This is a genomic window from Pseudomonas sp. R3.Fl, from assembly GCF_023516765.1.
In the GTDB taxonomy this organism is placed as follows: domain Bacteria; phylum Pseudomonadota; class Gammaproteobacteria; order Pseudomonadales; family Pseudomonadaceae; genus Pseudomonas; species Pseudomonas citronellolis.
In genome coordinates this window covers 911620-1137440 of sequence record NZ_JAMGSO010000001.1, presented here as the reverse complement: position 1 = coordinate 1137440, position 225821 = coordinate 911620, and the positions used below count along the sequence as shown (strand labels likewise).

The 225821-nt window shown below is 67.4% G+C and carries 198 protein-coding genes (2 of these 198 only partly in view); 124 read left to right on the top strand and 74 right to left on the bottom strand.

Going from position 1 to position 225821, the window contains the following annotated elements; genetic code table 11:
- On the bottom strand, nt 1-999 hold the 5' portion of the coding sequence (locus M8R19_RS04615) for a collagen-like triple helix repeat-containing protein (protein WP_249917160.1). It extends 402 nt beyond the left edge of the window; the window shows 999 of its 1401 coding nt (coding positions 1-999); it begins with the start codon at nt 997-999; the stop codon falls past the left edge of the window.
- A 338-nt stretch (nt 1000-1337) separates the two neighbouring features.
- The gene (locus tag M8R19_RS04610) at nt 1338-2129 is read right to left on the bottom strand and encodes a crotonase/enoyl-CoA hydratase family protein (RefSeq protein ID WP_249917159.1); all 792 of its coding nucleotides are present in this window, start codon (nt 2127-2129) and stop codon (nt 1338-1340) included.
- A gap of 338 nt (nt 2130-2467) precedes the next feature.
- Here M8R19_RS04610 and M8R19_RS04605 point away from each other — a divergent pair, with 338 nt between their 5' ends.
- Nucleotides 2468-4156 (top strand): DEAD/DEAH box helicase, encoded by a 1689-nt coding sequence (locus tag M8R19_RS04605; RefSeq protein ID WP_502942790.1) that lies wholly within the window; start codon nt 2468-2470, stop codon nt 4154-4156.
- A 635-nt stretch (nt 4157-4791) separates the two neighbouring features.
- On the opposite strand, the gene fabI is transcribed toward M8R19_RS04605, so the two are convergent.
- From fabI to gloB, 7 genes are all read right to left on the bottom strand, one after another.
- On the bottom strand, nt 4792-5589 hold the full coding sequence (fabI, locus tag M8R19_RS04600) for an enoyl-ACP reductase FabI (protein ID WP_249917158.1): 798 nt from the start codon (nt 5587-5589) through the stop codon (nt 4792-4794).
- Nucleotides 5590-5609: 20 nt separating this feature from the next.
- A complete protein-coding gene (locus M8R19_RS04595; RefSeq protein ID WP_249917157.1) occupies nt 5610-7235 on the bottom strand; it encodes an ABC transporter ATP-binding protein in 1626 nt (541 codons plus the stop codon).
- A gap of 1 nt (nt 7236) precedes the next feature.
- On the bottom strand, nt 7237-8256 hold the full coding sequence (locus M8R19_RS04590; protein WP_074981007.1) for an ABC transporter permease: 1020 nt from the start codon (nt 8254-8256) through the stop codon (nt 7237-7239).
- A 4-nt stretch (nt 8257-8260) separates the two neighbouring features.
- Nucleotides 8261-9346, bottom strand: a complete 1086-nt coding sequence (locus M8R19_RS04585; RefSeq protein ID WP_009619104.1) for a microcin C ABC transporter permease YejB — start codon at nt 9344-9346, stop codon at nt 8261-8263.
- Nucleotides 9346-11169, bottom strand: coding sequence for an extracellular solute-binding protein (locus M8R19_RS04580; protein ID WP_249917156.1), 1824 nt, complete (start codon nt 11167-11169; stop codon nt 9346-9348). The genes M8R19_RS04585 and M8R19_RS04580 overlap by 1 nt, the downstream gene beginning before the upstream one ends.
- Nucleotides 11170-11737: 568 nt before the next feature.
- A complete protein-coding gene (locus M8R19_RS04575; RefSeq protein ID WP_249917155.1) occupies nt 11738-13345 on the bottom strand; it encodes a LysM peptidoglycan-binding domain-containing protein in 1608 nt (535 codons plus the stop codon).
- 79 nt (nt 13346-13424) lie between these two features.
- Nucleotides 13425-14204, bottom strand: coding sequence for a hydroxyacylglutathione hydrolase (gloB, locus tag M8R19_RS04570; RefSeq protein ID WP_249917154.1), 780 nt, complete (start codon nt 14202-14204; stop codon nt 13425-13427).
- A gap of 125 nt (nt 14205-14329) precedes the next feature.
- On the opposite strand from gloB, the gene M8R19_RS04565 reads away from it, so the two are divergent.
- From M8R19_RS04565 to dnaQ, 3 genes are all read left to right on the top strand, one after another.
- Nucleotides 14330-15088, top strand: coding sequence for a class I SAM-dependent methyltransferase (locus M8R19_RS04565; protein ID WP_043315398.1), 759 nt, complete (start codon nt 14330-14332; stop codon nt 15086-15088).
- A 69-nt stretch (nt 15089-15157) separates the two neighbouring features.
- Nucleotides 15158-15604 (top strand): ribonuclease HI, encoded by a 447-nt coding sequence (gene rnhA / locus M8R19_RS04560; protein ID WP_109937217.1) that lies wholly within the window; start codon nt 15158-15160, stop codon nt 15602-15604.
- Nucleotides 15605-15660: 56 nt separating this feature from the next.
- Entirely contained in the window at nt 15661-16404 is a 744-nt protein-coding gene (gene dnaQ, locus M8R19_RS04555) for a DNA polymerase III subunit epsilon (RefSeq protein ID WP_074980998.1), read from the top strand.
- A 170-nt stretch (nt 16405-16574) separates the two neighbouring features.
- Here dnaQ and glpK read toward each other — a convergent pair whose 3' ends face one another.
- On the bottom strand, nt 16575-18086 hold the full coding sequence (glpK, locus tag M8R19_RS04550; RefSeq protein ID WP_074981168.1) for a glycerol kinase GlpK: 1512 nt from the start codon (nt 18084-18086) through the stop codon (nt 16575-16577).
- Between the two features lie 150 nt (nt 18087-18236).
- Between glpK and ybaK the strand changes: the two genes are divergently transcribed.
- Together ybaK and M8R19_RS04540 are read left to right on the top strand one after the other, a co-directional pair.
- The gene (gene ybaK / locus M8R19_RS04545; protein WP_074980996.1) at nt 18237-18707 is read left to right on the top strand and encodes a Cys-tRNA(Pro) deacylase; all 471 of its coding nucleotides are present in this window, start codon (nt 18237-18239) and stop codon (nt 18705-18707) included.
- Between the two features lie 93 nt (nt 18708-18800).
- Nucleotides 18801-19586, top strand: coding sequence for a PhzF family phenazine biosynthesis protein (locus tag M8R19_RS04540; RefSeq protein WP_249917153.1), 786 nt, complete (start codon nt 18801-18803; stop codon nt 19584-19586).
- 136 nt (nt 19587-19722) lie between these two features.
- On the opposite strand, the gene M8R19_RS04535 is transcribed toward M8R19_RS04540, so the two are convergent.
- Nucleotides 19723-21060 (bottom strand): heavy metal sensor histidine kinase, encoded by a 1338-nt coding sequence (locus M8R19_RS04535; protein WP_249917152.1) that lies wholly within the window; start codon nt 21058-21060, stop codon nt 19723-19725.
- Nucleotides 21057-21737 (bottom strand): heavy metal response regulator transcription factor, encoded by a 681-nt coding sequence (locus M8R19_RS04530; protein WP_249917151.1) that lies wholly within the window; start codon nt 21735-21737, stop codon nt 21057-21059. The genes M8R19_RS04535 and M8R19_RS04530 overlap by 4 nt, the downstream gene beginning before the upstream one ends.
- A gap of 150 nt (nt 21738-21887) precedes the next feature.
- On the opposite strand from M8R19_RS04530, the gene copI reads away from it, so the two are divergent.
- Both copI and queF read left to right on the top strand, forming a co-directional pair.
- Complete coding sequence (gene copI / locus M8R19_RS04525) at nt 21888-22415, top strand: copper-resistant cuproprotein CopI (RefSeq protein WP_249917150.1); 528 nt, start codon at nt 21888-21890, stop codon at nt 22413-22415.
- A gap of 518 nt (nt 22416-22933) precedes the next feature.
- Nucleotides 22934-23764, top strand: a complete 831-nt coding sequence (gene queF, locus M8R19_RS04520; protein WP_249917149.1) for an NADPH-dependent 7-cyano-7-deazaguanine reductase QueF — start codon at nt 22934-22936, stop codon at nt 23762-23764.
- A gap of 258 nt (nt 23765-24022) precedes the next feature.
- On the opposite strand, the gene M8R19_RS04515 is transcribed toward queF, so the two are convergent.
- Entirely contained in the window at nt 24023-24832 is an 810-nt protein-coding gene (locus tag M8R19_RS04515; protein WP_058071330.1) for an IclR family transcriptional regulator, read from the bottom strand.
- 144 nt (nt 24833-24976) lie between these two features.
- Here M8R19_RS04515 and M8R19_RS04510 point away from each other — a divergent pair, with 144 nt between their 5' ends.
- The 12 genes from M8R19_RS04510 to M8R19_RS04455 all read left to right on the top strand — a co-directional run bounded on the left by M8R19_RS04510 (nt 24977) and on the right by M8R19_RS04455 (nt 37747).
- On the top strand, nt 24977-25363 hold the full coding sequence (locus M8R19_RS04510) for a Zn-ribbon domain-containing OB-fold protein (RefSeq protein ID WP_249917148.1): 387 nt from the start codon (nt 24977-24979) through the stop codon (nt 25361-25363).
- A complete protein-coding gene (locus M8R19_RS04505; RefSeq protein WP_249917147.1) occupies nt 25360-26511 on the top strand; it encodes a thiolase family protein in 1152 nt (383 codons plus the stop codon). Before M8R19_RS04510 ends, M8R19_RS04505 begins: the two co-directional genes overlap by 4 nt.
- A gap of 114 nt (nt 26512-26625) precedes the next feature.
- Nucleotides 26626-28773, top strand: coding sequence for an acetate--CoA ligase family protein (locus tag M8R19_RS04500; protein WP_249917146.1), 2148 nt, complete (start codon nt 26626-26628; stop codon nt 28771-28773).
- Entirely contained in the window at nt 28757-29623 is an 867-nt protein-coding gene (locus M8R19_RS04495; RefSeq protein WP_249917145.1) for a MaoC/PaaZ C-terminal domain-containing protein, read from the top strand. The genes M8R19_RS04500 and M8R19_RS04495 overlap by 17 nt, the downstream gene beginning before the upstream one ends.
- Nucleotides 29624-29674: 51 nt before the next feature.
- Nucleotides 29675-31018 carry an MFS transporter gene (locus M8R19_RS04490; RefSeq protein WP_249917144.1) on the top strand — a complete coding sequence of 448 codons (1344 nt, stop codon included), beginning with the start codon at nt 29675-29677 and terminating at the stop codon, nt 31016-31018.
- 37 nt (nt 31019-31055) lie between these two features.
- Entirely contained in the window at nt 31056-31499 is a 444-nt protein-coding gene (locus tag M8R19_RS04485) for a PaaI family thioesterase (RefSeq protein WP_024128305.1), read from the top strand.
- Complete coding sequence (locus M8R19_RS04480) at nt 31496-32554, top strand: acyl-CoA dehydrogenase family protein (RefSeq protein WP_249917143.1); 1059 nt, start codon at nt 31496-31498, stop codon at nt 32552-32554. Before M8R19_RS04485 ends, M8R19_RS04480 begins: the two co-directional genes overlap by 4 nt.
- Nucleotides 32554-33318: an enoyl-CoA hydratase/isomerase family protein gene (locus M8R19_RS04475; protein ID WP_074980972.1), complete on the top strand. Its 765-nt coding sequence runs from the start codon at nt 32554-32556 to the stop codon at nt 33316-33318. Before M8R19_RS04480 ends, M8R19_RS04475 begins: the two co-directional genes overlap by 1 nt.
- A gap of 15 nt (nt 33319-33333) precedes the next feature.
- Entirely contained in the window at nt 33334-34479 is a 1146-nt protein-coding gene (locus tag M8R19_RS04470; RefSeq protein WP_249917142.1) for an acyl-CoA dehydrogenase family protein, read from the top strand.
- Between the two features lie 35 nt (nt 34480-34514).
- Nucleotides 34515-35432 (top strand): SDR family NAD(P)-dependent oxidoreductase, encoded by a 918-nt coding sequence (locus tag M8R19_RS04465; protein WP_249917141.1) that lies wholly within the window; start codon nt 34515-34517, stop codon nt 35430-35432.
- Between the two features lie 13 nt (nt 35433-35445).
- Nucleotides 35446-36429, top strand: a complete 984-nt coding sequence (locus M8R19_RS04460) for an NADH:ubiquinone reductase (protein ID WP_249917140.1) — start codon at nt 35446-35448, stop codon at nt 36427-36429.
- 67 nt (nt 36430-36496) lie between these two features.
- On the top strand, nt 36497-37747 hold the full coding sequence (locus M8R19_RS04455) for an OprD family porin (protein WP_249917139.1): 1251 nt from the start codon (nt 36497-36499) through the stop codon (nt 37745-37747).
- 48 nt (nt 37748-37795) lie between these two features.
- Here M8R19_RS04455 and M8R19_RS04450 read toward each other — a convergent pair whose 3' ends face one another.
- The 3 genes from M8R19_RS04450 to pcrP all read right to left on the bottom strand — a co-directional run bounded on the left by M8R19_RS04450 (nt 37796) and on the right by pcrP (nt 39464).
- Nucleotides 37796-38059: a DUF4404 family protein gene (locus tag M8R19_RS04450; protein ID WP_009619150.1), complete on the bottom strand. Its 264-nt coding sequence runs from the start codon at nt 38057-38059 to the stop codon at nt 37796-37798.
- 77 nt (nt 38060-38136) lie between these two features.
- A complete protein-coding gene (locus M8R19_RS04445; RefSeq protein ID WP_116423798.1) occupies nt 38137-38718 on the bottom strand; it encodes a phosphonate degradation HD-domain oxygenase in 582 nt (193 codons plus the stop codon).
- A complete protein-coding gene (pcrP, locus tag M8R19_RS04440; RefSeq protein WP_043315377.1) occupies nt 38715-39464 on the bottom strand; it encodes an HAD superfamily inactivated hydrolase PcrP in 750 nt (249 codons plus the stop codon). The genes M8R19_RS04445 and pcrP overlap by 4 nt, the downstream gene beginning before the upstream one ends.
- A gap of 122 nt (nt 39465-39586) precedes the next feature.
- On the opposite strand from pcrP, the gene M8R19_RS04435 reads away from it, so the two are divergent.
- The 4 genes from M8R19_RS04435 (at nt 39587) to rssC (ending at nt 43490) form a co-directional block, all read left to right on the top strand.
- A complete protein-coding gene (locus M8R19_RS04435; protein ID WP_074980962.1) occupies nt 39587-40303 on the top strand; it encodes a UTRA domain-containing protein in 717 nt (238 codons plus the stop codon).
- Nucleotides 40304-40951: 648 nt separating this feature from the next.
- Entirely contained in the window at nt 40952-41656 is a 705-nt protein-coding gene (locus M8R19_RS04430; protein ID WP_074980960.1) for an MlaA family lipoprotein, read from the top strand.
- A 170-nt stretch (nt 41657-41826) separates the two neighbouring features.
- A complete protein-coding gene (gene rssB, locus M8R19_RS04425) occupies nt 41827-43011 on the top strand; it encodes a two-component system response regulator RssB (RefSeq protein WP_009619157.1) in 1185 nt (394 codons plus the stop codon).
- Nucleotides 43008-43490 carry an anti-sigma factor antagonist RssC gene (gene rssC, locus M8R19_RS04420; RefSeq protein ID WP_043266908.1) on the top strand — a complete coding sequence of 161 codons (483 nt, stop codon included), beginning with the start codon at nt 43008-43010 and terminating at the stop codon, nt 43488-43490. The genes rssB and rssC overlap by 4 nt, the downstream gene beginning before the upstream one ends.
- A 72-nt stretch (nt 43491-43562) precedes the next feature.
- Here rssC and tal read toward each other — a convergent pair whose 3' ends face one another.
- The 3 genes from tal to M8R19_RS04405 all read right to left on the bottom strand — a co-directional run bounded on the left by tal (nt 43563) and on the right by M8R19_RS04405 (nt 47149).
- The gene (gene tal, locus M8R19_RS04415) at nt 43563-44483 is read right to left on the bottom strand and encodes a transaldolase (RefSeq protein ID WP_009619159.1); all 921 of its coding nucleotides are present in this window, start codon (nt 44481-44483) and stop codon (nt 43563-43565) included.
- Between the two features lie 63 nt (nt 44484-44546).
- A complete protein-coding gene (dusA, locus tag M8R19_RS04410) occupies nt 44547-45557 on the bottom strand; it encodes a tRNA dihydrouridine(20/20a) synthase DusA (RefSeq protein ID WP_249917138.1) in 1011 nt (336 codons plus the stop codon).
- A 269-nt stretch (nt 45558-45826) separates the two neighbouring features.
- Nucleotides 45827-47149: a CapA family protein gene (locus M8R19_RS04405; protein WP_249917137.1), complete on the bottom strand. Its 1323-nt coding sequence runs from the start codon at nt 47147-47149 to the stop codon at nt 45827-45829.
- Between the two features lie 270 nt (nt 47150-47419).
- On the opposite strand from M8R19_RS04405, the gene M8R19_RS04400 reads away from it, so the two are divergent.
- The 8 genes from M8R19_RS04400 (at nt 47420) to M8R19_RS04365 (ending at nt 58121) form a co-directional block, all read left to right on the top strand.
- Nucleotides 47420-49282 carry a DUF1302 domain-containing protein gene (locus M8R19_RS04400; RefSeq protein ID WP_116423803.1) on the top strand — a complete coding sequence of 621 codons (1863 nt, stop codon included), beginning with the start codon at nt 47420-47422 and terminating at the stop codon, nt 49280-49282.
- Nucleotides 49283-49302: 20 nt separating this feature from the next.
- On the top strand, nt 49303-50661 hold the full coding sequence (locus M8R19_RS04395; RefSeq protein ID WP_074983597.1) for a DUF1329 domain-containing protein: 1359 nt from the start codon (nt 49303-49305) through the stop codon (nt 50659-50661).
- 458 nt (nt 50662-51119) lie between these two features.
- Nucleotides 51120-52028, top strand: coding sequence for a LysR substrate-binding domain-containing protein (locus M8R19_RS04390; RefSeq protein WP_074983600.1), 909 nt, complete (start codon nt 51120-51122; stop codon nt 52026-52028).
- Between the two features lie 98 nt (nt 52029-52126).
- A complete protein-coding gene (locus M8R19_RS04385) occupies nt 52127-53314 on the top strand; it encodes a M20 aminoacylase family protein (protein ID WP_249917136.1) in 1188 nt (395 codons plus the stop codon).
- A 17-nt stretch (nt 53315-53331) separates the two neighbouring features.
- The gene (locus M8R19_RS04380; protein WP_249917135.1) at nt 53332-54600 is read left to right on the top strand and encodes an MFS transporter; all 1269 of its coding nucleotides are present in this window, start codon (nt 53332-53334) and stop codon (nt 54598-54600) included.
- A gap of 113 nt (nt 54601-54713) precedes the next feature.
- Nucleotides 54714-55796 (top strand): M14 family metallopeptidase, encoded by a 1083-nt coding sequence (locus M8R19_RS04375; protein ID WP_249917134.1) that lies wholly within the window; start codon nt 54714-54716, stop codon nt 55794-55796.
- 662 nt (nt 55797-56458) lie between these two features.
- A complete protein-coding gene (locus tag M8R19_RS04370; protein ID WP_249917133.1) occupies nt 56459-56629 on the top strand; it encodes a hypothetical protein in 171 nt (56 codons plus the stop codon).
- A gap of 433 nt (nt 56630-57062) precedes the next feature.
- Nucleotides 57063-58121 carry an OmpA family protein gene (locus M8R19_RS04365; RefSeq protein WP_249917132.1) on the top strand — a complete coding sequence of 353 codons (1059 nt, stop codon included), beginning with the start codon at nt 57063-57065 and terminating at the stop codon, nt 58119-58121.
- 345 nt (nt 58122-58466) lie between these two features.
- Here M8R19_RS04365 and M8R19_RS04360 read toward each other — a convergent pair whose 3' ends face one another.
- Nucleotides 58467-59003 carry a C40 family peptidase gene (locus M8R19_RS04360; protein ID WP_249917131.1) on the bottom strand — a complete coding sequence of 179 codons (537 nt, stop codon included), beginning with the start codon at nt 59001-59003 and terminating at the stop codon, nt 58467-58469.
- A 343-nt stretch (nt 59004-59346) separates the two neighbouring features.
- Here M8R19_RS04360 and M8R19_RS04355 point away from each other — a divergent pair, with 343 nt between their 5' ends.
- Nucleotides 59347-59919: a DUF4124 domain-containing protein gene (locus tag M8R19_RS04355; protein WP_074983614.1), complete on the top strand. Its 573-nt coding sequence runs from the start codon at nt 59347-59349 to the stop codon at nt 59917-59919.
- Between the two features lie 7 nt (nt 59920-59926).
- Here the strand turns inward: M8R19_RS04355 and M8R19_RS04350 are convergent, their stop codons facing one another.
- Together M8R19_RS04350 and M8R19_RS04345 are read right to left on the bottom strand one after the other, a co-directional pair.
- Nucleotides 59927-60301 (bottom strand): hypothetical protein, encoded by a 375-nt coding sequence (locus M8R19_RS04350; RefSeq protein ID WP_249917130.1) that lies wholly within the window; start codon nt 60299-60301, stop codon nt 59927-59929.
- Between the two features lie 11 nt (nt 60302-60312).
- The gene (locus tag M8R19_RS04345) at nt 60313-60600 is read right to left on the bottom strand and encodes a colicin Z C-terminal domain-related protein (protein WP_069866230.1); all 288 of its coding nucleotides are present in this window, start codon (nt 60598-60600) and stop codon (nt 60313-60315) included.
- Nucleotides 60601-60986: 386 nt separating this feature from the next.
- Between M8R19_RS04345 and M8R19_RS04340 the strand changes: the two genes are divergently transcribed.
- Complete coding sequence (locus M8R19_RS04340) at nt 60987-62609, top strand: methyl-accepting chemotaxis protein (protein ID WP_074983617.1); 1623 nt, start codon at nt 60987-60989, stop codon at nt 62607-62609.
- Nucleotides 62610-63037: 428 nt separating this feature from the next.
- Here M8R19_RS04340 and M8R19_RS04335 read toward each other — a convergent pair whose 3' ends face one another.
- Entirely contained in the window at nt 63038-63781 is a 744-nt protein-coding gene (locus tag M8R19_RS04335) for a TorF family putative porin (RefSeq protein WP_249917129.1), read from the bottom strand.
- Between the two features lie 133 nt (nt 63782-63914).
- Entirely contained in the window at nt 63915-65672 is a 1758-nt protein-coding gene (locus M8R19_RS04330; protein ID WP_249917128.1) for an amidohydrolase, read from the bottom strand.
- Between the two features lie 115 nt (nt 65673-65787).
- On the opposite strand from M8R19_RS04330, the gene M8R19_RS04325 reads away from it, so the two are divergent.
- Entirely contained in the window at nt 65788-66699 is a 912-nt protein-coding gene (locus M8R19_RS04325; protein WP_249917127.1) for a LysR family transcriptional regulator, read from the top strand.
- Here M8R19_RS04325 and M8R19_RS04320 read toward each other — a convergent pair.
- Complete coding sequence (locus M8R19_RS04320; RefSeq protein WP_249917126.1) at nt 66696-67703, bottom strand: AraC family transcriptional regulator; 1008 nt, start codon at nt 67701-67703, stop codon at nt 66696-66698. The two genes, M8R19_RS04325 and M8R19_RS04320, sit on opposite strands and share 4 nt — an antisense overlap.
- A 153-nt stretch (nt 67704-67856) precedes the next feature.
- Here M8R19_RS04320 and M8R19_RS04315 point away from each other — a divergent pair, with 153 nt between their 5' ends.
- The 7 genes from M8R19_RS04315 to M8R19_RS04285 all read left to right on the top strand — a co-directional run bounded on the left by M8R19_RS04315 (nt 67857) and on the right by M8R19_RS04285 (nt 74652).
- A complete protein-coding gene (locus M8R19_RS04315) occupies nt 67857-69332 on the top strand; it encodes a flavin-containing monooxygenase (protein ID WP_249917125.1) in 1476 nt (491 codons plus the stop codon).
- A complete protein-coding gene (locus tag M8R19_RS04310; RefSeq protein WP_249917124.1) occupies nt 69316-70257 on the top strand; it encodes an alpha/beta hydrolase in 942 nt (313 codons plus the stop codon). Before M8R19_RS04315 ends, M8R19_RS04310 begins: the two co-directional genes overlap by 17 nt.
- On the top strand, nt 70257-71018 hold the full coding sequence (locus M8R19_RS04305) for an SDR family oxidoreductase (RefSeq protein ID WP_249917123.1): 762 nt from the start codon (nt 70257-70259) through the stop codon (nt 71016-71018). Before M8R19_RS04310 ends, M8R19_RS04305 begins: the two co-directional genes overlap by 1 nt.
- 106 nt (nt 71019-71124) lie before the next feature.
- The gene (locus M8R19_RS04300) at nt 71125-72024 is read left to right on the top strand and encodes a DMT family transporter (RefSeq protein ID WP_249917122.1); all 900 of its coding nucleotides are present in this window, start codon (nt 71125-71127) and stop codon (nt 72022-72024) included.
- 236 nt (nt 72025-72260) lie between these two features.
- The gene (locus tag M8R19_RS04295; RefSeq protein ID WP_009619201.1) at nt 72261-72602 is read left to right on the top strand and encodes a ribonuclease E inhibitor RraB; all 342 of its coding nucleotides are present in this window, start codon (nt 72261-72263) and stop codon (nt 72600-72602) included.
- Between the two features lie 163 nt (nt 72603-72765).
- Nucleotides 72766-73470, top strand: coding sequence for a type 1 glutamine amidotransferase (locus tag M8R19_RS04290; RefSeq protein WP_116423815.1), 705 nt, complete (start codon nt 72766-72768; stop codon nt 73468-73470).
- A 102-nt stretch (nt 73471-73572) separates the two neighbouring features.
- Entirely contained in the window at nt 73573-74652 is a 1080-nt protein-coding gene (locus M8R19_RS04285; RefSeq protein ID WP_116423816.1) for a PAS domain-containing protein, read from the top strand.
- 725 nt (nt 74653-75377) lie between these two features.
- On the opposite strand, the gene M8R19_RS04280 is transcribed toward M8R19_RS04285, so the two are convergent.
- Nucleotides 75378-75941, bottom strand: a complete 564-nt coding sequence (locus M8R19_RS04280; protein ID WP_249917121.1) for a carboxymuconolactone decarboxylase family protein — start codon at nt 75939-75941, stop codon at nt 75378-75380.
- A 9-nt stretch (nt 75942-75950) separates the two neighbouring features.
- A complete protein-coding gene (locus M8R19_RS04275; RefSeq protein WP_249917120.1) occupies nt 75951-77279 on the bottom strand; it encodes an aspartate aminotransferase family protein in 1329 nt (442 codons plus the stop codon).
- A gap of 366 nt (nt 77280-77645) precedes the next feature.
- Between M8R19_RS04275 and glnH the strand changes: the two genes are divergently transcribed.
- Genes glnH through M8R19_RS04250 form a run of 5 tightly spaced genes read left to right on the top strand, consistent with a single transcriptional unit; the run spans nt 77646 to nt 81750 of the window.
- Nucleotides 77646-78389 carry a glutamine ABC transporter substrate-binding protein GlnH gene (gene glnH / locus M8R19_RS04270; protein WP_249917119.1) on the top strand — a complete coding sequence of 248 codons (744 nt, stop codon included), beginning with the start codon at nt 77646-77648 and terminating at the stop codon, nt 78387-78389.
- 17 nt (nt 78390-78406) lie between these two features.
- Complete coding sequence (gene glnP / locus M8R19_RS04265; protein ID WP_249917118.1) at nt 78407-79063, top strand: glutamine ABC transporter permease GlnP; 657 nt, start codon at nt 78407-78409, stop codon at nt 79061-79063.
- Complete coding sequence (gene glnQ, locus M8R19_RS04260; RefSeq protein WP_009619208.1) at nt 79060-79782, top strand: glutamine ABC transporter ATP-binding protein GlnQ; 723 nt, start codon at nt 79060-79062, stop codon at nt 79780-79782. Before glnP ends, glnQ begins: the two co-directional genes overlap by 4 nt.
- A 10-nt stretch (nt 79783-79792) precedes the next feature.
- Nucleotides 79793-80848 carry a C45 family autoproteolytic acyltransferase/hydrolase gene (locus M8R19_RS04255; protein WP_245322932.1) on the top strand — a complete coding sequence of 352 codons (1056 nt, stop codon included), beginning with the start codon at nt 79793-79795 and terminating at the stop codon, nt 80846-80848.
- Nucleotides 80848-81750 (top strand): MurR/RpiR family transcriptional regulator, encoded by a 903-nt coding sequence (locus M8R19_RS04250; protein ID WP_074983652.1) that lies wholly within the window; start codon nt 80848-80850, stop codon nt 81748-81750. The genes M8R19_RS04255 and M8R19_RS04250 overlap by 1 nt, the downstream gene beginning before the upstream one ends.
- 6 nt (nt 81751-81756) lie before the next feature.
- Here M8R19_RS04250 and glpD read toward each other — a convergent pair whose 3' ends face one another.
- Both glpD and M8R19_RS04240 read right to left on the bottom strand, forming a co-directional pair.
- Nucleotides 81757-83295, bottom strand: a complete 1539-nt coding sequence (gene glpD, locus M8R19_RS04245; RefSeq protein WP_249917117.1) for a glycerol-3-phosphate dehydrogenase — start codon at nt 83293-83295, stop codon at nt 81757-81759.
- 141 nt (nt 83296-83436) lie between these two features.
- Complete coding sequence (locus M8R19_RS04240; protein ID WP_043266861.1) at nt 83437-84192, bottom strand: DeoR/GlpR family transcriptional regulator; 756 nt, start codon at nt 84190-84192, stop codon at nt 83437-83439.
- 518 nt (nt 84193-84710) lie between these two features.
- Between M8R19_RS04240 and M8R19_RS04235 the strand changes: the two genes are divergently transcribed.
- From M8R19_RS04235 to nudC, 5 genes are all read left to right on the top strand, one after another.
- A complete protein-coding gene (locus M8R19_RS04235; protein ID WP_249917116.1) occupies nt 84711-86978 on the top strand; it encodes an Orn/Lys/Arg family decarboxylase in 2268 nt (755 codons plus the stop codon).
- Between the two features lie 37 nt (nt 86979-87015).
- Nucleotides 87016-88368 (top strand): amino acid permease, encoded by a 1353-nt coding sequence (locus M8R19_RS04230; RefSeq protein ID WP_249917115.1) that lies wholly within the window; start codon nt 87016-87018, stop codon nt 88366-88368.
- 137 nt (nt 88369-88505) lie between these two features.
- A complete protein-coding gene (locus M8R19_RS04225) occupies nt 88506-89318 on the top strand; it encodes a crotonase/enoyl-CoA hydratase family protein (RefSeq protein ID WP_043266857.1) in 813 nt (270 codons plus the stop codon).
- A 39-nt stretch (nt 89319-89357) separates the two neighbouring features.
- Entirely contained in the window at nt 89358-91037 is a 1680-nt protein-coding gene (locus M8R19_RS04220) for a FimL-related protein (protein WP_249917114.1), read from the top strand.
- Nucleotides 91037-91879: an NAD(+) diphosphatase gene (nudC, locus tag M8R19_RS04215; RefSeq protein ID WP_249917113.1), complete on the top strand. Its 843-nt coding sequence runs from the start codon at nt 91037-91039 to the stop codon at nt 91877-91879. The genes M8R19_RS04220 and nudC overlap by 1 nt, the downstream gene beginning before the upstream one ends.
- 22 nt (nt 91880-91901) lie before the next feature.
- Here the strand turns inward: nudC and M8R19_RS04210 are convergent, their stop codons facing one another.
- A complete protein-coding gene (locus M8R19_RS04210; protein WP_249917112.1) occupies nt 91902-92693 on the bottom strand; it encodes a TSUP family transporter in 792 nt (263 codons plus the stop codon).
- Between the two features lie 100 nt (nt 92694-92793).
- Here M8R19_RS04210 and M8R19_RS04205 point away from each other — a divergent pair, with 100 nt between their 5' ends.
- Complete coding sequence (locus M8R19_RS04205; protein WP_043315348.1) at nt 92794-93441, top strand: hypothetical protein; 648 nt, start codon at nt 92794-92796, stop codon at nt 93439-93441.
- Between the two features lie 426 nt (nt 93442-93867).
- Here M8R19_RS04205 and M8R19_RS04200 read toward each other — a convergent pair whose 3' ends face one another.
- From M8R19_RS04200 to M8R19_RS04185, 4 genes are all read right to left on the bottom strand, one after another.
- Nucleotides 93868-94635: an SDR family oxidoreductase gene (locus M8R19_RS04200; RefSeq protein ID WP_116423828.1), complete on the bottom strand. Its 768-nt coding sequence runs from the start codon at nt 94633-94635 to the stop codon at nt 93868-93870.
- Between the two features lie 25 nt (nt 94636-94660).
- Nucleotides 94661-95731 (bottom strand): phosphotransferase family protein, encoded by a 1071-nt coding sequence (locus M8R19_RS04195; protein WP_009619226.1) that lies wholly within the window; start codon nt 95729-95731, stop codon nt 94661-94663.
- Between the two features lie 257 nt (nt 95732-95988).
- Nucleotides 95989-96300: an SCP2 sterol-binding domain-containing protein gene (locus tag M8R19_RS04190; protein ID WP_009619228.1), complete on the bottom strand. Its 312-nt coding sequence runs from the start codon at nt 96298-96300 to the stop codon at nt 95989-95991.
- 55 nt (nt 96301-96355) lie between these two features.
- Entirely contained in the window at nt 96356-97066 is a 711-nt protein-coding gene (locus M8R19_RS04185; protein ID WP_249917111.1) for a histidine phosphatase family protein, read from the bottom strand.
- A gap of 205 nt (nt 97067-97271) precedes the next feature.
- On the opposite strand from M8R19_RS04185, the gene sohB reads away from it, so the two are divergent.
- On the top strand, nt 97272-98294 hold the full coding sequence (gene sohB / locus M8R19_RS04180) for a protease SohB (RefSeq protein ID WP_074983680.1): 1023 nt from the start codon (nt 97272-97274) through the stop codon (nt 98292-98294).
- 55 nt (nt 98295-98349) lie between these two features.
- Nucleotides 98350-99342, top strand: a complete 993-nt coding sequence (locus M8R19_RS04175; protein WP_074983683.1) for a YhdH/YhfP family quinone oxidoreductase — start codon at nt 98350-98352, stop codon at nt 99340-99342.
- 22 nt (nt 99343-99364) lie between these two features.
- Here the strand turns inward: M8R19_RS04175 and M8R19_RS04170 are convergent, their stop codons facing one another.
- A complete protein-coding gene (locus tag M8R19_RS04170) occupies nt 99365-100216 on the bottom strand; it encodes an alpha/beta hydrolase family protein (protein WP_249917110.1) in 852 nt (283 codons plus the stop codon).
- 135 nt (nt 100217-100351) lie between these two features.
- Here M8R19_RS04170 and M8R19_RS04165 point away from each other — a divergent pair, with 135 nt between their 5' ends.
- Nucleotides 100352-100930 carry a TetR/AcrR family transcriptional regulator gene (locus M8R19_RS04165; RefSeq protein WP_249917109.1) on the top strand — a complete coding sequence of 193 codons (579 nt, stop codon included), beginning with the start codon at nt 100352-100354 and terminating at the stop codon, nt 100928-100930.
- Between the two features lie 872 nt (nt 100931-101802).
- On the opposite strand, the gene M8R19_RS04160 is transcribed toward M8R19_RS04165, so the two are convergent.
- From M8R19_RS04160 to M8R19_RS04150, 3 genes are all read right to left on the bottom strand, one after another.
- The gene (locus M8R19_RS04160; protein WP_074983691.1) at nt 101803-102306 is read right to left on the bottom strand and encodes a DUF934 domain-containing protein; all 504 of its coding nucleotides are present in this window, start codon (nt 102304-102306) and stop codon (nt 101803-101805) included.
- Entirely contained in the window at nt 102290-103948 is a 1659-nt protein-coding gene (locus M8R19_RS04155; RefSeq protein WP_249917108.1) for a nitrite/sulfite reductase, read from the bottom strand. Before M8R19_RS04155 ends, M8R19_RS04160 begins: the two co-directional genes overlap by 17 nt.
- A gap of 238 nt (nt 103949-104186) precedes the next feature.
- On the bottom strand, nt 104187-104681 hold the full coding sequence (locus tag M8R19_RS04150) for a PaaI family thioesterase (RefSeq protein WP_058489119.1): 495 nt from the start codon (nt 104679-104681) through the stop codon (nt 104187-104189).
- Nucleotides 104682-105025: 344 nt separating this feature from the next.
- On the opposite strand from M8R19_RS04150, the gene M8R19_RS04145 reads away from it, so the two are divergent.
- On the top strand, nt 105026-106105 hold the full coding sequence (locus M8R19_RS04145) for an ABC transporter substrate-binding protein (RefSeq protein ID WP_249917107.1): 1080 nt from the start codon (nt 105026-105028) through the stop codon (nt 106103-106105).
- Here the strand turns inward: M8R19_RS04145 and M8R19_RS04140 are convergent.
- The 4 genes from M8R19_RS04140 to metH form a co-directional block, all read right to left on the bottom strand.
- The gene (locus M8R19_RS04140) at nt 106102-106320 is read right to left on the bottom strand and encodes a DUF2970 domain-containing protein (protein WP_009619245.1); all 219 of its coding nucleotides are present in this window, start codon (nt 106318-106320) and stop codon (nt 106102-106104) included. The two genes, M8R19_RS04145 and M8R19_RS04140, sit on opposite strands and share 4 nt — an antisense overlap.
- Nucleotides 106321-106357: 37 nt before the next feature.
- The gene (locus M8R19_RS04135; RefSeq protein ID WP_074983699.1) at nt 106358-107683 is read right to left on the bottom strand and encodes an MATE family efflux transporter; all 1326 of its coding nucleotides are present in this window, start codon (nt 107681-107683) and stop codon (nt 106358-106360) included.
- 559 nt (nt 107684-108242) lie between these two features.
- Nucleotides 108243-108593 (bottom strand): 50S ribosome-binding protein YggL, encoded by a 351-nt coding sequence (locus tag M8R19_RS04130; RefSeq protein ID WP_074983702.1) that lies wholly within the window; start codon nt 108591-108593, stop codon nt 108243-108245.
- Between the two features lie 22 nt (nt 108594-108615).
- Entirely contained in the window at nt 108616-112308 is a 3693-nt protein-coding gene (gene metH / locus M8R19_RS04125) for a methionine synthase (RefSeq protein ID WP_249917106.1), read from the bottom strand.
- 175 nt (nt 112309-112483) lie between these two features.
- On the opposite strand from metH, the gene M8R19_RS04120 reads away from it, so the two are divergent.
- Together M8R19_RS04120 and nfuA are read left to right on the top strand one after the other, a co-directional pair.
- Nucleotides 112484-114772, top strand: coding sequence for a fatty acid cis/trans isomerase (locus M8R19_RS04120; protein WP_249917105.1), 2289 nt, complete (start codon nt 112484-112486; stop codon nt 114770-114772).
- 184 nt (nt 114773-114956) lie between these two features.
- Nucleotides 114957-115541 carry a Fe-S biogenesis protein NfuA gene (gene nfuA, locus M8R19_RS04115; RefSeq protein ID WP_074983710.1) on the top strand — a complete coding sequence of 195 codons (585 nt, stop codon included), beginning with the start codon at nt 114957-114959 and terminating at the stop codon, nt 115539-115541.
- A gap of 642 nt (nt 115542-116183) precedes the next feature.
- On the opposite strand, the gene M8R19_RS04110 is transcribed toward nfuA, so the two are convergent.
- From M8R19_RS04110 to M8R19_RS04095, 4 genes are all read right to left on the bottom strand, one after another.
- Nucleotides 116184-117353, bottom strand: a complete 1170-nt coding sequence (locus M8R19_RS04110) for an MFS transporter (protein WP_249920133.1) — start codon at nt 117351-117353, stop codon at nt 116184-116186.
- Between the two features lie 13 nt (nt 117354-117366).
- A complete protein-coding gene (locus M8R19_RS04105) occupies nt 117367-117609 on the bottom strand; it encodes a DUF1272 domain-containing protein (RefSeq protein WP_116423837.1) in 243 nt (80 codons plus the stop codon).
- Between the two features lie 22 nt (nt 117610-117631).
- Nucleotides 117632-118642: a GlxA family transcriptional regulator gene (locus M8R19_RS04100; protein ID WP_249917104.1), complete on the bottom strand. Its 1011-nt coding sequence runs from the start codon at nt 118640-118642 to the stop codon at nt 117632-117634.
- A gap of 749 nt (nt 118643-119391) precedes the next feature.
- Complete coding sequence (locus M8R19_RS04095; RefSeq protein WP_009619255.1) at nt 119392-119664, bottom strand: DUF1652 domain-containing protein; 273 nt, start codon at nt 119662-119664, stop codon at nt 119392-119394.
- Nucleotides 119665-120016: 352 nt separating this feature from the next.
- Between M8R19_RS04095 and M8R19_RS04090 the strand changes: the two genes are divergently transcribed.
- From M8R19_RS04090 to M8R19_RS04030, 13 genes are all read left to right on the top strand, one after another.
- A complete protein-coding gene (locus M8R19_RS04090; protein ID WP_249917103.1) occupies nt 120017-121141 on the top strand; it encodes a M14 family metallopeptidase in 1125 nt (374 codons plus the stop codon).
- 62 nt (nt 121142-121203) lie between these two features.
- A complete protein-coding gene (locus M8R19_RS04085; RefSeq protein WP_181925984.1) occupies nt 121204-121359 on the top strand; it encodes a hypothetical protein in 156 nt (51 codons plus the stop codon).
- A gap of 253 nt (nt 121360-121612) precedes the next feature.
- Nucleotides 121613-122629 carry a phosphate ABC transporter substrate-binding protein PstS gene (gene pstS / locus M8R19_RS04080; protein ID WP_074986470.1) on the top strand — a complete coding sequence of 339 codons (1017 nt, stop codon included), beginning with the start codon at nt 121613-121615 and terminating at the stop codon, nt 122627-122629.
- Between the two features lie 95 nt (nt 122630-122724).
- Complete coding sequence (gene pstC, locus M8R19_RS04075) at nt 122725-123690, top strand: phosphate ABC transporter permease subunit PstC (RefSeq protein ID WP_370311616.1); 966 nt, start codon at nt 122725-122727, stop codon at nt 123688-123690.
- Nucleotide 123691: 1 nt separating this feature from the next.
- Nucleotides 123692-124564: a phosphate ABC transporter permease PstA gene (gene pstA, locus M8R19_RS04070; protein ID WP_074986475.1), complete on the top strand. Its 873-nt coding sequence runs from the start codon at nt 123692-123694 to the stop codon at nt 124562-124564.
- Nucleotides 124564-125349 carry a phosphate ABC transporter ATP-binding protein PstB gene (pstB, locus tag M8R19_RS04065; protein ID WP_009619262.1) on the top strand — a complete coding sequence of 262 codons (786 nt, stop codon included), beginning with the start codon at nt 124564-124566 and terminating at the stop codon, nt 125347-125349. Before pstA ends, pstB begins: the two co-directional genes overlap by 1 nt.
- Nucleotides 125350-125623: 274 nt before the next feature.
- Nucleotides 125624-126094 (top strand): hypothetical protein, encoded by a 471-nt coding sequence (locus tag M8R19_RS04060; protein ID WP_074986477.1) that lies wholly within the window; start codon nt 125624-125626, stop codon nt 126092-126094.
- 136 nt (nt 126095-126230) lie between these two features.
- On the top strand, nt 126231-126629 hold the full coding sequence (locus M8R19_RS04055) for a hypothetical protein (RefSeq protein ID WP_245323053.1): 399 nt from the start codon (nt 126231-126233) through the stop codon (nt 126627-126629).
- Nucleotides 126630-126710: 81 nt separating this feature from the next.
- Complete coding sequence (locus M8R19_RS04050) at nt 126711-127163, top strand: PaaI family thioesterase (RefSeq protein WP_043266815.1); 453 nt, start codon at nt 126711-126713, stop codon at nt 127161-127163.
- A 475-nt stretch (nt 127164-127638) separates the two neighbouring features.
- Nucleotides 127639-128553 carry a polyphosphate kinase 2 gene (gene ppk2 / locus M8R19_RS04045; protein ID WP_043266813.1) on the top strand — a complete coding sequence of 305 codons (915 nt, stop codon included), beginning with the start codon at nt 127639-127641 and terminating at the stop codon, nt 128551-128553.
- Nucleotides 128554-128930: 377 nt separating this feature from the next.
- A complete protein-coding gene (locus tag M8R19_RS04040) occupies nt 128931-129200 on the top strand; it encodes a hypothetical protein (RefSeq protein ID WP_249917102.1) in 270 nt (89 codons plus the stop codon).
- A gap of 304 nt (nt 129201-129504) precedes the next feature.
- Nucleotides 129505-130803: an MFS transporter gene (locus tag M8R19_RS04035; protein WP_249917101.1), complete on the top strand. Its 1299-nt coding sequence runs from the start codon at nt 129505-129507 to the stop codon at nt 130801-130803.
- Nucleotides 130804-130862: 59 nt separating this feature from the next.
- Complete coding sequence (locus M8R19_RS04030) at nt 130863-131516, top strand: HAD family hydrolase (protein WP_249917100.1); 654 nt, start codon at nt 130863-130865, stop codon at nt 131514-131516.
- A 553-nt stretch (nt 131517-132069) separates the two neighbouring features.
- Here the strand turns inward: M8R19_RS04030 and M8R19_RS04025 are convergent.
- The 8 genes from M8R19_RS04025 to M8R19_RS03990 all read right to left on the bottom strand — a co-directional run bounded on the left by M8R19_RS04025 (nt 132070) and on the right by M8R19_RS03990 (nt 140884).
- Nucleotides 132070-132567: a BRO-N domain-containing protein gene (locus tag M8R19_RS04025; protein WP_249917099.1), complete on the bottom strand. Its 498-nt coding sequence runs from the start codon at nt 132565-132567 to the stop codon at nt 132070-132072.
- Between the two features lie 485 nt (nt 132568-133052).
- On the bottom strand, nt 133053-133373 hold the full coding sequence (locus tag M8R19_RS04020) for a hypothetical protein (RefSeq protein ID WP_249917098.1): 321 nt from the start codon (nt 133371-133373) through the stop codon (nt 133053-133055).
- A 131-nt stretch (nt 133374-133504) separates the two neighbouring features.
- Nucleotides 133505-134323 carry an HNH endonuclease gene (locus M8R19_RS04015; protein ID WP_249917097.1) on the bottom strand — a complete coding sequence of 273 codons (819 nt, stop codon included), beginning with the start codon at nt 134321-134323 and terminating at the stop codon, nt 133505-133507.
- 41 nt (nt 134324-134364) lie between these two features.
- Nucleotides 134365-135906 (bottom strand): AAA family ATPase, encoded by a 1542-nt coding sequence (locus M8R19_RS04010; RefSeq protein ID WP_249917096.1) that lies wholly within the window; start codon nt 135904-135906, stop codon nt 134365-134367.
- A 26-nt stretch (nt 135907-135932) separates the two neighbouring features.
- Nucleotides 135933-137060, bottom strand: a complete 1128-nt coding sequence (locus M8R19_RS04005; RefSeq protein ID WP_249917095.1) for a DUF6575 domain-containing protein — start codon at nt 137058-137060, stop codon at nt 135933-135935.
- The gene (locus M8R19_RS04000) at nt 137057-137437 is read right to left on the bottom strand and encodes a hypothetical protein (protein ID WP_249917094.1); all 381 of its coding nucleotides are present in this window, start codon (nt 137435-137437) and stop codon (nt 137057-137059) included. Before M8R19_RS04000 ends, M8R19_RS04005 begins: the two co-directional genes overlap by 4 nt.
- 238 nt (nt 137438-137675) lie before the next feature.
- Nucleotides 137676-138830 carry a catalase family protein gene (locus M8R19_RS03995; RefSeq protein ID WP_249917093.1) on the bottom strand — a complete coding sequence of 385 codons (1155 nt, stop codon included), beginning with the start codon at nt 138828-138830 and terminating at the stop codon, nt 137676-137678.
- A 158-nt stretch (nt 138831-138988) separates the two neighbouring features.
- Complete coding sequence (locus M8R19_RS03990; protein WP_249917092.1) at nt 138989-140884, bottom strand: c-type cytochrome; 1896 nt, start codon at nt 140882-140884, stop codon at nt 138989-138991.
- Nucleotides 140885-141081: 197 nt separating this feature from the next.
- On the opposite strand from M8R19_RS03990, the gene zapE reads away from it, so the two are divergent.
- From zapE to pcaK, 3 genes are all read left to right on the top strand, one after another.
- A complete protein-coding gene (gene zapE / locus M8R19_RS03985; RefSeq protein WP_249917091.1) occupies nt 141082-142176 on the top strand; it encodes a cell division protein ZapE in 1095 nt (364 codons plus the stop codon).
- 260 nt (nt 142177-142436) lie between these two features.
- Nucleotides 142437-143279, top strand: coding sequence for an IclR family transcriptional regulator domain-containing protein (locus tag M8R19_RS03980; RefSeq protein ID WP_043266799.1), 843 nt, complete (start codon nt 142437-142439; stop codon nt 143277-143279).
- 178 nt (nt 143280-143457) lie between these two features.
- Complete coding sequence (gene pcaK / locus M8R19_RS03975; RefSeq protein WP_249917090.1) at nt 143458-144807, top strand: 4-hydroxybenzoate transporter PcaK; 1350 nt, start codon at nt 143458-143460, stop codon at nt 144805-144807.
- 207 nt (nt 144808-145014) lie between these two features.
- Here pcaK and M8R19_RS03970 read toward each other — a convergent pair whose 3' ends face one another.
- Nucleotides 145015-146187, bottom strand: a complete 1173-nt coding sequence (locus M8R19_RS03970) for an IS4 family transposase (protein WP_249917089.1) — start codon at nt 146185-146187, stop codon at nt 145015-145017.
- Between the two features lie 873 nt (nt 146188-147060).
- Between M8R19_RS03970 and M8R19_RS03965 the strand changes: the two genes are divergently transcribed.
- The 14 genes from M8R19_RS03965 to M8R19_RS03900 all read left to right on the top strand — a co-directional run bounded on the left by M8R19_RS03965 (nt 147061) and on the right by M8R19_RS03900 (nt 164353).
- Nucleotides 147061-147564, top strand: coding sequence for a GspH/FimT family pseudopilin (locus M8R19_RS03965; RefSeq protein ID WP_249917088.1), 504 nt, complete (start codon nt 147061-147063; stop codon nt 147562-147564).
- On the top strand, nt 147561-148106 hold the full coding sequence (gene pilV, locus M8R19_RS03960; RefSeq protein ID WP_249917087.1) for a type IV pilus modification protein PilV: 546 nt from the start codon (nt 147561-147563) through the stop codon (nt 148104-148106). Before M8R19_RS03965 ends, pilV begins: the two co-directional genes overlap by 4 nt.
- Nucleotides 148107-148883: a PilW family protein gene (locus M8R19_RS03955; RefSeq protein WP_249917086.1), complete on the top strand. Its 777-nt coding sequence runs from the start codon at nt 148107-148109 to the stop codon at nt 148881-148883.
- Nucleotides 148880-149419: a pilus assembly PilX family protein gene (locus M8R19_RS03950; protein ID WP_249917085.1), complete on the top strand. Its 540-nt coding sequence runs from the start codon at nt 148880-148882 to the stop codon at nt 149417-149419. The genes M8R19_RS03955 and M8R19_RS03950 overlap by 4 nt, the downstream gene beginning before the upstream one ends.
- A 23-nt stretch (nt 149420-149442) precedes the next feature.
- Complete coding sequence (locus M8R19_RS03945; protein WP_249917084.1) at nt 149443-153723, top strand: pilus assembly protein; 4281 nt, start codon at nt 149443-149445, stop codon at nt 153721-153723.
- A gap of 11 nt (nt 153724-153734) precedes the next feature.
- Nucleotides 153735-154148 (top strand): type IV pilin protein, encoded by a 414-nt coding sequence (locus M8R19_RS03940; protein ID WP_009619290.1) that lies wholly within the window; start codon nt 153735-153737, stop codon nt 154146-154148.
- Between the two features lie 232 nt (nt 154149-154380).
- A complete protein-coding gene (locus M8R19_RS03935; protein ID WP_249917083.1) occupies nt 154381-155334 on the top strand; it encodes an AraC family transcriptional regulator in 954 nt (317 codons plus the stop codon).
- Between the two features lie 806 nt (nt 155335-156140).
- Nucleotides 156141-157505, top strand: coding sequence for a benzoate 1,2-dioxygenase large subunit (gene benA, locus M8R19_RS03930; protein WP_249917082.1), 1365 nt, complete (start codon nt 156141-156143; stop codon nt 157503-157505).
- Entirely contained in the window at nt 157505-157990 is a 486-nt protein-coding gene (benB, locus tag M8R19_RS03925) for a benzoate 1,2-dioxygenase small subunit (protein WP_283939439.1), read from the top strand. Before benA ends, benB begins: the two co-directional genes overlap by 1 nt.
- Before the next feature lie 10 nt (nt 157991-158000).
- Nucleotides 158001-159014, top strand: a complete 1014-nt coding sequence (benC, locus tag M8R19_RS03920; protein WP_249917080.1) for a benzoate 1,2-dioxygenase electron transfer component BenC — start codon at nt 158001-158003, stop codon at nt 159012-159014.
- Between the two features lie 103 nt (nt 159015-159117).
- Nucleotides 159118-159891 (top strand): 1,6-dihydroxycyclohexa-2,4-diene-1-carboxylate dehydrogenase, encoded by a 774-nt coding sequence (locus M8R19_RS03915; RefSeq protein ID WP_249917079.1) that lies wholly within the window; start codon nt 159118-159120, stop codon nt 159889-159891.
- Nucleotides 159892-160047: 156 nt separating this feature from the next.
- Nucleotides 160048-161376, top strand: a complete 1329-nt coding sequence (locus M8R19_RS03910) for an MFS transporter (protein WP_249917078.1) — start codon at nt 160048-160050, stop codon at nt 161374-161376.
- 81 nt (nt 161377-161457) lie between these two features.
- The gene (locus tag M8R19_RS03905; RefSeq protein ID WP_249917077.1) at nt 161458-162963 is read left to right on the top strand and encodes an amidase; all 1506 of its coding nucleotides are present in this window, start codon (nt 161458-161460) and stop codon (nt 162961-162963) included.
- Nucleotides 162964-163006: 43 nt separating this feature from the next.
- Nucleotides 163007-164353 (top strand): OprD family outer membrane porin, encoded by a 1347-nt coding sequence (locus M8R19_RS03900; RefSeq protein WP_249917076.1) that lies wholly within the window; start codon nt 163007-163009, stop codon nt 164351-164353.
- 9 nt (nt 164354-164362) lie between these two features.
- Here the strand turns inward: M8R19_RS03900 and M8R19_RS03895 are convergent, their stop codons facing one another.
- Entirely contained in the window at nt 164363-165235 is an 873-nt protein-coding gene (locus M8R19_RS03895) for a LysR family transcriptional regulator (RefSeq protein ID WP_058072534.1), read from the bottom strand.
- Between the two features lie 154 nt (nt 165236-165389).
- On the opposite strand from M8R19_RS03895, the gene M8R19_RS03890 reads away from it, so the two are divergent.
- The 12 genes from M8R19_RS03890 to M8R19_RS03840 all read left to right on the top strand — a co-directional run bounded on the left by M8R19_RS03890 (nt 165390) and on the right by M8R19_RS03840 (nt 178915).
- The gene (locus M8R19_RS03890) at nt 165390-166511 is read left to right on the top strand and encodes a muconate cycloisomerase family protein (protein WP_249917075.1); all 1122 of its coding nucleotides are present in this window, start codon (nt 165390-165392) and stop codon (nt 166509-166511) included.
- 22 nt (nt 166512-166533) lie between these two features.
- The gene (catC, locus tag M8R19_RS03885; protein WP_064583587.1) at nt 166534-166824 is read left to right on the top strand and encodes a muconolactone Delta-isomerase; all 291 of its coding nucleotides are present in this window, start codon (nt 166534-166536) and stop codon (nt 166822-166824) included.
- Between the two features lie 54 nt (nt 166825-166878).
- The gene (gene catA / locus M8R19_RS03880) at nt 166879-167808 is read left to right on the top strand and encodes a catechol 1,2-dioxygenase (protein WP_249917074.1); all 930 of its coding nucleotides are present in this window, start codon (nt 166879-166881) and stop codon (nt 167806-167808) included.
- A 293-nt stretch (nt 167809-168101) separates the two neighbouring features.
- Nucleotides 168102-169301, top strand: coding sequence for a benzoate/H(+) symporter BenE family transporter (locus M8R19_RS03875; RefSeq protein ID WP_074982699.1), 1200 nt, complete (start codon nt 168102-168104; stop codon nt 169299-169301).
- 199 nt (nt 169302-169500) lie between these two features.
- The gene (locus M8R19_RS03870) at nt 169501-170760 is read left to right on the top strand and encodes an OprD family porin (RefSeq protein ID WP_074982697.1); all 1260 of its coding nucleotides are present in this window, start codon (nt 169501-169503) and stop codon (nt 170758-170760) included.
- A gap of 177 nt (nt 170761-170937) precedes the next feature.
- Nucleotides 170938-172398 carry a 2-hydroxymuconic semialdehyde dehydrogenase gene (locus M8R19_RS03865; RefSeq protein ID WP_502942786.1) on the top strand — a complete coding sequence of 487 codons (1461 nt, stop codon included), beginning with the start codon at nt 170938-170940 and terminating at the stop codon, nt 172396-172398.
- A 15-nt stretch (nt 172399-172413) separates the two neighbouring features.
- A complete protein-coding gene (locus M8R19_RS03860; protein WP_249917072.1) occupies nt 172414-173220 on the top strand; it encodes a 2-keto-4-pentenoate hydratase in 807 nt (268 codons plus the stop codon).
- A 148-nt stretch (nt 173221-173368) separates the two neighbouring features.
- On the top strand, nt 173369-174301 hold the full coding sequence (locus M8R19_RS03855) for an acetaldehyde dehydrogenase (acetylating) (protein ID WP_074982691.1): 933 nt from the start codon (nt 173369-173371) through the stop codon (nt 174299-174301).
- A complete protein-coding gene (gene mhpE / locus M8R19_RS03850; RefSeq protein ID WP_009619332.1) occupies nt 174298-175311 on the top strand; it encodes a 4-hydroxy-2-oxovalerate aldolase in 1014 nt (337 codons plus the stop codon). The genes M8R19_RS03855 and mhpE overlap by 4 nt, the downstream gene beginning before the upstream one ends.
- 753 nt (nt 175312-176064) lie before the next feature.
- Nucleotides 176065-177744 carry an arylsulfatase gene (locus tag M8R19_RS03845; RefSeq protein ID WP_074982672.1) on the top strand — a complete coding sequence of 560 codons (1680 nt, stop codon included), beginning with the start codon at nt 176065-176067 and terminating at the stop codon, nt 177742-177744.
- Between the two features lie 68 nt (nt 177745-177812).
- Complete coding sequence (locus tag M8R19_RS33130; protein WP_255314656.1) at nt 177813-177938, top strand: hypothetical protein; 126 nt, start codon at nt 177813-177815, stop codon at nt 177936-177938.
- Between the two features lie 20 nt (nt 177939-177958).
- Nucleotides 177959-178915, top strand: a complete 957-nt coding sequence (locus M8R19_RS03840; protein WP_009619353.1) for a LysR substrate-binding domain-containing protein — start codon at nt 177959-177961, stop codon at nt 178913-178915.
- 430 nt (nt 178916-179345) lie between these two features.
- Here M8R19_RS03840 and antC read toward each other — a convergent pair whose 3' ends face one another.
- Genes antC through antA form a run of 3 tightly spaced genes read right to left on the bottom strand, consistent with a single transcriptional unit; the run spans nt 179346 to nt 182252 of the window.
- A complete protein-coding gene (antC, locus tag M8R19_RS03835) occupies nt 179346-180362 on the bottom strand; it encodes an anthranilate 1,2-dioxygenase electron transfer component AntC (RefSeq protein WP_249917071.1) in 1017 nt (338 codons plus the stop codon).
- 10 nt (nt 180363-180372) lie between these two features.
- Nucleotides 180373-180864 carry an anthranilate 1,2-dioxygenase small subunit gene (antB, locus tag M8R19_RS03830; RefSeq protein WP_249917070.1) on the bottom strand — a complete coding sequence of 164 codons (492 nt, stop codon included), beginning with the start codon at nt 180862-180864 and terminating at the stop codon, nt 180373-180375.
- Nucleotides 180861-182252: an anthranilate 1,2-dioxygenase large subunit gene (gene antA, locus M8R19_RS03825; RefSeq protein ID WP_249917069.1), complete on the bottom strand. Its 1392-nt coding sequence runs from the start codon at nt 182250-182252 to the stop codon at nt 180861-180863. The genes antB and antA overlap by 4 nt, the downstream gene beginning before the upstream one ends.
- A 336-nt stretch (nt 182253-182588) precedes the next feature.
- On the opposite strand from antA, the gene M8R19_RS03820 reads away from it, so the two are divergent.
- Complete coding sequence (locus M8R19_RS03820) at nt 182589-183599, top strand: AraC family transcriptional regulator (RefSeq protein ID WP_074982663.1); 1011 nt, start codon at nt 182589-182591, stop codon at nt 183597-183599.
- Nucleotides 183600-183897: 298 nt separating this feature from the next.
- Here the strand turns inward: M8R19_RS03820 and ppnP are convergent, their stop codons facing one another.
- Both ppnP and M8R19_RS03810 read right to left on the bottom strand, forming a co-directional pair.
- Nucleotides 183898-184179 (bottom strand): pyrimidine/purine nucleoside phosphorylase, encoded by a 282-nt coding sequence (gene ppnP, locus M8R19_RS03815; RefSeq protein WP_249917068.1) that lies wholly within the window; start codon nt 184177-184179, stop codon nt 183898-183900.
- An 87-nt stretch (nt 184180-184266) separates the two neighbouring features.
- Entirely contained in the window at nt 184267-184806 is a 540-nt protein-coding gene (locus M8R19_RS03810) for a 3'-5' exonuclease (protein WP_009619365.1), read from the bottom strand.
- Between the two features lie 132 nt (nt 184807-184938).
- On the opposite strand from M8R19_RS03810, the gene M8R19_RS03805 reads away from it, so the two are divergent.
- Complete coding sequence (locus tag M8R19_RS03805) at nt 184939-185811, top strand: NAD(P)-dependent oxidoreductase (RefSeq protein ID WP_249917067.1); 873 nt, start codon at nt 184939-184941, stop codon at nt 185809-185811.
- A gap of 1 nt (nt 185812) precedes the next feature.
- Here the strand turns inward: M8R19_RS03805 and M8R19_RS03800 are convergent, their stop codons facing one another.
- The gene (locus tag M8R19_RS03800) at nt 185813-186154 is read right to left on the bottom strand and encodes a DMT family protein (protein WP_009619370.1); all 342 of its coding nucleotides are present in this window, start codon (nt 186152-186154) and stop codon (nt 185813-185815) included.
- A 175-nt stretch (nt 186155-186329) separates the two neighbouring features.
- On the opposite strand from M8R19_RS03800, the gene M8R19_RS03795 reads away from it, so the two are divergent.
- Nucleotides 186330-186584 carry a YkgJ family cysteine cluster protein gene (locus M8R19_RS03795; RefSeq protein WP_058071908.1) on the top strand — a complete coding sequence of 85 codons (255 nt, stop codon included), beginning with the start codon at nt 186330-186332 and terminating at the stop codon, nt 186582-186584.
- 136 nt (nt 186585-186720) lie between these two features.
- Nucleotides 186721-187329, top strand: a complete 609-nt coding sequence (locus tag M8R19_RS03790; protein ID WP_116424941.1) for an START domain-containing protein — start codon at nt 186721-186723, stop codon at nt 187327-187329.
- Between the two features lie 363 nt (nt 187330-187692).
- Here the strand turns inward: M8R19_RS03790 and gltA are convergent, their stop codons facing one another.
- Nucleotides 187693-188979, bottom strand: a complete 1287-nt coding sequence (gltA, locus tag M8R19_RS03785) for a citrate synthase (RefSeq protein WP_249917066.1) — start codon at nt 188977-188979, stop codon at nt 187693-187695.
- Between the two features lie 356 nt (nt 188980-189335).
- Here gltA and sdhC point away from each other — a divergent pair, with 356 nt between their 5' ends.
- From sdhC to brnQ, 10 genes are all read left to right on the top strand, one after another.
- Entirely contained in the window at nt 189336-189722 is a 387-nt protein-coding gene (gene sdhC / locus M8R19_RS03780; protein ID WP_167364784.1) for a succinate dehydrogenase, cytochrome b556 subunit, read from the top strand.
- Nucleotides 189716-190084 (top strand): succinate dehydrogenase, hydrophobic membrane anchor protein, encoded by a 369-nt coding sequence (sdhD, locus tag M8R19_RS03775; RefSeq protein WP_074982652.1) that lies wholly within the window; start codon nt 189716-189718, stop codon nt 190082-190084. Before sdhC ends, sdhD begins: the two co-directional genes overlap by 7 nt.
- A 3-nt stretch (nt 190085-190087) precedes the next feature.
- Complete coding sequence (sdhA, locus tag M8R19_RS03770) at nt 190088-191860, top strand: succinate dehydrogenase flavoprotein subunit (protein WP_074982650.1); 1773 nt, start codon at nt 190088-190090, stop codon at nt 191858-191860.
- A gap of 11 nt (nt 191861-191871) precedes the next feature.
- Complete coding sequence (locus M8R19_RS03765) at nt 191872-192579, top strand: succinate dehydrogenase iron-sulfur subunit (protein ID WP_074982649.1); 708 nt, start codon at nt 191872-191874, stop codon at nt 192577-192579.
- A gap of 250 nt (nt 192580-192829) precedes the next feature.
- Nucleotides 192830-195661 carry a 2-oxoglutarate dehydrogenase E1 component gene (locus M8R19_RS03760; protein WP_249917065.1) on the top strand — a complete coding sequence of 944 codons (2832 nt, stop codon included), beginning with the start codon at nt 192830-192832 and terminating at the stop codon, nt 195659-195661.
- A 42-nt stretch (nt 195662-195703) separates the two neighbouring features.
- A complete protein-coding gene (gene odhB / locus M8R19_RS03755; RefSeq protein ID WP_009619379.1) occupies nt 195704-196939 on the top strand; it encodes a 2-oxoglutarate dehydrogenase complex dihydrolipoyllysine-residue succinyltransferase in 1236 nt (411 codons plus the stop codon).
- Between the two features lie 81 nt (nt 196940-197020).
- Nucleotides 197021-198457 (top strand): dihydrolipoyl dehydrogenase, encoded by a 1437-nt coding sequence (gene lpdA, locus M8R19_RS03750; RefSeq protein ID WP_074982644.1) that lies wholly within the window; start codon nt 197021-197023, stop codon nt 198455-198457.
- Nucleotides 198458-198619: 162 nt separating this feature from the next.
- Nucleotides 198620-199786, top strand: coding sequence for an ADP-forming succinate--CoA ligase subunit beta (gene sucC, locus M8R19_RS03745; protein WP_249917064.1), 1167 nt, complete (start codon nt 198620-198622; stop codon nt 199784-199786).
- Nucleotides 199786-200667 (top strand): succinate--CoA ligase subunit alpha, encoded by an 882-nt coding sequence (sucD, locus tag M8R19_RS03740; RefSeq protein WP_009619384.1) that lies wholly within the window; start codon nt 199786-199788, stop codon nt 200665-200667. The genes sucC and sucD overlap by 1 nt, the downstream gene beginning before the upstream one ends.
- A 444-nt stretch (nt 200668-201111) precedes the next feature.
- Nucleotides 201112-202419, top strand: coding sequence for a branched-chain amino acid transport system II carrier protein (gene brnQ, locus M8R19_RS03735; RefSeq protein ID WP_249917063.1), 1308 nt, complete (start codon nt 201112-201114; stop codon nt 202417-202419).
- Between the two features lie 350 nt (nt 202420-202769).
- On the opposite strand, the gene M8R19_RS03730 is transcribed toward brnQ, so the two are convergent.
- Complete coding sequence (locus tag M8R19_RS03730) at nt 202770-203300, bottom strand: fimbrial protein (RefSeq protein WP_249917062.1); 531 nt, start codon at nt 203298-203300, stop codon at nt 202770-202772.
- Between the two features lie 301 nt (nt 203301-203601).
- Between M8R19_RS03730 and M8R19_RS03725 the strand changes: the two genes are divergently transcribed.
- A complete protein-coding gene (locus tag M8R19_RS03725; protein ID WP_009619389.1) occupies nt 203602-204348 on the top strand; it encodes a DUF599 domain-containing protein in 747 nt (248 codons plus the stop codon).
- Nucleotides 204349-204403: 55 nt separating this feature from the next.
- On the opposite strand, the gene M8R19_RS03720 is transcribed toward M8R19_RS03725, so the two are convergent.
- Entirely contained in the window at nt 204404-204634 is a 231-nt protein-coding gene (locus M8R19_RS03720; protein WP_249917061.1) for a hypothetical protein, read from the bottom strand.
- A 161-nt stretch (nt 204635-204795) separates the two neighbouring features.
- On the opposite strand from M8R19_RS03720, the gene M8R19_RS03715 reads away from it, so the two are divergent.
- From M8R19_RS03715 to M8R19_RS03695, 5 genes are all read left to right on the top strand, one after another.
- A complete protein-coding gene (locus tag M8R19_RS03715; protein WP_058489164.1) occupies nt 204796-205263 on the top strand; it encodes a PaaI family thioesterase in 468 nt (155 codons plus the stop codon).
- The gene (locus M8R19_RS03710) at nt 205260-205706 is read left to right on the top strand and encodes a PaaI family thioesterase (protein WP_249917060.1); all 447 of its coding nucleotides are present in this window, start codon (nt 205260-205262) and stop codon (nt 205704-205706) included. Before M8R19_RS03715 ends, M8R19_RS03710 begins: the two co-directional genes overlap by 4 nt.
- Before the next feature lie 13 nt (nt 205707-205719).
- On the top strand, nt 205720-206949 hold the full coding sequence (locus tag M8R19_RS03705) for an MFS transporter (protein WP_249917059.1): 1230 nt from the start codon (nt 205720-205722) through the stop codon (nt 206947-206949).
- Nucleotides 206950-207047: 98 nt separating this feature from the next.
- Complete coding sequence (gene htpG / locus M8R19_RS03700; protein ID WP_249917058.1) at nt 207048-208946, top strand: molecular chaperone HtpG; 1899 nt, start codon at nt 207048-207050, stop codon at nt 208944-208946.
- 73 nt (nt 208947-209019) lie between these two features.
- Nucleotides 209020-209751: a dienelactone hydrolase family protein gene (locus M8R19_RS03695; protein ID WP_116424949.1), complete on the top strand. Its 732-nt coding sequence runs from the start codon at nt 209020-209022 to the stop codon at nt 209749-209751.
- A 415-nt stretch (nt 209752-210166) separates the two neighbouring features.
- Here M8R19_RS03695 and M8R19_RS03690 read toward each other — a convergent pair whose 3' ends face one another.
- Together M8R19_RS03690 and M8R19_RS03685 are read right to left on the bottom strand one after the other, a co-directional pair.
- Nucleotides 210167-211399 carry a sugar MFS transporter gene (locus M8R19_RS03690; protein WP_249917057.1) on the bottom strand — a complete coding sequence of 411 codons (1233 nt, stop codon included), beginning with the start codon at nt 211397-211399 and terminating at the stop codon, nt 210167-210169.
- Between the two features lie 40 nt (nt 211400-211439).
- Nucleotides 211440-212306, bottom strand: a complete 867-nt coding sequence (locus tag M8R19_RS03685; protein ID WP_249917056.1) for a pirin family protein — start codon at nt 212304-212306, stop codon at nt 211440-211442.
- Between the two features lie 446 nt (nt 212307-212752).
- Here M8R19_RS03685 and M8R19_RS03680 point away from each other — a divergent pair, with 446 nt between their 5' ends.
- Together M8R19_RS03680 and M8R19_RS03675 are read left to right on the top strand one after the other, a co-directional pair.
- Nucleotides 212753-214726, top strand: coding sequence for a DUF1302 domain-containing protein (locus M8R19_RS03680; RefSeq protein ID WP_249917055.1), 1974 nt, complete (start codon nt 212753-212755; stop codon nt 214724-214726).
- A gap of 23 nt (nt 214727-214749) precedes the next feature.
- Nucleotides 214750-216120: a DUF1329 domain-containing protein gene (locus M8R19_RS03675; RefSeq protein ID WP_502942785.1), complete on the top strand. Its 1371-nt coding sequence runs from the start codon at nt 214750-214752 to the stop codon at nt 216118-216120.
- A gap of 437 nt (nt 216121-216557) precedes the next feature.
- On the opposite strand, the gene M8R19_RS03670 is transcribed toward M8R19_RS03675, so the two are convergent.
- The 4 genes from M8R19_RS03670 to M8R19_RS03655 all read right to left on the bottom strand — a co-directional run bounded on the left by M8R19_RS03670 (nt 216558) and on the right by M8R19_RS03655 (nt 221704).
- Nucleotides 216558-217970, bottom strand: a complete 1413-nt coding sequence (locus tag M8R19_RS03670) for an efflux transporter outer membrane subunit (protein WP_116424954.1) — start codon at nt 217968-217970, stop codon at nt 216558-216560.
- Nucleotides 217967-219034 (bottom strand): HlyD family secretion protein, encoded by a 1068-nt coding sequence (locus tag M8R19_RS03665; RefSeq protein ID WP_249917054.1) that lies wholly within the window; start codon nt 219032-219034, stop codon nt 217967-217969. The genes M8R19_RS03670 and M8R19_RS03665 overlap by 4 nt, the downstream gene beginning before the upstream one ends.
- Nucleotides 219035-219050: 16 nt before the next feature.
- Entirely contained in the window at nt 219051-220622 is a 1572-nt protein-coding gene (locus tag M8R19_RS03660) for an MFS transporter (protein ID WP_249917053.1), read from the bottom strand.
- A gap of 158 nt (nt 220623-220780) precedes the next feature.
- Nucleotides 220781-221704, bottom strand: coding sequence for a LysR family transcriptional regulator (locus M8R19_RS03655; RefSeq protein WP_249917052.1), 924 nt, complete (start codon nt 221702-221704; stop codon nt 220781-220783).
- 143 nt (nt 221705-221847) lie between these two features.
- Between M8R19_RS03655 and M8R19_RS03650 the strand changes: the two genes are divergently transcribed.
- Complete coding sequence (locus M8R19_RS03650) at nt 221848-222270, top strand: universal stress protein (RefSeq protein ID WP_249917051.1); 423 nt, start codon at nt 221848-221850, stop codon at nt 222268-222270.
- A gap of 494 nt (nt 222271-222764) precedes the next feature.
- Here M8R19_RS03650 and guaD read toward each other — a convergent pair whose 3' ends face one another.
- The 3 genes from guaD to xdhB form a co-directional block, all read right to left on the bottom strand.
- A complete protein-coding gene (gene guaD / locus M8R19_RS03645) occupies nt 222765-224063 on the bottom strand; it encodes a guanine deaminase (RefSeq protein WP_116424958.1) in 1299 nt (432 codons plus the stop codon).
- A gap of 72 nt (nt 224064-224135) precedes the next feature.
- A complete protein-coding gene (gene xdhC, locus M8R19_RS03640) occupies nt 224136-224987 on the bottom strand; it encodes a xanthine dehydrogenase accessory protein XdhC (protein WP_249917050.1) in 852 nt (283 codons plus the stop codon).
- 91 nt (nt 224988-225078) lie between these two features.
- Nucleotides 225079-225821, bottom strand: partial view of a xanthine dehydrogenase molybdopterin binding subunit gene (xdhB, locus tag M8R19_RS03635; RefSeq protein WP_249917049.1) — the end only. 1648 nt of this gene lie beyond the right edge of the window; the window shows 743 of its 2391 coding nt (coding positions 1649-2391); its start codon lies beyond the right edge, outside the window — the gene reads right to left on this strand; it ends in the stop codon at nt 225079-225081.

Below are 225821 nucleotides of genomic sequence, written 5' to 3'. Positions count from 1 at the left end.
GGAGAGCAGGCCGCCGACCGGGTTGCTGCTGCCGGTAGCGCCGCCCAGGGCGCCGGTGACGCCCGAGAGCAGCCCGCCGATCGGGTTGCTGGGGCTGCTGCCGGCCGGTGCGTTGACCAGGCCGCCCGTCGCGCTCACGGCTTCGCCGACGTTGGTCACGACGCTGCCCACCGGTGCGAGGACCGGCGTGGCGCTGCCGAGCTGGGTGCCGACCTGGCCCACCAGGCCGCCGACCGTGGTCACCAGGTTGTTCACCGGCGCGCCCAGGCCGGTGGTGGCGCCGACCTGCTGGGTCACGCCCTCGACCTGGCCGACCAGGCCGGCGGTGGTGGCGCTGAGCTGCTTGGTCAGCGGGCTGAGCGGGCCGCTGGTGACGGCGCCGCTGAGGGAGTCGCCGAGCATGCTGATCTGCCCGCCGACGCCATCGACCACGCCGCCCAGGGTGGCGGTCACCGGTTTCAGCGGGGTGTTGGCGCCCACCGCGGCGACGGTTCCGCCCAGGTCGCTGACCGCGTTGCCGACGCTGCTCACCGTGCCGGTGGCGCCGGCGACCGTGGTGCCCAGGGCATTGGGATTGCTGCCGAGCTGGCCGATGCCGTTGGTGATACCGCTGCCCAGGCTGTTCACGCCCTGGCCGACGTCCTGGATGACGTTGCCGGCGCCTTCGCTCACGCCGCTGCCGACCACCGGCAGGTCAATGCCCTTGACCACGCCGCCGACGCCATTGACGGTGTTGCCCAGGGCGCTGACCGCTTCGCCGGTGTTGCTGAGAATGGTGCTGGTGGTGCTGGAGGTGGTGCTGCCGCCGTTGTTGCCGCCATCACCGCCATTGTTGCCGCCATTGCCGCCGTCGCCACCGCTGCCGCCAGTACCGCCGGAACCGCTGCCATCGCCACCGCTACCCGAGCCACCGTCGCCGGCGCCCTGGCCGGAACCGTTTCCGGAGCTGGCGACACTGCTGTGATGGCCGCCCTTGCTGCTGCACCCTTGCAGCGACATGGCAACGACCAGAAGAGACAATGCGAATACACGAATGGGACCAGACATCTTGTTGGGCTCCTCCCTGACGGGCTCTGGTGTTTCAGGGGAAGCCTCGATCCGCCAGCGGGAAGAGCGCCTCTCCTGATTTCCGGCACAGTCTTCGTGCTTTGTCGGGAGGGCGAAATTGCCTCTTGTAGATAGTCGTTTGGTCGTTTTCGCCCTGGCGATTCACCGGTGCTTTCAAGGCGATTGGCGGCCTTCGCGGGGCGATTTAATACTTTCGATATAGCGCTTTGCCGGGGTGCGGCGAAGGCGCGCGCGGGCGTCGTCGCGAAGGGCGGGGCGGGGCGCCGGGGCTAGCTGCCGGAGAAGTTGCCTTCGCGTCTTTCCAGCAGCGACTGCAAGCCTTCGCGGGCATCCTCGCTGGCCAGCAGGGTCTTGAATTGTTGCGGCAACTCGCGGATGGCCTGCGCCGTTCCCTGTTCCTGGGCGCGCCGCGCCGAGGCCAGGGTGGCGCGCACGGCCAGGGGCGCCCGGCGGGCGATGCGCGCGGCCAGCTTCAGGGCTTCGGGCAGCAGTTCTTCCGGCGGGTGGATTTCCTGCACCAGGCCCAGGCGCCAGGCTTCGTGGGCATCGAACTCGTCGCCGCTGAGCAGCCAGCGCATGGCGTTGCCCCAGCCGGCCACCTGCGGCAGGCGCAGGGTGGCGCCGCCCAGGGGCAGCAGGCCGCGGCGCACTTCCATCTGGGCGAAGCGGGCGGTGCTGGCGCACAGGCAGATGTCCGCCGCCAGCATCAGCTCGATGCCGATGGTGTAGCAGTAGCCCTGCACGGCGACCATCAGCGGCTTGCTCAGCCGCGGCCCGCCGAGGGTGCCCCAGGGGTCGACGGCGCCGGCTGGCAACTGCCAGCCGTCGTGCAGGCGCTGGCTGACGTCGGCCAGGTCGAGGCCGGCGCTGAAGTGCTCGCCGTGGGCGACGAGCAGTGCGCAACGCAGGTCGTCGTCGCGCTCGTAGTCGCCCAGGGCCAGCATCAGTTCGTCGAGCATGCGCTGGTCGAAGGCGTTGCGCTTCTGCGGCCGGTTGAGGCCCAGCAGCAGGAGGTGGCCGCGGCGCGTGACGGTGACGCGGGGTTCGCTGGTAGGGTTCACGGCGCGTGCTCCTGGCAGGTGGCCCTGCTCGGTATAGACGGCGGGTGGCCGGTTGTGCAAGTCTTGACCGTTCGGCCAGCGGTAGTGGAAAAGCCGCACATCGGCGGCGTTTTTCCGGTATGATGCGCGCCGGCCTATCACGGCCCCGTTCGGGACCGCACCCTTCGGCGCTTCGCGCTCCGTCTGTGCTACCGCTTCCGCGGACTTCCTTGACGTATTCTTCCAACAGTTCAGTTCGCAAATCCCCGCTTCCAGCTGCCTGGGTGACTTCTACTGTCGTACAGGGCATGCGCAGCTCGGCCATTGGGTCTTTGCGGATGTATTTAGAGGCAAAACCCATGACCCAGGAAACCGGCGGCTTCGCCGCGCTCGGCATTCATCCCAATATTCTCGCCGCCATCGCCGCGGTCGGCTACGAAGAGCCGTCGCCCATCCAGGCCCAGTCGATCCCGGTGATCCTCGAAGGCCACGACATGATCGGCCAGGCCCAAACCGGCACCGGCAAGACCGCCGCCTTCGCCCTGCCGCTGCTGTCGAAGATCGAGGCCTCGCGCCGCGAACCCCAGGTGCTGATCCTGGTGCCGACCCGCGAACTGGCCCTGCAGGTGGCCACCGCCTGCGAAACCTACTCCAAGCAGATGCCGGGCGTCGGCGTGGTCGCCGTCTACGGCGGCGCGCCCATGGGCCCGCAGCTCAAGGCCCTGCGCCAGGGCGCCCAGGTGCTGGTGGCCACCCCCGGCCGCCTGTGCGACCACCTGCGCCGCGACGAGAACCTGCTGGGCACCGTCGAGCGCCTGGTCCTCGACGAGGCCGACGAGATGCTCAAGCTCGGCTTCATGGACGACCTGGAAGTGATCTTCGAGGCCATGCCGGCCAGCCGCCAGACCGTGCTGTTCTCCGCGACCCTGCCGGCCTCGATCCGCAGCATCGCCGAACGCCACCTGAAAGAACCCAAGCACGTCCGCATCGCCGCCAAGACCCAGACCGTGGCGCGCATCGAGCAGGTCCATCTGATGGTCCATGCCGACCAGAAGGCCGCCTCCATCCTGCGCCTGCTGGAAGTGGAGCAGTTCGACGCGCTGATCGGCTTCGTGCGCACCAAGCAGGCCACCCTGGACATCGCCGAGCTGCTCGAGCGCCAGGGCTACCGCGCCGCCGCGCTGAACGGCGATATCCCGCAGGCCCAGCGCGAGCGCGTCATCGAGTCGCTCAAGGACGGCTCGCTGGACATCGTCATCGCCACCGACGTGGCCGCCCGCGGCCTGGACGTGGCGCGCATCACCCACGTGCTGAACATCGACATGCCGTACGACCCCGAGTCCTACGTGCACCGCATCGGCCGTACCGGCCGCGCCGGCCGCGAAGGCCGCGCGCTGCTGCTGGTGACCCCGCGCGAGCGCCGCATGTTGCAGGTGATCGAGCGCGTCACCGGGCAGAAGGTCGGCGAAGTGCGCCTGCCCGACGCCGACACCGTGCTGGAAGCACGCCTGGCGCGCCTGGCCTCCAGCCTGCAGCCGCTGCTGGAAACCGCCGTCGCCAGCCGTGGCGCCGTGCGCGACGAGCTGTGCCGCCGCCTGGGCACCGATGCCGAAACCCTGTCCGCGGTGCTGCTGGCCAAGCTCACCGAAGGCAAGGCCCTGGACCTGGAGTCGGTGCGCCGCGAGCAGCCGCTGACCCCGGCCGCCCCGCGCGAGCGCAGCGAACGCTACGAGCGTGGCGAACGCGGTGAGCGCAGTGACCGTGGCGAACGTTCCGGCGAGCGCCGCCCGATGGCCGCTCCGGCCGAAGGCAAGGCCCGCTGCCGCACCGCCCTGGGCGCGCGCGACGGCGTGGCGGCGAAGAACCTGCTGGGCGCCATCCTCAACGAGGGCGGCCTGTCCCGCGAGGCCATCGGCCGCATCCAGATCCGCGAGACCTTCAGCCTGATCGAACTGCCCGAAGACGGCCTGGAGCGCCTGCTCGGCAAGCTCAAGGACACCCGCGTCGCCGGCAAGGCCCTGCGCCTGCGCCGCTACCGCGAGGATTGATCCGCGCGCCACGCGCCGCGATCGAATGAAAACGCCGCATCCGGGTGACCGGGTGCGGCGTTTTTCTTTGCGTGATGGTGGGGGCGGATGACTGCGCGACTACCATGCGAGCGGGCACGGCTTCCCGTAGGAGCGAGCTTGCTCGCGAACAGATTCCGCTGCGGGGTTCATTCGCGAGCAAGCTCGCTCCTACGAAGAGCACTCGGTGCAACCTGCGAGACAGTTGCCGCCGGTAGGCACCGTATTCCCCGTAGGAGCGGACCTTGTCCGCGATAGCCGGAGGTTCCAGTGCGCTTCGCGGATAAGATCCGCTCCTACGCCACCCACCCGTGCCATTCCCCTGTAGGAGCGCGCCCTGCGCGCGAATCGCGGGCAGGGCCCGCTCCTACAGTTTGCTGGGAGGCATGGCGTTCTCGCCCGTAGGAGCGGACCTTGTCCGCGATGGCCGGAGGTTCCGGCGCGATTCGCGGATGAGATCCGCTCCTACGCCGCCCCATCCGTGCCATTCCCCTGTAGGAGCGCGCCCTGCGCGCGAATCGCGGGCAGGGCCCGCTCCTACAGTTTGCTGGGAGGCATGGCGTTCCCCCCCGTAGGATGGGTTGAGCGAAGCGATACCCATCGCCCCGCCCGTCTGCTCAGCTGTCTTCCAGCGGCCCCATCGCGGTGGTGTTGAAGCCGCCGTCGACGTAGAGGATTTCGCCGCTGATGCCGCTGGCCAGGTCGGAGCAGAGGAAGGCCGCGGCGTTGCCGACTTCCTCGATGGTCACGTTGCGCCGCAGCGGGGTCTGGCGTTCGTTGGCGGCGAGCATCTTGCGGAAGCTCTTGATGCCGGAGGCGGCCAGGGTGCGGATCGGGCCGGCGGACACCGCGTTGACCCGCGTGCCCTCCGGGCCCAGGCTGCCGGCCAGGTAGCGCACGCCGGCTTCCAGGCTGGCCTTGGCCATGCCCATCACGTTGTAGTTGGGCATGGTGCGCTCGGCGCCCAGGTAGGTGAGGGTCAGCAGGCTGCCGTTGCGGCCTTTCATCATTTCGCGGCCGGCCTTGGCCAGGGCGACGAAGCTGTAGGCGCTGATGTCGTGGGCGATGCGGAAGCCGTCGCGGCTGGTGACGCTGGTGAAGTCGCCGTCCAGTTGGTCGCCCGGGGCGAAGCCCACCGAGTGGACGATGATGTCCAGGCCGTCCCACTGTTTGCCCAGCTCGCGGAACACCGCCTCGATGTCGGCATCGTTGGCGACGTCGCAGGGGAAGCACAGTTCGGCGCTGGAGCCCCAGCCGGCGGCGAATTCCTCGACGCGGCCCTTGAGCTTGTCGTTCTGGTAGGTGAAGGCGAGCTGCGCGCCTTCGCGGTGCATCGCCTCGGCGATGCCCGAGGCGATGGACAGCTTGCTGGCCACGCCGACGATCAGCGCGCGTTTACCGGCTAGAAAACCCATGTTCGTTCCTTCCTTGCAGGTCATTCTTCAAGCGCAGCCGCCGGGGCCATGAAGGCGGCTTCCAGCAGCTGCTGCGTGTAGGGATGCTGCGGCGCGCTGAAGATTTCCTGCGCCGGGCCGCCTTCGACCACCTTGCCCTGGCGGATCACCAGCAGCTGGTGGCTCAGGGCCTTGACCACCGCGAGGTCGTGGCTGATGAACAGGTAGGTGAGGTTGTACTTGGCCTGCAGCTGGCGCAGCAGGTCGACCACCTGGCGTTGCACCGAGCGGTCCAGCGCCGAGGTCGGCTCGTCCAGCAGGATCAGCGCCGGCTTGAGCACCAGGGCGCGGGCGATGGCGATGCGCTGGCGCTGGCCGCCGGAGAATTCGTGGGGGTAGCGGTGGCGCGCCTGCGGGTCCAGGCCGACTTCCAGCAGCGCGTCGATGATCCGCTGCTGCTGTTCCTTCTCGTCGCAGATGCCGTGGATCTCCAGGCCCTCGCCGACGATCTGGCCCACCGACAGGCGCGGGCTGAGGCTGCCGTACGGGTCCTGGAAGACCACCTGCATCTCGCGGCGCAGCGGGCGCACCTCGGCCTGGTTCATGGCGTCCAGGGCGTTGCCCTCGAAGCGGATGCCGCCGCGGCTGTCGATCAGCCGCAGGATGGCCAGGCCCAGGGTGGACTTGCCCGAGCCGCTTTCGCCGACGATGCCCAGGGTCTGCCCGCGGGGCAGGCTGAAGTCGATGCCGTCCACCGCCTTGATGTGGTCGACGGTGCGGCGGAACACGCCCTTCTTGATCGGGAACCAGACGCGCAGGTCCTGCACGCTCAGCAGCTCCTCGCCCGGCGGGTTGGCCGCCGGCGCGCCGCTGGGTTCGGCGCCGAGCAGCTCGCGGGTGTAGGGGTGCTGCGGGGCCTCGAACAGCTGCTCGCAGTCGGCCTGCTCGACGATCTTGCCCTTCTGCATCACGCACACGCGGTGGGCGATGCGCCGCACCAGGTTGAGGTCGTGGGTGATCAGCAGCAGGGCCATGCCCAGGCGCGCCTGCAGTTCGGCCAGCAGGTCGAGGATTTTCAGCTGCACGGTGACGTCCAGCGCCGTGGTCGGCTCGTCGGCGATCAGCAGTTCCGGCTCGTTGGCCAGGGCCATGGCGATCATCACCCGCTGCCGCTGGCCGCCGGACAGCTCGTGGGGGTAGGACTTCAGCCGCGTGGCCGGGTCGGGGATGCCGACCAGGTCGAGCAGTTCGAGGGTGCGCGCGCGCGCCGCCTGGCCTTGCAGGCCCTTGTGCAGGGCGAGCACTTCGCCGATCTGCTTCTCCACGGTGTGCAGCGGGTTCAGCGAGGTCATGGGCTCCTGGAAGACCATGGCGATGCGGTTGCCGCGGATGCCGCGCAGCTTGCGTTCCGGCGCTTTCAGCAGGTCCAGCCCGGAATAGCGGACGCTGCCGCTGGGATGGCTGGCCGTGGGGTAGGGCAGCAGGCGCAGGAGGGAGAGGGCGGTCACCGACTTGCCCGAGCCGCTTTCGCCGACCAGGGCCAGGGTTTCGCCGCGGCGGATGTCGAAGCTGACCTGGTCGACCGCGTGGATGGTGTCCTCGCCGCAGGCGAAGTCGACGCAAAGGTCGCGGATTTCCACCAGGTTGTCTTGGGCGCTCTGGCTCATCTCACTTCCTCGGGTCGAAGGCATCGCGGGCGGCCTCGCCGATGAACACCAGCAGGCTGAGCATCAGCGCCAGCACCACGAAGGCGCTGATCCCCAGCCACGGCGCCTGCAGGTTGGACTTGCCCTGGGCGACCAGCTCGCCGAGGGACGGCGAGCCGGCCGGCAGGCCGAAGCCGAGGAAGTCCAGGGAGGTCAGGGTGGCGATGGCGCCGGTGAGGATGAAGGGCATGAAGGTCAGGGTGGAGATCATCGCGTTGGGCAGGATGTGGCGGAACATGATCTTGCCGTTCTTCATGCCCAGGGCGCGGGCCGCGCGCACGTATTCCAGGTTGCGGCCGCGGAGGAACTCGGCGCGCACCACGTCCACCAGGCTCATCCAGGAGAACAGCAGCATGATGCCCAGCAGCCACCAGAAGTTCGGCTGCACGAAGCTGGCGAGGATGATCAGCAGGTAGAGCACCGGCAGGCCCGACCAGATTTCCAGGAAGCGCTGGCCGAGCAGGTCGACCCAGCCGCCGTAGAAGCCCTGCAGGGCGCCGACCAGCACGCCGATCAGCGAGCTGAGCAGGGTCAGCACCAGGGCGAACAGCACCGAGATGCGGAAGCCGTAGATCACCCGCGCCAGCACGTCGCGGGCCTGGTCGTCGGTGCCCAGCAGGTTCTCCCGGCTCGGCGCCGAGGGCACCGGTACGCGCAGGTCGTAGTTGATGCTGTCGTAGCTGTAGGTGATCGGCGGCCAGAGCACCCAGGCGTCCTTCTCGGCGAACTGCTGGCGCATGTAGGGCGCCTTGTAGTTGCCTTCCAGGGGGAATTCGCCGCCGAACACGGTCTCCGGGTAGCGCTTGAGCACCGGGAAGTACCACTGGCCGTCGTAGTGCACCGCCAGCGGCCTGTCGTTGGCGATCAGCTCGGCGCCCAGGCTCAGCACGAACAGCGCGAGGAACAGCCACAGCGACCACCAGCCGCGCTTGTTGGCCTTGAAGCGCGCCCAGCGGCGCTGGTTCATCGGGGACAGGCGCATCGGATCACTCCCGGTTCTCGAAGTCGATGCGCGGATCGACGAGGGTGTAGAGGACGTCGCTGACCAGCTTCATGATCAGACCGAACAGGGTGAAGATGAACAGGGTGCCGAACACCACCGGGTAGTCGCGGTTGAGCGCCGACTCGAAGCTGAGCAGGCCCAGGCCGTCGAGGGAGAAGATCACCTCGATCAGCAGCGAGCCGGTGAAGAACACCCCCAGCAGCGCCGAGGGCAGGCCGGCGATGATCAGCAGCATGGCGTTGCGGAACACGTGGCCGTAGAGCACCTGGCGCTCGGTCAGGCCCTTGGCGCGGGCGGTGACCACGTACTGCTTGCCGATCTCGTCGAGGAAGCTGTTCTTGGTCAGCAGGGTGATGGTGGCGAAGTTGCCGATGACCAGGGCGGTGATCGGCAGGGCCAGGTGCCAGAAGTAGTCCTTGACCTTGCCGAAGGTGCTGAGTTCGTCGAAGTCGTTGGAGGTCAGCCCGCGCAGGGGGAACCAGTCCCAGTAGCTGCCGCCGGCGAACAGCACTACCAGCAGGATGGCGAAGAGGAAGGCGGGGATGGCGTAGCCGATGATGATCGCCGAGCTGGTCCAGATGTCGAACTGGCTGCCGTTGCGCACTGCCTTGGCGATGCCCAGGGGGATGGACACCAGGTACATGATCAGGGTGCTCCACAGCCCCAGGGAGATGGACACCGGCAGCTTCTCGATGATCAGGTCGGTGACCTTGGCGTCGCGGAAGAAGCTGCTGCCGAAGTCCAGGTGCACGTAGTTCTTGAGCATGATCCAGAAGCGTTCGGGCGCCGGCTTGTCGAAGCCGTACATGCGCTCGATCTCCTTCACCAGCTCCGGGTCCAGGCCCTGGCCGCCGCGGTAGTGCGAGCCGCCGGAGGAGGCCAGCTCGCCGCCGGAGCCGGCGATGCGCCCGGTGGCCCCGCCGGCGGCGGCGTTGACGCCTTCGAGCTTGGCGATCATCTGGTCCACCGGCCCGCCGGGGGCGGCCTGGATGATGATGAAGTTGATCAGCAGGATGCCGAACAGCGTCGGCACGATCAGCAGCAGGCGGCGCAGGATGTAGGCGAGCATCAGCGGGTCTCCTGCGCCTGGGCCGCGGCCTGGGTCGGCTCGGCCTTGTCGCGGGCCTGCCACCAGGTCATCAGCGCGTAGCTGTAGGGCGGCAGCTTCGCGGGGTGGGCGATGCGGTTCCAGTAGGCCAGGCGCCAGGTGTCCAGGTACCAGTTGGGCACCACGTAATGGCCCCACTGCAGGGCGCGGTCCAGGGCGCGGGCGTGGCGCACCAGGGAGTCGCGCGAGTCGGCCTTGATCAGGCCGTCCACCATCTCGTCGATGGCCGCGTCGCGCAGGCCGATGAAGTTGCGGCTGCCGGGGTTGTCGGCGCTGGCCGAATGCCAGAACTCGCGCTGCTCGTTGCCCGGCGAGTTGGACTGCGGCCAGCTGGCGACCATCATGTCGAAGTCCCGCGAGCGCAGGCGGTTGATGTACTGGGAGATGTCCACCACGCGGATCTGCATGTCGATGCCCAGTTCGGCGAGGTTGCGCTTGTAGGGCAGCAGCACGCGCAGGAAGTCGGCCTGCACCAGCATGAATTCGAAGCTCAGCGGCTTGCCGTCGGGGCCGACCATGCGGTCGTCGACGATCTTGTAGCCGGCCTCCAGCAGCAGCTTGTAGGCCTTGCGCTTCTGCTCGCGGATGATGCCGCTGCCGTCGCTGACCGGCGGCTCGTAGACTTTGTCGAAGACCTGCGGCGGCAACTTGCCGCGCAGCGGTTCGAGGATCGCCAGCTCCTGCGCGTCGGGCAGCTCGTGGGCGGCCATCTCGGAGTTCTCGAAGTAGCTGCGGTCGCGCTTGTAGGAGCCGAAGAACAGCTGCTTGTTGGTCCACTCGAAGTCGAACAGCAGGCTGATGGCCTCGCGCACCCGCACGTCCTGGAACACCGGGCGGCGGATGTTGAAGGCGAAGCCCTGCATGCCCCAGGGGTTGTCGTTGTGCAGCTCCTGGCGGACGATGCGGCCGTCGCGTATCGCCGGCGAGTCGTAGGCGGTGGCCCAGTTCTTCGCGATGCGCTCCTCGTTGAAGTCGAACTGCCCGGCCTTGAAGGCTTCCAGGGCCACGGTCAGGTCGCGGTAGGAGTCCACCACCACGGCGTCGAAGTTGTTGAAGCCGCGGTTCACCGGCAGGTCTTTGGCCCAGTAGTCCTTGACCCGCTCGTAGCGGATCGAGCGGCCCGGGTCGACCTTGGCGACGCGGTAGGGGCCGCTGCCCAGCGGCGGCTCCAGGCTGGTCTTGGCGAAGTCGCGGCTGGCCCACCAGTGCTTGGGCAGGATCTGCAGCTGGCCGAGGATCAGCGGCAGCTCGCGGTTGCCCGGGCGCTTGAAGTCGAAGCGCACGCGCAGCTTGTCCTCGGCCACCACCTTGTCGACGTCCGCGTAGTAGTTGCGGTACATCGGGTCGCCCTGCTTGATCAGCGTCTCGAAGGTGAAGACCACGTCGTCGGCGGTGACCGGGGTGCCGTCGTTGAAGCGCGCCTGGGGGCGCAGGTAGAAGCGCACGAAGCGCTGCTCGGGGTCCTTCTCGATCTTCTCGGCGAGCAGGCCGTATTCGGTGAAGGGCTCGTCGAGGGAGTGGAAGGTCAGGGTGTCGTAGATGAGGCTGATCTGCGAGGCCGGGTTGCCCTTGGGGATGAACGGGTTGAGGCTGTCGAAGCCGCCGGTGTCGGAGAGCCGCAGGGTGCCGCCCTTGGGGGCGTCGGGGTTGACGAAGTTGAAGTGGCGGTAGCCGGCCGGGTATTTCGGCGCCTCGTCGTAGAGGGTGATGGCATGTTGCGGCGCGGCCTGCAGGCCGGCGCCCAGGCCGAGCAGGCCGAGCAGGAGGAGGGCGCGGAGCTTCATCGACGGCGCTCCGCCGCCGATCCGGTGGTGGGCGCGGGTGCGGGGCGAGGGGCGCTGGTCGGCATTCTGGGCATGGTCTGCTCGTAGGTGCGTTCGGGCTGGCATCGTTTGTACTGGTTGGGGCCCGTCCCGTGCAAGGGGCGGCAGCGGACGCGCGGCAAGGCGGGCGACGGCGCGCCGGCGTTTGCACGGGCGTCCCGAGAGGGCCACGGTAACAGCTTGTATTGCGGGGAAAAAGCTCGGGCCGGATGCTTAGGCCGTGCTTTCGGGGAAAAAGTTGCCGGGGGCGGGGAGCGCCGGCGGGGTTTCAGTGCCACCGCGGGGTTTGCTGCAACGGATCGGCAATCGCGGACGGAGTCCGCTCCTACATCACCGGTTGGCAACGATTCTCGTAGGAGCGAGCTTGCTCGCGAACAAACGCGGTGCCATGCGGTTCGCGAGCAAGAACTAGGCGTCCCCCTCGATCCTACGAAGAGCATCGCAAGGGGCGTAGGGCGTATAACCGTTCGCGGTTATACGCCGCTACACCGCGCCTGCCGCCAACGCCATGGCTGGGCCGGACGGGAAATCAACGGCTCGCGGTATCGAGATAAAGCGTCAGCGTCTGCCCCGGCTTGAGCGCATGGGCGCTGCTGCGCGGGTTCCAGCGCTTGATGTGCTGCATCTCGACGTTGAAGCGCTTGGCGATCAGGTACATGGAATCGCCCTGCTTGACCTTGTAGTAGGTCGCCGCTTCCTGCTGTTGCTGCTTGGCCTTGCCGCTGGCGCCGCTGCGCGATGCCAGCTGGGTGGCGCCTTGCAGCTTGAGCACCTGGCCGGGCTTGACGCCGTGGCTGTCCAGGCCGTTCCAGCGCTTCAGGTCGTCGACGCCGACGCCGGTGGCGCGGGCGATCTGCCAGAGGTTGTCGCCGCTCTTGACCTTGTAGCTGCGGGTGGCGTTGGCCAGGCTGGGCGCCTTGGTCGCGCCGGCCTTGGCCACCTGGCGCGCGGGCTCCAGTTCCGGCATGCGGCTGCCCTTGGCCGGGATCAGCAGCGCCTGGCCGTTGCGCACGCGGTTGGAGCTCAGGCGGTTGCTGCTCTTGAGCTCGGCCACGCTGATGCCGTGCTTGGCCGCGATGCTGCGCAGGCTGTCGCCGCGGCGCACCTTGTACTGCTTCCAGCTCACCAGGTCCTGGGGCTGCAGGGAGGCGAGGCCGGCCTTGAGCCGTTCTACCTTCTCCTTGGGCACCAGCAGCTGCTGCGGGCCGTCCATGGTGATGCGGCGCTTGAAGGCCGGGTTGAGCAGGTACAGCTCGTCCTCGTCGAGTTCGGCCAGCGCCGCGACGCGCGACAGGTCCAGGCCGGGCTTGACCTTCACCGCGGCGAAGTAGGATTCGTTGGCGATGGGGTTGAGGTTGATGCCGTAGGCTTCCGGCGACATCACCAACTGCGACAGGGCCAGCAGCTTGGGCACGTAGTCCTGGGTTTCCTGGGGCAGCGGCAGGTTCCAGTAGTCGGTCGGCAGGCCGAGCTTCTGGTTGCGCTCGATGGCGCGGCTGACGGTGCCTTCGCCGGCGTTGTAGGCGGCCAGGGCGAGCAGCCAGTCACCGTTGAACATGTCGTGCAGGCGGTTCAGGTAGGTCAGCGCCGCGTTGGTCGAGGCCTTGATGTCGCGGCGGCCGTCGTACCAGCTGGTCTGGCGCAGGTTGAAATGGGTGCCGGTGGTGGGGATGAACTGCCACAGGCCCACCGCCTGGGCGCGGGACACGGCCAGGGGGTTGTAGGCGCTCTCGATCATCGGCAGCAGCGCCAGTTCCAGCGGCATCTGCCGCTCTTCCAGGCGCTCCACCACGTAGTGCATGTAGGGGCTGCCGCGCTCGGAGGCCTGCTCGATGAAGGCCTGGTTGCTGACGAACCACAGGCGCTGGCGTTCGATGCGCGGGTTGGTGTCGGTGGCGTCGGCCTGTAGCTGGAAGCCGTGGCGCATGCGCTGCCAGATGTCGCTGTCGGCGTAGGCCGGGTTGAACTGTACGTCCACCGCGCGGCTGGCGGGGCGATAGGTCAGGGTGTCCTGGTCGGTGCCGCTGTGCTGGCTGGTCTGGCAGCCGGCGAGGGCGCCGGCGCCGAGCAGGACGGAGACTCGTATGGCACGAGCCAATGCGTCTAGATCGCTGGTCTTACTGGTCTTTGGCGGCATTGGCGGATGACTTTGTCCAGGGTAAAAATTTCGGGGATTCTAGAAACCGCGCCGGACGTGGTCAAGATTTCGCCAGACCTCAGAATTTATCTTTCCATTGCCGAATGACCGCAAAAACCTCTGCGGGGCTGGCTGTCGGCCCGCCGTTCCGCTCGTCGGCGGCTTTTTTCACGCTGTTTTCCGAGGTGCGCAAAAAAGGATTGGTGGCCCGTTCCAGGGCGATGCTGGAGGGCAGGCTGATGCGGCCCCGCTCGCGCCAGGCGCTGACCTCGTCGAAGCGCGCGGCCAGCTCGGCGTTGCCGGGCTCCACCGCGCGGGCGAAGCGCAGGTTGCTCAGGGTGTATTCGTGGGCGCAGTACACGCCGGTGGCGCCCGGCAGCGCGGCGAGGCGGCCCAGGGAGGCGTGCATCTGCGCCGGGGTGCCCTCGAACAGGCGGCCGCAGCCGCCGGCGAACAGGGTGTCGCCGCAGAACAGCAGGGGCGCGTCGGCGTCCGCATGGTAATAGGCGATGTGCCCGAGGGTGTGGCCGGGCACCTCGATGACCTCGAAGCCCAGGCCCAGCACCTCGACGCGCTCGCCGTCGCGCAGCGCCAGGTCGATGGCCGGGATGCGCTCGCCGGCCGGGCCCAGCACGCGGGCGCCGCTGGCCTGCTTCAGGCGCGCCACGCCGCCGACGTGGTCCTGGTGGTGGTGGGTGACCAGGATGTCGGTCAGGCGCCAATCCGGGTGCGCGGCCAGCCAGGCCTCCACCGGCGCGGCGTCGCCCGGGTCGACCACCGCGCAGGTCCGGGTGGTCACATCCTGCAACAGCCAGATGTAGTTGTCGGAAAAGGCGGGCAGCGCGTCGATCTGTATCATGGCCGGATGTCGCTAAGCGGAATAGGTTGGCGCATAGTAGTGCGAATGTGCCGTCCTGTGTTCGCCGAACGGCGTCGACCGCCCTCCCGGCGGCGACGGCCAACCTGTTTCAGGGGGTGGTGAGAATGGAACGAGAACCCTTCGCCCAGGCCGATGCCGACTGGCTGGAGCTGATCGCCGAGGCGCGCGACTGGTTCGCCGGGCCGCTGGGCGCCATGATGCTGGCCGAGGAGCAGCGCCTGCTCTGCGACGAGTTGCAGCGCTACTTCGGCGGCTACCTGGTGCACTACGGCCCGCACGCCGAACTGCCGGAGAGCACCGGCAACATCCAGCGCGGCGTGCGCCTGGGGCCGCCGCTGCCGGGGGTGGAGATCGCCTGCGACGAATGCGCCTGGCCGCTGGGCGAGCACGCCGCCGACGTGGTGCTGCTGCAGCACGGCCTGGACTTCTGCCTGTCGCCGCACCGCCTGCTGCGCGAAGCCGCGCGCAGCGTGCGCCCCGGCGGGCACCTGCTGGTGATCGGCGTCAACCCGCGCAGCGCCTGGGGCCTGCGGCATTATTTCGCTTCCGACGGCCTGGGCCGGGCGCGCTGCATTTCCCCCGGGCGCGTCTGCGACTGGCTCAACCTGCTGGGCTTCGCGCTGGAGAAACGCCGCTTCGGGTGCTATCGTCCGCCGCTTGCCTCGGCTGTCTGGCAGGCGCGCCTGGCGCGCATGGAAGGCTGGGGCGCGGGCCTCAAGGGCACCGGCGCCGGCTTCTACCTGCTGGTGGCGCGCAAGCTGGTGGTCGGCCTGCGGCCGTTGCGCCAGGCCCGCCGCGAGGCCCGCGGCCAACTGGTGCCGCTGCCGGTGGCCAAGGTCAGCCGGCGCGATTCGGAAATCTAGCGACGGCCTTCGCCAGTCCCTCGTGCCACCATCCCGGGGCGGGACGCCGCGGGCCGTACTGAAGGTGATATGAGCGAAGAAGAGAAGGTCGTCATCTATACCGACGGCGCCTGCAAGGGCAACCCCGGCCGCGGTGGCTGGGGCGCGGTGCTGTTCTACAAGGGCGCCGAGCGCGAACTCTGGGGCGGCGAGCCGGAGACCACCAACAACCGCATGGAGCTGACGGCGGCCATCATGGCCCTGGCGGCGCTGAAGCGGTCCTGCGAGATCCGCCTGGTCACCGACTCCGAGTACGTGATGAAAGGCATCAAGGAATGGCTGCCGAACTGGAAGAAGCGCGGCTGGAAGACCGCCGCCAAGCAGCCGGTGAAGAATGCCGACCTGTGGCAGGCGCTGGACGAGCAGGTCAACCGGCATAATGTCGAGTGGCAGTGGGTGCGCGGCCACACCGGGCACCCCGGCAACGAGCGCGCCGACATGCTCGCCAACCGCGGCGTCGCCGAACTGCCGCGCTGAATAATGCAACGGGCGCCCGTGGGCGCCCTCCATGGTCAAAGCAACAAGGTCCTGAAATGCGCAGCGTCGTACTGGATACCGAAACCACCGGCATGCCGGTCACCGATGGCCACCGGATCATCGAGATCGGCTGCGTCGAGCTGGAAGGCCGCCGCCTCACCGGCCGCCACTTCCACGTCTACCTGCAGCCCGATCGCGAGATCGACGAAGGCGCCATCGCCGTCCACGGCATCACCAACGAATACGTCAAGGACAAGCCGCGCTTCCGCGAGGTGGCCGACGAGTTCTTCGAGTTCATCCACGGCGCCCAGTTGATCATCCACAACGCGGCGTTCGACATCGGCTTCATCAACAACGAGTTCGCCCTGCTGGGGCAGAGCGAGCGCGCCGAGGTCAGCGACTACTGCTCGGTGCTCGACACCCTGATGATGGCCCGCGAGCGCCACCCGGGGCAGCGCAACAACCTCGACGCCCTGTGCAAGCGCTACGGCGTCGACAACTCCGGCCGCGACCTGCACGGCGCACTGCTCGACGCCGAGATTCTCGCCGACGTCTACCTGGCGATGACCGGTGGCCAGACCAGCCTGTCGCTGGCCGGCCATGGCGCCGAGGGCGACGGCAGCGGCCGCCCGCAGCCCAGCGCGATCCGCCGCCTGGCGGCCGGCCGCGCGCTGACCCGGGTGATCCGCGCCAGCGACGAGGAACTGGCGGCCCACGCCGTGCGCCTCGCCGCGGTGGAAAAATCCACCGGCGGCCCGTCGCTGTGGGCGCAACTGGAAGCCCCCGCCGCACAGGAATAACCGACAGGCGTAGGGCGTATAACCGTTCGCGGTTATACGCCGTTTCACCCTTGGCCTCAGGCCACTGCGGATACGAACTCGGAGCGCCTGTCCGGGCCACTCCGATCCTGGCCGTGAAGCCGGGCATGGGCTCGGGCCTATCGGCGTACAACCGCGAACGGTTGTACGCCCTACGGCTCCGCCCAGCCTCTCGTGCGCTCCACCGCCTTCTTCCAGCCCGCATACAGCCGCTCCCGCTCGGCCGCCTCGCAGTTGGGCTGGAACACCCGCTCGATCACCGCCTTGCCCTTCAGTTCGTCCAGGCCCTGCCAGAAGCCGCTGGCCAGTCCCGCCAGCACGGCGGCGCCCAGCGCCGTGGTCTCGCGCATCTGCGGGCGTTCCACCGGCGTGCCGAGGATGTCGGCCTGGAACTGCATGAGGAAGTTGTTGGCCACCGCGCCGCCGTCCACGCGCAGGGCGCGCAAGGGCTCGCCGGCGTCCTGCTGCATGGCGTCGAGCACGTCGCGGGTCTGGTAGGCGATGGATTCCAGGGTGGCGCGGATCAGGTGGTCGGCCTTCACCCCGCGGGTCAGGCCGAACAGCGCGCCGCGGGCGTACGGGTCCCAGTAGGGCGCGCCCAGGCCGGTGAAGGCCGGCACCAGGTAGACGCCGTTGCTGTCCTTGACCTTGCTGGCGAAGTACTCGGAGTCGTGGGCGTCGTTGATCACCTTCAGCTCGTCGCGCAGCCACTGCACCGTGGAGCCGCCGTTGAACACCGCGCCTTCCAGGGCGTACTGCGGCTCGCCGCGGGGCCCGCAGGCGATGGTGGTGAGCAGGCCGTGGGTGGACTTCACCGCCTTGGCGCCGGTGTGCATCAGCAGGAAGCAGCCGGTGCCGTAGGTGTTCTTCGCCTGGCCGGGCTCCACGCAGAGCTGGCCGAACAGCGCGGCCTGCTGGTCGCCGGCGATCCCGGCGATGGGTGTGCGGTGCACGCCCAGGCCGCCGACCCGCGCCTGGCCGAACACCCCGGAGGAGGCCTGGACCTTCGGCAGCATGGCGCGGGGAATGTCCAGGGCCGCCAGCAGGCGATCGTCCCAGTCGAGCTTGTGGATGTCGAACAGCAGCGTGCGTGAGGCGTTGGTGTAGTCGGTGACGTGCACCTCGCCCTCGGTGAGCTTCCACACCAGCCAGCTGTCCACGGTGCCGAACAGCAGCTCGCCGCGGCGGGCGCGCTCGCGGGCGCCGTCGACGTTGTCGAGAATCCATTTCAGCTTGGTGCCGGAGAAATAGGGGTCGATGACCAGCCCGGTGGTGTCACGGATGTAGGGCTCCAGGCCGTCGGCGCGCAATTGCTCGCAGATGCCCGCGCTGCGCCGGCATTGCCAGACGATGGCGTTGTGGATCGGCCGACCCGTGGCCTTGTCCCACACCACCGTGGTCTCGCGCTGGTTGGTGATGCCGATGGCCGCCACCTCGCCGAAGCCGATGCTGGCCTGGGCCAGGGCCTCGACCAGGGTCGAACTCTGGGTGGCCCAGATTTCCATGGGGTCGTGCTCGACCCAGCCGGCCTGGGGGTAGATCTGCGCGAATTCGCGCTGGGCCACGCTGACCACGTTGGCGTCGCGGTCGAAGATGATGGCGCGGGAACTGGTGGTGCCCTGGTCGAGGGCGACGATGTATTTCTTGTTCTGGCTGTCGGTCATGACGTTGGCCTTGTGCTGCATCCGGCAGAGCCCGGGTCGTCTGCGACCTTAGGCCATTCCGCGCGCCGGGTGAAGGGCCGCGCGCAGGCGGATTCGGCCGGCGACCCTTGCTATGCTTGGGCATCGTTCACGGACAGACCCCGGACCGCCATGACCCCCGCCATCGACCTGCTGAAGAAGGCCCGCGCCGAGCACCGCGTGCTGAGCTACGAACACGATCCCAAGGCGCCGTCCTACGGCCTGGAGGCCGCCGAGAAGCTCGGCCTGGAGCCGGCGCGGGTGTTCAAGACGCTGCTCGCCGCCACCGAGAAGGGCGAACTACTGGTGGCCGTGGTACCGGTGGCCGGCAGCCTCGACCTGAAGGCCCTGGCCCACGCCGCCGGGGCGAAGAAGGCCGACATGGCCGAGCCCAGCGCCGCGCAGCGCGCCACCGGCTACCTGGTCGGCGGCATCAGCCCGCTGGGGCAGAAGAAGCGCCTGCGCACCTTCATCGACGAGTCCGCCCGGCAGTTCCCGAGCATCCACGTCAGCGCCGGACGCCGCGGCCTGGAGGTGGAGCTGAGCGCCGAGACCCTGGCCGGGCTGACCTCGGCCAGTTTCGCCGCCATCGGCCGGGCCTGAGGGCGCGACTGTGCCGATGCGAAAGTCGCACACTGTATAGCAGCGCCGAACGCGCGGGACGGCATGCTGGAGCCCCACTCAGAGGAGAACGCCATGCAGCTCGAATTCCACCAGGTCGATGCCTTCACCCACCGTCCGTTCGCCGGCAACCCGGCCATGGTCTATCGCCTGGACGCCTGGCTGGCCGACGAGCTGATGCAGAACATCGCCGCCGAGCACAACCTGTCGGAGACCGCCTTCCTGGTCCGCGAGGCCGATGGTTGGCGCATCCGCTGGTTCACCCCGGCCGCCGAGGTGCCGCTGTGCGGGCACGCCACCCTGGCCAGCGCCCATGTGCTGTTCGAAGTGTTCGGCGAGCCGGGCGAGCGCCTGGAGCTGAACTCGCTGTCCGGCCCGCTGCGGGTGTACCGCGAGGACCAGCGCCTGGCCCTGGACTTCCCGGCGCAGCCGCCGCGCGAGGCGGGCAGCACCGTGGAGCTGGAGCAGGCCCTGGGCCTGCCGGTGGTCGACGCGCTCGCCACCACGGCGCACCTGATGGTGCTGCTGGAGTCGGAGGAGGCGGTGCGCGCCTGCACGCCGGACTTCGTCGCCCTGGCGAAGCTGCCGTACCTGGGCGTGATCGTCACCGCGCGCGGGGAGGGCGACCACGACTTCGTCTCGCGCTTCTTCGCCCCGGCCATCGGCATCAACGAAGACCCGGTCACCGGCGCCGCCCACTGCTGCCTGATCCCCTACTGGTCGCAGCGCCTGAGCAAGCTGCAGTTGCGCGCCTTGCAGTGCTCGGCCCGTGGCGGCGAGCTCTGGTGCCGGCTGGAAGGCGACCGCGTGCGCATCGCCGGCCAGGCGCGGCTGGTGGCGAGTGGGCGGTTGGTGATCTGACGGTGGGCTTGGCGTAGGGCGGATAACGCTCCGCGTTATCCGCCGTTTGGCCTTGGCTCCAGGCGGTTCCGGGGTTGACCTGGGTGTTGGCTGGGGCTTGGGTGTGGCGGCGTATAACCGCGAACGGTTATACGCCCTACGTTTCCGGCGGTAATTCGATGATGAAACGTGTCCAGCCGTCTGCCGATTCGGCGCGGATGCGGCCGCCGTGGGCCTGGACGATGGAGCGGCAGATCGCCAGGCCGAGGCCGGCGTGTACGCCCTGGCCCTCGCGCTGGGCCGCCTCGCGGTGGTGAAAGCGGTCGAACAGCCTTGGCAACTGCTCGGTGGGGATCGCCGGGCCCTGGTTCTCCACGCTGATCTGGCCGGGCTGCAGGCGCACGCGGATGGCGCCGCCCGCGGGGGTGAAGCGCAGGGCGTTGTCCAGCAGGTTGGCCAGCGTCCGGCGCAGCATGCCGCGGTCGCCGCGTACCTGCGCCTGGCCCTCACGCGCCAGATGGACGCCCTGGTCCTCGGCCAGCGGCGCGTAGAACTCCAGCAGGGCATCCACTTCCGCAGCCAGGTCCAGGCTGTCGCGCCCGGGGGCCAGCAGGCCGTGGTCGGCCTTGGCCAGCAACAGCATGTCGTTGACCATGGCGGTCAGCCGCTGCAGCTCCTCCAGGTTGCCGTGCAGCGCCTCGCGGTAGTCGTCCTCGCCGCGCGGGCGCGACAGCACCACCTGGGTTTGTGTCAGCAACGCGGTGAGCGGCGTGCGCAGCTCGTGGGCGATGTCCGCGGAGAACGCCGACAGGCGCTGGAAGGCTTCCTCCAGGCGCGCAAGCATGGCGTTCAGCTCGCTGGCCAGGCCGCGCAGTTCCGCGGGCAGGCGGCTGGCGTCCAGGCGGGTGGTCAGCGACTGCGCCGAGACCTGCGCCGCCACCTCGCGCATGCGCCGCAGCGGACGCAGGCTGGCGCGGGTGGCCCAGGCGCCGAGCAGGGCGGTGGCCAGGGCGGAGAGGCCCATGGCCAGCCAGATGAGCTGTTGCATGCGGCCGAGGAAGTGCTGGTGGTGGGTGATGTCCAGCACCAGGGTCAGCTGGCGCCCGGCGGGCTCGGCCGGGTCCAGCGGCACGCGCATCTCGCGGTAGGCGGGCGGCTCGCCCATGCCTTCCATGCCGCTGCTCATGCGCGGCGGCTCGTCCAGCCAGCGCTGGCCGTCGGCGCCCTCCAGGCGCAGGCCCAGGTCCGGGTGGCGCGTCAGTTCGTGCTCCAGCGTTCCGCGTTGTGTGGTCAGGCCGGCGGGATCGCGCACCGGGCCGAGCAGTTCGCGGAAGAAGGGCAGGCGGCCGGCCATCACCTGGCGGTCCAGCTCGACGAAGTGCGCCTCGCTGGCACGGCTGAACACCACCCCGGCGATCAGCGACACGGCCGCGGTGCAGGCGGCGAACAGCAGGCTCAGGCGGACGCCCAGCGAAACCCGCGCGGCGGCGCTCACGGCGCGCGCTCTTCGAGCACGTAGCCCATGCCGCGCACGGTGTGGATCAGGCGCTGCGGGAAGTCGTCGTCGACCTTGGCGCGCAGGCGGCGGATGGCCACCTCGATGACGTTGGTGTCGCTGTCGAAGTTCATGTCCCACACCTGGGAGGCGATCAGCGACTTGGGCAGCACCTCGCCGCGGCGGCGCAGCAGCAGCTCCAGCAGGGCGAACTCCTTGGCGGTCAGCTCGATGCGCCGGCCGCCGCGCTGCACCCGGCGGCGCAGCAGGTCCAGCTCCAGGTCGGCCAGTTGCAGCACGGTCTCCTGCAACTGCTGGCCGCCGCGGCGCAGCAGGGTGCGCACGCGGGCCAGCAGCTCGACGAAGGCGAAGGGCTTGACCAGGTAGTCGTCGGCGCCCTGTTCCAGGCCGCGCACGCGGTCCTCCACCGCGTCGCGCGCGGTGAGGAACAGCACCGGCAGGGCCAGGCCAGCCTGGCGCACGGCCTGGAGGATCTGCCAGCCGTCGCGGCCGGGCAGCATGACGTCGAGGATCGCCAGGTCGTAGCCGCCGGACAGCGCCAGCTGTTCGCCCTCGGCGCCGTCGCCGCAGAGGTCCACGGCATAGCCGGCCTCGCTCAGGCCCTGGCGCAGGTACTGGCCGATGCGGGGTTCGTCTTCGACGATCAGCAGTTTCAAGGTGGATGGCCTCCGTGGCGGAATGCCGGTCATTGTATCCAGCGCTGCCGGTGGCGCCGCCAAGCTGACACAACTGTAATCTTCCCGACAGCCAACCGGCAGGTGGTCGGCGGCAACATTGGAGGCAGTCATCTGCAAGAGGTCCGCGTCATGCGTACACGCCAGCTTTTCAACGCCGCCATCCTCGGCCTCGCCGCCGCCTTCGCCCTGCCGGCCCTGGCCGACGCCGGCCACGGCCATGGGTACGACTTCGGCAAGCCGGCCGCGGCCGCCCAGGCCACCCGCAGCGTAGAGGTCACCCTGGGCGAGATGTACTTCGAGCCCAAGTCGCTGCAGGTGAAGGCTGGCGAGACGGTGCGCTTCGTCATCCACAACAAGGGCAGCCTGCTGCACGAATTCAACCTCGGCAACGCCGCCCTGCACGCCGAGCACCAGAAGGAAATGCAGCAGATGCAGGCGATGGGCATGCTCACACCCACCGGCATGAGCCACGGCATGGCCGGCATGGACCATTCGAAGATGATGAAGCACGACGACCCCAACAGCGTGCTGGTGGAGCCGGGCAAGACCGCCGAGCTGACCTGGACCTTCACCAGGGCCACCGTGCTGGAATTCGCCTGCAACATCCCCGGCCACTACCAGGCCGGCATGGTTGGTCGCCTGACCGTCGAGCCCTGAGCGACGGCCTTGCCGACGCAATCGCGGATTACAGGTAGGCTCGGAGGTGGGCGAGCAAGCCGCGCCGGGATGCTCTTCGTAGGAGCGAGCTTGCTCGCGAACAGACTCCGCTGCGGGGCTCATTCGCGAGCAAGCTCGCTCCTACGGAAAGCCGTGCTCGCCTGTGACGTAGGAGCAACTATCTATTGGCTTTCCGCGTTCGCGGGAATGACGGGGTATGAGGATGGTGCCTGGCCTCGACGCCGCTCAGGACAGCCCCCTCTCCCGCTTGCGGGAGAGGGTTGGGGAAAGGGCGCTCTCAAGCCCAGGTTCGTAGGGCATCGGTGCCCCGGCCAGCGGCGTATAACCGCGAACGGTTATACGCCCTACGTGCAGGAGGGCTCCGTCCGCGATTCGCTCCGAGGCCGCCAGCCGTCACGAAGGCCTCCCGCGCCTGCTGAAACCACCGGGGCATTTGTATACACTTGCCCGGCCCGCCACCCCGGCGGGCGCCGACACGATTTCCGCAGGTCCATTCCATGCAGCATCCCGCCGAACACTCGCCGCTGGGCAAATCCAGCGAATACGTCTCCACCTACGCGCCCGGGCTGCTGTTCCCCATCAGCCGCGCTACCAAGTGGGCCGAGTTGGGCCTGGACGGCGCCAACCTGCCGTACCGCGGCGTGGACATCTGGAACTGCTACGAACTGTCCTGGCTGACCCCCGGCGGCAAGCCGGTGGTGGCCATCGGCGAATTCGCCATCCCGGCGCAGTCGCCGAACATCATCGAGTCGAAGTCCTTCAAGCTCTACCTCAACTCGCTGAACCAGAGCCCGTTCGACAGCCGCGAGGCGCTGCGGGCGGTGCTGGAGCGCGACCTGTCCGCCGCCGCCGGCGCGCCGGTGGGCGTGCGCCTGCGCAGCCTGGACGAAGTGGCCGAGGAGGGCGTAGCGAAGCTGCCTGGCCGCTGCATCGACGACCTCGACATCGCCGTGGACAGCTACGACCACCCGCGCCCGGAACTGCTGCGTTGCGACGACGCCCGACGGGTGGACGAGGTGCTCTACAGCCACCTGCTGAAATCCAACTGCCCGGTCACCGGCCAGCCGGACTGGGGCACCCTGGTGGTGGACTACGCCGGCCCAGCGCTCGACCCCGCGAGCCTGCTGGCCTACGTGGTTTCCTTCCGCCAGCATCAGGATTTCCACGAGCAGTGCGTGGAGCGCATCTACCTCGACCTGCAGCGTCTGCTGCAGCCCAGCCGACTGACCGTTTATGCGCGCTATGTGCGTCGCGGGGGGTTGGATATCAACCCCTACCGCAGCAGCATGGATATCGCGCCGGACAATCGTCGGTTGGTGCGGCAGTAACGATACGGCTTCATCGCGGGCGGAGATTCCGGCGCGATTCGCGGATGAGATCCGCTTCTACGCTGCGCCACCCACGCCATTCCCCTGTAGGAGCGCGCCCTGCGCGCGATATCGCGGACGGAGTCCGCTCCTACGGTTTCAGGGAAGCACGGTCGTAGGAGCGGACTCCGTCCGCGATTGACCTCCGGCCGCGCGATCGTAATCCTCTCTCGTCATTCCCGCCGAATGCCTTTCCCGATACTGAATGGCATTCTGATTCTACGCCTTGCGGCCACCGCCCTGGGGAAAGAGCGCGCGGCCAATGAAGCTGGCGGTGTCGCGCAAACTGCTGCCGATGCTTTCCAGCTCATCGCGGCGGTGCTGGGCGCTGATGCCGATGGCAGAAATGATGAAGCGTGGCTGCCGGTCGCGGTCGGTGACCGCGCTGGCGACCATGCTCACGCCGCGGTACAGGTGGTCCTGGTCCATGGCCCAGCCGCGTTCCAGGGCTTCGTGGGCGTCGGCCTGGTACTGCTCGAAGGCCGGCGGGTTCTCCCAGCGCACCCGCGACAGGCGCCGGCGCAGTTCGTCCTCCGGCAGTTGGCGCAGGCCGGCGATGCAGCGCCCGGCGGCGCCCACCAGTTCCGGCAGGCGCGTGCCCATGGCCACGTTGACGTGGGCGATCTGCGGCTCGGAGCGGGCGATCACGCGGATGTGCGCGTCGTCCGTGACTTGCCAGAGGGCGACGAGTATCCGGTGGGCCAGGCTCAGGCGCTCCAGTTCCGGCTGGATCAGGTCGGCGTAGCTGCGGCCGATGAAGCTCACCGCCAGTTCCGACAGGCCCAGGCCCAGTTGGTAGGTCTTGGTCTCGTTGTCGAACGACGCCAGCTGTTCGTTGTGCAGCGTGCGCAGGATGTTGAAGGCGCTGCTCGGGCTGATGCCGGTGGCGCGGGCGATGGCGGCCACGCCTTCGGGGGCTTCGGCGTGGGCCAGGTGGCGGAGGATCTGAATGGCGTTCACCACGGCCCCTACATCCTTGGTGCTGGCGCTCTTGGTACTGGCTTCCGGTGCGGTTTCTTTGTTTTTCATATTCAGTATTCGGGTTGACATTCAGCGGGGTGAATATATGCTGGCTTCACGGAGCGCACAACCGCTGCCCTGAAGTCGCCGGTTGGTGCGTCCACGTCGTTGCACTTTGCAGCAAAGGTCGAACAAGAATAAAGGAGGACCTACGTGGCAGATCTCCCCGAGTGCGTCGTTCCGGGCCCCGAAGCCCAGTACCTCGCCTTCCTGGCCCAGGGCCGCTTCATGCTGCAGCGCAGCCGTTCCACCGGGCGCTACGTCTTCTACCCGCGCAACCTGGTGCCGGGCAGTGGCGAGACGGACCTGGAATGGGTGCCGGCCAGCGGCCTGGGCACCCTCTATGCGATCACCGTGAACCGCGCCCGTGGCGGCGACTACAACGTCGCCCTGGTCGATCTGGACGAGGGCGTGCGCATGATGTCGCGCATCGAGGGCCACCTCGAACTGCCCATCGGCACCCGCCTGAAGGCGCGCATCGTCGAGCAGGAAGGCACCCCCGTGGTGGTGTTCGACGCGCTTGCGGAGGTGCAGCCATGAGCCAGGTCCTGCGCGGCAAGACCGCCATCGTCGGCATCGGCAGCGCCGGCATCGGCGAGGCCCCCGGCCACAGCGCCATCGAACTGCTCGGCCAGGCCTCGGTGAAGGCCATCGCCGACGCCGGGCTGAAGCTGTCCGACATCGATGCGGTGTTCGCCGCCACCAGTTCCCATGCCTTCCCGACGCTGTCGGTCTGCGAATACCTGGGCATCCGCCCGAAGTTCGTCGACGGCACCAATATCGGCGGCTCCAGCTTCGAACTGCACCTGCTGCAGGCCACCCTGGCCCTGGAGGCCGGGCTGTGCGACGCGGCGCTGATCTGCTACGGCTCCAACCAGCGCACCGCCGGCGGCAAGCTGGTGTCGATGAGCGAGCCGCAGTGGCACGAGACGCCTTACAAGCCGCGCCACCCGATCACCGCCTACGCCCTGGCTGCCAGTCGCCATATGCACCAGTACGGCTCCACCCGCGCGCAGCTGGCGGAGGTGGCGGTGGCCGCGCGGGGCTGGGCCAACCTCAACCCCGAGGCCTTCGCCCGCGGCCCGCTGACCGTCGAAGAGGTGCTCGCCGCGCGCATGGTCAGCGACCCGCTGAGCAAGGCCGACTGTTGCCTGGTCACCGACGGCGGCGGCGCCTGCGTGCTGGTGCGCGCCGAGCGTGCCCGCGACCTGCCGAACGCGCCGGTGTACTTCCTCGGCGCCGCCGGTGCGCAGTGGCACCGCTCCATCGTGGCGATGCCCGACCTCACCGTTACCGCCGCCAGTGAAAGCGGCCCGCGCGCCATGCAGATGGCCGGGGTGACGCACGCCGACATCGACCTGGTGATGCTCTACGACGCCTTCACCATCAACACCCTGCTGTTCCTCGAAGACCTCGGCTTCTGCCCGAAGGGCGAGGGCGGGCGCTTCGTCGAGGGCGGGCGCATCGCCCCCGGCGGCGAGCTGGCGGTGAATACCAACGGCGGCGGGCTGTCCTGCGTGCATCCGGGCATGTACGGCATGTTCCTGATCATCGAGGCGGTGACGCAGTTGCGCCGCCAGGCCGGCGAGCGCCAGTTGCGCAAGGCCGACGTCGCCCTGCTGCACGGCAACGGCGGCACCCTGTCCAGCCAGGTCACGGCCCTGCTCGGCACCCAGTCGGTGCTCTGAAACCCCCGGGTTCTGCGCCCCAGCGGTGGCCGCTTCGGCGGCCCGCCGTGGACGCGCTCGCCCTCGCGCCGGGACGGTCGGTCCGGCAACCGTCAACAGTTCAGGTGGAAAGCCATGTCAGTGAGTCACTTGCAACACCCTGGCAACGCCTCGTGCTTCGCCAGCCTCACGCCCCTGCTGCAACCGCGTTCCGTGGCCGTGGTCGGCGCCTCCAGCGACCCGCACCGCATCGGTGGCCGGCCCATCGCCTACATGCTGCGCAACGGCTTCGGCGGCCGCATCCTGCCGGTGAACCCCAACCGCAGCGAAATCCAGGGCCTGCCGGCCTTCGCCAGCGTCGAGGCGCTGCCCGAGGCGCCCGACGTGGCCATAGTCGCGCTGCCGGCGCCGCAGGTGCTGGAGACCATCCAGGCCCTGGGCCGCAAGGGCGCGCGCAGCGCCATCGTGTTCTCCTCCGGCTTCAGCGAGGTGGGCGGCGAGGGCGTGCTGATGCAGGACGCCATGGTCGAGGTCGCCCGCGCGGCGAACATGCGCCTGCTGGGCCCCAACGCCCTGGGCGTGTTCAACGCCAACCTGGGCTACTACGCCTTCTTCTCCACCAGCCTGGAGCGCGGCATTCCGCTGGCCGGGCGCGTCGGCATCGCCACCCAGTCCGGTGCCTACGGCGCGCACCTGCTGGGCCTGGCGCGGCAGCGCGGGCTGGGCACGCCGATCTGCGTAGCCACCGGCAACGAGGCCGACGTCACCCTGGGCGATGCCATCGGCTGGCTGGTGGAGTCGCCGGAAGTCGACGTGGTCATGGCCTACGCCGAATCCATCCGCAACGTCGACAGTTTCCTCGCCGCCCTGGCGGCCGCCCACCGCGCCGGCAAGCCGGTGATCCTGCACAAGGTCGGGCGCAGCGAGCTGGGCGGCCGCGCGGCCATGTCCCACACCGCTTCCCTGGCCGGCGACGACAAGGTGCTGGACGCGGTGCTGGCCGACTACGCGGTGGTCCGCGCGCGCAATACCGAGGAACTGATCGACATCGCCTACCTCGCCACCCAGCGCATCTACCCGGTGGCCAACAGCCTGGGGATGATCACCGTCAGCGGCGGCGCCGGGATCATCGTCAGCGACGCCGCCGAGGATGTCGGCCTGCCGATGCCGCCCATGCCCGAGGCGGCTCAGGCGCGGCTGAAGCAGCGGCTGTCGTTCGCCTCGCCGATCAACCCGGTGGACTGCACCGCCCAGGCCCTGAACGACCTGAGCCTGGTGCATGACTTCACCGAATCCATGGTGGTGGACGGCGGCTACAAGTCGCTGATCGCCTTCTTCACCCAGGCCGGCACCGTCGCCTCCATCGGCCCGAAGCTGGCCGAGCAGTTCGGCCGGATCAAGGCCGACCACCCGGACCGCCTGTTCGTGGTCTCGGTGATGGGCGAGGGCGACGAGCTGGAACCCTACCGCAAGGCCGGCTTCGCCCTGTTCGAGGACCCGACCCGCGCGGTGCACGCCATCCAGGCCATGGGCCGGCTCGGCGAGGCTTTCGCCAAACCGTTGCGCCAGGTGCCGGCGCCCGGCGGCGTGGAGCTGCCGCCGCGCACGCCGGGGGAGGCCGAGGCCAAGCAGCTACTGGCCCGCGCCGGTATCGAGTCGGCGCCGGAGCGGGTGCTGGTTAGCGCCGCGGAGGCCGCCGCCTTCGCCGAGCAGATCGGCTTCCCGGTGGTGCTGAAGATCGCCTCGGCGGACATCCTGCACAAGTCGGAGATCGGCGGCGTGCTGCTGGGCGTGGACAGCGCCGCGGCGGTGCGCGAGGGCTTCGACCTGCTGCTGCAGCGCGCCGCCGAACATGCCCCGCAGGCGCGCATCGACGGCGTGCTGGTGGCGCGCCAGTTGCAGGGCGGCGTGGAGTGCTTCATGGGCATCCAGCGCGACCCGCTGTTCGGCCCGGTGGCTCTATTCGGCCTCGGCGGCATCTTCGTCGAAGTGCTGAAGGACGTGGTGTTCCGCCGCTGCCCGTTCGGCGTGGAGGAGGCCGAGGCGATGATCCGCAGCATCAAGGGCGCGCCGTTGCTGCTCGGCGCGCGCGGCCGTCCGGTGACCGACGTGAAGGCGCTGGCGCAGGTGCTCTCGCGGCTCTCGCAGTTCGCCGCCGAGGCCGGGCCGCGGCTGCGCTCGGTGGACCTCAACCCGGTGTTCGCCATGCCCGAGGGGCAGGGCGCCTGGGCCGCCGACGCGGTGCTGGAAGTGCAGGAGGTGGCCGATGGCGCTGAATCCTGAGCACCTGCTGAACTACCGCATCCCCGAGGTGTGCCAGCGCTACAGCCGCGAGGACAGCGCCTTCTACGCGCTGTCGGTGGGCCTGGGCGCCGACCCCCTGGACGAACACCAACTGGCCTTCGTCGACGCCAACCGCGATCTCCAGGCGCTGCCGTGCATGGCCGTGGTGCTGGGCCACCCGGGCTTCTGGCTGGGCCACCCGGACACCGGCGTCGACGCCCTGCGCCTGGTGCATGGCGAGCAGAGCGTGGAGTGGCTCAAGCCGCTGCCGCCGGAAGGCGAGGTGATCGGCCGTACCCGCGTCACCGGCCTGGTGGACAAGGGCGCCGGCAAGGGCGCGCTGCTGTACAGCGAGAAGGTGCTCAGCGACGCCGCCAGCGGCGAGGTGCTGGCCATCGCCCGCGGCACCACCTTCCTGCGCGGCGACGGCGGCTTCGGCGGCGACAGCCAGTCGCTCAGTCAGCCGCACCGCCTGCCCGAGCGCGCGCCGGACCTGGTCATCGACCTGCCGACGCGCCCGGAGCAGGCCCTGTACTACCGCCTCAACGGCGACGACAACCCGCTCCACGCCAGCCCGGCGGCAGCGGCCCGCGGCGGCTTCCCCCAGCCGATCCTGCATGGCCTGTGCACCCTCGGCGTGGCCTTCCACGCGCTGCTGCGCGGCTTCGCCGACTACCGCGCGGAACGCTTCGGGCAGTTGCAGGTGCGTTTCTCCGCGCCGGTATTCCCCGGCGAGACCCTGCGCACGGAAATCTGGAACGACGGCTCCTTCCGCACCCGCGTGGTCGAGCGTGATGTGGTGGTGCTGGACAACGGCCACGTGCGCCTGACGCCGGAGGCGAACAGCTGAGCCGGGCGGCATGGCGACAACCCCCTCAACCAACCTGCGAGAACAAGAACAATGAGCGCATCCATGAGTCCTCCCCAGGACGCCGGGTTCCCCCGGCGGACCCTGGTCATCGCCTTCTTCTTCTGCTTCCTCGGGCTGCTCGCCGACGGCGTCGACCTGATGTTCCTCGCCTACAGCCTGAACAGCCTCAAGGCCGAGTTCGGCCTGAGCAACTTCGAGGCCGGCTCGCTGGGCAGCATCACCCTGGCCGGCATGGCCATCGGCGGCATCTACGGCGGCTGGTGCTGCGACCGCTTCGGCCGGGTGCGGGTGGTGACCTGGACCATCGTGATCTTCTCGCTCGGCACCGCGCTGCTGGGGCTCACCCACAACTACTGGCAGTTCGCGCTGATCCGCTTCCTGTCCTCGCTGGGCCTGGGCTCGCTGTTCGTCGCCTGCAACATCCTGATGTCCGAGTTCGTCGCCACCAAATACCGCACCACCATCCTGGCGACCATGCAGGCCGGCTGGACCGTGGGCTACCTGGTGGCGACCATCCTCGCCGGGCAGATCATCCCGGAGTTCGGCTGGCGCACGCTGTTCTTCACCGCCCTGGCGCCGGCGTTGATCTGCCTGGCGCTGCGCCCCTGGGTGCCGGAGTCGCCGTCGTGGCTGGCGGCCCGCGCCCAGCGCCGCCAGCAGCCGGCCGGCGTGCGCGCCGCGCCTGCCGCCCGTGGCGGCGTGCAGGGCCTGCTGGCCGATGCGGGCACGCGGCGCATGTTCCTGCTGTGGACGCTGACCTCCTGCTTCCTGCTGTTCGGCTACTACGGCACCAACAACTGGATGCCCTCGTACCTGGAAAGCGAGCTGGGCATGAACTTCAAGTCCATGACCGGCTACATGGTCGGCACCTACACCGCGATGATCCTCGGCAAGGTGGCCGCCGGGGTCGCCTCGGACCGTTTCGGCCGCCGCGCCACCTTCGCCGCCGGCGCCATCGGCAGCGCCATCTTCATGCCGCTGATCGTGTTCTGGCACACGCCGGACAACATCGTCTGGATCCTCACCCTGTTCGGCTTCATCTACGGCGTGCCGGTGGGCGTGCTGGCCACCTACATGACCGAGAGCTTCTCCACCCGGGTGCGCGGCGCCGCGGTGGGCACCGCCTACAACCTCGGCCGCGTCGGCGCGGCGGTGGCGCCGGCGGCCATTGGCCTCTTGGCCTCGCACATCTCCATCGGCGCCGGCTTCCTGGTGATGGGCATCACCTACGTGATCACCGGCCTGATCCCGGCGCTGTTCATCCCCGACCGCCTGTACGACCCGAACCGCGCTTCGAGCGACGCCGATGCCAGCGCCGAGCCCGCCGCCCCGGCGCGCGCCGATGCCACCGAGCCGCGGCCGGTGAAGGCCTGAGCCCATGACGGAGCCCCTTGCGATGAACGATTCCCCCATGGCGGCCAGCCTGGCCGAGCCCGCGACGGTGTTTCCCACCGGCCGCTTCACCTTCCAGGAGTTCATCGGCCTGGAACGCTGGGCCGAGGGCGAGCTGGCGCGCATCCGCCTGAAGCACCGCGCGGAGCTGATGAACTACCTCGGCCACTTCCACGGCGGGGTGCTGATGACCGTGCTCGACGCCGCCATGGCCGGAGCCATCCGCATCTGCTCGCCGGGCTGCTCGATGGTCACCATCGACATGGCCACGCACTTCATGGGCACCGCCCGTGGCGAGCTCAACGCCGTCGGCCGGGTGCTGCGGCGCACGCGCAACCTGTGCTTCTGCACAGCCGAGATCCACAACGAGGACGGCGAACTGGTCGCCAGCGCCTCGGGCAGCTTCAAGTACCGGGCCGCCGAGGCCGGGAGCCGTTCCACCGACACGAGTACGACGACATGACCGACACCGCCGAACTGGCCCGCGAGCGCGAGGAGCGCTTGCGCATGATCCGTGACAGCGCCGCCTCCCTGGTTCCGCCCGACGGCGACCTGGGCCGGGTGCGCCGCCTGCGCTTCAGCGAGCCGGGCGTGGACCGCGCAGCCTGGGCCGAAGTCTGCGCCATGGGCTGGCCGGGCCTGCGCCTGGACGAAGCGCAGGGCGGCAGCGGCCTGGGCATGGCCGAATACGCCGCGTTGCTGGAGGAACTGGGGCGCGGCCTGCTGCCGGAACCGCTGATCGAAGCGAGCCTGGTGGCGCCGCTGCTGCCGGACGCGGAGCGCGAAGCGCTGCTGGCCGGTGAAAAGCTGGTGTTGCCGGCAGGCATCGCCTACGACGAAGGCGCCACGCTGCCGCAACTGCGCGACGGCAAGCTGCATGGCGAGGTCGGCCATGTCGCCCTGGGCGCCGCCGCCGACGCCTGGCTGGTGGCCTGCGACTGCGGCCTGGCGCTGGTGGAGCGCGGCGCCGAAGGACTGCGCCTGAGCCAGGAACCGACCCAGGACGGCGGCCACCTGGCGCGCCTGTGTTTCGACGCCACGCCGGCCCGCGTGCTGGCGGCACCGCCCGCCGCGTTGGACGAAGCCGCGCTGGCCTGCGCCGCCTACCTGGTGGGGCTGATGGATGCCGCCTTCGAGCGCACCCGCGACTACCTCGGCGTGCGCAGCCAGTTCGGCCGCGCCATCGGCAGTTTCCAGGCCCTGCAGCACCGCATGGTCGACCTGAAGATCCAGATCGAACTGGCGCGCGCCGTGGTCGCCCGGGCCGCCGACGCCATCGACGCCCGGGCGCCGCTGGCCGAGGTCCGGCGCCTGGTGTCCACCGCCAAGGTGCGCGCCGCCGAGGCCGCGCTGCTGGTCACCCGCCAGGCGATCCAGCTGCACGGTGGCATCGGCTTCACCGACGAGGCCGACATCGGCCTGTTCCTCCGCCGCGCCATGGTGCTGCTCAACGCCCAGGGTTCGCTGGCCTTCCACAAGGCGCGCTACATCGCGCTGCTGCAACGCGAGGTGGCCTGATGAGCGGGATGCTGCTGCAAGAGACGCACGGCAGCGTGCGCCTGCTGCGCTTCAACAACCCGGCGCGGCGCAACGCGCTGGCCCCGGCGCTGCGCCAGGAACTGCTGCAGGCCCTGCGCGAGGCCGACGCCGACGCGCAGGTGCGCAGCGTGGTGATCACCGGCAGCGCGGAAGTGTTCTGCGCCGGCGGCGACCTCAGCGACATGAACGTCGACGGGCTCGGCGCCGGCCGCGCGCGCATGCACAACAACGCTGCCCTGGTGCAGCAGATGGTGCGCATGGGCAAGCCGCTGATCGCCGCTATAGAAGGTTGGGCGGTGGGCGCCGGGCTGTCCGTGGCACTGGCCTGCGACAGCCTGGTGTGCGGCGGCACGGCGCGCTTCGCCGCCGGCTTCGGCAAGGTCGGCCTGCTCGCCGACCTCGGCCTGCTGCATACCCTGCCGGCGCGGGTGGGGCACGGCCAGGCCCGGCAGATCCTGATGTTCGGCCAGGTGGTTGAGGCCGAGGAAGCGCTGCGCATCGGCCTGGTGGACCAGCTCTGCGCACCCGGCGCCGCGCTGGACGCGGCCCTGGCCCGCGCCGCCCTGGTCGAACAGCAGGCGCCGTTGCCGCTGGCCATGACCAAGGCCCTGCTCGCCGATGGCCTCGACTTGCTGCTGGAGCGCGAGGGCGAGTTGCAGAGCCAGTTGTTCCTCAGCGCCGACCATGCCGAGGGCAAGGCGGCCTTCCTGGCCAAGCGCACCCCCGCATTCACCGGACAATGAGCCGAGGGCACTGAAATGACCGACTACAACGCCATGGGCGATGGCGAGTTCCGCCTGAGGGTGCGCGAGTGGATCGCCGCCAACTACCCGCAACGCATCCGCAACCCGGCCCACCGCCTGGGCCGCGACGACACCTGGGAGTGGTACCAGGCGCTGTCGCGCCAGGGCTGGCTGTGCCCCGGCTGGCCGGTGCGCTACGGCGGCATGGGCCTTTCCGCCGGCAAGCAACTGATCATGATCGAGGAAATGGAAGGCTACGGCTGCGCGCGCCTGCCCGACAGCGGCATCACCATGCTCGGCCCGCTGCTGATCCGCTACGGCAGCGACGCCCAGCGCGAGCGCTTCCTGCCGCGCATCCTCCGCGGCGAGGACATCTGGTGCCAGGGCTACAGCGAGCCCAACGCCGGCTCTGACCTGGCCAGCCTGCGCACCGAGGCGGTGCTGGAGGGCGGCCAGTGGCGGATCAACGGCCAGAAGACCTGGACCACCATGGGCAGCGAGGCCAACTGGATCTTCGTGCTGGCGCGCACCGAGCGCGGCGGCAAGCCGCAGCAGGGCATCAGCTTCCTGCTGGTGCCGATGGACAGCCCCGGCGTGGAGGTGCGGCCGATCCTCAACCTGGAGCTGCAGGGCGAGTTCTGCGAAGTGTTCTTCAACGACGTGCGGGTGCCGGCCGAGCACCTGGTGGGCGAGGTCAACCAGGGCTGGAGCATGGCCAAGGCGCTGCTGGGCTTCGAGCGCATCTTCCTCGGCTCGCCCAAGCAGGCCACCTTCGCCTTCGAGCGCCTGGCGCGCCTGGCCCGGCGCCAGGGCCTGTGGGACGACCCGGCGTTCGCCCAGCGCTTCGCCGCGCTGAGCATGGACCTGGACTGCCACAAGGCGCTCTACGGGCACTTCGCCGAACGCCTGCGGCGCGGCGAGAACCTGGGCCCGGAGGTGTCGATGCTGAAAGTCCACCAGTCCGAGCTGTACCAGCGCATCAGCGAACTGGGCCTGGAGATCGCCGGCCCCGATTCGGCGCTGCTGCAACCCTTGGCCGACGACCCCGAGCTGCACCCGGCGGGCATCTTCATCCAGTCGCGGCCCACCACCATCTACGGCGGCACCAACGAAATCCAGCGCAACATCCTGGCCAAGAGCCTGCTCGGCCTGCCGGGCTGAAGACCGCACCTGAATCCATACGAGAGGAAAGAGTGATGAGTGAACGACTGAACGAAGGCAAGGTAGCGATCGTCACCGGCGCCGGTGGCGGCATCGGCCGCGAGATCGCCCTGGCCCTGGCCAACAGCGGGGCGAAGGTGCTGATCAACGACATCGGCGTGTCGCTGGGCGGCGAGGGCGGCTCGGCCTCGCCGGCCGAGGAAACCCTCGGGCTGATCCGCCAGCGCGGCGGCGAAGGGGCGATCAACACCGACAGCGTGTCGGACTGGGACAGCGCCCGGCGCATCGTCGCCAGCGCCCTGGACGCCTTCGGCCGGCTGGACATAGTGGTGAACAACGCCGGCATCCTGCGCGACGCCATCTTCCACAAGATGAGCGCCGAGGACTGGCTGTCGGTGATCAACGTGCACCTCAACGGCAGCTTCTTCGTCAGCCGCGCCGCCGCCGAGCGTTTCCGCGAGCAGGGCAGCGGCGCCTTCGTGCACATGACCAGCACCTCGGGGCTGATCGGCAACTTCGGCCAGGCCAACTACTCGGCGGCCAAGCTGGGCATAGTCGCGCTATCCAAGTCCATCGCCCTCGACATGCAGCGCTACAACGTGCGTTCCAACTGCATCGCGCCCTTCGCCTGGAGCCGCATGACCGACTCCATCCCGGCCGATACCCCGGAACAGAAGGCGCGGGTGGAGAAGCTGCAGCGCATGACCCCCGACAAGAACGCGCCGCTGGCCGTGTACCTGGCCTCCGATGCCGCCCGCGAGGTCAACGGCCAGGTGTTCGCCGCGCGCAACCACGAGCTGTTCCTGATGAGCCAGAGCCGCCCGCTGCGCAGCGTGCACAGCGAGCACGGCTGGACCCCGCAGAGCATCGCCGAGCACGGCATGCCGGCGCTGCGCGGCAGCTTCATGGACCTGGCGCGCAGCCCGGACGTGTTCTCCTGGGACCCGATCTGACCACGGAGGCGTCATGGGTATCTTCAACACCCGTTTCACCGAGACCTTCGGCGTCGAGCACCCGATCATGCAGGGCGGCATGCAGTGGGTGGGGCGCGCCGAGCTGGCCGCGGCGGTGGCCAACGCCGGCGGCCTGGCGACGCTGTCGGCGCTGACGCAGCCGAGCCCGGAGGCGCTGGCCGGGGAGATCGCGCGTTGCCGCGAGCTGACCGACAAGCCCTTCGGCGTCAACCTGACGCTGCTGCCGACGCAGAAGCCGGTGCCCTATGCCGAGTACCGCGCGGCGATCATCGAGGCCGGCATCGGCGTCGTCGAGACCGCCGGCAACAACCCCGGCGAGCACATCGCCGAGCTGCGCCGGCATGGCGTCAAGGTGATCCACAAGTGCACCTCGCTGCGCCATGCGCTCAAGGCCGAGCAACTGGGAGTGGACGCGGTGTCCATCGACGGCTTCGAGTGCGCCGGCCACCCGGGCGAGGACGACATCCCCGGGCTGGTGCTGATCCCGGTCGCGGCCAAGCGCCTGCGGGTGCCGATCATCGCTTCCGGCGGTTTCGCCGACGGCCGCGGGCTGGTGGCGGCGCTGGCGCTGGGGGCGGACGCGATCAACATGGGCACGCGCTTCCTCAGCACCCGCGAATGCCCGATCCACCCGCAGGTGAAGGCGGCCATTCGCGCCGCCGACGAGCGTTCCACCGACCTCATCATGCGCAGCCTGCGCAACACCGCGCGGGTGGCGCGCAACGCGGTGAGCCAGGAAGTACGGGCGATCGAGGCGCGCGGCGGCGCCACCTACGCCGACATCGCCGCGCTGGTCAGCGGCCAGCGCGGGCGCGCCGTCTACGAGCAGGGCGACACCGACCTGGGCATCTGGTCGGCCGGCATGGTCCAGGGCCTGATCTTTGATGAGCCGGATTGCGCCGAGCTGCTGCGCGGCATCGTCGAACAGGCCCGCGCCCTGGTGCGCCAGCGCCTGGAGGGCATGCTCGACGACTGACCGCCATCCTCCATGCGGCGCCGCAGGAGGGCGCCGCCTCACCTCACCGAACGAAGAGACAACAACAATGAAAAATCTTCCCGCGCGGGCGCTGGCCTCGGTCGCCGCCTGCCTGCCGTTCTGCGCCCAGGCCGACTTCATCGGCGACAGCAAGGCCAGCCTGGAACTGCGCAACTTCTACTTCAACCGCGACTACCGCCAGAGCGGCGCCAGCCAGTCCTATTCCGAGGAATGGGCCCAGGGCTTCCTGCTGCGCTACGAGTCCGGCTACACCGAGGGCAGCGTCGGCGTGGGCCTGGATGCCCTGGGCCTGCTCGGGCTCAAGCTCGACTCCAGCCCGGACCGCGCAGGCTCCGGCCTGCTGCCGTACTCGGCCAGCGACCGCCGTGCCGCCGACGATTATTCCGACCTGGGCCTGACCGCCAAGCTGCGCGCCGCCAACAGCACGCTGAAGATCGGCACCCTGACGCCCAGGCTGCCGGTGGTGCAGTACAACGACACCCGCCTGCATCCGCAGACCTTCCAGGGCGGTTTGGCGGAAATCAACGAGATCGACGGCCTGGCCGTGCAGCTCGGCCAGCTGCGCCAGGTGAAGCAGCGCGACTCGACCAACGCCGAGGACCTGACCATCACCCGCGGCAACAAGCGCAACATCCAGCCCGGGCGGCACAGCACCAGCGACCGCTTCAACCTGGCCGGCGGCAGCTACCGCTGGAGCGAGAACCTGAGCACCAGCTATCACTACGGCAACCTGGAGGACTTCTACCGCCAGCATTACCTGGGCCTGGTGCATGTCCTGCCGATCGCCAGGGACCAGTCGCTGAAGTCCGACATCCGCTGGGCGCGCTCCACCGACGAGGGCGGCAGCAACGTCGACAACCGCGCGCTCAACGCCCTGTTCACCTACCGCCTGGGCGGCCATGGCTTCGGCCTGGGCTACCAGCGCATGTCCGGCGACACCGGCTACGCCTACCTGGCCGGCACCGACCCGTACCTGACCAACTTCGTGCAGATCGGCGACTTCGCCAACAAGGACGAGCGTTCCTGGCAGCTGCGCTACGACTTCGACTTCGCCGCCGTCGGCCTGCCCGGGCTGAGCTTCATGACGCGCTACCTGCGCGGCGACAACATCGACTTGCTCAACGGCCAGGGCAACGGTAAGGAATGGGAACGTGACACCGACATCGGCTACGTGGTGCAGGGCGGGGCGCTGAAGAACCTGGGCCTGAAGGTGCGCAACGGCAGTTTCCGCAGCGACTTCGGCAACGACGTGGACGAAACCCGCGTCATCATCAGTTACACATTGCCGCTCTGGTAAAGGCGATGCGGCCCGCGCCAAGAGGGGGCGGGCCGCCGGGGGAAGGGTTCAGATGCCCATGTTGGCCAGGCTCTGCATGATCGAGCGCAGGGTGCCGGCGAGAGTCGGGTGGCTGACCTCGAAGCGCTCCACCGCCAGGTTGACGCCATCCAGCAGGCTGTCGTCGGCGAGAGCTTCCTCGTTGGCCAGTTGCAGTTCGATGTCTTCTATCAGCGTCTCCAGCTCCCCGCGCTGCTCTTCGCTCAGCGGCGGCTGCTGTTCCAGCTGGTCGCGCAGTCGCTGCAGTTCTTCACGCAGTTGACGTGTCGGCATGGTGGTTTCCTTCTGCGGTGGCTACCCAGGATGGACCGCCGCGCGGCGGCGAAAAATCCATCTCCATGCCACACAGCTTAACCCGCCGAACGCAACCGTGTCTGATGCCCGTCAATGCGCAGCAGGCGTTCCAGCAGCGGGAAGAAGTGCGCAAGCTCCGGGGTGCGCATGGCCGGGTCCTTGCCCAGGTCGTCCAGGCGCCGCAGGGTGACGGCGTCCTGGGCGTAGGGGGCGCCGAGGAAGGCGCTGGCGCCGCGCTCGTCGAAGGGCCCGCCCTGCAGCGCCAGGCTGTGCCGCGAGGCCGGCGACAGGCCGGCGTGGTAGGCCGCGTCCACCGCGCACAGGTAGCGCTTGGCGGCCACGTGCAGGCGGACCGGCTGCCACACCGATTCGGGCAGCAGCTCGCGCAGCAGGTTGGCGCCGACTTCCTCGTGGCGCAGGTCGCGGGCCTCGATCTCGTCGGGGTTTTCGTAGAGGTGGCCGATATCGTGCAGCAGCGCGGCGATCACCAGGGCGTCGGAGCAGCCGGCGCGCTCGGCCAGGGTGGCGCATTGCAGGGCGTGCTCGGCCTGGCTCACCGATTCGCCGTAGGGCTCGGCGCCGTGGCTGGCGAAGCGTTCGGCCAGCTCGTCGAGGAAGGCGTGGCGGGCGCGGTTCATGGCTTTTCTCCTTTGGCGCGGCGGCTGGCGATGTCCAGCAGGCAGGAATCCAGCTCGCCCAGGTGGTCGATGACCGAGTGCACGCCCAGGCGGTACAAGCCGAAGGTCGCCTGGGCGCGGCGCAGGTCGCGCTGGGGGCCGTCCAGCGCTTCCCAGTCGCGCATCGACAGGCCGCACAGCGGGCCGCTGGCGGCCAGGCCGATGGTCCACAGCCCGGCATTGAGGCCGGCCTGGAGCAGCCGCGGCTGGCTGCTCACCAGCACGCAGCCATCCAGTTGCGGCGTGCCCAGTTCCATCAGCGCGCGCCAGCAGGCGTCCGGCGCCGGCCAGGGCCGCCCGGCGTGGGCGATGCCGCTGTCCAGGGCGCCGTCGAGGGCGGCGGCCAGGCGTTCGCTGGCCGGCTCCGGCAGTTCCTCCAGCCAGGCGCAGGGCACGCCCTGGCGGTTCAGCTGGTGCAGGGCGGGCAGGGCCTCGGCGATGGGCTCGGCATGGGCGTCGGCGGCTTCGGCAAGGCGTTTGCGGAAGCGCGCGACCTCCTCGGCGCTGGGCAGGCGGCCGAGCACATGGCCCAGGGCCTGCTGCGGGGCCAGGGTGGCGGCCTCGGCGAGGCGTTCCTGCGGGCAGTCCGGGCAGCTCTGCTGCAGGGCGCGGGGCAGGGTGCGGGCGCCGAAGTCCACCAGGTCGCCGGCGAGTCCGAAGAGCAGGGAAGTGAAGCGGGGCAGGTCGGCGGCAGTCGAGGCGGGCATGGCGGGGTGTCTGGACAATGGTCTAGGCCAGACTAGACGCGCATTGTGACGATCCGGTGAAGCCGGCCTGCGCGCGGGCCCGCTGCCTTTATAATGGCGCGCCTTTCGCTGGAGAGCCCACCATGGCGGCCGAACGACCCCTGCATTACCTGCGCATCCGCGACCAGTTGGCCGGGGACATCCGCCAGGGCGGCCTGGCCGCGAAGCTGCCGGGCGAGCGCGAGCTGGCCGAGCGCTTCGGCTGCACCCGGGTGACCCTGCGCGAGGCCCTGCAGCAGTTGGAGACCGAGGGCCTGCTGTACCGGGAGAACCGCCGCGGCTGGTTCGTCGCGCCGCCGCGGGTACGCTATAACCCCACCCGCACCGCCGGTTTCATGGACTACGTCGCCGCCCAGGGCCGCCAGCCGCGCACCGAGACGCTGCGCCGCGAGGTGCGCGCGGCGGACGCACGGCTCGCCGCACGCATGGGCCTGGAGGAGGGCGCCCGGCTGTTCGCCATCGAGCGGCGGCGCTGGATCGACCAGCGCCCGGTGATGCTGGAGCGCATCCTGCTGGACGCCGCCTGGTGCCCGGGCTTGCTGGAGGAGGACCTGGACGGTTCCCTCACCCAGGTGCTGCGCGAACGCCTCGGCAAGCGCCCGCAGCGCTGCGAGCTGGCCATGCACCCCTGCGCCCTGGGCGCCGCGGAGGCCGAGCCGCTGCAGCTGGCGCCGGGCGCGCCGGGGCTGTTCCTCGAACGCCTGAGCTACGCCGAGGACGACCGGCTGGTGGAGCTGGACCAGGAGTTCTGGCGGCCGGATGCTCTGGAGATTGTCATCCAGGCCCGCTACCCGGACTGAATCGGGCGAGGTGGCTTTTTGTAGGAGCGAGCTTGCTCGCGAATGGGGCTGTTCGTGCCACCGGGGTGTCCTGCGTGGCCGGTGAATCCAATCGCGGACGAAGTCCGCTCCTACGCCCGTGCCTCCCTGTAACCGTAGGAGCGGACTCTGTCCGCGATTCGGACTTCCAGTAGCGTAGGGCGAATAACCGTTCGCGGTTATCCGCCGCCTCACCTTTCTCATCGACCCTGCCTCGGTCGGTCCGGGGGAATGCGTGACCAGCGCCAGGCTCGACACCGAGCGGGCCGGTAACCAAGGTCAAACGGCGGATAACGCCATAGGCGTTATGCGCCCTACGGATTTCCGGAAAACTTTGGGTGCTGGGCTCAAGAGCACCCTCTCCCCAGCACCGCAGCCCTCGGCAAACCCCGTTCGCGAGCAAGCTCGCTCCTACGAAGAGCCTTCCAACCCAGTCGGCAAGAGAATCCTATCGGCACAAAAGCTGGCTCTTGGCTATCGTGAGGGGGGAGGGCGACGCCTCCAGCCGCGCTCCGGGTGCGAAGGCGTTAGAAACAATCCGATGTCTGCAAATCGAATTTGGAACTATATACTGCGCAGCGGTTCGAGGCCGCGGCGGCGGCCTCATGAGACTTTCAAAGGAGAAACCCGATGCGCCCACATGGCGTCAACTGGATGCAGCGCACCGCTCGCCTGCTGGCCGGAGCCAGCCTGGCCATGCTCCCCTTCCTGGCCCAGGCGGCGAGCGAGGACGACCCCTGGGAGAGCGTCAACCGCCCGATCTTCGTGTTCAACGACACCCTCGACACCTATGCGCTCAAGCCCCTGGCGCAGGGCTACCAGAAGGTGACGCCGAATTTCGTGCAGGACGGCATCCACAACTTCTTCAGCAACATCGGCGACGTGCGCAACCTGGCCAACGACCTGCTGCAGGGCAAGCTCGAGCACGCCGGCGTCGACACCAGCCGCCTGCTGTTCAACACCACCTTCGGCCTGGCCGGCTTCATCGACGTGGCCACCCGCATGGGCCTGCAGCGCAACGACGAGGATTTCGGCCAGACCCTCGGCTACTGGGGCGTGGGCAGCGGCCCGTACGTGATGCTGCCGCTGCTGGGCCCGAGCACCCTGCGCGACGCGCCGTCGAAGATCCCGGACGCCTATACCGGCATGTACCCGTACATCGACGACGTGTCCGTGCGCAACAGCATCCGCGCCGTGGATGTGGTCGACACCCGCGCCGACCTGATCAAGTCCGAGAAGCTGATTTCCGGCGACAAGTACAACTTCATCCGCAACGCCTACCTGCAGAACCGCGAGTTCAAGGTCAAGGACGGCCAGGTCGAAGACGACTTCTGACACACCCGCCACCCATCCGCCCCGGGGCTGCCGCAAGCGCGCCGTGCCGCCGTCTTGAACCCTTGGGCGGATGGGAGTAGTGTCTGCGCCTTGTCGCACCCGACCCGCGCCGTTTTCATTGCCATGCGCGCCCACTCCACCACCTCCGGCGCCGTTTGCCTGGATAACCCATGCACAAACCCAGTGCCACGCTGCTGATCATCGATGACGACGAGGCCGTTCGCGAAAGCCTCGCGGCCTACCTGGAAGACAGTGGTTTCAAAGTCCTGCAGGCGACCAACGGCCAGCAGGGCCTGCAGGTCTTCCAGCACGAACTGCCCGACCTGGTCATCTGTGACCTGCGCATGCCGCAGATGGACGGCCTGGAGCTGATCCGCCGGGTCAGCGAGATGGCGGTGGAAACGCCGGTCATCGTGCTTTCCGGGGCCGGGGTGATGAGCGACGTGGTCGAGGCCCTGCGCCTGGGCGCCGCCGACTACCTGATCAAGCCCCTGGAAGACCTGGCCGTGCTGGAGCACTCGGTGCGCCGCGCCCTGGACCGCGCCTACCTGCGTTCGGAGAACCGCCGCTACCGCGAGAAGCTGGAAGCCGCCAACCGCGAACTGCAGGCCAGCCTGAACCTGCTGCAGGAAGACCAGAACGCCGGGCGCCAGGTGCAGATGAACATGCTGCCGGTGACGCCCTGGGAAGCCGAGGGGCTGAAGTTCGCCCACCAGATCATCCCGTCGCTGTACCTGTCCGGCGACTTCGTCGACTACTTCCGCGTCGACGAGCGGCGCATCGGCTTCTACCTCGCCGACGTCTCCGGCCATGGCGCCTCCTCGGCGTTCGTGACCGTGCTGCTGAAGTTCATGACCACCCGCCTGCTGTACGAGTCGCGGCGCGCGGGCACGCTGCCCGAGTTCAAGCCTTCCGAGGTGCTCGGGCACATCAACCGCGGGTTGATCAACACCAAGCTGGGCAAGCACGTGACCATGCTCGGCGGGGTGATCGACCTGGAAACCGATCGCTTGACCTACAGCATCGGTGGCCACCTGCCGCTGCCGGTACTCTACGTCGACGGCGAAGCACGCTACCTCGAGGGCCGCGGCCTGCCCGTGGGCCTGTTCGAGGACGCCACCTACGACGACCGGACCATGGACCTGCCCAGGTCCTTCAGCCTGTCGTTGTTCTCCGACGGCATACTGGATGTGCTGCCCGGGGCTACATTGAAAGAAAAGGAGACGGCCCTGCCCGAGCAGGTCGTCGCCGCCGGCGGGACGCTGGACGGCCTGCGCCAGGTCTTCGGACTGGCCAAGTTGTCCGAGATGCCGGATGATATCGCCTTGCTGGTGTTGAGCAGGAACCTTGCATGAGTACCGGTAAAATCCAGTTCGCCGAGCAGGATGGCTCATTCGTCCTGAAGTTCGTGGGCGAAGTCCGACTGACCCTGTGTTCGGCGCTGGATGCCACCATTGAAAAAATCTTCGCCGCGTTGAATTTCACGGCGATCATCATCGATCTCACGGAAACCCAGAGCATCGACAGCACCACCCTGGGCCTGCTGGCCAAGCTGTCGATCCTCTCGCGGCAGAAGGTGGGGCTGTTGCCGACCCTGGTGACCACCAACCCGGACATCACCCGGTTGCTGCAGTCCATGGGCTTCGACCAGGTGTTCAACATCGTCGACCGGCCCATCCCCTGCACGGACTGCCTCACCGACCTGCCGCCCCAGGACCAGTCCGAGGAAGTGGTGCGCAGCAAGGTGCTGGAGGCCCACCGCATCCTCATGGGCCTGAACGAGTCCAACCGTGAAGCCTTCCACGACCTGGTGAGTGCCCTCGAGCACCACTGATCCGCGCGAAGCCTGTCGATAGAACGCAAACCGGCGCCCTGGGGCGCCGGTTCGTTTTGCTGCGCGTAGGTTTCAGCGGCCGCCGAGCAGGGCTTCCAGCTTCTCCTGGTCGCGGGCGAACAGGCGGATGCCCTCGGCCAGCTTCTCGGTGGCCATGGCGTCCTCGTTCATCTGCCAGCGGAAGGCGCTCTCGTCCAGCACTTGGCGCGCCTCGCCGCCGCCGGGCTGCAGGGTGCGCGGCAGTTCGCCCTGGGCGTCGGCCAGTTGCTGCAGCAGGTCCGGGCTGATGGTCAGGCGGTCGCAGCCGGCCAGTTGCTCGATCTGCCCGAGGTTGCGGAAGCTCGCGCCCATCACCACGGTGCGGTAGCCGTTGGCCTTGTAGTAGCGGTAGATGCGCGACACCGACTGCACGCCCGGGTCCTCGGCGCCGACGTAGTCGCGGGCGTTGGCCTTCTTGTACCAGTCGTAGATGCGGCCGACGAAGGGCGAGATGAGGAACACCCCGGCGTCGGCGCAGGCCGCGGCCTGGGCGAAGGAGAACAGCAGGGTGAGGTTGGTCTGGATGCCGTCGCGCTCCAGCTGTTCGGCGGCGCGGATGCCTTCCCAGGTGGAGGCGATCTTGATCAGCACGCGGTCCTTGCCGACGCCTTGTTCATCGTACAGCTCGACCAGCCGGCGGGCGCGGGCCAGGGTGTCTTCGGTGTCGAAGGACAGGCGCGCGTCCACTTCGGTGGAGACGCGCCCGGGAATGACCCCGAGGATGTCCTTGCCCACCGCCACGGCGAAGCGGTCGCAGGCCAGGCCGGCGTCACCGCCGCTGGCCGCGGTGGCGCGGGCCAGGTGCTCGGCGTAGCGGGGCAGGGCGGCGGCCTTGAGCAGCAGCGAGGGGTTGGTGGTGGCATCCACCGGCTTCAGGCGGGCAATGGCGTCGAAATCGCCCGTATCGGCGACGACGGTGGTGTACTGCTTCAGTTGTTCCAGCTTGGAGGTCATGGCAGGTCTTCCGAGTGCGATCCCCATGACCTTACCCGAGCGCAACCTCGCGCTCAACGGGACCTAGCGGCCTGCGAGAAGTTCGATGGCCTGGTCGAGCACCAGCAGCGGATCGGCGGCCTTGTGCACGTCCACCGAAAGCAGCTGGCGGAAGCGCCGGGCGCCGGGGAAACCCTGGCCGAGGCCGAGCACGTGGCGTGTCACATGGTGCATGGCGCCGCCCTCGGCGATGTGCCGCTGGATGTATGGGCGCATCCGCGCCAGGGCCTCGGCGCGGCTGATCGCCGGGACCGTGGCGCCGTACAGCGCGGCGTCCACCTGGGCCAGCAGGTAGGGGTTGTGATAGGCCTCGCGGCCGAGCATCACGCCGTCGAAGGTGCGCAGGTGCTCCTGGCATTCGGCCAGGGTCTTGATGCCGCCGTTGAGGACGATCTCCAGGTCCGGGAAATCGCGCTTGAGCTGCGCCGCCACCTCGTAGCGCAGCGGCGGAACCTCGCGGTTCTCCTTGGGCGAGAGGCCTTCGAGGATGGCGATGCGCGCATGCACGGTGAAACTGCGGCAGCCGGCCTCGCGCACCTGGCCGACGAAGTCGCACAGCTCGGCATAGCTGTCGCGCCCGTTGATGCCGATGCGGTGCTTGACCGTGACCGGAATCGACACCGCCTCGCGCATGGCCACGACGCACTCGGCCACCAGCGCCGGATGGGCCATCAGGCAGGCGCCGATCATATTGTGCTGCACCCGGTCGCTGGGGCAGCCGACGTTCAGGTTCACCTCGTCGTAACCCGCAGCCTCCGCCAGCTTCGCCGCCGCCGCCAGCTCGGCCGGCACGCTGCCGCCCAGCTGCAGCGCCAGCGGGTGCTCGTACTCGTCATGGCGCAGGAAACGCGCGGCATCGCCATGCAGCAAGGCCCCGGTGGTGACCATCTCGGTGTAGAGCAGGGCATGGCTCGACAGCTGGCGCAGGAAGAACCGGCAGTGGCGGTCGGTCCAGTCCATCATGGGGGCCACGGAGAAACGGCGGGAGGGCTCGGGGCGCGCGATTGCTGGCTTGGTGGGCGATTCTGGAGGCATCTCGGTGGATCGTGTTCCGCTGCGTTTCGGGGCGTTTTCGCTTGTGCCTGACGCTTCGCCGGTACCGGGTATCCGGTCAGCCTGGCTGATCATTGGCCAGCGGAAACGCAAGGATGGAACCGTCGCTCATGCGGTACGGATCAGGATCATGGGCGACGGCCGGCAATTCTATCAGGAATCCCGGGCCGTCGATCGCCGGCAGGCGGCCGGAGCCCGGGCCGGCGCGCCGATACCGGCTACTTGTCCGGCGTCGGCGTTCTACTGGGGCCCTACAGGCTTAGCAGGCCGACACCGCCCTCGATGCTGAACCGCGTGCCATAGGGCTGCGACAGCTGCGCGAAGCGTTCGAGGATGGCGCGGCCATGCTCGCCTTCGGCCAGGCGCGGGCGCCCGCGGCGATGAATGGCCTCGCCCAGGCCCAGGCTGACCGGGTGCAGCTCGATGGCCTGCAGGCGGCCGCCGTCGAAGCGGCAGACCGGCACCAGGGTTTCCCAGAAGCGCGCATCCGCGGGGAAGCTGCGGGTGTCGTTGCGGGTGCGCTGCTGGAAGACCTTGGAGGGCGTCTGCTCGCGATCGACGCGGAACTGCTCGTAGCTATCCACCGGCAGGCGCTCCACCAGCTCGTTCTGGCCGATGAAGTTGCCCAGGCTGTAGAAGATCGGCTTGCCGTTGTAGATCTCCATGCCGCGCAGCAGGTGCGGGCCGTGGCCGACCACGATGTCGACGCCGGCGTCGATCATCCGCCGCGCCACCGGCTGGAGGAATTCCGCCGGGGTTTCCAGATCCCATTCGCCCTCGGCGTTGTAGCCCAGCTCGTGGGCGTGGATGCTCAGCACCACCACGTCGGCCATCAGTCGCGCCTCCTCGACCCAGCGCAGGATGTCGTCGACGTCCTTCTTCCGCGGCGTGGTGCGCAGGCGCGTCTGCTGGCCCTCGCGGAACAGCACCGGGGTGAAGGGGCCGAACACCGCCAGCGACGGGTGCGGCAACGGGTGGGCGAAACCCAGGTCCACCGCACCCTGGTACAGGCGGTCCAGGCCGAGGCCGGCGATCAGCTCGCGCACCTGGGCCATCTGCGCCGGGGTCACTTCGTGCACGGTGTCGAAGCGCAGTGGGTTCAGGCCCGGGCGGCCGGGCATGTCGCGGCCCTGGTCGCTGGCTTCCTGGCCCTTGCCGAAGGTGGCGCTGCAGGCGAGCAGGGCGACGGTGCCCTCCGGGCGCGTGCAATAGACCGGGCGCCGCGCCTCTTCCAGGTTGCTCCCGGTGCCGGCGTAGAGCAGTTCGCGCTGGCGCAGCTGCCGGTGCATGGCGTGCAGGCCGGCGATGCTGTAGTCCAGCGCGTGGTTGTTGGCGGTGGAGAACAGGTCGAAGCCGCCCGCCGCCAGCTCGTCGAGAACCCAGGCCGGGGCGCCGAAGTGCGAGCCGCCGCTTTCCAGGGCCGGGTCGCCGGCGAAGTCGTTGGGCAGCACTTCCAGGTTGGTGAAGCTGACGTCCGCGCTGCGGATCAGGTCGAACAGCGGGCGCAGGGTCGCGTCCTCGAGGCTGTTCAGGCGGCGCTGCAGGATGCTGTCGCCGGTCAACGCAATCTTCATGCTCGTCCCCATGGGCTGCCAGGTTGGATGGCGCGGACTATAGGGCAAGGCGCGTCGCGTGCCGGCTGAATCCTTCTTATCCCGATAGCCGCTGGTTATCGGCGCGGGCGGCGCTTTTGGCTATGGGCATAAGTTTTTTTCAGAGGCCAGCCGTGCAACGCGGCTCTTACTATGCGACCGCCTCCCGGTTCGCTGTGTTTTTCATGGCGCCGGGTTGTGCGGGAAGCCCCCGGGCTCCCCCCCTTGAAGCACGTTCCAGGCGGAGAAAACATGAAAAGAACAAGAACCGAAGGTGCATCCCTGCGACCGCGGAAACTGGCATTGGCGGTCGGCATGGCCCTGGGCGGCGCGCTGCCGGCCCACGCGGCAACCTTCAACATCGGGGAGATCGAGGGGCGTTTCGACTCCAGCCTGTCCATCGGCGCCAGCTGGGCCATGGACAACCCGGACAAGAAATTCATCGGCAGCCGCAACGGCGGCAGCGCCTCCAGCGCCACCTCCGACGACAACCGGCTGAACTTCAAGAAGGGCGAGGCCTTCTCCAAGCTGTTCAAGGGCGTGCACGACCTCGAGCTGAAGTACCAGGACACCGGCGTGTTCCTGCGCGGCAAGTACTGGTACGACTTCGAGCTCAAGGATGGCCACCAGCACCTCTACGACATCGACGACAGCGGCCGCGACCAGGCCGCGCGCTCCTCCGGCGCCCAACTGCTCGACGCCTTCGTCTACCACAACTACAGCGTCCGCGACCTGCCCGGCAGCGTGCGTCTGGGCAAGCAGGTGGTGAGCTGGGGCGAGAGCACCTTCATCCAGAACGGCATCAACAGCATCAACCCGGTGGACGTCTCGGCCCTGCGCCGCCCCGGCTCGGAGGTCAAGGAAGCGCTGATCCCGGTGCCGATGTTCTATTTCAACCAGGGCATCGTCGAGAACCTGTCGCTGGAAGCCTTCTACCAGCTGAAATGGGAAAAGACCGTGGTGGACAACTGCGGCACCTTCTTCGGCAGCGATATCGTCGCCCAGGGCTGCGACACGGGCATGGCGATCAACGGCAGCGACTTCGACCGCGACATCGACGGCACCGGCGTGCGGGGCGGCTATGGCTACGTGCCGCGGCTGGGCGACAAGGACGCCCGCGACGGCGGCCAGTTCGGCGTGGCCCTGCACTGGATGGTCGAGTCGCTGAACGACACCGAGTTCGGCCTCTACGCCATGAACTACCACAGCCGCACGCCCTACAGCAGCTGGATCGTCGGCCAGGGCGCGCTGGCCGACCCGGTCGGCGGGCTGTTCGGCCAGGGCGGGCGCAGCACCGCGCGCTACTTCCTGACCTACCCCGAAGACATCCGCCTGTACGGCCTGAGCTTCAACACCACGGTGGGCACCGCGGCGCTCTCCGGCGAAATCAGCTACCGGCCGAACATGCCGCTGGGGCTCAACGGCACCGACATTTCCGCCGCCGCCACCCTCGGCGCGGCATCGACCAACCCGGCGGTCAACGCCGGCCTGCCGATCTTCGCCAGCGGCTGGGCCGACTCGGCCTACGGTTCGCTGATCCAGGGCTACCAGCGCAAGCCGGTGACCCAGGCGCAGGTCACCCTGACCAACACCTTCGACAACCTGCCGCTGGTGCGCGCCGACCGCCTGACCCTGGTCGGCGAGGTCGGCTTCACCCACGTCAGCGACCTCGGCCCCACCGACGGCAGCGCCCTGCGTTTCGGCCGCAGCAGCGTCTATGGCAATGGCGAGCTGGGCGCGGCGGGCAGTTCCTCGCTGCTGGGCCTTGCGGGCAACGCGCTGTGCACCGGGGTGGTCAACACCGCCAACCCCGGCGAGTGCAACAGCCACGGCTTCTACACCGGCAACTCCTGGGGCTACCGCCTGCGCGGCCAGCTCGAATACAACGACATGATCGGCGGCGTGACCCTCAAGCCGAACCTGTCGTTCGCCCACGACGTGCAGGGCTACGGCCCGACCTTCAGCGAAGGCGAGAAGGCCCTGAGCATCGGCCTGGACGGCGAATACCTGAGCAAATACACCGCCAGCATCAGCTACACCGACTACTTCGGCGGCGACTACAACACCAACACCGACCGCGACTTCCTCGCCGTCAGCCTGGGCGTCAGCTTCTGACGCCCCCCGGAGGACCCACCATGCAGCACAAGCTCCTGCTCAAGGCCGGCTGCCTCAGCCTCGGCCTGCTCGCCGGCCAGGCGATGGCCGCCGTTTCCGCCGACCAGGTCGCGCGCCTGGGCGCCGACCTGACGCCGATGGGCGCCGAGAAGGCCGGCAACGCCGACGGCAGCATCCCGGCCTGGACCGGCGGCCTCGCCACCAACGCCGGCGCCCTGGACGCCGCGGGCTTCCTCGCCGACCCCTACGCCGGCGAGAAGCCGCTGTTCACCATCACCGCGCAGAACGCCGAGCAGTACAAGGCGAAGCTGACCCCCGGCCAGCTGGCGATGTTCAAGCGCTTCCCGGACAGCTACCGCATCCCGGTCTACCCCAGCCACCGCAGCGCCGCCTACCCGGCCGAGGTGCTCGCCGCGGTGAAGGCCAACGCCGGCGCCACCCACCTCGCCGAGGGCGGCAACGGCCTGGAGAACTTCAAGGTCTCGATTCCCTTCCCGATCCCGCAGAACGGCCTGGAGGCGATCTGGAACCACGTCACCCGCTACCGCGGCAAGACCATGCTGCGCACCACCGCGCAGATGAACCCGCAGAGCAACGGCGACTACACCATCAGCTACATGAAGGAGCAGTTCGCCTTCCCCTTCGGGCTGAAGGACTACGACCCGGCGAAGATGGACAACATCCTCTACTACTTCCGCCAGGAGATCCTCTCGCCGCCGCGCCGCGCCGGCAGCGTGATGCTGGTGCTGGAGACCATCAACCAGGTCAAGGAACCGCGCATGGCCTGGATGTACAACGCCGGCCAGCGCCGCGTGCGCCGCGCCCCGCAGGTGGCCTACGACAGCCCCGGCGCCGAAGGCATGCGCACCTACGACGATTTCGACATGTTCAACGGCTCGCCCGACCGCTACGACTGGAAGCTGCTGGGCAAGCAGGAGCTGTACATCCCCTACAACAGCTTCGCCCTGGACTCGCCCAAGGCGAAGTACGCCGATATCGTCAAGCCGGGCCACCTGAACCCCGACTACACCCGCTACGAACTGCACCGCGTGTGGCACGTGGAGGCGACCCTGAAGCCGGGCCAGCGCCATGTCTACAGCAAGCGCGACCTGTACATCGACGAAGACAGCTGGCAGATCGCCGAGGCCGACGCCTACGACGGCCGCGGCAACCTCTGGCGCGTTTCCGAGGGCCACGCGCGGCCGTTCTACGACCAGCAGTTCACCTGGCTGACCGCCGAGACCCACTACGACGTGCTGTCCGGGCGCTACACGGTGTCGGGCCTGCGCAACGAGGAGAAGGGCGCGTACCGCTTCGACCTCGAGTCCACCAGCAATGACTTCACCCCCAGCGCCTTGCGTGCTACCGGGATTCGTTGAGTCGACAGAGCAACTCCATCGATGCTCTCTTTGTGGGCGGCTGGATGGCCGCCTTTTTTTCGGGGGCATTTATGGGGGGGAGTTTGCTGGTGAATTGGGGACGTTGGGGGGGAGCACCCTCTCCCCAGCCCTCTCCCTGAAGGGAGAGGGGGCTTGTCCGTGCCGAGATAGGAAATGGTTTCAGCCGGATGTCGCTGAGCTTGCCGGCTAATGCCGAAACTCCCGAACACTCCGAACGGTCCCCTCTCCCTTCAGGGAGAGGGTTAGGGAGAGGGAGCGGACTAGACCCTTACACTTTTCCCACCGGCAGACCCCCACGCCCAACCCAATACCCCACCAGCCATGACCAACCACTCACCCGGGAATCCGGCGTTTTTTACAATTGGCCGCTGCCTGCCCACGCGATTTTTGCTTTACCTTGCGCGGTACAAGTCGAATAGAGCGGTCGTAGCCCCATCATGAAGTTGCATCAACTGCGCGCCATGGTCGCCATCTGCGAGAGTGGCAGCATCCAGGAAGCCTCGCGCCTGCTGCATATCTCGCAGCCGGCGCTGTCCAAGAGCATCAAGGAACTCGAAGCCGAGCTGGGCGTGCCCCTGCTGCTGCGCTCCAACCGTGGCATCACCGCCACCGAATATGGCGAGCGCCTGGTGCGCCGGGCGCGGCTGGTGGTGGAGGAGGTGCGCCGCGCGCGCGACGAGATCGAGACGCTCAAGGGCGCCATGGACGGCCGCGTGGCCATCGGCGTGTCGCCGGTCACGCCCAGCCAGCAGTTCGCCAACTGCCTGCTGCGCTACCGCAAGCGTTTCCCCAAGGTGCAATTGCAGATCAACGAACTGCGCCCGGCCAAGCTGCTGGAGGGCCTGCGCGAAGGCCAGCTGGACCTGGCGCTGACCTCGCAGCCGGCCTCGCGCAACATCGACGGCTTCCTCTGGCAGGAACTATACGCCCAGCCCACCACCCTGGCGGTGCGCAAGGGCCATCCGCTGCGCGCGGCCGGGTCGCTGCACGAGCTGCTCGACCAGGAGTGGCTGATCCCCGATTCCCTCGACGTTTCCCTGGCCGGGGAGATGTTCCGCGAGCACCGGGTGGAGCCGCCGCAGCGCATCATCGAGTGCGCCTCGGTGGTGCTCTACGCGGAGCTGGCGGCCAACACCGACGCGGTGAGCTTCTGGTCGCGGCGGGTGTTCGACCTGCCGGTGGTCTCCAGCACCCTGGAGCCGCTGAACATCGCCGAGCGCGTGCCGGGCACCGATATCTCGCTGGTCTCGCGGCCGCCCGAGCTGATGACCCGCGAGGCGCAGATGCTGGTCGACGAGCTGGTCTACGCCTTCAAGGGCCCGCATCTGCAAAAGCCCGCCGGCTGACATAACCAGCCTGGATAAGCATGTGCAGAGGTCATTATTCAGCCCGCCATGGCTGAGGCATGCTGCCGGCCGTCGTCATTACAACAAGGACCAGGGCCATGATCCAGGCCAGCCCCGAGCCGCTTGCGCGCATCCAGCACTGGCAGGATGAGTTCGCCGCCATCCGCCGGCAGATCCACCAGCACCCCGAGCTGGGCTTCGAGGAACGGCGCACCGCCGAACTGGTGGCCGGCTACCTGCGCCAGTGGGGCTATGCGGTGCACGAGGGCGTCGGCGGCACCGGCGTGGTCGGCGTGCTGCGCCTGGGCCAGGGCCCGCGCAGCATCGGCATCCGCGCCGACATGGACGCGCTGCCCATCGAGGAAGCCAGCGGCGTGCCCTACCGCAGCCGGGAGCCCGGCAAGATGCACGCCTGCGGGCATGACGGGCACACCGCCATCCTGCTCTGCGCGGCGCGCTACCTGGCGCAGACGCGCGCCTTCGACGGCACCCTGAATCTGATCTTCCAGCCCGCCGAGGAGACCCTCGGCGGCGCCGTGGCGATGATGGAGGACGGCCTCTTCGAGCGCTTCCCCTGCGATGCCGTGTACGCCCTGCACAACGCGCCGGGCCTGCCGGTGGGCTGCTTCCTGACCCGCGAGGGGCCGCTCACCGCCTCCAGCGACCGCGCCACCATCCGCCTGCTCGGCGTCGGTGGCCACGGCGCCATGCCGCATGCGGCGAAGGACCCGGTGGTGGCCGCCGCCGAACTGGTGCTGGCGCTGCAGAGCATCGTCTCGCGCAACGTGCCCGCCAGCGAGGTCGCGGTGATCACCGTCGGCGCCATCCATGCCGGCGAGGCGGCCAACGTGATTCCCGACCGGGCCGAACTGCGCCTGAGCGTCCGCGCCACCCGCCCGGACGTGCGCCAGCTGCTGAAGCGGCGCATCGCCGAAGTCACCCAGGGGGTGGCCGCGGTACATGGCATCCAGGCGCAACTGGACTACGAGGAGCTGGTGCCGGTGCTGGTCAACACCCCGGCCGAAACGCGCCTGCTGCGCCAGGTGGCGAGCGAACTGGTGGGCCCGCAGCGGCTGCTGTCCGAGCCGCCGGCGGGCTTTCTCGGCAGCGAGGATTTCGCCTGGATGCTCGAACGCCGGCCGGGCTGCTACATCGCCCTGGGCAACGGCCAGAGCGGGCCGAGTGGCTGCATGGTGCACAACCCCGGCTACGACTTCAACGACGCGGCCATCCCCTTCGGCGCCAGCCTCTGGGTGCGCCTGGTCGAGACCTACCTGGCCGCCTGATGGCCAATGGAGCAACGATGCGCAACGCACGCCGTACCCTGGTGCTGGTCCTGCTGATGCTGGTGATGGTCATCAGCGTGATGGACAAGACCATCTTCGCCTTCGCCGGGGCGCAGATCATCGACGAGTTGAAGCTGACGCCGAGTGAGTTCGGTTTCATCGGCAGCGCCTTCTTCTTCCTCTACTCGGTCTCCGGGGTGCTGGTGGGCTTCCTCGCCAACCGCTTCCCGACCCGCTGGATCCTCTTCGGCATGTCGCTGGTGTGGATGCTGGCGCAGCTGCTGGTCAGCTTCAGCAGCGGCTTCGCCGCGCTGGTGGCCAGCCGCCTGCTGCTGGGCGCCGGCACCGGGCCGGGCACGGCGGTGACCCAGCACGCGGTGTTCAAGTGGTTCGGCCCGCGCGAGCGGGTGCTGCCCGCGTCGCTGATCCAGGTGTCGATCATGCTCGGCGCGGTGCTCGGCGCGCTGACCCTGCCGCTGGCCATCCAGCACCTGGGCTGGCGCATGGCCTACCTGGCGCTGGCGCTCATCGGCCTGCTGTGGATGCTCGCCTGGCTGGCCTTCGGCCGCGAGGGCAGCCACGCCGAAGTGGACGGCGAAGAAAGCGGCCAGCGCCTGCCGTACCGGCGCCTGCTGCTCAACCGCACCTTCCTCTGGATCACCCTGCTGGGCTTCCTCGGCTACCTGCCCAACGCGCTGGTCTACAGCTGGGTGCCGGTGTACCTGCAGAAGGGCCTGGGCATGACGCCGCTGCAATCGGGCTACACGGTGATGGCGGCGACCCTCGGCGTGATCGTGTTCAACCTCGGCGTTTCGGCCTGGTCGCAGCGCCTGCTCAAGCGCGGCGTGCCGGTGCAGACCGCGCTGGTGCGCCTGCCGGTGGTCTGCGCGATCCTCGCCGGCGCGGCTTTCGTCGGCCTCGGCGGTTTCCACGGCAACCTGCCGGCGGTGATCGGCCTGTACCTGGCCGGCTGCGTGCTGATCAACCTGCTGCCGACCTTCTGCAACACCATAGTGGCGCACATCGCGCCGCCGGCGCAGCGCGGCTCCATGCTGGCCATCCACATCGGCGGCCTGACCAGCGCGGGCATGCTCGCGCCCTGGCTGATCGGCCAACTGGTGGAGTACAAGGGCGGCAACATCGCCCAGGGCTTCGAGCTGGGCCTGGGCCTGATCGGCGCCGCGGTGATCCTCTGCGCGCTGCTCGGCCTGCGCCTGATCGCCCCCGAGCGCACCCGCCAGGCGCTGCACGGCAGCGCCGCCACGGACCTGCCCGCCACGGCATGAGCCGCGGCGGCCGCCCATGAGCCGGCCGCCGACCCCCTGATCCCATCCCTTTCGCGCCTTCCGGGCGCGGGCCCGGCGGCCCGCGTTCCGGCTGCGCTCATCCCGGAGAGACGATGAACCCGTCCGCCTGCTTCTCCCAGAGCTACGCCGAGGCGCGTGGCAAGTTCCTCGCGGCCTGTGCCGCCGCCGGCCTGGCCGTCGAATCCCATGACCACCCGCTGCCCGGGCGCGACGGCGAGCCGCTGGCCCTCGACGTGGCCCGCGACGGCCCGGAGGACGCCAGCCGATTGCTGATCATCAGCAGCGGCTGTCACGGCGTCGAAGGCTTCTGCGGTTCCGCCGTGCAGACCGCGATGCTGCGCGACCCGCATTGGCGGGCCCGCGTGCACGAGAGCGGCTGTGCCGTGCTCTACCTCCACGCGGTCAATCCCTACGGCTTCTCCTGGTGGCGGCGCTGGACCCACGAGAACGTCGACCTCAACCGCAACTTCCTGGACTTTTCCACGCCCCTGCCGGAGAACCCGGCCTACGCCCGTCTCGATCCGCTGCTGGTGCCACGCCGCTGGCCGTCGCGGTTGAGCCGTGCGCGCTTGCTGCTGCAGGTCCTGCGCCATGGCCGCCGGCACCTGCAACAGGCCGTTTCCTGCGGCCAGAGCAGCCATCCGCACGGGCTCTTCTATGTCGGCGCCGAACCCACCTGGAGCAACGGCAAGGTGCGCCAGGTGCTGCGCCAACAGGGCCGGCGCTGCCGCGAGCTGGGCTGGATCGACCTGCATACCGGCCTCGGCCCCCGCGGGCACGGCGAGCGCATCCACTCCGGCGAAAACACCGCGGCGTCGCTGGCCCGCTCCCGCGCCTGGTGGGGCGAGTCGGTGCGTTCGGCGGAGGAGGGCAACAGTGTGTCGGTGAGGCTCAACGGCAAGATGGTGCACGCCGCGCTGCAGGAATGCCCCCAGGCACGGCTGACCTCCATGACCCTGGAATTCGGCACCCTGCCGGGATTGCAGGTGCTGGACGCGCTGCGCGCCGACCAGTGGCTGGCCCGCTCGCCGCAGGTGCCGGCGCACAAGGCCGGGCGCATCAAGCAGCAGTTGCGTGATGCCTTCTACGTGGATGCTGACGACTGGAAACGCCAGGTGCTGGAGCAGGCCTGCGAGGCGGCCTGGCTGGCGCTCCGGGGCCTGTGCGAGGCGTAGCTTCGAAGGGGCCGGTTTGGCGATCGCTCAGGAATCGTTGCGGTTGCGGCGTTCCATGAAGAATCGCCACTCCTTCTGGATGGTTTCGTAAGGCACATAGACGCTGAGTTTCTTGTCGTTCTGCCGGGCACCCATTCTCGGGGTTTGAACTTCAGCGCCGGGCGGGCCTGCTCCTGGGATCGGAAAGCCAACAGCAGGTCTTCTCCGGAGCGTTCGGCAACCAGCGCATCGCTCAGGGAAGCATGCTGGGGCTCCTGCAATAGGTACAGGTTGCCAGGCTTGCTCATCAGGACTTGTTCAGGCGCGGCCTGGCTTGCATCCAGGGTATATGCCTGTATGAGGGAGTCTTCGGTCACGACCGAGAAATTTATTTTGCTATCGATCAGATTTTTCATTTAGGTACGGATAGTCAGATAGTTACAGGGTCAACCCTCTTCCCGCATCCTGCAGCAGGCGCGAACCCACAAGCGTCTCTAAAAGTGCCAATGCCCGCGGGGCGGGCGACATGAGTCTTCGGGGTCGCTTTCGGCGCTTGAGAAACAGTTCTCCGGTGGATTTCCGAAGGAGAAATTCAGCGCTGATCTGTTTAGAAGAAGTTGCGTCGTCTTGCGCTGAGAAGAGTAGGGCGCGGCCTTCGGGGCAGGTATCTGACGAGTTCTAAAATGGCCTGGATCGGCGCCTTGCTTTTCGTCAATTCGATATGCCGGGATCGCGCAGCCTGCGGGATGGCCGCCTCGGAAAAGGCCGTTCCATGCGCCTACGCTGGCGGTGATATCGGGATCGGCTTGATGGCCGCCGCTACTGGGTCGATGCACTTCCTGCGCGCTTTCTGAAGTCAATGTCCGCTGATAGGCCTGGAAGATAATCCGTGTTCTTCCAGTCAGGGCTGTTGGGGGCCGGGTTCAAGATGATCGCGGTATGTAGTGGCAAGGAGGGTTGGCCGCTACTTCTGTCCGCAGCCTGGGGTGGTCGTACTTGGCGGAATCGTGGAGCGAAGAATTCAGACGGCGTCGCATGGTGTTGCCGGAGTTCACCTGGATACCATCCTGGCTGCCCGGAACCGGTTCGGGACCTGCCGATAGCATTTGCTTGGCTTGAAACAAGTTGAATAGCGCCGGTCTTGCCTCGTGGATATTTCGAGAAAAAGACTCCAGGAAATGGAACTTCGCCCCTGTCGTGGATGAAAGATTCACACTCGTTCATCTGGTGTGGGTCTTCGGCTGTTGCTTGAACCTGTGCCCTGTATTTATTGAAAGGATCGCGTGAATGAAATTGAGAAACACCTTAGGCGTCGTTGTGGGTGCCATGGTCGCCTTGTCTGCCATGGATGGCTTCGCCCAAGGCCGGAATTCGGTCGAGGTCGAGGCTTTCGGCAAGCGCTACTTCACCGACAGCAATCGCAACATGCAGAACGGCGACCTGTACGGCGGCTCCCTCGGCTACTTCCTGACCGACGACGTCGAGCTGGCGCTGTCCTACGGTGAATACCACGACCTCCGCGGCACCTCCTCGAGCGGCAATGCCAAGGTGCGTGGCAGCCTGGCCTCGCTGGACGCCATCTACCACTTCGGCGCTCCCGGCGCGGGCCTGCGCCCGTACCTCTCCGCCGGCATCGGCCACCAGAGCCTGACCGACGTCAACAGCGGAGACGGACGCCGCCGCAACCTGACCATGGCCAACATCGGCGCCGGCCTGAAGTACTACTTCACCGAGAACTTCTATGCCAGGGCCGGCCTCGACGGCCAGTACGGCATGGAAAGGCGTGAAAGCGGCCACCAGGGCGAGTGGATGGCCGGCGTCGGCGTCGGCCTGAACTTCGGCGGCGGTTCCAAGCCGGCCCCGGCTCCGGAACCGGTCGCTGAAGTCTGCTCCGACGAAGACCACGACGGCGTCTGCGACAACGTCGACAAGTGCCCGAACACCCCGGCCAACGTCACCGTCGACGCCAGCGGCTGCCCGGTCGTGGCCGAGGCCGTGCGCGTCCAGCTGGACGTCAAGTTCGACTTCGACAAGTCCAGGGTCAAGCAGAACAGCTACGCGGACATCAGGAACCTGGCCGACTTCATGAAGCAGTACCCGTCCACCTCCACCACCGTTGAAGGCCACACCGACTCCGTCGGCACCGACGCCTACAACCAGAGGCTGTCCGAGCGTCGTGCCAACGCCGTTCGTGACGTGCTGGTCAACGAGTACGGCGTGGAAGGCGGCCGCGTGAGCGCCGTGGGTTATGGTGAGAGCCGTCCGGTCGCTGACAACGGCACCGCCGAAGGCCGCGCCGTCAACCGTCGCGTGGAAGCCGAAGTGGAAGCCCAGGCCAAGCAGTGATCGACCGGAGCTGACGAGTCAGCCCGATCTAGGCTGCAATGCCGTTCACTCAAGCGGAGCAGCCTTTCCACTCACTGGATCGGGACCTTCACCGTCCAGGGCCTCGATGGCCCTGGACGGTGATCCAGCAGCAAACCCCCGATACCAGCCCTCAACGCAGGCAAACGCCTTTCCATCGCCAAGCGCATCCCGCCACGCCGGCTGGGGCTCGGTTGGGCCTCCGTAGAAGATCGGCAACCCAGGCCTGCACCCTCGGCTCCGCGGGCGCTCCCGGCGCTATTTCGTTGGTTTCACTGCGTCTACGCCCGCACCGGGGCGGTGATATTCCCGATGGCGCCGATTCCATCAGCCGCTGAAATTGCGCGCGGTGACGTAGGCACGCTTCCAGTAGGGGGAGGCGAGGGAGTCGATGCGGATCTTCTTGCACGTGCTGGGGGCGTGAATGAAGCGGTTGTCGCCGATGTAGAGGCCGACGTGGCTGGCTCTATCGCTGCCGTTGTGGCTGAAGAACACGGCGTCGCCAGGCTGTAGTTCATGGCGGGCGATAGTCGCGTCGCGCCGCGCAACCATCGACCGGGTGGTGCGTGGCAGGCGCAGGTCGGCGACGCTGCGATACAGGTAGACCAGCAGGCCGCTGCAATCGAACCCGGTTTCCTCCGATTCGCCGCCCCAGCGGTAGCGCTGGCCGACGAGCTGGTGCGCGCGGGCGACGATGAGCTGGCGCGTGTCCGGATTGACGGCGCCGGGCTGGCCCGTCGGTGCCTGCTGGGCCGATGCGGGCGCGTAGCGGCGCCACTGCGGGATACCGAGGTCATCGGCGTGGGCGAGGGGAACGATCAGCACGAGAAGTAAAAGAGCGATAAACCAATGAAGAGCACGCATTTCGGAACATTACGGGGTGAAGGTTGAGTCGTGGCGCAATCCTTCTGCTGGCAAGCCTGCACCGGGTCCTGGTCCGCGCGGACGAGGGAGGCATGGGTGATGCAGGGCTGGCCGCTACTTCCCTGGTAGCTGCTGGGGCTCTCCAGTATTCGTGCCGGCCAGGGCAGGCCGTGGCGGCGGGGCAGGTGCGGGATCGGTGAAGGGACGCTGGCAGAAAGCACGGAGCCCCCGGGCGTGGGTTATTCCTGGCGATGCGGTTAGGATTTCGTGTATCGGCCTTGGAACTTTCGCCGGCGCGGCGGTCTGAGGTGTCAATCTGCCATTGATCAGCCAGGGAGGCTGTATGAAGGGTGTTCTCGTTGCTGTTCCGCTGCTGTTCTGCGCCGCCTGGGCGCAGGCGGATACGATCTACAAATGCGTCGATGCGCAGGGCAAGGTGACTTTCACCAAGCAGGCCTGCCCCAACGGCGGCAACGCCGGCGTCGAGCTGAACGTGGAGAACCGCCGGCCCAGTGGCGGCGGCGAGGGGGCGGTGATGGCGCAGCCGGCGCTTCAGGCGCCGGCTACGGATTACGCCCCGGCGGGGGCCTATCCGGCGCAGCAGCCGGCGGCCCCGGCCCCGGCGCCGGCCGGCGGCACGCGGGTGACCGTGGTGGGCGGCTCGGAGGAGCGGCCGGGCTGCTCCACCGGGCTTTCCGAGCGCGACCTGCGGACCGCCATGGTGCGCAAGGAGATCGTCCCGGGCATGAGCCGCAAGGAAATCGAGAGCATGTTCGGCACCCCGAGCAAGCAGGCCAGCGCCCACGGCGCCGGCAGCAGCACCTACTGGAACGACAAGTACCTGAACTTCTTCAGCATCAACTACGACGCCAATGGCTGCGTGGTGAACAGCTACCAGTCCGGTTCATCTCAATAAGTCGGGTTTATCGAGGTGGAGACAGCAAGCGCTCGACCTCGATTGCCAGCTTTGTATCCGGACTGGAGATTCTCAGGCTTCTGGCCTGAAACTCGCCAAGGATCGGCAATGATCTCGACAGATATTGCCCTTTGACCGAAACGGAAAGCAGGGCACCTCGCTCTGCATTCAGGAAACCGGCCAGTGAAGTTGCACAAGGATCGGTCAGTTCGACCTGTACATAGGCATGCCGCTCAAGGTCGTGTGATACCTCGGAGCGTTTGACGCATTCTCGTGTCAGCAGATAGCTGCGATTCTCGACACTGAACAGAACCCCTTCTTCAGCTGTGCTGGCGCAGGCCGCAACCAGAAACATTGCGGAAAGCAGGATGGTCTTTTTCATCTCGGTATTCCCTAACGAACGGTAATGGCAATCACTTGCCCGATGCTGTGGCTTCTGAACCTGATCCGAGATACACAGACGCAGATGCCGCTGGTGAAATTGTGTGTTCCCGGGCCAACGACGATATCGCTCATTTCAGTGCCTCCCTGGAAATAGCGAATCTCGGCGTCGAAGGTCGAACTGCCTGAAATAGTTTCGAATTCGACTTTGTAAGAGAGTGGGCCCCCCATCTGTTCGCCGATGACTATCCAGGGTCCCCAGGCCCGCGCCGGCGGAGCCCAGCCTTCCAATTGGTTCATGGACGTCTCCTTTTGCTGTTCTGAAGCCAAGGAGCCGAAAATGACATGTCGTTTGCTTTTGTCATGCCTTGCAGCATTGCATCCGATTATTCGCTTTTTATCTCGGATGGCCGGGGACTAGGCGCTGTAGGAATTGCTGTCGGGAACGCTAATTCCTCCGCCGGCTCTCCACTTCCTTGGTCGGCAGTGTCCTGTGCTCAGGGGCTCGGTAAGGCTGTGGATCGAATCGCAACAGTGCACCGCCTCGCAATGACGGCCACACTACCGACTAAGGGACGATAGCCGCGGCCGGCAAATGGTCGCCTAATGGCCCTGACAACAATAATTCAGGGCCTGCGCCAACCCGGGTGTTCCACGGGGCGGGCGATGGCTGGAGAGGTGCCCTCATGGACCCGACGCGTTCGCGTATCTTCCTCGTTCTTTCCCTGCAGACCACCGGCCTTCTCGCGCTGTTCATCGCCCAGTCGCTGGGCGGCTGGCCGCTGTCGCTGTGCCTGCTGCTCGGTTTCGCGTTGCTCTGGCTGCCCTGGTTCGTCGGCCAGCGGCGCAGCCTGCCCGGCGTATCCGCCGCCGCGCCGGAGCTGGCCGCGCTGACCCGCGACCTGTCGCACAGCACCAGCCACAATGCGCTGTCCGCCGCCGGCGTGTCCTACTCGGTGCAGCGCCTGGTGGAGCGCCTGGAGTCGCAACTGGCGGCGGCCGAGCAGATCGTCGGCAGCGCCGAGGTGATGATTCACACCGAGCGCGCCACCTCTTCCCTGGCGCGCCAGGCCATGGACGCCGCCACCCAGGCCCGCGCCGGCAGCGATGTCGGGCGCAGCGAGCTGCAGCAGGCCATCGCCCGCATGCACCAGCTCAGCGGCCGCGCCGGTGAAAGCCGCGCGCTGATCGAGGCGCTGAGCCAGCGCAGCGAGGACATCCAGCGCGTCACCCAGGTGATCCAGTCGATCGCCAGCCAGACCAACCTGCTGGCCCTCAACGCCGCCATCGAGGCGGCCCGCGCCGGCGAGCACGGCCGCGGCTTCGCGGTGGTCGCCGACGAGGTGCGCGGGCTGGCTGCGCGTACCGCCGAGGCCACCGAGGAGGTGGGGCAGATGGTCGAGGACATCCAGCAGCGCACCGCCCAGGTCGCCGAGCAGATCCTCCAGTTGGCCGCCGACCTCGACGAAGGCGTGGCCCAGGTGGAGCGCACCGGCGGGCAGCTGGAAGGCATCGCCGGGCTGGCCGCTGGCGTCGAGCGGCAGATCACCGAGATCGCCGAAGGCGCGGAGATCAACCGCCACCAACTGGACAACCTGTTCGCCGCGGTGGAGCGCATGCGCGCCGACATCCGCGTCAGCGACGAGCAGACCCACCGCCTGGCCGACGCCGCCGTGCACCTGGAGGCCCAGGCCGAGGCCATCAGCGAGCGCCTGGCCGAAGTGGGCCTGGACGATTACCACCAGCGCGTCTACGACCTGGCCCGCGAAGGTGCATCGAGCATAGGCGCGCGCTTCGCCGCCGACCTGGAGGACGGGCGGATTTCCGCCGAGGACCTGTTCGACCGCCACTACCAGCCGATCCCGGGCACCGAGCCGCAGAAGTACAGCACGCGCTTCGACCGCTACACCGACGAGGTGCTGCCGAAGATCCAGGAAGACCTGCTGCAGCGCCACGAGGGCCTGGTGTTCGCCATCGCCTGCACCGCCGAGGGCTACGTGCCGACGCACAACCGCGCCTTCGCACAGGCACCGACCGGCGACCCCGAGGTGGACCGCCTGAAGAGCCGCAGCAAGCGCCTGTTCGACGACCGCACCGGGATCCGCTGCGGCAGCCACCAGCAGGCGCTGCTGTTGCAGACCTACTGCCGTGACACCGGCGAGCAGATGCACGACCTGTCGGTGCCGATCTTCGTCAACGGCCGCCATTGGGGCGGCTTGCGCCTGGGCTACCGGCCCGAGAGCATGCCGTTGAGCGAGACGCCGGCGCTGCGCAGCCCAGGCCGGCGCGAGGCCGCCTCGGCCCGGTGAGAGCCGGGGGAAGCAAAAAAGGCCGTGCATCCGAGGATGTGCGGCCTTTTCGTTTGAGTCAGGGCGGAGCGGATCTCATCCGCGAATCGCGCCGGGATGTCCGGCTATCGCGGACAGAGTCCGCTCCTACGGCGTCCAGGACGCATGGCTTTTCGTAGGAGCGAGCACCTCGGGGCGCGCAGGGGAATGGAATGGGGCACCGTAGGGCGCATAACCGTTCGCGGTTATCCGCCGTCGGCGTTATGCGCCCCACACATTGTAGGAGCAATTGTCTTGCCGGCTACGCCGAGGTGCTTTTCGTAGGATGGGTTGAGCTTGCGAAACCCATGCAGTTGGGGGTGATGGGTATCGCTTCGCTCAACGCCATCCTACGACGGCTCGCGAATGGGGGCCGCTCGTGCCACCGGGGCGCGAGACCCGCCGCGACGTCAGAACCGCTTCGTCGCCCGCGCCACCACGGTTGCCGTGCAGATGTCCTTGAAGCCCTGCCAGTTGAAGCATTCGCTCTGCGACAGGTCGGTGTCGATGTAGCTCAGCGACCAGTCGATGCCGGCGAACTCCCTGTCCAGGCGCGCCTCCCATTCGTGGTAGGTGCTGCGGGTGCCGCCGTCGCCGGCGAGGTACAGCGGGTCCTTGGCGTCGTTGCGGCCGTAGCGCAGCTTGGCCTGGAACCCCGCCGGCAGCTCGAAGCCGTAGCCGACGTAGCTGTAGAGCTGGCTCTGGTCCTTGCCGAAGTAGGTGGTGATGTCCTTGGAGTAATAGCTGGCCAATTCGAAGCCGTAGGCGTTGAGGACGGCGTAGACCTCGCTCTGGTTGAACTGGCCTTCCTTCGGGTAGCGGTACTGGATGTAGCCCAGGTCCAGGCTCACCGCGTCGGTGGCCTGCCAGTACCAGCCGGCGTAGTAGTCCAGCTCCTGGCGCGTCTTCAGGTCGTAGCCGAAGTCGACGTTGGAACTCCATACGCCCAGGTACAGGCCGCTGCTGTGCTGCAGGGTGGCGGCGGCCTGGATGGCCGGGTCGTTCTGCGTCTGCGAGATGCCGCGGGTGCGGTAGTCGCTGGCCAGGGTGGCCTCCAGGTCGACCGAGAAGTTCTCGCTCAGCTCCACCGCGTGGCTGGCGGTGAAAGGCGCGCAGGCGAGCGCCGCGCCGAGGACGAGTGCTTTGTATTTCATGGACTTACCCTTTGTTGTGGTTGTGTGGGCAGGAAAAAGCCCGCGCAGCCCCCTCCCGCCGGCGAGCCGGGAAGCGAAGGGGAAGGGGTGGCGGGAAGGGCCGGGCTTCAGCCCGGCAGTGGAGCGAACGGCGTCAGAGCGCTTCCTGGCCGTCGGCGCGGTAGACCTCGCGGCCGCCGAACAGGGTGTGCAGCACCTTGGCCTCGCCCAGTTCGGCGTCGGGGACGCTGAACAGGTCGCGGTCGAGCACAACCAGGTCGGCCTGCTTGCCGGGGGCCAGGCTGCCGATCTTCTCACCCAGGCCGATGGCCTTCGCGGCATTGGCGGTGTACGCGTAGAACATGGCCTGGCGGTCGATGCGCTGCTCCGGGTTGAGCACGCCCTTCGGGCCCTGGCGCGTCACCGCCTGGTACATGGCCTTCAGCGGGTCGGGGGTGGACACCGGCCAGTCGCTGGCCCCGGCGATGGTGGCGCCGGCGTCCAGCAGCGACTTGGCCGGGTACATGTAGCGGAAGGCGTCGTCGGCGATGTAGGGCTTGACCAGGTCGAGGGTGTAGTCCTCGGCGGTGGCCCAGTCCAGCTGCATCGAGGCGATCACGCCCAACTGCTTGAAGCGCGGGAAGTCCGCGGGGTTGACCAGTTGCAGATGGGTGATGGAGTGGGTGACGCCGCTTTGCCGGTCCTTGCGCGCCTGGGCGATGCCGTTGAGCGATTCGCGCACCGCGCGGTCGCCGATGGCGTGAATGTGCACGAGCCAGCCGCGGGCGTCGGCGGCGCTGACCAGCTCGCCGAAGTGCCGCGGGTCGAGCAGCAGCTCGCCGGGCTTGTGCAGGTTGCTGTAGTTCTCCAGCAGCGCGGCGGACTGCGCCGGGTATTCCAGCACGCCGTCGGCGAACACCTTGATGCCCGGCAGGCTCAGGTTGGGGATGCCCTGGAACTGCTGGCGCACCTTGTCGATCACCGCCAGGTCCGCCGGGCGGCTCTTCGGGTTGACCACCAGCAGCGCGGCGACGTGGGCGCTGAGCCGGCCCTGTTGCGCCAGGTCGCGGTACACCGGCAGCACGCCGACGGTGCGTTCCGTGGGCTTGATGTCGAACAGCGCCTGGCCCGGGCTGCCGTTGGCCGCCGGGTCCATCCAGGCTGTGATGCCCAGGCTGTTGTTGTATTGCACGGCGGCCAGGCCGGCGCGGTCGAGGGTCTGCTGGTCGGCGGCGGGCATGGCCGCGGCGACGCGGTCGAAGCCGGAGTCGACGACGAAGCCGCTGGGGGTGAAGTCCGGCGCGTGGCCGATGTTCTGCTGCTCGGTGGCCGGCAGCGAGCGCACCAGCGCCGCGTCCAGCCTGGCGCGGCGCAGCATGGCGGCGTTGGCCCAGGCGGTGTGGTGGTCGCTGCCGATGAGCACGATGGGCACCTGCGCCCATTCGCCGGCATTGAAAATCTTCGCCAGCCCCTCGGCCTGGGACCAGTAGCTGGAGTGCATGCCGTTCAGCACCAGGATGTCGCCGACCCGGGCCTTGCCGTTGTCGCGGGCCTCGCGCAAACGCTGCGCCAGTTCGTCGAGGCCGACCTGCTCGTCCTCCATGCTCGCGGCGATCAGCTCCAGGCCGCCGAAGATGGCGTGCGAGTGGCTGTCGATGAAACCGGGCATCAGCAGCTTGCCGCCCAGGTCCACCTGGCGGCTGTGGGCGTCGGCGAGGGCGCGCACTTCCTGGTCGCTGCCGACCTTCAGCACCTTGTCGCCGGCGATGGCCAGCGCCTGTTGCAGCGGCTGCCCGGGCTCGGCGGTGAAGACCTTGGCGTTGTACAGGATCAGGTCGGCGGTTTGTGCGTGGGCTTCCAAAGTGCCCAGTGCGATTGCGACAGCGAGTGCGCCCTTGATGAGCCTTCGCATGCTTCCCCCTTGCTTGGTGGTTGATTTTTATTGGTCTGGGCAAGAGGCTAATGGCCCGGGGCTATTTCCCGAAAGCCAGTCACTGGCACAAGACTTGTGAAAATCTGGAAAGAATATGGACAGGTTCAGCAGCCTCGCCCTCTTCGTCGCCTGCGCCGAGACCGGTAGTTTCAGCCGCGCCGCCGAGCAACTGGGCAAGACGCCCTCGGCGGTGACCAAGGCCATCGGCCAACTGGAGGCCAGCCTCGGCGCGCGCCTGTTCGAGCGCACCACCCGCAGCATGGCCCTGACCGAGGCCGGGCAGCTGTACCTGGACAGCGCCCGCGAGGTGTTGGCGCGCATGCACGAGACCGCCGAGGAGATCGGCCAGCTGCAGCACAGCCTGCGCGGCAGCCTGCGGATCACCGCGCCGCTGGCCTTCGGCGCGGCCTTCCTCAATGACGTCTGCGCCGACTTCCTCATCCAGCACCCGCAACTGCGCCTGCAGGTGGACCTCAGCGACAGCTACGTCGACCTGCTCGATGGCCGCTACGACCTGGCCCTGCGCCTGGGCCACAGCAACCTGCCGGGGCTGATCGTGCGGCCGCTGGTGGAGAACCGCCTGGTGCTCTGCGCCAGCCCCGAGTACCTGGCGCGCCGCGGCGAGCCGCTGCACCCGCTGGAACTGGCCGAGCACGACCGCCTGACCTACTGGCACCCGGCGCTGGACACCCGCTGGTGGCTGGAGCGCGACGGTGAACGCTTCTCCATCCTGCGCGAGGGGCGCCTGAGCAGCGACAATCACGAACTGCTGCTGGCCGCCTGCCTGAAGGGCAGGGGCCTGATGCCCTGCCCGCTGTGGAGCGTCCAGCCCTACCTGCGCGACGGGCGCCTGCGCAGCGTGCTGGAGGACTACCACTTCGACCCCGACGCCTTCGGCCAGCGCATCCTCGCCGTCTACCCCAGCCACAGGCGCGCCACGCGCAAGATCCTCGCCTTCATCGAGCACCTGGAAGAGGCCCTGTGCCAACTGGGCATCGAGGCCTAGCGCCCGCGGAAGCGCCCCGGCGGCACGCCCTTCCAGCGCTTGAAGGCGTGGATGAAGTTGGACACCTCGCCATAGCCCAGGCGCTCGGCGATCTCTTCCAGGCGGATGGCGCCGGTGCCCAGCAGTTCCTCGGCCAGGGCCTGGCGCACCTCGTCGAGCAGGGCGCGGTAGCTGCTGCCCTCGTCCTGCAGGCGACGGCGCAGGGTGCGCGAGGTCATGTGCAGTTCTTCCGCCACCTGCTCCATGTCCGGCAGGCGCCCGGGCGTGCGCAGCAGGCGGTCGCGGATGCGCCCGGCCAGGCCGCCCAGTTCCTGGCGGCGGGCCAGCAGTGCGCGGCACTCTTCCTCGCAGTGCCGCGCCACCTGCGGGTTGGCGCCGGGCAGCGGCAGGTCGAGGGCGGTGCTGGCGAAGACGATGCGGTTGGCGGGCTGGCCGAACGCCGGTTCCACGCCTAGTTCGGCCAGGTACAGGCTGCTGTCGGCAGGCCGGGGACGGCGGAATTCGGCGCGCAGGATCGGCAGCGGGCGCCCGGTGAGGTCGCGCTGGATGCGCAGCACGCCGCCCAGGTCGCGTTCGCAGGCGAAGGCGCGAACGTCCTCCGGCACGCCGCTGTCGTCCAGCAGCAGGTGGGCCTCGGCGCCGTCCTCCAGCAATTCCAGGCGGGTGAACACGTAGGTCAGCCCCAGGTAGCGCAGGCCGAGCAGGGCGGCGCTGCGGAAGGTCGGGCTGCTGAGCAGGGCGAAACCCCAGATGCCGTAGGTGTTCAGGTGGTAGCGCAGGCCGGTCTGCAGGCCGCTGCCGGCGGGCAGCCGTTGCGCCAGGTTGCGCAGCACCTGCAGCTCGCAGGCGGCGTCGATCTCGCGGGCCGGGTCGGCGAGCACCGCCAGGTCCAGGCCGCTGCCGTGCAGGCAGTCCTCCAGCGCCAGGCCATGGTCGAGGCCGAACTGGGTGAGCAGTTGCACGCTCAGGGCGCTGCGGCGGCTGGGCCGGGGCTGGTCGGGCATCGCGGGCTCCGTCTTGTCCGGAAATCACAATTTAATGTCCGACTATGCCATAAACCGGCGCCGCCGGCGGCACTAGCCTATGCTCATCCGCCAGCGCGGCGGATGACGGCAGGCCCCGCGCGGCCGCCGTCCAGCCAAACCGGGAGCACAACAATGCACAATACTTCCCGTGATCCGGCACCCTTGCGCGTGCTGATCATCGGCGCCGGCTTCGGCGGCCTGGGCCTGGCCGTCCGCTTGCAACAGGCCGGCATCCACGACTACCTGATCCTCGAAAAGGCCGCCGACGTCGGCGGCGTGTGGCGCGAGAACAGCTATCCCGGCGCTGCCTGCGACGTGCCTTCGCACCTGTATTCCTTCTCCTTCGAGCCCAAGGCCGACTGGAGCCGCAAGTTCGCCCCGCAGGGGGAAATCCTCGACTACCTGCGCCACTGCGCCGACAAGTACGGCCTGCGCGAGCGCATCCGCTTCGGCTGCGAGGCGGTGGATGCCAGCTTCGACGAGGCTGCCGGAGAATGGCAGGTGTGCTGCGCCGACGGCCAGACGCTGCGCGCCCGCGCCCTGGTCTGCGCCACCGGCCAGCTGAGCCGGCCGCTGTACCCGCGCATCGCCGGGCTCGACGGCTTCAAGGGCGTGGCCTTCCACTCGGCGCGCTGGGACCACCGCGCCGACCTGCGCGGCAAGCGCGTGGCGGTGATCGGCACCGGCGCCAGCGCCATCCAGTTCGTTCCGCGTATCGCCCCGCAGGTGGCCGAGCTGCTGCTGTTCCAGCGCAGCGCGCCCTACGTGATCGCCAAGCCGGACCGCCCCTACGCCGCCTGGGAGCGCCGCCTGAAGGCGCGCCTGCCCTGGCTGCAGCGCCTGGACCGTGGCCTCAAGTATCTGCAGCACGAGGCGCGGGTGCTGGCCTTTTCCACCTTCCCGCCGCTGATGAAGTTCATGCAGCTGAGCTTCCGCCTGAACCTGCGTCGCGGCATCGCCGACGCGCAGCTGCGCCGGCGGCTGATCCCGGACTACCCGCTGGGCTGCAAGCGCATCCTTATCAGCAATGACTACTACCCGGCGCTGGCGCGGGACAACGTGCGGGTGATCGACACCAGCATCGAGCGGGTGACCGAGGACGCCGTCGTCACCCGCGACGGCCAGCGCCACCCGGTGGACGCCATCGTCTTCGGCACCGGCTTCGCCGCCACCGAGTTCCTCGCCCCGTTGCGCGTCCAGGGCCTGGGCGGGCGCTGGCTGGAGCAGGCCTGGGCCGAGGGCGCCGAGGCCTACAAGGGCATCAGCGTCGCCGGCTTCCCCAACCTGTTCATCCTCTACGGGCCGAACACCAACCTGGGGCACAACTCCATCGTCTACATGCTGGAGAGCCAGTTCCCCTACGTGCTGGCCTGCCTGCGCCACCTGGACCGCCAGGGACTGCGCTACCTGGATGTGAAGCCCGAGGTGCAGCGCGCCTACAACCAGGCCCTGCAGCACGGCCTGCAGCACACCGTGTGGGAGAGCGGCTGCGACAGCTGGTACAAGACCGCCGCCGGCCGCAACACCAACAACTGGCCGGGCTTCACCTTCCGCTACCGCCAACAGACCCGCCAGCCGGAGTTCGCCGACTATGAATGCGCCCGTTGAGTTCGCACCGCCCGTTTCCACCTCGCAACGCCTGCTCAGCGGCCTGCTGCGCGGCACCCTGCGCCTGCTGTTCCGCGGGCTGATGCGCCCGTCGATCCCGGTGCCGATGCAGCGCCGGGTGCTGAATGCGCTCACCGCCGCGACCCTGACCCCGCGCGGTGTGCAGCGCAGCGCGGAAGTCATCGCCGGGGTGCCCTGCGAATGGCAGCGCGCGGGCCAGGGCGAAGGCCGCACGCTGCTCTACCTGCACGGCGGCGCCTACCTGGTGGGCTCGCCGGCCACGCACCGGGCGATCACCGCCAACCTGGCGCGCCTGGGCCGCCTCGACGTGTGCGCGGCGGACTACCGCCTGGCCCCGGAACACCGCTTCCCGGCGCCGCTGGAGGATGCCCTGGCGGTGTACCAGGCGCTGCTGGCGCGCGGCCAGGACCCGGCGCGGCTGGCCGTGGCCGGGGATTCGGCCGGCGGCCACCTGACCCTGCAACTGGCTGTGGCGCTGAAGGAGCGCGGCCTGCCGCTGCCCGGCGCGCTGGTGGTGTTCTCGCCGGTCACCGACGTCAGCTGCACCCAGTGGCACCAGCCAAAGGCCGGCGACCCGCTGATCAGCCGCGCCTGGGTGGAAAGCGCCATCGCGATGTTCTGCCCGCCCGGCGTGGCGCGCGACTCGGCGCAGCTGTCGCCGCTGTTCGCCGACCTGGCCGGGCTGCCGCCGCTGCTGATCCAGGTCGGCGAGGACGAAGTGCTGCGCAACGACAGCCTGCGCCTGGCCGGCGCGGCGCGTAAGCGGGGAGTGGACGTCACCCTGCAGCGCTACCGCGACTGCTGGCACGTGTTCCAGGCCCACGCCGGGGTGCTGCGCATCGCCGACCAGGCCCTGGGCGAGGTGGCGGGCTTCCTCGGCCGGCACCTCGGGGGAGGGCGCTGATGCACAGCATCCTCATCACCGGCGCGGCCTCCGGCATAGGCGCGGCCAGCGCGCGGCTGTTCCATGCCCGCGGCTGGCGCGTCGGCCTGCTGGACCTGAACGCCGAGGCATTGGCCGGGCTCGCCGCCGAACTGGGCGGCGCCTGGCAGCGGGCGCTGGACGTGACCGATGCGGCGGCGGTGCGCGAGGCGCTGGCGGACTTCGTCGGCGCCGGCGATGGTCGCCTGCGCCTGCTGTTCAACTGCGCCGGCATCCTGCGTTTCGGCCGCTTCGAGGAAATTCCCGCGCAGGACCACGCCCGCCTGCTGGCGATCAACGTCCAGGGCCTGCTCAACTGCTGCCATGCCGCCTTCGAGCACCTCAAGGCCACCCCCGGCGCCCAGGTGCTGAACATGGGCTCGGCCTCGGGGCTGTATGGGGTGCCGGAGATGGCCACCTACTCGGCCTCGAAGTTCGCCGTGCGCGGCTTCACCGAGGCGCTGGAGCTGGAGTGGCGGCGCCATGGCATCCGCGTCGCCGACCTGATGCCGCCCTTCGTGCGCACGCCCATGGTCACCAGCCAGGGCTACGAGCCGCCGGTGCTGCGCCGCCTGGGCGTGCGCCTGAAGGCCGAGGACATCGCCGCGGCGGCCTGGCGCCAGGCCCACAGCGACAAGGTGCACCGGCCCATCGGCGCGCTGTTCCGGGCGATGTACTGGTCCGGCCAGCTGTCGCCGCCGGCTCTCAACCGCTGGGTGATGGGCTGGCTCAGCCGCGAGTGACGGAAAGGGGCTTGCACCCATGGGGTGCAGCCCGGATGCTGTAGGGCTGGTCCGCGGCCGTAGGAAGTCGGCCGCCTTTCCCTTCGCCCGCCGCAAGGAAGCCGCCATGCCCTTCGCCTATTTCTGCCTGGCCCTGTCGATGCTGCTGGTCGGCGGCAACATCGCCATCGGCAAGCTGGTGCTGGAAGAGCTGCCCGTCTACCTGTTCGCCCTGCTGCGCTTCCTCATCGCCAGCCTGGTGCTGTTGCCCGGCCTGGCCCTGCCGCGGGTGCGCGCGGGGCTGGATAGCGGCGCCTGCCGCGGGCTGTTCCTGCAGGCTTTCTTCGGCTGCTTCCTGTTCAGCCTGTGCATGCTGCATGGCGTGCAACTGACTTCGGCGACCAGCGCCGGCATCATCACCAGCGCCACGCCCAGCGTCATCGCCCTGCTGGCCTGGCTGTGGCTGCGCGAGCGCCTGGAGCTGCGCGGCCTGCTGGCCATCGCCCTGGCGGTGCTGGGCATCGCCGCGCTGAACCTGCTGGAGCGCCCGGCGGGCGGCCAGAGCGGCGTGCCGGGCAATGCCCTGGTGCTGGGCGCCGTGCTCGCCGAGGCGCTGTTCGCCATCTACTCGCGGCGCCTGTCGCTGCACCTGCACCCCTGGACCATGGCCCTGGGCGTCAACCTCGCCGGGCTGCTGTTGTTCCTGCCCCTGGCGCTGCCCGAGGCGCGGGCGCTGGACTGGCGCGCGGTGCCGACGGCGACCTGGGGCTGGACGCTGTTCTACGCCCTGAGCGCCAGCGTGCTGTCGTTCCTGCTGTGGTACCGCGGCATCTCCCGGGTGCCGGCCAGCACCGCCGGGTTGTTCACCGGGCTGATGCCGGTGGGCTCGGCGCTGGTCGGCGTGAGCCTGCTGGGCGAGCGTTTCGGCGCCAGCCACGCCCTGGGCATGGCCCTGGTGCTGGCGGCCCTGCTGCTGGCGACGCGCCCCGCGGCGCTGCCGCCCGTCGCCGCCGAACGTACCGACTGACCGGTAGGGCGGCATTCGGCCTGCATAGACGCTACGCTGAAACTGTTGGTCGCCGGCAGACGGGCCTTCCTGCCTGCCAGTTCAAGACCTTTGGCGACCAATTGGGGGACGTTGAAGCATTTTTGGCGTTTCCTGTGGCACAGCGAAGTGCCCGCCGCGGGTTCGGCTGCAAGCCGGGCCCGCATCGGCTGGGAAACTAGGTGAAACCCTGAACGTCTCGAAAGGAGGTGCGTACCATGGAAAAGCCCCTCTCGGAGGATATCAGTGTCAATGTGCTGCGCCGGATGAAGGAAGGGGGCTTCGATTTCGCCCGCATTCATCCCATCGACTTCTTCGCCATCTTTCCCGATGAACAGAACGCCCGCCAGGCCGCCCGGCAATTCCGCGGCGAATCCCTGAGGGCCCAGGTCGAAGCCCGTTCCGACGGTGGCTGGAACCTGCAGATCAGCAAGGTGATGTTCGCCACCCACGCGGCGATCGGCGCATTCGAACACGACCTGGAGGAAGTCGTGGCGCCGCTCGGAGGTGTGCTCGACGGCTGGGGGGTTACCCAGGAAGTGAGCAGCCTGCGTCCCTGATCCAACACGTTCGTCTCGCCGCCAGGCCGCGTCGGCCGGTGGCTTCCCACTCCCATGAACCCAATGCGCCCGCGCCGCCGGAAGGCGGTGCGGGCCTGCCCGCGGGCGCGCTGGGGGTTATGGTCGCGCGCCTTTTGCGGCAGACTGCCGCGCGGAGGTAAGCATGACCGATATCCTGATCCTGACCCACGCCGACTTCTGCCCGCCGGGCCACCTGGCCCGCGTGCTCGACCGCGCCGGCCTGGGCTTCGAGGTGCGCCGCGCCGACCACGGCGAGCTGGACGGCTACGACCTGGAGCGCCCGAAGGCCGTGGCCATCATGGGCGGCCCCATGAGCGTGAACGACGACCTGCCCTGGCTGCGCACCGAGGTGGCGGCGCTGCGCCGTTTCATCGAGCGCCGGGTGCCGCTGATCGGCCACTGCCTGGGCGGCCAGTTGCTGGCCAAGGCCCTCGGCGCGTCGATCCGCCAGCAGGGCTACACCGAGATGGGCTGGCAGCCGATGCGCCGCCTGGAGTCCGCGAGTCCGTGGCTGGCGCACCTGCCCGAGGAATTCCCGATCTACCAGTGGCACGGCGATGCCTTCGAGCTGCCCGAGGGCGCCGAGCACCTGCTGTCCAGCCCCTGGTGCGCCAACCAGGGCTTCTCCTGGGGCGGCTTCGTCCTCGGCCTGCAGGGCCACCCGGAGATGACCGAGGAGCTGGTCAGCGGCTGGATCAACGGCTGGCCGCAGTACCTGGACCCCAGCCAGCCGAGCCAGGAAAGCGCCGAGGTGATGCTCGCCGACCTGCCGCGCAAGGTGGCTGAACTGAACCGCGTGGCCGAGGGCTTCTACGCCCATTGGCTGAAGCTGGCCGGCCTGGCGTGAGCGGGCGGGGCGCACGGCCGTGCGCCCCGGGGTTTGCTGTAATCCGGTGGTTTACAACTGTGTATACTGCGGCTCCAGGCTTCTTCCAGGACAGGACCGCGCATGACGGAAAACAGCTTCGCCTTCCGCCTCAAGGAATTGCTCGAGCTCAACAAGCTGACCCTGCAGGCCGTGGCCACCGCGCTGGGCATCTCGCGCACCGCGGTGCACAAGTGGACGCGCGGCGGCGAGATCGACTACGACAACCTGCGCAAGCTGGCCGCCTTCCTCAAGGTCAACTGGATCTGGCTGCGCTACGGCGAGGAAGCCGTGCGCGACCTGCAGGCGCTGGAGCCCATCGAACTGCCGATGACCGACGTGCGCCGCCGCTACACCGCCGAGATCATGGAGAGCGAGGCGCGCATGAAGCTGGCCCAGGAGAGCGCGCGCATCGTCACCTGGGAATGGAACCTGATCAGCGACGAGGTGACCTACTCGCCCAACGTGGAGGAGGTCTATGGCTGGCCGGTGAGCCATAACCAGGACTTCTGGCCGCACCTGCCGGCCGAGGACGTGGCCGCCATGCGCGCCATGTACGACCAGGCCATCGCCGAGGGCAGCGGCTGCGAGTGCGACTTCCGCATCTACCGCCCGGACGGCGAGCTGCGCTGGATCGCCTCCCGCGCCCGGGTAGTCAAGGACAGCGCCGGGCGCTCGGTGAAGATAGTCGGCATCAGCATGGACAACACCGCGCGCATGGCCGCCGAGGAAGAGCTGCGCAACAGCGAGGAGCGCTTCCGCGCCATCTTCGAGCTGACCTGGGGCGCGCTGGCCTACATCGGCCTGGACGGCACCTGGCAGCGCGTCAACGGCAGCCTCTGCGAACTGCTCGGCTACAGCGCCGAGGAGCTCTACGGCATGACTTTCCAGCAACTCACCCACCCCGACGACCTGGAGCGCAACCTGCAGCTGCTGCGCAGCATGCTGGCCGGCGAGATCGACCGCTATGTGGTGGAGAAGCGCTGCCGGCGCAAGGACGGCCGCTACGTCTGGGTGCGCGCCCGCACCTCGCTGCAACGCCGCCGCCAGGATGGCCTGCCGGAGCACCTGATCAGCGTCTACGAAGACATAGGCCCGGCCCGCGCCGAACGCGAACGCCTGCAGGCACGCATCGCCGAGCTGGAGGCGCAGCTGGCCGTGTAGGCGCGGGCCCTGCCCGCGATTTCGCGCGCAGGGCGCGCTCCTACAGGGGAATGGCGTGGGTGGGGCGGTTGTCTATTGGGTTCCCGCGTTCGCGGGAATGACGGGATTGAGATTCGTGTTTTCCGACGTCATTCCCGCGAACGCGGGACGCGGCTCCATCGCGAACAGCGCTTGCGCTGGCCCGAAGGGGAATAACCCAGAAAACAACGTAGGAGCGGATCTCATCCGCGAATTGCGCCGATACCTCCGGCCATCGCGGACAAGGTCCGTTCCTACGAAGAGTACCTCGGCGCGGCCTGCAAGGCAGTTGCTTCTGTGGGGGATGAATACCGTGCTTCCCGGCAATCTGTAGGAGCGGGCCCTGCCCGCGATATCGCGCGCAGGGCGCGCTCCTACGGGGGGATGGTGTGGGTGGGGCAGCGTAGGAGCGGATCTCATCCGCGAATTGCGCCGATACCTCCGGCCATCGCGGACAAGGTCCGCTCCTACGGTTCCAGGACGCACGGCTTTTCGTAGGAGCGAGCTTGCTCGCGAACAGATTCCGCTGCAGGGCTTATTCGCGAGCAAGCTCGCTCCTACGAAAAGCGCTCCGGCGCGGCCTGCAAGTCAGTTGCGCACGCAGGGGAATGGTGTGGGATGGGGTAGGGCGTATAACCGTTCGCGGTTATACGCCGTCGTCCCTGTAGGAGCGGATTCATCCGCGATTGCGCCGGCAGGGCCGGCGCTCAGGGCTCGGCGAAGGGCAGCGGCGCCTCCGTCTCGCGGTGCACCGCGAAGGCATTGAGGGTCATGGCCACCAGCGCGTAGTAACCGAAGATGCCCACCAGTTCCACCATCCCGGCCTCGCCGAACGCCTCCACACCCTCGTCATAGAGCGCCTGCTCGATCCGCTTAGTGGCATAGAGACTCCACCCCAGGCGATAGACCAGGCATTCATCGTCCCGCTCGAAAGGCGGTTCCCCACCACGCTGCAGCGCTTCGATCACGCCCTCGGCCAGCCCCGCCTGGCGCGCGATGGGCTCGTGGATCTGCCATTCCGCCTGGGACTGCCACCAGGCCGCGGTAAGCAGGATCGCCAATTCGCTCAGGCGCAGTTCCAGGCGCGTGCCGTAGCGGCAGAAGGCGCCCAGCTTCTGCGCGCTGTCGGCCAGCTGCGGGCTGTGCACCCAGGCCAGGAAGGGGCCGTCGAGGTTGCCGCGCGGGCCGCTGAGGATGTCGCTCAGCACGCGGCGTTGCTCGTCGTCCATGTTCTCGTCGGTGAGCGGGGTGAGGCGCGAGGTGATCTTCATGGGCTTTCCTCAGAGGCTGCCGATGGCCTGGTCGATGGCGCGCTGCAGCTTGTCCACCAGTTCGTCCAGCTGCGCCGCTTCGAGGATGAAGGGCGGCGCCAGGAGGATGTGGTCGCCGTTGCGGCCGTCCAGGGTGCCGCCCATGGGATAGCACAGCAGGCCTTCCTGCATGGCGGCCTTCTTGATCCGCGCGTGCAGCTTCGCCTCGGCGGGGAAGGGCGCCTTGCTGTCGCGCTCGGCCACCAGTTCCAGGCCCTGGAACAGCCCGCGGCCGCGGATGTCGCCGATATGCGGGTGGGCGCCGAAGGCCTGTTGCAGCCGCTGCTGCAGGTCGAGGCCGAGGCTGCGCACGCGGGCCAGCAGGCCGCGTTCCTCGATGGTCTTCTGCACCGCCAGGGCCGCGGCGCAGGCGGTGGCGTGGCCGATGTAGGTGTGGCCGTGCTGGAAGAAGCCCGAGCCCTGGGCGATGGCATTGTGGATGCGCTCGCTCACCAGGGTGGCGCCGATCGGCTGGTAGCCGGCGCCCAGGCCCTTGGCGATGGTGATCAGGTCGGCGCCGATGCCTTCCTGCTCGGCGGCGAACAGGCTGCCGGTGCGGCCCATGCCGCACATGACCTCGTCGAGAATCAGCAGCACCCCGTGGCGGTCGCAGATTTCCCGCACGCGCTTGAAGTAGCCGGGCACCGCGGGCACCGCGCCGAGGGTGGCGCCCACCACCGGCTCGGCGACGAAAGCCATGACCTTGTCCGCGCCCAGGCGGAGGATTTCCGCCTCCAGCTCCCGGGCCAGGCGTTCGCCATAGGCTTCGGGCGTCTCCCCGGCGGCCTGGTCGCGGTAGGCGTAGCAGGGGCTGACGTGGCTGACGTCGATCAGCAGCGGCTGGAACTGCTGGCGCCGCCAGGCGTTGCCGCCGGTGGCCAGGGCGCCGAGGGTGTTGCCGTGGTAGCTCTGGCGGCGGGCGATCAGGTGCGTGCGTTGCGGCTGGCCGATCTCGACGAAGTACTGGCGGGCCAGCTTGAGCGCCGCTTCCACCGCTTCGGAGCCGCCGCTGACGAAGTACACCGAGCGCATGCCCGCCGGCGCGCGGGCGACCAGGAAGTCCGCCAGCTGTTCCATGGGCTCGGTGGTGAAGAAGGAAGTGTGGGCATAGGCCAGGGTGCCGACCTGCCGGCGCACCGCCTCGATCACCGCCGGGTCGCTGTGGCCCAGGCAGGACACCGCCGCGCCGCCGCTGGCGTCCAGGTAGCGGCGGCCTTCGCTGTCGATCAGGTAGGCGCCGTCGCCGCGGACGGCCGTGGGGTAGGACTGGGTGAGGCTGCGGTGCAGGACGTGGCTCATGGTGACCTCCGGGGTGATTGCGCAAATATTAATTGCATTTTTTATCTTGGCAATCTTTTGTTGCGCGCCCGTTGCGCAGCCCGGACAGTTCCCGATGGGCTGAAAATGGCGAAACAGAGAAGCTCCAGGCGAAATTCCGCCTGGCTCTCGTCCGCAAAGCCCCGGCAAGGTGTGAGAAAAATACTTGCAATCGATTTTGTTGCATGTTTATTTTGCGAAAAAGCACCCTGTGCATGCAGCCCCTTCCGTGGGTTAGCCGCTCAAAACAATAAAGTCCGGGCCCCGGCCCGTTGCGATCGAACTGCCGCTAATGCGCGCCCCGTCCCAGGCGAGGCGCATCCACTGACCTGCAAGAGGAAGACCTGCATGAAAAAGCTGCTTCAAGCCTCCTTCGCTGCGCTGTCCCTGCTCGCCGCCGCCAGCTCCATGGCCGCCGACAAGGAACTGCTGATCGCTACCGACACCGCCTTCGTGCCCTTCGAGTTCAAGCAGGGCGACAAGTACGTGGGCTTCGACATCGACCTGTGGGCGGCCATCGCCAAGGAGATGGGCGTCACCTACCAGCTCAAGCCGATGGACTTCAACGGCATCATCCCCGCGCTGCAGACTCGCAACGTCGACGCCGCGCTGGCCGGCATCACCATCAAGGAAGACCGCAAGCAGGTCATCGACTTCTCCGACGGCTACTACGACAGCGGCTTCCTGCTGATGGTCAAGGCCGACAACGACAGCATCAAGGGCGAGGCCGACATCGCCGGCAAGAGCCTGGCGGTGAAGAGCGGCACCTCGGCGGCGGACTACGCCAAGGCCAACCTCAAGGCCGCCGACCTGCGCCAGTTCCCCAACATCGACAACGCCTACCTGGAGCTGCGCACCGGCCGCGTCGACGCCGCCATGCACGACACGCCGAACGTCCTCTACTACATCAAGACCGCCGGCGACGGCCAGGTGAAGGCCGTCGGCGAGCAGATGATGGCGCAGCAGTACGGCATCGGCTTCCCCAAGGGCAGCGAGCTGCGCGAGCCGGTCAACGCCGCGCTGAAGAAGCTGCGCGCCGACGGCACCTATGCGCAGATCTACCGCAAGTGGTTCGGCACCGATCCCAAGTGAGCCGGAGGTAGAACCCCATGCATTTCCAATGGTCCGCCATCTGGGACGCGCTGCCGGTGCTGCTCGAGGGCGCCCGGCTGACCCTGTGGATTTCCATCCTCGGCCTTGCCGGCGGCGCCGTGATCGGCCTGCTGGCCGGTGTCGGCCGCGCCTACGGCGGCTTCTTCTCCAGCCGCCTGGCGCTGGTGTTCGTCGAGCTGATCCGCGGCACGCCGATCATGGTCCAGGTGATGTTCATCTACTTCGCCCTGCCGCTGATGATCCCGGTGCGCATCGACCCGTTCAGCGCGGCGGTGGTCACCATCATGATCAACTCCGGCGCCTACATCGCCGAGATCACCCGCGGCGCGCTGCTCTCGGTGAACCGCGGGTTCCGCGAGGCCGGGCTGGCCCTGGGGCTGTCCGGGCGCGACACCCTGCGCTACGTGATCGCCCCGCTGGCCTTCCGGCGGATGATCCCGGCGCTGGGCAACCAGTGGATCGTCAGCATCAAGGACACCTCGCTGTTCATCGTCATCGGCGTGGCCGAGCTGACCCGCCAGGGCCAGGAGGTGATCGCCGGCAACTTCCGGGCGATGGAGATCTGGTCGGCGGTGGCGGTGATCTACCTGGTCATCACCCTGGTATTGAGTTACGTGCTGCGGCGCATGGAGTCGAGGCTGAAGATCCTATGATCGAGTTCAAGCGGGTTTCCAAGCACTTCGGCCAGACCGAGGTGCTCCACGACATCAACCTGAAGATCGGTTCCGGCGAGGTGGTGGTGATCATCGGCCCTTCCGGCTCGGGCAAGTCCACGCTGCTGCGCTGCATCAACAAGCTGGAGGTGATCACCGGCGGCGAGCTGTTCGTCGACGGCATGGAGGTCAACGATCCCAAGGTGGACGAACGCCTGATCCGCCAGGAGGCGGGCATGGTGTTCCAGCAGTTCCACCTGTTCCCGCAGATGACCGCGCTGGAGAACGTGGCCTTCGGCCCGATCCGCGTGCGCGGGGCGAAGAAGGCCGAGGCCGAGGCGCTGGCCCGCGAGCTGCTGGCCAAGGTCGGCCTGTCCGAGCGCGCCGGGCACTACCCGTCGGAACTCTCCGGCGGCCAGCAGCAGCGCGTGGCCATCGCCCGCGCCCTGGCGGTGAAGCCCAAGCTGATGCTGTTCGACGAGCCGACCTCGGCGCTGGACCCGGAGCTGCGCCACGAGGTGCTGCAGGTGATGAAGGACCTGGCGGAGGAGGGCATGACCATGGTCATCGTCACCCACGAGATCGACTTCGCGCGCAAGGTCGCCTCGCGGCTGATCTTCATCGACAAGGGCCGCATCGCCGAGGACGGCGAGCCCGCCAGCCTGATCGGCAACCCCACCAGCCCGCGCCTGCGGGAGTTCCTGCAACATGTCGCCTGAAGGTCGCCCCATGAGCCTGAGCCCCCTGAACCTTTCCGGCAGCGCCTACGAAATCGGCCTGGGCCTGGGCCGCTTCGGCCGCGACGCGGTGCACCAGCGCCTGCGCCCGCTGCCGCTGTGGCGCAGCCTGGCGGCGCGGGCCGGTTCGACCGCGGTGCAGCATATGCAGGCGCAGGTCCAGGCGCAGTTCCCGCGTATCTGGGACGAACTGCGCGGCCTGGCCGACGGCCTGGAACTGCCGCTGGAAGAGGTCTTCCTGTGGAACTGCCGCGGCGATTTCGTCCAGGACGCCAGCGTCGACGGCTGCACCACGGTGTTCGGCCCCGCCGAAGGCGGCTGGCTGATCGCCCACAACGAGGATGGCCTGCCCGCGCTCGACGGCTTCTGCGGCCTGCTCCAGGCGCAGCCCGAGCAGGGGCTGGGCTTCACCAGTTTCGTCTATCCCGGTTCGATCCCCGGCCACACCTTCGCGGTGAACGAGCGTGGGTTGGTCAGCACGGTCAACAACATCCGCCCGCGCGCCATCCCGGCGGGCCTGCCGCGCCAGGTGCTGGCCCGGGCGGTGCTGGATGCCGGGAGCCTGGCGCAGGCGGTCGCCGTGCTGTCCACGGCGGGGCGCGCCGGCGCCTTCCACCATGCCCTGGGGCAGGTGGGGGCGAGCCGGCTGTTCAGCGTCGAGGCCTGTTCCTCTGGCGTGGCGGTGCGGGAAATCCAGCACCCGGCGGGGCATTCCAACCACCTGCTGGATGCCGGCCTGGACGCCGCCGGCCAGCGCATCACCGGCAGTTCCGGCAGCCGCCAGCTGCGCGTCGATGCCTTGCTGGCCGGGGCGCCCGCGCTGCTGGACGAGGAGCGGGCGCTGGCCATCCTGCGCGACACGGCGGACGCCGGGCTGCCGGTGTACCGCCGCGCGGCGGACGACCCGGACGAGGAGAACACCCTGGCCACGGCCGTGTTCCGCATCGGGGCGAACTCGGTAGAATGGCGCGTCCACTGCCAGCCCGACACCCGAGAGGTCGAGGCCCGGGGCAGTGTCCGTCCCCACCCCGCACCTGGACCTGCATGATGAGCCAAGCGCCCGCCGCCCTGCCCGACAACCTGGGAGCCCTCAAGCAACTGCTGGAGGACATCGAGCGCGGCGAGGCGGGCATCTCCCTGGGCGCCAGCTCGCGCCGCGTGCTGACGGCGCTGATCGAGGCGCCGCAGCGCACCGCGGTGTCGTCCATCAGCGAGCTGGCCGAGCAGCTGGGGGTCAACGCCTCGACCCTCTCGCGCCTGGCCCAGCGCCTGGGCTACGGCGGCTTCAGCAAGTTCCAGGACGTGTTCCGCCGCGAGCTGACCGAGGGCAAGAGTTTCTACAGCGACCAGGCCTCGCGCCTGCTGCTGACCCCCGCCGACAGCACCCTGTCGCGCCTGACGCGCCTGGGCCGGCAGGAAAGCGCCAACATCGCCAGCCTGATCGAGCAGGTGGAGCCGGAAGTGTTCGCCCGCGTGGTGGAGCTGCTGGCCGGCGCGCGCCGCGTGCGCATCCACGGCATGCGCCAGTTCACCTCGCTGGCGCTGTTCATGTCCTACGGCCTGGGCATGCTGCGCCCCGACGTGGCGGCGCTGGACTCCAACCGCCAGGGCGTGGCCGATGCCCTGGCGCAGCTGGATGCCGGCGACGTGCTGGTGGTCGCCAGTTGCTTCCCCTATACGCCGAGCGTGCTGGCCACCGCCGAAGTGGCGGCGCGCCACGGCATCGAGGTGGTGGCCCTGACCGATTCTTCGAGTTCGCCGCTGGCGCGGGTGGCGGCGCACAGCTTCTACGTGCCCAACCACAGCCTGTTCTACAGCAACAGCATGTGCGCCTTCATGCTCCTGGCCCAGGGCCTGCTCAGCGAAGTGGCCGGGCGCCTGGGCGAGAGCGCACTGGCCTCGCTCAAGCACCGCGAAGCGCTGATCAGCGAGTTGAACGCGTCGCTCTGAGCCTGCTCAGGCTACCTGCACGTTCGCCTTGCGCGGATGTTCGCGCGCCAGGTACTCGGCCAGGCGCAGCTTCTGCGCGGCATCGAGGAACAGCCCCAGCTTGCTGCGACGCCAGAGGATGTCCTCGGCGCCTTCGGCCCATTCCTCGCGGCACAGGTAGTCCACCTCGCGGGCGTAGAGCCCGGCGCCCAGGTGTTCGCCCAGGTCGGTTTCGCCCTTCACCCCGTCGAGCAGGCGCCAACTGCGCGTGCCGTAGCTGGTGGCCCAGCGCCGCGCCAGGCCGGCCGACAGCCAGGGGTGCTTGGCCAGCAGCTCGACGGCCAGGTCTTCGGGGCTGCTCATGTTTTCGCCGCCGGGCAGCGGGGCATCGGCGGTCCAGGCCGGGCCCAGGCGCGGGAAGGTCGGCGCCAGCTCGGCCAGGGCGGCCTCGGCCAGCTTGCGGTAGGTGGTCAGTTTGCCGCCGAACACCGATAGCAACGGCGCTTCGCCTGGCGCGCCCTGCAGCGACAGGGTGTAGTCGCGGGTGACGGCGGACGGCTCGTCGGACTCGTCGTCGCACAGCGGGCGCACCCCGGAGAAGCTCCAGAGGATGTCTTCGCGATGCAGTTGGCGCTTGAAGTGGGCGTTGACCACCGCCAGCAGGTAGCCGGTTTCCTCGTCGCTGATCTGCACCTTCGCCGGGTCGCCCAGGTATTCGCGGTCGGTGGTGCCGATCAGGGTGAAGCGCCCCAGGTAGGGGATGACGAAGACGATGCGGCGGTCCTCGTTCTGCAGGATGTACGCCTGCTCGCCCTCGTACAGCCGCGGCACCACCAGGTGGCTGCCCTGGATCAGGCGGATGCCGTAGGGCGGCCGCTGGCGCAGGTCGTCGCGGAGGAACTGCGCCACCCAGGGCCCGGCGGCGTTGACCAGGGCGCGGGCGCGGATGGAGTAGAGGCTGCCGTCGTCGCGCTCCAGGTGCAGGTGCCACAGGCCCTTGCTGCGCCGCGCGCTGACGCAGCGGGTGCGCGGGTGCACGTGGGCGCCGCGCTCGCGGGCGGCCATGGCGTTGAGCACCACCAGGCGGGCGTCGTCGACGGAACAGTCGGCATACTCGAAGCCGCGGCGCAGATGTTCCTGCAGCGGGCTGTCGGCGCCGAAGCGCAGGCTACGGGAGGCGGGCAGCTTCTCGCGCCGGCCCAGGTGGTCGTAGAAGAACAGCCCGGCGCGGATCATCCAGGCCGGGCGCAGGTGCGGCTGGTGCGGCAGCACGAAACGCAGCGGGTGGACGATGTGCGGCGCCTTGGCCAGCAGCACCTCGCGCTCGGCCAGGGCCTCGCGCACCAGGCGGAATTCGCCGTGCTCCAGGTAGCGCAGGCCGCCGTGGACCAGCTTGCTGCTGGCCGAGGAGGTGTGGCTGGCCAGGTCGTGCTGTTCGCAAAGGAAGGTGAGCAGGCCGCGCCCGGCGGCGTCCGCCGCGATGCCCGCGCCATTGATGCCGCCGCCGACCACCGCCAGGTCGTAGACCTCAGCCAGGGGAGCGGAGCGCTTGTGGGAATGGCTCATGGGGCGTCCTCTTGGCTGGAAATGAACATAAATTCGTTCGAATTCGAAAATATGATAGGCGAGAGAACGCCGGATGGCCAGGCTGAAGCCCAGCCATTCGGCTGATTTACCGGGGATTTTCGTATTCGAACACAAGCCGCGTCAGACCAGCTCCAGCTGCACCTTGTGCTGGGCCAGCAGGCGCGCCACGGCGGGCGGCGGCGCGGCGTCGGTGAACAGGCGGTCGACCAGGCCGATCGGCCCCAGGCGCACCAGGGCGTTGCGCCCGAATTTGCTGGAATCGGCGGCGAGGAACACCTGCCGGGCGTTGTCGATGATGGCGCGGGAGACGCGCACTTCCTGGTAGTCGAAGTCCAGCAGGCTGCCGTCCTCGTCGATGCCGCTGATGCCCACCAGGGCGAAGTCGGCGCGGAACTGCTCGATGAAGTCCACCGCCGCCTGGCCGACCACGCCGCCGTCGCCGCGCACGGTGCCGCCGGCCACCAGCACTTCGAAATCGTCCTTGGCGCTGAGGGTGGCGGCGACGTGCAGGTTGTTGGTGATGATCTTCAGGTGGCGATGGCCGAGCAGGGCGCGGGCGATGGCCTCGGTGGTGGTGCCGATGTTGATGAACAGCGAGGCGTCGTCGGGAATCTGCGCCGCCACCGCCTCGGCGATGCGCTGCTTCTCGTCGCGCATCTGGTCGGCGCGGGTGTTGTAGGCGGTGTTCTCGATGCTCGAATCCCAGGCCGCGCCGCCGTGGTAGCGGCGCAGCAGGCTGCGCTCGGCGAGCTGGTTGATGTCGCGGCGGATGGTCTGCGGGGTGACGGCGAACTGCTGGGCCAGCTCCTCGATGCTCAGGTAGCCGCGTTCGCGGACCAGGTCGAGGATGTCTTGCTGTCGGGGGGGCAGGTTCATCTGCGCTCTCGTGGGGGGCGGGGCGGAGGGTCAAGGATGCCGGAGTGGGGCGGGGCTGTCATGTGGGGGTGTTCGTGCCACCGGGGTGTCCGGCGTAGCCGGTGAATCCAATCGCGGACGGAGTCCGCTCCTACCGCATGAGCGAGCATGGCTTTTCGTAGGATGGTGTTGAGCGAAGCGATACCCATCACCGCAACCGCATGGGTTTCGCCAAGACTCAACCCATCCTACGAAAAGCGTCTCGCTGCAGCCGGCAAGACAGTTGCTCCTACGCCTGTGCCTCCTGGAACCGTAGGAGCGGACTCCGTCCGCGATTCAGCGGATAACGCCGTACGGATTTCCGCAGAAACCTCCGCGCGCTGGGGAGAGGGCGCTCTTGAAGCCGACCTCCCCGGCCCCGCCTTTCGCCCGTGCGACCTATTCTTATAGCCAACAGCCGACCCTATTCCCCTGCGGAATGTAAGCCCATACGCTGCAGGGGATCGACGGAAAGCCTCCGTCAGCATTCGGGGCTCACAATGTATAAAGATCTGAAATTCCCCATCCTCATCGTCCACCGCGACATCAAGGCCGACACCGTCGCCGGCGACCGCGTCCGTGGCATCGCCCGCGAGCTGGAGCTGGACGGCTTCAGCATCCTTTCCACCGCCAGCGCCACCGAGGGGCGCATCGTCGCCTCCACCCACCATGGCCTGGCCTGCATCCTGGTTGCCGCCGAGGGGGCGGGGGAGAACCAGCGTCTGTTGCAGGACGTGGTCGAGCTGATCCGCGTGGCGCGGGTGCGGGCGCCGCAGTTGCCGATCTTCGCCCTCGGCGAGCAGATGACCATCGAGAACGCGCCGGCCGAGTCCATGGCCGACCTGCACCAGCTGCGCGGCATCCTCTACCTGTTCGAAGACACCGTGCCCTTCCTCGCCCGCCAGGTCTCGCGGGCCGCGCGCAAGTACCTGGAGGGCCTGCTGCCGCCGTTCTTCCGCGCCCTGGTGGAGCACACCGCGCAGTCCAACTACTCCTGGCACACGCCCGGCCACGGCGGTGGCGTGGCCTACCGCAAGAGCCCGGTGGGGCAGGCCTTCCACCAGTTCTTCGGGGAGAACACCCTGCGCTCGGACCTGTCCGTCTCGGTGCCCGAGCTGGGCTCGCTGCTGGACCACACCGGCCCGCTCGCCGAAGCCGAGGCCCGCGCCGCGCGCAATTTCGGCGCCGACCACACCTTCTTCGTCATCAACGGCACCTCCACGGCGAACAAGATCGTCTGGCACTCCATGGTCAGCCGCGACGACCTGGTGCTGGTGGACCGCAACTGCCACAAGTCGGTGCTGCACTCGATTATCATGACCGGCGCCATCCCGCTCTACCTGTGCCCGGAGCGCAACGAGCTGGGCATCATCGGGCACATCCCGCTGTCCGAGTTCAGCCGCGAGTCGATCGCCGCGAAGATCGCCGCCAACCCCCTGGCCCGCGACCGCGAGCCGAAGGTGCGGCTGGCGGTGGTGACCAACTCCACCTACGACGGCCTGTGCTACAACGCCGAGCTGATCAAGCAGGCCCTGGACGGCAGCGTCGAGGTGCTGCACTTCGACGAGGCCTGGTACGCCTACGCCGCCTTCCACGAGTTCTACGACCGCCGCTACGGCATGGCCACCAGCCGCGGCGAGGACGGCCCGCTGGTGTTCACCACGCATTCCACCCACAAGATGCTGGCGGCCTTCAGCCAGGCCTCGATGATCCACGTGCAGGACGGCGGCAAGCGGCGCCTGGACCGCGCGCGCTTCAACGAAGCCTTCATGATGCACATCTCCACTTCGCCGCAGTACGGCATCATCGCCTCGCTGGACGTGGCCTCGGCGATGATGGAAGGGCCGGCCGGGCGTTCGCTGATCCAGGAGACCTTCGACGAGGCCCTGAGCTTCCGCCGCGCCCTGGCCAACGTGCAGCAGAACCTGGCGGCCGGCGACTGGTGGTTCTGCGTGTGGCAGCCGCCGGGCGTGGAGGGCACCGACGAGGTGCGCACCCGCGACTGGCTGCTGGAGCCCGACGCCGAGTGGCACGGCTTCGGCGAGGTGGAAGACGACTACGTGCTGCTCGACCCGATCAAGGTCACCCTGGCCACCCCGGGCCTGAACGCCGCCGGGCGTCTTGAAGAACACGGCATTCCCGCCGCGGTGGTCGGCCGCTTCCTCTGGGAGCGCGGCCTGGTGGTGGAGAAGACCGGCCTGTACTCCTTCCTGGTGCTGTTCTCCATGGGCGTGACCAAGGGCAAGTGGAGCACCCTGGTCACCGAGCTGCTGGAGTTCAAGCGCAGCTACGACGGCAACACGCCGCTGTCCGAGGCGCTGCCCAGCGTGCTCCAGGCCGCCCCGGCGCGCTACGCCGGCATGGGCCTGCGCGACCTCTGCGAGCAGTTGCACGCCTGCTACCGCGAGCACGCCACGGCCAAGGCCATGCGCCGCATGTACACCATCCTGCCGGAACTGGCGCTGCGCCCGGCCGACGCCTACACCCAGCTGGTGCGCGGCGAGGTCGAGGCGGTGCCCATCGAGCAGCTCGAAGGGCGCATCGCCGCGGTCATGCTGGTGCCGTACCCGCCGGGCATCCCGCTGATCATGCCCGGTGAGCGCTTCACCGAGGCGACGCGCTCGATCCTCGACTACCTGGCCTTCGCCCGGACCTTCGAACACGACTTCCCCGGTTTCGATTCCGATGTGCATGGCCTGCAGGTGCAGGACGTGGACGGCCGGCGCTGCTATACCGTTGAGTGCATCGTGGAAAATGCCGACAGCTGATTCCGTCGTCCAGGGCGACGGGACCTAAGGAGCGAGGATGAGCGGGGGAGAGGCTGCCAAGAAAGGCAGCATGGGGTTCTGGAGCTGTACCGCGCTGGTGATCGGCAACATGGTCGGCTCGGGCGTCTTCCTGCTGCCCTCCAGCCTCGCCGCCTATGGCGGGCTCAGCCTGTTCGGCTGGCTGGTCTCCAGCACCGGCGCGGTGCTGCTGGCCTTCACCTTCGCCCGCCTGGCGCGGCTCAACCCCGGCGCCGGCGGGCCCTACGCCTACACCCGCGAGGGCTTCGGCAGCTTCGCCGGCTACCTGTGCGCCTGGACCTACTGGAAGGCCGCATGGATCGGCAACGCCGCCATCGCCGTGACCCTGGTGGGCTACCTGCGGGTGTTCATCCCGGCGCTGGCCGACCCGCTGCTGATGGTGGCCACCGCCATCGGCGCCATCTGGCTGTGCACCTTCATCAACCTGCGCGGCATCGCCACCTTCGCTGTGGTGCAGAACCTGCTCACCGCGCTCAAGCTGATCCCGCTGCTGCTGGTCGGGGTGCTCGGCTGGCTGCACTTCAACCCCGACTACCTGGCCATTCCGCCGCGCGAGCAGTTGCCGAACATGGGCTATGCCCAGGCCATCGCCACCACCGCGGCGCTGACGCTCTGGTCGTTCATCGGCCTGGAATCGGCGACGGTGCCGGCCGACGACGTGCGCGACCCCAAGCGCACCATCCCGCGCGCCACGCTGTTCGGCACCCTGGCCGCGGCCGGCGTGTATGTGTTGTCGATCACCTCGGTGCAGGGCCTGATGCCGCCGGAGGTGCTGGCCAAGTCGACCTCGCCCTTCGCCGACGCCGCGCGCGTGCTGATGGGCGACTGGGGCTACTACCTGGTGGCCGCCGGCGCGGTGATCGCCTGCCTCGGCGCGCTCAACGGCTGGGTGCTGCTGCAGGGGCAGATCCCGGTGGCGCCGGCGCGCGACGGGCTGTTCCCCGAATCCCTCGGCAAGCTCAACAAGCACGGCGCACCGGCCAACGGCCTGTGGGCCTCGGGGCTGCTGGTGACGGTGCTGGTGCTGATCGACGGCCAGGGCAACCTGGTGGACGTGTTCAACGTCATCATCCTGCTCGGCACCATGACCGGCGTGGTGCCCTACGCCTTCTGCACCGCGGCGCTGCTGCAGCTGCTGGCGGTGCGCACCAGCGAGTTCTCGCCGCGCTCGCGGCCGCAGCTGATCGCCGTCGGCTCGCTGGGCTTCCTCTACTCGCTGTGGGCCCTCTACGGTACCGGCGAGCAGGCCATCTTCTGGGGCTTCCTGGTGTTCATGGCGGGTATCCCGATGTACACCTGGCGGCAATGGCGCAACCGCCAGCAGGGCCTGCCGGTGGCGGAAATCGACTAGCGCCCGTTCGCAGCTGGAGCGTGCCCTGCATCACATAGGCCGGCATCGACTTTTGCCCTTGCCTTGTTATAGTGGCACGCCATCACTACAAGAACTGCCGCGCACAGCAGAGCAGGGCATTCCCGAGGGTTTCCCCCGTGACCGAGTACAAAGCATTTCGCGTCGAACTGGCCGACAAGATCGCGCATGTGATCATCAATCGCCCGGAAAAAGTCAACGCGATGAACGCCGATTTCTGGCGCGAGATCGTCGATATCTTTCGTTGGGCCGATGAAACGGATGAAGTCCGCGTGGTGGTGATTTCCGGTGCCGGCAAGCATTTCTCCGCCGGCATCGACCTGATGCTGCTGGCCCAGGCCGGCAGCCAGTTGGGCAAGGACGTCGGCCGCAACGCCCGCGCCCTGCGCCGCAAGATTCTCGAGCTGCAGGCCTCGTTCAACGCCATCGACGCCTGCAGCAAGCCGGTGCTCGCCGCCGTGCAGGGCTATTGCCTGGGCGGCGCCATCGACCTGATCTCGGCCTGCGACATGCGCTACTGCAGCGAGGACGCGCAGTTCTCCATCAAGGAAATCGACATGGGCATGGCCGCCGACGTCGGCACCCTGCAGCGCCTGCCGCGGCTGATCGGCGACGGCATCATGCGCGAGCTGGCCTACACCGGGCGCATGGTCGACGCCGCCGAGGCGGTGCGCATCGGCCTGGTCAACCGCAGCTACGCCGACAGCGCGGCGCTGCTCGACGGCGTGTTCGAACTGGCGCGGCAGATCGCCGGCAAGTCGCCGATCGCCATCCGCGGCACCAAGGAGATGATCCGCTACGCCCGCGACCACAGCGTCGAGGACGGCCTGGAATACATCGCCACCTGGAACGCCGCCATGCTGCAATCGGCCGACCTGCAGAAGGCCATGGCCGCCCACATGAGCAAGCAGCAGCCGGAGTTCGCCGACTGATGCCCCATTACTCCCTCGCGCAGGAGGCGCGTTAGCCCGATGGTCACTGGAGCCACCTCCCTCAGTCTGGTGCGCGATGAACTCTTCGCCACCATGGAGCAGGCCGAGCAGAACCTCGAGCAATTCATCGCCGAGCGCCAGAACGGCAGCCTGCTGCAACACGCGGTCGAATGCCTGGCGCAGATCCGCGGCACCCTCAACCTGATCGAACTGGCCGGCGCCGAGCTGCTGGCCCAGGAAGCCCTGCAGCTGGCCACCGACATCCCCACCGGTGTCGGCGAGGAGCGCGACGGCCAGCTGGCCGCCCTGGGCAACGCCCTGTACGTGCTGCGCCGCTACCTGGAGAACCTGGAGGCCAACCGCCAGGAAATCCCCGAGCTGCTGCTGCCGGCGATCAACGACGTGCGCCTGGCCGCCGGCCAGCCGGTGCTGCCGGAGAGCTTCTTCTTCAGCGCGCGCCTGGACCTGCCGCGCCCGGCGGCGCCCCGCGCGGTGCCCACGGTGGCCGACCGCGCCCAGGAAGTCCGCCGCCTGCGGCACATGTACCAGGTCGGCCTGCTCGCCCTGGTGCGCGAACAGGACCATTACTCCGGCCTCAAGCTGATGGGGCGCGCCCTGACGCGCCTCGACGCGCTGCTCGGCTACGGCCAGCGCAGCCGCCTGTGCTGGATAGGCGCGGGCGCCCTGGAAGCCCTGGTGGATGCGCAGATGCTGCCGCGCAAGGCGCGCAAGCAGCTGTTCTCGCGCCTGGACCGGGAACTCAAGCAACTGCTGGCCAACGCCAGCTACGAGGCGCCGCGCCAGCTGCTCAAGGAGCTGCTCTACCTCACCGCCCTGGCCGACACCCGCGGCCCGCGGGCCAGCGAGTTGCGCGAGGTGTTCGGCCTGGCGCCGCTGCCGTTCACCGACCACCTGCTGGAAGACGAGTCGCAGCGCCTGTCCGGCCCCGGCCAGGCGGTGATGCGCTCGCTGTCGGCGGCCATCCGCGAGGAACTCACCACGGTCAAGGACCAGCTCGACCTGATCGAGCGCGGCGTGTCCCCGGCCGATGCCCTGGGCACCCTGCACACCCAGCTGGGCAAGCTGGCCAAGACCCTCGGCATGGTCGGCCTGAACTCCGCGGCCAACGTGCTGCAGGGCCAGGTTTCGGTGGTGTCCGGCTGGGTGGCCAGGGGCGCAGTGGAATCTCCGGTGGCGCTGAATGCCCTGGCCGACGCGCTGCTCTACGTGGAAAGCCTGGTCGGCAGCCTGGAGCGCGGCGAGCGCCTTGCCGCCCCCGCCATCATCGACCTCGAGCCCACCGCCGAGTCCTTCGCCGTGCACCAGCTGGCCGAGGCGCGCATCGTGGTCATCGACGAGGCCCAGGGCGGCCTGGCCCTGGCCAAGCGGGCGATCACCGCCTACCTGGAATCCAACGGCGACAAACTGCACCTGGCCAACGTCCCCGGCAGCCTGCAGGCCGTGCGCGGCGGGCTCTGGTTCCTCGGCCAGGAACGCGCCGCCCGGCTGGTCGGGGCTTGCGCCGACTACATCCAGCGGCAGATGATCGAAACCACGCAGATGCCGTCCGAGCAGATGCTGGAAACCCTGGCCGATGCCCTGACCGGCCTCGAATACTACCTGGAGGGCGGCGCCGTGCTGCGTCCCGAAGGCCAGCCCGACGTGCTGGACGTGGCCAGCGAGAGCGTGCGCGCCCTCGGCCTGGAGGTGGCTGCCTGATGCGTACCGGACGTTGGGAGTCCGCCTGGCTCGACCCGGCGGAGAAAGGTGGCTGGGCCCTGGCCCACTATCGCCAGCAATTCCTCGGCGATGCCAATGGCGTGCTCTTCCCCCGTGACTGGCTCAAGCGCCAGGACCTGTCTGTGCTCTCCGAGCAGGGCGTCGGCCACTTCGACGGTGACGCCGTGTACCTGCTGGAGCTGGCGTCTCCCGCCAGCGTCGAGGGTTGCAGCTGGGTAGGCCTGCGCCACGTTATGCTCGAAGCCGAGGAAGACCAGTTCGCCATGCTCGGCTTCGCCAGCCAGGTCGGCACCTGGGCCCGCGAGAACCGTTTCTGCGGCGGCTGCGGCCAGCCGATGCGCGCCGTGCCGCGCGAACGCGCCATGCGCTGCGACGCCTGCGACATCCAGCGCTACCCGCTGCTGTCGCCGAGCATGATCGTCCTCGTCACCCGCGGCGACGAACTGCTGCTGGCGCGCTCGCCGCGCTTCGTGCCGGGCATGTACAGCACCCTGGCCGGCTTCGTCGAGCCGGGCGAGTCGGTGGAGCACTGCGTGGCCCGCGAGGTGAAGGAAGAGGTGGGGCTGCAGGTCGGCAACATCCGCTACCTGGGCAGCCAGAACTGGCCGTTCCCGCATTCGCTGATGCTCGGCTTCCACGCCGAGTACGTCAGCGGCGAGATCGTCTGCCAGCCGGACGAGATCGAAGACGCCCAGTGGTTCCCCTACGACTCGCTGCCGCGCCTGCCAGCCGGGCGTTCCATCGCCCGCTACCTGATCGAGAGCTGGCTGGCGCGCCGCACCGGACGGCCCGATCCCATCCTGCCGGGCGGCGGCTACTGACGCCCGGCGTTTTCCCCGCGCTTCAAGCCGCGCTGAACCAGTGCTGCCAGACCAGGCGCGCGGTCAGCGCCAGCACCACCAGGATGAACACCGGGCGGATGAACCTGGCGCCGCCGCCGATGGCGGTGCGCGCACCCAGGTAGGCGCCGACCATCAGCGCGCTGCCCATGCACAGCCCGAGCAACCAGACCACCTGGCCGGAAGCGACGAACACCGCCAGCGCCACAATGTTGCTGACGAAGTTCATGGTGCGCGCCACGCCGCTGGCGCGGACCAGGTCCAGGGGGTACATCAGCAGGCTGCTGACGGTCCAGAAGGCGCCGGTGCCGGGGCCGGCCACGCCGTCGTAGAAGCCCAGGCCCAGGCCTTGCGGCCACTGGCGCTTGCGCCCGACCGGGGCGTCGGCGTCCAGCGGCGCCTTGGGCGTGCCGCCGAAGAGCATGTAGATTCCGCAGGAGAACACCACCACCGGCAACATGCGGTTCAGCCATTCCGCCGGCAGCAGGTGCGCGGCCCAGGCGCCGACGGCCGCGCCTATGGCGGTGGCGAGCAGGCCGTTGCGCCACTTCGCCGGGTGGAACAGCTTGCGCTTGTAGAAGGTATAGCTGGCGGTGGCCGAGCCGAAGGTGGAGCTCAGCTTGTTGGTGCCCAGCGCCAGGTGCGGCGGCACGCCGGCGGTGAGCAGGGCGGGGATGGTCAGCAGGCCGCCGCCGCCGGCGATGGCGTCGATGAAGCCGGCGAGGAAGGCCACGACGGCGAGGATCAGCAGGGTGAGCGGGTCGATGGCCAGCTCGAAGGGGAGGGTGAAGGGCATGAAAAGTACGACCTGGGTTCAAGGCTGCGACGCCACGGCTGGCCGTCGCGTCGAGGGGTGCGCATAATGCCGGCAATTCTACCCGCAAGGAACTGATTCAATGCAGTACGACGGCCTGGCCTGGACGTTCGCGCTGATCGCCCTGCTGGCGCTGCTGGTCGCCGCACGCATCCTCTTCGACCGCCACTGGTTCCTCGGCTGGCTGCGCGGCTGCGCCGGCCTGGCCTTCATCGCCGCCGCGCTGGCGCTGGGTCTGGCGGCCTGGGACCTGCGCAGCTACGACGCGCTGCCCGCCGAGCGGCCGCTGGCGACCCTGAGCTTCCAGCGCCTGGCGCCGCAGCGCTACGAGGTAAAAATCCTCGAAGGCGACCGCGAACGCCGCGTCGAACTGGGCGGCGACCTCTGGCAACTGGACGTGCGCATCATGCAGTGGCGTGGTTTGGCCGCACTGATAGGCCTGGACCCCGGCTACCGCCTGCAGGGCCTGGCCGGCCGCTACCTGGCCATCGAGCAGCAACAGGCTCAGGCCCGGCAGCAGGTGCTGGCGCAAAGCCCCTACGGCTTCGACCTGTGGCGCTGGCTGCGCGACGGCCAGCACGACCTGCTGACCTTCCGGCCGCTGGCGGCGCGGGTGAACTTCCTGCCCATGGCGGACCAGGCGGTCTACAGCGTCCGCCTGGGCCCCGCGGGCCTGGAGGCGGAGCCGGTCAACGCCGCGGCACAGCAGGCGTTGCGGGAGTGGCGGTAGACGGGTCGCACCGGAGCAGCTGTCTTGCCGGTTGCGCCGAGAGGCTTTTCGTAGGATGGGTTGAGTTTACGAAACCCATGCGGTCGTGGTGATGGGTATCGCTCCGCTCAACGCCATCCTACGTCGCCCCACCCGCACCATTCCTCCCCCGTAGGAGCGGACCACCCACGCCATTCCCTTGTAGGAGCGCGCCCTGCGCGCGAAATCGCGGGCAGGGCCCGCTCCTACAGGTCGCCGGGAGGCACGGTATTCCTCCTCCCGGAGCGGACCTTGTCCGCGATAGCCGGACGCCCCGGCGCGATTCGCGGATAAGATCCGCTCCTACGCTGCCCCACCCGCGCCATTCCCTTGTAGGAGGCGTGCATCAACGGATCGCCCAACGAAAAAGGGAGCCCGAAGGCTCCCTTTTTCATTGCGCTTATGCGATCAGGCGAGGAACCCGCCGTCGACGTTCAGCGCCACGCCGGTGGTGTAGCTGGAGGCGCTGCTGGCCAGGTACAGCACGGCGCCGGCCATTTCGCTCGGGTCGGCTACGCGCTTGAGCGGGATGCGCTGCAGGGCGGCGTTGCGGATGCTGTCGTTCTTCACCAGGGCCGAGGCGAACTTAGTGTCGGTCAGGCCCGGCAGCAGGGCGTTGCAGCGGATGCCGAACTGCGCGCATTCCTTGGCGAAGACCTTGGTCATGCTGATCACCGCAGCCTTGGTCACCGAGTAGATGCCCTGGAACTCGCCGGGGCTGACGCCGTTGATCGAGGCGACGTTGATGATGCTGCCGCCGCCGTTCTCCTTCATCAGCTTGCCGCCTTCGATGGACATGAAGTAGTAGCCACGGATGTTCACGTCGACGGTCTTCTGGAAGGCCGACAGGTCGGTGTCCAGCACGTTGCAGAACTGCGGGTTGGTGGCGGCGTTGTTGACCAGGATGTCCAGGCGGCCGAACTGCTCGCGGATCTGCGCGAAGACACTCTGGATCTGCTCCATCTCGCCGATGTGGCAGGCGATGGCGGTGGCCTTGCCGCCGGCGGCATTGATGGCGTCGGCCACTTCCTGGCAGCCCTCGATCTTGCGGCTGGAGACGATCACGTGGGCGCCTTGCTGGGCCAGCAGCTTGGCGATGGCCTCGCCGATGCCGCGGCTGGCGCCGGAAACGAAGGCGATCTTGCCGTCGAGGTCGAACAGGTTGGTCTTGGACATGGGGTTCCCCTTGTTGTGATCGTCGTTACAGGCGCGATTTGCCGATGACCTGCAGGCTCATCTGCTCCAGCAGCTTGTTCATGTGGATGAACTGGGCGAAGCGCTTGTCCTGGGTCTGGCCGTGGAAGTAGCGGTAGTAGATCTGCTGCACGATGCCGGCCAGGCGGAACAGGCCGTAGGTGTAGTAGAAGTCGAGATTGTCGATGCGCGGCAGGCCGGCGCGTTCGGCGTAGTAGTCGGCGAACTGCTGGCGCGTCAGCATGCCCGGCAGGTGGCTCGGCTGGCGGCGCATGAGCTGCACCGGCGCCGGGTCGTCGGCTTCGATCCAGTAGGCGAGGGTGTTGCCCAGGTCCATCAGCGGGTCGCCGATGGTGGTCAGCTCCCAGTCCAGCACGCCGATGATGCGCATCGGGTCCTTGGGGTCGAGGATGACGTTGTCGAAGCGGTAGTCGTTGTGCACGATGCCCGGCTTGGGGTGGTCGGCCGGCATCTTCTCGCGCAGCCAGGCCTTGACCGCTTCCCAGCTCGGCGCGTCGGGGGTCAGGGCCTTCTCGTAGCGGTCGCTCCAGCCTTCGATCTGGCGCTGCACGTAGCCTTCGGGCTTGCCCAGGTCGCCCAGGCCGCAGGCCTGGTAGTCGACGTTGTGCAGTTCCACGAAGCGGTCGATGAAGTTCTTGCACAGGGTGTTGGCCTGCTGCGCGTCGAGCTTGAGCTCCGGCGGCAGGTCGGCGCGCAGGATGATGCCGTTGACGCGCTCCATCACGTAGAACTCGGCGCCGATCACCGACTCGTCGGTGCAGTGCACGTAGGCCTTCGGGCAGTACGGGAAGCCGGCGTTGAGCTGGTTGAGGATGCGGTACTCGCGGCCCATGTCGTGGGCCGACTTGGCCTTGCGGCCGAACGGCGGGCGGCGCAGCACCAGCTCGTGGCTGGGGTATTCCAGCAGGTAGGTCAGGTTCGAGGCGCCGCCAGGGAACTGGCTGATCTTCGGCTCGCCCTGCAGGCCGGGAATGTGGGCCTTCAGGTAGGGATCGATGACCGCGGCGTCGAGCTCTTCGCCTTGGCGGATGCGGGTGGACTGGTCAGTCAGCGACATGCTTATCCCTTTCTTGTAGTCGGTAGCTGCCGGGGCAGCGGCGCCCGGGATCCATCATGCAGGGCAATAATGGTGTCCCGAGATAATTGGTTAATCTAATGCTCGCTTCCTACCCCCACAAGCGCCGCAGGGCGTTATTGGCGAGCGTGTTGGACCCCGATCAGGCTGCCTGATACGCCTTTGCCAGAGCGGCGCGGGCGAAAAAAAACCGGAGCCGCGGGGCCCCGGTTTCTCGTGCCGGCAGGCAGCGCTCCAGGTCAGACCGGGAACAGCTCGCCCAGCTTCATGGCCAGCATCATGTCGCCTTCGGCGCGCAGCTTGCCGGCCATGAAGGCCTGCATGCCGTCGGTTTCGCCGCTGGTGATGCCCTTGAGGGTCTCGCTGTCCATGATCAGGGTGACGTTGGGGTTCGGCGCATCGCCCTGCACGACTTCGCAGGTGCCATCCTTGACCACCAGGTAGTGGTTGTCGCCGTCCTCGATGTTGAACTGGAAGACCAGGTCCAGGCCGGCGGCGGCGCCAGCGTTGAATTTGCTCTTCATGGTGGAGACGATGTCAGCAACGCTCATGGTTCTATCCCTTTTCTAGGTTTTCTCGCGCGCCCGGGGGCGCAATGGGCCGGGCTCATCTATAGGTGATGAGCTCCGGCGCCCTCAACAGTTCCAGGTGCACGTGACTGTTGAAGGAAGCCAGGGACACTTCGTCGCCACGGAACTTCAGGCGGCTGAGCGAAGTGTTGACGATCTGCCAGTTCAGCTCGAAGGCCTTGATCGCCGGCATGCCGACGATCTGCTGGAGCACGGCGGTGATGGTCCCGCCGGAGGTGAACACGGCGATGTTGTCCTTGCCGCTGGCCTGACGCAGCAGGCGCTGCAGGCCGTCGTGCACGGTGTCGAGGAATTCCTGCCAGCTGACCAGGCCGTCCTTGTGGTGCTCGCCGGAAACCCAGCGGGCGATCACGTAGGAGAACAGGCGCTGGAACTCGCCGCGGTGCTGCGTGGCGTTGCGCAGGATGTGCAGGGCCTGGGGCTCGTGCTGCAGCAGGTCGTCGAGGTGGGCGCGGATCACCGCGTCGGCCTCGAACTCGTTGAAGGCGGCGTCGATCTCCAGCTCCGGCACGTCGAGCCCGGCTTCGCGCATGCGTCCCAGGGCTTCGCTGGCGGTGTGGCGCTGGCGCTGCAGGTCGCCGGCCAGGCAGCGGTCCAGGCGCAGGCCCAGGCCCGCCAGGTGTTCGCCCAGGACCTGGGCCTGGCGCACGCCGGTCGTCGAGAGCACGTCGTAGTCGTCGGCGCCGAACGAAGCCTGGCCATGTCGAATCAGATAGATGCTGCCCACGCACGGACCTCGGCAGGGGGAAAGTTCCGGCGAGGGTATGAGGAAGGCCCAGGGCTGTCAACGAAAAAACATACGCTTGTTTGAATGCTATTCCCAACGCTGATGAAGGCGTTCGCCAGCGCTGGCTGCGGCCCGGCGGGCTGGGTATGCTTGCGGGATTCCCCGGCCCGGTCGGCGGGCGGGGCACAGGTTGATAGGGGGAAGTGTGGAGTTTCTTCTGGATTACGCGGGTTTCCTGGCCAGGACCTTCACCGTGCTGGTGGCGGTGCTGGTGGTGCTGGTGGTGGTCGCCGCCCTGCGCGGCCGCGGGCGGCGCAGCTCGGGCCATCTGGAAGTGCGCAAGCTCAACGACTTCTACAAGGAGCTGCGTGAGCGCCTGCAGGGCAGCGTGCTCGACAAGGACAAGCTCAAGGCCCTGCGCAAGTCCGAGCACAAGGCCGCCAAGCAGGCGAAGAAGGCCGGCGCGCAGAAGAGCCGCGTCTACGTGCTGGACTTCGATGGCGACATCAAGGCCTCGGCCACCGAACACCTGCGCAACGAGATCACCGCGCTGCTCAGCCTGGCCACGCCCAAGGACGAAGTGGTGCTGCGCCTGGAAAGCGGCGGCGGCATGGTCCACAGCTACGGCCTGGCCGCCTCGCAGCTGGCGCGCATCCGCCAGGCCGGCGTGCCGCTGACCGTGTGCGTCGACAAGATCGCCGCCAGCGGCGGCTACATGATGGCCTGCATCGGCGAGCGCATCCTGTCCGCACCCTTCGCCATCCTCGGTTCCATCGGCGTGGTGGCGCAGCTGCCCAACGTGCACCGCCTGCTGAAGCGGCACGACATCGACTTCGAGGTGCTCACCGCCGGCGAGTACAAGCGCACCCTGACGGTGTTCGGCGAGAACACCGACAAGGGCCGCGAGAAGTTCCAGGAGGACCTGGAGTCCACCCACGAGCTGTTCAAGGGCTTCGTCGCCCACTACCGGCCGAAGCTCGCCATCGAGGAAATCGCCACTGGCGAGGTCTGGCTGGGCCAGGCGGCGCTGGGGCGCAAGCTGGTGGACGAGCTGAAGACCAGCGACGAGTACCTGGCCGAACGCGCCCGCGAGTCGGACGTCTACCACTTGCAGTACGTACAGAAGAAAAGCGTCCAGGAGCGCCTGGGCGTGGGCGCCAGCACGGTGATCGACCGCGTGCTGCTGAGCTGGTGGGAGCGCCTGGGGCGCAGCCGTTACTGGCAATGATTCCGGCGCGGGCGCAGGGGCGTCCGTGCGGCAGGCTTTGCAGAAGGAGAGCGTGATGAGTGCATTCAAGGCCCTCTGGGTTACCGAATCCCCGCATGGCATCTACGAGCAGCAGGTGGTCGAGCGCGATACCAGCCAGCTGCCGGCCGGCGAGGTGCTGATCCGGGTGCGGTATTCGTCGCTGAACTACAAGGATGCGTTGTCGGCCAGCGGCAACCGGGGCGTGACCCGCAAGTACCCGCACACCCCCGGCATCGATGCCGCTGGGGTGGTGGAGGAGTCCTCGGTGGGCGAATTCGTCGCCGGCGACGAGGTGATAGTCACCGGCTACGACCTGGGGATGAACACCCCGGGCGGCTTCGGCCAGTACATCCGCGTGCCGGCCGCCTGGGTGATCAAGCGCCCGCAGGGCCTGAGCCTGCGCGAGGCGATGATTCTCGGCACCGCCGGCCTGACCGCGGCGCTGTGCGTCGACAAGCTGGAGCAGGCCGGGGTGACCCCGGCCTCCGGCCCGGTGCTGGTCACCGGCGCCAGCGGCGGCGTCGGCAGCATCGCGGTGATGCTGCTGGCCCAGCTGGGCTACAGCGTGGCGGCCTCCACCGGCAAGCTGGAGCAGGCCGAGTTCCTCAACGGCCTGGGCGCGCGGCAGATCATCGACCGCGCCACCGTCGCCGACGGCGTCGACAAGCCGCTGCTCAAGGAGCAGTGGGCCGGCGCGGTGGACACGGTCGGCGGCGACATCCTGTTCAACGTGGTCAAGTCGCTGCAGTACGGCGGCAGCGTGGCCTGCTGCGGGCTGACCGCCGGCGCCGCGTTCAAGGCCACGGTGCTGCCGTTCATCCTGCGCGGGGTGAACCTGCTGGGCGTGGACTCGGTGGAGCTGCCGCTGGTGGTCAAGGCGTCCATGTGGGACAAGCTCTCGCTGCAGTGGAAGCTGCCGCGCCTGGAGGAGCTGGTGCGCGAAATCCGCCTCGACGACCTGTCCACCGCCATCCACCAGATCCTCGCCGGCAAGCTGGTCGGCCGGCTGCTGGTGAACCTCGACTGATGCCCGCGCCGGGACCGAGCGCTCAGCCCAGCTCCGGCAGCAGGTAACCCTCCCACAGCGTGTCGGCGAACTGCTCGCGGAAGAACCCGAAGTGGCCGATGCGTTTCACGCCCAGCTGTTCCGGAGCGATGCGCCGGCTCACCTTGGGCGCGCTGCGGTAGAAGCCGAGCAGGGCCTCGGTGCTGCGCTGGGACATCATCTCGTCGTCGGTGAACGACAGCGACACGATGGGCGTGTGCACCGCCGAATAGCGGATGCGCATCTGCTCCCCCTCGCCCAGGGCGTACTGCGGGTGCAGGCACCAGCGCCGCCATTGCTCGATCACCCCGCGCGGCAGGTCGCCGACGATGCCCAGGCGGCGGCCCGGGAAGTAGCCCAGCAGCGGCGTGACGGTCGGCGCGATGAAGTGCCAGAGTAGCCAGGCGCGGCCGCGCAGGCCGGCCGTGTTGTCGCGCCAGTAGCCGCTGCCGCTGGCGATGCTGAAGGCCCGGGTGATGCGCGCACGGCCGTCGACGAAGGGCAGGATCTGCCCGCCCAGGCTGTGGCCGATCCAGTACAGCGGCTTGTCCTGCGCGGCCTCGGCCACCGCCGCGAGCACGGCGCTGCAGTCGTGGCGGCCCCAGTCGACGACGTTCGCCTTCACTTCCCGCAAGGGGCCGCTGCGCGACCGGCCCATGCCCTGGTAATCGAAGGTCACGACCAGATAGCCACGCTCGGCCAGCCAGTTGGCGAAGGCGCCGTAGAAGCGCTGCTCGACGCCCATCGCCGGGACGATCAGGGCGGCGCCGAGCATCTCGCCCGGCGGCCGGTACCAGTGGCTGGCCAGGCGCTGGCCGTGGCCGTTGTCGATCTCGCGGGGCTGCGGGGTGGTCATGCTGCATGCTCCTGGGGCTGGCCGGTCAGGCCGCGTGGATTCGAGTTGAAGAATGGCGGCGTGTCAGGGCAGTATACGAAGGCTAGAAATTAATTCTAGAAAAATATTCTAGAAGCGATCCGCACAAGGAACCCCATGGGCCGAGCCTCCCGCAAAGACGACATCCTCCAGGCTGCGCTGGCCTGCTTCAGCGAATCCGGGGTGGATGCCACCACCATCGAGATGATCCGCGACCGCTCCGGCGCCAGCATCGGCAGCCTGTACCACCACTTCGGCAACCGCGAGCGGATCATCGGCGCGCTCTACCTGGAAGGCATCGGCCAGTACGCGGCCCTGCTCGACGCCGGGCTGCGCGAGGGCATGAGCGCCGAGGCCACGGTCAGGCTGTTCGTCACCTGCTACATCGACTGGGTGGTGGCACACCCGGACTGGGCCCGCTTCATCCTGCACAACCGCGGCCGGGTGGAGGCGGGGGAGATGGGCGAACAGCTGCGCGAAGCCAACCGCCAGCAGGGCCGGCGCATCGCCGAGCTGCTGGCGGTGCATCGCCAGGCCGGCGCCTTCCGCGAAATGCCCTTCGAGCTGTTCAACTCGGTGGTGATAGGCCCCACCCACGACTACGTGCGCAACTGGCTGGCCGGACGGACGCGGGTGGAACTGGCGGATTGCCGGGACCTGCTGGCGCAGATCGCCTGGGAGAGTGTGAGGGCGTAGGGCGCATAGCCGTTCGTGGTTATGCGCCGTTGGCCGTGCCACCGGGGTGGCCGGTGAATCCAATCGTGTACGGAGTCCGCTCCTTGCGCCGAGGTGCTCTCCATAGGATGGGTTGAGCTTGCGAAACCCATCGGGCCATGGCGATGGGTATCGCTTCGCTCAACGCCATCCTACGAAAAGCTGCGCTTCCTGGAACCGTAGGAGCGGACTCTGTCCGCGATCCGGCGGATAACGCCGACGGTCGGGGATCAAGAGCGCCCTCACCCCAGCCCTCTCCCGCAAGCGGAGAGGGGGCCATTCGTGCCACCGGAGTGTCCGGCGGGGGCGTTGAGTCCAAATCGCGGACAAAGTCCGCTCCTACGCCCGTGCTTCCCTGTAACCGTAGGAGCGGACTCTGTCCGCGATTCGGACTTCCAGAGAAACCTCCGAGCGCACCGAAACGCCCCTTCAGAAGGCCGAGCGAAACCCGCGCTCAGTAGGTCATGCAACATGGATGTCGCGAGAGCCCCGATGGGCTACAGGGACGTACGCTCGGGGGGGGACGCCTAGTTCGGGCCTCCGTGGCGGGGGAGTTCGTGAGGGTAGCCCGGCTTTATCGGGCCCGTATGTTGGGGCAAGCCTTTTTGGTTCCTTTTGTGGCGTTTGACAAAAGGGACTCGCCCGAGGGGGCGAAACAAGAAACATCCGAACACTCGGTGCGGCGCGCTACACCAAGCCCCCAAGTCTCTGGATTCCCGCGTTCGCGGGAATGACGGGGGTGGAGATCGGAGCGCGGGATAAAGGTTCGCGAGCAAGCTCGCTCCTACGAGAAGCAGGACCCCGACCCAACGAAAAAGCCCCGCCAAGGCGGGGCTTTTTCATGTCACTACCGATCAGGCCAACTGCCGCCGGCGGAACAGTGGCTGCGGCTGGGTCACCGAGGTCTGGTAGACCTCGCTGAAGTCATCCAGGCTGGCCAGCGCGTCATGCGGATCGCGGTCCGCACGAATGGCGTAGGCGTCGAAACCGCAGCTTTGCATATAGAACAGCTGGTCACGCAGCACGTCGCCGATGGCGCGCACCTCGCCCTTGTAGCCGTAGCGCTCGCGCAGCAGGCGCGCGGTGCTGAAGCCGCGGCCGTCGGTGAAGGCCGGGAAGTTCACCGCGATCACCTGGAACCTGTCCAGGTCCCCGGCGATGGCTTCGGGCTCCTCGTCGGAGTCCAGCCACACGCCCAGGCCGCCGTCGCGGCCGCGCAGGGCCGGGCCGTGTTCCAGCCACAGGGCCAGCGGGATGATCACGTCGTCGCTGTTGGGCACGCTCTCCAGGGTGGCGTCCTTGGGCAGCAGGTGCCAGCGGTCGTCGACCACTTCGCGGTGCTTAATGATTCGCTGCATATACGCGCTCCTTGAAGGGGTCGATGCCGATGCGGCGGTAGGTATCGAGGAAGCGTTCCTCTTCGGTGCGCCGTTCGACGTAGACCTTGATCAGCTTCTCGATCACGTCGGCCATCTGGTCCTGGGCGAAGGACGGGCCGAGGATCTGCGCCAGGCTGGCTTCGCGGCCGGCGCTGCCGCCGAGGGACACCTGGTAGAACTCCTCGCCCTTCTTGTCCACCCCGAGGATGCCGATGTGGCCCACGTGGTGGTGGCCGCAGGCATTCATGCAGCCGGAGATGTTGAGGTCGATGTCGCCGATGTCGAACAGGTAGTCGAGGTCGTCGAAGCGGCGCTGGATGGCTTCGGCCACCGGGATCGACTTGGCGTTGGCCAGGGAGCAGAAGTCGCCGCCCGGGCAGCAGATGATGTCGGTCAGCAGGCCCACGTTGGGGCTGGCGAAGCCCAGCTCGCGCAGTTCGCCCCAGAGGGTGAACAGCTGCGCCTGCTCGACGTCGGCGAGGATGATGTTCTGGTTATGGCTGTTGCGCACCTCGCCGAAGCTGTAGCGGTCGGCCAGCTCGGCGATGGCGTCCAGTTGCTTGTCGGTCACGTCGCCCGGGGCGGTGCCGGTGGGCTTGAGCGACAGGGTCACGGCGACGTAGCCGGGCTTCTTGTGGGCGAAGGTGTTGCGCTCGCGCCAGCGGGCGAAGCCGGGGTGCTCGGCGTCCAGGGCGGCGAGGGCGGTGTCCTGGTCTTCCAGGGCCTTGTAGGCCGGGTCGACGAAGAACGCGGAAACGCGCTGCACTTCCGCGTCGGTCAGGGTGCTGGGGCCGTCCTTGAGGTGCGCCCATTCGGCGTTGACCTTCTCGGCGAAGACTTCCGGGGTCAGCGCCTTGACCAGGATCTTGATGCGCGCCTTGAACTTGTTGTCGCGGCGGCCGTAGCGGTTGTACACGCGCAGGATGGCATCCAGGTACGACAGCAGGTGCTTCCAGGGCAGGAATTCATTGATGAAGCTGCCGACGATCGGGGTACGGCCCAGGCCGCCGCCGACCAGCACGCGGAAGCCCAGCTCGCCGGCCTCGTTCTTCACCGCTTCCAGGCCGATGTCGTGCACCTCGATGGCGGCGCGGTCGCTCGCGGCGCCGTTGACGGCGATCTTGAACTTGCGCGGCAGGTGGGCGAATTCGGGGTGGAAGGTCGACCACTGGCGGATGATCTCGCACCAGGGGCGCGGGTCCACCAGCTCGTCGCGGGCGATGCCGGCGAACTGGTCGGTGGTGGTGTTGCGGATGCAGTTGCCGCTGGTCTGGATCGCGTGCATCTGCACGGTGGCCAGCTCGGCGAGGATGTCCGGTACATCCTCCAGCGCCGGCCAGTTGAACTGCACGTTCTGCCGGGTGCTGATGTGGGCGTAGCCCTTGTCGTAGTCGCGGGCGATCTGCGCCAGCTTGCGCAGCTGCCGGGAGGCGAGCAGGCCATAGGGTACGGCGATACGCAGCATCGGCGCATAGCGCTGGATGTACAGGCCGTTCTGCAGACGCAGCGGGCGGAATTCCTCGCCGGTCAGTTCGCCCGCCAGGTAGCGGCGGGTCTGATCGCGGAACTGCTTGACGCGATCCTCTACGATCCTCTGATCGTATTCGTCGTATACGTACATGAAAAATCCTGCTGTCAGGCTATAGCGCTCGGGCGTACTACGCTTCCGAGCGCGCACGGCAACGCGCTCCACGCGGAGTGGCGGGCAAGATACCAGTTAGGGAATATGCGTAAAAGTGAAGTTTGAGTATATGGCGAGAACTTTCTGATATAAGCGCGGCATCCGTGGGAACCTTCTCCACCCACCGGCGCCGCGCCAGGGCTTGCGGCGCCTGGCCGCAGGCCCTCGCGGCAGGTCCTCAGCCTTCGCGGCCGTGGGCCTGGGCGCCCAGCTGAGCGGCATCGACGCGGACGAAAATGGAGTCGCCGATGGCGGTCAGCACGTCGCCGGCGTACACCTCGCAGATGATCCGGCTCTTGCGTCCCAGCTCGCCCTCCACGTGCGCGCGCAGGGTCAGCGGCACGCCCATCGGGGTGGGCTTGATGAACTTGATGCCGAGGTTGCCGGTGACGCAGTCCAGGCGCGGCAGGCTGCCCGGCTCGCGGCCTTCGGCGCGGTAGTGGTAGGCCATCGCCGTCCAGTTCGAGTGGCAGTCCACCAGCATGGCGATCAGGCCGCCGTAGACCAGTTCCGGCCAGCCGGTGTACTTGGCCTCGGGCAGGTGCTTGGCCATCACGTGGATGCCATCCTCGTGCCAGTAGCTCTTGATGTGCAGGCCGTGGGGGTTGCTGCCGCCGCAGCCGTAGCAGATGCCTTCGGGCGCGGCGCGGTCTTGCAGGGAAAGATTGTCCATGGGGAGCCTTGTTCTTGTCGCGGAAACGGCCCCAGCCTAGCCGGTTTCGCCGCCCTCATGAAGGGCCGCGCCTTGTCGCTGCCCGTGCCCTGGTCTTAACTGCTGGTGGGTCCACCGAAAACAGCAATAACAAATGGGGGAAACATGAGCGAAGAATCCCGTAACGAGAACCGCGACAGCGTGGTCGATGCCCGTGCGGCTTTCATCATCATCCTGCTGGTGGTGGCTACGGCGATATTCTGGGTGAGCCATCAATAATTTCGTTCCACCGGTCAGGGGTGGGCGAACACAATGAAGGCAAATGGCTATACTTCGCCGGCTTCCGGTCGGTGGGGTGTGGGTTCTTGAGTCTTCTGTGCAGGTCCTGGTTGCTGGTCGTCGGTCTGTCGCTGTCGTTGGGCTGCCAGGCGGCGTCGGTGGTGTTCCTCAACCCGGGGCGGTCCAACGAGCCCTATTGGCTCAGCTATAGCCGTTTCATGCAGGCCGCCGCCGGCGACCTGGGCATGCCGCTGCGCGTGCTCTACGCCGAGCGCGACCCGCAACGCTCCCTGCAGCAGGCGCGCGAGCTTTTGCGCGACGGCCAGTTGCCCGACTACCTGGTGTTCACCAACGAGGGCTACATCGGCCCGGAACTGCTGCGCCTGTTCGCCGATACCCCGGTGCGCCTGTTCGCCGTGAACAACATGCTGACCACCGACCAGCAGCGCATCGTCGGCGGCAGTCGCGAGCGCTACCGCAACTGGATCGGCAGCCTGGTGGCCAACGAGGAGGAGGCGGGCTACCTGATGGCCCACCGCCTGCTCAAGGCCGGCGCGGCGGTGGGGCAGGGACTGGACCTGCTGGCCTTCTCCGGGCTGGCCCAGGCGCCGGTGGCGCAGCTGCGCGAGCAGGGCATGCGCCGGGCCCTGGCCGACTTCCCGCGGGCCCGTCTGCTGCAGGTGGTCTATGGCGGCTGGGACCGCCAGCGCGCCTATGAGCAGGCGCAGCAACTGCTGCGGCGCTATCCGCAGGTGCGGCTGGTGTGGTCGGCCAACGACGAGATGGCCTTCGGCGCGATGAAGGCGGCCAGCGAGGCGGGGCGCGTGCCGGGCCGCGACATGCTGTTCAGCGGCCTGAACAATTCCTCGGAGATGCTCGACGCGGTGATCGACGGCCGCATCAGCGTGGCCATGAGCGGCCACTTCACCCTCGGCGGCTGGGCCATGGTGTTGCTGCACGACTACGACGCCGGCGTGGACTTCGCCGCCCATGGCGGCAAGGACCGCCAGTTGCCGGTGTTCATCCTGCTGGACAAGCGCCGCGCGCAGAAACTGCGCGCCAACCTGGAACGCCCCGGCTATGGCCTGGACTTCCGCGACTTCAGCCTGGCCCTGCACCCGAAGCAGAAGGCCTACCGCTTCTCCCTGCAGCCGCTGCTGGACTAGACGCCGGCCAAGTGCAGCACCAGGCGCACCAGGGCATAGAGCAACAGGACGAAGACCAGGGTGAAGCCCACGCCGAGAACGATGAAGTGGCTGGGCTTGCCGTGGGTGAAGTCGCGGGCGCGGTTCTTCCCGCTCTGCACGCCGAAGGCGGCGGCCAGCACGCTTTGCAGCATCTGCCAGAAGCTCGGCGGGCGGTTCTGCGGATCGTCGTTCATGAAAGCCTCCTTTGCTGTGGGACAAGCATAGCCGGCCTCAGAGTTCTATTTGCGTCCACTGGCGCTTCTGCCACATCACCGCGAAGATCGCCGAGGCCAGGCCGCGCTGGATGATCTGCATGCTCCAGATCGCCAGCAGGCCGCCGCCCAGCACCGGGCCGACCAGGTAGGCCAGGGGCAGGAAGAACAGCCACTGGTTGCCCAGGCTGACGGCCATCACCGTGCGCGTGGCGCCGGCGCCGAGCAGCGCCTGGGTCAGCACCAGGGCGGTGGCGTCGATGACCATGCCCAGGCCGGTGAACATCAGCGGCACGCGGCCCAGCTCGATCAGCGCCGGGTCGCTGACGAACAGCCGCAGGATCGCCTCGGGGAACATCCAGAACGGCGTGCCCAGCAGCGCCAGGCCGCAGGCGGCGACCTTGACCACGTCCCAGCCCCAGCGGTGGGCGCTGTCGAAGTCGCGCTCGCCCATGCACTGGCTGACCAGGGTGGTGGCGGCCATGCCCAGGCCGATGCCGGGCAGGATCAGGAACAGCGCCAGGTTGATCAGCACGTGGGCCACCGCCAACTCGCGGGTGCCGACCTGGGCGATGATCCAGAACAGCAGGGTGATGCCGGCGGCGAAGAAGAACTGCTGCAGCGAGTTGGGCAGCGACAGGCGCAGCATCACGCGGATTTCCCGCTCGCTCGGGCGGCGCGCGAGGAAGCCGTGCCGGCGGGCGTCGCGCCAGGTGATCCAGGCGTAGATCGCCGAGCCCAGGTACAGCGCCAGGGTGGTGCCCAGGCCGCTGCCCACCGCGCCCATGCGCGGCAGGCCGAACAGGCCGTGGATCAGGCTGTAGCTGATGGCGGCGTTGGCCAGGTGCATGACCACCAGGGTGCGCATGTAGGTGCCCGAGCGCCGGGTGCCGTTCCAGTAGCCGCGGAAGGAGAAGTTCAGGCCCACGGCCAGCACCGAGAGCGTGCGCCACTCGAAGTAGGGCACGCCGATGGCCAGCACCTCGGGGTCGGGCGACAGCAGGCTGACGATGGGTCTGGCGAACAGCAGGCAGGCCAGGCTGATCGGCAGGGCCAGGCCCAGGGCCACCAGCAGCCCGCAGTTCAGCGGCGCGGCCAGGTCGCCGTCGCGGCCCTGGCCGCGGCGCCGCGCCACCAGCGCCTGGACGCCGGCGCCCAGGCCCATGACCAGGGAAATGGCGACGAAGTTGGCGTAGCTGCCGATGCCCACACCGGCCAGGGACTTTTCCCCGAGGTGGCCGACCATGGCGGCATCCACCAGGTTGAGCAGGCTCTGGCTGAGCATGCCGCCGATGATCGGCAGCCCCAGGCAGAGGATATTGCGAAGGCGCTCGCGCTCTAGCATGGCGTCCCCGAACTGCAGGTGATCCGGCGATTGTTGGTCGAGGGCGGCGGCGTGCCGGTGACCGCGCCCCTCACGGCAAAGCCTAGCGTAACGGGCGCGGCGTTGCCCGTGCGGTCGTCGGTTGCGGTGATTTGTAGGAGCGGGCCCTGCCCGCGAAATCGCGCGCAGGGCGCGCTCCTACATGGGAATGGCGTGGGTGGGGCAGCGTAGGAGCGGATCTCATCCGCGAATCGCGCCGACACGTCCGGTTATCGCGGACAAGGTCCGCTCCTACGGGAGGAGGAATACCTTGGCTCCCGGCGAACTGTAGGAGCGGGCCCTGCCCGCGAAATCGCGCGCAGGGCGCGCTCCTACATGGAATGGCGCGGGTGGGGCGGCGTAGGAGCGGATCTCATCCGCGAATCGCGCCGGGATGTCCGGCTATCGCGGACAAGGTCCGCTCCTACGGGGAAACGCCATGCCTCACGGTGGATTGTAGGAGCGGGCCCTGCCCGCGAATCGCGTGCAGGGGAATGGCGTGGGTGGGGCAGCGTAGGAGCGGACTCCGTTTGCGATTCCGTCAGTCGAGCAACCCGTGCCAGCAGTCGCTCAGCTCGCCGAGCTCGGAGGAGGTGCACCAGGCCTGGCTCTGCAGCCACTGGCGGACGGTTTCGCGGTCGGCTTCGTCGAGGCTGCCGACGGCGTTCAGGCACAGGTAGCCGGTGAACTCGCCGTCCTCGGTGGCGCCGCCGACGAACAGCCAGCCCTGGGATTCGACGAAGGCGATCCACTGGTCGAGCACTTCGTCCAGGTCGCCGCTGTAGTTCACTTCCAGGCTGAAGCCCAGTTCCTTGAACTCGGCCAGGCGCAGTTTCTTGCGCAGGCGGCGCTTGCGCGGTTTTTCCATCTGTTCGGGGGAGAGGTATTTCATTTTTTCGCTCCTGGAAGGCGGATCAGGCGTCGTAGCCCAGGTTCGGCGACAGCCAGCGTTCGCTGACCGCCACGTCCTGGCCCTTGCGGGCGCTGTAGGCGTCGATCTGGTCCTTGTCGACCTTGCCCACGGCGAAGTACTGCGCCTGCGGATGCGCGAAGTACCAGCCGCTGACCGCGGCCGCCGGGAACATGGCGTAGTGTTCGGTGAGGGTGACGCCGGACAGGCCCTTGGGGTCCAGCAGCTGGAACAACGTGCCTTTCTCGGTGTGGTCCGGGCAGGCCGGGTAGCCGGGGGCCGGGCGGATGCCGACGTACTGCTCGCGGATCAGCGCGTCGTTGTCCAGGTGTTCTTCGGGCTGGTAGCCCCAGTATTCCTTGCGCACGCGCTCGTGCAGCCATTCGGCGCAGGCCTCGGCGAGGCGGTCGGCCAGGGCCTTGACCATGATCGCGTTGTAGTCGTCGCCCTGGGCCTCGTAGGCCTTGGCCACTTCCTCGGCGCCGATGCCGGCGGTGGTGATGAAGCCGCCGACGTAGTCCTTGATGCCGCTGCCCTTCGGCGCGACGAAGTCGGCCAGGCTGAAGTTCGGCTTGCCGTCGGGCTTGATTGTCTGCTGGCGCAGGTGGTGCAGGGTGGCCAGCTTGTGGCCGTCCTCGGCGTACACCTCCAGGTCGTCGTGGTTGACCTGGTTGGCCGGCCAGAAGCCGAACACGGCGCGCGCCTTGATCAGCTTGCCGTCGATCAGCTTGCGCAGGATGTCCTGGGCGTCGTTGAACAGGCTGGTGGCGGCTTCGCCGACCACTTCGTCGCTGAGGATGCGCGGGTACTTGCCGGCCAGGTTCCAGGAGACGAAGAAGGGCGTCCAGTCGATGTACTCGGCCAGCACGTTCAGGTCGATGTCCTCCAGCACCTTCACGCCGGTGAAGGTGGGCACCGGCGGCTGGTAGCCGGCCCAGTCGAACTGCGGCTTGGCGGCGATGGCCGCCGCGTAGCTCAGGCGCTCGGTGCGGGCGCTGCGGTTGGCGGTGCGCTCGCGGACCTCGGCGTACTCCTCGCGCAGCTTGCGCGCGTAGTCGGGCTTCATTTCCTTCGACAGCAGGGTGGTGGCCACGCCCACCGCGCGCGAGGCGTCGGTGACGTAGACCACCGCGTCGTTGTTGTACTGCGGGTCGATCTTCACCGCGGTGTGCGCCTTGGAGGTGGTGGCGCCGCCGATCATCAGCGGCAGGCTGAAGTTCTGCCGCTGCATTTCCTTGGCGACGTGGACCATCTCGTCCAGCGACGGCGTGATCAGCCCGGACAGGCCGATGATGTCGCACTTCTCGGCGATGGCGGTCTGCAGGATCTTCTCCGCCGGCACCATCACGCCGAGGTCGACGATGTCGTAGCCGTTGCAGCCCAGCACCACGCCGACGATGTTCTTGCCGATGTCGTGCACGTCGCCCTTCACCGTGGCCATGAGGATCTTGCCCTTGGCCTCGGGCTTGTCGCCTTTCTCCGCCTCGATGAAGGGGATCAGGTGGGCCACCGCCTGCTTCATCACGCGGGCGGATTTCACCACCTGCGGGAGGAACATCTTGCCCGAGCCGAACAGGTCGCCGACCACGTTCATGCCGCTCATCAGCGGGCCCTCGATGACCTCGATGGGCCGCGCGCACTGCTGCCGGCACTCCTCGGTGTCTTCGACGATGAAGGCGGTGATGCCCTTGACCAGCGCGTGTTCCAGGCGCTTGTCCACCGGCAGCGCGCGCCATTCCTCGTCCTCGACTTCCTTGGCGGCGCCGTCGCCCTTGTACTTGTCGGCGATCGCCAGCAGGGCCTCGGTGCCTTCCGGGGTACGGTTGAGGATCACGTCCTCCACCGCGTCACGCAGCTCCTTCGGGATCTCGTCGTAGATCTCCAGCTGGCCGGCGTTGACGATGCCCATGGTCAGGCCGTTCTTGATGGCGTAGTAGAGGAACACCGAGTGGATGGCCTCGCGCACCGGGTTGTTGCCGCGGAACGAGAAGGACACGTTGGACACCCCGCCCGAGCTCAGCGCGTAGGGCAGGTTGTCGCGGATGTAGGCGCAGGCGTTGATGAAGTCGACCGCGTAGTTGTTGTGTTCCTCGATGCCGGTGGCCACCGCGAAGATGTTGGCGTCGAAGATGATGTCTTCCGGCGGGAAGCCCACTTCGTTGACCAGGATGTCGTAGCTGCGCTGGCAGATTTCTTCCTTGCGCGCCTGGGTGTCGGCCTGGCCGGCCTCGTCGAAGGCCATCACCACCACCGCCGCGCCGTAGCGCTTGCACAGCCGGGCGTGGTGCTTGAATTGCTCGACGCCTTCCTTCATGGAGATGGAGTTGACGATGCCCTTGCCCTGGATGCACTTGAGGCCCGCCTCGATCACTTCCCACTTGGAGGAGTCGATCATGATCGGCACGCGGGAGATGTCCGGCTCGCCGGCGATGAGGTTGAGGAACTTCACCATCGCCGCCTTGGAGTCGAGCATGCCCTCGTCCATGTTGATGTCGATCACCTGGGCGCCGGCTTCCACCTGCTGCAGGGCGACTTCCAGGGCCTCGGTGTAGTTCTCCTCGCGGATCAGCCGGGCGAACTTGGCCGAGCCGGTGATGTTGGTGCGCTCGCCGACGTTCACGAACAGCGAGCTGCGGTCGATGGTGAACGGCTCAAGACCGGACAGGCGGCAGGCCCTGGGGATTTCCGGGATCACCCGCGGCGGGTACTTGGCCACCGCCTCGGCGATGGCCTGGATGTGCGCCGGGGTGGTGCCGCAGCAGCCGCCGATGATGTTGAGGAAGCCGCTGGCGGCGAACTCCTCGACCACCTCGGCCATTTCCGCCGGGGTCTCGTCGTATTCGCCGAAGGCGTTCGGCAGGCCGGCGTTGGGGTGCGCGGAGACGTGGGTCCCGGCCTTGTTCGCCAGCTCTTCCAGGTAGGGGCGCAGGTCCTTGGCGCCGAGGGCGCAGTTCAGGCCCACGGAAATTGGCCTGGCGTGACGCACCGAGTTCCAGAAGGCCTCGGTGGTCTGCCCCGACAGGGTGCGGCCGGAGGCGTCGGTGATGGTGCCGGAGATCATGATCGGCAGCTCGAAGCCGAGCTCGTCATAGACGCCCTGCACGGCGAAGATCGCCGCCTTGGCGTTGAGGGTGTCGAAGATGGTCTCGATCAGGATCAGGTCGGCGCCGCCCTCGATCAGGCCGCGGGTGGCCTCGGTGTAGTTCTCCACCAGCTCGTCGAAGGTGACGTTGCGGTAGCCCGGGTCGTTGACGTCCGGGGAGATCGAACAGGTGCGGCTGGTCGGGCCCAGCACGCCGGCGACGAAGCGCGGCCGGTCGGGTGTCTCGGCGGTCTTGGCGTCGGCCACTTCGCGGGCCAGGCGCGCGCCTTCGACGTTCAGCTCGTAGACCAGTTCTTCCATGCCGTAGTCGGCCTGGGACACCTGGGTGGCGTTGAAGGTGTTGGTCTCGAGGATGTCGGCGCCGGCGTCCAGGTAGGCTTTCTCGATGGCCTGGATGACGTCCGGGCGGCTGAGCAGCAGCAGGTCGTTGTTGCCCTTCACGTCGCTCGGCCAGTCGGCGAAGCGCTCGCCGCGGTAGTCCTCTTCCTGCAGCTTGTAGCTCTGGATCATGGTGCCCATGCCGCCGTCGAGGATCAGGATGCGCTCCTTCAGGGCTTTCTGCAGGGCTTGCTGGCGGGCGGCACGATCGGACATGGGAACTACCTGGAAACGGCTGTGGCAAAGGGTCGCTGATGATAGCAAACCTGCAGGGGATTTGAGCTGACCGGGCTTTTACATGAGCGCAGTTCATGTTGTACCGGCCATCGGTTGGCCGCAAAAGCCCGCGGAGCCGCTAGAATCCGCCTATTCACGAGGTAGGGAGTTACCGATGTCCTTGCGCGCATCCTTTGCGTTGACCATTGCGTTCATGCTGCTTTCAGCCGTTGCCCAGGCAGCCGGCATTTCCTACAGCAAGGACATACAGCCGATCTTCACCGACAAGTGCGTGGCCTGCCACGCCTGCTACGACTCGCCGTGCCAGCTCAACCTGAGCGCCGCCGAGGGCGCCCAGCGCGGCGCCAACAAGCTGCCGGTGTACGACGGCACGCGCACCAAGGCCCAGGAAACCACGCGCCTGTTCCTCGATGCCCACGGCGCCGACGCCTGGCGGCGCAAGGACTTCTGGTCGGTGCTGGACGCCCGCGGCGGCCAGGCGGCGCTGATGCAGCGCATGCTCGACCTCGGCCAGGCCCACCCGCTGGTGCCCAACGCGAAGATCCCCGAGGGCCTGGACCTGTCGATCAACCGCAGCAACCAGTGCCCGACGCCGGACAGCATCGACGAGTTCGTGCAGAAGAACCCGCGCAGCGGCATGCCCTTCGCCGTCACCGGCCTCAGCGCCCAGCAGTACGCCACCCTGAAGCGATGGCTGGCCGAGGGCGCGCCGGTGGACGAGCAGGCCTGGCAGCCCAGCGCCGGCGAGGCGCGGCAGATCGCCGAATGGGAGCGCTTCCTGAACCAGCCCGGCGCCCGCGAGAGCCTGGTTTCGCGCTGGCTCTACGAGCACCTGTTCCTCGCCCACCTGTATTTCGAAGAGCAGGGCGCGCCGGGGCACTTCTTCCAACTGGTGCGCTCGCGCACGCCCAGCGGCCAGCCCATCGACCCCATCGCCACGCGGCGGCCCAACGACGACCCCGGGGCGGCCTTCTACTACCGCCTGTGGCCGATCCAGGGCGTGATCGTGCACAAGACGCACATCACCTACCCGCTGAGCCCGGCCAAGCTGGCGCATACCCGCGAGCTGTTCTTCGCCGACGCCTGGGCGGCCGACAAGGTGCCCGGCTACGGCCTGCAGCACCGCGCCAACCCCTTCGAGACCTTCGCCGCTATCCCGGCGCGGGCGCGCTACCAGTTCATGCTGGACAACGCCGAGTACTTCGTCCGCACCTTCATCCGCGGCCCGGTGTGCCGCGGGCAGATCGCCACCGACGTGATCCGCGACAACTTCTGGGCGATCTTCCAGGATCCGGCCCACGACCTCTACGTCACCGACCCGGCGTACCGGGCCAAGGCCACGCCGCTGCTGGGCCTGCCCGGGCAGATCGACGACATGGGCCAGATGCTCCAGCAATGGACCAGCTACCGCGACAAGCGCAACGAATACGAGGCGCTGCGCCTGGACGCCTACGAAGAGGCCGCGGCGCCGACCTGGGCGGACATCTGGCGCGGCAACGACAACGCGCTGCTGTCGATCTTCCGCCAGTACGACAGCGCCTCGGTGCGCAAGGGCCTGATCGGCGGCGTCCCGCAGACGCTGTGGTGGATGGACTACCCGCTGCTGGAGCGCACCTACTACCAGTTGGTGGTCAACTTCGACGTCTACGGCAACGTCTCGCACCAGGCGCAGACGCGCCTGTACTTCGACCTGATCCGCAATGGCGCCGAGCAGAACTTCCTGCGCCTGATGCCGGTGGCCGCGCGCAAGCACCTGCTCGACGACTGGTACCAGAACAGCGGCCGGCTGAAGATGTGGCTGGACTACCAGAACCTCGACAACGACGCGCCCACCGGCCTGGACCTGCCGGAGAAGGGCGCCAAGAACGCCTTCGCCGTGCAGTTGCTGAGCCGCTACGCCAGCCTCGATGCGCGGCCCGACCCGATCAACCTGTGCCAGGACGGCGGCTGCTACCGGCGCAGCGTCCCGCGCCCGCTGCAGGACGCCGAGCAGGCCTTCAGCCGCCTGGTCAGCCGCCCGGCGGCGGGGCTGAAGGTGATCGAGCAATTCCCCGAGGCGACCATCCTGCGCGTCGAGCTGCCCGGCGGGAAACGCGAGATCTACACGGCGCTGCGTAACCGCGCGCACAGCAACGTCGCCTTCATGCTCGGCGAGTCGCTGCGCTACCAGCCGGGGCTGGACACCCTGACCATCTACCCGGGCGTGCTCTCCAGCTACCCGAACTTCATGTTCGACCTCAAGGCGGAGGAGGCCGGCGACTTCGTCTCGGCGCTGGAGCGCGTGCAGAGCCAGGAAGACTTCGACAAGGTGGTGGAACGCTGGGGTATCCGCCGCAGTAACCCGCAGTTCTGGCGCTACTTCCACGACCTCGACGCCTACCTGCGCGAGACCGAGCCGGTGGAGGCGGGCATCCTCGACATGAACCGCTACGAGAACCTCTGACGGCTGACCCTGTGGGAGCGAGCTTGCTCGCGAACCCAAGCCCGCAGCGGGGTTGTTCGCGAGCAAGCTCGCTCCTACAGGGAGGGGCATCCGGCCAACTGCGAATTATTCCTACTAAATTGGTAGGGCTTTATCCGGGGCGGGCGAATGGCGTAAACTGCCTCCACGTTTGCGAGGAGTTGCCATGAGCGCCATCACCATTACCGAAGCTGCCCAGGATTACCTGGCCGAACTGCTGGTCAAGCAGGACACCCCCGGGATCGGCATTCGCATCTTCATCACCCAGCCGGGCACCCAGTACGCGGAAACCTGCATCGCCTACTGCAAGCCGGGCGAGCAGAAGCCGGAAGACACCCCGATCGGCCTGAAGGACTTCACCGCCTGGGTCGACGGCATCAGCGAGCCCTTCCTGGAAGACGCCGTCGTCGACTACGCCACCGACCGCATGGGCGGCCAGCTGACCATCAAGGCGCCGAACGCCAAGGTGCCGATGGTCAACGAGGACAGCCCGATCACCGAACGCATCAACTACTACCTGCAGACCGAGATCAACCCCGGCCTGGCCAGCCATGGCGGCCAGGTGAGCCTGGTCGACGTGGTCGAGGACAACATCGCCGTGCTGCGCTTCGGCGGCGGCTGCCAGGGCTGCGGCATGGTCGACATGACCCTCAAGGACGGCGTCGAGAAGACCCTGATCGAACGCATCCCGGAACTGAAGGGCGTGCGCGACGTCACCGACCACAGCAACAAGGAAAACGCCTACTACTGAGTGGTGGGTGTTTCGGCAAAACAGCCGCCCTTCGGGGCGGCTTTTTTGTGCGCGTGGTTCCGCGAATCGCGCCGGAATGGCCGGCTATCGCGGACAAGGTCCGCTCCTACGGGGGAGAAATACCGTGCCCCCGGCGACCTGTAGGAGCGGGCCCTGCCCGCGATTCGCGCGCAGGGCGCGCTCCTACAAGGGAATGGTGCGGGTGGGGCGGCGTAGGAGCGGATCTCATCCGCGAATCGCGCCGGGATGTCCGGCCATCGCGGACAAGGTCCGCTCCTACGGGGGAGGAATACCGTGGCTCCCGGTAACCTGTAGGAGCGGGCCCTGCCCGCGAATCGCGCGCAGGGCGCGCTCCTACAATGGGAATGGCGCGGGTGGGGCAGCGTAGGAGCGGATCTCATCCGCGAATCGCGCCGGGATGGCCGGCTATCGCGGACAAGGTCCGCTCCTACGGGGGAGGAATACCGTGGCTCCCGGCGACCTGTAGGAGCGGGCCCTGCCCGCGATTCGCGCGCAGGGCGCGCTCCTACATGGAATGGCGCGGGTGGGGCGGCGTAGGAGCGGATCTCATCCGCGAATCGCGCCGGGATGGCCGGCTATCGCGGACAAGGTCCGCTCCTACGGGGGGAGGAATACCGTGGCTCAGGCGCTGGCCGGCTGGCGTCGGCGCGCCGGCCAGAGCAGCGCCAGGGTGAACGCCAGCACCGGCCACACCAGCAGGTTCACCGCGCTCCAGCCCAGGCTGGTGATGAGCGCGCCGGAGCTGAACGACATCAGCGCCGCCATCAGGCTGTTGCCTTGCTCCATCAGCCCCTGCGCCTGGCCGCGCTCGTCCGCGCCGTGGCCTTCGCCGAGCAGGGTGGTGCCGGCCACCAGCATCAGGTTCCAGCCCATGCCCAGCAGCAGCGAGCTGGCCAGGAAGTGGCCGTGGTCCAGGCCGGCCAGGGCCACGGCTGCGCTGGCCGCCAGCAGGGCGATGCCGAACAGGGCCACGCGACGGCTGCCCAGGCGGTCCACCAGCGGGCCGGCGACGAAGGCCGGGAGGAACATGCCGAGGATGTGCCACTGGATCACGCTCGCCGAGCTTTCCAGGGACAGCCCGCAGAACTGCATGGCCAGCGGCGTGGCGTTCATGATCAGGATCATCAGGCCGTGGCCGGCGGCGGTGCAGGCCATGGCCGCGCGTACCAGTGGCCGGCCCAGCAGGGCGTGCATGGCCGCCAGGCCTCCATGGGGTGGGCGTGGCGCGGCGCCTTCGCGCAGGCGCGCCATCAGCAGCAGGCCGACGAGCGCCAACGCGGCGATGGCCAGGTAGGCGCCGACAAAGGGTGTGGGCAGCGCCGTGCGGGCCCATAGCGCCAGGCCCGGAGCTAGCAGTGCGGCCAGCACGCCGCCGCCGATCACATAGGCGCTGGCTCGACCTTTCTCGGTCTCGCCCACCGCTTCCAGGGCGGCGAAGCGGTAGTACATCGCCGAGGCCTGGTAGCCACCGATGGGCAGTGCGCCCAGGCACAGCAGCCAGAACAAGCCCAGTTGCACGCCCAGGGCGCAGGTCAGCCCGCCGAGCACGCCGCCGGCGGCGCCGAGCATCAGCCCGGGGCGGCGGCCGTGGCGCTGCATGAACAGCGACAGCGGCTGCACCGCCAGCAGGTTGCCCAGCACCAGCAGGGCCAGGGGCAGGGTGGCCAGGCCGTTGAGCGGCGCCAGTTGCGCGCCGATCAGCGAGGTCAGGGTGATGCCGATCAGCGAGCACGACCAGTACAGCGCCTGGCCGAGGAACAGCAGGCGCAGCGCGCCGTTGCGCAGTAGCAGCATGTCCGCGCCCTCAGTTCTGGCAGCCGCCGGGCTTGAGCACCCGTTGCGTCGAGGCCGGGTGGCGCAGCAGCGCCTCGCTCGGCCGCCGTGGCCGTTGCAGCAGCTCGCCGCCGCAGTTCGGGCACTCGCCGCCGAGCACGCCTTCGGCGCAGTCGCGGCAGAAGGTGCATTCGAAGGTGCAGGTGCGCGCGTCCGTGCTATCGGCCGGCAGGTCGCGGTCGCAACATTCGCAGTTGGGGCGCAGTTCGAGCATGGCGAGGTCCTTCTGGCTGGGATCAGGCGTCGGTGAGCTGGCCGAAGCGTTCGGCATATTCCTGGGGACTCACCGCCAGGTGCTTGTGGAAAGTGCGCCGCAGGTTCTCCGGGTGGCCGAAGCCGCACAGCCGCGCCACGGTGGCGATCGACGCCCGGGCGTCCTGCAGCAGGGCGCGGGCGGCCTCCAGGCGGACCTTCTCGACATAGCGGCCGGGCGCCACGCCCAGTTCGGCGATGAACACCCGCGACAGGGTGCGTGGGCTCATGCAGGCCTGTTCGGCCAGGGCTTCCAGCGACAGGTCGGCGCCGAGGTTGGCCGGGATCCACTCCAGCAACGCGGCCAGGCGCGGTGCGCGCACCGGCTCGGGAGTCAGCCAGGTGCTGAACTGCGCCTGGCCGCCGGGGCGCCTGAGGAACATCACCAGGCGCCGCGCCACGGCCAGGGCCAGCGGGCGGCCGAGGTCAGCCTCCACCAGCGCCAGGGCCAGGTCGATGCCGGCGGTGACCCCGGCGGAGGTGAACACGTGGTCGTCGCCATCGCGGCGGCTGGGGTCGTAGGTGTGCAGGCGGTCGCCCTGCACGTGGACTGCGGGGTGGCATTCGCGCAGGGTGTCGACGTCGGCCCAGTGGGTGGTGGCGCTGCGCCCGTCGAGTACCCCGGCGGCGGCCAGCAGCAGGGCGCCGGAGCACACCGAGCCGAGGCGCCGCACCTGGCCCTCGGCGGCGCGCAGCCAGGCCAGCAGCGCGGGGTTGGCGCACTGCGCCTCCACGCCCAGGCCGCCGGGTACCAGCAGGGTGTCGAGGCTGGCTGCGTCGGTATCGGCCCAGGCGGCGTCGGCGCAGATGCGCAGGCCGGCGGAGGTGGCCACGGGGCCTTCGTTTTCGCCCAGCACCAGCAGTTCGTAGGGCGCCGGCAGGCCCTGGCGTTGGCGCTCGACGTTGGCCGAGGCGAACACCTGCAGCGGGCCGGTGACGTCCAGGCTCATGACGTCGGGGTAGATCAGGCTGGCGATGCGGCGGGTGGCGGGCATGGCGGGCGGCTCTCAGGGTTTACCGGGAGTGTGCGCCGGGTGGGGAGTGGCGGCAATGACATGGGCCCCACGGATCTTGCCAATTACTCGGTGGTTTTTTGTAGGAGCGAGCTTGCTCGCGAACAGCGTTTCCTGGGATGCAGGTGTCTTGGATTGACTCCGCTCCCTCACCCCAGCCCTCTCCCAGAGGGAGAGGGGGCTGTTTGGAGCGAGCTGGAAGTTCGGCATTCTCCTGGCAGTCCCATCAGCCAGCTGCAGCCACAGGATCACGCCGAACCCACAACCTGCAGAGGACAGCCCCCTCTCCCTTCAGGGAGAGGGGGCTGTTTGGAGCGAGCTGGAAGTTCGGCATTCTCCTGACAGTCCCATCAGCCAACAGCAGCCACAGGATCACGCCGAACCCACGACCTGCAGAAGACAGCCCCCTCTCCCTTCAGGGAGAGGGGGCCGTTTGGAGCGAGCTGGAAGTTCGGCATTCTCCTGGCAGTCCCATCAGCCAACAGCAGCCACAGGATCACGCCGAACCCACGACCTGCAGAGGACAGCTCCCTCTCCCTTCAGGGAGAGGGTTGGGGAGAGGGGACGGAGTTCAGCCGGGCTCCGAAATAACCGGGAAACTCTGTTCGCGAGCAAGCTCGCTCCTACAACCCCGCCCCCGCTCCCGAAAATGCCTTGCCGGAAATAAAAAACGCCGTTTCCCTCCCCGAGGAAAACGGCGCTTTTCAGCTCCGGGCCACAAGGCCTGGGCTTCACTCCGGCATATGCCATTCCTGCAGGTCATAGCCTTCGCGGTTCAGCTCTTCGCGGGCTTGAGTCAGCAGGTCGGCCAGGCGCGCCGGGTCGGAGTATTCGGTGCAGGGGATGCGCGTCAGGCCCAGCAGGCGGGTGCCGGTGCGGTCGAGCACGGACAGGTCGAGGCTGCCGTCGCCGCCGGACTGGTCGATCCAGGTGACGCAGTGGAAGGGTTGGAAGGCTCGTCCGGTGATCAGCAGAGCCTCGTTGAAACGAAGGGTCGCGTTCATGGTGGTTACACTCTCTGCGCAGGTCATCCATTGCTCTGTTAAGGGGACGGCGCTTCACTGATCCGTCCGATCTGTACAGCCCATTGACACCGCGAGCCGCGCAAAAAGTCACAACGCCTGTCGCTTTTGTGCACAAGGTTGTCGCATTGGAAGCGGGAAAATTGCCGGCAATATGCCGGGAAACGGCGGCAAATGGCTCTGCCATGCGGCTTGCAGCGGAGCGACGGGGTGCGCCGATGCGCCGCAGGGGCCGCGTGCCCTTGGGCCGGCTTTTCCACGGCCAATTCGTGACAGCCGGGGCAGGGCGCCGCAAGATAGGGGCTTTGCATCCGCTTTTGCCTGAGGAGGATTCATGGAGATTCGCTGCGACTTCGACAGCGGCAACATCCAGGTGCTGGATGCCAGCGACCCGCAGGACGTGCGCCTGGCCCTGCGCCCGGACCTGAACAGCCCGCACTTCCAGTGGTTCCACTTCTGCGCCGACGGCCTGACCCCGGGCCAGCGCTACACCTTCAACCTGACCAACGCCGGGCACTCCAGCTACACCGGCGGCTGGCCGGGCTACCGCGCGCTGGCCTCCTACGACCAGCGCGACTGGTTCCGTGTGGACAGCAGCTACGACGGCCAATCCCTGCGCTTCAGCCTCGACGCCGAGCAGCCCCGGGCCTGGTTCGCCTACTTCGAGCCCTACAGCCGCGAGCGCCATGCCGCGCTGGTGCGCCAGGCCATCGAGCAGGCCGGCGCCGAGCTGGTGGCCACCGGGCGCAGCATCGAGGGCCGCGACATCCCGCTGCTGCGCATCCGCCGCAACCCGCAGGCCACGCGCAAGCTGTGGCTGATCGCCCAGCAGCACCCCGGCGAGCACATGGCCGAATGGTTCATGGAAGGCCTGATCGAGCGCCTGCAGCAGAAGGATGCCGAACTCGACTACCTGCTGCAGCACGCCGAGCTGTACCTGGTGCCGAACATGAACCCCGACGGCGCCTTCCGCGGCCACCTGCGCACCAACGCCGCCGGCACCGATCTCAACCGCGCCTGGGCCTCGCCCAGCGCCGAGACCAGCCCGGAAGTGCTGTTCGTCCAGGCGCACATGCGCCAGCAGGGCGTCGACCTGTTCCTCGATATCCACGGCGACGAGGAAATCCCCTACGTGTTCGCCGCCGGCTGCGAGGGCAACCCCGGCTACAGCGAGCGCCAGGCCTACCTCGAAGCGGAGTTCCGCAAGCGCCTGGAGGAACGCGGCGAGTTCCAGAGCCTGCATGGCTACCCGCGCAGCGCGCCGGGCAAGGCCAACATGACGCTGGCCTGCAACCACGTCGGCGAGACCTACCAGTGCCTGGCGCTGACCCTGGAGATGCCGTTCAAGGACCACGACCTGGCCGCGGACGCCCGCACCGGCTGGAGCGGCGCGCGCGCCAAGCGCCTGGCCGGCGCCGTGCTCTCGACCCTGTCGAGCCTGGTGGAAGAACTGCGCTGACTGGAATCTTCGCCGCCGCGTGCCAGTCTAAAGCAGTGAGGAACTTGCATGCGGAGGTGTCCATGTACAGGACGCGCAAGCTGTTGACCCCCCAGGAGATCGAGGACCTGCAGGAACGCATGGAGGCCATGGAGGAACTGGACTTCCGCGAACGCCGCGAAGTCCGCAAGAACCGCGCAGGCGAGCATCGCCCGCGCCTGGCCGCGACGCCGGCCTGACCGGCGCGCCACGTGCCCGGCCGCCGCTTCCCGCGCGGCCGGGTGCGCGCAAGGCGCCTGCCCTGGCAGCCCTGGCCGGGCCGCGTGGCCGAGTGGCCGAGGAGGGCGGACACCCGCGCTGCCATTAAGTTGCCAGTACTCGGATTATTAATCTCGCTGTCATAAAGCGTACACATTGACGGCATTAAATCATCACGTCTTCTAACCAACCGGGGACTTCCCGGACTTCCTCCCATATTGAGGTATTGACGTGATGCTGCTCAGCAAAACCCGCTTGTCCGTCCTGCTGGCTTCCATGGCCCTGACCGGCCTGGCCCACGCCACTGATGTCACCGGCGCCGGCTCCAGCTTCGTTTACCCGGTGCTGTCGAAGTGGTCCCAGGAATACAGCAAGTCTTCCAGCAATCGCATCAACTACCAGTCCATCGGCTCCGGCGGCGGCATCGCCCAGATCAAGGCTGCCACCGTCGACTTCGGCGCCTCCGACGCCCCGCTGTCGGCCGACGACCTCAAGGCCACCGGCCTGGGCCAGTTCCCCAGCGTGATCGGCGGCATCGTGCCGGTGGTCAACCTGGACGGCGTCGAGCCGGGCAAGCTGCACCTGGACGGTGAAACCCTGGCCAAGATCTTCCTCGGCAGCATCACCGACTGGAACGACCCGGCCATCGCCGCGCTGAACCCCGAGCTGAAACTGCCGGCCACCAAGATCACCGTGGTCCGCCGTTCCGACGGTTCGGGCACCTCCTACAACTTCACCAACTACCTGTCCAAGGTCAGCCCGGAGTGGAAGGACAAGATCGGCTTCGGCACCACCGTACCCTGGCCGGTCGGCATGGGCGGCAAGGGCAACGAAGGCGTCTCCGCCTACGTCAAGCAGATCAAGAACTCCATCGGCTACGTCGAGTACGCCTACGCCCTGCAGAACAAGATGGCCTACGCCTCGCTGAAGAACGCCGCCGGCAAGTTCGTGCAGCCCAACACCAAGAGCTTCCAGGCTGCCGCCGACACCGCCGACTGGGCCAACGCCAAGGACTTCAACCTGCTGATGACCAACGCCCCGGGCGACACCGCGTGGCCGATCACCGCCACCACCTGGATCATCATGTACAAGCAACCGAAGAACGCGGAACAGGCCCAGGCCGCCTTCCACTTCTTCAAGTGGTCCCTGGAGAACGGCCAGCAGCAGGCCGCCGCCCTGGACTACGTGGCGCTGCCGGATTCCCTGGTCAAGCGCATCGAAGGCTACTGGAAGTCGGACTTCGCCCGCTGATCGGGTGAATGACCAGGACCGCCGCCCGGAACCCCGTGCGGCGGTTCGCTTGCTTGGATGAACCGATGTCTACCGAATCCTCACCGTCCCTCGCCATGCCCAACCTGAAGGCCGCCGAAGCCGAAGACCGCGCCCAGCGCGACCAGCGCCACGACCGCTGGTTCCGCAACGCCATGTTCGGCTCCGCGATCCTGGTCCTGCTGCTGCTCGCCGGCGTCGCCGGCTCCACCCTGTGGGGCGGCAGCCTGGCCTTCTCGCACTTCGGCCTGGACTTCCTCACCAGCACCGAATGGGATGCGGTGAACAACAAATTCGGCGCCCTGGTACCGATCTACGGGACCCTGGTCACCTCCTTCCTGGCGCTGCTGATCGCCGTACCGGTCAGCTTCGGCATCGCCATCTTCCTCACCGAGCTGGCGCCGCCGTGGCTGCGCATGCCGGTGGCCGCGGCCGTCGAGCTGCTGGCCGGGATCCCCTCGATCATCTACGGCATGTGGGGCCTGTTCGTCTTCGGCCCGTTCATGGCCCAGCACATCGCCCCCTGGCTGAACGACTACCTGGGCGCGCTGCCGCTGATCGGCGGCCTGTTCCAGGGCCCGCCGCTGGGCATCGGCATGCTCAGCGCCGGCATCGTCCTGGCGATCATGATCATCCCCTTCATCACCTCGGTGATGAACGAAGTGTTCAACAGCGTACCGACCACCCTGAAGGAATCGGCCTACGCCCTGGGCAACACCACCTGGGAAGTGGTCTGGGACATCGTCCTGCCGTACACCCGCTCGGCGGTGGTCGGCGGCATCTTCCTCGGCCTCGGCCGCGCCCTGGGCGAGACCATGGCGGTGACCTTCGTGCTGGGCAACTCGCAGCACTTCTCCGCCTCGTTGCTGATGCCCAGCAGCTCCATCGCCTCGGTGATCGCCAACGAGTTCAACGAGGCCTACACCGACCTGCACCGCTCCTCGCTGATCGCCCTGGGCTTCCTGCTCTTCGTGGTCACCTTCATCGTTCTCGCCGCCGCTCGCCTGATGCTGCTGCGCCTGGCCCAGAAGGAGGGCAAGTGACATGGCCGGCAACGAAAGCCTGTACCGCACCCGCGCGTTCAAGAACCGCGCCGCCATGGTGCTCAGCTGCGGCGCCACCCTGTTCGGCCTGATGTGGCTGGCGTGGATCCTGCTGACCACCATCAGCCACGGCATCGAGGCGCTGAACCTCAACCTGTTCACCAAGATGACGCCGCCGCCGGGGGCCGAGGGCGGCCTGGCCAACGCCTTCTACGGCAGCGTGCTGATGAGCGCGCTGGCGCTGCTGATCGGCACCCCCATCGGCCTGATGGCGGGCATCTGGCTGGCCGAATACGCCCGCCACACCCGCATGGGCACCGTGGTGCGCTTCATCAACGACATCCTGCTGTCGGCGCCGTCCATCGTCCTGGGCCTGTTCGTCTACACCAGCGTGATCCTGCCGCTGAACTACCTCACCGACCACCGCGTGGGCTTCTCCGCCATCGCCGGCGCCCTGGCCCTGGCCCTGCTGGTGATCCCGGTGGTGGTGCGGACCACCGACGAAATGCTCCAGCTGCAGCCGACCACCATGCGCGAAGCCGCGCTGGCCCTGGGCGTGCCGCAATGGAAGCTGACCCTGCAGATCGTCCTGCGCGCCGCCCGCGCCGGGGTGATCACCGGCATCCTCCTGGCCCTGGCGCGCATCACCGGCGAAACCGCGCCGCTGCTGTTCACCGCCTTCGGCAACCAGTTCTGGAGCAGCGACCTGCTCAAGCCCATGGCCAGCGTGCCCGTCGTGGTCTTCCAGTACGCCATGAGCCCCTTCAGCGACTGGAACGCCCTGGCCTGGGCCGGCGCCCTGGTGCTGACCCTCTTCGTACTGCTGCTCAGCCTCACCTCCCGTCTCATCCTTCTGCGCAATAGGGCATCCTGATGACTGCCATGACCACCGCCATCGCCGCCGAACGCACCAAGATCCGCGTTCGCGACCTGGAGTTCTTCTACGGCGAGCACCGTTCGCTCAAGTCCATCAACATGGACATCCCGGAGAAGTGCATCACCGCCATCATCGGCCCGTCCGGCTGCGGCAAGTCGACCCTGCTGCGCATCTTCAACCGCATCTACTCCCTGTACCCGAAGCAGGAAGCGCGCGGCGAGGTGCTGCTCAACGGCGAGAACATCCTCGCCCCCGGCTACTCCATGAACCGCCTGCGCAGCCAGGTGGGCATGGTGTTCCAGAAGCCGGTGCCGTTCCCGATGACCATCTACGAGAACATCGCCTACGCGGTGCGCCACCATGAAAAGGTCAGCCGCCGCGAGATGGACGACCGCGTCGAGCAGGCCCTGCGCGGCGCGGCCCTGTGGGACGAGGTGAAGGACAAGCTGAACGCCAGCGCCCAGGGACTCTCCGGCGGCCAGCAGCAGCGCCTGTGCATCGCCCGCACCATCGCCCTCAAGCCCCAGGTGCTGCTGCTCGACGAACCGACCTCGGCGCTGGACCCGATCTCCACCGGGCGCATCGAGCAGCTGATCACCGAGCTCAAGCAGGAGTTCACCGTGGTCATCGTCACCCACAACATGCAGCAGGCGGCGCGTTGCTCGGACTACACCGCCTTCATGTTCCTCGGCGACCTGATCGAGTTCGGCGACACCGACACCCTGTTCACCAAGCCGGCCAAGGAGCAGACCGAGGACTACATCACCGGTCGCTTCGGCTGAGCCCCAGCGCTCCCCCGACGCCCGCCACGGTGCAAGCCGCGGCGGGCGTTTTCATTGCGGCGCCGGCAAAGCCTTGCCGCAGCCTGGCAGGCGTTTGCCTTTCGTAGGAGCGAGCTTGCTCGCGAACCGCACGGCAACGCTGCAACCGGGAACGCCCGTTCGCGAGCAAGCTCGCTCCTACAGGGGAGGGCAGCGCCGTCATGACCACCGGCCGGCATCCTGGCGTGTTTCTTGCCCGATACAGGCTCCCCCCTTCGGCACGGGAGACCTGCCCATGAACATCATCGACGGCCTGAGCGGCATCAGCCTGGCGACCAAGCTGGTGCGCGGCGTGGTCGCCGGCGCCAGCGAGTTCGCCAGCTACCTGGCCAACGCCAGCAGCGCGAGCGCGACGACGAGCGGTACGAGCGAGGCGCCCTCCGGCGCGGTAGCATCCTCCGGCGGCGCCGCGCAGAGTGGCGGCGGCCCCCTGGACGAATTCCTCGCCTACATGAAGCTCAGCCCCGGCGAAAAACTGCGGCACAGCGTCATGCAGGACATGGACATCACCCAGGAACAGCTCGACGCCATGCCCGCCGAGGACCGCGAGCGCATCGAGAACGAAATAGCCCAGCGCATCAGGGAAAAGATCACGCAGCAGGCCGACTCCGGCAGCCAGCCGGTCGCACCCACTGCCACTCCGGTGGCCCTGAAGCAGATGTATGGCGTCGAACGAACCCAGCCCAGCCTCGATCTCCTCGGCTGACCCCGCCCCGGCCGGCCCTCGCGCCGGCCTCAAGCCTTGTATCGGAACCGATACGGGACGCTACCCGATGCTGGCTGCATCGCTGAACTCCCTTGCCTAGACTGCGGTCTTCCGCAGTGAACCCACGTTTGTGCACATGTCTTCCATGCAATCCCACAGCAGACTCATCAGCCACGTTCCCCGGCACCTGATCCAGCAGGCCGTGGCGAAGAAGGTCGGGCGCGGCTGGCGCGCCGATTTCAACGTTGCGGTGTGGCTGCACCTAGCCACCGCCGGCGACGCCCAGGTGACACTGAAAGTCAGCTACCAGGACGGCGAGACCGTCCGCGAGCAACTGATCGACCGCGGCCGCGTCGGCTTCAACCAGCGCATCCTGCTGTGCGGCATCGCGCGCCTGGAATACAACCAGGCCATCGAATCCATGAGCCTGTCGCTGCTGTGCGAGGAACCGATCCAGACGCTGATGGTGGACGAGTTGTTCGTCCAGGCGGTGGAATTGCAGCGCGACGGCGAGCGCAGCCGCAAGCGGCGCTGAAGATTCATCCCAAGGAGTGATACGCCAGGGCCGGCCGATGCGCTGAAATGATCCTGCCCGTCAACTTCCACCGGATGGCCCATGAGCTTCGACCCTTCGCACCTGCAGTCCTACACCGAATACCGTGGCATCGAGATTCCCTTTCTCGACCACCTGAAGTTCCGCTACCAGCCGGCCGGCGCCGGCGAGCACGACGGCCACCTGGTGCTGCGCGTGGAGCGCGAACACCTCAACGGCTGGCGCAACGCCCACGGCGGCGTGCTCATGAGCCTGCTCGACGTGGCCATGGCCCTGGCCTGCAGCCATGCCGACGAGGAAGGCCGCGGCTGCGTGACCGTCGAGATGAAGACCAGCTTCCTGCGCCCCGGCGGCGACGTCGGCGAAGTGCTTGAAGCCTTCGGCCAGGTCCGCCACCGCACCCGCTCTATCGCCTTCTGCGAAGCCGAAGTCCGCAACGCCGCGGGCGAAACCGTGGCCACCGCCAGCGGCACCTTCAAGTACCAGAACAAACAGCGCCCGGTGATCGACGCCTGAACCTGCGCCCCGGAATGACTGTAGGAGCGGGCCCTGCCCGCGATTCGCGCGCAGGGCGCGCTCCTACGGGGATCACCTTGATCGACGCAGCGTAGGAGCAACTGTCGCTTGGGTTCCCGCGTTCGCGGGAATGACGGGGTAAGAATCGTGTTTTCCGACATCATTCCCGCGAACGCGGGAACCCAGAAAACAACGTAGGAGCGGACCTTGTCCGCGATAGCCGGACGCTCCGGCGCGATTCGCGGATGAGATCCGCTCCTACAACGTGCACCCCGTAGGAGCGGACTCCGTCCGCGATCCTTCTCATGGCCTCCTGCCATCCCCAACCGCTCTGGCCCGCAGCTTTTCGTGCGCTCGAAAGGTCTTTTGTCATGATTCTGTCATCAGTCGTAACTACATTTTTCTGTCATGAAAATGTCACGCCTGAGTGACGGAGCCAGTGACGGCCCATACCGACCTTGCGAGTGCTGACCCCATGCTGCTCAACGACAAGACCCTGCCCCAGCGCATCCGCCAGGAGGCGCTCGACGACCGCGACGAGGAACTCGAGCTCGACTGGCAGGAGCTCTACGACCTCGACGGCCTGCGCGCCGACACCCTGGAAAACTTCGAACAGCACCTGCTGCGCCAGCGCTACTTCGGCGAACTGTTCCGCCTGCAGGGCGAACTGGTGAAGCTGCAGAACTGGGTGGTCAAGACCGGGCACAAGCTGGTGGTGCTCTTCGAAGGCCGCGACGCGGCGGGCAAGGGCGGGGTGATCAAGCGCATCACCCAGCGCCTCAACCCCCGCGTGTGCCGGGTGGCCGCATTGCCGGCGCCGAACGACCGCGAGCGCACCCAGTGGTACTTCCAGCGCTACGTCTCGCACCTGCCGGCGGCGGGGGAGATCGTGCTGTTCGACCGCAGCTGGTACAACCGCGCCGGTGTCGAGCGGGTGATGGGCTTCTGCAACGACGAGCAGTACGAGGAATTCTTCCGCAGCGTGCCGGAGTTCGAGCGCATGCTGGCGCGCTCGGGTATCCAGTTGGTCAAGTACTGGTTCTCGATTACCGACGAGGAGCAGCACCTGCGCTTCCTCAGCCGCATCCACGATCCGCTCAAGCAATGGAAGCTCAGCCCCATGGACCTGGAATCGCGGCGCCGTTGGGAGGCCTACACCAAGGCCAAGGAAACCATGCTCGAACGCACCCACATCGCCGAGGCGCCCTGGTGGGTGGTGCAGGCGGACGACAAGAGGCGCGCGCGGCTGAACTGCATCCACCACCTGCTCGGCCAGGTGCCCTACGAAGAAGTGGCGCACAAGCCCATCGAACTGCCGGCACGCCAGCGCCACGCCGACTACGTGCGCATTCCCACTCCGGCGGAAATGCTGGTGCCGGAGCAATATTGAGTCCAGGCCTGGCGTAGGGCGGATAACGTTCCACGTTATCCGCCGTTTGACCTCGCTCGCCGGCCGCTCGGTGTCGAGCTTGGCACTGGTCACGCATTCCCCCGGCCCGACCGAGGCAGGGTCGATGAGAAAGGTGAGGCGGCGTATAACCGCGAACGGTTATACGCCCTACGCCAGGCTCGACCTTCGCGTAGGGCGGATAATGTTCGACGTTATCCGCCGTTTGACCTCGGCCACCGGCCCACTCGGTGTCGAGCCCGACCTCGGCCACCGATCCACTCGCTGCTGAACCTGGCATTACCACCCCGACCGGCGGCCCACCTCCCAGGCGACGACCTGCGCCTTCCCGTAATAAATGTGTGGCTATGCTTGGGCCCATGGACATCCGGATCGAACAGACCGATGGTGATCCGCCCACATGGAAGGTCTTCCTGGGGACGTTCTTCATCGTATGCGCCAGTGAAGACGAAGCCTCAGCCTGCGCCGAAGCCGCGCGCCGCTACGTCAGCGCCAACCCCGCCATCCACTGCGACCCGCCCAGCCCGCCGGCGGCCGTGGCGCCGCTGCGCGCCGGCTGCCGCCCACCCAGCGGCACCGAACTGGAGGCCTGGGAGCTGCGCTGGCCGGAGCGCTACCTGGGCACCTGAGCGCCACGCCAGGCAAACGCCCTCTGAATCCCGGCCTGCCGTCAAAGCCCCGCCCATCACCTGCCCACGCCACACTCTTGCTGGAGACGCGCAGATTTCCGACAGTGCTGCACCGCCCTCGCCGTAGCTGATTTCCGCAATTGCGCCGAGCGTTGTGGGACTTGACCCCAGGGGTTCGCCGCGTGAGCCGGCGGTCAAGTTCTGCGCGGCGCGCCACCCCTAAGATCGCCCCCACGCGCCGGACCAGGCCTTGCCGTGCACCGGCCGCACCCACGACAAGAACAACCAATGGGGGACCACCACCATGCAGATTCGAAGCGGCGGCTGGACGGCCCGGCAGCGCTGGCGCATCCAGATCTTCGCCATCACCTGGCTGGCCTACGCCGCCTTCTACTTCACCCGCAAGGCCTTCTCCGTGGCCAAGCTCGGCATCGGCGAAGACCCCGGCTTCGTCCTCGACAAGGCGGCCATGGCCGACCTGGACGCCCTCTACCTCGCCGCCTACGCCGTGGGCCAGTTCGTCTGGGGCAGCTTCGCCGACCGCTTCGGCCCACGCGTGGTGGTGGGTGGCGGGCTGTTCGTCTCGGCCCTGGCGGCGCTGGCCATGGGCACCTTCGCCACCGTGCCGATCTTCGCCACCTGCATGGTCGTCCAGGGCCTGGCGCAGTCCACCGGCTGGTCGGGGCTGTGCAAGAACATGGGCGGCTTCTTCTCCACCGCCGAGCGCGGCCGCGCCATGGGCTACTGGAGCACCTGCTACGCCTTCGGCGGCCTGGTGGCCACGCCCTTCGTCGGCTGGTGCGCCTACCAGCTCAGCGACGACTGGCAGGTGGCCTTCAGCGCCTCCGCCGGCGTGGTGCTGGCCGTGGGCTGCCTGTTCCTGCTGCTGCAGCGCAACCGTCCGGAAGACGTCGGCCTGCCGCCAGCGGACGACGAACAGGAAGCGCAGGCGCAAGCCACCACCGGCCTGTGGGACGCGCTGCGCCAGGTGCTGCGCAACCGCACCGTGCTGGTCCTGGGGCTGGCCTACTTCCTGCTCAAGCCGGCGCGCTACGCCATCCTGTTCTGGGGCCCGGTGATCATCTACGAGCGCATGCCGGAAATCGGCAAGGTCGCCGCCGCCGTCGTCCCCACCGCCTTCGAGGTTGCCGGCCTGCTCGGGCCTATCCTCATCGGCCTGGCTTCGGACCGGCTGTTCGGCGCCCGGCGCATGCCTGCCTGCGTGCTCAGCCTGCTGGCGCTGGCGGCGTGCCTGGCGCTGTTCACCCCGGTGCTGCTCAGCGGCAACCTGTACCTGGTGGTGGGGCTGCTGTTCCTGATGGGCGTCACCCTCTACGGCCCCGACTCGATGATCAGTGGCGCCGCCGCCATCGACTTCGGCACCCGCCAGGCCGCCGGCACCGCCACCGGCTTCGTCAACGGCTGCGGTTCGGTGGGGGCGATCCTCGGCGGCCTGCTGCCCGGCTACTTCGACACCTTCTCGGTGTTCATCCTCTTCACCTGCGCCGCGCTGACCGCCTGCCTGCTGCTGGTGCCGTTCTGGCACAGCCTCCCGCAGGGGAGGGCAGGCGCCGAACCCGCCACCGCCCTGCAAGCCCGCTGAGCCACCACCGGGCCGCTCGCGGCCCGGCCAGCATTCCCGAATAAACAAGGAGAACGCCCATGGCCCTCGCACTCTTCGACCTGGACGACACCCTCATCGACGGCGACTGCGCCAGCCTGTGGAGCCGGCACATGGCCGACCTGGGCTGGGTGGAAGGCGACGCCTTCGTCCGCCACGAACGGGCACTCATGGCCCTGTACGCCGAAGGCCGGCTGGCGATGGAAGACTACATGGCCTTCACCCTGGCCCCCCTGGCGGGGCGCAGCCCCGAGGCCGTCGCCGCAGCGGTCGAACCCTTCGTCACGGAAGTCATAGGCCCCTGCATCCGCTTCGACGCCATGGGCTGCCTGAACCAGCACCGCGAAGCCGGCGACCGCCTGCTGATCATCTCCGCCTCGGCGCACTTCCTGGTCGCCAGCATCGCCGCCCGCCTGGGCGTGGCCGAAGTCCTGGCCATCGACCTGGAACAGCACCAAGGCACCTACAGCGGCCGCACCCAGGGCACCCTGACCTACCGCGAAGGCAAGGTCACCCGCCTGCAAGCCTGGCTGCAAGAGCAGGGCGAAAGCCTGGCCGGTGCCCACTTCTACTCCGACTCCCGCAACGACCTGCCCCTGCTATCCCTGGTGCAAAACCCCCGAGCAGTAAACCCCGACCCAGCCCTGCGCTACCACGCCGAAACAGCCGGCTGGCCGATCCTCGACTGGCGCTGAAACAACCACCGCCACTTAAAGGCGGCTCTAGCGTTGCAGGCCGATACCGACCCTCCCGCCCACACCAAACGGCCCCCTCTCCCTTCAGGGAGAGGGCTGGGGAGAGGGAGCGGAGTCCCCCAAAACACCGCAATCACCGGCAAACACCGGCAAACACCATCCACAAGCAAGCCCCTACAACCCAGCACTTCACACCGCCCCCTTGTAGGAGCGCGCCCTGCGCGCGAATCGCGGGCAGGGCCCGCTCCTACAGGTCGGCACCGACCCCCTCCCCGCCACGCCGAACGGCCCCCTCTCCCTTCAGGGAGAGGGCTGGGGAGAGGGAACGGCGTAACCCCAAACCCCGCAATCACCGACAAACACCATCCACAAGCAAGCCCCTACAACCCAGCACGTCACACCGCGCCCCCTGTAGGAGCGCGCCCTGCGCGCGAATCGCGGGCAAGACCCGCTAACGTTGCAGGCAACCACTGCTTCTCGTAGGAGCGAGCTTGCTCGCGAACAAACGCGGTGCCATGCGGTTCGCGAGCAAGCTCGCTCCTACAAACAGCCCCTACCTCAACCGCCGAGCCCACTCCCGCCAACCCGCCCGTGCTTCAGCAGACCCTCGCACCACCCGCGGCAACTCCGCCATGTTCACCCACAACTGCCCCTGCCAATCCAGCACCCGCACACCCTGCCGTCCCCAGCTCAGGCACAACTGCCGCGGCCCGCCATCGCCGCCCTGACAACGCACCTCCGGCACCACCTGCGTACTGATCCACCGCCGCAACCCACCCAGATCGGTATTGGCGAAATGGAACAACAACGCATAAGCACCGGACTCGCTGACCAACAGCCGCTCCAGGCTGCCGCCATCGTCCAGGCGCAGCCACTGCGTGCACAACTGATCATCCTCCAGGCGCCTGGCCAGCCGCTCGCTGCTGGGATGGCCGATCAGCCGGCGCAGATCGTCCAGCACGAACCAGACCTGGTCGTCGAGCAATAAGGCGCGGAGAGCGCGGTGCTTGTGGAAGAAGTAGAGCGGGGTGGGGAGGGTGGATTCGTCCATGGAAGTGATCCTTTCTCTAGTGAGTTTAGGACCGCGACCAACCGCTGCTAATCGGATGGAGGCGGAACCGCACAGGGTTAGCAGACCGACCACTAGAAGCCGGCAGACCCGAAGGTCTCCCCATGCGGCCCGCCATAACGGATTTCTTTGGGCGAATGACATCACCGAAAGAACGCCTAGCGTTTCCGCTTCTAGTGAGTTCGGGCTGCTAAACCCGGCCCAGTCATTTTCACGGGGCGAGTGGAGGGTAGGGACGAGAGTGGGGGATGGTCAAGAGGCCATGATGTCACCAGTCCTTGGTGACTGCTGTTGGTGCACGAGACTTGAGCGCTTGGTAAAGCAATATGCTGTTGAACAGCAGAAGCAGACGGTCACGCGAAGAAAACGGCCTATGTAACTTAGCGTATGCTCTTGGACACGATCTACCCAAGCACGTTTTGCATCGTCATAGGACACAGTGCTGTAGCTACAGAAAAAGTCCCCCTCTATACTCCGAGCTCTTCTTGGGTGGTTGCACTTAGATGTCTACCTGAAGTGTCAAATCCTGAAACAGTAATATTAATTACGCCATTTGCAATGAGGCGTTGAATAATTTTTGAAATGGTCTCTTTGGGGATTACTCTATCCATTCCAGATGCATATCGAAATATCGTGGTATCCGTTTCCAGGGAATCAACTCTATGGTGTCGGGAAATATCAATTTTGGACACTCCGCAGCAAGACCCTATCGCCCATTCATCTTCGTTTTCGCAGTCAATCTCGTAGTCCTGAAGGCCAATAATTAAAGCGAGTTGCTCCAAGCTCATGTTAGTCCGAAAAGCTAGTCCTGTATGATATTTCATTTTGTCCTTATAAATTGAGCGTGGGAAAACTTAAAGGTGGTTGCTATTGACGTAAGGCGGCTACCGGCCAAAAGCTGCCTATCGTGACCGGGTAATTACGGCCAGAGTTCGGCATTGCAAAACAAGACATCATCCGCCAAGGCTTCGTAAAGCACCTTCTTCCATCCATTGATCAGCAAGCTAGCTGCATTAGCGCCTGAGCGGAGGAAATCAGAAAACGCTTCTGGGGGAAGCCTGCTGAAATAGTTCCCACGCAAGTCCATCAGGATGCTGAGTTCTGAGCCCGCTTGGATGCTGTAGCGCTCGGCAATTCCGAACAGGTCAAAATGATTTACTGCCCTTGCCTTGTCCTCATCACTCCAGTCATCCGGTGGACTGGCGCTATAGGTGATCGTGCAGGGGCTGGTGTGGGATACGGAAACGCTGACCCACCTTTCCTCGAAAAACTGTCGTTTGTCCAGATACGGGTGAAGCGGTTGCTGATGCGGGTGGTCAATCAGGGGGTTGCGCTTATCGGTATTACAATCACGGCAGGCAGGGATCAAATTATGGGGAACGATCGCTAGCTTCGGATAGTTGGCTTTTGGCAAATAATGATCCAGGGTTCGGGGCTGTCCTATTCCTCCACATGTCGGACAATGATCACCTGCAGCCACCAAAATAGAGTCGTAGAGCGCTCGGCCAGGCTCTCGCTGCACCATGTAGTAGTCATAGAGATGAATCAGTTCGCTTTTTCGAATGTCATCGATCACGAAGGGGTCTTCCCCCCTGATCGATCTCAGATATGGCATTTCCCAAGTGGATCCGGCAGCGACTCTTTCGATATATTCAGCTGCGTTGGCCGTGATACTTGGAAGAACGCTCCTCATTCGGTCTCGCTGCTGATCATCGATGATCGCAGAAGTGCAGGCCATGTAGGCCTCCTCTGGAGTGCAGCTCGGGGCTAACAGTTGCTTCATACCTGCCCCTTCGAATCACGCTCAGCGATTAACGCCCGAAGAACTGCCTGCCCTTCGAGTCCTAATCTCCCACCAAATTTTCGAAGGATCACGTCAAAGCTGTGTCCTTCGGCAGCTTCAGCTGCAAGCAGTGAATGAAAACCCGAGGATGCCACCTCCAAGCCAAAAACTTCCCGGGTCAGAATCCCTACATTCTCGCCGAACGTCTCGACTGTTGGCCGCTGCGCTGAGGCTACCAAGTTAGACCGATGAATTTTCCATACACACGACGCAGGAATTTCTTGAAGCACCACAGGCGAATGCGTGGCCACGATCGCTACACCGTTGCGATCCAGAAGCAGCTCACTCAACGCTCGAATCAATGCCGATAGCAACGGCGGATGTAAATGGCTTTCAGGTTCATCCATCAGGACGAGAGTTTTTTCTTCGACCCGTTCGACCAGTTTGGTGATAGTCAGCAGCACGATCGAATGGCCGGAGCTGAGGTTCGAAAAGATTTCACTCGCGATCGCGACCCATTCTTCGCCGCTCAAGGACAGAAGCCGTTCGAATCCCAAACCTGCAAAATTCTCGTCAGACTGCAGGGTTGTGACGGCCTGCTGCCAACGATTGCGCTTATGCGTATCCCGTAGGCACCCTCTCATACCGGCAAGGAAGTCAGATTTGAGGGCGTCCCGGCGCTTCAGCTCATGCCATGCGTCCTCACCTTTTGACTTCAACCCAACATAGAAAAAGCAGGTTCCTTTGGCTGGATCAGGCTGCTCTGGAGGCGGGTCGAAGGGGTCGAACGCGCTAAAGGATACGAGCACTACGCTGCTGAAGAAATCTGGGGTAATAACCGCCCGTTGTTGACCCCAAAACCCAGTCTGGTGAATGGCATCTGCACCAGTGTGGTCATTGTGAATGGCTTTGATGATGCCGTTGAGGATGGTGGTTTTCCCGATGCCATTTCGCCCAATTAGCGCGTGCACATTTGTTAGGGGCGTCGAATCAACGTCTACCTCGAAACTCAACTCAATCCCAGCGGTAGAACTGTCAGCCTGCTTCGTGTAGACGAAGGAGAAATTGGTTCGGACAGCACCACCAAGAAGCACTCTCGTAAATTGATTTTTGACGCTGGTCAGGCTGACATCGCGCAACAACGAGATTGAAAACACTGGCTCATCTTTGATCGTTTCCAAAATTTCAGGATTTGCAACGATGTCATTCATTCCACCAAGGAAGTCAGACCGCAGCTCGCCCGAGGATGAGTTTGCAATTTTCAGGTAATATTCGACATTGGTACCGAGTGAAAAGAAGCCCTCTGGAAGCCTCTCAAAAGAATCGGGAAGTTTGGAGCGAGTGGACGTGGAGGTATCCTGCCCTTTGAACCCGATCTTGACGTTCTCAAGGTCGTGGGCTTGGCCAAATTCGTCAAATACGATCACATAGAACATCGTGATGAAGCTGTGATCGTTCCAGCGGTCGTATTTCAGATAAGCAGCACTAACTCCGGCGTTCGGGAATTTATCTTCCCTGCCTATGATGTGAAATTTCATTTTTCCCTGCTCGTCGTAGAGACCCTCTAGGCCGGAGCGAAACCCACGAGGCTGATTTTCTTGATCTCGCGGCCAGTGCCCAGCACCATCTCGATCTTCTCTTCGCACCGAAATCTGTATCGATTGCGCAGCGTAATACCTGCAAGATTGATACCTGAGCCTTCTTTCACTCCGCCGCTGTATGCAACTCCATCGACGAAGATTTTCCAAAAGCCAGCAGTAGCATCAGCAGAGTCCACGACGCCAACTAACTCAAGGCTCTCCACGCTTAAGTCTTCGCGCAGTAGGCAACGCTGAATAATGTTCTGTGCGGTCGCGACACGGATCCGGCTCTGATTGGAGCTTTGCATCCCAGGTGTTGACCAGCGGTTGGTGAGCTGGCAATCATTTTCCGTAATGAAGTTCAGCAGCCCGATTAACGATGAAGCTGCGTGACCCTTCAGTTTGGTGAGGAACTGCATGGCATCATCGGTATTGACAGCCGCGTCCAGAAACTCATTAAGTGTCTGGAATGCGATGATCAGCGCTTTATTCTCTCCCAACATGTCACAAGGCTCGGCGCTGCGTACCTGAACAGTGAAAGAGCCATAGCAGAAACCAAATACATCGGACTCATACGGATCTTCGCCCTTGGGAATCGGCTTGCCCGCCGCCTTAGCAGCGGCTCTTGCCAGATTCCTGAGCACCCCCTGATAAATATTCAGGAAGGCGGACAGCTTGCGTGTCCTAATACGTGGCTCTCGCACAGACTCTGGAACACCAAGTGACGCATATGCAACGGTGGCATTTAACTCTTGCGCCTTGATCAAAACCTCGTCGTTGAGCGAGAAGGTCAAACCAGGTTCTGGCAACAACTCTTGCGACACTACCTCCATCTGCGCGCGCTCAATGTCGAACGGTTCGATCAAGTCGTCTGGTGTGGCATGGTAGAACTCCGGAATCTCTGGTTCCTCGTACACCTGCCTCAGGTCAATCTTCCCACCCAGTAAATCATCACAACGCCTGCCTGAAACTGGCACGCAGAGGAATTCAGGGCCTTGAGCAGCTACCTCAGAGACCATGCAAACGTAGCGAACGCCAATTAGATCACTCGCAATGAACACCTGCGGGTAGTCGTAGTCGAGCAACACATGCAGAAGCTTGATTGCTTTCATGCCTCGCCCTCGATTGCGCACGCCAGATCGAACCGCCTGGAGCGCCACCAAGAATAGTGGCTGCCATTGCCGGTTTTCATCGCAACCCCATCAGCCTGGCCGAGGATGACCTTCACCTTAGCCTTGTGCTTATGGATAGCGAGTTTCAGCACAGGATCCAGGTCTTCCGGCTTTTTGAACACGGATATTGCACGAGCCTGGCACTCGGGAACGCGGAAAGTCTTCTGCGGGAACAAAGCACGATGAGAAAGGAAATCTCCTTCCGCTGGCTCGGCACGTTCACAAAGGCGGTAACAAACGAAACCATCAAGGCTGAAAGCCCCGGAAGGGGGGCATTGCTCAGGTAGTTCCTCGTACCACTCGTGCTTCACATCCATGTCACTATTCCGATTTTTGATAAAGCAGTGAAGGCCATATGCTAGCCACCACGTGGCGATGGTGTCACGACATTTGCCTAGGGAGCCTACCTTTTCACTGCCAATGGAACAGCCCAAGAGGTTTATTACCAGGCAGCGCTAGGTCGAGTATGGGCGTCCTTGAATGAGCTTCTGGCAGCAGCCGCTCCTAGGTTCCGTATCTAATGCTCAGCGTGTGGTGGTCCAAATCGCGGGCAACTCACTCCCCACCCACCCCATTCCTCTCATGCCGATAAACACTCACCGCCTCATAAACCGCCTTCCTTAACCGGTTGATCCCACCAATCGGCCGATGCTCCGGCAGGGCGTGCCAGGGGTTGAAGGAGAGGTTGTCGCACATCAGGTTCTGGTCGCGGCTGTCGAAGTCCTGCGGGGGGATGCTGACCAGGGCGACGGTCTGGAAGGGGGAGTCCTTTTCTTTCCATTCCACGCTGGTGTCTTCGATGGGCATGTATTTGTTGGCGTCCTGTTTTTGCACCTGTAGCGCGAAGCAGGCCGGGACGCGGTCTATCGAGAGCTGCTGGTAGAGCGCGGTGCGCAGGAAGTTCGGCAGTTTTTCGTTGAGCTTGGGCAACTGGTAGTTGGGGCAGGCGCCGGGGGCGGGGACGGTGCGGAACTTGATGTTGTTCTGCTCGCCGAGCTTGTACGGGGCTATGCCGAAGTAGCTGGCCTGCAGCGGGCTGGCCGGGGCCGGGGCGAGGGTTTGCAGGGCGATCAGCAGGTGGCGGATTTCCCAGGTGTTGGGCTTCCAGCTGGGGAAGAAGGCGAGGATCTTCTGGCCGTTGGCCTGGGCGTTGAAGTTCTGCCGGTATTCGGCCACGTCGCGGACGAAGAACACCGGGTGGTTGAACATGACGAAGTCCTGCTCGCCGTCGTGGCCCTTGCCGGGCATCAGTTTGGCGCCGGGCACGTCGAGCAGCTTGATGGCCATGCCGCGGGCGTCGTTGGCGCTGTCCTGCTGTGGGTAGGCGTTGCCGTTGGAGAAGCGCACCCAGGCGTTCCACACCTTGCCCGGTTGGGCGAATACGCCCTGGCGCAGGTCGGCGGGCAGGTTGGGGTTGACGGTGACTTCGGCCTTCACGCAGCCGTGGGCCTTGGCGTGGGCGTCGCGCAGCACGCGGGTGTTGTCGCGGTGCTGTTCGACGATGCGGATGGCGTCTTCGATGATGGCCTGGGTCTGCTGGGCTTCGTTCGCCGGGACCTGTTCCTGGGTCGAGACCGGGCCGCTGAACTTGATACTGTAGTACACCCAGCCGATGCCCAGGCCGACGAGGCCGAGCAGGGCCAGGCAGAGGATGGGCAGCGCCACCCATTTGCCGAGGAGGTTCCAGATCCGGGTGAGCAGTGCGCGCATGGGGGCGGTCCTTTGCGGGGGGCTTTCTTGGTTTTCTTCTGTGGGGGTCGAGTGTGTGGGGAGTTTTTGCCCTCTCCCTAACCCTCTCCCTGAAGGGAGAGGGGACTGTTCGGAGTGGGGCGGGGCTACTCCGTTAGCTGGTCAGCTCCGCTCGGGCATCACTCGCATTTCGGGCCTGGGGTCCAGGGTGGGGTGGGTTCGTCGGTCAGGCGGCTTTCGTAGGCCGGGTTGCCCAGCACCTTCAGGTATTCCACCAGCGCCCAGCGTTCGTCCGGGCTCAGGGCGCGGCCGATGGCGCCGTCCTTGCGGCAGCCGTCGCGGAATTCGTGGCCGCGGTTGCTGTTGCCGGTGACGCTGGTCTTGTACAGGAAGCCGCCGGGGAAGCGTTCGGTGCGGTAGCCGACGAATTTCGGGTCGAAGTCGAAGGTGCCGACGTAGAACTGGGTGTCGCGCTCGGCCACCGGCGAGAGCAGCTGGAACAGGTTGGGCACCGAGCCGTTGTGCAGGAACGGCGGGGTGGCCCAGATGCCGTCCAGCGGGCGGGCCTTGTAGGCGGCCAGTTCGCGCACGCCGATCTCCAGGCCGTAGCCGTTCATGCGCTTCTGCTCCTCGGGGCCGATGTTGGCGTCCTTGTAGGCGCGCTGCTCGACGTAGGCGGTGATGTAGGCCAGGCCCTTGGCGGCGGAGAGCCTGGACAGGTCCAGCGGCTGGCTGGGCGGTGGCATCAGCACTACGTTGAGCTTGTTCAGCTCGTCGAGCTGCCATTTCAGCGGGGTGAGGTCGTAGGTGTGGTTGGCGATGTTGTCCGCGGTGGTCGGGTCGGTGCCGATCACCGTGGTGGGGATCATGCTCATCTTCCATTCCGGGTCGCGCGCGGGGGCCAGGCGCTGGTCCGGTTCCACCACGTGGGGGCCGTGGCAGCGCTGGCAGTTCTCGCGGAACAGCGCGCGGCCCTGGGAGGCGCGCTTGAGGTCGATGGCGCCGAACACCTGCTCCGGCCAGGCCGGCGGCTTGAGGGTCTTGAGGCCTTCTTCCAGGGAGTGCAGGTCCTGCACCCGCACGCTGGAGGCGTAGCGCGCGTCGCCCAGCACCGGCTGGCCGTCGGCGTCGAGCAGGCCGAGGGTGGCGCCCACGCCCAGGGCTTCGCCGATGTTGCGGGCCATGGGCTGCATGGCCGAGCCGTTCCACTGCACCCAGTCGAACTTCCAGATGTCCCACAGCTGCGGGTAGTTCACCGGAGCGTTGGCCACGCGGTAGTTGTCGGCGCTGATGTGGTCGCCGAACACGCCGTTGGCGATGCGCCCGAAGGCGTCGGCGCGGCCGGGGCCTTCCTCGGTGGGGTAGAGGCGCCGGCGGGTGTCGTTCCAGGCGGTGCCCAGCAGGGTGCCGAGCACGTCCTTGAAGCCGGCGCGCAGTTCGGCCTTGGCTTCCTTGTCGGGGTTCTTGCCCAGCACGTCCTCGGCGAAGCGGTCGAACTTCCAGGGGTTGATGTAGGTGAACAGCATGCTCATGCCCAGCGCCTGGCCGAAGGCGCCGCCGCGCACGGTGGGCACGGTGGAGGCGATGGAGTGCATGGCCGCGCCGCCGTCGATGCGCACGGCCTGGCCGTTGTAGCGCAGCTCGCCGGTGTGGCAGGCGGAGCAGGTGATGTCGAGGTATTGCGGGCCGTTCTCGCCGTTGCTGTGGCGGGCGAAGCCCACCGGCAGGTTGCCGGGGTTGTTCGGGTCGAGCTTGCGCTCCTTCGCCGGCTTGAGCTGCTCGGGGTCGATGAGGAAGCCGTAGCGGGCGAGGTTGGCCGGGTCGGCGAATTTCTGCTTGGAGAAGGGCTGGCGCAGGTGGATGAACCAGTCGTAGAGCAGGCCCTTCACCTGGGTGCCCTGGGGCGTGTAGTAGTAGTGCTCGCGGGCCTGCTGGTCCCATTGCGGGAGGAGGTTGAGCTTGTCGGGCGCGGTGTACTGCGGCACGTTGGGGTGGGCGACGTACCACAGCAGCACGCCCCCCACGAGCAGGAGCAATAGGACGATAGCGAGTATGATCCGTCCGATTATGCGCATCGCAACTTCCTTGTTTCTTGAGGCCCGGGGCCATCGTTATGCCAATACCGGCACCGGTTGGCAAGGTGATGCCGCACACAAGCCAGGGTTTTTGCCTGCCACCATGCCACCCCGCAGCAGGCACAGGCCAGGTCCGTTCGCGGTTTATCCGCTGTTTTGCAAGGGACATCACTGTCGGTGATGTCGAAAGGTGTGTCTTGAGTTCCGACCATTCCCTCGACGACGAATCGGTGGCCACGCGGGTGCTGCGGCACTTCCGCGTGGCCCTGGACGAGCGCGGCTACAGCGCCGACGGCTCGCAACTGGCCGCCATCGAGCACCTGGCCGACTGGCTGGACGGCTTCCTCGGCGGCCGCCGCTCCTGGTTGCGCAAGCCGCCCGCGGGCGTGTACCTGTGGGGCAGCGTGGGCCGCGGCAAGAGCTTCGTGATGGACTGCTTCTATGCTGCCGCGCCGCTGCAGGCCAAGCGCCGCGTGCATTTCCACGCCTTCCTGCAGGAGCTGCAGCAACGCATGATGGCCTTCGCCGGCCAGGCCGACCCGCTGGCGCGGGCGGCCCGCGACATCGCCGCGCAGACGCGGCTGCTGTGCTTCGACGAGTTCCACGTGCACGACATCGGCGACGCCATGCTGCTCGGGCGCATGCTCAAGGTGCTGGTGGAGGAGGGCGTGGGCATGGTCTGCACCTCCAACTACGAGCCCGACGGCCTGTGCCCCAACCCGCTGTACCGCGAGCGCTTCCGCCCGGCCATCGAGCTGCTCGAGAAGCGCTTCGACGTGGTGCCGCTGGATGGCGGCGAGGACTACCGCCTGCGCGCCACGCCCCTGGAGAACTGGGGCAGCTACCTGTGGCCGGCGCGCGCCGATGACCTGGCGCTGATCGGCAAGCGCCTGGGCCTGGACGACGCGGCGCAGTTCGACCAGGTGCTGGACGTCAACCACCACCCGCTGCGCATCCACGCCCTGGAGGAGGGCCGCGCCTGGCTCGACTTCAGCGAGCTGTTCGAACGCCCGCGCTCGGCGGCCGACTACCTGTGGCTGATCGAGCACTTCCCGCGCATGGCGGTCAGCGGCCTGGGCCCGCTGGGCGACTACCCGCCGGACGTGAGCATGCGCTTCCTCAACTTCATCGACATCGCCTACGACCGCCAGCTGCGCCTGCAGCTGTTCGCCAGCGTGTCGCTGGAGCGCCTGGCCGAAGGTGGGACCGCCATCGACTTCGGGCGGACCTTGAGCCGGTTGCGGCAGTTGAAGCTGGAGCCGTTGGACGTGAAGGACGAGGCCGCGCCGTAACTGTTGGCGGCGGGGGGAGTCGCTGGGCTCCCGCGTTCGCGGGAGTGACGGGCGGGATTTAAGTCCGCGGGCCTCCATCGTCATCCTCGCGAACGCGGGGATCCAGTGACTTGGCCCCCGCGTATCGGCCCCATAACCTTCGACGCTTTCCTCCGTTTGGTGACCTCCGGGGAGTGTGTTCGGTTATCGATCACCGGTATTTGCGATTATCGCCCGACGCTTCGATAATCGGCCGAATCCGCCGCCAACAGGACCTCGCCATGACCGACGAACATTCCGCCAGCCAGGCCACCCTGGCCCCGCCCATCGTCGCTTCGCCGGCCAAGCGCATCGAGGCCTTCACCGGCGACCCCAACTTCATGACCTCGCTGGCCCGCGGCCTGGCGGTGATCCATGCGTTCCAGGAGCGCAAGCGCCACCTGACCATCGCCCAGGTCAGCCACCGCACCGAGATTCCCCGCGCCGCCGTGCGCCGTTGCCTGCACACGCTGATGAAGCTGGGCTACGTGACCACCGACGGGCGCACCTATTCGCTGCTGCCCAAGGTGCTGACCCTCGGCCATGCCTACCTGTCGTCGACGCCGCTGGCGGTCACCGCGCAGCCGTTGCTGGACCGCGTCAGCGAGCAGCTGCGCGAGGCCTGTTCCATGGCCACCCTGGAGGGCGACGAGATTCTCTACATCGCCCGCTCGGCCACGCCGCAGCGGCTGATCTCGGTGGACCTCAGCGTGGGCAGCCGGCTGCCGGCCTACTGCACGTCCATGGGCCGCATACTGCTCGCCGGGCTCGACGACCAGGCCCTGGAGGACTACCTGGCCCACGCCGACCTGCAGGTGAAGACCAGCCGCACCGTGTGCACCCCGGAGGGCCTGCGCGCGAGCATCGCCGAGATCCGCCGGCAGGGCTGGGTGATCATCGACCAGGAACTGGAGATGGGCCTGCGCTCGGTGGCGGTGCCGCTGAAGGATTCCGCCGGCCAGGTGCTGGCGGCGCTGAACGTCGGCACCCACGTCGGCCGGGTGTCGCGCCAGGAGCTGGAGACGCGCTTCCTGCCGGTGCTGCTGGAGGCCAGCCGGGAGCTGAGCACGCGGCTGTTTCACTGAGCATCAGGGTTATGGTCGATAACCGCCCGCAATGGCGATTATCGAATTGAAGCTCTGACAGGCAATTCGTACTGTGGGCCGTCCGCCCGCGAGGGCATCGAATAACAACAATGAGTGACGGCCGCCGGTCCACGCCCCGGTGGTGCCCTCATTCCTGTCCGCCTGCAGGAATCGCCGCATGACCCGTTCCGCCACCCTGCCGTCCACCGGCACCCTGGACATCCAGTCCTTCATCAATGCCCAGCCGCTGTCGGCGTACCAGTACCGCATCGTCCTGCTGTGCTTCCTCATCGTCTTCCTCGACGGCCTCGATACCGCGGCCATGGGCTTCATCGCCCCGGCGCTGACCCAGGACTGGGGCATCGATCGCGCCAGCCTCGGCCCGGTGATGAGCGCCGCGCTGATCGGCATGGTCTTCGGCGCCCTGGGCTCCGGCCCGCTGGCCGACCGCTTCGGGCGCAAGGTCGTGCTGGTGGCGGCGGTGTTCCTGTTCGGCCTGTTCAGCGTGCTCTGCGCCTTCAGCGCCAACCTTGACCAGCTGCTGGTGCTGCGCCTGCTCACCGGCGTCGGCCTGGGCGCGGCCATGCCCAACGCCACCACGCTGCTCGCCGAGTACACCCCCGAGCGCCTCAAGTCGTTGCTGGTCACCAGCATGTTCTGCGGCTTCAACCTGGGCATGGCCGGCGGCGGCTTCATCTCCGCCAAGCTGATCCCGGCCTTCGGCTGGCACAGCCTGCTGCTGCTCGGCGGCGTGCTGCCGCTGGCGCTGGCCCTGGTGTTGCTGCTGTGGCTGCCGGAATCGGCGCGCTTCCTGGTGGTGCGCAACCGCGGCGATGCGCGCGTGCGCAAGGCGCTGGAACCGATAGCCCCGGCCGAGGTCGCCATGGCCGGCGGCTTCAGCGTGCCGGAGCAGGGCAGTGCGCCCAGCGGCAACGTGCTCAAGGTGGTGTTCGCCGGCCGCTACAGCGCCGGCACCCTGCTGCTGTGGCTGACCTATTTCATGGGCCTGGTGATCGTCTACCTGCTCACCAGCTGGCTGCCCACCCTGATGCGCGACAGCGGCGCCAGCCTGGAGCAGGCGGCCTTCATCGGCGCGCTGTTCCAGCTCGGCGGGGTGCTCAGCTCGGTGGCCGTGGGCTGGGCGATGGACCGTTTCAACCCGCACAAGGTGATCGGCATCTTCTACTGCCTGGCTGGTGTCTTCGCCTACTGCGTGGGGCAGAGCCTGGGCACCCTCGGCCTGCTGGCGGGCCTGGTGCTGGCCGCGGGCATGTGTGTGAACGGTGCGCAGTCGGCCATGCCTTCGCTGGCGGCGCGCTTCTATCCGACACAGGGGCGTGCCACCGGGGTGTCTTGGATGCTTGGCATTGGACGCTTCGGTGCCATCCTCGGGGCCTGGATCGGGGCTACCCTGCTGGGGCTGGGGTGGAACTTCGAGCAGGTGCTCACTGCGTTGGTGGTGCCGGCGGCGATTGCCAGTGCGGCGGTGGTGATCAAGGGGGTGGTTAGTCACGCTGATGCGACTTGAGGTTGGGGGGATTGTAGGAGCGAGCTTGCTCGCGAATGGCATTTCCCGGCTGCATTGGTGTTTCGGGGGGAACTCCGCTCCCTCTCCCCAACCCTCTCCCTGAAGGGAGAGGGGGCTGTCCCGAGCGACGCGTCGGTCAGGCGCCATCCTCCCACCCCTAACCTCACCTCGTCATTCCCGCGAACGCGCACTGCTGTCCGGCACGCCTCATGCTATTAACAGTTGCCCCTGACGCAGGTTGATCTCGCGTATTCGCTCTTGCCGTCGTCGGTAACGTTCAGCCTCCAGGCCAGGACGCTGAAACAGCGTCGCCTGTACCTCCACCATCAGCATCCACAGGCTCTGCTGCGTTCCCGTCCTGCGTTGGTAAAGGCTCAGCAACAAGTAGCTGATCAGCGCACAGAGAATCTGGATGCGCACGGCATTCTCGCTACGGCCCAGGAAACGCCTGACCTTCAGGTGTTGCTTGATCCATTTGAAAAACAGCTCGATCCGCCAGCGATCCCGGTAGCGCTCGGCGATTTCTGCCGCCGGGCTACTCAGGTCGTTGGTCGCCAGGCTCAGAGGCGGCTCATCGCCTGGGCGGTTCACCAGGATCCGCCGCAGGGGCTGGGTGTAGTGATTACGCCGCCGGCCACCTGGGTTGCGGTTGGAGAAACTCACCTCTTCGTCTCGCAGGATCGTTTCCCGGTCTTGCTGGGGGATCTCGCGCTGAGCCAGGACCTTGAGCTGCACATTGGACTTGAATCGTGTGACGAAGCGGGCCTTCTGGGCATCCAGGCTCGCCCACCAGTTGAAGTCGTAATAACCCTTGTCAAACACGTAGGTGGCCTGCGGTTCGATGTTCAGCCTCCTGCCTTCATCAACGTCGTTGACGTTGGCTGCGCTGAAGCTGCAGTGCACCGGCGCAGCCGCCTGCTCGGCATACAGCACATGGACTTTCAGCCCCTGGGAGCGGGTTCGATTGGACAACGTCCATTCGTCGAAGCCAGGGCCCTTGAGGGGGATCGTGGTGGAATCCAGCAGGTACAGCAGCTCTTTCCCGTCACGGCGTAACTGCCGGCAGACGCCCGCCATCAGGTAGTGCGCTGCCTGGGCGAAGACCTCGGTATTACGGCGTTCGTTGGCGTCGGCCAGGGTGGAACGTCGGATCGGGCCCGTACCCAGGTGATAGTGCTGATGGGGGTGGCTGTTGAAGCTGGTTTCAAGCGCACGCAGGCTGCTCGCGCCTGCCAGGTGGGCGTACACCATGGCCACCAGGTGATCCCAACTGCCAAAGCGCTTGCTGTGCTTGTCGGCGTTTTGTTCGGCGACCAGTCGATCGAAGACGCCGCGAGGCAGCGCTTTTAGAACATCGTGAAAACGGCTTATCCTGAACATCTTGCGGGGCTGTGAGGTTGAGTTGGCGCTCAACGGTTTAACCCGTGCCTTCAGCCCCCGCAAGCCCTCCAGACTTTCCCCGATAAATATTCCGGACAGTAGTGCGCGAACGCGGGAACCCAGTGGCCTTGGCTTGGGTGTTTCTGCGCCGCACCGAGTCTGCGGAGATTTTTTGTTTCGCCCCCTCGGGCGAGTCCCTTTTGTCAAACGCCACAAAAGGAACCAAAAAGGCTTGCCCCACATACGGGCCCGATGGAGCCGGGCTACCCTCGCGAATTCCCCCGCCACGGAGGCCCGCCCCGAGGGTACGTCCCTGTAGCCCGCGGGGCTCTCGCGACATCCATGTCGCATGACCTCCTGAGCGCGGGTTTCGTTCGGCCTTCTGAAGGGGCGTTTCGGAGTGCGCGGAGGTTTCTCTGGAAGTCCAAAAGCAAGAGCGAACGCGCTTTTGCTTTTGCTCTTCGTAGGAGCGAGCTTGCTCGCGAACCCAGCAGTCTCTGGGTTCCCGCGTTCGCGGGAATGACGAGGGGGAGATGGGAGTATCAGGATGACTCTGAGTTTTTCCCTCACTCAGGACAGCCCCCTCTCCCGCTTGCGGGAGAGGGCTGGGGTGAGGGTGCTCTTGAACCCAACACCTACGTCACCGGTAACCATTGTTCGCGAGCAAGCTCGCTCCTACGAAGAGCCATCCTCTTCCGCCCCCAAAGATGACACCAGACGAGCGGTCTCCCCCCACCTGCGAGCGGTAGCGAATGTATCGCCGATGAAAAATTAAGGACACATGCCGCCGCTAACGCCGGCCCGACAATAGGCCCATCGCATCCCGGCCCTCGGCCGGGGTTTCACGCAACTGTCGTTCGAGCGGTTCGGGCCATGAGCTTTTTCATTCACCCGCGCAGACCTGCGCCCAGGGAGGGGGCCGGTGGTCAGCGCGCTTTCACCCTGATCGAGTTGATGGTGGTCGTCGCCCTGGTGGCGATCTTCGCCAGCATCGCCGTGCCGGCCTTCGGTTCGCTGATCGAGTCCAGCCGGGTGAAGTCTTCCGCCTCGGCGCTCTACCGCCTGCTCCAGGCCGCCCGCGCCGATGCCGTGAGCACGCGCACCGCCACCAGCTTGTGCCAGAACGGCAGCGCCTACGAGTGGCTGCTGGTGCGCGCCAGCAGTTGCGCCTCGCTCGATTCCAGCCTGGTGTCGCAGCGCCTCAGCCTGCCCACCAGCATCGGCGTCAGCAGCAGCGTCAGCGCACTGACCTTCCATGCCGACGGCAGCGCCGCGGTGGCCAGCCTGAGCCTCAGCGGCAGCAAGAGCGGCAGCAGCTACAGCATCAAGGTCGCCGCTTCGGGTTACATGAGCTTTGGCTCGGGGAGCAGCCAATGACGCGCCGTGGCCTGGCCGGCTTCAGCCTGATCGAAGTGCTGGTGGCGCTGCTGGTGATCTGCGTCGGCGTGCTGGGCATGCTCGCCATGCAGGGCAGGGCGATCGCCTATTCCCAGGACATGGCGGTGCGCGGCACGGCGGCAGCCCTGGCCGACGAGCTGATGGAGACCATCCGCACCGACCTCTATTCCGCCCAGGACGCCGGCACGCCGCTGACGCCGCCGGCCAGCTCCGACTACTACAAGGCCAGCGGCAGCGCCTTCCCGGCGGCGCCGAGCAGTTGCGCCTCGCTGGCTGCGCTGAGCGCTGCGCAGCGCCTGGGTTGCTGGGCGCAGCGGGCGCAGCAGGCGCTGCCCGATGCAGCCAGCCTGATGAGTAGCGACTTCCACATCTGCCGCAGCAACGGCGCCAGCACCTGCAGCGGCACTGGCTCGGCCATCGAGATCCAGCTCGCTTGGCGGGTGAAGTCCGGCGAGTGCCTGGAGGCCAGCCCCGGCAGCGACCCGACCATCTGCCACTACGTGCTGCGCGAGGAACCCTGAATGCCCGCCCATTCCCGCCGCCAGGCCGGCCTCTCGCTGGTCGAGCTGATGGTGGCCATGACCCTCGGCCTGTTCCTGATACTGGGCGTCACCCAGATGTACCTCGACGGCAGCACCCGCACCCGCTACTTCGCCGGCCAGTCCGAGAACCTCGACAACGCCCGCTACCTGCAGCAGGTGCTGGACGCGCGCCTGTCCCGGGCCGGCTACCGGCGCCAGCCGTCGGCGCGCATGAGCACCGCCTTCCCGGCGCAGAGCACGAACGGCTGCAGCTTCGCCGCCGGCCAGGCGCTGGTGCGGGTGGACGCCAACACCCTGTGCCTGCGCTACCAGCCGCGCGACGCCGCCGACACCGACTGCACCGGCGCCTCCCTGGCGAGCGTGCCGGGACTGACCACGCCCTACGCGACCTTCAGCCCGAGCAACGACGTGGTGGAGAAGATCGGCCTGGCCAGCGGCCAGCTCAGCTGCAACGGCAGCGTGCTGGCCGACAACGTGGCGGCGGTGCACTTCGACTACGGCGTGGACACCGGCACCGACGAGAACGCCCGCCAGGTCGCCAAGTACGTCGCCAGCCCGGGCAGCGCGCAGACCGTGCGCAGCCTGCGCTACACGCTGCTGCTGGCCAGCAGCGGGAGCAACCTGACCGGCGGCATGAGCACCACCACCTGCGCCAACTGGACGACCCTGAGCGGCGGCAGCGCCTGCACCGACGGCGACGGCACCCTGCGGCGCATCGTCAGCGGCAGCAGCATGTTGAGGAACCTGATGCCATGAGTATTCCTGTGCAGGGGCGGCAGCGCGGCGCCGTGCTGTTCGTCGCCCTGGTGATGCTGCTGGTGCTGACCCTGCTGGCGGTCGGCGGCATGCGCGAGATGCAGCTGGAAGGGCGGATGACCGGCAACCGCCTGGAGCTGCAGCGGCTGACCAGCGCCGCCGAATCGGCGCTGCGCGAAGGCGAGGGCAGGGTGAGCGAGAGCAGCCGCGCGCTGGAGGCCTGCTCGTCGTCCAGCCCCTGCTACACCGGCCTGGCCAGCAGCTATGCCGCGGACTTCTCCGGGGCCACGGCCTACACCGGGCTGGACGGCGCCACCAGCCTGCCGCGCAACGCGCGCTGGTACCTGCGCTACATCGGCAACAGCTGCAAGGGCGGCTCCGGCGGCAGCGCCAACGCCTACCTGTCCAAGGGCCAGTCCGGCTGCACCTATTACTACGAAGTCAACGCCCAGGCCTACAAGGACAGCGCCAGCGCCACCGGCTGCGCCGCCAACACCCTGTGCCTGCGCTCCAGCACCGCGCTGGTGATCCCATGAGGTCCGCAAGGAGGCTCCCCGCCATGAAACCGCTGCGCATGCTGGCGCTGTTCCTGCTGTCCTGCCTGCTGTGCGCCGGCGCCCGGGCCTCGGTGCTGGCGCAGACGCCGCTGTTCGTCAGCAACATCGCCCCGCCGATGAACATGCTGGTGGTCGGCCGCGACCAGAAGCTCTACTTCCCGGCCTACAACGACGCCTCGGACATCGACGGCGACGGCCAGTTGGACATCTACTACAAGCCGAGCATCGACTACACCGGCTATTTCGACTCGTACAAGTGCTACAGCTACGACAGCAGCAACAACGTCTTCGTCCCGAAGAGCGTCACCAGCACCAAGAAATGCAGCAGCCAGTGGAGCGGCGACTTCCTCAACTACCTGACCATGTCGCGCCTGGACGTGCTGCGCAAGGTGCTCTACGGCGGCTACCGCTCCACCGACAGCGCCACCGCCACGGTGCTGGAGCGCGCCTTCATCCCCAACGACGCGCACAGCTGGGGCAAGGAATACAAGAGCGTCGCCCGCGATGGCTACAACATCGCCGACTACGCGCCGCTGAGCGTCCCGGACAGCAGCAAGTACATCCTCTTCGCCAACACCTCGCGGCCGGCCAGCGGCACCTCCACGCTGACCGGCTACAGCAGCAGCGCCGTGCCCAAGCTGCGGGTGATCAGCAATACCAGCTACCGCATCTGGAACTGGGTTTCGCGGGAGGACCCGCAGGCCACCAACACCATTTCCTCCAGCACCAGCGTCACCCCCAGCCCGGACATGACCGTGCGCGTGCAGGCCTGCGTCAGCGGCCTGCTGGAAAGCAACTGCGTGCAGTACGGCAGCGTCTACAAGCCCACCGGGGTGCTGCATGACTACGGCGCCTCGAACAAGATGTACTTCGGCCTGATGACCGGCACCTATACCAACAACCTGCGTGGCGGCGTGCTGCGCAAGGCGCCGGCCAGCTTCGGCGATGAATACACCGCCAGCACCGGGCGCTTCCTCACCGACTCCACCAGCGGCACCGGCTGCCTGAACTCGCGCTGCTACGTGAACAACAGCGGCATCGTCGCCAACCTCGATCGCCTGGTGTACTACCAGCGCTGCAGCAGCGGCACCCTGCTCAATCCGCTGACCAACGGCAGCTGCCCGGACTGGGGCAACCCCCTGGGCGAGATGGCCTACGAGGCCCTACGCTATTACGCCGGCAAGGCGCTCAACGGCAACTATGCCTCGGGCAGCATCGACACCGCGCTCGGGTTGTCCAGCGTATCCACCTGGAGCAACCCCTACTCGACCTATCCGTCGTGCACCCGGCCGTTCATGACGCTGATGAGCGACATCAACCCCAGCTACGACTCGGACGTGCCCGGCAGCACCCTGGGCAGCGACGTGAAACCCACCGACGACATCGGCTTCGACTTCGCCACCCTGGGTTCCACCCTGTGGAGCAAGGAGGTGGGCGCCAGCGCCAAGGTCAACATCGGCGAATCCTCCGGCACCACCAACGACTCGGCGCCCACCGCCAAGTCCGCCAGCAGCTTCGCCAGCATCCGCGGCCTGGCCGAGGAGCCGACGCGCCAGGGCAGCTACAGCACCGCCGCGGTGAGCTACTTCGGCAGCCAGACGGTGCTGACCACTGCCGGCTCGAACAAGGTGCAGAGCTTCTCCATCGCGCTGTCCTCGACCTTGCCCAACATCAAGATCACCACCAGCAAGGGCAGCCTCAAGCTGGTGCCCTTCAGCATGGACGTGACCCAGGGCGTGGTCAGCCAGATCACCGGCTTCTACATCGACACCCTGACCAAGGACAGCAGCGGCAACATCAGCACCATCACCTTCCGCGTGGTCTACGACGACTCGGCCCAGGGCAGCGACTACGACATGGACGCCATCGTGCTCTACACGGTGACGGCCAACAGCGACGGCACCGTGTCGGTCACCTCCAAGACCGAGTATTCGGTGGCCTCCTACGAGTCGCACATGGGCTACACCATGTCCGGCACCACCAAGGACGGCGTCTATCTGGAGGTCACCGGCGGCGGCAGCGGGACCACGCGCTACAAGCTCGACACCCCGGACGGCAAGTACCCCGGCGACTGCTCGGCGACCAACGCCAACTGCAGCTACCTGCCGGGCCTGGCGAACAACAGCGCGAGCATCAGCGGGCGTTCCGACTCGCACACCCGCACCTTCACGCCATCCACCTCCACCGCCGTCACCACCCTGCAGGACCCCCTGTGGTACGCCGCCAAGTACGGCAAGAGCGACCTCAGCACCTGGGATACCGACGGCGATGGCACCCCGGACAACTACTTCCTGGTGAGCAACCCGAGCAAGCTGGCCAGCCAGCTGAAGTCGGCCTTCGACGACATCCTCCAGCTCAACACCTCGGTCACCGCGGTGGCGGTGGACTCGCAGTCGCTGGACGACGGCGACTACGTCTACAGCACCAACTTCAGCTCCAGCGACTGGACCGGCGACCTGATCAAGAAGCAGAAGGTCAAGACCACCTCCAGCAGCGGCGCCACCAGCACGACCACCACCACCCTGTGGAAGGCCTCGGCGCAGTTGCCCAGCAGCCGCAACATCTACTTCGCCAAGAACGGCAGCCTGACCTCGTTCACCTGGGCCAACCTCAGCAGCGCCCAGCAGACCACGCTCAACCGCACCGCCGCCGGCGTGGTCGACAGCAAGGGCTCGACCCGCGTGGACTTCCTGCGCGGCAGCAACACCAGCTTCCGCAGCCGTTCCTCGCTGCTCGGCGACATCGTCAACTCCTCGCCGGTGCTGGTCAGCGGCGCCGACTACATCACCGCGCGGGCCGACGCCCTGGAGGGCAGCACCAGCTACGCCACCTACGCCAGCGACCAGGCGTCCAAGCCGTCGGCGGTCTACGTCGGCGCCAACGACGGCATGCTGCACGCCTTCAACGCCAGCACCGGGGCCGAGCTGTTCGCCTTCATCCCCAGCGCGGTGATCGCCAACCTGAACATCCTCACCGCCAGCGACTACGGCCAGGACGAAGGCACCGAGCACCGCTACTTCGTCGACGGCACCCCGGTGGTGGCCGACGTCTACTACGGCTCGGCCTGGCACAAGGTGCTGCTCGGCAGCCTCGGCGCCGGCGGCCGCGAGGTGTTCGCCCTGGACATCACCGACCCGGCCTCGCCGAGCCTGCTCTGGGAGTTCACCAGCGACAACGACTCCAGCCTCGGCTACACCGCCGCCAAGCCCAGCATCGCCCGCCTGCACGACGGCAAGTGGGTGGCCCTGGTGCCCAACGGCTACGAGAGCGGCAGCAACAGCGCCTCGCTGCTGATCATCGACATCCAGAGCGGCACCCTGCTGAAGAAGATCACCGCCACCCCCAGCCTGACCACCACCGACACTGGCGCGATCGACAGCCTGGCCAACGGCCTGTCGCGGCTCTACGTGGCCGACGTGAACAGCGACGGCATCGCCGACTACGCCTATGCCGGCGACCTGCTGGGCGACCTCTGGCGCTTCGACCTGATCGATACCAGCGCCAGCAGCCCGCTCACCGCCAGCGCCGCCGACGCCAAGTTCGCCGTGGCCTTCGGCGGCAATCCGCTATACGTGGCGCGCAACGCCAGCAGCGTGCGCCAGCCGATCACCGCGGCGCCGAGCCTGGTCGAACATCCCAGCGGCACCGGCTACATCGTCGCCTTCGGCACCGGCCGCTACCTGACCACCTCGGACAAGACCTCCACCGCCACCCAGAGCGTCTACGGCATCTGGGACCGCAAGACCGCCGGCGAAGCCACCAGCGCCTCGCTGACCGCGGCCAGGACGCGCAGCGACCTGCAACAGCAGACGCTGACCGCCGGCACCACCGACGGCACCACCACCTACACCCTGAGCGAGAGCGACGTCACCTGGTACGACAGCAGCGGCAACACCGCCGACGCCAACGTCGCCACCTGGGGCTGGTACTTCGACTTCCCGCGCACTGGCGAGCGGCTGATCTACGACATGACGCTGTACGGCTCCAGCCTGATCTTCGCCAGCTCCACGCCGCAGACCGGCACCTGCGCCGCGGGGTTGTCCGGCACCGTCTACGCGGTGGACCCGGAGAGCGGCGGCAAGACCGACTACAACGTCTTCGACCTGAACAGCGACGGCACCTACGAGTCGATATCCGGCTTCGTCACCGACGGCGGCGACATCACCCTGTCCGGCGGCTACACCTGGGGCAACTCCGAAAATACCCTCGACGGCGTGGCCACCAACACCGGCACGGTCAGCGGCCGGCGCAGCTGGCAGGTGCTGCCGAGCGATTCCAACTGAAAGGGCCAGCGATGAAACCTGCACAGCGAAGCCGCGGCTTCACCCTGATAGAAATGATGATCGTCGTGGTCATCCTGGCGATACTCGCGGCCATCGCGCTGCCCAGCTACCAGAAGTACGTGCTGCGCAGCCACCGCGCCGAAGGCCAGGCGCTGCTCAGCGAGGCCGCGGCGCGGCAGGAGCGCTACTTCGCGCAGAACAACAGCTACGCCAGCAGCGCCGCGGCGCTGAACATGACCAGCTACGTCGCCAGCCTGCAGTACTACGGCCTGGCCATCTCCAACGTCAGCGCCTCGACCTACACCCTGACCGCCACGGCCACCGGCAGCCAGGCCAGGGACAGCGAATGCCTGACGCTCACCCTCGACCAGGCCGGCACCCGCGGCGCCACCGGCACCGGCACGGCCAGCAGCTGCTGGCAATGAGCCGGGGCGAAAGCGTGCGATAAGCGAACACTGCGCCACAGGTCGAATTGCGCCGCCCGCCTTCCGGCCTTTAGGGTGGCCGGACGCTACGCGGGCCAGCCGTCCCCGATCCGGGGTGGCCCGCACGACCGTCCATCTCTGCCGGGCCCCGCCATCCCGGCTCCGGCATAGACTGGACGGGCACGAGCCGCGACGAAGAGCGCGGACGACAACAACAAGAGTGAGTGCCTGTATGGAGAACCTGCTGAGCGAGCGCAGCCGGGTATTCGAGCGAGCCGACCCCTACGCGGTGTCCGGCTACGTCAACCAGCACGTCGGCAACCACGCCCTGCGCATGCCCGCCCACGGCCGCCCCGAGGCCAGCCTCAACCACCGCAAGTTCGCCAGCCTCGACCTCTGCCGCATCCGCTACGGCGCCGCCGTGCGCGTCACCTCGCCGGCGCTGGAGACCATCTACCACCTGCAGGTGCTGCTGCACGGCCACTGCCTGTGGCGCGGCCAGGGCCGGGAGCACTACCTGGAGCCCGGCGAACTGCTGCTGATCAACCCGGACGATCCGGTCGACCTGACCTACTCGGACGACTGCGAGAAATTCATCATCAAGATCCCCACCGCGGTGCTCGAAGGCATCTGCGCCGAACAGCGCTGGGCCCACCCGCGCCAGGGCCCGCGCTTCACCGAGAGCCGCTACCGCCTGGGCGAGCTGGAAGGCTTCGTCAACCTGCTGGGCATGGTCTGCATGGAGGCAGAATCCAGCGAGTGCCTGCCGCGCATCGAGGAGCACTACCAGCAGATCGTCGCCAGCAAGCTGCTGACCCTGCTGCAGACCAACGTCAGCCGCGAATGCCTGGCCGCGCCCATGGCCTGCTTCGAGCGCATCGACGACTACATAGGGCGCAACCTGCGGCAGGACATCGACATCGAGGAACTGGCCCGCCAGGCGAAGATGAGCCTGCGCTCGCTCTACGCCCTGTTCGAACGCCACGCCAGCGCCACCCCGCGCCAGTACATCCGCCAACGCAAGCTCGAACGCATCCGCGCCTGCCTCGCCGACCCCAGCTGCAACGTACGCAGCGTCACCGAACTGGCGCTGGACTACGGCTTCCTGCACCTGGGGCGCTTCTCCGAAAGCTACCGCCAGCAGTTCGGCGAACTGCCCTCGGAAACCCTCAAACGCCGCGGCTGAGCCCGAGCGGCTCCTCGCTCTTTGCTCTTCGTAGGAGCGAGCTTGCTCGCGAAGGGAGTTTGCCGGGGGCGTAGGTGTTGGGTTCAAGAGCGCCCTCTCCCCAACCCTCGGCTGCGCGCCCCGCCCTGAAGGGAGAGGGGGCTGTCCTGAGTGAAGGGAGAATCCTGAGTCATCCTGAAACCTCTAACTCAACCCCGTCATTCCCTCGAACGCGGGAATCCAGTGACGGGCGGTTCGCGAGCAAGCTCGCTCCTACGAAAAGCAAAAGCAAAAGCAAAAGCAAAAGCGGCGTTTGCTCTTGGACTTCCAGAGAAACATCCGCGCACTCCGGAACGCCCCTTCAGAAGGCCGAGCGAAACCGGTGCTCAGGAGGTCATGCGACATGGATGTCGCGAGAGCCCCGCGGGCTACAGGGACGTACCCTCGGGGCGGGCCTCCGTGGCGGGGGAATTCGTGAGGGTAGCCCGGCTCCATCGGGCCCGTATGCGGGGCAAGCCTTTTTGGTTCCTTTTGTGGCGTTTGACAAAAGGGACTCGCCCGAGGGGGCGAAACAAGAAACATCCGAGCACGCCGAAGCGGCGCAAACACACCCAAACAAGACGTCTCTGGGTTCCCGCGTTCGCGGGAATGACGAAGGTGGGGGTGAGGCGCGAGGTCAGACCCTGCGCCCCCCCATAAGCCCCCCGAAACACCCCGCAACCCCCCCCTGCAAAAACCGGATAACGCTCTGCACAAAGCGGATATTCCCCCCGCCCACCCAGCCCTAACCTGAGCCTGCCTGAACAATAACAACGGAGGCCCCGGCCATGACCCTGGGTATCGACTACTTGCGTTCCCTGCTTGAAGAAGACCCCGCCAAGGGCGTCTACCGCTGCAAGCGCGAAATGTTCACCGACCCGCGCCTGTTCGAACTGGAGATGAAGCACATCTTCGAAGGCAACTGGGTCTACCTCGCCCACGAAAGCCAGATTCCCGAGAAGAACGACTTCCTGACCACCATGATCGGTCGCCAGTCGATCTTCATCGCGCGCAACAAGGATGGCGTGCTCAACGCCTTCCTCAACGCCTGCAGCCACAAGGGCGCCATGCTCTGCCGGCACAAGTCGGGCAACCGCTCCAGCTACACCTGTCCGTTCCACGGCTGGACCTTCAACAACTCCGGCAAGCTGCTCAAAGTCAAAGACCCGGCCGAGGCCGGCTACCCGTCGAGCTTCAACTGCGAAGGCTCCCACGACCTCACCAAGGTGGCCCGCTTCGAGTCCTACCGCGGCTTCCTCTTCGGCAGCCTCAACCCCGACGTGCGCCCGCTGGTGGAGCACCTGGGCGAGTCGGCGAAGATCATCGACATGATCGTCGACCAGTCCCCCGAGGGCCTGGAAGTGCTGCGCGGTTCCTCCACCTACATCTACGAAGGCAACTGGAAACTCACCGCCGAGAACGGCGCCGACGGCTACCACGTCAGCTCCGTGCACTGGAACTACGCCGCCACCCAGAACCAGCGCAAGCAGCGCGAGGCCGGCGAGGAAGTGAAGACCATGAGCGCCGGCGGCTGGGCCAAGCACGGCGGCGGCTTCTACTCCTTCGAGCATGGCCACATGCTGCTCTGGACGCGCTGGGCCAACCCCGAGGACCGTCCGGCCTTCGAGCGCCGCGAGCAGCTCGCCGCCGACTTCGGCCAGGCCCGCGCCGACTGGATGATCCAGAACTCGCGCAACCTCTGCCTGTACCCCAACGTCTACCTGATGGACCAGTTCAGCTCGCAGATCCGCATCGCCCGGCCGATCGACGTCAACCGCACCGAAATCACCATCTACTGCATCGCGCCCAAGGGCGAGAGCCTGGAGGCCCGCGCCCAGCGCATCCGCCAGTACGAGGACTTCTTCAACGTCAGCGGCATGGCCACCCCGGACGACCTGGAGGAGTTCCGCTCCTGCCAGCAGGCCTACCAGGGCAGCGCCGACGGCTGGAACGACATGTCCCGCGGGGCCGCGCACTGGATCGACGGCGCTGACGCCGCCGCGCAGGAGATCGACCTGCACCCGCAGCTCTCCGGCGTGCGCACCGAGGACGAAGGCCTGTTCGTGCTGCAACACAAGTACTGGCTGCAGGCGATGAGCGAAGCCCTGGCCGCCGAAGAAGCCAGGCGCATTCCGCTCGAGGAGGCCGTGTGATGAGCCGCTACGAAACCGTCCGCGACTTCCTCTACCGCGAAGCCCGCTACCTCGACGACAAGGACTGGGACGCCTGGCTGGAGCTGTACGCCAGCGACGCCAGCTTCTGGATGCCGGCCTGGGACGACCGCGACGAGCTGACCCAGGACCCGCAGCGGGAAATCTCGCTGATCTGGTACGGCAACCGCGGCGGCCTGGAAGACCGTGTGTTCCGCATCAAGACCGAGCGTTCCAGCGCGACCATGCCGGACACCCGCACCTCGCACAACATCAGCAACATCGAGGTGCTGGGCGAGGAAGACGGCATCTGCCAGGTGCGCTTCAACTGGCACACCCTGAGCTTCCGCTACAAGACCACCGACAGCTACTTCGGCACCAGCTTCTACGCCCTCGACCTGCGCGGCGAGAACCCGCTGATCAAGGCGAAGAAGGTGGTGCTGAAGAACGACTACGTCCGCCAGGTCATCGACATCTACCACATCTGAGGTGGCCGCCATGAGCTATTCGATCGCACTGAACTTCGAAGACGGCGTCACCCGCTTCATCGACGCCAACCCCGACGAAACCGTCGCCGACGCGGCCTACCGCCAGGGTGTGAACATCCCGCTGGACTGCCGCGACGGCGCCTGCGGCACCTGCAAGTGCTTCGCCGAGGCCGGCCGCTACGACCTGGGCCAGGACTACATCGAGGACGCGCTGAGCGAGGAGGAAGCCGAGCAGGGCTACGTGCTGACCTGCCAGATGCGCGCCGAAAGCGACTGCGTGGTGCGCGTGCCGGCGGCCTCGGACGTCTGCAAGACCCAGCAGGCCAGCTACCAGGCCGCCATCAGCGAGGTGCGCCAGCTGTCCGAGAGTACCATCGCGCTGTCGGTCAAGGGCGAGTCCCTGAGCAAGCTGGCCTTCCTGCCGGGGCAGTACGTCAACCTGCAGGTGCCGGGCAGCGGCCAGAGCCGCGCCTACTCCTTCAGCTCGCTGCAGAAGGGCGGCGAGGTCAGCTTCCTGATCCGCAACGTGCCCGGCGGGCTGATGAGCAGCTTCCTCACCAGCCTGGCCAAGGCCGGCGACAGCCTGGAACTGGCCGGCCCGCTGGGCAGCTTCTACCTGCGCGACATCAAGCGGCCCTTGCTGCTGCTGGCCGGCGGCACGGGCCTGGCGCCCTTCACCGCGATGCTGGAGAAGATCGCCGAGCAGGGCAGCGAACACCCGCTGCACCTGATCTACGGGGTGACCAACGACTTCGACCTGGTGGAACTGGACAAGCTCGAAGCCTTCGCCGCGCGCATCCCCAACTTCAGCTTCAGCGCCTGCGTGGCCAACCCCGAGAGCAGCTACCCGCAGAAGGGCTACGTCACCCAGCACATCACGCCTGCGCACCTCAACGAAGGCGAGGTGGACATCTACCTGTGCGGCCCGCCGCCGATGGTCGAGGCGGTGAGCGCGTACATCCGCGAGCAGGGGATTACGCCGGCGAATTTCTACTACGAGAAGTTTGCGGCGAGTGCGGCGTGAACGCACTTCGTAGGAGCGAGCTTGCTCGCGAATGGATTCCGCAGCGGGGCTTGTTCGCGAGCAAGCTCGCTCCTACAGCACCCCTTGAGCCCGTGAGGTAGCCATGAACAGATTCCCCCACAAAGTCGCCCTGGTCACCGGCGCCGCCCAGGGCATCGGCCGACGCGTCGCCGAGCGCCTGGCGGAAGAGGGCGCCCGCCTGGTCGCCGTGGACCGCTCCGAGTTGGTCCACGAACTGCAGGACGAACTTGGCCAACACGCCGAGGTACTGACCCTCACCGCCGACCTGGAGCAATTCGCCGAAGCCCAGCGTGTGGTCAACGAAGCCGTGCAGCGCTTCGGCCGCCTGGACATCCTGGTCAACAACGTCGGCGGCACCATCTGGGCCAAGCCCTTCGAGCACTACGCCGAGCATGAGATCGAAGCCGAAGTGCGCCGCTCGCTGTTCCCCACCCTGTGGTGCTGCCGCGCCGCCCTGGTGCCGATGCTGGAGCAGGGCGCCGGCGCCATCGTCAACGTCTCCTCCATCGCCACCCGCGGCGTCAACCGCGTGCCCTACGGCGCGGCCAAGGGCGGGGTGAACGCGCTGACCGCCTGCCTGGCCTTCGAGGCCGCCGAGCGCGGCGTGCGCGTCAACGCCACCGCGCCGGGCGGCACCGAGGCGCCGCCGCGGCGCATCCCGCGCAACGCTGCCGAGCAGAGCGTGCAGGAGAAGGTCTGGTACCAGCAGATCGTCGACCAGACCGTGAACAGCAGCCTGATGAAGCGCTACGGCAGCATCGACGAACAGGTCGGTGCCATCCTCTTCCTGGCCTCCGACGAAGCCTCCTACATCACCGGCGTGACCCTGCCGGTAGGCGGTGGCGACCTGGGTTGAACCACGCACACTCGTAGGATGGGTTGAGCCGAAGGCGATACCCATCGCCCGGCTTTGATGGGTATCGCTGCGCTCAACGCCATCCTACGCAAAGACGGACCGCCCACGACGCGGCCGAACGGCTTCTCGCACAACAACAAAAAAGAGAGTGATGCCATGCGGAAAATCGACGTACACGACGTCATCGACAACGCGCGCTTCGGCCGCTTCCACTGGATGGTCATGGCCTGGTGCGCCTTGCTGCTGATCTTCGACGGCTACGACCTGTTCATCTACGGCGTGGTGCTGCCGGTGCTGATGAAGGAGTGGGGGCTGACCCCGCTGCAGGCCGGCGCGCTGGGCAGCTACGCGCTGTTCGGCATGATGGCCGGCGCGCTGTTCTTCGGCCCGCTGGCCGATAAGGTCGGGCGCAAGAAGGGCATCGCCATCTGCTTCGTGCTCTTCTCCGGCTTCACCGTGGTCAACGGCTTCGCCAGCAACCCCACGCAGTTCGGCATCTGCCGCTTCATGGCCGGCCTCGGCATCGGCGGGCTGATGCCCAACGTGGTGGCGCTGATGAACGAATACGCGCCGAAGAAACTGCGCAGCACCCTGGTGGCGGTGATGTTCAGCGGCTACTCGCTGGGTGGCATGCTCTCCGCCGGCGTGGGCATCTACATGCTGCCGCGCTTCGGCTGGGAGGCGATGTTCTTCGCCGCGCTGCTGCCGCTGCTGATGCTGCCGCTGATCCTCTGGCAACTGCCGGAGTCGGTGGGCTTCCTGCTGCGCCAGGGGCGTACCGAACAGGCCCGCGCCATCCTCCGCCGCATTTCCCCGGAAACCACCCTGGATGAGGCCGCCGAGTTGCACCTGGGCGAGAGCAAGCCACAGGGCGCGCCGGTGCTTGAGCTGTTCCGCGAGGGCCGCGCGCTGCGCACCCTGATGCTCTGGGTGGCGTTCTTCTGCTGCCTGCTGATGGTCTACGCGCTCAGCTCCTGGCTGCCGAAGCTGATGGCCAACGCCGGCTACAGCCTGGGCTCGAGCCTGTCGTTCCTGCTGGCGCTGAACTTCGGCGGCATGTTCGGGGCCATCTTCGGCGGCTGGCTGGGCGACCGCTTCAACCTGCCCAAGGTGGTGGCGCTGTTCTTTGTCGCCGCTGCCGTTTCCATCACCCTGCTGGGCTTCAATACGCCGATGCCGGTGCTCTACCTGCTGATCGGCATCGCCGGGGCCACCACCATCGGCACGCAGATCCTGCTCTACGCCACCGCCGCGCAGTTCTACGGCCTGGCCATCCGCTCCACGGGCCTGGGCTGGGCCTCGGGCATCGGCCGCAACGGCGCCATCGTCGGCCCGCTGCTGGGCGGCTCGCTGCTGGCCATCGAGCTGCCGCTGCACCTGAACTTCATGGCCTTCGCCATCCCCGGCGCGCTGGCGGCCCTGGCCATGTACCTGGTCAGCCGCAGCGAGCGGGTGGTCGCGCCCCTGGCCGAAGCCCAGGCCTGAACCGACAACGGAAGGGCGGGGCCGGCCATTCCGGCGCCCGCCGCAGGCTTCCGCGCTGACGGGAGCCAAGGAGGGAACAGCATGCAACGCAGAGATTTCATGACCGGTGCCGCGGCCTTGTCCGCCGGCTTGCTGCTCGGCAGGAACGCGCTGGCCGCCAGCGTGAAGCAAGGGCAGGCGGCGCTTGCGCTGCCGGATGCGCCGCTGTGGCAGTGGCAGGCCAGCGAGTTGGCCGCCGGCATCGCCCGCGGCGCCATCAGCAGCCGGGAGGCGGTGGAAAGCTGCCTCGGGCGCATCGCCGAGGCCAACCCCGGGCTCAAGGCCGTGGTCCACGAGATGCGCGACGAAGCCCTGCGCGCGGCGCAGCGCGCCGACCAGCGGCGGGGTAGCGACGCGCTGCCGCCGCTGCACGGGGTGCCGGTCACCGTCAAGATCAACCAGAACGTCGCCGGCCAGCCCAACACCAACGGGATTCTGGCGCGCCGCGACAACATCGCCGCCGACAACAGCCCGGTGGTGCAGAACCTGCTGGACAACGGCGCGGTCATCATCGGCCTGACCAGCACGCCGGAGTTCTCCTTCCGCTGGTACACCGAAAGCCCGCTGTACGGCCGCACGCTGAACCCCTGGCGCGCCGACATCACCCCGGGCGGCTCCAGCGGCGGCGCGGCCTCGGCCGTGGCCGCGGGCATGTGCCCGATCGCCCACGGCAACGACATCGCCGGCTCCATCCGCTACCCGGCCTATGCCTGCGGCGTGGTCGGCCTGCGCCCCAGCGTCGGGCGCATTCCCACCGGGCTCGGCCTGGGCTTCGCCGGGCAGCAGATCGCCACCCAGGGGCCGCTGGCGCGCAGCGTGGCCGATGCGCGCCTGGCCTTCCTGGCGATGGCCAGCAGCGGCGGCGCCGACCCCAACTGGGTGAGCCCCGTGGCGGCGCCCGAGGTACGCGAGAAGCGGGTGGTCGGCCTGGTCAACGAACTGCCCGGCATCCCCCTCGACGCTTCGGTGCGGGACAACCTGGCGGCGGTGGCGAAGATGCTCGAGGACGCCGGCTACCGCGTCGAGCCGGTGAGCCTGCCGGACCACGAGCTGGCCACCCAGACCTGGCTGCGCATCGTCATGACGGAGATCCGCCTGCAACTGCTGCCGGTCATGCAGCGCGAGGGCAGCGAGGCGCTGCAAGCGGCCGTGCAGGGCATGCTGGAGGCGACGCCGGAGACCGGCCTGGACGAATACGTCGTCGCGCTGGCCACCCGCAACAACCTGAGGGTGAAGTGGCGCGCGCTGTTCCAGCGCTACGACGCGCTGATCGCCCCGGTGTCCGCCAGCGCGCCGCTGCCCTGGGGCCTGGATGCCCAGGGCGGCGAGGCCATGGCACAGATCATGCGCCAGCAGGCGATCCTGATGAGCGTCGCGCTCAGCGGCCTGCCGGCGCTCAGCGTGCCCAGCGGCCTGCAGGGCGAGCGCCTGCCGGCCGGCGTGCAGGTCATCGCCGACCACTACCGCGAGGACCGCTGCTTCCAGGTGGCCGCGGTGATCGAGGCGGCGGCGCGGATGCCGCGCGCCTATCCGACCGGGCCCGCCTGAGCGCCCATGCCAGACGACAACAACAATGAAGAGGCATGACCCGATGCACATAAGCGAAACCCGGGCCCGGCGCTTCGCCGGCCCCCTGGCGCTGCTGGCGCCCTTCACCGCCGAACTGGCCCTGGCCGATGAGCGCCGCCTGCTCGAAGACAGCCCGCTGGTGCTGAACACCCGCCACTGGTACTCCCATGAAATCGCCCGCAAGGACAGCTACTTCCGGGTGCCCGACGACGAGGGCGGGCGCCCGGTGCGCGACCGCGTGGCCTGGCTGCAGGGCCTGAAGCTCGACTACCGGTCCGGCTACAGCCAGGGCGAGCAGGGCCTGGGCATGGACTTCTCGCTGTACGGCGCCGTGGCCCTGGAGCGCAGCCGCGAAGCGGTGGCCGGCGGCAGCACCCGCCTGCTGGCAGAGCGCGACGGCGAGGTGGTGGACCAGTGGGGCAAGGTGGGCATCGCCGCGCTCAAGCTGAAAGCCGGCGCAACCGAGGCGAAGCTCGGCCGCCAGCAGGTTCGTACGCCGGTGATGAGCTACGCCGACACCCGCACTCTGCCGGCCTCCTTCGATGGCTTCTCGCTGCAAAGCTATGACCTGCCTGGGCTGACCTTCAAGGCCGGGCACTTCCAGCGCGCCATGCCGCGCACCGGCGCCGGCAGCCAGGACCTGAGCCTGACTTTCACCACGCGCCTGGTGGAAAGCGACTGGATCGCCTATGCCGGCGGCGACTACCGCCTCGGCGAGCGGGGCCGGGCCAGCCTCTACCTGTCGCGCTTCGACGACGTCTGGGAGCGCACCTACGCCGGCTGGGCGCAGCGCTACCGCCTGGGCGAACTGGACCTGGGCCTGCGCCTGGACTTCTACGACACCCGCTCCAGCGGCCGCGAGAACGCCGGGCGCATCAGCCAGCGGGCCTACGGCGCGAGCGTCGCGCCGGGCTACGCCAACCACACGTTGAAGCTAGCCTTCCAGCAGATCAATGGCGACGAGTACTTCGACTTCCCCGCCGAGTCCAACGCCTTCGACCTGCCCAACGCCATGCTCTCGTACTACAACGGGCCCAACGAGCGCTCCTTCCAGGTGAGCTACGGCACCGACTGGACGCCCTACGGCCTGCCGGGCTTCAAGAGCCTGTTCTGGTACGTCAAGGGCTGGGGCATCGACGGCAGCGGCTATAACGGCGGCCCCCGCGCGGCCTACAACTCGGTGCTGGGGCAGAAGGGCGAGAGCCACTACGAGGTCGGCGGCCTGTTCAGCTACGCCGTGCAGTCCGGGCCGCTGCGCGGCGTCGGCCTGTCGACCGGCTACATCTGGCACCGCGCCAGCGCGGGGCAGATCGAGGGCAACCTGGAGGAGTTCCGCCTGATCATCGACGCGCCCCTGAGGCTGCTCTGAGTGGCCAGCTCAGCGGTTGACCTGCTCGATCAGCGCCAGGCAGCGCTGCACCATGGCGCTGACGTCGCCGGCGCGGCGGCTGAGGACGATCGGCGACACCGCCTCGGGCTCCAGCACGGCGACGTAGCCGATGTCCGGGCGGTGCTGCTGCTGCACCGAGGCCGGCACCAGGGCCACGCCCAGGCCGGCGGCGACCAGGCCGATGGCGGTCTGCAGCTCGTTGGCCCACTGCGCCACGCGGATGCCCAGGCCATGGTTGGCGAACAGCGCCAGCACGTGGTCGGCATAGCTCGGCCGCGGGTTGGCCGGGTACAGCACGAAGGGCTCGCGGGACAGCCGCTGCAGGCTCACCGGCGCGCCCAGCAGCGGGTGCCCGGTGGGCAGCACCGCCACCAGCGGGTCCTCGCGCAGCACCTGCTGGTGGATGGCCGGGTCGTCGAAGCGCATGCGCCCGAAGCCGATGTCGATGCGCCCGCTCTTCAGCGCCTCGACCTGCTGCAGGGTGGTCATTTCCTGCAGGCCCAGCTCCAGCTCGGCGTCGCCGCGCAGCTCGCGGATCAGCTCCGGCAGCACCGCGTAGAGCGTCGAAGGCGCGAAGCCGATGCCCAGCCACTGGCGCTGGCCCAGGCCGATGCGCCGGGTGTTGTCGCAGATGTTCTGCAGCTGTTCCAGCAGGGTGCCGCTCTGCTCGTAGAAGAAGCGCCCGGCCTCGGTCAGGCGCAGCGGCCGGCCGCGCTCCAGCAGCTCGACGCCGAGCAGTTCCTCCAACTGCTGGATCTGCCGGCTCAGCGGCGGCTGGGCGATGTGCAGGCGCTCGGCGGCGCGGGTGAAGTTGAGGGTTTCCGCCACCGCCTGGAAGTACCGCAGGTGTCGAAGCTCCATGATACCTCCAGGGTATGGAACGAGAGGGCAATGATATTGGACTGCTCGCCACCGCTGGCGCAATCCTTCGGTGTGCAACAAAAGACCTGGAAGGTATCGGCCGCACCAGACGGCCGGGCCTCGACAAGCAGCCTAGCGTGATATGGAACCCGAGATGACCCAAGCCCTGATCGAACGCCTCGAAGCGATCATCGTCGACCTGCCGACCATCCGCCCGCACAAGCTGGCGATGCACACCATGCAGCAGCAGACCCTGGTGATCCTGCGCCTGCGCTGCAGCGACGGCATCGAAGGCCTCGGCGAGGCCACCACCATCGGTGGCCTGGCCTATGGCAACGAAAGCCCGGAAAGCATCAAGGCCAACCTGGAGGCGCACTTCGCGCCGCTGCTGATCGGCCAGGACGCCTGCAACATCAATGCCGCCATGCAGCGCCTGGACAAGGCCATCAAGGGCAACACCTTCGCCCGCTCGGCGGTGGAAACCGCGCTGCTCGACGCCCAGGGCAAGCGCCTGGGCCTGGCCGTCAGCGAACTGCTCGGCGGCCGCGTGCGCGATGGCCTGGAAGTGGCCTGGACGCTGGCCAGCGGCGACACCGCCCGCGACATCGAGGAAGCCGAGCGCATGCTCGACCTGCGCCGCCACCGCATCTTCAAGCTGAAGATCGGCGCCAACCCGCTGGAGCAGGACCTCAAGCACGTGGTGGCGATCAAGAAGGCCCTGGGCGAGCGCGCCAGCGTGCGCGTGGACGTCAACCAGTACTGGGACGAATCCCAGGCCATCCGCGGCTGCCAGGTGCTCGGCGAGAACGGCATCGACCTCGTCGAACAGCCCATCTCGCGGATCAACCGCGCCGGCCAGGTGCGCCTGAACCTGCGCAGCCCGGCGCCGATCATGGCCGACGAATCCATCGAGAGCGTCGAAGACGCCTTCAGCCTGGCCGCCGACGGCGCCGCCAGCATCTTCGCCCTGAAGATCGCCAAGAACGGCGGCCCGCGCGCCGTGCTGCGCACCGCGCAGATCGCCGAGGCGGCCGGCATCGCCCTGTACGGCGGGACCATGCTCGAAGGCGCCATCGGCACCCTGGCCTCGGCCCACGCCTTCCTCACCCTCAAGCAGCTGACCTGGCACACCGAACTGTTCGGCCCGCTGCTGCTGACCGAGGAAATCGTCGCCGAGCCGCCGGTGTACCGCGACTTCCAACTGCTGGTGCCCAACGCCCCGGGCCTCGGCCTGAGCCTGGACGAGGAGCGCCTCAAGCGCTTCCGCCGCCCCTGAATTAGAGAGAGGAGAAGCCCCCATGCTGTTCCACGTGAAGATGACGGTGAAACTGCCCGTCGACATGGACCCGGCCCGCGCCGCCCAGCTCAAGGCCGACGAGAAGGAACTGGCCCAGCGCCTGCAGCGCGAGGGCAAGTGGCGCCACCTGTGGCGCATCGCCGGGCACTACGCCAACTACAGCGTCTTCGACGTCGCCAGCGTCGAGGCGCTGCACGACACCCTGATGCAACTGCCGCTGTTCCCCTACATGGACATCGAGGTCGACGGACTCTGCCGCCATCCGTCCTCCATCCATGCCGATGACCGCTGAGCCCTGAACCCCAACGACGAAACCCTTGTATAAGAACAAGACGAGGTGAATATCATGACCGTGAAGATTTCCCAGACTGCCGAGATCCAGAAGTTCTTCGAAGAAGCCGCCGGCTACGGCAACGACAACGGCAGCCCGCGCCTGAAGCAGATCGTCCTGCGCGTGCTGCAGGACACCGCGAAACTCATCGAGGACCTGGAAGTCACCGACGACGAATTCTGGACCGCCGTGGACTACCTGAACCGCCTGGGCGGCCGCGGCGAAGCCGGCCTGCTGGTGGCGGGCCTGGGCATCGAGCACTTCATCGACCTGCTCAACGACGCCAAGGACGCGCAGATCGGCAAGACCGGCGGCACCCCGCGCACCATCGAAGGCCCGCTGTACGTGGCCGGCGCGCCCATCGTCGAGGGCGAGGCGCGCATGGACGACGGCAGCGAAGACGGCGTGGCCACCGTGATGTTCCTCGAAGGCCAGGTGCTGGACCTGGACGGCAAGCCCGTCGCCGGCGCCACCGTCGACCTGTGGCACGCCAACACCAAGGGCAACTACTCCTACTTCGACCAGAGCCAGAGCGAGTACAACCTGCGCCGCCGCATCATCACCGACGCCGAGGGCCGCTACCGCGCCCGCAGCATCGTCCCCAGCGGCTACGGCTGCGACCCGCAGGGCCCGACCCAGGAATGCCTGGACCAGCTCGGCCGCCACGGCCAGCGCCCGGCGCACATCCACTTCTTCATCTCGGCGCCCGGCTACCGCCACCTGACCACCCAGATCAACCTGTCGGGCGACCAGTACCTGTGGGACGACTTCGCCTACGCCACCCGCGACGGCCTGGTCGGCGAGGTGAAGTTCGCCGACAACGTCCGCGGCATCGACGGCCGCGTGGCCGAGCTGGAGTTCAGCTTCCAGCTGCAGAAGGCCGCCAGCGCCGAAGACGAACAGCGCAGCCACCGCCCGCGCGCACTGCAGGTGCAGGGCGCCTGAGGCGCTGTCCTCTGGGGGCCCGCGTGCGCGGGAATGACGTCGGGAAACACGACTCTCAACCTGTCATTCCCGCGCACGCGGGACGCGGCTCCATCGCGAACAGCGCTTGCGCTGGCCCGAAGGGGAATAACCCAGAAAACGGTGTAGGAGCGAGCTTGCTCGCGAACCAACCCCCGCTGCGAGGCTGGGTTCGCGAGCAAGCTCGCTCCTACACGGTTACCCCAAGCATCGTCCCGAGCCGGCTTGCCGGCACGGCGAAGCCTTGCGTGCAGAACAAGAAAAAGTGAGGCGCCATGAAAGACCTCATCCGCGACTTCTCGCTGTCCGCTCTGGTGGCCGGGTTGATCGCCACACTGATTTCCTACGCCGGCCCCCTGGTGATCATCTTCCAGGCGGCCAAGAGCGCCGGCCTGCCCGACGCCGCGGTGTCGTCCTGGGTGTGGGCGATCTCCATCGGCAGCGGCGTGCTCGGCATCCTCCTCAGCCTGCGCTACAAGGTGCCGCTGGTGATCGCCTGGTCGGCGCCCGGCTCGGCGCTGCTGGTGGCGCTGCTGCCGGGCATCAGCCTGAACGAGGCGGTGGGCGCCTACCTGGTGTCGAGCCTGATCATCTTCCTGGTGGGCATCTCCGGCGCCTTCGACCGTGTGGTCGGCAAGCTGCCGCCGGCCATTTCGGCGGCCATGCTCGCCGGCATCCTGTTCAGCTTCGGCACCCAGCTGTTCGTCTCGCTGCAGGCCAAGCCGGCGCTGGTCCTGGCCATGTTCGTCGCCTACCTGCTGGGCAAGCGCCTGGCGCCGCGCTACGCGGTGGCCCTGGTGCTGCTGGTGGGCTGCGCCATGGCCATCGGCGGCGGCGAGCTGAACGCCTCGGCGCTGGTGATCGGCCTGGCCACGCCGCAATGGATCGCCCCTGAGTTCAGCCTGCACGCGCTGCTCAACATCGCCCTGCCGCTGGTGGTGGTGGCGCTCACCGGGCAGTTCGTGCCGGGCATCGCCGTGCTGCGCAACGACGGCTACCAGACCCCGGCGCGCCCGCTGATCGCCAGCAGCGCCCTGGGCACCCTGCTGCTGGCGCCCTTCGGCTGCCACGGCCTGAACCTCGCCGCCATCACCGCGGCCATCTGCACCGGCCGCGAGGCCCACGAGGATCCGGCGCGGCGCTACGTCGCCGGGGTGGTGGGCGGCGTCGCCTACCTGCTGCTGGGGCTGTTCGGCGCGACCCTGGTGTCGCTGTTCAGCGCCTTCCCTCGCGAGCTGATCGCCGCGCTGGCCGGCCTTGCGCTGTTCGGCGCCATCGGCGGAGCCCTGGCCGGCGCCATGGGCGTGCCCGAGGACCGTGAGGCGGCGCTGATCACCTTCCTGGTCACCGCTTCGGGCATGTCCTTCCTCGGCCTGTCGGCGGCCTTCTGGGGCCTGATCTTCGGCCTGGCCGCGCACCTGCTGCTGGTGCGCCGCCGCACTCCTCAACGCGAGGCGCGCGCCGTGCGCGCCTGACCATCGGGCAACGGCAAGCGGGCGCCCGGCCGGGGCGTCCGCCCAAGGCAACACGGCAGCGGAAGCAGGGCAGGGCGGCTGATCGAAGCGGACAGCCCCGGGCCCCCGTCGCCGATACATGACTCCCCGCCCTGCGCCAAGCCGCGGCCCTCCGGTCGCTCGGCAGGGGATCGCACAACCATAAGAACAAGAGAAAACCATGAGCAATCGCGTATGCGTGACCGCCGTCGCGCTGGGCATCGGCGTGGCCGCCGCCCAGCCGGCGGCCGCGGCCGAAGGGCTGATCGAAGGTGCCAGCGCCACCCTGCAGGCACGCAACTACTACTTCAGCCGCGACTTCTCCGACATCGTCGGGCCCAACCGGCAGTCCAAGGCGGAGGAGTGGGCCCAGGGCTTCATCCTCGACTTCCGTTCCGGCTACACCCCGGGGCCCATCGGCTTCGGCCTGGACGCCATCGGCGTATTGGGCCTGAAGCTGGACAGCAGCCCCGACCGCACCAACAGCGGCCTGCTGCCGGTGGGCGGCGACGGCCGCGCGCCGGACGACTACAGCCGCCTGGGCGTGGCCGGCAAGATGAAGTTCTCGAAGACCGAGCTGAAAATCGGCGAGCTGCAGCCCAACCTGCCGGTGCTGGTGTTCAGCGACATCCGCCTGCTGCCGCCCAGCTACCAGGGCACCTCGCTGACCTCCAGCGAAATCCCCGGGCTGACCCTGCAGGCCGGGCACCTCACCTCCACCCACCTGCGCAACGAGGGCGGCGACGAGAAGATGCTCGCCATGCTCAGCTACCAGCCGCAGCGCCAGGCCGAGAGCGACGCCTTCAACTACGCGGGCGGCGATTACGACTTCAACGGCAAGCGCACCCGCGTCAGCGCCTGGTACGGCCAGTTGGAAGACATCTACAAACAGCGCTTCCTCGGCCTCAAGCACGCCCAGCCGCTGGGCGACTGGGTGCTGGGCGCCAACCTCGGCTACTTCGATGCCAGCGAGGACGGCAAGCACCTGCTCGGCGACATCGACAACCGCGCCTTCTACTCGCTGTTCTCGGCCAGGCATGGCGGGCACACCTTCTACCTCGGCTACCAGGGCATGTTCGGCGACAGCGCCTTCCCCCGGGTGTTCGCCAACGTCTCGCCGCTGGGCAACGAGGTGCCGACCTACGAGTTCGCCTCCACCGACGAGCGCTCCTGGCAAGTGCGCTACGACTACGACTTCGTCGCCCTCGGCGTGCCCGGCCTGACCACCACCGTGCGCTACATCAGCGGCAACAACGTCGACACCGGGCAGGGCTTCGAGGGCAAGGACCGCGAGCGCGACCTGGACATCGGCTACACCGTGCAGAGCGGCCCGGTGGCCGGGCTCAACGTGCGCGTGCGCAACGTCATGGCGCGCTCCAACTACCGCAGCGACATCGACGAGAACCGCCTGATCCTCAGCTACACCTGGAAGCTGTTCTGAACCTCTCCGGGGCCGCTTGGCCCCCTGTCCGCCCCGGCTATCGGGGCGGATGGAGGGGGGCGCCCGAGGGTATTTCCGGTATTCCTGTAAGGGATACCTGAGAGCGCTTTTTTGATTATCCGCTTATAGGCGGCCTCCCTAGACTCGGCGAAAAACAAGCCTATGCAGGAGGTCGCCGTGTCCCATTCCTTGCTCCGCCACTACATCGCCGGAGCTTTCGTAGCCAGCAGCCGCACCTTCGACAACGTCTCCCCGGTGGATGGCCGCGTCCTCGGCCAGGTCTGCGAGGCCGGCGAGGTGGAAGTCGATGCCGCGGTCAGCGCCGCCGCGCAGGCGCAGAACGGCCCCTGGGCCAGCTACAGCGCCGCCCAGCGCGCCGAGCTGCTGGAACGCATCGCCGACGGCATCGAGCGGCGCTTCGAGGACTTCGTCGCTGCCGAGGTGGCCGACACCGGCCGCCCCGTGCACCAGGCCCGCAGCCTCGACGTGGCCCGTGGCGTGCAGAACTTCCGTACCTTCGCCGACCTGGTGCGCCAGGGCGGCAGCGAGTTCTTCGAGATGCGCACCGGCGACGGCAGCGACGTGTTCAGCTACACGGTGCGCAAGCCCCATGGCGTGGTAGCGATCATCTCGCCGTGGAACCTGCCGCTGCTGCTGCTCACCTGGAAGGTCGCGCCGGCCCTGGCCTGCGGCAACTCGGTGGTGGTCAAGCCCTCGGAAGACACGCCCTCCAGCGCCACCCTGCTGGCCGAGGTGATGCACGAGGTGGGCGTGCCCGCCGGGGCCTTCAACCTGGTCCACGGCTTCGGGCCGAACTCCGCCGGCGAGTTCCTCACCCGCCACCCGGAAGTCGACGCCATCACCTTCACCGGCGAGTCGCGCACCGGTTCGACCATCATGCGCGCCGCCGCCGAAGGCGTGCGCGAAGTCTCCTTCGAACTGGGCGGCAAGAACGCCGCGGTGGTCTTCGCCGACTGCGACTTCGATGCCGCCGTGGCCGGCGTGCTGCGCTCCAGCTTCACCAACTCCGGGCAGGTCTGCCTGTGCTCCGAGCGCGTCTACGTCGAGCGGCCGATCTACGAACGCTTCGTCGCTGCGCTCAAGGCAGGCGCCGAGCAGCTGAAGATCGGCTACCCCGACGAAGACGGCGTGAACATGGGCTCGCTGATCTCCCACAAGCACCGCGACAAGGTGCTGGGCTACTTCCAGCTGGCCCGCGAGGAGGGCGCCACGGCGGTCAGCGGCGGCGGCGTGCCGAAGTTCGGCGATGCGCGCGACAACGGCGCCTTCGTCCAGCCGACCATCTGGACCGGCCTCGCCGACGATGCCCGCTGCATGCGCGAGGAAGTCTTCGGCCCGGTCTGCCACATCGCGCCCTTCGACAGCGACGAGGAAGTGCTGCGCCGCGTCAACGACTCCGCCTACGGCCTGGCCGCCTCGCTGTGGACCCGCGACCTGGGCCGCGCGCACAGCGTCTCGCGACGCATCCACGTGGGCATGGTGTGGGTCAACACCTGGTTCCTGCGCGACCTGCGCACGCCCTTCGGCGGCGCCCGGCTGTCCGGCCTGGGCCGCGAGGGCGGCCGCCACTCGCTGGATTTCTATTCCGAACTCACCACCATCTGCGTCAACCCCTGAGGCCAGGAGAAGCCCATGCATCCAGCCATCGCCGAAGCCGCCGCGCGCCTGCGCCAAGCCCGTGAACAGGGCCAGCCGTGCGCGCCGGTGCGCGACCTCGTCCAGCAGGCCGCCAACGAACAGGGGGCCGCCGCCCTCGACCTGGCCTACGCCGTACAGCAATGCAACAACGCCGCCGACATCGCCGCCGGCTGGCGCCCGGTGGGCCACAAGATCGGCCTGACCTCCCGCGCCGTGCAGCGCCAGCTGGGCGTCGAGCAGCCGGACTTCGGCCGCCTGTTCGCCCAGATGGCCCGCGGCGACGGCCAGCCCATCGCCTGGGGCGACTGCCAGCAGCCCAAGGTGGAGGCGGAAATCGCCCTGGTCCTGGAACACGACCTGTGCCACGAGCGCCATACCCTGGCCGACATCATCCGCGCCACCGCCTTCGCCCTGCCGGCCATCGAGGTCGTCGGCAGCCGCGTCGCCAACTGGGACATCAGCCTGCTCGACACCGTGGCGGACAACGCCTCCTCCGGGCTCTTCGTCCTCGGCAGCCGCCCGGTGCGCCTGGACCGGCTGGACCTGGTGAACTGCGGCATGAGCCTGAGCCTGCGCGGCGAGCCGGTCTCGGTTGGCGCCGGCGCCGCCTGCCTGGACAACCCGCTGAACGCCGCGCTCTGGCTGGCCGACACCATGGCCCGCCTGGGCGAGCCGCTGCGCGCCGGCGACCTGGTGCTCACCGGCGCCCTGGGGCCGATGGTGGCGGTGCGCCCGGGCGATGTATTCAGCGCCGAAATCCAGGGCCTGGGCCGCGTCAGCGCGGCCTTCGTGCAGAGCTAAAAAGCCGAAAAAAGCGCTGGAGGCTGGAGGGCTGGACGAAAGAGCGCCGACCTCCACCGTGGCAGGGACTGCTTGTCGTTCAGCCTCCAGCCTTCAGCGCTCTTAATCGAGCTCTTTGCTCTTGATCGAATGCTTTTCGAGGGATGCCATGAGTAAAAAACGCAAAGCCGCCATCATCGGTTCCGGCAACATCGGCACCGACCTGATGATCAAGATCCTGCGCAACGCGCAGCACCTGGAAGTGGTCGCCATGGTCGGCATCGACCCGGCCTCCGACGGCCTGGCCCGCGCCGCCCGCCTGGGCCTGGCGACGACCCACGAGGGTGTCGAAGGGCTGGTGAAGCTGGCGGTGTTCGCCGACATCGACTTCGTCTTCGATGCCACTTCCGCCAGCGCCCACGTGAAGAACGATGCCTTCCTGCTCGGCGTTAAGCCCGGGCTGCGGATGATCGACCTGACCCCGGCAGCGATCGGTCCGTATTGCGTGCCGGTGGTCAACCTGGAGCAGCACCTCACGGCCAGCAACGTGAACATGGTGACCTGCGGCGGGCAGGCGACCATTCCGATGGTGGCGGCGGTGTCCCGTGTGGCCAAAGTCCACTACGCGGAAATCATTGCCTCCATCGCTTCGAAATCCGCCGGTCCCGGTACCCGCGCCAATATCGACGAGTTCACCGAGACCACCTCGAAAGCCATCGAAGTGATCGGCGGGGCGGCGAAGGGCAAGGCGATCATCATCATGAACCCGGCGGAGCCGCCGCTGATCATGCGCGACACCGTGTACGTGCTGAGCGAGGCGGTGGACCCCTCCAAGGTCGAGGCCAGCATCGAGGAAATGGCCGCTGCCGTGCAGGCCTACGTTCCCGGCTACCGCCTGAAGCAGAAGGTGCAGTTCGACCTGGTGACCGACCTGAATATCCCCGGCCACGGCAGCTTCAGCGGCCTGAAGACCTCGGTGTTCCTCGAAGTGGAAGGCGCCGCCCACTACCTGCCGGCCTACGCCGGCAACCTCGACATCATGACCTCCGCCGCGCTGGCCACCGCTGAGCGCATGGCGCAGGCAATGGGGGCTTCGGTATGAGCCAGAAACTCTATATCTCCGATGTGACCCTGCGCGATGGCATGCACGCGATCCGCCATCAGTATTCGCTGGAGGATGTGCGTGCGATTGCTGCCGCACTCGACCTCGCCAAGGTGGACTCCATCGAAGTCGCTCACGGCGATGGCCTGCAAGGCTCGTCCTTCAACTACGGCTTCGGCGCCCACACCGATCTGGAGTGGATCGAAGCGGCGGCGGACGTGGTGAAGCACGCGAAGATCGCCACCTTGCTGTTGCCGGGCATCGGCACCATCCACGACCTGAAGAACGCCTACAACGCTGGCGCCCGCGTGGTCCGCGTGGCCACCCATTGCACCGAAGCTGACGTCTCGAAGCAGCACATCGAGTACGCCCGTGAGCTGGGCATGGACACCGTCGGCTTCCTGATGATGAGCCACATGCAGACGCCCGAAGGCCTCGCTCAGCAGGCGAAGCTGATGGAGAGCTACGGCGCCACCTGCATCTACGTCGTCGATTCCGGTGGGGCGATGAACATGGATGACATCCGCGCGCGCTTCCGTGCCGTGAAGGCTGTCCTGAAGCCCGAAACCGAAACCGGCATCCACGCCCACCACAACCTCAGCCTCGGCGTAGCGAACTCCATCGCCGCGGTGGAGGAGGGCTGCAACCGCATCGACGCCAGCCTGGCGGGTATGGGCGCGGGAGCGGGCAACGCGCCGTTGGAGGTCTTCATCGCCGCCGCCGACAAGCTCGGTTGGCACCACGGCACCGACCTCTATGCGCTGATGGACGCCGCCGACGATCTGGTGCGCCCACTGCAGGACCGCCCGGTGCGCGTCGACCGCGAAACCCTCGCGCTCGGTTACGCCGGCGTTTATTCGAGCTTCCTGCGCCACGCCGAGGTGGCCTCGGCCAAGTACGGCATCAAGGCCGTGGACATCCTCGTCGAGCTGGGCAAGCGCCGCATGGTCGGTGGCCAGGAAGACATGATCGTCGACGTGGCCCTGGACCTGCTGGCCGCCCGCGCCTGACCTCGACCTCGACTGTAGGAGCAGGCCCTGCCTGCGATTCGCGCGCAGGGCGCGCTCCTACACGGGAACGACGTGGCGGCGGCGCAGGAGAAACACCCTCGTAGGATGGGTTGAGCGAAGCGATACCCATCGCCATGCCCGATGGGTTTCGCAGGCTCAACCCATCCTACGAAAGCACCGACCTAGCCCTGTAGGAGCGAGCTTGCTCGCGAACCAACCCCCGCTGTGAGGCCAGGTTCGCGAGCAAGCTCGCTCCTACGAAAAGCCTAAATCGCAGGAGTAGTGCACATGAGCACCGACATCCCCCGCATCGCCCAGGCCCTCGACCAGGCCGCGCGGCATGCCGAACCGCTGGCGCAGTTCAGCGCCAGCACGCCCTTCAGCCTGGATGACGCCTACCGCATCCAGCGCGCCTCCATGCAGCGCCGCTACGACGACGGCGAGCGCAGCATCGGCGTCAAGCTGGGCTTCACCAGCCGCGCCAAGATGGTCCAGATGGGCGTCGACAGCCTGATCTGGGGCTGGCTCACCGACGCCATGCTGGAAGAGGACGGCGGCCTGGTTGACCTGGCCCGCTACATCCACCCGCGCGTCGAGCCGGAGGTCTGCTTCCTCACCCGCCGCGCCAGCGCTGCTGGCCAGCCTGGCGCTGTTCGTCATGGCCCTGCGCCGCGCACCGGGCACCCCGCGGGGCGAACTCGCCTGAGGTGCCCGCGGCTGGCCGACAACGACAGGAAGGAGGGTTCCATCCCCATGCATACCTTGCTCAAGTGGCTGGCCGCTGCGCTGCTGGCCAGCGCATTACCCTTCGCCCAGGCCGCCGACGGCGGCCAGCGGCCCAACGTGCTGCTGATCGTCGCCGACGACCTGGGCTTTTCCGACATAGGCGCGCTGGGTGGTGAAATCGCCACCCCCAACCTCGACCGCCTGGCCCGCCAGGGCATGACCTTCCTCGACTTCCACGCCACGCCCAGTTGCTCCACCACGCGCTCGGCGCTGCTCTCGGGCAACGACCCGCACCTGGTCGGCGTCGGCATGATGGCCGAATGGCGCGGCCGCCTGCCACCTGCGCAGCGCGAACGCCTGCGTCCCGGCTACGAGGGCGTGCTGGCGGCCAGGGTGCCGACCCTCGCCGAGCTGCTGGGCGATGCCGGCTACCACACCTACATTGCCGGCAAGTGGCACCTGGGCAAGCAGCCGGAACTGCAGCCGCAAAAGCGGGGCTTCGAGGAGTCCTACGTGCTGCTCGAAGGCGGCGCGGCCAACTTCAAGCAGGCCAACATGGCGCTGCTGCCCAACTACAGCACCACCTACCTGCACGACGGCCAGCCCATCGGGTTGCCGGACGACTTCTACTCCAGCACCTGGTACACCAACCGCCTGATCGAGATGATCGACCGCCGCGCCGGCGACGGCCGGCCGTTCTTCGCCTTCGCCGCCTACACAGCGCCGCACTGGCCGCTGCAGGCGCCGGACGCCTACCTGGCGAAGTACCGCGGGCGCTACGACGCCGGCTACCAGGCCATCGCCGACCAGCGCCTGGCGCGCCAGCGCGAACTCGGGCTGATCCCCGAGGGCTATCCCTCGCAGGCGCAACTGGAGGGCGTGCCGGCCTGGTCCACGCTGAGCGACGAACAGCAGCGCCAGTCGGCGCGCACCATGGAGGTCTATGCGGCCATGGTCGAGGCCTTCGACGCCGAGGTCGGCCGCCTGCTCGACCACCTGCGCCGCAGCGGGCAACTGGACAACACCCTGGTGCTGTTCATGTCCGACAACGGCCCGGAAGGGCGCGACAGCATGGACGCCAGGTGGGTGGCGGAGCACTTCGACAACCGCCTGGAAAACTACGGCCGGCGCGACTCCTTCCTGTTGCAGGGCAGCGCCTGGGCGCAGGTCAGCTCGTTGCCGGGGCGGCGCTACAAGATGACCACCTACCAGGGCGGCTACCGGGTGCCGCTGTTCGCCTACATGCCCCAGCGCATCGCCGCCGGGCGCAACACGCAGCTGGCGCGGGTGCACGACCTGCTGCCGACGCTGCTGGAGCTGGCCGGCGCCGAGCAGCCCGGGCCGCGCTACCGGGGCCGCGAGGTCATCCCGCCGCAGGGCCTGTCCATGCTGCCGCTGCTGTTCGGCCGCGACGCGCGCGTGCATGCCGCCGACGAGCCGCTGGGCTGGGAGCTCAATGGCAACGCCGCCCTGCGCAAGGGCTCGCTGAAGCTGCTCTACGACGTCAAGGACGCCCAGGCGCGCTGGCGCCTCTACGACCTCGCCAGCGATCCGGGCGAGCGCCACGACCTGGCCATGCAGCGGCCCCAGGCGCTGGCCGAGCTGCTGCGCGACTGGCGCGCCTATGCCCAGCGCAACAACCTGCGCCTGGACGCGCAGGGCAGGCCGCTGGTGCCGCAGCTGCTGGAAGCCGCCAGCTCCCGATGAACCCCTTTGCAGGCCCGGCCATTACGGCCGGGCCACCTCCGTTGCCATTTCCGACATGAGGACCGCCCATGCCGATGCTCGCCCGCATCCCGAAGAAAACCACTCCGTTCACTCCCAGGCCGGGCCTGCCGGCGCTCACCCGGGCTGGCGACGGCACGGCCTGCCTGTCGATGCGTGGTACTTTCCGTTTCTGAGCCGGATGTCGGGGTAGTTGATGAAGTCGAGTGTGGTATCGGTCGCGCGCAAGCTGAAGTTCTACCAGTTGGTGGTGCTCGACCAGGTGGTGCAGAGCGGTTCGCTGCTGCGCGCGGCGCAGGTGCTGAACCTGACCCAGCCGGCGGTGACCAAGGTCATCCACGAGTTGGAGTCGTACTTCGACGCGCCGCTGCTCGAACGCAGCAACCGCGGGGTGAAGGTCACCGAACTGGGCGAGCTGGTGCTGCGTCGGGCGCGCTCGATGCTCGCCGAGCTGCGGGCCCTGAGCGACGAGGTGGAGGCCTTCCGCGACGGCACTTCCGGGCACGTGGTGGTGGGCACCCTGATCTCCGCCTCCACCTCGCTGTTGCCGCGCGCCCTGCGCCTGCTCAAGAGCCGTGCGCCGCGGGTGCTGGTGTCGGTGCGCATCGGCCAGTTCGACCAGCTGTTCCCGGCCCTCATCGGCGGCGAGGTGGACCTGGTGGTGGGCCGCGTGCCGGACGACTGGCAGGCCCGCGGCGAGGCGCGGGCGCTGGGCGTGGACGTGCTCTACGACGAACGCCTGTGCATCGTCGGCGGCCATGGCCACCCGCTGCATGCCGGCGGCGCGGTGGGCTTGGCCGAGCTGCACGCCTACCCCTGGGTGCTGCCGCCGCCCGGCTCGCTGCTGCGGCAGACGGTGGACCACCTGTTCGCCCAGGCCGGCCTGGCACTGCCGGGCAACGTCATCGAGTCGCTATCGGTGCTCACCAACGTCGCCCTGATGCAGGACCAGCAGACCGTCGGCCTGCTGCCCCTGGAAACCGCCCGGCAACTGGCCGATGGCGGCGGCGTCCGCGCCTTCGAGCTGGACATCGCGCTGCGCTTCGGCGACATCGGCTGCTTCCACCCCAGCGGCCGCGAACTGGGTCCGGCGGCGCGGCTGTTCCGAGAATGCCTGCGCGCCGCCAGTGAGGAGCTGGGCGAGGAGGGGTGAAGTCACCGCCGCTTTTCGTAGGATGGGTTGAGCTTGCGAAACCCATGGGGCCGTGGTGATGGGTATCGCTTCGCTCAACGCCATCCTACGATGGCGTTTCTCCTGCACCTTCTATTGGGTTCCCGCGTTCGCGGGAATGATGGGGTGAGAATCATGTTTTTCGACGTCATTCCCGCGAACGCGGGAACCCAGAAAGCAACGAGCGGACCTTGTCCGCGATAGCGGGAGGTATCGGCGCGGTTCGCGGATGAGATCCGCTCCTACGCTGCCCCAACCACGCCATTCCCCTGTAGGAGCGCGCCCTGCGCGCGAATCGCGGGCAGGGCCCGCTCCTACCAAGCGATACAGAGCCGCGGTGTTTCGGGCCAACGGCGGATAACCGCGAACGGTTATTCGCCCTACGCCCAGCCCACCCGCAGCGTTCACGGGTTCAATTGTTGCTCTGGGTGAATTTCTCCAGGTACAGCCGGCCGTTCTCCAGGCCCTGCGCCTGCAACCATTCCTTCACCGACTCGACCATCGGCGGCGGGCCGCACAGGTACATGTCGAAGGGCGCATCGCGCAGGGCCGCGGCGTCGAAGTGCTCGGTGACGTAGCCGCGCCTGCCGTCCCAGCCGGCGTCATCGCTGATCACCGGAGTGAAGGCGAAGCCCGGGATGCGCTCGGCGTAGGCTGCGATGCGCTCCAGCTCGCAGAGGTCCGCCGCCTGGCGCACGCCGTAGTACAGGTGCACCGGCTGGCCGCAGCCGCCGGCCTCGGCCAGTTCGTCGAGCATGCCAAGGAAGGCCGACAGCCCGGTGCCGCCGGCCACCAGCAGCAGCGGGCGTTCGACGTGGCGCAGGTAGAAGGCGCCCAGCGGTGCCTCGAAGCGGATTTCGTCGCCCGGCTGGCAGCGCTCGCGGATGTAGTCGCTCATGGCGCCGTCGGGCAGCAGGCGGATGAGGAACTGCAACTGGTTCTGCGCATTGGGCCGGTTGGCGAAGGAGTAGGAGCGCACCGCGTCCGTGCCCGGCACGCGCAGGCGCGCGTACTGGCCGGGCAGGTAGTCCAGCGCCGGGCCTTCGACCTGCAGGCGCAGGATGGCGGTGCTCGCCGAGACCTGCTCGACGCCGCTGACCACGCCGCGGTGGCTGGCCGGGCCGGCGGCGCTGCACAGGCTGGAGTCGAAGTCGAAGTAGAACGCGGCGTCGGACTGCACGCGGGTCTGGCAGCTGAGGATCTTGCGCTGGGCCAGGTCCTCGGCGGAGAGGGTTTCCTCGTCGGCGTAGTCCATCGCGTAGCTGCCGGATTCGCAGCGGCCCATGCAGGTGCCGCAGACGCCCTCGCGGCAGTCCAGGGGAATCTTGATGCCGTTGCGTAGCGCCGCGTCGAGCAGGATTTCGTTGCCTTGCACGGGGAAGAACAGCGTCTTGCCGTCGGCGAAGCTGAAGGCGACCTTGTGGTTCATCGGGCCATCCTCACAGGTGGTAGAAGTCGAGCACCGAGTCGATGCGGTCGTTGAGTAGCAGCACGTGCTTGCGGGCGATCAGCCAGCTCTCGCCACGCGGACGCAGGCGGTAGGTGGCGTGGCCGAAGAACTGCCCGGGCGTCTCCAGGCGGTAGAACAGCGTGTGCCAGTTGGCGCGCACCTCCAGCTCGCCGCCGTCCAGTTCGCGGATGCGCACGTTGTCGATGCCGTGCAGGGTGCGCGGCATGGGGATGGTCGAGGCGGCCTTGCCGGTGCGGATGCGGAACACCCGGTCCTCCAGGCCGGTGCGGCCGGGGTAGTAGATCAGCGACATGCCGCGCTTCGGGTCGGTGGTGTAGACGTGCTCGGAATCCCACTGCGGGACGTGGAACTCGCTGTCCTCGCTGAACATGTCGAGGTAGGCGTCCCAGTCCTGGGCGTCGCAGGCCTCGGCGTTGCGGTAGAGGAACTGTTCCACCCGGTATTGCAGTTGCGCGTTCATGCCTGTACCTCCCTGGGCTGCAGGGCCTTGCGTTCCAGGCCGGCGAGGAGGAAGCGCTGCCAGTGCTGGTGCTGGTTGACGTAGAGGCCTTCGTGGGTGATCTCGGTGCCGGTGAGCACGGGGGCGATGCCCAGCGTCTGGCTGTTCGGCGTCGGGCCCTCGACCCATTTGCCGTGGCCGCGGGAGATGTCGCTCCAGCGCTCCAGGCGGCCCTGGAAACCGCGCTGCTGCTCGCGGAATTCCACCAGGTCGTCCGGGGTGCCCATGCCGGAGACGTTGAAGAAGTCCTCGAACTGGCGGATGCGGTTCTCGCGGTCCTGGTCGGACTCGCCCTTCACGCCGATGCACTGGCTGATGACTTCGGTCCGGTTCCAGGCGATGGGGCGGACGATGCGCAGCTGCGAGCTGATCTGGTCCATGAAGAACAGGCTGGGGTAGATGTTCAGGTTGCGCAGGCGGTGCATCATCCACTCGGCCCTGGCCTGGCCGTGTTCCTCGACCAGGCGCGGCATCACGCTGGCGTAGCCGGGGCGCACGGCGGGGTTGGGCATGTCGCTGAACAACACGCTGTGGCCGTTGCGGAAGCTGAACCAGCCGTCGTCGGTCTGCGCATCGCCGGCGCCGAGCTTGCTGTAGTCCAGGGTGCCGCTGGCGGTGCCGTTCTCGACGTTGACCTGTTGGCGGTGCTGCACGGTGGCCACGTAGTTGTAGTGCACGGTGCTGACGTGATAACCGTCCAGGCCGTTCTCGTTCTGCAGCTTCCAGTTGCCCTCGAAGGTGTAGGCGGAGCGGCCCGGCAGCACTTCCAACTCGCCGGTGGGGGACTGCGCGACCATCATGTCGAAGAACACTTTCGCGTCGCCGAGGAAGTCTTCCAGGCTGTCGCTGGCGCTCACGTCCAGGCTGATGAAGACGAAGCCTTTGTAGCTCTGGATGCGCGCCTTCTTCAGGCCGCGGCTGGCCTTGTCGAAGTCCGCCGGGTATTCGCCCGGCGCCTTGACCTTCACCAGGCGCCCGTCGCTCTTGTAGCACCAGGCGTGGAACGGGCAGGTGAAGGTGGACTGGTTGCCCTTGCACACCCGGGTGAGGGTGGCGCCGCGGTGCTGGCAGGCGTTGACCAGGGCGTTCAGCTGGCCGCCGGCGTCACGGGTGACGATCATCGGCTGGCGCCCGGCGCGCAGGGTGATGAAGTCGTTGGGGTTGGGGATTTCGCTCTCGTGGCAGGCGTAGATCCACTGCTTCTCGAAGATCAGCTCCATCTCCAGGTCGAACAGTTCCGGCTCGGTGAACATGTCCCGGGCGATGCGGTACACCCCTTCGGCAGGGCGGAAATCCAGGCAGCCACGGATGTAGTCCTGCCACTGCGCAAGGCTCTTTGGTGCGTTCATTGTTGTTGTCCCATCGGGCGGATCGGTGGCGCCATTTCACGGCCGGCGCGCCATGGCGGTCTATCCGCCCAGTGGGGGAAGGCGATCCGCAAAATTGGCGGCGGGGTAACACCGCGGTGCAGGGGCTGGGTAGAAGTTGCCCAGCCGCGGTGCGCCGGGCGGCGGCGGAGGGGGCGGGTGGGGCGCCGGCAGGGTGCGAATGGTCCGGAAAGTGGTCGAACACTATCCGCATACTGAGGCTTTGCCGACGATCCGTGGCCCGGGGGTACGCGTCTTGCTGCACACTGGGCGCAAGCGCCGCCAGAGCCGCCCCGAACAAGCCGTGAGTGCCCAGCGATGAATCCGAAGAACCCCGGTCACTTCCGTGACATCCACGCCGATCGCCTCGACCTTGCCGCCGCCCGCAACTGGATGTCGGCCATCTGCGGGCCCCATCGCCTGCACGCCGGCCACCCCGAGGCGGTGCGCTTCCAGCACAGCGGCAGCGTGCTCAAGGGCATGTCCACCACCCTGGGCTGCATCGAGTACGGCACCGAGGTGACCATCGGCATCGTCGAGACCGAGCGCTTCAACAGCTACAGCCTGAGCCTGCCGCTGGTGGGCGAGCAGGAGCTGAGCGTGGCCGGGCGCTACCTGCAGTCGAACCCGCAGCGCGGGGTGATCGTCTCGCCCAACCAGAGCCAGGAACTGAACATCACCGGCGACTGCCGCAAGCTGCAGGTGGTGATCCCGCTGCTGGCCATGCGCCGGACCCTGGAGGAAATGCTCCAGCGCCCGGCCGAGCAGCCGCTGGTGTTCGAGCCGGAAATGGACGCCCGGGATGGCGCGGCGGCAGCCTGGTGGCGCATGGTCCGCCACCTGAACGAGGAGATGGCGCTGAGCGAGCTGTTCGGCCAGGCCTTCTTCAGCCGCGACCTGGAGCGCGCGCTGCTCAAGGGGTTGATCCTCGCCCAGCCGAACAACTACAGCGAGGCGCTGCGCCGGTGTTTGGCCGAGAAAGTGCCGCACTACCTGCTGCGCGCCCGCGAGCACATCCATGCCCATGCGCGCGAGGCGTTGTGCCTGGATGACCTGGAAGAGGCTGCCGGGGTGTCACGGTTCAAGCTGTTCGAGGGGTTTCGCAGGTACTTTGGCAGTGCGCCCATGACCTATCTGAAGCACTACCGGCTGCATGGGGTGCGTGAGGATATTCTTGCGGGTGGGGCGCGCAGCATTTCCGAGATTGCGATGGGGTGGGGCTTTGCTCACCTGGGGCGTTTTGCGGGGGACTATCGCAAGCTGTTCGGGGAGACGCCCAGTGCTACGCAGCAGAGGTTGCAGAGGCTTGGTGGGAGAGGGGGAGTGTAGGAGCGAGCTTGCTCGCGAATGGTGCTTACCGGTTACTCCGGTGCCTGGGGTAACTCCGCCCCCTCTCCCCAGCCCTCTCCCTGAAGGGAGAGGGGGCCGTTCGGTGTGCTCTGGTAGCCAGGCTTAAGCCGGAAACTGCAGGAGTGCGCTGATGCTTCGATTGGCAGAGGACAGTCCCCTCTCCCTTCAGGGAGAGGGTTAGGGAGAGGGCGCTCTTCGGCATTACGCCACTGCTTTCGCAAGCCACCCAATAAAAAACCGGCCCCAAAGGCCGGTTTCTTCACCACACCACCCGAACTCAGCGATATTCGCAGAGGTAAGCGGTATCCACCGCGACCTTCAGCTGGAACTTGCTGTTCCCCGGCACGGTGAACTGGCTGCCGGCGGCGAAGGTTTCCCACGCGTCGCTGCCCGGCAGCTTGACGGTCAGGGCGCCGGCGACCACGTGCATGATCTCCAACTGGGCGGTGCCGAATTCGTACTCGCCGGGGGCCATGACGCCGATGGTGGCCGGGCCCTCGGTCATGCCGAAGGCGATGGATTTGACGGTGCCGTCGAAGTACTCGTTGACCTTGAACATGGGGCTGCTCCTGCAACAGGGGGTAGGGAGGGCGAAAAAAGGAGCGCCAGTATGCCCAAGGCGATGGGCAGCGTCACTACGCGGCTGTCACAGCGCCAGCGGCAGCAGCCGGGCGGTGTTGCGCGCGTCTTCCAGGGCGCGGTGCTGCTGGCCCTGGAAGTGCAGCCCGGCCAGTTGCAGCGCGGTGTTCAGGCCCACCGGGCGCTTGAGCTGGCGGGCCTGGGCGAAGCGCTGCTTGAGGTTCAGGTGCGGCACCTGGCTGAGGTGGCTGTCGATGTGCTGCTGGCGCCATTCCAGTTCCAGCTGGCGGCGGTCGTAGTCGCCCCAGCTGGCCCAGCCGGCCAGGCGCGGGCTGTGCTGCGCGAGCCAGCGCTCGAACTGCGGCCAGACCTCGGTGAGCGGTGCGGCGCCGTCGACGTCGGCCTGGCTGATGTGGGTGAGTTCGCGGCAGAAGCTGGTCAGCAGCGGGCGGCGCTGCGGCCGCACGAAGCGCTGGAAGTGGTCCAGCTCGCGGCCGTCGGCGGCGGCCACGAGGCTCGCACCGATCTCGATGATCTCCATTTCCTCGACCGGCCAGCCGCCTTCCTCGGTGGTGGCTTCCAGGTCGATCACCAGCCAGTGGGGCATAGGGCCTGCTCGTGCGCTGAAGTGGGACGGTCCGGACCGCGTGCGCGGCGCCTGGCATGCAGTATGGAAGGCCTTTCGGGGCTCGGCAAACCGCTGCTAGGCTAGCCCGATCGACAACAGGGGAACCGAGCCATGGCGAAAGTCGCGTTCATCGGCCTGGGCGTCATGGGCTATCCCATGGCCGGGCATCTGCAGGCCAAGGGGCATGAGGTCTGCGTCTACAACCGTACCCCGGCGCGCGCCGCGCAGTGGGTCGCCGAGCACGGCGGCAGCTCCGCGCCCACACCGCGCGAGGCCGCGGCGCAGGCGGAATTCGTGATGTGCTGCGTGGGCAACGACGACGACCTGCGCAGCGTGGTGCTGGGGCCGGACGGCGCCCTCGCCGGGATGCAGCCGGGCAGTGTGTTCGTCGACCACACCACGGCCTCGGCGGCGGTGGCCCGGGAGCTGGCGGTGCAGGCCGCCGAGCGCGAGCTGGGCTTCCTCGACGCGCCGGTGTCCGGCGGCCAGGCCGGCGCCGAGAACGGCGTGCTGACGGTGATGGTGGGCGGCGAGGAGGTCTTCTACCGGCGCGCCGAGCCGCTGATCGCCGCCTATGCGCGGATGGTCCGGCTGATGGGCCACAGCGGCGCCGGGCAACTGACCAAGATGGTCAACCAGATCTGCATCGGTGGCCTGCTCCAGGGCCTGTCCGAGGCCCTGCATTTCGCCCGGTGCGCGGGCCTGGACGGCGAGGCCGCCATCGAGGTCATCAGCAAGGGCGCGGCGCAGTCCTGGCAGATGGAGAATCGCCACAAGAGCATGCTGGAAGGGCGCTTCGACTTCGGCTTCGCCGTGGACTGGATGCGCAAGGACTTCGGCATCGTGCTCGACGAGGCGCGGCACAACGGCGCGCAATTGCCGGTGACGGCGCTGGTCGACCAGTTCTATGCCGAGGTGCAGGCCGCCGGCGGCGGGCGCTGGGATACTTCCAGCCTGATCACCCGGCTGAAGCCGCGCGGGTGAGTCAGCTGCGGAAGATGAAGTAGACCGCGCCCAGCAGGCAAAGGCCCGCCCACAGGTAGTCCAGCTTCAGCGGCTGCTGCATGAAGAACACGCTGAAGGGCACGAACACCGCCAGGGTGATGACCTCCTGCATGATCTTCAGCTGGCCCACCGACAGGGCGGTATAGCCGATGCGGTTGGCCGGCACCTGCAGCAGGTACTCGAACAGCGCGATGCCCCAGCTGACCAGGGCGGCGATGATCCAGGGCTTGGTGTTCAGCGTCTTCAGGTGGCCGTACCAGGCGAAGGTCATGAACAGGTTGGAGAACGCCAGGAGGGTGGCGGTTTGGGCCCAGACCGGCATGGGGAGCTCTCGGAGGTGAGGAGGGCGCCAGCCTAAATCGCCGCGCTCGCGCCGCCAAGAGGGGCAGGCGATGCAAGGCCCTTGGCGGCGCGCGCCGCTGGGCTTATCCTCCGCGCCGCGCACCGGCCCTGCGGTGCGCGATCTTCCTCCGTGCCTTTTTATGAGCCCAGCAACGATGCAATGCCGTGCCGGCTGTGGCGCCTGCTGCGTGGCGCCGTCGATTTCCTCGCCCATTCCCGGCATGCCCGGCGGCAAGCCCGCGGGCGTGCGCTGCGTGCAACTGGACGAGCGCAACCTCTGCCGCCTGTTCGGCCGACCCGAGCGCCCGGCGGTGTGCGCGGCCTTCGACGCCGACGCCGAGGCTTGCGGCAGCAGCAACGAGGAGGCGCTGCGCATCCTCACCGAATGGGAACGGATCACCGCCGCCTGAGTGACTTGGAAGTCACGTTTTCAGGGGCCATACTGGCGCCCATCCTGACTGCCGAACCGCTCAGGATCGCGGATTTGCAACGGGTACGGCCCTTCGCCGGCCCGGCCAGACCAACAATAACCAGAGGAAGATGACGATGCGTGGCATCCTGCGTATGACCCTGTTGAGCGCCGCCCTGCTGGGCGCCTCCGGCGCCGCCATGGCCGAGGACTGGCAACTGGCCAAGGACCAGGACGGCGTCAAGGTCTACCTGAGCAGCGTCCCGGGCTCGAAGTACAAGGCCTATCGCGGCGTGGTCGACATCAAGGCCGACGTGGCCAGCATCAACGCCCTGCAGGAAGACGTGAAGGGCTCCTGCAAGTGGATCCACGCCTGCGCCGAGATGCGCCTGCTCAAGAGCGAGGGCGACAATTCCTGGACCTACTCGAAGATCGACATGCCCTGGCCGGTGACCGGCCGCGACGTGGTGATCCACGTGACCACCGAGAAGACCGCCGACGGCGGCCTCATCCGCCACCTGCAGGCCGAGCCGAGCTACATCCCGGAAGAGAAGGGCGAGATCCGCGTGCCCAAGTTGGTCGGCGAGTGGAAGCTGGTGCCCAAGGGTGCGGGCGTCACCGAAGTGACCTACCAGGTGCAGACCGAGCCGGGCGGCAGCATTCCGTCCTGGCTGGCCAACAGCTTCGTAGTGGATGCGCCGATGAATACCCTGAAGGGGCTGCGGGCGGCGGCGGAGAAGCGCTGAGGCTTGGTGTTATGGAAAAGGCCGCCTGGGGGCGGCCTTTTTTGTGCTTGCGGGCTGTCCTGAGCTGCCGGCGAACGGGATGCCCAGCGTGGCCGGTGAATCCAATCGCGGACAAAGTCCGCTCCTACGCCGGTGCTTCCCTGAACCGTAGGAGCGGACTCTGTCCGCGATTCGGCGGATAACGCCGTAGGCGTTATGCGCCCTACGCAGAAACCTCCGCATGCACCGGAACGCTCCAGGGGCGTGAGGATCGGAGCGCGGGATAAAAGTTCGCGAGCAAGCTCGCTCCTACGAGTGCTAGGGCAGGAGAGCAAACAACAAAAAAGGCTGCCGAAGCAGCCTTTTTCCGTATCCCGGCGAAACTTACTTGCGAGCGCCGAGCTCGACGAAGTTGCGCTGGGTGTAGCCGGTGTACAGCTGGCGCGGGCGGCCGATCTTGTACGGGCCGGAGAGCATTTCCTGCCAGTGCGAGATCCAGCCCACGGTACGCGCCAGGGCGAAGATCACGGTGAACATGCTGGTCGGGATGCCGATGGCCTTGAGGATGATGCCCGAGTAGAAGTCCACGTTCGGGTAGAGGTTGCGCTCCACGAAGTAGGGGTCGTGGCGGGCGATCTCTTCCAGCTTCATGGCCAGTTCCAGCTGCGGATCGTTGATGCCCAGCTCGCTGAGCACCTCGTCGCAGGTCTGCTTCATGACCTTGGCGCGCGGGTCGAAGTTCTTGTACACGCGGTGGCCGAAGCCCATCAGCTTGAACGGATCGTTCTTGTCCTTGGCCTTGGCCACGAACTTGTCGATGTTCGAAACGTCACCGATCTCGTCCAGCATGCGCAGTACCGCTTCGTTCGCACCACCGTGGGCCGGGCCCCAGAGGGCGGCGATGCCGGAGGCGATGCAGGCGAACGGGTTGGCGCCGGAGGAGCCGGCCAGGCGCACGGTCGAGGTCGAGGCGTTCTGCTCGTGGTCGGCGTGCAGGATGAAGATGCGATCCATGGCCTTGGCCAGCACGGGGCTGATCGGCTTGGTCTCGCAGGGGGTGTTGAACATCATGTGCAGGAAGTTTTCTGCGTAGCTCAGGTCGTTGCGCGGATACATCATCGGCTGACCCATGGAGTACTTGTACACCATGGCGGCGATGGTCGGCATCTTGGCGACCAGGCGATGCGCGGAAATCTCGCGATGCTTGGGATTATTGATGTCCAGGGAGTCGTGGTAGAAGGCGGAGAGGGCGCCGATCACGCCGCACATGATGGCCATCGGGTGGGCATCGCGGCGGAAGCCGTTGAAGAAGGTCTTCAGCTGCTCGTGAACCATGGTGTGGTTCTTGATGGTGCCGACGAACTGTTCCTTCTGCTCGGCGGTGGGCAGTTCGCCCTTGAGCAGCAGGTAGCAGGTTTCCAGGTAGTCGGATTTCTCGGCCAGTTGCTCGATCGGATAGCCGCGGTGCAGCAGCACGCCCTTGTCGCCGTCGATATAGGTGATCTTCGACTCGCAGGAGGCGGTGGACATGAAGCCAGGATCGAACGTGAAGTGGCCCGTGGAGGTCAGACCCCGCACATCCACTACATCGGGGCCCAGCGTGCCGGAGAGGACGGGCAGTTCGACGGGGGCTGCGCCCTCGATGATCAACTGCGCTTTCTTGTCAGCCATGATTAGGCCTCCTATTAATGCTTGAAATCATCTGTACGACCCCCCACGCAGGGCCCGCACCACTATAGAGAGATAAATCCGATTGTCAATTTGCAAGAACCGCTACCGGACAGCCCCTCCAACTGCCTGTTTTGGCGAAAAAAATCGCCTATTTACGCCTTTTATGGGGGTGCGGCAATAAGTCCTTAGGCGAAGGCGATTCCGTTGTCATTAGGAGCCTAACTGTCTATACTCGGCGACCAGCCGCTGGGGCCCTCCAGGCCTCGCTCCACAGGCGGTTGTCACTCCCGAAGGTGATGGGTACCTGACAAGTGCACCTCCCGACAACTAGCCCTGCAATTCGAAGGGCTCTCAGTGTGAAAAAAGCCGTGAATAGCAAACGACCTGTAAACCTAGACCTAAGGACCATCAAACTCCCTGTCACTGCTTACACGTCCATTCTCCACCGCATCTCTGGCGTCATCCTGTTCGTGGGCATTGCCGTGCTGCTGTTCGCGCTCGACAAGTCCCTGGCATCGGAAGACAGCTTCGAGCAGGTGAAGGCGTGTCTGGCCCATCCGTTGGCCAAGCTTGTGATCTGGGGCCTGCTCTCCGCGCTGCTTTACCACCTGGTAGCCGGCATTCGTCACCTCGTCATGGACGCAGGTATCGGCGAGACGCTGGAAGGTGGCAAGCGTGGTTCGAAAATCGTCATCGCCATTGCCGTGGTGCTGATCGTTCTGGCGGGGGTCTGGGTATGGTAACTAACGTCACTAACTTCTCGCGTTCCGGCCTCTACGACTGGATGGCCCAACGCGTTTCTGCGGTCGTTCTCGCGGCTTACGTGCTTTTCCTGCTGGGTTACCTGATCGCACACCCGAACATCTCCTACGAGGAGTGGCATGGTCTGTTCTCCCACAGCCTGATGAAGATCTTCAGTCTTCTCACGCTGGTTGCCCTGAGCGTGCACGCCTGGGTCGGCATGTGGACCATCACCACCGACTACCTGACTCCGATGGCGCTAGGCAAAGCCGCGACCGTCGTGCGTTTCCTCGTCCAGGCGGTATGCGGCATGGCCATGTTCGCATTCTTCGTCTGGGGTGTGCAGATTCTCTGGGGTAACTGATCCATGGCAAGCATTCGCACTCTCTCCTTCGACGCCATCATCGTTGGTGGCGGCGGCGCCGGCATGCGTGCCGCGCTGCAACTGGCCCAGGGCGGTCACAAGACCGCCGTGGTGACCAAGGTCTTCCCGACCCGTTCGCACACCGTTTCCGCCCAGGGCGGCATCACCTGCGCCATCGCTTCGGCCGACCCGAACGACGACTGGCGCTGGCACATGTACGACACCGTCAAGGGCTCCGACTACATCGGTGACCAGGACGCCATCGAATACATGTGCTCCGTCGGCCCGGAAGCCGTGTTCGAGCTGGAACACATGGGCCTGCCGTTCTCCCGTACCGAGCAGGGCCGCATCTACCAGCGTCCGTTCGGCGGCCAGTCCAAGGACTTCGGCAAGGGTGGCCAGGCCGCCCGTACCTGCGCCGCGGCCGACCGTACCGGTCACGCCCTGCTGCACACCCTGTACCAGGCCAACCTGAAGAACGGCACCTCCTTCCTCAATGAGTGGTACGCCGTCGACCTGGTGAAGAACCAGGACGGCCACGTGGTCGGCATCATCGCCATCGACATCGAGACCGGCGACACCATCTATATCCGCTCCAAGGCCGTGGTCCTGGCCACCGGCGGTGCAGGCCGCATCTACGCCTCCACCACCAACGCCCTGATCAACACCGGCGACGGCGTGGGCATGGCCCTGCGCGCCGGCGTACCGGTGCAGGACATCGAGATGTGGCAGTTCCACCCGACCGGCATCGCCGGCGCCGGTGTACTGGTCACCGAAGGTTGCCGTGGTGAAGGCGGCTACCTGATCAACGCCCATGGCGAGCGCTTCATGGAGCGTTACGCTCCGAACGCCAAGGACCTGGCCGGCCGCGACGTGGTCGCCCGCTCGATGGTCAAGGAAGTGATCGCCGGCAACGGCGTGGGCCCGAACAAGGACCACGTACTGCTGAAGCTCGACCACCTCGGCGAGGAAGTCCTGCACAGCCGCCTGCCCGGCATCTGCGAACTGTCCAAGACCTTCGCCCACGTCGACCCGGTGGTCGCGCCGATCCCGGTCATCCCGACCTGCCACTACATGATGGGCGGCGTCGCCACCAACATCCATGGCCAGGCCCTGACCATGGACGCCAACGGCAACGACACCATCATCGAAGGCCTGTTCGCGGTCGGCGAAGTCGCCTGCGTATCGGTACACGGCGCCAACCGCCTGGGCGGCAACTCGCTGCTCGACCTGGTGGTCTTCGGCCGCGCTACCGGCCTGCACCTGGAAAAGGCCCTGAAAGAGGGCATCGAGCACCGCGGCGCCTCCGAGTCCGACCTGGAAGCCTCCTTCAAGCGCCTGAACGGCGTGAACGAGCGCACCAGCGGCGAAGAAGTCGCCCCGCTCAAACGCGAACTGCAGCAGTGCATGCAGAACTACTTCGGTGTATTCCGTACCGGCGAATACATGCAGAAGGGTATCGCTCAACTGGCTGACCTGCGCGAGCGCATCGCCACCGTCAAGATCAACGACAAGAGCCAGGCTTTCAACACGGCGCGCATCGAAGCGCTGGAACTGCAGAACCTCCTCGAGGTGGCCGAAGCCACCGCCATCGCGGCCGAAAACCGCAAAGAGTCCCGCGGCGCCCATGCCCGCGAAGACTTCGAGGAGCGCGACGACGAGAACTGGCTGTGCCACACCCTGTACTTCCCGGGTGAGAAACGCGTTGCCAAGCGTGCCGTCAACTTCGCGCCGAAGACCGTTCCGGCATTCGAACCCAAGGTTCGTACTTACTAAGGGTGCCCGTCATGTTGAAAGTAAGTGTTTACCGCTACAACCCGGAGAAGGACTCTGCACCCTACATGCAGGACTTCGACGTCGATACCCAGGGCAAGGACGTGATGGTCCTGGACGTGCTGGCGCTGATCAAGGAACAGGACGAGGGCTTCTCCTACCGTCGTTCCTGCCGTGAAGGCGTTTGCGGCTCCGACGGCATGAACATCAATGGCAAGAACGGCCTGGCCTGCATCACTCCGCTGTCGGCCGCCGGCCTGAAGGGCGGCAAGCTGGTGCTGCGTCCGCTGCCGGGCCTGCCGGTGATCCGTGACCTGGTCGTCGATATGCGCATCTTCTATAAGCAGTACGAGAGCGTTAAGCCGTATCTGCAGAACAAGTATGCCGCGCCGGCGATCGAACGCCTGCAAACCCCCGAAGAGCGCGAAAAGCTGGACGGTCTGTACGAGTGCATCCTGTGCGCCTGCTGCTCGACCTCCTGCCCGTCGTTCTGGTGGAACCCGGACAAGTTCCTCGGCCCCGCCGCGCTGCTGCAAGCCTATCGCTTCCTGGCCGACAGCCGCGACACGGAAACCCAGTCGCGCCTGGCGAGCCTGGACGATCCGTTCAGCGTGTTCCGTTGCCGTGGAATCATGAACTGCGTGAATGTCTGCCCGAAAGGCCTGAACCCGACCAAGGCCATCGGTCACATTCGCAACATGCTGCTGCAGAGCGGGACCTGATCCCACTCGCCGTCGCGTGCGAAAAGAGCAATACCCGTGCCGCCGGAACATTGTCCGGCGGTACGGTTGCAACGGGCCCCAGCCCACAAAGCCGGGGTTCTGACTCTGAAAACGTATATATGACCAGCAGGGGCATCCGGGCTGGTACCCGGACTATCTGCGGGAACCTTTGTGGCTACCAGTCGCTGCACAGGGCTGGGTCTCCCGAGAGTTCCATCAGGTGGAGTCCCCTTACCGAGGGTGACCAAGCATGCACGAAAGCGTAATGCAGCGGATGTGGAACAGTGCCCATCTATCCGGTGGGAACGCTGCCTACGTCGAAGAGCTCTACGAGCTCTACCTGCACGACCCGAACGCTGTGCCAGAAGAGTGGCGCACGTACTTCCAGAAGCTCCCTGCCGACGGCAATCCCGCCCCCGACGTCTCGCATTCCTCCATCCGTGATCATTTCGTGCTCCTGGCCAAGAACCAGCGCCGCGCCGCGCCCGTTTCCGCCGGCAGCGTAAGCACCGAGCACGAGAAGAAGCAGGTCGAAGTCCTGCGCCTGATCCTGGCGTACCGGCTGCGTGGGCATCAGGCCGCGAAGCTCGATCCGCTGGGCCTCTGGGTGCGTACCGCGCCTTCGGACCTGTCGCTGGATCACTACGGCCTGACCGCCGCCGACCTCGACACCACCTTCCGCACCGGTGAGCTCTACATCGGCAAGGAAGAGGCGACCCTGCGCGAAATCATCGACGCCCTGAAGCAGACCTACTGCAGCACCATCGGCGCCGAGTTCATGCACATCGTCGATTCCGAGCAGCGTCACTGGTTCGCCCAGCGCCTGGAAGGCGTGCGCGGTCGTCCGGCGTATTCCACCGAGGCGCGCGCCCACCTGCTGGAGCGCCTGACCGCAGCCGAGGGCCTGGAGAAGTACCTGGGCACCAAGTACCCGGGCACCAAGCGTTTCGGCCTGGAAGGCGGCGAGAGCCTGATTCCGATGGTCGACGAGATCATCCAGCGCTCCGGTTCCTACGGCGTCAAGGAAATCGTCATCGGCATGGCCCACCGTGGCCGTCTGAACGTCCTGGTCAACACCCTCGGCAAGAACCCGCGCGACCTCTTCGACGAGTTCGAAGGCAAGAAGCTGGTCGAGCTGGGCTCCGGCGACGTGAAGTACCACCAGGGCTTCTCCTCCAACGTCATGACCAGCGGCGGCGAAGTCCACCTGGCTCTGGCGTTCAACCCCTCGCACCTGGAGATCGTCTCCCCGGTGGTCGAGGGTTCGGTACGCGCCCGCCAGGACCGTCGCAAGGACGGCAACGGCGACAAGGTGGTGCCGATTTCCATCCACGGCGATGCCGCTTTCGCGGGGCAGGGCGTGGTCATGGAAACCTTCCAGATGTCCCAGACCCGTGCCTACAAGACCGGCGGCACCATCCACATCGTGATCAACAACCAGGTCGGCTTCACCACCAGCCGCCAGGACGACGCGCGCTCCACCGAGTACGCGACCGACGTTGCCAAGATGATCCAGGCGCCGATCTTCCACGTGAACGGCGACGACCCGGAAGCGGTGCTGTTCGTCACCCAGCTGGCCGTCGACTACCGCATGCAGTTCAAGCGTGACGTGGTCATCGACCTGGTCTGCTACCGCCGCCGCGGCCACAACGAGGCCGACGAGCCGAGCGGCACCCAGCCGCTGATGTACCAGCAGATCGCCAAGCAGCGCACCACCCGCGACCTGTATGCCGACGAGCTGATCGCCGCCGGCGTGCAGACCGCCGAGCAGGCCCAGGAGAAGGTCGACGAATACCGCGACGCCCTGGACAACGGCCTGCACGTGGTGAAGAGCCTGGTCAAGGAGCCGAACAAGGAGCTCTTCGTCGACTGGCGTCCGTACGTCGGCCATGCCTGGACCGCGCGTCACGACACCCGCTTCGACCTGAAGACCCTGCAGGAGCTGTCCAACAAGCTGCTGGAGACCCCGGACGGCTTCGTCATGCAGCGCCAGGTGCAGAAGATCTACGAAGACCGCGCCAAGATGTCGGCCGGCGGCATGCCGATCAACTGGGGCTTCGCCGAGAACCTGGCCTACGCCACCCTGCTGTTCGAAGGCCACCCGGTGCGCATGACCGGTCAGGATGTCGGCCGCGGCACCTTCTCGCACCGCCACGCGGCGCTGCACAACCAGAAGGACGACTCGGTCTACATCCCCCTGGCCCACCTGTTCGACGGCCAGCCGCGCGTCAGCCTGTACGACTCCTTCCTCTCGGAAGAGGCGGTGCTGGCCTTCGAATACGGCTACGCCACCACCATGCCGAACGCGTTGGTGGTCTGGGAAGCCCAGTTCGGTGACTTCGCCAACGGTGCGCAAGTGGTGGTCGACCAGTTCATCACCAGCGGCGAGACCAAGTGGCAGCGCCTGTGCGGTCTGACCATGCTGCTGCCGCACGGCTACGAAGGCCAGGGCCCGGAGCACTCCTCCGCGCGCCTTGAGCGTTACCTGCAACTGTGCGCCGAGCAGAACATCCAGGTCTGCGTGCCGACCACCCCGGCTCAGGTCTACCACATGCTGCGCCGCCAGGTGATCCGTCCGCTGCGCAAGCCGCTGATCGTCATGACGCCGAAGTCGCTGCTGCGCCACAAGCTGGCCATCTCGACCCTGGAAGACCTGGCCAACGGCTCGTTCCAGACCGTCATCAACGAGATCGACAGCCTGGATCCGAAGAAGGTCGACCGCATCGTCCTGTGCAGCGGCAAGGTGTACTACGACCTGCTGGAGAAGCGCCGCGCCGAAGGCCGCGAGAACATCGCGATCGTCCGCCTGGAACAGCTCTACCCGTTCCCGGAAGACGACCTGGCCGAGGTCCTGTCGCAGTACAAGAACCTCAAGCACATCGTCTGGTGCCAGGAAGAGCCGATGAACCAGGGTGCCTGGTACTGCTCGCAGCACCACATGCGCCGTGTCATCGCCGCGCACAAGAAGGGCCTCAACCTGGAATACGCCGGCCGCGACGGCTCGGCCGCCCCGGCTTGCGGCTACGCTTCGATGCACGCCGAGCAGCAGGAAAAACTGCTGCAAGACGCCTTCACTGTTTAACGCCAACGCGCAGTAGATACCGAATTTAAGGAAACACACAGAATGGCTATCGAAATCAAAGCCCCAACCTTCCCGGAATCGGTCGCCGACGGCACCGTCGCCACCTGGCACAAGAAGGTCGGTGAAGCCGTCAAGCGTGACGAACTGATCGTCGACATCGAGACCGACAAGGTGGTCATCGAGGTGCTGGCCGAGGCCGACGGCGTACTGGCCGAGATCGTCAAGAACGAAGGCGACACCGTCCTCTCCAACGAACTGCTCGGCAAGCTGAGCGAAGGCGGCGCCGCTGCCGCCGCTCCGGCCCCGGCCGCCGCAGCTCCGGCTGCTGCCCCGGCTGCCGCTGCCGCTCCGGCCGCCGCCGGTGAAGACGCCATCCTCTCGCCGGCCGCGCGCAAGCTGGCCGAAGAGAACGGCATCGATCCGAACAGCATCGCCGGCACCGGCAAGGGCGGTCGCGTGACCAAGGAAGACGTGGTCGCCGCCGTCGAGGCCAAGAAGAACGCCCCGGCAGCCGCTCCGGCCGCCGCCAAGCCGGCCGCTCCGGCCGCCGAGGCTCCGGTGTTCGCCGCCGGCGACCGCGTCGAGAAACGCGTGCCGATGACCCGCCTGCGCGCCAAGGTCGCCGAGCGCCTGGTCGAAGCCCAGTCCTCCATGGCCATGCTGACTACCTTCAACGAAGTCAACATGAAGCCGATCATGGACCTGCGCAACAAGTACAAGGACCTGTTCGAGAAGAAGCACAACGGCGTGCGCCTGGGCTTCATGTCCTTCTTCGTCAAGGCCGCCACCGAAGCCCTGAAGCGCTTCCCCGGCGTCAACGCCTCGATCGACGGCAACGACATCGTCTACCACGGCTACCAGGACATCGGTGTCGCTGTGTCCAGCGACCGCGGCCTGGTGGTACCGGTACTGCGTAACGCCGAGTTCATGAGCCTGGCCGAGATCGAGAACGGCATCGCCACCTTCGGCAAGAAGGCCAAAGACGGCAAGCTGTCCATCGAAGACATGACCGGTGGTACTTTCACCATTTCCAACGGTGGCGTATTTGGATCCCTGCTGTCGACTCCGATCGTCAACCCGCCACAGACCGCCATCCTCGGCATGCACAAGATCCAGGAGCGCCCGATGGCCGTTAACGGCCAGGTGGTGATCCTGCCGATGATGTACCTGGCGCTGTCCTACGACCACCGCATGATCGACGGCAAGGAAGCGGTGAGCTTCCTGGTCGCCATGAAGGACCTGCTGGAAGATCCGGCTCGTCTGCTGCTGGACGTCTGATTCGTCATTTCACCTGACGGCCCCGTACTACACGACGGCCCCGCGAGGGGCCGTCCGCTTCACCGGAATAAGGATTGAGATATGAGCCAGAAATTCGACGTGGTTGTGATTGGTGCCGGCCCCGGCGGCTACGTGGCTGCCATCCGTGCCGCCCAGCTCGGCCTGAAGACCGCCTGCATCGAGAAGTACATCGGCAAGGAGGGCAAGGTCGCCCTCGGCGGTACCTGCCTGAACGTAGGCTGCATTCCGTCCAAGGCGCTGCTGGACAGCTCCTACAAGTACCACGAGGCCAAGGAAGCCTTCGCCGTCCACGGTATCGAAGCCAAGGGCGTCACCATCGACGTACCGGCCATGGTCGCGCGCAAGGCGAACATCGTTAAGAACCTGACTGGCGGCATCGCCACCCTGTTCAAGGCCAACGGCGTCACCTCCTTCGAAGGCCACGGCAAGGTGCTGGCCAACAAGCAGGTCGAAATCACCGGTCTGGACGGCAAGGTGCAGGTCCTGGAAGCCGAGAACATCATCATCGCCTCCGGTTCCAAGCCGGTCGAGATCCCGCCGGCCCCGCTGACCGACGACATCATCGTCGACTCCACTGGCGCCCTGGAATTCCAGGCCGTGCCGAAGAAGCTGGGCGTGATCGGCGCCGGCGTCATCGGCCTGGAGCTGGGTTCGGTCTGGGCCCGCCTGGGTGCCGAAGTCACTGTCCTGGAAGCCCTGGACAAGTTCCTCCCGGCCGCCGACGAGCAGATCGCCAAGGAAGCCCTGAAGGTCCTGACCAAGCAAGGTCTGAACATCCGCCTGGGCGCCCGCGTCACCGGCACCGAGGTGAAGAAGAAGCAGGTCACCGTGACCTTCACCGACGCCAACGGCGAGCAGAAGGAAACCTTCGACAAGCTGATCGTGGCCGTGGGCCGTCGCCCGGTGACCACCGACCTGCTGGCCGCCGACAGCGGCGTGACCCTCGACGAGCGTGGCTTCATCTACGTCGACGACCACTGCAAGACCAGCGTTCCGGGCGTCTTCGCCATCGGTGACGTGGTCCGCGGCGCCATGCTGGCGCACAAGGCCTCGGAAGAGGGCGTGATGGTCGCCGAGCGCATCGCCGGCCACAAGGCGCAGATGAACTACGACCTGATCCCGTCGGTCATCTACACCCACCCGGAAATCGCCTGGGTCGGCAAGACCGAGCAGCAGCTCAAGGGCGAAGGCGTCGAAGTCAACGTCGGCACCTTCCCGTTCGCCGCCAGCGGCCGCGCCATGGCTGCCAACGACACCACCGGCCTGGTCAAGGTCATCGCCGATGCCAAGACCGACCGCGTCCTGGGCGTCCACGTGATCGGCCCGAGCGCCGCCGAGCTGGTCCAGCAGGGCGCGATCGCCATGGAATTCGGCACCAGCGCCGAAGACCTGGGCATGATGGTCTTCTCCCACCCGACTCTGTCCGAAGCGCTGCACGAAGCGGCCCTGGCGGTGAATGGCCACGCCATCCACATCGCCAACCGCAAGAAGCGCTGAGGCGGTAGGACCACGGCGGGTCAGGGCGGCAGTCATTCGCGAGGGACTGTCGTGACCACCCCGCCGGATTCCCGCGCCGCGGCGCGGGAATCACAGGTGGTGCGGCGCCACGAGCGCTGCGCCGAATGCGCAATACCCAAGACGAAAAAACGGTAGACAAGCATGAATCTCCACGAGTATCAGGGTAAGCAGCTGTTCGCTGAGTACGGCCTGCCCGTATCCAAGGGCTACGCCGTCGACACACCCGAAGAGGCCGCAGAAGCCTGTGAGAAAATCGGTGGCACCGAGTGGGTCGTGAAAGCCCAGGTGCACGCCGGTGGCCGCGGTAAAGCGGGCGGTGTGAAGCTGGTCAAGAGCAAGGAGGACGCCAAGGCGTTCGCCGCCAACTGGCTGGGCAAGCGTCTGGTGACCTACCAGACTGACGCCAATGGCCAGCCGGTCAGCAAGATCCTGGTGGAATCCTGCACCGACATCGACAAGGAGCTGTACCTCGGCGCCGTCGTCGACCGTTCCAGCCGCCGTATCGTCTTCATGGCCTCCACCGAAGGTGGCGTGGACATCGAGAAGGTCGCCCACGACACTCCCGAGAAGATCCTCAAGGCCACCATCGACCCGCTGGTCGGCGCCCAGCCGTTCCAGGGCCGCGAGCTGGCCTTCCAGCTGGGCCTGAAGGGCGACCAGATCAAGCAGTTCGTGCACATCTTCGTCGGCCTGGCCAAGCTGTTCCAGGATTACGATCTGGCCCTGCTCGAAGTCAACCCGCTGGTGATCAAGAAAGACGGCAACCTGCACTGCCTGGACGCCAAGATCAACATCGACTCCAACGCCCTGTACCGTCAGCCCAAGCTGCGCGCCATGCACGACCCGTCCCAGGACGACGCTCGTGAAGCCCATGCGCAGAAGTGGGAACTGAACTACGTCGCGCTGGAAGGCAACATCGGCTGCATGGTCAACGGCGCCGGCCTGGCCATGGGCACCATGGACATCGTCAACCTGCACGGCGGCAAGCCGGCCAACTTCCTCGACGTTGGCGGCGGCGCGACCAAAGAGCGCGTGACCGAAGCGTTCAAGATCATCCTCTCCGACAGCAACGTCGCTGCCGTACTGGTGAACATCTTCGGCGGCATCGTCCGCTGCGACATGATCGCCGAAGGCATCATCGGTGCCGTTAAAGAAGTCGGCGTGAAGGTTCCGGTTGTCGTCCGTCTGGAAGGCAACAACGCTGAACTCGGCGCCAAGGTACTGGCCGAAAGCGGTCTGAACATCATCGCTGCGACCAGCCTGACCGACGCTGCCCAGCAAGTCGTCAAGGCCGCGGAGGGTAAGTAATGAGCATCCTGATCAACAAAGACACCAAGGTCATCTGCCAGGGCTTCACCGGTTCGCAGGGCACCTTCCACAGCGAACAGGCCATCGCCTACGGCACCAAGATGGTCGGCGGCGTGACCCCCGGCAAGGGCGGCACCACCCACCTGGGCCTGCCGGTGTTCGACACCGTCAAGCAAGCCGTTGAAGCCACCGGCGCCGAAGCCTCGGTGATCTACGTTCCGGCTCCGTTCTGCAAGGACTCGATCCTGGAAGCTGCCTTCGGCGGCATCAAGCTGATCGTCTGCATCACCGAAGGCATCCCGACCCTCGACATGCTGGACGCCAAGGTCAAGTGCGACGAGCTGGGCGTACGCCTGATCGGCCCGAACTGCCCGGGCGTGATCACCCCCGGCGAATGCAAGATCGGCATCATGCCCGGTCACATCCACCTGCCGGGCAAAGTGGGCATCGTGTCGCGTTCCGGCACCCTGACCTACGAAGCTGTGAAGCAGACCACCGACGCCGGCTTCGGCCAGTCCACCTGCGTGGGTATCGGTGGCGACCCGATCCCGGGCTCCAACTTCATCGATATCCTGAAGCTGTTCCAGGAAGACCCGAAAACCGAAGCCATCGTCATGATCGGCGAGATCGGTGGTTCGGCTGAAGAAGAAGCCGCTGCCTACATCAAGGCCAACGTGACCAAGCCGGTGGTGTCCTACATCGCTGGCGTCACCGCGCCGCCCGGCAAGCGCATGGGCCACGCCGGCGCCATCATCTCCGGTGGCAAGGGCACCGCGGACGAGAAGTTCGCCGCCCTGCAGGACGCCGGTGTGAAAACCGTGCGTTCCCTGGCCGACATCGGCAAGGCCCTGGCCGAGCTGACCGGCTGGGCGACCAAGTAAGCGCTTCGCTTACCTGACCGTCCGTCGCGAGAGGCCACCCTAGGGTGGCCTCTTGTTTTAGCGAGGCGTCGCAAGAAGTGTCGTTCAGGCGACACGCCCTTTCATCCCGCGGACGAGCTGACATACGTCAGTACAGTTCATCGGGATAGATCGTTAGGCTAGCAACTATCTCCAGCGCTGCGTTCCCCACAAGGGAAGGCGTGCTAACCGCCAACTCCTACCCGGAGCGGCGGCTATTCCGGACCGTCATGGATGGCGGGACAACCAGAATGCAGGAGCAAACGGGCCACGAGCCCATGGAAAACCTCTGCTATCGGACTTCCAAGAACAATCTCCCGTGCAGGTATGAACGCAGGCATCCCCGATGCGGCTGCGCCGTGCCCGTTCGGCTGTTGTGCCTTGGGAGGCCACGAAACCCGTTTCAGCACTGTGGTATTCCCCTAAATGAACGTCTTGAAAGGCCAGGACATCCTGGCGCTCGGCTTTATGACCTTCGCCCTGTTCGTCGGGGCCGGCAACATCATCTTCCCGCCCATCGTCGGCCTGCACTCCGGCCCGCACGTATGGATGGCGGCCCTCGGCTTCCTGATCACCGCGGTCGGCCTGCCGGTCATCACCGTGGTCGCCCTGGCCAAGGTCGGCGGCGCCATGGACACCCTGAGCCACCCCATCGGTCGCGTCGCGGGCGGCCTGCTGGCGGCGGTCTGCTACCTCTCCGTGGGCCCGCTGTTCGCCACCCCGCGCACCGCCACCGTGTCCTTCGAAGTCGGCCTGGCGCCGCTCACCGGCGACGGCCCGCTGCCGCTGTTCCTCTACAGCCTGGTGTACTTCGCCATCGTCCTGGTGATTTCCCTGTACCCCGGCAAGCTGCTGGACACCGTGGGCCGCTTCCTCGCCCCGCTGAAGATCATCGCCCTGGCCGCGCTGGGCATCGCCGCCTTCATGCTGCCGGCCGGGACCATCGGCCAGGCCGAGCCGAGCTACGAGCACGCGGCCTTCTCCCAGGGCTTCATCAACGGCTACCTGACCATGGACACCCTGGGCGCCCTGGTCTTCGGCATCGTCATCGTCAACGCCATCCGCTCCCGCGGCGTGCAGTCGCCGCGCCTGATCACCCGCTACGCGGTGATCGCCGGCCTGATCGCCGGGGTAGGGCTGGCGCTGGTGTACATCAGCCTGTTCCGCCTGGGCTCGGGCAGCCACGACATCGCCGCCGGCGCAACCAACGGCGCGGCCGTGCTGCACGCCTATGTGCAGCACACCTTCGGCTCCCTGGGCAGCGGCTTCCTCGCCGTGCTCATCGCCCTGGCCTGCCTGGTCACCGCCGTGGGCCTGACCTGCGCCTGCGCCGAGTACTTCTGCCGCATCCTGCCGCTGTCCTACCGCAGCCTGGTGGTGATCCTGGCCGGCTTCTCGCTGCTGGTGTCCAACCTCGGCCTGACCAAGCTGATCCAGTTCTCGGTGCCGGTGCTGACCGCCATCTACCCGCCGTGCATCGTGCTGGTGGCGCTGAGCTTCTGCGCCGGCCTGTGGAAGTCGCAGACGCGCATAGTCGCCCCGGTGATGACGGTGTCGCTGGTGTTCGGCATGATCGACGCGCTCAAGGGCGCCGGCTTCGCCCTACCGGAATGGCTGGCCCACCTGCCGCTGTCCGAGCAGGGCCTGGCCTGGCTGATTCCGTCGGTGGCCATGCTCGCCGTGATGGTGGTGATCGACCGCCTGCTCGGCGAACCGAGCGAAGCCGTGGCCTGACCGGGCCCGCCACAATGAGAAAGGCCGCCCACGAGGCGGCCTTTTTCGTTGCGCAACTGCCTTGCCGACGCGCCGAGGTGCTTTTCGTAGGATGGGTTGAACCTGCGATACCCATCGGGCCATGGTGATGGCTATCGCTTCGCTCAACGCCATCCTACGGGACGTCGTGTAGGAGCGTAGGGCGTATAACCGTTCGCGGTTATCCGCCGTTGGCCGTGCCACCGGGGCGTTCGGCGTGACCGGTAAACCCAATCGCGGACGGAGTCCGCTCCTACGTCCGTGTTTCTCTGTAACCGTAGGAGCAGACTCTGTCCGCCCTACGGGTCCTCACATTGTCGAGGAGGGGACCGTCATATGTACTCCACCGAGAACTCCAGCTTCGCCGTGACGCGGCCGCTTACGGTGCCCGTGGTCCCGGCGCGGTAGTAATGGGCGTGGTAGTCGAAGGTCATGACCGAGTCGGCTATCTGCGGGGAGTTGTTTTCGTTGGTCATCAGGTCGATGGTGGCGTAGGTGCCGTTGCGCAGCTGGATTTCGATGTCCGAGTTGCCGTCGCCGCTCTGGTTCCGGAGGTTGCCGGTCGCGGGGTTCACCCCGGTGGAGGCGAACTTGGGGCGGACCCAGGCCGGCGCGCCGCTTTCACCGCAGCCGGTGAGGGTGATGGTGAACGGCGTGTCGCCGGCGAGATCCCCGGCGTTCTGCAGCTTTTCCCAGCCGACCGGCTTCAAGGTCACGGCGCCATGTTCGCCCTGGCCGTTGACGGCTACGGCGCAGGTAGAGGGGGTGATGTATCCGTCGAAGCTTACCGAGCCTGCGGCGGCTTGGGCGTTGCTGGCCAGAAGGGTTCCGGACAGGGCGAAGGCAAAGGCGATTGTTTTCATTTTGGTCCAACTACAAGTGAGGGAGGTCGGGTTTGTGCGCTTGCTCACGACTCACTGGGCGATCTGCACAGATGCGCCGGGAATGCCGTGATGGCCGCCGCGATTCTAGGACAGGGCTTTTGAGGGAAAGGCTCGTTTGCTTGTAGGAATTGCCTTCGGTTTGGCGTAGTCAAGTGTCCCGATGGGGGAGGTGACGCAGCTTCGTGTCTTCCCGCCGACATTCGGCGTCTATCTGCCGCGTTCTCCCTCAATCACCCGATCAACAGGCCCGGCCCGCCGACAGGGCCCGCCAAGGAAGCCCATGACCGACGTCGTCGACCTCTTCGATATCCAGTACCTGTGGAACCTGCTGGCCATGCTCTGGTTTGCCTTCTGCTGGGTCGGCTATGCCCGCTACGCCAGCCACAGGGCCCGCGACACCGCGTGCCTGGCCAGCGTGCTGCACCTCTACCGCAAGGACTGGATGCGCCGCCTGCTGCTGCGCGACAACCGCGTGGCCGATGCCAGCGTGATCGGCAACCTGGAGCGCAACGCCTCGTTCTTCGCCTCCAGCACCCTGATCATCCTGGCCGGCATCCTCACCCTGCTGGGCTCGGCCGAGCGCACCGTGTCGGTGCTGGCCGACCTGCCTTTCGTGGCCTCGCCGACCCGTGGCCTGTCGGAGCTGAAGCTGCTGTGCCTGGCGGTGGTGTTCGTGTATGCCTTCTTCACCTTCAGCTGGTGCATGCGCCAGTACAACTTCGCCGCCGTGCTGGTGGGCTCGGCGCCGATGATCGGCGAGCGCCACGTCGGCGAGCAGGAGCGTAATGCCTTCGCCGAACGCGCCGCGCGGGTGGTGTCCATGGCTGCGCACCAATTCAACCAGGGCCTGCGTTCCTATTACTTCGGCCTGGCCATGCTGGCCTGGTTCATCAACCCGTGGATCTTCATGCTGGTCACCGCCGGGGTGGTCGGGGTGCTGTACCAGCGCGAGTTCCACTCCGACGTGCTCAAGGTGATGGTGTTCACCCCCACGCCCCACGCGGAGCCGGCGAAAGAGCCGGAGTGAAGAAACGACAAGGCCCGCGAATGCGGGCCTTGTGCGTTGTACGGGGAGCGGGCGGTTACTTCTGCTCCTCGTTGGACGGAGCCGGCGCGGTGTCCGGAGCCGGGGTGGTCGGCGCCGGAGCGGCTTCGTTGGCCGGCGGAGTGGTCGGCGGAGTGGTCGGCGCCGGGGTCGCCGGCTGCTCGGTGCTCGGCGTGGCCGGCGGGGCCTTGGGCTCTTCTTTCTTGTCGCAGCCGGCCAGAGTCAGGCCTGCAACCAGCATCAGAGCGAAGGGAAGGGTTTTTTTCATCGTGGAGCCTCCATGTGCGGCGTTCCTGGTGTTAGCCCTTTGAGCTGAGACCTTCCTCAGAAGTTCAACGCAAGTTTGCGCCGGCACTACGATTATTCACTGCAGGGCCCGTTGGCGGCGGAGTATCATGCGCCTTCGAGCATCCCGGGGCCCCGATCCGCATGAGTGAAATGTCCATTCTAGAGCGCGCGCAACGCTTCCTCGCCGTCCTGCGCCATTGCCAGGTGCTGGGCATCGCGGCCCATGCCGCGGACGAAAAGGGTTTGACCCTGCGCCTGCCTTATAGCGAAGCGATCGTTGGCAATCCGGAAACCGGCGTGATCCACGGCGGCGCCATCACCACCCTGATGGACACCACCTGCGGCATCTCCACCATCTGCGTGCTGCCGCAGTTCGAGATCTGCCCGACACTCGACCTGCGCATCGACTACATGCACCCGGCCGAGCCGCACAAGGACATCTTCGGTTTCGCCGAGTGCTACCGGGTGACGCCCACCGTCATCTTCACCCGCGGCATCGCCTACCAGGACGACCCCGAGCAGCCCATCGCCCACGTGGTCGGCACCTTCATGCGCCTGGGCAAGGGCGCCACCGGCGCGCCGGCGGGCGCCAAGGGGGAGGGCGCATGAGCACGCCGGACATCGAGAGCCTGCTGCGCCAGATGCACCAGGACAACGATTTCAGCCCGCTGCTGGACATGATCCCCTACGCCCGGCTGATCGGCATCCGCTGCCTGCGCCTGGGCGAGGAGGTGATCTTCCACCTGCCGGCCAGCCGCGACAACATCGGCAACCCGACGCTGCCGGCGCTGCACGGCGGGGTGATCGCCGGCTTCATGGAACACGCGGCCATGCTGCACCTGCTGATGCTCATGGGCGTGCCGCACCTGCCGAAGATCATCGACTTCTCCGTCGACTACCTGCGCGCCGGGCACTTCCGCGACACCTACGCCCAGTGCCAGGTGTGGCGCCAGGGCCGGCGCGTGGCCAACGTCGCCATCACCGCCTGGCAGAGCACCCGCGCCGAGCCGATCGCCACCGCGCGGGCGCATTTCAAGGTCGACGGCGCCTGAGGCCGGGGGCTCGATGGACACGCTGCTGATCCTCGGCGGGCTGTTGCTGATCCTGGCCGGCTACGCCTGGCTGGTCATGCTGGCGTTCGCGCGCGGCCCGCTGTGGGGCCTGGCCTGCCTGCTGCCGCCGCTGGCGCCGGTGTTCCTGGCGCGGCACTGGGGCTTCGCGCGCAAGGCGCTGTTTCTCGGCGCCCTGGGCTGCATTCCCCTGGTCGTCGGCCTGGCCATGCTCGCCAGCCGCGACAGCGCGCGGCTTGAGGCCATCCTCAGCCTGCAATGGTTGCGCAGCGAGCCGGCGGCGGCGCCGGAGCTGGACATCGCCCTGCGCGGCGAACTCGACGGCCAGGCCTTCGCGCCGCAGCAGGCGGAGCTGATCGACGGCGTGCTCAGCCTGCGCGAGGGCCAGGACTTCTATGCCCACCGCGCGGTGCGCATCCGCCTGGCCGCCCAGCCGCACGGGCCGCTGCGCCTGGACGTGCTGCCGGACGACCGCGGGCCGCGGCCCGTGGTGGAGGTCAGCTGGCTGGCGCCGGGCGCCGACCTGCCCGAGGCCGTGCGCCTGGAGCGCGGCTACAGCCTGCACCTGGACCTGCAGCCCGAGGCGCCCAACCGCCTGCGCGGCGACTTCCACCTGGTGCTGCCGACGGAATACCGCACCACCCTCAGCGGCCGCATCGAGCTGTACACCGACCGCCTGCGCTACCGCGACGGCCAGGTGGACACCCGTTTCGACTCCGCCGACACCCTGGCCTACGTCCTGCGCGACTACCTGCAGCGGCGCTTCCCGGGCCGCCAGCTGGAATTGCCCGAGACGCGCCTGGAGCCCCTGGGCCCGATCATGCAGGTGCCGCTGGACTTCCGCCTGGACGGCGAAGCGCAGCACCTGGACCTGGAGCTCAAGCGCAGCGCCAGTCGTGGCTGGGCGGTGCGCGGCGACCGCTACCCGAAGCTGGCGCCGCGCGCCGAGGCCAGCGCCCCGGTGGCCGAACCCGGGCCCGCTGCGCCGCAGCCCGGCAGCGCGACGCGGCCGCTGAGCCTGGAGCGCCTGCAGGCCGAGCCGCAGCGCTACGTCAACCGCGGCATGCGCGTGACCACCGAACGCGGGCGCGTGGCCGAAGGCGTGTTCACCGGCCTGGACCCGAACGGCCGGGTGGTCATCCGCCACCTGCTCACCGGCGCCGGCCAGGCCAGCTACAGCCTGCGGCCTGCGGAGATCAGCGCCATCGAACTCCTGCCGCAGTGACGTTCGTCGCGGCAAACCCTTGAAAAGCTTCAGGAAGCCCCCATCTCGCTGACATCCGCCGCCCGCTGCGGCTTTTGTCATCCTCGGAGCGAGAACCTATGAGCGTGGAGACGCAGAAAGAGACCCTGGGCTTTCAGACCGAAGTGAAGCAACTGCTTCACCTGATGATCCATTCCCTGTATTCGAACAAGGAAATCTTCCTCCGCGAACTGATTTCCAACGCCTCCGACGCGGCCGACAAGCTGCGTTTCGAGGCCCTGGCCAAGCCCGAGCTGCTCGAAGGCGGCGCCGAGCTGAAGATCCGCGTCAGCTTCGACAAGGACGCCAGGACCGTCACCCTCGAAGACAACGGCATCGGCATGAGCCGCGAGGAAGTGATCGCGCACCTGGGCACCATCGCCAAGTCCGGCACCGCCGACTTCCTGAAGAACCTCTCGGGCGACCAGAAGAAGGATTCGCACCTGATCGGCCAGTTCGGCGTGGGCTTCTACAGCGCCTTCATCGTCGCCGACAAGGTCGACGTCTTCACCCGCCGCGCCGGCGCCCCGGCCAGCGAGGGCGTGCACTGGTCGTCGAAGGGCGAGGGCGAGTTCGAAGTCGCCACCGTCGACAAGCCCGAGCGCGGCACCCGCATCGTCCTGCACCTGAAGGACGGCGAAGACGAGTTCGCCGATGGCTGGCGCCTGCGCAACGTCATCAAGAAATACTCCGACCACATCGCCCTGCCCATCGAGCTGCCGAAAGAACAGCACGGTGAAGAGGCGCCGGCGGAAACCGAGTGGGAAGTGGTCAACCGCGCCAGCGCACTGTGGACCCGTCCACGCACCGAGATCAAGGACGAGGAATACCAGGAGTTCTACAAGCACATCGCGCATGACTTCGAGAACCCGCTGAGCTGGAGCCACAACAAGGTCGAAGGCAAGCTGGAATACACCTCGCTGCTCTACGTGCCCGGCCGGGCGCCGTTCGACCTGTACCACCGCGAGGCCCCGCGCGGCCTGAAGCTGTACGTGCAGCGCGTGTTCATCATGGACCAGGCCGAGCAGTTCCTGCCGCTGTACCTGCGCTTCATCAAGGGCGTGGTGGACTCCAACGACCTGTCGCTGAACGTCTCCCGCGAGATCCTCCAGTCCGGCCCGGTGATCGACTCGATGAAGTCGGCGCTGACCAAGCGCGTGCTGGACATGCTGGAGAAGCTGGCGAGCAACGATCCCGAGGCCTACAAGGGCTTCTGGAAGAACTTCGGCCAGGTCCTCAAGGAAGGCCCGGCGGAAGACTTCGCCAACAAGGAAAAGATCGCGGGCCTGCTGCGCTTCTCCTCCACCAGCGACGAGTCCGGCGAGCAGAGCGTGTCCCTGGCCGACTACCTGGGCCGCCTGAAGGAAGGCCAGGACAAGATCTACTACCTCACCGGCGAGAGCTACGCGCAGGTGAAGAGCAGCCCGCACCTGGAAGTCTTCCGCAAGAAAGGCATCGAAGTGCTGCTGCTCACCGACCGCATCGACGAGTGGCTGATGAGCTACCTGTCGGACTTCGACGGCAAGGCCTTCGTCGACGTCGCCCGCGGCGACCTGGACCTGGGCAGCCTGGATTCCGAAGAGGACAAGAAGGCCCAGGAAGAAGTGGCCAAGGCGAAGGAAGGCCTGGTGGAGCGCCTGAAGGCCGCCCTCGGCGAGGAAGTCGCCGAAGTGCGCGTGTCGCACCGCCTGACCGACTCGCCGGCGATCCTCGCCATCGGCGAGGCCGACCTCGGCCTGCAGATGCGCCAGATTCTCGAGGCCAGCGGGCAGAAGGTGCCGGAGTCGAAGCCGATCTTCGAGTTCAACCCGGCCCACCCGCTGATCGAGAAGCTCGACGCGGAGCCGGACGAGGACCGCTTCGGCGAACTGGCGCACATCCTCTTCGACCAGGCCGCCCTGGCCGCCGGCGACAGCCTCAAGGACCCGGCCGCCTACGTGCGTCGCCTGAACAAGCTGCTGGTGGAACTTTCCGCCTGAGCCGGTAACCTCACACAAAGCCCGCCTACGCGGGCTTTGTGCTTTTCCTACTCCCACTGAAGGAAGTCACCCCATGAGCCAGATCAGCGTCCAACCCGTCGCTTATGAAGTCGACGGCGTGTCCTTCGAAGGTCAACTGGTCTTCGACGCCTCCAGCACCGTGCAGCGCCCCGGCCTGCTGATGGCGCCGAACTGGATGGGCGTCAGCCAGGGCGCCCTGGACATCGCCCGCCAGGTCGCCGGCCACGGCTACGTGGTGCTGGTGGCCGACCTCTACGGCAAGGACGTGCGCCCCGACGGCCCGGAGCAGGCCGGCGCCGCCATGATGCCGCTGAAGAACGATCGCGCCGCGCTGCGCCGCCGCATGCAGGGAGCCTTCAAGGCACTCCAGGCCCAGGCCGGCAAGGCGCCGATCGATGGTGCCAAGCTGGCTGCCTTCGGCTTCTGCTTTGGCGGCTGCTGTGCCCTGGACCTGGCCCGCGACGGCGCGCCGCTGGCCGCGGCGGTGTCCTTCCACGGTACCCTGGATTCGCCGAATCCGGCGGATGCGAAGAACATCAAGGGCTCGGTGCTGGTCCTCGACGGCGCCATCGACCCGCTGGTGCCGCGCGAGCAACTGCTCGATTTCGCCAAGGAAATGAACGACGCCGGCGTGGACTGGGCGTTGACCAGCTATGGTGGCGCCGCGCATTCCTTCACCGATCCGCAGGCCCAGATTCCGGGCAAGATGCAATACGACGCCAAGGTGGCCCGCCGGGCGTTCCAGGCGATGTATGACCTGCTGGATGAGAAGTTTGGCGAGTAGGGCTGTTTCGTTCGGCCATGCAAAAGTCCGGCACACCGGGGCGTCCGGTGCGGCCGCTGAATCCAATCGCGGACAAAGTCCGCTCCTACGCCCGTGCTTCCCTGGAACCGTAGGAGCGGACTCCGTCCGCGATTCGGCGGATAAAGCCGTAGGCGTTATGCGCCCTACGCAGAAACACCTATTCGTGGCGCCGGGGCGTCCGGTGTGGCCGGTGAATCCAATCGCGGACAAGGTCCGCTCCTGCGCCCGTGCTTCCCTGGAACTGTAGGAGCAACTGTCTGCGCCGAGGCGTTCTTCGTAAGATGGGTTGAGCTTGCGAAACCCATGCGGTTGCGGTGATGGGTATCGCTTCGCTCAACCCATCCTACGGGCTTTCCTGGAACTGTAGGAGCGGACTCCGTCCGCGATTGCCTCCTCACCTTGCCCCAGCCTCATCCGCCCGATACCCCCGCGCACCGAACCAGCAGATATACAGGTAGCACACCAGCGGAATGGCGAAGGAATGCAGCAGGCCGATATGGTCGGCGAAGAACCCCTGCACCAGCGGCACCAGGGCGCCGCCGACGATGGCCATGCACAGCAGGCCCGAGCCCTTGCTGGTCAGGTTGCCCAGGCCTTCCAGGGCCAGGGAGAAGATGGTCGGGAACATGATCGAGTTGAACAGGCCGATCAGGATCAGCGCCCACATCGCCACGTGGCCGCCCACGCCGATGGCCACCGCCAGCAGCACGGCGTTGGTCACCGCGTTGAAGGCCAGGATGCGGTTGGGGCGGATGCTGCGCATCAGCACGCTGCCGATGAATCGGCCGATCATGGCGCCGCCCCAGTACAGCGAGAGGAACTTGCTGGCCTGCTCGCCGGGCAGGCCGGCGATGTCCGGTTGGCCCATCAGGCTGACCAGGTAGCTGCCGATGGCCACCTCGGCGCCGACGTAGCAGAAGATGCCGACCACCCCGTACACCAGGTGCCGGTGGGCGAGCAGCGACTGCCGGCCGGCGGCCGCGCCGTCGCTGGGTTCGCCGTGGCTGATGCGCGGCAGGCGGAACAGGCCGATCAGCACGGCGATGGCGAACAGCAGGGCGGCCAGCACCAGGTAGGGCATCTTCACCGAGTCGGCCTCGGCGGCGGCGCTGCCCAGTTCGCTGGCCGCGCCCGCGCCGATGGCGAGGATGGTCACCGAGCCTACCAGCGGGCCGACGGTGGTGCCCAGGGAGTTGAAGGCCTGGGTCATGTTCAGCCGGCTGGCCGCCGACTGCGGGCTGCCGAGCACGTTGACGTAGGGGTTGGCCGCCACCTGCAGCAGGGTGATGCCCGAGGCCAGGATGAACAGCGCGGCGAGGAACGCCGGGTAGGATTGCGCGCCGGCCGCAGGCAGGAACAACAGGCATCCGACTCCAGCGGTGACCAGGCCGACGATGATCCCGCGCTTGTAGCCCAGGCGCTCCACCAGCCGCCCGGCCGGGAAGGACATGACGAAGTAGGCGGTGAAGAAGCTGAACTGCACCAGCGACGCCTGCACGTAGTTGAGGGTGAACACCGCCTTCAGGTGCGGCACCAGGATGTCGTTCAGCGAGGTGATCAGGCCCCACATGAAGAACAGCACGGTGAGCACCGTGAGTGCGCCGGCGTGACGATTCTGCTCTGGCATGGCAGCTCCAGGACGTGGAAGGAAAGGGGAGGGCCGCGCCTCAGCGCGGCAGCTCGATGCGCTCGCGCTCGCCGGGGACCGTCGGCCAGTCGCCGGCGGCCCAGCGCCGGCGGGCCTCGTCGATCAGCGCGGGGTCGCTGGCGACGAAGTTCCAGTTCATTCGCCGCGCGCCGTCCAGCGGCTCGCCGCCGATCAGCACCGCGCGGCAGTCGGCGCAGGCGCTCAGCACCGGGCTTGCGCCCTCGGGCAGGACCAGCAACTGGCGCAGCGGCGCGGGATCGTCGTCGAGCAGGGCCTCGCCTTCCAATAGATAGAGCGCCCTTTGCGGATGTTCAGGCGGCAGCGTCAGGGTGCTGCCGGCAACCATCTCGATATCGGCATACAAGGTCGGCGACAGCACCGGCACCGGCGAGACCAGGCAGAAGCCGTTGCCGGCGATCAGGCGGATGCGAACGCCCAGGCTCTCGCTCTGCGGCAGGCTGGCCAGCGGGTGGTGGCTGTAGCTCGGCTCGCGGTCTTCCTCGGCCTGGGGCAGGGCCAGCCAGACCTGCAGGCCGTGCAGGCGCGAACCGCTTTCGCGCAGCGCCCGCGGGGTGCGCTCGACGTGGGCGACGCCGCGCCCGGCGGTCATCCAGCTGACGTCGCCGGGCAGCACCAACTGGTCCGAACCCAGGCTGTCCTTGTGCTGCACCTGGCCTTCGAACAGGTAGGTGAGGGTGGACAGGCCGATGTGCGGGTGCTGGTTGATGTTCATGCCCTGGCCCGGCGCGAAGTCGGTGGCCAGCATGTGGTCGAAGAACACGAAGGGGCCGATGCTGCGGAATTGCGCGGAAGGCAGGGCGCGCAGGATGGGCATGCCCTCCACGTCGTCGGCGTGGGGGCGGATGGCGAAGGGGGCGGCGGTCATGGCGAGGCTTCCGGAAGGCTATGGCCAATAGGATAGCCGCTCGCCGCCGCAGCGCTGAGCCCGGGCGCGGGCCGGCTCGTTTCCTTCGCCGGCTGCCTGCCGCCGCCGGGCCGACGGTCAGATTTGTGAGTCGCAGTGGCGCGACCTGTCATTGCGGAGCCTTCGCTGCCTGAAGTCCAATCCGTCTGGATCGCGCTTTCGTGCGATGGGCGTTCATGCTTTCGGGTTGGCAAGTGGGGAAACAGTTTGTTACCTTGCTTGTACTATCGTGCCAGATTCCGCGTGCAGGGGATTCGCCAGAGGAGCCAGCCGGCGCCGGCAAGCGCCATCCGAGGAGTTGTACTGCTGGGCCGCCAGACCGGCCAGCAGCCGAGAAACGAATAAGAACAGCGCCGGACGCAATGCCCGGGGCGATAAATCTTGGCCGTCATGGAGGTAATGCTTCGATGAACCGTCGTACGTGCATCGAAAGGGGTTGGGGCAACCCGTCGTTCTGGGCGCCCAGGCGCGCCGGCGCGCTCATGGGGCTGCTGCCGTTGCTGGTGGCGGGCAGTGTCCAGGCCGTCGAGTTCAGCTTCGCCGACAACCAGGTCACCGGCTCGCTGGACAGTACCCTGTCGTACGGCGCCATGTGGCGCGTGCAGGGCCGTGGCACCGAGAACATAGACGACATCAACACCGACGACGGCAACCGCAACTTCGACAAGGGCCTGGTCTCCCAGGTGTTCAAGCTCACCTCGGACCTCTCGGCCAAGTACCAGAACTACGGCCTGTTCATGCGTGGCACCGCCTACTACGACACGCAGATCATGGACAAGCGCAACGACTACCTGAGCACCACCGACGGCGTCGAGCGCCCCAGCCAGTCCTACCCCGACGACGACCGCTTCACCCAGGACACCCGCCACATCGCCGGGCGCAAGGCCGAGCTGCTCGACGCCTACCTCTCCGGCGACTGGGACATCGCCGAGCACCCGGTCACCGGCCGCGTCGGCCGCCAGGTGCTGAACTGGGGCGAGAGCACCTTCTACCGCGGCGGCATCAACACCATCAACCCGGTGGACGCCTCGCGCTTCCACCTGCCGGGTTCGGAGCTCAAGGAAGTGCTGGTGCCGGTGGAGGCGCTGAGCTTCAACCTTGGGCTGACCGACAACCTGTCGATGGAAAGCTACTACCAGTGGAAGTGGAAGGAGACGCGCCTGGACCCGGTGGGCACCTATTTCGCCGACACCGACCTGTTCGCCGACGGCGGCGACGTCGCCTACACCACCGAAGACAGCCCGGAGTTCAAGCAGCTGCTGGCCGGCTACCCGCTGGTGGCCGGGCTCGGCCTGCTGGGCAACGGCCCGGCCGGCCCGAACGCCTACCTCAACCCCAACACCGGCACCTTCAAAGTGGCCAGCATCGGCAAGGACCTCGACGCCCGCGACAGCGGCCAGTACGGCGTGGCCTTCCGCTACATCGCCGAGCAGCTCAACTCCACCGAGTTCGGCCTGTACTTCGTCAACTACCACGCCAAGGAACCCCAGGTGGCGGTGGACCTGCGCAGCTATCAGGGCGCCGACATCGCCGCCCTCAACGGCGTGCTCGGCCCGCTGGGCCTGGGCGAGGCGGTGCCCGGCCTGGCCACCCTGGACCTGGCCAGCAACGCCCAGGCGCGCCGCGACTACGTCGAAGACATCCGCATGTACGGCTTCAGCTTCAACACCACCCTGGGCGACGCCTCGGTGGCCGGCGAGCTGGCCTACCGGCCGAACATGCCGATCAGCATCGCGGCCACCAACGACCTGCTCGGCGACCTGCTGACCCAGGGCGTGCTCGGCCTGACCAACCTCTACGACGCCAACACCCCGGCCGACCAGGCCTGCGCGGCGGTGTCCGGCAAGCAGTTGTGCCGCGGCTCGCTGTTCCAGAACTACGAGCGCGCCGAGACCTACAACGCCTCGCTGACCGGCATCTACAACTTCGGCCCGCACATGACCTTCGACTCGGTGGTGGGCGTGGCCGAGCTGGCCGGCGAGTTCATCCGCGGCAGCAGCCTGGAGTACACCGCCTGGGACGGCAGCAAGCGCCGCTTCGTCGGCGCCCAGGACAAGTCCTATGTCGGCGGCTCCGACGACGGCGACCAGATCAGCCGCGACAGCTACGGCTACACCCTGCTGCTCAGCGGCACCTGGAACGACGTGTTCGCCGGCGTGAAGCTCAGTCCCTACGTGGTCTACCAGGACGACTTCAAGGGCAACTCCGACCGCACCGGCAACTTCATCGAAGGGCGCAAGGCCTACACCCTGGGCGCCGACGCCACCTACCTGAACACTTTCCAGGTGGGCATGCAGTACACCAACTACTACGGCGCCGGGGTGAACAACTCCATGCGTGACCGGGACAACGTCTCGATCAGCGCCAAGTACTCGTTCTGATCAGCCAGGTGATGGAGACTCGCATGATCGCCAAGAAACCCATGATCGCGCTGCTGGCCCTGGCGGCCCTGGTGGCGACCGACGCCCGCGCGGCGGTGAGCGCCGACCAGGCCGCACAGCTCAAGAGCAGCCTGACGCCGCTGGGCGCCGAGAAGGCCGGCAACGCCGCCGGCAGCATCCCCGCCTGGAGCGGCGGCCTGACCCAGGCGCCGGCCGGCTACAAGGGCCCGGGCAGCCACCACGTCGACCCCTTCGCCGGCGACAAGCCGCAATTCACCATCACCAGGGCCAACCTGGAGCAGTACAAGGCGAACCTGACCCCCGGCCAGATCGCCCTGTTCAACACCTACCCGGACAGCTTCCAGATGCCGGTGTACCCCACCCGCCGTTCCGGTTCAGCGCCGCAGTGGGTGTACGACAACACCTTCCGCAACGCCACCAGCGGCAAGCTGGTGGAAGGCGGCAACGGCTTCGCCGACGCCTACGGCGGCATTCCCTTCCCGATCCCGCAGAGCGGCCTGGAAGCGCTGTGGAACCACATCGCCCGCTACCGCGGCAGCTACATCGAGCGGCGCTCGGCGCAGACCGGCGTGCAGCGCAACGGCGCCTACTCCCTGGTCACCAGCCAGGACGCCGCGCTGTTCCGCTTCTACGACCCGAAAGGCAGCTTCGATCAGTTGGGTAACACCCTGTTCTACTACATGACCTTCACCACCGCCCCGGCGCGCCTGGCAGGCGAGGGCGCGCTGGTGCAGGAAACCCTCGACCAGGTCAAGGAACCGCGCCAGGCCTGGGGCTACAGCCCCGGCCAGCGCCGCGTGCGGCGCGCGCCGACGCTGGCCTACGACACCCCGATCGAAGACTCCGACGGCCTGCGCACCGCCGACGACACCGACATGTACAACGGCGCCCCGGACCGCTACAACTGGACCCTGGTGGGCAAGAAGGAAATCTACATCCCCTACAACAACTACCTGGTCACCAGCCCCGAGGTGAAATACAAGGACCTGCTCACCCCCGGCCACATCAACCCGAAATACACCCGCTACGAACTGCACCGGGTGTGGGTGGTGGAAGGCAAGCTCAAGCCCGGCGCGCGGCACATCTACAGCAAGCGCACCCTGTACCTGGACGAGGACAGCTGGGGCGCGGCGGTGGTCGACCAGTACGATGGCCGTGGCGAGCTGTGGCGGGTATCGATGGCCTACCTGAAGAACTTCTACGAACAGCCCATGGTCTGGACCGCGCTGGACACCTTCCACGACCTGCAGTCGCGGCGCTACAGCGTGCAGTGGCTGGACAACGAGGAGCCGGGCACCGCCGACTTCAGCAAGCCGGCGCCGGACGTGGCGGAGTTCAGCCCGGCGGCTTTGCGGAGGAAGGCCTCCCGTTAGGACGCGCTTTTTGTAGGAGCGAGCTTGCTCGCGAATGGAGTCTCCGGGGTCTGCTGTGCTTTGGATTGACTCCGCTCCCTCTCCCTAACCCTCTCCCTGAAGGGAGAGGGGACCGTTCGGCGCGCTCGGATGTTTCGGCGTTAGCCGGCTTGTACCGAGTGCCCGGAACACCAAATCTTCTCTCGGCACGGACAAGCCCCCTCTCCCTTCAGGGCGGGGCGCGCAGCCGAGGGCTGGGGAGAGGGTGCTCTCGCATCGCACAGAAGCCCCAGACAAACGTAGGGCGAATAACCGTTCGCGGTTATCCGCCGCCTGACCGTGGCCCCACAACGCTCCGGGTTCGGCCAGGAAGCACCGCCCGGCCTCACTCCGACACCAACCACGAAGCCAGCCACGAGACAGCTGTAACGGCGTACAACCGCGAACTGTTGTACGCCCTACGACTCCCACCCCCCACCCAGCGCCTTGTACAGCAGCGCCAGGTTCACCCCCACCGCCTCGCTACTGCGCACCTGGCGCTCCTCACTGGCCAGCAACTCACGCTGCGCACTCAGCACATTGAGGAAATCCACGGCCCCCGCCTTGTACTGCTCTCGGGCATTGGCCAAGGCCGTGCGGCCGTGCTCCACCGCTTCATCCAGGGCCGCCAGCTCGCGCTGGTCGGCGGCGTAGTCGTTCAGCGCATCGTCCACCTCGCGCCAGGCATTGAGCACCGTGCGCCGGTAGGCGATGGCCGCTTCCTTCTGCTGCGCCTCGCGCAGGGCCAGGGTGCCCTTCAGCCGGCCGCCTTCGAAGATCGGCAGGTGCAGGCTGGGGCCGATGCCGAAGGTGCGGCTGTTCCAGTCACCGAAGTTGGCCAGTTGCAGGGCCTGGAAGCCGAAGTCGCCGTTGAGGCTGATGCGCGGGTAGAAGTCCGCCTGGGCCACGCCGATGCTGGCGGTGGCCGCGTGCAGCAGGGCCTCGGCCTGGCGGATGTCCGGGCGGCGCCGGGCCAGTTCCGCGGGCAGGCCCACCGGCACCGCCTGGGGCGCGCGCGGGATGGGCGCGGTCTGGGCCAGCTCGGCGGTCAGCGCGCCGGGTTGTTCGCCGAGGAGGAAGGCCAGGGCGTTGAGCAGGCGCGCCTGGCGTTTCTGGCTGCCGGGCAGTTGCGACTCGATCACCGCCACCTGGGCCTTGGCCTCGGCGACGTCCAGTTCGGTGGCCACGCCCTCGGCGCGGCGCAGCTGGGTCAGCTGCAGGCTGTGCCGGGCGATGTCCAGATTGCCGCGCAGGATCGCCTCGCGGCCCTGTTCGCCGCGCAGTTGCACATAGTCGCGGGCGCTTTCGGCCAGCACCGCCACCAGCACGTCATGGCGGCTCGCCTCGCTGGCCTGCACCTGCGCGTCGGCGGCCTCCAGCTCGCGGCGCACGCGGCCCCACAGGTCCAGCTCCCAGCTCAGGGTGAAGCCGGCGTCGAGCTGGTTGAAGTTGTGCCGGCCAGCCTCGCCGGACGGATCGGACAGGCCCACCTCGCTGTTGCGCTGGCGCGCATAGCCGGCGTTGCCATCCACCTGCGGCACGGCGTCGGCGCCCAGCGCCCGGCGGATCGCCCGGCTCTGCTCCAGGCGCGCGGCGGCGGCTTGCAGGTCGAGGTTGCCGGCGGCCACGCGGGCCTGCAGGCGGTCCAGCTGCGGGTCGTTGAACAGCTTCCACCACTGGCTTTCCACGGCGCCGCCGGCGGGGCGGCTGGCGACGTCGTCGCCCTTGGTGTTCCAGGCGGCCGGCGCCTGGGCGTCGGGTCGGCGGAAGTCCGGGCCGAGGCTGCAGGCGCCCAGGGCCAGGCAGGCGAGCAGGAGCGGGGCGTGCTTCATTGCGCAGCCACCTGCTCGCCGCCGGCGGAGGCGGTGTCGATGCTGGCCACCACCGACATGCCTACGCGCAGGCGGGCCAGCAGCGCCTGGTTCGGTTCCAGGACGATCTTCACCGGGATGCGCTGCACCACCTTGGTGAAGTTGCCGGTGGCGTTGTCCGGGGCGATGGGCGCGAAGCTCAGGCCGGTGGCCGGGGCGATGCTGTCGACGTGGCCGCGCAGCACCTGGCCGGGGAAGGTGTCCACGCGCACTTCGACCGCCTGGCCGGGATGCACTTCGGTGAGCTGGGTTTCCTGGAAGTTGCCGACCACGTAGGCCTGCTGCAGCGGCACCACCGCCAGCAGCGGGCTGCCCGGGGTGACGTAGGCGCCGACGCGCACGCCGCGGCGGCCGACCATGCCGTCGAAGGGCGCGCGGATCTCGCAGTAGGACAGGTTCAGCTGCGCCTGCTGCAACTGCGCCTCGTCGCGCTGCACCGCGCTCTGCGCCTCGGCCTGCTGGGCCAGCAGCACGTCCAGCTGCTTGCGCGCGGCCAGGTTGGCGGCGCGCGCCTTGTCCAGCGCGGCCTGGGCGTTGTCCAGGCGCGAGCGCGCCTGCTGGGCGTTCTGCAGGGTGCCGGCGCCCTGGCTGGCGAGGTGCTGGTAGCGCTGCAGTTCCTGCTGGGCGAAGCGCTGGGTGGCCTGGTCGGCCGCGACCTGGGCGGCGCTCTGGGCGATCACCGCCTGTTGGCGCTCCAGGTCGGCGCCGACGTGGCGCAGGCGCGCCCGCGCCGAGAGCAGCTCGGCCCCGGCGGCGGCCAGCGCGGCCTGGTAGTCCCGTGGATCGATGCGCGCCAGCACCTGGCCGGCCTTCACCGACTGGTTGTCTTCGACCAATACGCCGTCGACGATGCCGGCGACCTTGGGCGCCACCAGGGTGAAGTCGGCGTGCACGTAGGCATCGTCGGTGCTCTGTTCGCGCTCCGGGCCGAGCAGGCGCAGCAGCAGCCAGGCCAGGGCGGCGAGCAGCAGCAGCGTGGCCATTGTCAGGCTCGCGCGGCGGGAAGTGAGGAATGTCTTGGACATGATGGCTTTCCGGATTTCAGTGAGCGGGGGCGACCGGGCGCGGCGGGTAGACCCGCAGCGGCATGACGGCGATCAGCGGGAGCAGGGCGGCGGCCAGCCAGGCCATGCACCACAGGGTGTCGGCGGCGGCCAGCACCGAGGCCTGGCCGTGGACCTGCCCGGCCAGGCGCGGCAGGCTGCCGTCGAGCTGGTCCAGGCGCAGCGCCAGGGCCTGGGGCGCGGCGCCCAGGTGGTCGACCAGGCGGTTGGAGTGGTAGTGCTCGCGCCAGGTCATGAGGATGCCCACCACGCTGCTGCCGACCACCGCGGCGAAGGCCCGCACGCTGTTGAACCAGGCCGAGGCGAAGGGCCCTTCGACGGGCGCCACCACGCTGGTGGAGGACATCAGCAGCGGCACCACCGCCATCGGCTGGCCGATGATCTGCAGGCTGAGCAGCAGGTAGAAGTTGTCCCGCGTCCAGTCGCCGGTCAGTTGGCTCATGCCGTAGGCGGAGAGCCCGCACAGGGCGATGCCGATGGCCAGCACCCAGCGGCAGTCGACGCGCGGGATGTTGCACAGCGCGGCCACCAGCGGCAGCGTCAGCAGTTGCGGCAGGGCCACCAGCAGGGCCATGGGCGCGCTCTGCAGCGGGCGGTAGCCGTGGGCGGCGGCCAGGTACGAGGCCGGCACGCCGGCGCAGGCGCCGAGTACCACCAGCACGCCGGCCAGGGTCAGCAGCGAGTGGCTGAGGTTGCGCCGCTTGAGCAGGTCCAGGCGGAAGAACGGCAGCGGGTGCGTCCATTCGTTGAGGAAGAAGGCCGCCAGCAGCGCCGCGCCGCCTACCACCAGCAGGGTGGCCAGGTCGGACTCGAACCAGTCCAGGCGCTCGCCCTGCAGCAGGCCCAGCACCAGCATGAGGATGCCTGGCAGCCCGAGGGCCACGCCGAGCCAGTCGAACTGGCGGAAACGCTCCAGGCGCAGCGGGTCCTGGGGAATGCCCCAGGCCACTGCGGCCATGGCCAGCGCGCACAAGGGAGTGACCTGCCAGAACACCCACTGCCAGCCGACGTACTCGGTCCACAGCGCCGCCAGGGGCATGCCCAGGTTGGGCGCGAAGGTGGCGGTCAGGGCGTAGGCGCCCAGGCCGTAGAGCTTGATGCCCGGCGGCAGGAAGCGCAGCGCCACGGTCATCAGCATCGGCGGCATGCAGCCGCCGGCCAGGCCTTGCAGGGCGCGCAGCAGGTACAGCGTGTGCACGTTGGGGGCGAAGGGGCAGAGCAGCGCCAGCAGGGCGAAGGCAGCGATGGCGGCGAGGGTGAAGCGGCGCAGCGAGAAGGTTACCGAGAACCAGGGCGCGAAGGCCATGCCGGCGACCTGGAAGGCGGCGTACAGGGCCAGCAGCCAGGTGCCTTCGTCATGGCCGATGGCCAGCGCGCCACGCACGTCGTTCATCGCAAGGTCGGTGACCTTGTCGTTGAGTCCGGCGCTGAGCGAGGCGAGCAGCACGCCGAGCATGCCCACCAGGATGCGCGGGCCGAAGGGCTGGGCGGCGGGCCTGGCCGGCTGCGCGGCGGCCGGGGTGGCGAGCAGGGTGAGCGCGGCGGTCATGGCCGGGCCTCGTGGCGGAGGCCGGCCATCGCGCTATGGTCGGGGCAAGGCATGGCGTCGGGACTCTAGGGGTTTTGAGCAGAGTCTAGGGAGCGCCAATCAGTGTGAAAATTGAAATGATTAGAACTAATCAGTGCGTCTGGTGCACTGGTTGGGGATCAGCTCAGCAACCCCGAACTCTCGCGCAGCTCGATGCATACCCGCTTCACCGTCTGCCGCAGCCAGCTGTGCGCCGGGTCGTTGTCGAAGCGCGGGTGCCAGGCCTGGATGATCACCACGGATTTCAGCGGCAGCGGGATGTCGAACTGGCGCAAGGACAGCCCGAGGCGGTCGAGGCGCCACAGCGAGTGCTCGGCGATCGGCAGCAGCAGGTCGGATTCCAGCAGGGCGAAGATCGAGGAATGGAAGGTCGGCGCGATCAGCCGGATGTTGCGCTTGAGGCCCAGGTTCGCCAGTTCCTCGTCGATCGGCCCGAGGGGCCGGCCGCGGCGCGAGACGCTGATCTGCGGATAGGCGGCGAAGCGTTCCGGGGTGATCTCGCCGTTGAAGATCGGATGGTCGCGGCGGGCCAGGCCGACGAAGTTGGTGGTGAACAGCGTCTGGGTGCGGATTTCCGGCTCCAGGCTGGAGGTGGCGCCGATGTACAGGTCGATGCGGTTCTGCCGCAGGGCCTCGTCGTCGAAATCGGCCTCGGGGGCCATGCGCAGGCTGCAGTGCGGCGCCTCGTCGCGCATCACCGCCAGCATGCGCGAGGCGAAGCCGCCCACCAGCACGTTGTTGGAGCGCAGCACGAAGCAGCGTTCCAGGCGGTCCATCTGCAGGTTTTCCTTGGCGTTGAACAGGCGCATGGCGTGTTCCACCAGCTCGCTGACCTCCTCGCGCAACTGCAGCGCCCGCGGCGTGGGCACCAGGTTGCGCCCGGCGCGGACCATGATGGGGTCGCCCACCGCCTCGCGGATGCGCCCCAGGGTGCGGCTCATGGCCGGCGGGCTCAGGTGCAGGCGGCGCGCGGCGCCGACCACGCTGCCTTCTTCCAGCAGCACGTTGAGGGCGACCAGCAGGTTGAGGTCGGGCAGGGCCATGGTGCCTCCGGGAACGTTGGTTCGCAGGGATGCTCGGCGATACGTGCGTGTGGTGCAACTCTGGCGTGCAGCCAGGGTGCCTTTACGCATTCCGCGCGAGCCCGAAGAATGATCGGCGTTCACCGTTTTATTAAGGAAGCCCCATGTTCGAACGCATCCTGGTCGCCATCGACGGCACCCCGCAGGCCCAGCGCATCATCGCCACTGCCGCGCAACTGGCCGGGGCCGGTACGTCGCACCTGGAGGTGGTCTGCGTGGTCGACCGCGCCTTCGCCATGCCGCAGCCGGACGTGCTCGACTACCCGCCGGCCGAACACGAGCAGCACGAGGCCCAGGCCCTGGTGGACGCCGCGCTGGCGCAACTGCCGGCGGGGCGCGCCACGGGGCGGGTGCTGGCCGGCGACCCGGCGCGGGCGATCCTGCGCGAGGCCGAGCGCCTGGGCTGCGACCTGATCGTCATCGGCCATCGCCACCTGGGGCGTATCGAGCGGTTGCTGGATCCCTCGGTGGGGCAGCGGGTGATCGAGCGGGCGCCTTGTCCGGTGCTGGTGGAGGTGCGGGGGTAGAGCGGGGCCGCTTTTGTAGGAGCGGACTCCGTCCGCGATGGACCGGGTGCAGGCGCGGATCGCGGATGAATCCGCTCCTACGCCCTCCGGCAAACACAAGACCCGTAGGATGGCGTTGAGCGAAGCGATACCCATCGCCACGGCCGCATGGGTTTCGCCAAGGCTCAACCCATCCTACGAAAAGCCATGCTCGCGAATGGAGTTTCCCTTGGGCTTTGCTGTGAGGACTCTCTCGCATCGCACGAAGCCCTCGGCCAGCGTAGGGCGAATAACCGTTCGCGGTTATCCGCCGCCTGGCCTTTCTCATCGCTGAATGCGTGGCTGGGCCGGGGGCTTCGTGCTCGACGCCGAGTGGCCTGGGAGCAAGGCCAAACGGCGGATAACGCCGTAGGCGTTATGCGCCCTATGGTTCGACCCCGTCCCCCCGGGAAATGAAAAGCGGCCACCCCGGCCGGCGGTCCTGAGCAAGGGCCCGGCCGGTGTGACCGTAAGCGTCAGCCGCGCTGGTGCACCGAGCGGCCGTGGGCGAAGGTTTCGCGGACCGTGCGGTCGTCGCCGAGGATGATCAGGGCGAAGAGCCTTTCCTCCAGGCTCTTCGCCTGCCGCAGGCGGTAGTCCAGCAGCGGGGTGGCCTTGTAGTCCAGCACCACGAAGTCCGCCTCGTTGCCCTGGGCGAAGCTGCCCACCTTGTCCTGCAGCTCCAGCGCGCGGGCGCCGCCGAGGGTGGCGAGGTACAGCGACTTGAATGGGTCGAGCTTGATGCCCTGCAGCTGCATCACCTTGTAGGCCTCGTTCAGCGACTGCAGCTGGGAGAAGCTGGTGCCGGCGCCAACGTCGGTGCCCAGGCCGACCTTGACCTTGTGCTTCTCAAGCTTCGCCAGGTCGAACAGGCCGCTGCCGAGGAACAGGTTCGAGGTGGGGCAGAAGGCCACCGCCGAGCCGGTCTCGGCCAGGCGCTGGCATTCGCCGTCGCACAGGTGCACGCCGTGGGCGAACACCGAGCGCGCGCCGAGCAGGCCGTGGTGGTCGTAGACGTCCAGGTAGCCGCTGCGCTCGGGGAAGAGTTCCTTGACCCACTCGATTTCCTTGCGGTTCTCCGACAGGTGGGTGTGCAGGTACACGCCCGGGTGCTCCTTGAGCAGGCGGCCGGCGGCGTCCAGCTGTTCGGGGGTGCTTGTGGGGGCGAAGCGCGGGGTCACCGCGTAGAGCAGGCGGCCCTTGCCGTGCCAGCGCTCGATCAGCGCCTTGCTGTCGCGGTAGCTGCTTTCGGCGGTGTCGGTCAGGTAGTCCGGGGCGTTGCGGTCCATCATCACCTTGCCGGCGATCAGCCGCAGGTCGAGCTTCTCGGCGGCGCCGAACAGCGCGTCCACCGACTGCGGGTGCACGCTGCCGAACACCAGGGCGGTGGTGGTGCCGTTGCGCAGCAGCTCCTTGAGGAAGATGCCGGCGACGTCGGCGGCGTGGGCCGGGTCGGCGAACTGCTTCTCGGTGGGGAAAGTGTAGGTGTTCAGCCAGTCCAGCAGCTGTTCGCCGTAGGAGGCGATCATGCCGGTCTGCGGGTAGTGGATGTGGGTGTCGATGAAGCCGGGGGTGATCAGCGCGTCGCGGTATTCCACCACTTCCACGCCGCCCAGTTGCGGCAGCAGCTCGGCGGCATGGCCGAGGCGGGCGACCTTGCCGTCTTCCACCAGCAGGATGCCGTCTTCGAAGTACTGGTAGGACTTGTCGACGCCCACTTCGGCGGGGTCGGCGACGCTGTGCAGGATGCTGGCGCGGTAGGCTTTGCTGGTCATGTCGTTCTCTCGATCCTGGGAACGATGGGTATCGCTTCGCTCAACCCATCCTACGAATGTCTGTTGGTTGCCTCAGGTACCGCTCTCGGCGGTACGGGCCCGGCGGCTGCTGGGCAGGAGCTTGGCCACCGAGTGTTCGCCGCTGGCCTTTTCCTGGCCGAAGGCGGCGTTGTAGGTGGCTATCACTTCGCCGGCGATGGACACGGCGATCTCCACCGGCAGCTTGCCCTTCACCTCGGCGATGCCCATGGGGCAGCGCATGCGCTGCACGGTCTCGCTGGCGAAGCCGCGGTCGCGCAGGCGGTGTTCGAACTTGGCGCGCTTGGTGTCCGAGCCGATCAGGCCGAAGTAGCCGAAGTCGTCGCGCTTGAGTATCGCCGCGGTCAGCTCCAGGTCCAGGGCGTGGTTGTGGGTCATGACGATGTAGTAGCCGCCCGCCGGCATATTCTCGACCTCGTCGAGCACTTCGTCATTCAGCACTTTCTCGACGCCGGCCGGGATGCTTTCCGGGAACTCGGCCTCCCGCGAGTCGATCCAGCGCACCTTGCACGGCAGGCTGGCCAGCAGCGGCACCAGCGCGCGGCCGACGTGGCCGGCGCCGAACACGGCGATGTGCGCCTGGGGCTGGCCCATCGGCTCGAACAGCAGCACGGTGGCGCCGCCGCAGCACTGGCCGAGGCTGGCGCCCAGGCTGAAGCGCTCCAGGCGCGGCTGCTGGGTGCGCTGCTGGAGCATCTCGCGGGCGATCTGCAGGGCCTTGAACTCCAGGTGGCCGCCGCCGATGGTGTCGAACAGCCTGTCGGCGCTGACCACCATCTTCGAGCCGGCGTTGCGCGGCGTGGAGCCAAGCTCCTCGATGATGGTCACCAGCACGGCGGCTTCGCCGCGTTGCTGCAGGTCGGCGAGGGCGCTGATCCAGTTCATGACGTCTACCTCGGTAGATGGCTCTTCGTAGGAGCGAGCTTGCTCGCGAAGGGTGGTTGGGTTGTTCGCGAGCAAGCTCGCTCCTACAGGGTTACGCTGGTTCGGCTTGGGTTTGGGTGGTCTCGGCCTGCGCAGCTTTCAGCCTGCGCATCTGCTCCACCCCCCAGAGCACCCGCTCCGGCGTTGCCGGCGCGTCGATCTGCGGCTGCACGCGGTAGTCGGCCAGGCTCGCCACCGCGTCCTTGATGGCGCAGAACACCGAGATGCCGAGCATGAACGGCGGCTCGCCGACGGCCTTGGAGTGGAACACCGTCTGCTCCGGGTTCTTGCGGTTCTCCACCAGCTTCACCCGCAGGTCCATTGGCATGTCGGCGATGGCCGGAATCTTGTAGCTGGCCGGGCCGTTGGTCATCAGCTTGCCCTTGGCGTTCCACACCAGCTCTTCCATGGTCAGCCAGCCCATGCCCTGGACGAAGCCGCCCTCCACCTGGCCGATGTCGATGGCCGGGTTCAGCGAGTCGCCGACGTCGTGGAGGATGTCGGTGCGCAGCATGCGGTACTCGCCGGTCAGGGTGTCCACCAGCACTTCCGAGCAGGCGGCGCCGAAGGCGAAGTAGTAGAACGGCCGGCCGGCGGCCTTGTCGCGGTCGTAGTAGATCTTCGGCGTGCGGTAGAAGCCGGTGGAGGACAGCGACACCTGGCCGAAGTAGGCCTGCTGGATCAGCTCCTCGAAGGGCAGGATGAGGTCGCGCACGCGCACCTGGTTGTTGCGGAACTCGACGTCTTCCTCGGTGACCTTCCAGTGCCGCGCGGCGAATTCCACCAAGCGCTGCT

Excerpts from the sequence above, each read along its gene's own strand:
- M8R19_RS04120 (WP_249917105.1), top strand. The coding sequence starts at position 112,484 with ATGTCCTTGCGCGCATCCTTTGCGTTGACCATTGCGTTCATGCTGCTT.
- M8R19_RS03945 (WP_249917084.1), top strand. The coding sequence starts at position 149,443 with ATGAAACCGCTGCGCATGCTGGCGCTGTTCCTGCTGTCCTGCCTGCTG.
- glnH (WP_249917119.1), top strand. The coding sequence starts at position 77,646 with ATGAAAAAGCTGCTTCAAGCCTCCTTCGCTGCGCTGTCCCTGCTCGCC.
- M8R19_RS03950 (WP_249917085.1), top strand. The coding sequence starts at position 148,880 with ATGAGTATTCCTGTGCAGGGGCGGCAGCGCGGCGCCGTGCTGTTCGTC.
- M8R19_RS04360 (WP_249917131.1), bottom strand. The coding sequence starts at position 59,003 with ATGCGTGCTCTTCATTGGTTTATCGCTCTTTTACTTCTCGTGCTGATC.
- M8R19_RS04105 (WP_116423837.1), bottom strand. The coding sequence starts at position 117,609 with ATGCTCGAACTGCGCCCCAACTGCGAATGTTGCGACCGCGACCTGCCG.
- M8R19_RS03840 (WP_009619353.1), top strand. The coding sequence starts at position 177,959 with ATGAAGTCGAGTGTGGTATCGGTCGCGCGCAAGCTGAAGTTCTACCAG.
- M8R19_RS04590 (WP_074981007.1), bottom strand. The coding sequence starts at position 8,256 with ATGCGCCTGTCCCCGATGAACCAGCGCCGCTGGGCGCGCTTCAAGGCC.
- lpdA (WP_074982644.1), top strand. The coding sequence starts at position 197,021 with ATGAGCCAGAAATTCGACGTGGTTGTGATTGGTGCCGGCCCCGGCGGC.
- M8R19_RS04285 (WP_116423816.1), top strand. The coding sequence starts at position 73,573 with ATGACGGAAAACAGCTTCGCCTTCCGCCTCAAGGAATTGCTCGAGCTC.
- brnQ (WP_249917063.1), top strand. The coding sequence starts at position 201,112 with ATGAACGTCTTGAAAGGCCAGGACATCCTGGCGCTCGGCTTTATGACC.
- M8R19_RS04565 (WP_043315398.1), top strand. The coding sequence starts at position 14,330 with ATGGAACGAGAACCCTTCGCCCAGGCCGATGCCGACTGGCTGGAGCTG.
- M8R19_RS03905 (WP_249917077.1), top strand. The coding sequence starts at position 161,458 with ATGCAACGCAGAGATTTCATGACCGGTGCCGCGGCCTTGTCCGCCGGC.
- catC (WP_064583587.1), top strand. The coding sequence starts at position 166,534 with ATGCTGTTCCACGTGAAGATGACGGTGAAACTGCCCGTCGACATGGAC.
- M8R19_RS03690 (WP_249917057.1), bottom strand. The coding sequence starts at position 211,399 with ATGCCAGAGCAGAATCGTCACGCCGGCGCACTCACGGTGCTCACCGTG.
- gltA (WP_249917066.1), bottom strand. The coding sequence starts at position 188,979 with ATGGCTGACAAGAAAGCGCAGTTGATCATCGAGGGCGCAGCCCCCGTC.
- M8R19_RS04445 (WP_116423798.1), bottom strand. The coding sequence starts at position 38,718 with ATGAACCGCGCCCGCCACGCCTTCCTCGACGAGCTGGCCGAACGCTTC.
- M8R19_RS04040 (WP_249917102.1), top strand. The coding sequence starts at position 128,931 with ATGGACATCCGGATCGAACAGACCGATGGTGATCCGCCCACATGGAAG.
- M8R19_RS03875 (WP_074982699.1), top strand. The coding sequence starts at position 168,102 with ATGAAAGACCTCATCCGCGACTTCTCGCTGTCCGCTCTGGTGGCCGGG.
- M8R19_RS04370 (WP_249917133.1), top strand. The coding sequence starts at position 56,459 with ATGGCCTGGATCGGCGCCTTGCTTTTCGTCAATTCGATATGCCGGGAT.
- M8R19_RS04100 (WP_249917104.1), bottom strand. The coding sequence starts at position 118,642 with ATGCCCGCCACCCGCCGCATCGCCAGCCTGATCTACCCCGACGTCATG.
- xdhC (WP_249917050.1), bottom strand. The coding sequence starts at position 224,987 with ATGAACTGGATCAGCGCCCTCGCCGACCTGCAGCAACGCGGCGAAGCC.
- M8R19_RS03665 (WP_249917054.1), bottom strand. The coding sequence starts at position 219,034 with ATGTCCAAGACATTCCTCACTTCCCGCCGCGCGAGCCTGACAATGGCC.
- M8R19_RS04375 (WP_249917134.1), top strand. The coding sequence starts at position 54,714 with ATGAACCCGTCCGCCTGCTTCTCCCAGAGCTACGCCGAGGCGCGTGGC.
- benA (WP_249917082.1), top strand. The coding sequence starts at position 156,141 with ATGACCCTGGGTATCGACTACTTGCGTTCCCTGCTTGAAGAAGACCCC.
- pilV (WP_249917087.1), top strand. The coding sequence starts at position 147,561 with ATGACGCGCCGTGGCCTGGCCGGCTTCAGCCTGATCGAAGTGCTGGTG.
- M8R19_RS03870 (WP_074982697.1), top strand. The coding sequence starts at position 169,501 with ATGAGCAATCGCGTATGCGTGACCGCCGTCGCGCTGGGCATCGGCGTG.
- M8R19_RS04355 (WP_074983614.1), top strand. The coding sequence starts at position 59,347 with ATGAAGGGTGTTCTCGTTGCTGTTCCGCTGCTGTTCTGCGCCGCCTGG.
- ppk2 (WP_043266813.1), top strand. The coding sequence starts at position 127,639 with ATGCTGCTCAACGACAAGACCCTGCCCCAGCGCATCCGCCAGGAGGCG.
- M8R19_RS04165 (WP_249917109.1), top strand. The coding sequence starts at position 100,352 with ATGGGCCGAGCCTCCCGCAAAGACGACATCCTCCAGGCTGCGCTGGCC.
- M8R19_RS03685 (WP_249917056.1), bottom strand. The coding sequence starts at position 212,306 with ATGACCGCCGCCCCCTTCGCCATCCGCCCCCACGCCGACGACGTGGAG.
- M8R19_RS04495 (WP_249917145.1), top strand. The coding sequence starts at position 28,757 with ATGGCGCTGAATCCTGAGCACCTGCTGAACTACCGCATCCCCGAGGTG.
- M8R19_RS03915 (WP_249917079.1), top strand. The coding sequence starts at position 159,118 with ATGAACAGATTCCCCCACAAAGTCGCCCTGGTCACCGGCGCCGCCCAG.
- M8R19_RS04020 (WP_249917098.1), bottom strand. The coding sequence starts at position 133,373 with ATGAGCTTGGAGCAACTCGCTTTAATTATTGGCCTTCAGGACTACGAG.
- M8R19_RS04300 (WP_249917122.1), top strand. The coding sequence starts at position 71,125 with ATGCCCTTCGCCTATTTCTGCCTGGCCCTGTCGATGCTGCTGGTCGGC.
- M8R19_RS04380 (WP_249917135.1), top strand. The coding sequence starts at position 53,332 with ATGCGCAACGCACGCCGTACCCTGGTGCTGGTCCTGCTGATGCTGGTG.
- M8R19_RS03900 (WP_249917076.1), top strand. The coding sequence starts at position 163,007 with ATGCACATAAGCGAAACCCGGGCCCGGCGCTTCGCCGGCCCCCTGGCG.
- rnhA (WP_109937217.1), top strand. The coding sequence starts at position 15,158 with ATGAGCGAAGAAGAGAAGGTCGTCATCTATACCGACGGCGCCTGCAAG.
- M8R19_RS04000 (WP_249917094.1), bottom strand. The coding sequence starts at position 137,437 with ATGGATGTGAAGCACGAGTGGTACGAGGAACTACCTGAGCAATGCCCC.
- M8R19_RS04310 (WP_249917124.1), top strand. The coding sequence starts at position 69,316 with ATGAATGCGCCCGTTGAGTTCGCACCGCCCGTTTCCACCTCGCAACGC.
- M8R19_RS04050 (WP_043266815.1), top strand. The coding sequence starts at position 126,711 with ATGAGCTTCGACCCTTCGCACCTGCAGTCCTACACCGAATACCGTGGC.
- M8R19_RS04405 (WP_249917137.1), bottom strand. The coding sequence starts at position 47,149 with ATGAAGATTGCGTTGACCGGCGACAGCATCCTGCAGCGCCGCCTGAAC.
- benC (WP_249917080.1), top strand. The coding sequence starts at position 158,001 with ATGAGCTATTCGATCGCACTGAACTTCGAAGACGGCGTCACCCGCTTC.
- M8R19_RS04175 (WP_074983683.1), top strand. The coding sequence starts at position 98,350 with ATGAGTGCATTCAAGGCCCTCTGGGTTACCGAATCCCCGCATGGCATC.
- M8R19_RS04540 (WP_249917153.1), top strand. The coding sequence starts at position 18,801 with ATGCAGCTCGAATTCCACCAGGTCGATGCCTTCACCCACCGTCCGTTC.
- M8R19_RS04395 (WP_074983597.1), top strand. The coding sequence starts at position 49,303 with ATGCAGCACAAGCTCCTGCTCAAGGCCGGCTGCCTCAGCCTCGGCCTG.
- antB (WP_249917070.1), bottom strand. The coding sequence starts at position 180,864 with ATGAACGCGCAACTGCAATACCGGGTGGAACAGTTCCTCTACCGCAAC.
- pcaK (WP_249917090.1), top strand. The coding sequence starts at position 143,458 with ATGACCCGTTCCGCCACCCTGCCGTCCACCGGCACCCTGGACATCCAG.
- M8R19_RS04250 (WP_074983652.1), top strand. The coding sequence starts at position 80,848 with ATGAGCCAAGCGCCCGCCGCCCTGCCCGACAACCTGGGAGCCCTCAAG.
- M8R19_RS03935 (WP_249917083.1), top strand. The coding sequence starts at position 154,381 with ATGGAGAACCTGCTGAGCGAGCGCAGCCGGGTATTCGAGCGAGCCGAC.
- pstA (WP_074986475.1), top strand. The coding sequence starts at position 123,692 with ATGGCCGGCAACGAAAGCCTGTACCGCACCCGCGCGTTCAAGAACCGC.
- M8R19_RS04345 (WP_069866230.1), bottom strand. The coding sequence starts at position 60,600 with ATGAACCAATTGGAAGGCTGGGCTCCGCCGGCGCGGGCCTGGGGACCC.
- M8R19_RS03980 (WP_043266799.1), top strand. The coding sequence starts at position 142,437 with ATGACCGACGAACATTCCGCCAGCCAGGCCACCCTGGCCCCGCCCATC.
- M8R19_RS04515 (WP_058071330.1), bottom strand. The coding sequence starts at position 24,832 with ATGAAAAACAAAGAAACCGCACCGGAAGCCAGTACCAAGAGCGCCAGC.
- queF (WP_249917149.1), top strand. The coding sequence starts at position 22,934 with ATGCAGCATCCCGCCGAACACTCGCCGCTGGGCAAATCCAGCGAATAC.
- M8R19_RS03680 (WP_249917055.1), top strand. The coding sequence starts at position 212,753 with ATGAACCGTCGTACGTGCATCGAAAGGGGTTGGGGCAACCCGTCGTTC.
- M8R19_RS04485 (WP_024128305.1), top strand. The coding sequence starts at position 31,056 with ATGGCGGCCAGCCTGGCCGAGCCCGCGACGGTGTTTCCCACCGGCCGC.
- M8R19_RS04595 (WP_249917157.1), bottom strand. The coding sequence starts at position 7,235 with ATGAGCCAGAGCGCCCAAGACAACCTGGTGGAAATCCGCGACCTTTGC.
- M8R19_RS04435 (WP_074980962.1), top strand. The coding sequence starts at position 39,587 with ATGGCGGCCGAACGACCCCTGCATTACCTGCGCATCCGCGACCAGTTG.
- ppnP (WP_249917068.1), bottom strand. The coding sequence starts at position 184,179 with ATGTTCAAGGTCAACGAGTACTTCGACGGCACCGTCAAATCCATCGCC.
- M8R19_RS03790 (WP_116424941.1), top strand. The coding sequence starts at position 186,721 with ATGCGTGGCATCCTGCGTATGACCCTGTTGAGCGCCGCCCTGCTGGGC.
- M8R19_RS03805 (WP_249917067.1), top strand. The coding sequence starts at position 184,939 with ATGGCGAAAGTCGCGTTCATCGGCCTGGGCGTCATGGGCTATCCCATG.
- M8R19_RS03910 (WP_249917078.1), top strand. The coding sequence starts at position 160,048 with ATGCGGAAAATCGACGTACACGACGTCATCGACAACGCGCGCTTCGGC.
- M8R19_RS04035 (WP_249917101.1), top strand. The coding sequence starts at position 129,505 with ATGCAGATTCGAAGCGGCGGCTGGACGGCCCGGCAGCGCTGGCGCATC.
- pstC (WP_370311616.1), top strand. The coding sequence starts at position 122,725 with ATGCCCAACCTGAAGGCCGCCGAAGCCGAAGACCGCGCCCAGCGCGAC.
- M8R19_RS03860 (WP_249917072.1), top strand. The coding sequence starts at position 172,414 with ATGCATCCAGCCATCGCCGAAGCCGCCGCGCGCCTGCGCCAAGCCCGT.
- M8R19_RS04430 (WP_074980960.1), top strand. The coding sequence starts at position 40,952 with ATGCGCCCACATGGCGTCAACTGGATGCAGCGCACCGCTCGCCTGCTG.
- M8R19_RS03710 (WP_249917060.1), top strand. The coding sequence starts at position 205,260 with ATGAGCACGCCGGACATCGAGAGCCTGCTGCGCCAGATGCACCAGGAC.
- M8R19_RS04190 (WP_009619228.1), bottom strand. The coding sequence starts at position 96,300 with ATGAGCGTTGCTGACATCGTCTCCACCATGAAGAGCAAATTCAACGCT.
- rssB (WP_009619157.1), top strand. The coding sequence starts at position 41,827 with ATGCACAAACCCAGTGCCACGCTGCTGATCATCGATGACGACGAGGCC.
- M8R19_RS04205 (WP_043315348.1), top strand. The coding sequence starts at position 92,794 with ATGCAGTACGACGGCCTGGCCTGGACGTTCGCGCTGATCGCCCTGCTG.
- M8R19_RS04010 (WP_249917096.1), bottom strand. The coding sequence starts at position 135,906 with ATGAAATTTCACATCATAGGCAGGGAAGATAAATTCCCGAACGCCGGA.
- antA (WP_249917069.1), bottom strand. The coding sequence starts at position 182,252 with ATGAACGCACCAAAGAGCCTTGCGCAGTGGCAGGACTACATCCGTGGC.
- M8R19_RS03695 (WP_116424949.1), top strand. The coding sequence starts at position 209,020 with ATGAGCCAGATCAGCGTCCAACCCGTCGCTTATGAAGTCGACGGCGTG.
- M8R19_RS04135 (WP_074983699.1), bottom strand. The coding sequence starts at position 107,683 with ATGCTAGAGCGCGAGCGCCTTCGCAATATCCTCTGCCTGGGGCTGCCG.
- sdhA (WP_074982650.1), top strand. The coding sequence starts at position 190,088 with ATGGCAAGCATTCGCACTCTCTCCTTCGACGCCATCATCGTTGGTGGC.
- M8R19_RS04275 (WP_249917120.1), bottom strand. The coding sequence starts at position 77,279 with ATGAGCCACGTCCTGCACCGCAGCCTCACCCAGTCCTACCCCACGGCC.
- odhB (WP_009619379.1), top strand. The coding sequence starts at position 195,704 with ATGGCTATCGAAATCAAAGCCCCAACCTTCCCGGAATCGGTCGCCGAC.
- M8R19_RS04060 (WP_074986477.1), top strand. The coding sequence starts at position 125,624 with ATGAACATCATCGACGGCCTGAGCGGCATCAGCCTGGCGACCAAGCTG.
- M8R19_RS04030 (WP_249917100.1), top strand. The coding sequence starts at position 130,863 with ATGGCCCTCGCACTCTTCGACCTGGACGACACCCTCATCGACGGCGAC.
- M8R19_RS04150 (WP_058489119.1), bottom strand. The coding sequence starts at position 104,681 with ATGGACAATCTTTCCCTGCAAGACCGCGCCGCGCCCGAAGGCATCTGC.
- M8R19_RS04460 (WP_249917140.1), top strand. The coding sequence starts at position 35,446 with ATGGGTATCTTCAACACCCGTTTCACCGAGACCTTCGGCGTCGAGCAC.
- M8R19_RS03970 (WP_249917089.1), bottom strand. The coding sequence starts at position 146,187 with ATGTTCAGGATAAGCCGTTTTCACGATGTTCTAAAAGCGCTGCCTCGC.
- M8R19_RS03760 (WP_249917065.1), top strand. The coding sequence starts at position 192,830 with ATGCACGAAAGCGTAATGCAGCGGATGTGGAACAGTGCCCATCTATCC.
- M8R19_RS04400 (WP_116423803.1), top strand. The coding sequence starts at position 47,420 with ATGAAAAGAACAAGAACCGAAGGTGCATCCCTGCGACCGCGGAAACTG.
- M8R19_RS03795 (WP_058071908.1), top strand. The coding sequence starts at position 186,330 with ATGCAATGCCGTGCCGGCTGTGGCGCCTGCTGCGTGGCGCCGTCGATT.
- M8R19_RS04005 (WP_249917095.1), bottom strand. The coding sequence starts at position 137,060 with ATGAAAGCAATCAAGCTTCTGCATGTGTTGCTCGACTACGACTACCCG.
- htpG (WP_249917058.1), top strand. The coding sequence starts at position 207,048 with ATGAGCGTGGAGACGCAGAAAGAGACCCTGGGCTTTCAGACCGAAGTG.
- glpK (WP_074981168.1), bottom strand. The coding sequence starts at position 18,086 with ATGACCGACAGCCAGAACAAGAAATACATCGTCGCCCTCGACCAGGGC.
- M8R19_RS03800 (WP_009619370.1), bottom strand. The coding sequence starts at position 186,154 with ATGCCGGTCTGGGCCCAAACCGCCACCCTCCTGGCGTTCTCCAACCTG.
- M8R19_RS04160 (WP_074983691.1), bottom strand. The coding sequence starts at position 102,306 with ATGCAGCGAATCATTAAGCACCGCGAAGTGGTCGACGACCGCTGGCAC.
- M8R19_RS03705 (WP_249917059.1), top strand. The coding sequence starts at position 205,720 with ATGGACACGCTGCTGATCCTCGGCGGGCTGTTGCTGATCCTGGCCGGC.
- M8R19_RS03955 (WP_249917086.1), top strand. The coding sequence starts at position 148,107 with ATGCCCGCCCATTCCCGCCGCCAGGCCGGCCTCTCGCTGGTCGAGCTG.
- pstB (WP_009619262.1), top strand. The coding sequence starts at position 124,564 with ATGACTGCCATGACCACCGCCATCGCCGCCGAACGCACCAAGATCCGC.
- M8R19_RS03940 (WP_009619290.1), top strand. The coding sequence starts at position 153,735 with ATGAAACCTGCACAGCGAAGCCGCGGCTTCACCCTGATAGAAATGATG.
- M8R19_RS04450 (WP_009619150.1), bottom strand. The coding sequence starts at position 38,059 with ATGCCGACACGTCAACTGCGTGAAGAACTGCAGCGACTGCGCGACCAG.
- M8R19_RS04340 (WP_074983617.1), top strand. The coding sequence starts at position 60,987 with ATGGACCCGACGCGTTCGCGTATCTTCCTCGTTCTTTCCCTGCAGACC.
- M8R19_RS04095 (WP_009619255.1), bottom strand. The coding sequence starts at position 119,664 with ATGAACGCGACCCTTCGTTTCAACGAGGCTCTGCTGATCACCGGACGA.
- M8R19_RS04465 (WP_249917141.1), top strand. The coding sequence starts at position 34,515 with ATGAGTGAACGACTGAACGAAGGCAAGGTAGCGATCGTCACCGGCGCC.
- M8R19_RS03725 (WP_009619389.1), top strand. The coding sequence starts at position 203,602 with ATGACCGACGTCGTCGACCTCTTCGATATCCAGTACCTGTGGAACCTG.
- catA (WP_249917074.1), top strand. The coding sequence starts at position 166,879 with ATGACCGTGAAGATTTCCCAGACTGCCGAGATCCAGAAGTTCTTCGAA.
- M8R19_RS03855 (WP_074982691.1), top strand. The coding sequence starts at position 173,369 with ATGAGTAAAAAACGCAAAGCCGCCATCATCGGTTCCGGCAACATCGGC.
- M8R19_RS04475 (WP_074980972.1), top strand. The coding sequence starts at position 32,554 with ATGAGCGGGATGCTGCTGCAAGAGACGCACGGCAGCGTGCGCCTGCTG.
- antC (WP_249917071.1), bottom strand. The coding sequence starts at position 180,362 with ATGAACCACAAGGTCGCCTTCAGCTTCGCCGACGGCAAGACGCTGTTC.
- nfuA (WP_074983710.1), top strand. The coding sequence starts at position 114,957 with ATGAGCGCCATCACCATTACCGAAGCTGCCCAGGATTACCTGGCCGAA.
- M8R19_RS04505 (WP_249917147.1), top strand. The coding sequence starts at position 25,360 with ATGAGCCAGGTCCTGCGCGGCAAGACCGCCATCGTCGGCATCGGCAGC.
- M8R19_RS04330 (WP_249917128.1), bottom strand. The coding sequence starts at position 65,672 with ATGCGAAGGCTCATCAAGGGCGCACTCGCTGTCGCAATCGCACTGGGC.
- dusA (WP_249917138.1), bottom strand. The coding sequence starts at position 45,557 with ATGCCTCCAGAATCGCCCACCAAGCCAGCAATCGCGCGCCCCGAGCCC.
- rssC (WP_043266908.1), top strand. The coding sequence starts at position 43,008 with ATGAGTACCGGTAAAATCCAGTTCGCCGAGCAGGATGGCTCATTCGTC.
- M8R19_RS04315 (WP_249917125.1), top strand. The coding sequence starts at position 67,857 with ATGCACAATACTTCCCGTGATCCGGCACCCTTGCGCGTGCTGATCATC.
- M8R19_RS04500 (WP_249917146.1), top strand. The coding sequence starts at position 26,626 with ATGTCAGTGAGTCACTTGCAACACCCTGGCAACGCCTCGTGCTTCGCC.
- M8R19_RS03765 (WP_074982649.1), top strand. The coding sequence starts at position 191,872 with ATGTTGAAAGTAAGTGTTTACCGCTACAACCCGGAGAAGGACTCTGCA.
- benB (WP_283939439.1), top strand. The coding sequence starts at position 157,505 with ATGAGCCGCTACGAAACCGTCCGCGACTTCCTCTACCGCGAAGCCCGC.
- M8R19_RS03820 (WP_074982663.1), top strand. The coding sequence starts at position 182,589 with ATGAATCCGAAGAACCCCGGTCACTTCCGTGACATCCACGCCGATCGC.
- M8R19_RS04055 (WP_245323053.1), top strand. The coding sequence starts at position 126,231 with ATGTCTTCCATGCAATCCCACAGCAGACTCATCAGCCACGTTCCCCGG.
- mhpE (WP_009619332.1), top strand. The coding sequence starts at position 174,298 with ATGAGCCAGAAACTCTATATCTCCGATGTGACCCTGCGCGATGGCATG.
- M8R19_RS04385 (WP_249917136.1), top strand. The coding sequence starts at position 52,127 with ATGATCCAGGCCAGCCCCGAGCCGCTTGCGCGCATCCAGCACTGGCAG.
- M8R19_RS04365 (WP_249917132.1), top strand. The coding sequence starts at position 57,063 with ATGAAATTGAGAAACACCTTAGGCGTCGTTGTGGGTGCCATGGTCGCC.
- M8R19_RS04490 (WP_249917144.1), top strand. The coding sequence starts at position 29,675 with ATGAGCGCATCCATGAGTCCTCCCCAGGACGCCGGGTTCCCCCGGCGG.
- M8R19_RS03965 (WP_249917088.1), top strand. The coding sequence starts at position 147,061 with ATGAGCTTTTTCATTCACCCGCGCAGACCTGCGCCCAGGGAGGGGGCC.
- nudC (WP_249917113.1), top strand. The coding sequence starts at position 91,037 with ATGCGTACCGGACGTTGGGAGTCCGCCTGGCTCGACCCGGCGGAGAAA.
- M8R19_RS04240 (WP_043266861.1), bottom strand. The coding sequence starts at position 84,192 with ATGAACCTGCCCCCCCGACAGCAAGACATCCTCGACCTGGTCCGCGAA.
- M8R19_RS04210 (WP_249917112.1), bottom strand. The coding sequence starts at position 92,693 with ATGCCCTTCACCCTCCCCTTCGAGCTGGCCATCGACCCGCTCACCCTG.
- M8R19_RS03720 (WP_249917061.1), bottom strand. The coding sequence starts at position 204,634 with ATGAAAAAAACCCTTCCCTTCGCTCTGATGCTGGTTGCAGGCCTGACT.
- gloB (WP_249917154.1), bottom strand. The coding sequence starts at position 14,204 with ATGATACAGATCGACGCGCTGCCCGCCTTTTCCGACAACTACATCTGG.
- M8R19_RS04220 (WP_249917114.1), top strand. The coding sequence starts at position 89,358 with ATGGTCACTGGAGCCACCTCCCTCAGTCTGGTGCGCGATGAACTCTTC.
- M8R19_RS04320 (WP_249917126.1), bottom strand. The coding sequence starts at position 67,703 with ATGCCCGACCAGCCCCGGCCCAGCCGCCGCAGCGCCCTGAGCGTGCAA.
- M8R19_RS04015 (WP_249917097.1), bottom strand. The coding sequence starts at position 134,323 with ATGGCCTGCACTTCTGCGATCATCGATGATCAGCAGCGAGACCGAATG.
- M8R19_RS04605 (WP_502942790.1), top strand. The coding sequence starts at position 2,468 with ATGACCCAGGAAACCGGCGGCTTCGCCGCGCTCGGCATTCATCCCAAT.
- M8R19_RS04455 (WP_249917139.1), top strand. The coding sequence starts at position 36,497 with ATGAAAAATCTTCCCGCGCGGGCGCTGGCCTCGGTCGCCGCCTGCCTG.
- M8R19_RS04230 (WP_249917115.1), top strand. The coding sequence starts at position 87,016 with ATGAGCGGGGGAGAGGCTGCCAAGAAAGGCAGCATGGGGTTCTGGAGC.
- M8R19_RS04235 (WP_249917116.1), top strand. The coding sequence starts at position 84,711 with ATGTATAAAGATCTGAAATTCCCCATCCTCATCGTCCACCGCGACATC.
- M8R19_RS03650 (WP_249917051.1), top strand. The coding sequence starts at position 221,848 with ATGTTCGAACGCATCCTGGTCGCCATCGACGGCACCCCGCAGGCCCAG.
- M8R19_RS03675 (WP_502942785.1), top strand. The coding sequence starts at position 214,750 with ATGATCGCCAAGAAACCCATGATCGCGCTGCTGGCCCTGGCGGCCCTG.
- M8R19_RS04350 (WP_249917130.1), bottom strand. The coding sequence starts at position 60,301 with ATGAAAAAGACCATCCTGCTTTCCGCAATGTTTCTGGTTGCGGCCTGC.
- M8R19_RS03895 (WP_058072534.1), bottom strand. The coding sequence starts at position 165,235 with ATGGAGCTTCGACACCTGCGGTACTTCCAGGCGGTGGCGGAAACCCTC.
- M8R19_RS04480 (WP_249917143.1), top strand. The coding sequence starts at position 31,496 with ATGACCGACACCGCCGAACTGGCCCGCGAGCGCGAGGAGCGCTTGCGC.
- fabI (WP_249917158.1), bottom strand. The coding sequence starts at position 5,589 with ATGGGTTTTCTAGCCGGTAAACGCGCGCTGATCGTCGGCGTGGCCAGC.
- M8R19_RS04290 (WP_116423815.1), top strand. The coding sequence starts at position 72,766 with ATGACCGATATCCTGATCCTGACCCACGCCGACTTCTGCCCGCCGGGC.
- M8R19_RS04390 (WP_074983600.1), top strand. The coding sequence starts at position 51,120 with ATGAAGTTGCATCAACTGCGCGCCATGGTCGCCATCTGCGAGAGTGGC.
- M8R19_RS03730 (WP_249917062.1), bottom strand. The coding sequence starts at position 203,300 with ATGAAAACAATCGCCTTTGCCTTCGCCCTGTCCGGAACCCTTCTGGCC.
- M8R19_RS03810 (WP_009619365.1), bottom strand. The coding sequence starts at position 184,806 with ATGCCCCACTGGCTGGTGATCGACCTGGAAGCCACCACCGAGGAAGGC.
- M8R19_RS04130 (WP_074983702.1), bottom strand. The coding sequence starts at position 108,593 with ATGAAATACCTCTCCCCCGAACAGATGGAAAAACCGCGCAAGCGCCGC.
- M8R19_RS04140 (WP_009619245.1), bottom strand. The coding sequence starts at position 106,320 with ATGAACGACGATCCGCAGAACCGCCCGCCGAGCTTCTGGCAGATGCTG.
- tal (WP_009619159.1), bottom strand. The coding sequence starts at position 44,483 with ATGACCTCCAAGCTGGAACAACTGAAGCAGTACACCACCGTCGTCGCC.
- M8R19_RS03670 (WP_116424954.1), bottom strand. The coding sequence starts at position 217,970 with ATGAAGCACGCCCCGCTCCTGCTCGCCTGCCTGGCCCTGGGCGCCTGC.
- M8R19_RS03660 (WP_249917053.1), bottom strand. The coding sequence starts at position 220,622 with ATGACCGCCGCGCTCACCCTGCTCGCCACCCCGGCCGCCGCGCAGCCG.
- M8R19_RS03845 (WP_074982672.1), top strand. The coding sequence starts at position 176,065 with ATGCATACCTTGCTCAAGTGGCTGGCCGCTGCGCTGCTGGCCAGCGCA.
- M8R19_RS03655 (WP_249917052.1), bottom strand. The coding sequence starts at position 221,704 with ATGGCCCTGCCCGACCTCAACCTGCTGGTCGCCCTCAACGTGCTGCTG.
- M8R19_RS04585 (WP_009619104.1), bottom strand. The coding sequence starts at position 9,346 with ATGCTCGCCTACATCCTGCGCCGCCTGCTGCTGATCGTGCCGACGCTG.
- M8R19_RS04470 (WP_249917142.1), top strand. The coding sequence starts at position 33,334 with ATGACCGACTACAACGCCATGGGCGATGGCGAGTTCCGCCTGAGGGTG.
- M8R19_RS04195 (WP_009619226.1), bottom strand. The coding sequence starts at position 95,731 with ATGTCGCTGACTGACCAGTCCACCCGCATCCGCCAAGGCGAAGAGCTC.
- M8R19_RS04325 (WP_249917127.1), top strand. The coding sequence starts at position 65,788 with ATGGACAGGTTCAGCAGCCTCGCCCTCTTCGTCGCCTGCGCCGAGACC.
- M8R19_RS04170 (WP_249917110.1), bottom strand. The coding sequence starts at position 100,216 with ATGACCACCCCGCAGCCCCGCGAGATCGACAACGGCCACGGCCAGCGC.
- M8R19_RS04025 (WP_249917099.1), bottom strand. The coding sequence starts at position 132,567 with ATGGACGAATCCACCCTCCCCACCCCGCTCTACTTCTTCCACAAGCAC.
- M8R19_RS03890 (WP_249917075.1), top strand. The coding sequence starts at position 165,390 with ATGACCCAAGCCCTGATCGAACGCCTCGAAGCGATCATCGTCGACCTG.
- M8R19_RS03715 (WP_058489164.1), top strand. The coding sequence starts at position 204,796 with ATGAGTGAAATGTCCATTCTAGAGCGCGCGCAACGCTTCCTCGCCGTC.
- pcrP (WP_043315377.1), bottom strand. The coding sequence starts at position 39,464 with ATGCCCGCCTCGACTGCCGCCGACCTGCCCCGCTTCACTTCCCTGCTC.
- pstS (WP_074986470.1), top strand. The coding sequence starts at position 121,613 with ATGCTGCTCAGCAAAACCCGCTTGTCCGTCCTGCTGGCTTCCATGGCC.
- M8R19_RS04155 (WP_249917108.1), bottom strand. The coding sequence starts at position 103,948 with ATGTACGTATACGACGAATACGATCAGAGGATCGTAGAGGATCGCGTC.
- glpD (WP_249917117.1), bottom strand. The coding sequence starts at position 83,295 with ATGAGCCATTCCCACAAGCGCTCCGCTCCCCTGGCTGAGGTCTACGAC.
- M8R19_RS04580 (WP_249917156.1), bottom strand. The coding sequence starts at position 11,169 with ATGAAGCTCCGCGCCCTCCTCCTGCTCGGCCTGCTCGGCCTGGGCGCC.
- M8R19_RS04575 (WP_249917155.1), bottom strand. The coding sequence starts at position 13,345 with ATGCCGCCAAAGACCAGTAAGACCAGCGATCTAGACGCATTGGCTCGT.
- M8R19_RS04280 (WP_249917121.1), bottom strand. The coding sequence starts at position 75,941 with ATGAAGATCACCTCGCGCCTCACCCCGCTCACCGACGAGAACATGGAC.
- M8R19_RS04255 (WP_245322932.1), top strand. The coding sequence starts at position 79,793 with ATGAGCCTGAGCCCCCTGAACCTTTCCGGCAGCGCCTACGAAATCGGC.
- M8R19_RS04295 (WP_009619201.1), top strand. The coding sequence starts at position 72,261 with ATGGAAAAGCCCCTCTCGGAGGATATCAGTGTCAATGTGCTGCGCCGG.
- sucC (WP_249917064.1), top strand. The coding sequence starts at position 198,620 with ATGAATCTCCACGAGTATCAGGGTAAGCAGCTGTTCGCTGAGTACGGC.
- M8R19_RS33130 (WP_255314656.1), top strand. The coding sequence starts at position 177,813 with ATGCCGATGCTCGCCCGCATCCCGAAGAAAACCACTCCGTTCACTCCC.
- ybaK (WP_074980996.1), top strand. The coding sequence starts at position 18,237 with ATGACCCCCGCCATCGACCTGCTGAAGAAGGCCCGCGCCGAGCACCGC.
- glnP (WP_249917118.1), top strand. The coding sequence starts at position 78,407 with ATGCATTTCCAATGGTCCGCCATCTGGGACGCGCTGCCGGTGCTGCTC.
- metH (WP_249917106.1), bottom strand. The coding sequence starts at position 112,308 with ATGTCCGATCGTGCCGCCCGCCAGCAAGCCCTGCAGAAAGCCCTGAAG.
- M8R19_RS03995 (WP_249917093.1), bottom strand. The coding sequence starts at position 138,830 with ATGCGCGCACTGCTCACCCGGATCTGGAACCTCCTCGGCAAATGGGTG.
- M8R19_RS04090 (WP_249917103.1), top strand. The coding sequence starts at position 120,017 with ATGGAGATTCGCTGCGACTTCGACAGCGGCAACATCCAGGTGCTGGAT.
- glnQ (WP_009619208.1), top strand. The coding sequence starts at position 79,060 with ATGATCGAGTTCAAGCGGGTTTCCAAGCACTTCGGCCAGACCGAGGTG.
- copI (WP_249917150.1), top strand. The coding sequence starts at position 21,888 with ATGCGTACACGCCAGCTTTTCAACGCCGCCATCCTCGGCCTCGCCGCC.
- sucD (WP_009619384.1), top strand. The coding sequence starts at position 199,786 with ATGAGCATCCTGATCAACAAAGACACCAAGGTCATCTGCCAGGGCTTC.
- M8R19_RS04200 (WP_116423828.1), bottom strand. The coding sequence starts at position 94,635 with ATGTCCAAGACCAACCTGTTCGACCTCGACGGCAAGATCGCCTTCGTT.
- M8R19_RS04305 (WP_249917123.1), top strand. The coding sequence starts at position 70,257 with ATGCACAGCATCCTCATCACCGGCGCGGCCTCCGGCATAGGCGCGGCC.
- guaD (WP_116424958.1), bottom strand. The coding sequence starts at position 224,063 with ATGACCAGCAAAGCCTACCGCGCCAGCATCCTGCACAGCGTCGCCGAC.
- M8R19_RS04085 (WP_181925984.1), top strand. The coding sequence starts at position 121,204 with ATGTACAGGACGCGCAAGCTGTTGACCCCCCAGGAGATCGAGGACCTG.
- sdhD (WP_074982652.1), top strand. The coding sequence starts at position 189,716 with ATGGTAACTAACGTCACTAACTTCTCGCGTTCCGGCCTCTACGACTGG.
- M8R19_RS03990 (WP_249917092.1), bottom strand. The coding sequence starts at position 140,884 with ATGCGCATAATCGGACGGATCATACTCGCTATCGTCCTATTGCTCCTG.
- M8R19_RS04335 (WP_249917129.1), bottom strand. The coding sequence starts at position 63,781 with ATGAAATACAAAGCACTCGTCCTCGGCGCGGCGCTCGCCTGCGCGCCT.
- dnaQ (WP_074980998.1), top strand. The coding sequence starts at position 15,661 with ATGCGCAGCGTCGTACTGGATACCGAAACCACCGGCATGCCGGTCACC.